General features: G+C 31.5%; 203 protein-coding genes, 1 tRNA gene and 1 pseudogene (1 of these 205 running past the window's edge). 122 read left to right on the top strand and 83 right to left on the bottom strand.

Going from position 1 to position 230,686, the window contains the following annotated elements:
* The first annotated feature begins 43 nt into the window (after positions 1-43).
* Together M3P09_RS09835 and M3P09_RS09830 are read left to right on the top strand one after the other, a co-directional pair.
* A tRNA-Arg gene (locus M3P09_RS09835) sits at positions 44-117 on the top strand.
* Between the two features lie 109 nt (positions 118-226).
* Positions 227-2,236 carry a coiled-coil domain-containing protein gene (locus M3P09_RS09830; protein WP_249973004.1) on the top strand — a complete coding sequence of 670 codons (2,010 nt, stop codon included), beginning with the start codon at positions 227-229 and terminating at the stop codon, positions 2,234-2,236.
* A 16-nt stretch (positions 2,237-2,252) separates the two neighbouring features.
* Here M3P09_RS09830 and M3P09_RS09825 read toward each other — a convergent pair whose 3' ends face one another.
* The 6 genes from M3P09_RS09825 to tsaD form a co-directional block, all read right to left on the bottom strand.
* Complete coding sequence (locus M3P09_RS09825; protein ID WP_249973003.1) at positions 2,253-3,434, bottom strand: THUMP-like domain-containing protein; 1,182 nt, start codon at positions 3,432-3,434, stop codon at positions 2,253-2,255.
* Positions 3,435-3,440: 6 nt separating this feature from the next.
* Positions 3,441-4,529 (bottom strand): AI-2E family transporter, encoded by a 1,089-nt coding sequence (locus tag M3P09_RS09820; protein WP_249973002.1) that lies wholly within the window; start codon positions 4,527-4,529, stop codon positions 3,441-3,443.
* A gap of 39 nt (positions 4,530-4,568) precedes the next feature.
* A complete protein-coding gene (locus M3P09_RS09815) occupies positions 4,569-5,069 on the bottom strand; it encodes a TrmH family RNA methyltransferase (RefSeq protein WP_249973017.1) in 501 nt (166 codons plus the stop codon).
* A 47-nt stretch (positions 5,070-5,116) separates the two neighbouring features.
* Positions 5,117-5,758, bottom strand: a complete 642-nt coding sequence (locus tag M3P09_RS09810; protein WP_249973001.1) for a DUF4159 domain-containing protein — start codon at positions 5,756-5,758, stop codon at positions 5,117-5,119.
* Between the two features lie 317 nt (positions 5,759-6,075).
* Positions 6,076-6,780, bottom strand: a complete 705-nt coding sequence (locus tag M3P09_RS09805; RefSeq protein ID WP_249973000.1) for a 16S rRNA (uracil(1498)-N(3))-methyltransferase — start codon at positions 6,778-6,780, stop codon at positions 6,076-6,078.
* 11 nt (positions 6,781-6,791) lie between these two features.
* A complete protein-coding gene (tsaD, locus tag M3P09_RS09800) occupies positions 6,792-7,814 on the bottom strand; it encodes a tRNA (adenosine(37)-N6)-threonylcarbamoyltransferase complex transferase subunit TsaD (RefSeq protein WP_249972999.1) in 1,023 nt (340 codons plus the stop codon).
* A gap of 162 nt (positions 7,815-7,976) precedes the next feature.
* Here tsaD and M3P09_RS09795 point away from each other — a divergent pair, with 162 nt between their 5' ends.
* From M3P09_RS09795 to M3P09_RS09770, 6 genes are all read left to right on the top strand, one after another.
* On the top strand, positions 7,977-12,380 hold the full coding sequence (locus M3P09_RS09795) for a translocation/assembly module TamB domain-containing protein (protein WP_249972998.1): 4,404 nt from the start codon (positions 7,977-7,979) through the stop codon (positions 12,378-12,380).
* Between the two features lie 152 nt (positions 12,381-12,532).
* Entirely contained in the window at positions 12,533-13,519 is a 987-nt protein-coding gene (pfkA, locus tag M3P09_RS09790; protein WP_099566130.1) for a 6-phosphofructokinase, read from the top strand.
* Between the two features lie 18 nt (positions 13,520-13,537).
* Entirely contained in the window at positions 13,538-14,539 is a 1,002-nt protein-coding gene (gene gap / locus M3P09_RS09785) for a type I glyceraldehyde-3-phosphate dehydrogenase (RefSeq protein WP_099566129.1), read from the top strand.
* A gap of 77 nt (positions 14,540-14,616) precedes the next feature.
* On the top strand, positions 14,617-15,477 hold the full coding sequence (locus tag M3P09_RS09780; protein ID WP_099566128.1) for an N-acetylglucosamine kinase: 861 nt from the start codon (positions 14,617-14,619) through the stop codon (positions 15,475-15,477).
* 25 nt (positions 15,478-15,502) lie between these two features.
* Positions 15,503-16,735 (top strand): ATP-binding cassette domain-containing protein, encoded by a 1,233-nt coding sequence (locus M3P09_RS09775; RefSeq protein WP_249972997.1) that lies wholly within the window; start codon positions 15,503-15,505, stop codon positions 16,733-16,735.
* A 102-nt stretch (positions 16,736-16,837) separates the two neighbouring features.
* On the top strand, positions 16,838-18,232 hold the full coding sequence (locus M3P09_RS09770; protein ID WP_249972996.1) for a response regulator: 1,395 nt from the start codon (positions 16,838-16,840) through the stop codon (positions 18,230-18,232).
* Here the strand turns inward: M3P09_RS09770 and M3P09_RS09765 are convergent, their stop codons facing one another.
* Together M3P09_RS09765 and M3P09_RS09760 are read right to left on the bottom strand one after the other, a co-directional pair.
* A complete protein-coding gene (locus tag M3P09_RS09765; RefSeq protein WP_249972995.1) occupies positions 18,233-18,613 on the bottom strand; it encodes a RidA family protein in 381 nt (126 codons plus the stop codon).
* Between the two features lie 58 nt (positions 18,614-18,671).
* Positions 18,672-21,428, bottom strand: a complete 2,757-nt coding sequence (locus M3P09_RS09760) for a putative LPS assembly protein LptD (protein ID WP_249972994.1) — start codon at positions 21,426-21,428, stop codon at positions 18,672-18,674.
* Positions 21,429-21,540: 112 nt separating this feature from the next.
* On the opposite strand from M3P09_RS09760, the gene M3P09_RS09755 reads away from it, so the two are divergent.
* The 9 genes from M3P09_RS09755 to bshA all read left to right on the top strand — a co-directional run bounded on the left by M3P09_RS09755 (position 21,541) and on the right by bshA (position 32,762).
* On the top strand, positions 21,541-22,674 hold the full coding sequence (locus M3P09_RS09755; protein ID WP_249972993.1) for an N-acetylmuramoyl-L-alanine amidase family protein: 1,134 nt from the start codon (positions 21,541-21,543) through the stop codon (positions 22,672-22,674).
* Positions 22,675-22,814: 140 nt separating this feature from the next.
* Entirely contained in the window at positions 22,815-23,756 is a 942-nt protein-coding gene (locus M3P09_RS09750) for an MlaD family protein (protein WP_249972992.1), read from the top strand.
* A gap of 6 nt (positions 23,757-23,762) precedes the next feature.
* The gene (locus M3P09_RS09745; RefSeq protein WP_249972991.1) at positions 23,763-25,070 is read left to right on the top strand and encodes a 4Fe-4S dicluster domain-containing protein; all 1,308 of its coding nucleotides are present in this window, start codon (positions 23,763-23,765) and stop codon (positions 25,068-25,070) included.
* A gap of 116 nt (positions 25,071-25,186) precedes the next feature.
* On the top strand, positions 25,187-25,978 hold the full coding sequence (locus tag M3P09_RS09740) for a (Fe-S)-binding protein (RefSeq protein WP_099566178.1): 792 nt from the start codon (positions 25,187-25,189) through the stop codon (positions 25,976-25,978).
* A 14-nt stretch (positions 25,979-25,992) separates the two neighbouring features.
* On the top strand, positions 25,993-26,622 hold the full coding sequence (locus M3P09_RS09735) for a hypothetical protein (protein ID WP_099566120.1): 630 nt from the start codon (positions 25,993-25,995) through the stop codon (positions 26,620-26,622).
* Positions 26,623-26,625: 3 nt separating this feature from the next.
* Positions 26,626-27,111: an ABC transporter ATPase gene (locus tag M3P09_RS09730; RefSeq protein ID WP_099566119.1), complete on the top strand. Its 486-nt coding sequence runs from the start codon at positions 26,626-26,628 to the stop codon at positions 27,109-27,111.
* Between the two features lie 178 nt (positions 27,112-27,289).
* Positions 27,290-28,513, top strand: a complete 1,224-nt coding sequence (serB, locus tag M3P09_RS09725) for a phosphoserine phosphatase SerB (RefSeq protein ID WP_099566118.1) — start codon at positions 27,290-27,292, stop codon at positions 28,511-28,513.
* Between the two features lie 148 nt (positions 28,514-28,661).
* Positions 28,662-31,619: a serine hydrolase domain-containing protein gene (locus tag M3P09_RS09720; protein WP_249972990.1), complete on the top strand. Its 2,958-nt coding sequence runs from the start codon at positions 28,662-28,664 to the stop codon at positions 31,617-31,619.
* Between the two features lie 6 nt (positions 31,620-31,625).
* Complete coding sequence (gene bshA, locus M3P09_RS09715) at positions 31,626-32,762, top strand: N-acetyl-alpha-D-glucosaminyl L-malate synthase BshA (RefSeq protein WP_249972989.1); 1,137 nt, start codon at positions 31,626-31,628, stop codon at positions 32,760-32,762.
* Between the two features lie 543 nt (positions 32,763-33,305).
* On the opposite strand, the gene M3P09_RS09710 is transcribed toward bshA, so the two are convergent.
* Positions 33,306-33,797: a hypothetical protein gene (locus tag M3P09_RS09710; RefSeq protein WP_099566177.1), complete on the bottom strand. Its 492-nt coding sequence runs from the start codon at positions 33,795-33,797 to the stop codon at positions 33,306-33,308.
* 147 nt (positions 33,798-33,944) lie between these two features.
* Here M3P09_RS09710 and M3P09_RS09705 point away from each other — a divergent pair, with 147 nt between their 5' ends.
* Positions 33,945-36,866: an FAD-binding and (Fe-S)-binding domain-containing protein gene (locus tag M3P09_RS09705; protein ID WP_249972988.1), complete on the top strand. Its 2,922-nt coding sequence runs from the start codon at positions 33,945-33,947 to the stop codon at positions 36,864-36,866.
* Here the strand turns inward: M3P09_RS09705 and M3P09_RS09700 are convergent.
* Complete coding sequence (locus M3P09_RS09700; protein ID WP_099566114.1) at positions 36,858-37,706, bottom strand: UDP-2,3-diacylglucosamine diphosphatase; 849 nt, start codon at positions 37,704-37,706, stop codon at positions 36,858-36,860. The genes M3P09_RS09705 and M3P09_RS09700 overlap by 9 nt on opposite strands.
* Before the next feature lie 189 nt (positions 37,707-37,895).
* Here M3P09_RS09700 and aroC point away from each other — a divergent pair, with 189 nt between their 5' ends.
* The 6 genes from aroC to M3P09_RS09670 all read left to right on the top strand — a co-directional run bounded on the left by aroC (position 37,896) and on the right by M3P09_RS09670 (position 44,464).
* On the top strand, positions 37,896-38,957 hold the full coding sequence (gene aroC, locus M3P09_RS09695; protein ID WP_249972987.1) for a chorismate synthase: 1,062 nt from the start codon (positions 37,896-37,898) through the stop codon (positions 38,955-38,957).
* Between the two features lie 238 nt (positions 38,958-39,195).
* Positions 39,196-40,521 (top strand): dicarboxylate/amino acid:cation symporter, encoded by a 1,326-nt coding sequence (locus M3P09_RS09690; RefSeq protein WP_099566112.1) that lies wholly within the window; start codon positions 39,196-39,198, stop codon positions 40,519-40,521.
* Between the two features lie 37 nt (positions 40,522-40,558).
* Positions 40,559-41,596 carry a glutathione synthase gene (gene gshB / locus M3P09_RS09685; RefSeq protein WP_099566111.1) on the top strand — a complete coding sequence of 346 codons (1,038 nt, stop codon included), beginning with the start codon at positions 40,559-40,561 and terminating at the stop codon, positions 41,594-41,596.
* A 46-nt stretch (positions 41,597-41,642) separates the two neighbouring features.
* Positions 41,643-42,467: a sulfurtransferase gene (locus tag M3P09_RS09680; protein WP_249972986.1), complete on the top strand. Its 825-nt coding sequence runs from the start codon at positions 41,643-41,645 to the stop codon at positions 42,465-42,467.
* Positions 42,468-42,469: 2 nt separating this feature from the next.
* Positions 42,470-43,300 carry an N-formylglutamate amidohydrolase gene (locus tag M3P09_RS09675; protein ID WP_249972985.1) on the top strand — a complete coding sequence of 277 codons (831 nt, stop codon included), beginning with the start codon at positions 42,470-42,472 and terminating at the stop codon, positions 43,298-43,300.
* Positions 43,301-43,303: 3 nt separating this feature from the next.
* Positions 43,304-44,464 carry a peptidase MATCAP family protein gene (locus M3P09_RS09670; protein ID WP_249972984.1) on the top strand — a complete coding sequence of 387 codons (1,161 nt, stop codon included), beginning with the start codon at positions 43,304-43,306 and terminating at the stop codon, positions 44,462-44,464.
* Positions 44,465-44,468: 4 nt separating this feature from the next.
* Here the strand turns inward: M3P09_RS09670 and M3P09_RS09665 are convergent, their stop codons facing one another.
* The gene (locus tag M3P09_RS09665; RefSeq protein WP_249972983.1) at positions 44,469-45,668 is read right to left on the bottom strand and encodes a hypothetical protein; all 1,200 of its coding nucleotides are present in this window, start codon (positions 45,666-45,668) and stop codon (positions 44,469-44,471) included.
* A 34-nt stretch (positions 45,669-45,702) separates the two neighbouring features.
* The gene (locus M3P09_RS09660; RefSeq protein ID WP_249972982.1) at positions 45,703-46,581 is read right to left on the bottom strand and encodes a DUF5694 domain-containing protein; all 879 of its coding nucleotides are present in this window, start codon (positions 46,579-46,581) and stop codon (positions 45,703-45,705) included.
* Between the two features lie 208 nt (positions 46,582-46,789).
* Between M3P09_RS09660 and M3P09_RS09655 the strand changes: the two genes are divergently transcribed.
* Both M3P09_RS09655 and M3P09_RS09650 read left to right on the top strand, forming a co-directional pair.
* The gene (locus M3P09_RS09655) at positions 46,790-47,836 is read left to right on the top strand and encodes a sensor histidine kinase (RefSeq protein ID WP_249972981.1); all 1,047 of its coding nucleotides are present in this window, start codon (positions 46,790-46,792) and stop codon (positions 47,834-47,836) included.
* Positions 47,837-47,838: 2 nt separating this feature from the next.
* Positions 47,839-48,546, top strand: a complete 708-nt coding sequence (locus M3P09_RS09650) for a LytR/AlgR family response regulator transcription factor (protein WP_249972980.1) — start codon at positions 47,839-47,841, stop codon at positions 48,544-48,546.
* A gap of 6 nt (positions 48,547-48,552) precedes the next feature.
* Here M3P09_RS09650 and M3P09_RS09645 read toward each other — a convergent pair whose 3' ends face one another.
* Both M3P09_RS09645 and M3P09_RS09640 read right to left on the bottom strand, forming a co-directional pair.
* Positions 48,553-48,972 carry a thiol-disulfide oxidoreductase DCC family protein gene (locus tag M3P09_RS09645; protein WP_249972979.1) on the bottom strand — a complete coding sequence of 140 codons (420 nt, stop codon included), beginning with the start codon at positions 48,970-48,972 and terminating at the stop codon, positions 48,553-48,555.
* A gap of 20 nt (positions 48,973-48,992) precedes the next feature.
* A complete protein-coding gene (locus M3P09_RS09640; protein WP_249972978.1) occupies positions 48,993-50,873 on the bottom strand; it encodes a tetratricopeptide repeat protein in 1,881 nt (626 codons plus the stop codon).
* A 306-nt stretch (positions 50,874-51,179) separates the two neighbouring features.
* Here M3P09_RS09640 and M3P09_RS09635 point away from each other — a divergent pair, with 306 nt between their 5' ends.
* Entirely contained in the window at positions 51,180-52,805 is a 1,626-nt protein-coding gene (locus tag M3P09_RS09635; protein WP_249972977.1) for a thiol-activated cytolysin family protein, read from the top strand.
* Between the two features lie 87 nt (positions 52,806-52,892).
* Positions 52,893-54,020 carry a leucine-rich repeat domain-containing protein gene (locus M3P09_RS09630; RefSeq protein ID WP_249972976.1) on the top strand — a complete coding sequence of 376 codons (1,128 nt, stop codon included), beginning with the start codon at positions 52,893-52,895 and terminating at the stop codon, positions 54,018-54,020.
* Here the strand turns inward: M3P09_RS09630 and M3P09_RS09625 are convergent, their stop codons facing one another.
* Positions 54,021-56,189 carry an endonuclease MutS2 gene (locus tag M3P09_RS09625; protein WP_249972975.1) on the bottom strand — a complete coding sequence of 723 codons (2,169 nt, stop codon included), beginning with the start codon at positions 56,187-56,189 and terminating at the stop codon, positions 54,021-54,023.
* A gap of 173 nt (positions 56,190-56,362) precedes the next feature.
* Between M3P09_RS09625 and M3P09_RS09620 the strand changes: the two genes are divergently transcribed.
* A complete protein-coding gene (locus tag M3P09_RS09620; protein ID WP_249972974.1) occupies positions 56,363-57,454 on the top strand; it encodes a DUF2911 domain-containing protein in 1,092 nt (363 codons plus the stop codon).
* Between the two features lie 58 nt (positions 57,455-57,512).
* On the opposite strand, the gene M3P09_RS09615 is transcribed toward M3P09_RS09620, so the two are convergent.
* Both M3P09_RS09615 and recG read right to left on the bottom strand, forming a co-directional pair.
* The gene (locus tag M3P09_RS09615) at positions 57,513-58,739 is read right to left on the bottom strand and encodes an alpha/beta hydrolase family protein (protein WP_249972973.1); all 1,227 of its coding nucleotides are present in this window, start codon (positions 58,737-58,739) and stop codon (positions 57,513-57,515) included.
* A 126-nt stretch (positions 58,740-58,865) separates the two neighbouring features.
* The gene (gene recG, locus M3P09_RS09610) at positions 58,866-60,968 is read right to left on the bottom strand and encodes an ATP-dependent DNA helicase RecG (RefSeq protein ID WP_249972972.1); all 2,103 of its coding nucleotides are present in this window, start codon (positions 60,966-60,968) and stop codon (positions 58,866-58,868) included.
* Positions 60,969-61,040: 72 nt separating this feature from the next.
* Between recG and M3P09_RS09605 the strand changes: the two genes are divergently transcribed.
* Together M3P09_RS09605 and M3P09_RS09600 are read left to right on the top strand one after the other, a co-directional pair.
* Entirely contained in the window at positions 61,041-63,032 is a 1,992-nt protein-coding gene (locus tag M3P09_RS09605) for a M1 family metallopeptidase (RefSeq protein ID WP_249972971.1), read from the top strand.
* Positions 63,029-63,940, top strand: a complete 912-nt coding sequence (locus tag M3P09_RS09600) for a patatin-like phospholipase family protein (protein WP_249972970.1) — start codon at positions 63,029-63,031, stop codon at positions 63,938-63,940. The genes M3P09_RS09605 and M3P09_RS09600 overlap by 4 nt, the downstream gene beginning before the upstream one ends.
* Before the next feature lie 2 nt (positions 63,941-63,942).
* Here M3P09_RS09600 and M3P09_RS09595 read toward each other — a convergent pair whose 3' ends face one another.
* Genes M3P09_RS09595 through M3P09_RS09585 form a run of 3 tightly spaced genes read right to left on the bottom strand, consistent with a single transcriptional unit; the run spans position 63,943 to position 67,321 of the window.
* Positions 63,943-64,464 carry a DUF7935 family protein gene (locus M3P09_RS09595; protein WP_099566093.1) on the bottom strand — a complete coding sequence of 174 codons (522 nt, stop codon included), beginning with the start codon at positions 64,462-64,464 and terminating at the stop codon, positions 63,943-63,945.
* Positions 64,465-64,470: 6 nt separating this feature from the next.
* Positions 64,471-66,048, bottom strand: a complete 1,578-nt coding sequence (locus M3P09_RS09590) for an FMN-binding glutamate synthase family protein (RefSeq protein WP_099566092.1) — start codon at positions 66,046-66,048, stop codon at positions 64,471-64,473.
* A gap of 1 nt (position 66,049) precedes the next feature.
* Entirely contained in the window at positions 66,050-67,321 is a 1,272-nt protein-coding gene (locus M3P09_RS09585; protein WP_249972969.1) for an amidohydrolase, read from the bottom strand.
* Positions 67,322-67,473: 152 nt separating this feature from the next.
* Between M3P09_RS09585 and M3P09_RS09580 the strand changes: the two genes are divergently transcribed.
* Positions 67,474-69,804 carry an ATP-dependent helicase gene (locus M3P09_RS09580; protein WP_249972968.1) on the top strand — a complete coding sequence of 777 codons (2,331 nt, stop codon included), beginning with the start codon at positions 67,474-67,476 and terminating at the stop codon, positions 69,802-69,804.
* A 6-nt stretch (positions 69,805-69,810) separates the two neighbouring features.
* Here the strand turns inward: M3P09_RS09580 and M3P09_RS17445 are convergent, their stop codons facing one another.
* The 3 genes from M3P09_RS17445 to M3P09_RS09565 are packed head-to-tail and all read right to left on the bottom strand — an operon-like array spanning position 69,811 to position 72,648.
* Positions 69,811-70,779 (bottom strand): early set domain-containing protein, encoded by a 969-nt coding sequence (locus M3P09_RS17445; protein WP_249972967.1) that lies wholly within the window; start codon positions 70,777-70,779, stop codon positions 69,811-69,813.
* A complete protein-coding gene (locus tag M3P09_RS09570; protein WP_249972966.1) occupies positions 70,776-71,741 on the bottom strand; it encodes a hypothetical protein in 966 nt (321 codons plus the stop codon). Before M3P09_RS09570 ends, M3P09_RS17445 begins: the two co-directional genes overlap by 4 nt.
* A 43-nt stretch (positions 71,742-71,784) precedes the next feature.
* A complete protein-coding gene (locus M3P09_RS09565; protein ID WP_249972965.1) occupies positions 71,785-72,648 on the bottom strand; it encodes an alpha/beta hydrolase in 864 nt (287 codons plus the stop codon).
* A 47-nt stretch (positions 72,649-72,695) separates the two neighbouring features.
* Between M3P09_RS09565 and M3P09_RS09560 the strand changes: the two genes are divergently transcribed.
* The 3 genes from M3P09_RS09560 (at position 72,696) to M3P09_RS09550 (ending at position 75,470) form a co-directional block, all read left to right on the top strand.
* Complete coding sequence (locus M3P09_RS09560) at positions 72,696-73,316, top strand: L-threonylcarbamoyladenylate synthase (RefSeq protein ID WP_249972964.1); 621 nt, start codon at positions 72,696-72,698, stop codon at positions 73,314-73,316.
* A gap of 61 nt (positions 73,317-73,377) precedes the next feature.
* Positions 73,378-74,772: a DUF819 family protein gene (locus M3P09_RS09555; protein WP_249972963.1), complete on the top strand. Its 1,395-nt coding sequence runs from the start codon at positions 73,378-73,380 to the stop codon at positions 74,770-74,772.
* 437 nt (positions 74,773-75,209) lie between these two features.
* Positions 75,210-75,470 carry a hypothetical protein gene (locus M3P09_RS09550; protein WP_249972962.1) on the top strand — a complete coding sequence of 87 codons (261 nt, stop codon included), beginning with the start codon at positions 75,210-75,212 and terminating at the stop codon, positions 75,468-75,470.
* A gap of 314 nt (positions 75,471-75,784) precedes the next feature.
* Here M3P09_RS09550 and M3P09_RS09545 read toward each other — a convergent pair whose 3' ends face one another.
* The 3 genes from M3P09_RS09545 to M3P09_RS09535 form a co-directional block, all read right to left on the bottom strand.
* Positions 75,785-76,624, bottom strand: a complete 840-nt coding sequence (locus M3P09_RS09545; RefSeq protein WP_099566082.1) for an OmpA/MotB family protein — start codon at positions 76,622-76,624, stop codon at positions 75,785-75,787.
* A gap of 100 nt (positions 76,625-76,724) precedes the next feature.
* Positions 76,725-77,717, bottom strand: a complete 993-nt coding sequence (locus tag M3P09_RS09540; protein ID WP_099566081.1) for a glycosyltransferase family 2 protein — start codon at positions 77,715-77,717, stop codon at positions 76,725-76,727.
* Positions 77,714-78,160: a type I restriction enzyme HsdR N-terminal domain-containing protein gene (locus tag M3P09_RS09535; RefSeq protein WP_249972961.1), complete on the bottom strand. Its 447-nt coding sequence runs from the start codon at positions 78,158-78,160 to the stop codon at positions 77,714-77,716. Before M3P09_RS09535 ends, M3P09_RS09540 begins: the two co-directional genes overlap by 4 nt.
* A gap of 26 nt (positions 78,161-78,186) precedes the next feature.
* Between M3P09_RS09535 and holA the strand changes: the two genes are divergently transcribed.
* From holA to M3P09_RS09520, 3 genes are read left to right on the top strand one after another with little or no spacing between them, the layout of a single operon-like run.
* Positions 78,187-79,191 carry a DNA polymerase III subunit delta gene (gene holA / locus M3P09_RS09530; protein ID WP_099566080.1) on the top strand — a complete coding sequence of 335 codons (1,005 nt, stop codon included), beginning with the start codon at positions 78,187-78,189 and terminating at the stop codon, positions 79,189-79,191.
* A gap of 11 nt (positions 79,192-79,202) precedes the next feature.
* Positions 79,203-80,096: an SMP-30/gluconolactonase/LRE family protein gene (locus M3P09_RS09525; RefSeq protein ID WP_249972960.1), complete on the top strand. Its 894-nt coding sequence runs from the start codon at positions 79,203-79,205 to the stop codon at positions 80,094-80,096.
* Between the two features lie 44 nt (positions 80,097-80,140).
* Positions 80,141-80,806: a uracil-DNA glycosylase gene (locus M3P09_RS09520; protein ID WP_249972959.1), complete on the top strand. Its 666-nt coding sequence runs from the start codon at positions 80,141-80,143 to the stop codon at positions 80,804-80,806.
* Between the two features lie 188 nt (positions 80,807-80,994).
* On the opposite strand, the gene M3P09_RS09515 is transcribed toward M3P09_RS09520, so the two are convergent.
* Positions 80,995-81,171: a hypothetical protein gene (locus M3P09_RS09515; protein ID WP_249972958.1), complete on the bottom strand. Its 177-nt coding sequence runs from the start codon at positions 81,169-81,171 to the stop codon at positions 80,995-80,997.
* 147 nt (positions 81,172-81,318) lie between these two features.
* On the bottom strand, positions 81,319-82,425 hold the full coding sequence (locus M3P09_RS09510) for a C1 family peptidase (RefSeq protein WP_249972957.1): 1,107 nt from the start codon (positions 82,423-82,425) through the stop codon (positions 81,319-81,321).
* Positions 82,426-82,479: 54 nt separating this feature from the next.
* Here M3P09_RS09510 and M3P09_RS09505 point away from each other — a divergent pair, with 54 nt between their 5' ends.
* From M3P09_RS09505 to M3P09_RS09485, 5 genes are read left to right on the top strand one after another with little or no spacing between them, the layout of a single operon-like run.
* The gene (locus M3P09_RS09505) at positions 82,480-83,319 is read left to right on the top strand and encodes a 1,4-dihydroxy-2-naphthoyl-CoA synthase (protein ID WP_249972956.1); all 840 of its coding nucleotides are present in this window, start codon (positions 82,480-82,482) and stop codon (positions 83,317-83,319) included.
* A gap of 1 nt (position 83,320) precedes the next feature.
* Positions 83,321-84,229 carry a 1,4-dihydroxy-2-naphthoate octaprenyltransferase gene (gene menA, locus M3P09_RS09500; RefSeq protein ID WP_249972955.1) on the top strand — a complete coding sequence of 303 codons (909 nt, stop codon included), beginning with the start codon at positions 83,321-83,323 and terminating at the stop codon, positions 84,227-84,229.
* Between the two features lie 4 nt (positions 84,230-84,233).
* On the top strand, positions 84,234-84,467 hold the full coding sequence (locus M3P09_RS09495) for a hypothetical protein (protein WP_249972954.1): 234 nt from the start codon (positions 84,234-84,236) through the stop codon (positions 84,465-84,467).
* A 53-nt stretch (positions 84,468-84,520) separates the two neighbouring features.
* A complete protein-coding gene (locus M3P09_RS09490) occupies positions 84,521-85,729 on the top strand; it encodes a hypothetical protein (protein WP_249972953.1) in 1,209 nt (402 codons plus the stop codon).
* A 33-nt stretch (positions 85,730-85,762) separates the two neighbouring features.
* Positions 85,763-86,440, top strand: a complete 678-nt coding sequence (locus M3P09_RS09485) for a metal-dependent hydrolase (protein ID WP_249972952.1) — start codon at positions 85,763-85,765, stop codon at positions 86,438-86,440.
* Between the two features lie 8 nt (positions 86,441-86,448).
* Here M3P09_RS09485 and M3P09_RS09480 read toward each other — a convergent pair whose 3' ends face one another.
* Positions 86,449-87,375 carry a sterol desaturase family protein gene (locus M3P09_RS09480; RefSeq protein ID WP_249972951.1) on the bottom strand — a complete coding sequence of 309 codons (927 nt, stop codon included), beginning with the start codon at positions 87,373-87,375 and terminating at the stop codon, positions 86,449-86,451.
* A 67-nt stretch (positions 87,376-87,442) separates the two neighbouring features.
* Here M3P09_RS09480 and M3P09_RS09475 point away from each other — a divergent pair, with 67 nt between their 5' ends.
* From M3P09_RS09475 to M3P09_RS09455, 5 genes are all read left to right on the top strand, one after another.
* The gene (locus M3P09_RS09475; protein WP_249973016.1) at positions 87,443-88,477 is read left to right on the top strand and encodes an o-succinylbenzoate synthase; all 1,035 of its coding nucleotides are present in this window, start codon (positions 87,443-87,445) and stop codon (positions 88,475-88,477) included.
* Between the two features lie 9 nt (positions 88,478-88,486).
* Positions 88,487-89,470, top strand: a complete 984-nt coding sequence (locus M3P09_RS09470; RefSeq protein ID WP_249972950.1) for a CPBP family intramembrane glutamic endopeptidase — start codon at positions 88,487-88,489, stop codon at positions 89,468-89,470.
* Positions 89,471-89,525: 55 nt separating this feature from the next.
* Positions 89,526-90,545 carry an AMP-binding protein gene (locus M3P09_RS09465; protein WP_249972949.1) on the top strand — a complete coding sequence of 340 codons (1,020 nt, stop codon included), beginning with the start codon at positions 89,526-89,528 and terminating at the stop codon, positions 90,543-90,545.
* A 54-nt stretch (positions 90,546-90,599) separates the two neighbouring features.
* Positions 90,600-92,363, top strand: coding sequence for a signal peptide peptidase SppA (gene sppA, locus M3P09_RS09460; RefSeq protein ID WP_249972948.1), 1,764 nt, complete (start codon positions 90,600-90,602; stop codon positions 92,361-92,363).
* 152 nt (positions 92,364-92,515) lie between these two features.
* A complete protein-coding gene (locus tag M3P09_RS09455; protein WP_249972947.1) occupies positions 92,516-93,997 on the top strand; it encodes a carboxypeptidase-like regulatory domain-containing protein in 1,482 nt (493 codons plus the stop codon).
* A gap of 65 nt (positions 93,998-94,062) precedes the next feature.
* Here the strand turns inward: M3P09_RS09455 and M3P09_RS09450 are convergent, their stop codons facing one another.
* Entirely contained in the window at positions 94,063-95,691 is a 1,629-nt protein-coding gene (locus M3P09_RS09450) for an acyl-CoA carboxylase subunit beta (RefSeq protein ID WP_249972946.1), read from the bottom strand.
* 167 nt (positions 95,692-95,858) lie between these two features.
* Between M3P09_RS09450 and M3P09_RS09445 the strand changes: the two genes are divergently transcribed.
* The 6 genes from M3P09_RS09445 (at position 95,859) to ettA (ending at position 100,068) form a co-directional block, all read left to right on the top strand.
* Positions 95,859-96,215, top strand: a complete 357-nt coding sequence (locus M3P09_RS09445; RefSeq protein ID WP_099566065.1) for a DoxX family protein — start codon at positions 95,859-95,861, stop codon at positions 96,213-96,215.
* Between the two features lies 1 nt (position 96,216).
* Complete coding sequence (locus M3P09_RS09440; RefSeq protein ID WP_249972945.1) at positions 96,217-96,747, top strand: NADPH-dependent FMN reductase; 531 nt, start codon at positions 96,217-96,219, stop codon at positions 96,745-96,747.
* Positions 96,747-97,184: a MarR family winged helix-turn-helix transcriptional regulator gene (locus M3P09_RS09435; protein WP_249972944.1), complete on the top strand. Its 438-nt coding sequence runs from the start codon at positions 96,747-96,749 to the stop codon at positions 97,182-97,184. The genes M3P09_RS09440 and M3P09_RS09435 overlap by 1 nt, the downstream gene beginning before the upstream one ends.
* Positions 97,185-97,233: 49 nt before the next feature.
* A complete protein-coding gene (locus tag M3P09_RS09430) occupies positions 97,234-98,106 on the top strand; it encodes a pirin family protein (RefSeq protein ID WP_249972943.1) in 873 nt (290 codons plus the stop codon).
* A gap of 88 nt (positions 98,107-98,194) precedes the next feature.
* Positions 98,195-98,377: a CAL67264 family membrane protein gene (locus M3P09_RS09425; RefSeq protein WP_099566061.1), complete on the top strand. Its 183-nt coding sequence runs from the start codon at positions 98,195-98,197 to the stop codon at positions 98,375-98,377.
* Positions 98,377-100,068: an energy-dependent translational throttle protein EttA gene (gene ettA, locus M3P09_RS09420; protein WP_249972942.1), complete on the top strand. Its 1,692-nt coding sequence runs from the start codon at positions 98,377-98,379 to the stop codon at positions 100,066-100,068. Before M3P09_RS09425 ends, ettA begins: the two co-directional genes overlap by 1 nt.
* A 225-nt stretch (positions 100,069-100,293) precedes the next feature.
* Here ettA and M3P09_RS09415 read toward each other — a convergent pair whose 3' ends face one another.
* Positions 100,294-100,530: a hypothetical protein gene (locus tag M3P09_RS09415; protein ID WP_099566059.1), complete on the bottom strand. Its 237-nt coding sequence runs from the start codon at positions 100,528-100,530 to the stop codon at positions 100,294-100,296.
* Positions 100,531-100,832: 302 nt separating this feature from the next.
* Here M3P09_RS09415 and M3P09_RS09410 point away from each other — a divergent pair, with 302 nt between their 5' ends.
* The 12 genes from M3P09_RS09410 to M3P09_RS09355 all read left to right on the top strand — a co-directional run bounded on the left by M3P09_RS09410 (position 100,833) and on the right by M3P09_RS09355 (position 116,654).
* On the top strand, positions 100,833-102,179 hold the full coding sequence (locus tag M3P09_RS09410; protein WP_249972941.1) for a coiled-coil domain-containing protein: 1,347 nt from the start codon (positions 100,833-100,835) through the stop codon (positions 102,177-102,179).
* A gap of 178 nt (positions 102,180-102,357) precedes the next feature.
* On the top strand, positions 102,358-103,422 hold the full coding sequence (locus M3P09_RS09405) for a hypothetical protein (protein WP_249972940.1): 1,065 nt from the start codon (positions 102,358-102,360) through the stop codon (positions 103,420-103,422).
* An 88-nt stretch (positions 103,423-103,510) separates the two neighbouring features.
* Positions 103,511-105,475, top strand: a complete 1,965-nt coding sequence (locus M3P09_RS09400; protein WP_249972939.1) for an AAA family ATPase — start codon at positions 103,511-103,513, stop codon at positions 105,473-105,475.
* A complete protein-coding gene (locus M3P09_RS09395; RefSeq protein ID WP_249972938.1) occupies positions 105,462-106,052 on the top strand; it encodes an NUDIX domain-containing protein in 591 nt (196 codons plus the stop codon). Before M3P09_RS09400 ends, M3P09_RS09395 begins: the two co-directional genes overlap by 14 nt.
* 41 nt (positions 106,053-106,093) lie before the next feature.
* Positions 106,094-106,540 (top strand): RDD family protein, encoded by a 447-nt coding sequence (locus tag M3P09_RS09390; RefSeq protein ID WP_249972937.1) that lies wholly within the window; start codon positions 106,094-106,096, stop codon positions 106,538-106,540.
* Positions 106,533-107,768, top strand: coding sequence for a DUF6638 family protein (locus tag M3P09_RS09385; RefSeq protein WP_099566055.1), 1,236 nt, complete (start codon positions 106,533-106,535; stop codon positions 107,766-107,768). The genes M3P09_RS09390 and M3P09_RS09385 overlap by 8 nt, the downstream gene beginning before the upstream one ends.
* Positions 107,769-107,812: 44 nt before the next feature.
* Positions 107,813-108,346, top strand: coding sequence for a hypothetical protein (locus M3P09_RS09380; RefSeq protein ID WP_249972936.1), 534 nt, complete (start codon positions 107,813-107,815; stop codon positions 108,344-108,346).
* A 211-nt stretch (positions 108,347-108,557) separates the two neighbouring features.
* Complete coding sequence (locus M3P09_RS09375; protein WP_249972935.1) at positions 108,558-110,252, top strand: hypothetical protein; 1,695 nt, start codon at positions 108,558-108,560, stop codon at positions 110,250-110,252.
* A 596-nt stretch (positions 110,253-110,848) separates the two neighbouring features.
* Entirely contained in the window at positions 110,849-113,014 is a 2,166-nt protein-coding gene (locus M3P09_RS09370) for a S9 family peptidase (protein WP_249972934.1), read from the top strand.
* A gap of 219 nt (positions 113,015-113,233) precedes the next feature.
* Positions 113,234-113,380: a hypothetical protein gene (locus M3P09_RS09365; RefSeq protein ID WP_249972933.1), complete on the top strand. Its 147-nt coding sequence runs from the start codon at positions 113,234-113,236 to the stop codon at positions 113,378-113,380.
* A gap of 39 nt (positions 113,381-113,419) precedes the next feature.
* The gene (locus M3P09_RS09360; protein WP_249972932.1) at positions 113,420-115,807 is read left to right on the top strand and encodes a TonB-dependent receptor; all 2,388 of its coding nucleotides are present in this window, start codon (positions 113,420-113,422) and stop codon (positions 115,805-115,807) included.
* 4 nt (positions 115,808-115,811) lie between these two features.
* Positions 115,812-116,654, top strand: a complete 843-nt coding sequence (locus M3P09_RS09355) for a DUF4249 domain-containing protein (protein ID WP_249972931.1) — start codon at positions 115,812-115,814, stop codon at positions 116,652-116,654.
* Between the two features lie 163 nt (positions 116,655-116,817).
* Here the strand turns inward: M3P09_RS09355 and M3P09_RS09350 are convergent, their stop codons facing one another.
* Positions 116,818-118,545 carry a tetratricopeptide repeat protein gene (locus tag M3P09_RS09350; protein WP_249972930.1) on the bottom strand — a complete coding sequence of 576 codons (1,728 nt, stop codon included), beginning with the start codon at positions 118,543-118,545 and terminating at the stop codon, positions 116,818-116,820.
* Between the two features lie 156 nt (positions 118,546-118,701).
* On the opposite strand from M3P09_RS09350, the gene M3P09_RS09345 reads away from it, so the two are divergent.
* From M3P09_RS09345 to M3P09_RS09335, 3 genes are read left to right on the top strand one after another with little or no spacing between them, the layout of a single operon-like run.
* Positions 118,702-119,277 carry an RNA polymerase sigma factor gene (locus M3P09_RS09345; protein WP_099566047.1) on the top strand — a complete coding sequence of 192 codons (576 nt, stop codon included), beginning with the start codon at positions 118,702-118,704 and terminating at the stop codon, positions 119,275-119,277.
* The gene (locus tag M3P09_RS09340) at positions 119,277-119,456 is read left to right on the top strand and encodes a hypothetical protein (protein ID WP_099566046.1); all 180 of its coding nucleotides are present in this window, start codon (positions 119,277-119,279) and stop codon (positions 119,454-119,456) included. Before M3P09_RS09345 ends, M3P09_RS09340 begins: the two co-directional genes overlap by 1 nt.
* Before the next feature lie 38 nt (positions 119,457-119,494).
* Complete coding sequence (locus M3P09_RS09335; RefSeq protein ID WP_099566045.1) at positions 119,495-120,322, top strand: mechanosensitive ion channel family protein; 828 nt, start codon at positions 119,495-119,497, stop codon at positions 120,320-120,322.
* A gap of 100 nt (positions 120,323-120,422) precedes the next feature.
* Here M3P09_RS09335 and M3P09_RS09330 read toward each other — a convergent pair whose 3' ends face one another.
* Both M3P09_RS09330 and M3P09_RS09325 read right to left on the bottom strand, forming a co-directional pair.
* Positions 120,423-121,139: a LytR/AlgR family response regulator transcription factor gene (locus M3P09_RS09330; RefSeq protein ID WP_249972929.1), complete on the bottom strand. Its 717-nt coding sequence runs from the start codon at positions 121,137-121,139 to the stop codon at positions 120,423-120,425.
* Positions 121,140-122,192 carry a sensor histidine kinase gene (locus M3P09_RS09325; protein WP_249972928.1) on the bottom strand — a complete coding sequence of 351 codons (1,053 nt, stop codon included), beginning with the start codon at positions 122,190-122,192 and terminating at the stop codon, positions 121,140-121,142.
* A gap of 191 nt (positions 122,193-122,383) precedes the next feature.
* Between M3P09_RS09325 and M3P09_RS09320 the strand changes: the two genes are divergently transcribed.
* The 3 genes from M3P09_RS09320 to M3P09_RS09310 all read left to right on the top strand — a co-directional run bounded on the left by M3P09_RS09320 (position 122,384) and on the right by M3P09_RS09310 (position 124,820).
* A complete protein-coding gene (locus M3P09_RS09320; protein WP_249972927.1) occupies positions 122,384-122,788 on the top strand; it encodes a MotA/TolQ/ExbB proton channel family protein in 405 nt (134 codons plus the stop codon).
* A 142-nt stretch (positions 122,789-122,930) separates the two neighbouring features.
* Positions 122,931-124,229: a serine hydrolase domain-containing protein gene (locus M3P09_RS09315; RefSeq protein WP_249972926.1), complete on the top strand. Its 1,299-nt coding sequence runs from the start codon at positions 122,931-122,933 to the stop codon at positions 124,227-124,229.
* Between the two features lie 36 nt (positions 124,230-124,265).
* Positions 124,266-124,820 (top strand): hypothetical protein, encoded by a 555-nt coding sequence (locus tag M3P09_RS09310; RefSeq protein ID WP_249972925.1) that lies wholly within the window; start codon positions 124,266-124,268, stop codon positions 124,818-124,820.
* 44 nt (positions 124,821-124,864) lie between these two features.
* Here the strand turns inward: M3P09_RS09310 and M3P09_RS09305 are convergent, their stop codons facing one another.
* Both M3P09_RS09305 and M3P09_RS09300 read right to left on the bottom strand, forming a co-directional pair.
* Positions 124,865-126,220: a DEAD/DEAH box helicase gene (locus M3P09_RS09305; protein ID WP_249972924.1), complete on the bottom strand. Its 1,356-nt coding sequence runs from the start codon at positions 126,218-126,220 to the stop codon at positions 124,865-124,867.
* A gap of 122 nt (positions 126,221-126,342) precedes the next feature.
* Positions 126,343-127,233, bottom strand: coding sequence for an aldose 1-epimerase family protein (locus M3P09_RS09300; RefSeq protein ID WP_249972923.1), 891 nt, complete (start codon positions 127,231-127,233; stop codon positions 126,343-126,345).
* An 82-nt stretch (positions 127,234-127,315) separates the two neighbouring features.
* Here M3P09_RS09300 and pabB point away from each other — a divergent pair, with 82 nt between their 5' ends.
* Positions 127,316-128,608, top strand: coding sequence for an aminodeoxychorismate synthase component I (gene pabB / locus M3P09_RS09295; RefSeq protein ID WP_249972922.1), 1,293 nt, complete (start codon positions 127,316-127,318; stop codon positions 128,606-128,608).
* Here the strand turns inward: pabB and M3P09_RS09290 are convergent.
* Positions 128,605-129,297 carry a sigma-70 RNA polymerase sigma factor region 4 domain-containing protein gene (locus tag M3P09_RS09290; RefSeq protein ID WP_249972921.1) on the bottom strand — a complete coding sequence of 231 codons (693 nt, stop codon included), beginning with the start codon at positions 129,295-129,297 and terminating at the stop codon, positions 128,605-128,607. The genes pabB and M3P09_RS09290 overlap by 4 nt on opposite strands.
* 124 nt (positions 129,298-129,421) lie before the next feature.
* On the opposite strand from M3P09_RS09290, the gene tilS reads away from it, so the two are divergent.
* The 4 genes from tilS to M3P09_RS09270 are packed head-to-tail and all read left to right on the top strand — an operon-like array spanning position 129,422 to position 134,083.
* Positions 129,422-130,732, top strand: a complete 1,311-nt coding sequence (gene tilS / locus M3P09_RS09285; RefSeq protein ID WP_249972920.1) for a tRNA lysidine(34) synthetase TilS — start codon at positions 129,422-129,424, stop codon at positions 130,730-130,732.
* Between the two features lie 52 nt (positions 130,733-130,784).
* Positions 130,785-132,407, top strand: coding sequence for an adenine deaminase (ade, locus tag M3P09_RS09280; RefSeq protein ID WP_249972919.1), 1,623 nt, complete (start codon positions 130,785-130,787; stop codon positions 132,405-132,407).
* 60 nt (positions 132,408-132,467) lie between these two features.
* Positions 132,468-133,085 (top strand): carboxypeptidase-like regulatory domain-containing protein, encoded by a 618-nt coding sequence (locus M3P09_RS09275; RefSeq protein WP_249972918.1) that lies wholly within the window; start codon positions 132,468-132,470, stop codon positions 133,083-133,085.
* 35 nt (positions 133,086-133,120) lie between these two features.
* On the top strand, positions 133,121-134,083 hold the full coding sequence (locus M3P09_RS09270; protein WP_249972917.1) for a YheT family hydrolase: 963 nt from the start codon (positions 133,121-133,123) through the stop codon (positions 134,081-134,083).
* On the opposite strand, the gene M3P09_RS09265 is transcribed toward M3P09_RS09270, so the two are convergent.
* Entirely contained in the window at positions 134,080-135,549 is a 1,470-nt protein-coding gene (locus M3P09_RS09265) for an SLC13 family permease (RefSeq protein WP_249972916.1), read from the bottom strand. The two genes, M3P09_RS09270 and M3P09_RS09265, sit on opposite strands and share 4 nt — an antisense overlap.
* A gap of 128 nt (positions 135,550-135,677) precedes the next feature.
* Here M3P09_RS09265 and M3P09_RS09260 point away from each other — a divergent pair, with 128 nt between their 5' ends.
* The 9 genes from M3P09_RS09260 to M3P09_RS09220 all read left to right on the top strand — a co-directional run bounded on the left by M3P09_RS09260 (position 135,678) and on the right by M3P09_RS09220 (position 147,613).
* On the top strand, positions 135,678-136,139 hold the full coding sequence (locus M3P09_RS09260) for a (2Fe-2S)-binding protein (RefSeq protein WP_099566030.1): 462 nt from the start codon (positions 135,678-135,680) through the stop codon (positions 136,137-136,139).
* Positions 136,140-136,159: 20 nt separating this feature from the next.
* Positions 136,160-138,379, top strand: a complete 2,220-nt coding sequence (locus M3P09_RS09255) for a xanthine dehydrogenase family protein molybdopterin-binding subunit (RefSeq protein WP_249972915.1) — start codon at positions 136,160-136,162, stop codon at positions 138,377-138,379.
* Positions 138,380-138,387: 8 nt separating this feature from the next.
* Entirely contained in the window at positions 138,388-139,407 is a 1,020-nt protein-coding gene (locus M3P09_RS09250) for an XdhC family protein (RefSeq protein ID WP_249972914.1), read from the top strand.
* 11 nt (positions 139,408-139,418) lie between these two features.
* Entirely contained in the window at positions 139,419-140,036 is a 618-nt protein-coding gene (locus tag M3P09_RS09245) for a nucleotidyltransferase family protein (RefSeq protein ID WP_249972913.1), read from the top strand.
* On the top strand, positions 140,033-141,700 hold the full coding sequence (locus M3P09_RS09240; RefSeq protein ID WP_249972912.1) for a formate--tetrahydrofolate ligase: 1,668 nt from the start codon (positions 140,033-140,035) through the stop codon (positions 141,698-141,700). The genes M3P09_RS09245 and M3P09_RS09240 overlap by 4 nt, the downstream gene beginning before the upstream one ends.
* Positions 141,701-141,788: 88 nt before the next feature.
* A complete protein-coding gene (gene fdhD, locus M3P09_RS09235) occupies positions 141,789-142,613 on the top strand; it encodes a formate dehydrogenase accessory sulfurtransferase FdhD (RefSeq protein ID WP_249972911.1) in 825 nt (274 codons plus the stop codon).
* A 6-nt stretch (positions 142,614-142,619) separates the two neighbouring features.
* Complete coding sequence (locus M3P09_RS09230; protein ID WP_249972910.1) at positions 142,620-144,272, top strand: NADH-ubiquinone oxidoreductase-F iron-sulfur binding region domain-containing protein; 1,653 nt, start codon at positions 142,620-142,622, stop codon at positions 144,270-144,272.
* A gap of 6 nt (positions 144,273-144,278) precedes the next feature.
* Entirely contained in the window at positions 144,279-147,008 is a 2,730-nt protein-coding gene (fdhF, locus tag M3P09_RS09225) for a formate dehydrogenase subunit alpha (protein WP_249972909.1), read from the top strand.
* Positions 147,009-147,031: 23 nt separating this feature from the next.
* Positions 147,032-147,613 carry a DUF4202 domain-containing protein gene (locus M3P09_RS09220; protein WP_249972908.1) on the top strand — a complete coding sequence of 194 codons (582 nt, stop codon included), beginning with the start codon at positions 147,032-147,034 and terminating at the stop codon, positions 147,611-147,613.
* 6 nt (positions 147,614-147,619) lie between these two features.
* Here the strand turns inward: M3P09_RS09220 and moaA are convergent, their stop codons facing one another.
* The 9 genes from moaA to M3P09_RS09175 are packed head-to-tail and all read right to left on the bottom strand — an operon-like array spanning position 147,620 to position 154,139.
* Complete coding sequence (gene moaA / locus M3P09_RS09215; RefSeq protein WP_249972907.1) at positions 147,620-148,627, bottom strand: GTP 3',8-cyclase MoaA; 1,008 nt, start codon at positions 148,625-148,627, stop codon at positions 147,620-147,622.
* A complete protein-coding gene (gene moaCB / locus M3P09_RS09210; protein WP_249972906.1) occupies positions 148,627-149,538 on the bottom strand; it encodes a bifunctional molybdenum cofactor biosynthesis protein MoaC/MoaB in 912 nt (303 codons plus the stop codon). The genes moaA and moaCB overlap by 1 nt, the downstream gene beginning before the upstream one ends.
* A 2-nt stretch (positions 149,539-149,540) precedes the next feature.
* A complete protein-coding gene (locus M3P09_RS09205; protein WP_249972905.1) occupies positions 149,541-149,984 on the bottom strand; it encodes a molybdenum cofactor biosynthesis protein MoaE in 444 nt (147 codons plus the stop codon).
* Positions 149,977-151,059: a HesA/MoeB/ThiF family protein gene (gene moeB / locus M3P09_RS09200; protein ID WP_249972904.1), complete on the bottom strand. Its 1,083-nt coding sequence runs from the start codon at positions 151,057-151,059 to the stop codon at positions 149,977-149,979. The genes M3P09_RS09205 and moeB overlap by 8 nt, the downstream gene beginning before the upstream one ends.
* 7 nt (positions 151,060-151,066) lie before the next feature.
* Positions 151,067-151,300: a MoaD/ThiS family protein gene (locus M3P09_RS09195; protein WP_249972903.1), complete on the bottom strand. Its 234-nt coding sequence runs from the start codon at positions 151,298-151,300 to the stop codon at positions 151,067-151,069.
* A complete protein-coding gene (locus M3P09_RS09190; RefSeq protein WP_249972902.1) occupies positions 151,284-151,868 on the bottom strand; it encodes a molybdenum cofactor guanylyltransferase in 585 nt (194 codons plus the stop codon). The genes M3P09_RS09195 and M3P09_RS09190 overlap by 17 nt, the downstream gene beginning before the upstream one ends.
* Positions 151,869-152,609 carry a sulfite exporter TauE/SafE family protein gene (locus M3P09_RS09185; protein WP_099566014.1) on the bottom strand — a complete coding sequence of 247 codons (741 nt, stop codon included), beginning with the start codon at positions 152,607-152,609 and terminating at the stop codon, positions 151,869-151,871.
* The gene (locus M3P09_RS09180; protein ID WP_249972901.1) at positions 152,610-152,948 is read right to left on the bottom strand and encodes a winged helix-turn-helix domain-containing protein; all 339 of its coding nucleotides are present in this window, start codon (positions 152,946-152,948) and stop codon (positions 152,610-152,612) included.
* A 12-nt stretch (positions 152,949-152,960) separates the two neighbouring features.
* Positions 152,961-154,139 (bottom strand): molybdopterin molybdotransferase MoeA, encoded by a 1,179-nt coding sequence (locus M3P09_RS09175; protein ID WP_249972900.1) that lies wholly within the window; start codon positions 154,137-154,139, stop codon positions 152,961-152,963.
* A gap of 214 nt (positions 154,140-154,353) precedes the next feature.
* Here M3P09_RS09175 and M3P09_RS09170 point away from each other — a divergent pair, with 214 nt between their 5' ends.
* The 19 genes from M3P09_RS09170 to M3P09_RS09080 all read left to right on the top strand — a co-directional run bounded on the left by M3P09_RS09170 (position 154,354) and on the right by M3P09_RS09080 (position 176,827).
* The gene (locus M3P09_RS09170) at positions 154,354-154,596 is read left to right on the top strand and encodes a hypothetical protein (protein WP_099566011.1); all 243 of its coding nucleotides are present in this window, start codon (positions 154,354-154,356) and stop codon (positions 154,594-154,596) included.
* 43 nt (positions 154,597-154,639) lie between these two features.
* The gene (locus M3P09_RS09165; protein WP_249972899.1) at positions 154,640-156,925 is read left to right on the top strand and encodes a molybdopterin-dependent oxidoreductase; all 2,286 of its coding nucleotides are present in this window, start codon (positions 154,640-154,642) and stop codon (positions 156,923-156,925) included.
* A 3-nt stretch (positions 156,926-156,928) separates the two neighbouring features.
* Entirely contained in the window at positions 156,929-157,627 is a 699-nt protein-coding gene (locus M3P09_RS09160) for a nitrate reductase cytochrome c-type subunit (protein WP_099566009.1), read from the top strand.
* The gene (locus M3P09_RS09155) at positions 157,620-158,255 is read left to right on the top strand and encodes a cytochrome c3 family protein (RefSeq protein WP_249972898.1); all 636 of its coding nucleotides are present in this window, start codon (positions 157,620-157,622) and stop codon (positions 158,253-158,255) included. Before M3P09_RS09160 ends, M3P09_RS09155 begins: the two co-directional genes overlap by 8 nt.
* Before the next feature lie 10 nt (positions 158,256-158,265).
* Positions 158,266-159,387 carry a 4Fe-4S dicluster domain-containing protein gene (locus tag M3P09_RS09150; protein WP_249972897.1) on the top strand — a complete coding sequence of 374 codons (1,122 nt, stop codon included), beginning with the start codon at positions 158,266-158,268 and terminating at the stop codon, positions 159,385-159,387.
* Between the two features lie 208 nt (positions 159,388-159,595).
* Positions 159,596-160,819 (top strand): sulfate reduction electron transfer complex DsrMKJOP subunit DsrP, encoded by a 1,224-nt coding sequence (dsrP, locus tag M3P09_RS09145; RefSeq protein ID WP_249972896.1) that lies wholly within the window; start codon positions 159,596-159,598, stop codon positions 160,817-160,819.
* A gap of 197 nt (positions 160,820-161,016) precedes the next feature.
* A complete protein-coding gene (gene nrfH, locus M3P09_RS09140) occupies positions 161,017-161,616 on the top strand; it encodes a cytochrome c nitrite reductase small subunit (protein ID WP_249972895.1) in 600 nt (199 codons plus the stop codon).
* A 113-nt stretch (positions 161,617-161,729) separates the two neighbouring features.
* Positions 161,730-163,226, top strand: a complete 1,497-nt coding sequence (nrfA, locus tag M3P09_RS09135; protein ID WP_249972894.1) for an ammonia-forming cytochrome c nitrite reductase — start codon at positions 161,730-161,732, stop codon at positions 163,224-163,226.
* Positions 163,227-163,313: 87 nt separating this feature from the next.
* Positions 163,314-166,469 carry a cytochrome c biogenesis protein gene (locus tag M3P09_RS09130; RefSeq protein WP_249972893.1) on the top strand — a complete coding sequence of 1,052 codons (3,156 nt, stop codon included), beginning with the start codon at positions 163,314-163,316 and terminating at the stop codon, positions 166,467-166,469.
* 196 nt (positions 166,470-166,665) lie between these two features.
* Positions 166,666-167,928, top strand: a complete 1,263-nt coding sequence (locus M3P09_RS09125; RefSeq protein WP_249972892.1) for an alginate export family protein — start codon at positions 166,666-166,668, stop codon at positions 167,926-167,928.
* A 147-nt stretch (positions 167,929-168,075) separates the two neighbouring features.
* The gene (locus M3P09_RS09120) at positions 168,076-169,611 is read left to right on the top strand and encodes a YifB family Mg chelatase-like AAA ATPase (RefSeq protein WP_249972891.1); all 1,536 of its coding nucleotides are present in this window, start codon (positions 168,076-168,078) and stop codon (positions 169,609-169,611) included.
* Positions 169,612-169,631: 20 nt separating this feature from the next.
* Positions 169,632-170,831: a phospholipase effector Tle1 domain-containing protein gene (locus M3P09_RS09115; RefSeq protein ID WP_249972890.1), complete on the top strand. Its 1,200-nt coding sequence runs from the start codon at positions 169,632-169,634 to the stop codon at positions 170,829-170,831.
* Between the two features lie 68 nt (positions 170,832-170,899).
* Positions 170,900-171,331: a hypothetical protein gene (locus M3P09_RS09110; protein WP_249972889.1), complete on the top strand. Its 432-nt coding sequence runs from the start codon at positions 170,900-170,902 to the stop codon at positions 171,329-171,331.
* A gap of 12 nt (positions 171,332-171,343) precedes the next feature.
* Positions 171,344-172,477 (top strand): DUF2891 domain-containing protein, encoded by a 1,134-nt coding sequence (locus M3P09_RS09105; RefSeq protein WP_249972888.1) that lies wholly within the window; start codon positions 171,344-171,346, stop codon positions 172,475-172,477.
* A complete protein-coding gene (locus tag M3P09_RS09100; RefSeq protein WP_249972887.1) occupies positions 172,474-173,706 on the top strand; it encodes an Nramp family divalent metal transporter in 1,233 nt (410 codons plus the stop codon). The genes M3P09_RS09105 and M3P09_RS09100 overlap by 4 nt, the downstream gene beginning before the upstream one ends.
* Complete coding sequence (pxpA, locus tag M3P09_RS09095) at positions 173,706-174,446, top strand: 5-oxoprolinase subunit PxpA (protein ID WP_099565997.1); 741 nt, start codon at positions 173,706-173,708, stop codon at positions 174,444-174,446. Before M3P09_RS09100 ends, pxpA begins: the two co-directional genes overlap by 1 nt.
* Positions 174,447-174,452: 6 nt before the next feature.
* Positions 174,453-175,184: a 5-oxoprolinase subunit PxpB gene (pxpB, locus tag M3P09_RS09090; protein WP_249972886.1), complete on the top strand. Its 732-nt coding sequence runs from the start codon at positions 174,453-174,455 to the stop codon at positions 175,182-175,184.
* Positions 175,177-176,025, top strand: a complete 849-nt coding sequence (locus M3P09_RS09085; RefSeq protein WP_249972885.1) for a 5-oxoprolinase subunit C family protein — start codon at positions 175,177-175,179, stop codon at positions 176,023-176,025. The genes pxpB and M3P09_RS09085 overlap by 8 nt, the downstream gene beginning before the upstream one ends.
* A gap of 64 nt (positions 176,026-176,089) precedes the next feature.
* Positions 176,090-176,827: a DUF6503 family protein gene (locus M3P09_RS09080; protein ID WP_249972884.1), complete on the top strand. Its 738-nt coding sequence runs from the start codon at positions 176,090-176,092 to the stop codon at positions 176,825-176,827.
* Here M3P09_RS09080 and M3P09_RS09075 read toward each other — a convergent pair.
* Genes M3P09_RS09075 through deoC (M3P09_RS09060) form a run of 4 tightly spaced genes read right to left on the bottom strand, consistent with a single transcriptional unit; the run spans position 176,820 to position 179,273 of the window.
* On the bottom strand, positions 176,820-177,329 hold the full coding sequence (locus M3P09_RS09075) for a SixA phosphatase family protein (protein ID WP_249972883.1): 510 nt from the start codon (positions 177,327-177,329) through the stop codon (positions 176,820-176,822). The genes M3P09_RS09080 and M3P09_RS09075 overlap by 8 nt on opposite strands.
* Before the next feature lie 7 nt (positions 177,330-177,336).
* On the bottom strand, positions 177,337-177,888 hold the full coding sequence (locus tag M3P09_RS09070; protein WP_249972882.1) for a GNAT family N-acetyltransferase: 552 nt from the start codon (positions 177,886-177,888) through the stop codon (positions 177,337-177,339).
* 5 nt (positions 177,889-177,893) lie between these two features.
* A complete protein-coding gene (deoD, locus tag M3P09_RS09065; protein WP_099565991.1) occupies positions 177,894-178,592 on the bottom strand; it encodes a purine-nucleoside phosphorylase in 699 nt (232 codons plus the stop codon).
* 12 nt (positions 178,593-178,604) lie between these two features.
* Positions 178,605-179,273 (bottom strand): deoxyribose-phosphate aldolase, encoded by a 669-nt coding sequence (deoC, locus tag M3P09_RS09060; protein WP_099565990.1) that lies wholly within the window; start codon positions 179,271-179,273, stop codon positions 178,605-178,607.
* A 164-nt stretch (positions 179,274-179,437) separates the two neighbouring features.
* On the opposite strand from deoC (M3P09_RS09060), the gene M3P09_RS09055 reads away from it, so the two are divergent.
* Positions 179,438-180,091: an OmpW/AlkL family protein gene (locus M3P09_RS09055; RefSeq protein WP_249972881.1), complete on the top strand. Its 654-nt coding sequence runs from the start codon at positions 179,438-179,440 to the stop codon at positions 180,089-180,091.
* A gap of 78 nt (positions 180,092-180,169) precedes the next feature.
* On the opposite strand, the gene deoC (M3P09_RS09050) is transcribed toward M3P09_RS09055, so the two are convergent.
* The 4 genes from deoC (M3P09_RS09050) to clpB form a co-directional block, all read right to left on the bottom strand.
* Positions 180,170-180,907, bottom strand: coding sequence for a deoxyribose-phosphate aldolase (deoC, locus tag M3P09_RS09050; protein WP_249972880.1), 738 nt, complete (start codon positions 180,905-180,907; stop codon positions 180,170-180,172).
* A 145-nt stretch (positions 180,908-181,052) separates the two neighbouring features.
* Positions 181,053-181,550, bottom strand: coding sequence for an acyl-CoA thioesterase (locus M3P09_RS09045; RefSeq protein WP_249972879.1), 498 nt, complete (start codon positions 181,548-181,550; stop codon positions 181,053-181,055).
* Between the two features lie 48 nt (positions 181,551-181,598).
* Complete coding sequence (locus M3P09_RS09040; RefSeq protein ID WP_099565987.1) at positions 181,599-182,195, bottom strand: TetR/AcrR family transcriptional regulator; 597 nt, start codon at positions 182,193-182,195, stop codon at positions 181,599-181,601.
* A gap of 174 nt (positions 182,196-182,369) precedes the next feature.
* Entirely contained in the window at positions 182,370-184,976 is a 2,607-nt protein-coding gene (clpB, locus tag M3P09_RS09035) for an ATP-dependent chaperone ClpB (RefSeq protein ID WP_249972878.1), read from the bottom strand.
* Between the two features lie 219 nt (positions 184,977-185,195).
* Between clpB and M3P09_RS09030 the strand changes: the two genes are divergently transcribed.
* From M3P09_RS09030 to M3P09_RS09015, 4 genes are all read left to right on the top strand, one after another.
* Entirely contained in the window at positions 185,196-186,815 is a 1,620-nt protein-coding gene (locus tag M3P09_RS09030) for a glycoside hydrolase family 16 protein (RefSeq protein WP_249972877.1), read from the top strand.
* A 39-nt stretch (positions 186,816-186,854) separates the two neighbouring features.
* On the top strand, positions 186,855-187,253 hold the full coding sequence (gene ytxJ / locus M3P09_RS09025) for a bacillithiol system redox-active protein YtxJ (protein ID WP_249972876.1): 399 nt from the start codon (positions 186,855-186,857) through the stop codon (positions 187,251-187,253).
* 101 nt (positions 187,254-187,354) lie between these two features.
* The gene (locus tag M3P09_RS09020; protein ID WP_249972875.1) at positions 187,355-189,109 is read left to right on the top strand and encodes an arylsulfatase; all 1,755 of its coding nucleotides are present in this window, start codon (positions 187,355-187,357) and stop codon (positions 189,107-189,109) included.
* Positions 189,110-189,158: 49 nt separating this feature from the next.
* Positions 189,159-190,940: a DUF885 domain-containing protein gene (locus M3P09_RS09015; RefSeq protein ID WP_249972874.1), complete on the top strand. Its 1,782-nt coding sequence runs from the start codon at positions 189,159-189,161 to the stop codon at positions 190,938-190,940.
* A 57-nt stretch (positions 190,941-190,997) separates the two neighbouring features.
* Here the strand turns inward: M3P09_RS09015 and M3P09_RS09010 are convergent, their stop codons facing one another.
* Together M3P09_RS09010 and fahA are read right to left on the bottom strand one after the other, a co-directional pair.
* Positions 190,998-192,179, bottom strand: coding sequence for a hypothetical protein (locus M3P09_RS09010; RefSeq protein WP_249972873.1), 1,182 nt, complete (start codon positions 192,177-192,179; stop codon positions 190,998-191,000).
* Between the two features lie 97 nt (positions 192,180-192,276).
* Positions 192,277-193,560: a fumarylacetoacetase gene (fahA, locus tag M3P09_RS09005; RefSeq protein ID WP_099565980.1), complete on the bottom strand. Its 1,284-nt coding sequence runs from the start codon at positions 193,558-193,560 to the stop codon at positions 192,277-192,279.
* Positions 193,561-193,761: 201 nt separating this feature from the next.
* Here fahA and glyA point away from each other — a divergent pair, with 201 nt between their 5' ends.
* Positions 193,762-195,033 carry a serine hydroxymethyltransferase gene (gene glyA, locus M3P09_RS09000; protein ID WP_099565979.1) on the top strand — a complete coding sequence of 424 codons (1,272 nt, stop codon included), beginning with the start codon at positions 193,762-193,764 and terminating at the stop codon, positions 195,031-195,033.
* Positions 195,034-195,113: 80 nt separating this feature from the next.
* On the opposite strand, the gene M3P09_RS08995 is transcribed toward glyA, so the two are convergent.
* The 13 genes from M3P09_RS08995 to thrA all read right to left on the bottom strand — a co-directional run bounded on the left by M3P09_RS08995 (position 195,114) and on the right by thrA (position 206,997).
* Positions 195,114-196,031, bottom strand: a complete 918-nt coding sequence (locus M3P09_RS08995) for an AraC family transcriptional regulator (RefSeq protein ID WP_249972872.1) — start codon at positions 196,029-196,031, stop codon at positions 195,114-195,116.
* Positions 196,032-196,086: 55 nt separating this feature from the next.
* Positions 196,087-196,698, bottom strand: a complete 612-nt coding sequence (locus tag M3P09_RS08990; protein ID WP_249972871.1) for an alpha-ketoglutarate-dependent dioxygenase AlkB family protein — start codon at positions 196,696-196,698, stop codon at positions 196,087-196,089.
* A 228-nt stretch (positions 196,699-196,926) separates the two neighbouring features.
* On the bottom strand, positions 196,927-197,499 hold the full coding sequence (locus M3P09_RS08985) for a cupin domain-containing protein (RefSeq protein WP_249972870.1): 573 nt from the start codon (positions 197,497-197,499) through the stop codon (positions 196,927-196,929).
* 166 nt (positions 197,500-197,665) lie between these two features.
* Positions 197,666-198,502 (bottom strand): SDR family oxidoreductase, encoded by an 837-nt coding sequence (locus M3P09_RS08980; RefSeq protein WP_249972869.1) that lies wholly within the window; start codon positions 198,500-198,502, stop codon positions 197,666-197,668.
* 11 nt (positions 198,503-198,513) lie between these two features.
* Positions 198,514-198,999: an anthrone oxygenase family protein gene (locus M3P09_RS08975; RefSeq protein ID WP_249972868.1), complete on the bottom strand. Its 486-nt coding sequence runs from the start codon at positions 198,997-198,999 to the stop codon at positions 198,514-198,516.
* On the bottom strand, positions 198,996-199,388 hold the full coding sequence (locus tag M3P09_RS08970) for a DUF5367 family protein (RefSeq protein WP_249972867.1): 393 nt from the start codon (positions 199,386-199,388) through the stop codon (positions 198,996-198,998). The genes M3P09_RS08975 and M3P09_RS08970 overlap by 4 nt, the downstream gene beginning before the upstream one ends.
* A gap of 90 nt (positions 199,389-199,478) precedes the next feature.
* Positions 199,479-200,330, bottom strand: a complete 852-nt coding sequence (locus tag M3P09_RS08965) for a helix-turn-helix domain-containing protein (RefSeq protein ID WP_249972866.1) — start codon at positions 200,328-200,330, stop codon at positions 199,479-199,481.
* 136 nt (positions 200,331-200,466) lie between these two features.
* Positions 200,467-201,021, bottom strand: coding sequence for a hypothetical protein (locus M3P09_RS08960; protein ID WP_249972865.1), 555 nt, complete (start codon positions 201,019-201,021; stop codon positions 200,467-200,469).
* A gap of 159 nt (positions 201,022-201,180) precedes the next feature.
* The gene (locus tag M3P09_RS17350; RefSeq protein WP_284041148.1) at positions 201,181-201,312 is read right to left on the bottom strand and encodes a hypothetical protein; all 132 of its coding nucleotides are present in this window, start codon (positions 201,310-201,312) and stop codon (positions 201,181-201,183) included.
* A 153-nt stretch (positions 201,313-201,465) separates the two neighbouring features.
* On the bottom strand, positions 201,466-202,152 hold the full coding sequence (locus M3P09_RS08955; protein ID WP_249972864.1) for a hypothetical protein: 687 nt from the start codon (positions 202,150-202,152) through the stop codon (positions 201,466-201,468).
* 74 nt (positions 202,153-202,226) lie between these two features.
* Positions 202,227-203,519, bottom strand: a complete 1,293-nt coding sequence (gene thrC, locus M3P09_RS08950; protein ID WP_249972863.1) for a threonine synthase — start codon at positions 203,517-203,519, stop codon at positions 202,227-202,229.
* A 43-nt stretch (positions 203,520-203,562) separates the two neighbouring features.
* Positions 203,563-204,489 carry a homoserine kinase gene (locus M3P09_RS08945; protein ID WP_249972862.1) on the bottom strand — a complete coding sequence of 309 codons (927 nt, stop codon included), beginning with the start codon at positions 204,487-204,489 and terminating at the stop codon, positions 203,563-203,565.
* Between the two features lie 60 nt (positions 204,490-204,549).
* A complete protein-coding gene (gene thrA / locus M3P09_RS08940) occupies positions 204,550-206,997 on the bottom strand; it encodes a bifunctional aspartate kinase/homoserine dehydrogenase I (protein ID WP_249972861.1) in 2,448 nt (815 codons plus the stop codon).
* Between the two features lie 340 nt (positions 206,998-207,337).
* Here thrA and M3P09_RS08935 point away from each other — a divergent pair, with 340 nt between their 5' ends.
* Complete coding sequence (locus M3P09_RS08935; protein WP_249972860.1) at positions 207,338-208,891, top strand: NAD(P)H-hydrate dehydratase; 1,554 nt, start codon at positions 207,338-207,340, stop codon at positions 208,889-208,891.
* A gap of 44 nt (positions 208,892-208,935) precedes the next feature.
* On the opposite strand, the gene M3P09_RS08930 is transcribed toward M3P09_RS08935, so the two are convergent.
* The 6 genes from M3P09_RS08930 to M3P09_RS08905 all read right to left on the bottom strand — a co-directional run bounded on the left by M3P09_RS08930 (position 208,936) and on the right by M3P09_RS08905 (position 214,033).
* On the bottom strand, positions 208,936-209,988 hold the full coding sequence (locus tag M3P09_RS08930) for a TlpA family protein disulfide reductase (RefSeq protein ID WP_249972859.1): 1,053 nt from the start codon (positions 209,986-209,988) through the stop codon (positions 208,936-208,938).
* An 82-nt stretch (positions 209,989-210,070) separates the two neighbouring features.
* On the bottom strand, positions 210,071-210,925 hold the full coding sequence (locus tag M3P09_RS08925; protein WP_249972858.1) for a substrate-binding domain-containing protein: 855 nt from the start codon (positions 210,923-210,925) through the stop codon (positions 210,071-210,073).
* A 12-nt stretch (positions 210,926-210,937) separates the two neighbouring features.
* Complete coding sequence (locus M3P09_RS08920; protein ID WP_249972857.1) at positions 210,938-211,807, bottom strand: nucleoside phosphorylase; 870 nt, start codon at positions 211,805-211,807, stop codon at positions 210,938-210,940.
* Positions 211,797-212,738, bottom strand: a complete 942-nt coding sequence (locus M3P09_RS08915; protein WP_249972856.1) for a DUF1835 domain-containing protein — start codon at positions 212,736-212,738, stop codon at positions 211,797-211,799. The genes M3P09_RS08920 and M3P09_RS08915 overlap by 11 nt, the downstream gene beginning before the upstream one ends.
* 3 nt (positions 212,739-212,741) lie before the next feature.
* Complete coding sequence (locus tag M3P09_RS08910) at positions 212,742-213,071, bottom strand: translation initiation factor (RefSeq protein WP_249972855.1); 330 nt, start codon at positions 213,069-213,071, stop codon at positions 212,742-212,744.
* An 11-nt stretch (positions 213,072-213,082) separates the two neighbouring features.
* Positions 213,083-214,033, bottom strand: coding sequence for an isopenicillin N synthase family dioxygenase (locus tag M3P09_RS08905; RefSeq protein ID WP_099565961.1), 951 nt, complete (start codon positions 214,031-214,033; stop codon positions 213,083-213,085).
* A 134-nt stretch (positions 214,034-214,167) separates the two neighbouring features.
* Here M3P09_RS08905 and M3P09_RS08900 point away from each other — a divergent pair, with 134 nt between their 5' ends.
* Complete coding sequence (locus tag M3P09_RS08900; protein ID WP_249972854.1) at positions 214,168-216,171, top strand: alpha-ketoacid dehydrogenase subunit alpha/beta; 2,004 nt, start codon at positions 214,168-214,170, stop codon at positions 216,169-216,171.
* Positions 216,172-216,179: 8 nt separating this feature from the next.
* Positions 216,180-217,052, top strand: a complete 873-nt coding sequence (locus M3P09_RS08895) for a sterol desaturase family protein (protein ID WP_249972853.1) — start codon at positions 216,180-216,182, stop codon at positions 217,050-217,052.
* On the opposite strand, the gene M3P09_RS08890 is transcribed toward M3P09_RS08895, so the two are convergent.
* The gene (locus tag M3P09_RS08890; RefSeq protein ID WP_249972852.1) at positions 217,049-218,344 is read right to left on the bottom strand and encodes a dipeptidase; all 1,296 of its coding nucleotides are present in this window, start codon (positions 218,342-218,344) and stop codon (positions 217,049-217,051) included. The two genes, M3P09_RS08895 and M3P09_RS08890, sit on opposite strands and share 4 nt — an antisense overlap.
* A gap of 137 nt (positions 218,345-218,481) precedes the next feature.
* Here M3P09_RS08890 and M3P09_RS08885 point away from each other — a divergent pair.
* Positions 218,482-218,850 (top strand): annotated as a pseudogene (locus M3P09_RS08885) (3D domain-containing protein).
* Positions 218,851-218,859: 9 nt separating this feature from the next.
* Here the strand turns inward: M3P09_RS08885 and M3P09_RS08880 are convergent.
* The gene (locus M3P09_RS08880) at positions 218,860-219,417 is read right to left on the bottom strand and encodes an ExbD/TolR family protein (protein ID WP_099565956.1); all 558 of its coding nucleotides are present in this window, start codon (positions 219,415-219,417) and stop codon (positions 218,860-218,862) included.
* Positions 219,418-219,484: 67 nt separating this feature from the next.
* Positions 219,485-219,619, bottom strand: coding sequence for a hypothetical protein (locus M3P09_RS17345; protein ID WP_255407683.1), 135 nt, complete (start codon positions 219,617-219,619; stop codon positions 219,485-219,487).
* 460 nt (positions 219,620-220,079) lie between these two features.
* Between M3P09_RS17345 and M3P09_RS08875 the strand changes: the two genes are divergently transcribed.
* Positions 220,080-220,748, top strand: coding sequence for a hypothetical protein (locus tag M3P09_RS08875; RefSeq protein ID WP_249972851.1), 669 nt, complete (start codon positions 220,080-220,082; stop codon positions 220,746-220,748).
* 80 nt (positions 220,749-220,828) lie between these two features.
* Here the strand turns inward: M3P09_RS08875 and M3P09_RS08870 are convergent, their stop codons facing one another.
* The gene (locus tag M3P09_RS08870; protein ID WP_249972850.1) at positions 220,829-223,135 is read right to left on the bottom strand and encodes a S9 family peptidase; all 2,307 of its coding nucleotides are present in this window, start codon (positions 223,133-223,135) and stop codon (positions 220,829-220,831) included.
* A gap of 232 nt (positions 223,136-223,367) precedes the next feature.
* On the opposite strand from M3P09_RS08870, the gene M3P09_RS08865 reads away from it, so the two are divergent.
* The 6 genes from M3P09_RS08865 (at position 223,368) to M3P09_RS08840 (ending at position 229,415) form a co-directional block, all read left to right on the top strand.
* Positions 223,368-224,924 carry a DEAD/DEAH box helicase gene (locus M3P09_RS08865; protein WP_099565954.1) on the top strand — a complete coding sequence of 519 codons (1,557 nt, stop codon included), beginning with the start codon at positions 223,368-223,370 and terminating at the stop codon, positions 224,922-224,924.
* Positions 224,925-225,081: 157 nt separating this feature from the next.
* On the top strand, positions 225,082-225,645 hold the full coding sequence (locus tag M3P09_RS08860; protein WP_249972849.1) for a Crp/Fnr family transcriptional regulator: 564 nt from the start codon (positions 225,082-225,084) through the stop codon (positions 225,643-225,645).
* A gap of 65 nt (positions 225,646-225,710) precedes the next feature.
* A complete protein-coding gene (locus tag M3P09_RS08855; RefSeq protein WP_249972848.1) occupies positions 225,711-227,081 on the top strand; it encodes an alpha/beta fold hydrolase in 1,371 nt (456 codons plus the stop codon).
* A gap of 56 nt (positions 227,082-227,137) precedes the next feature.
* The gene (locus tag M3P09_RS08850; RefSeq protein WP_249972847.1) at positions 227,138-227,866 is read left to right on the top strand and encodes a hypothetical protein; all 729 of its coding nucleotides are present in this window, start codon (positions 227,138-227,140) and stop codon (positions 227,864-227,866) included.
* 125 nt (positions 227,867-227,991) lie between these two features.
* Positions 227,992-228,447, top strand: coding sequence for a cold-shock protein (locus tag M3P09_RS08845; protein ID WP_099565950.1), 456 nt, complete (start codon positions 227,992-227,994; stop codon positions 228,445-228,447).
* Between the two features lie 53 nt (positions 228,448-228,500).
* Positions 228,501-229,415 carry an EamA family transporter gene (locus tag M3P09_RS08840; RefSeq protein WP_249972846.1) on the top strand — a complete coding sequence of 305 codons (915 nt, stop codon included), beginning with the start codon at positions 228,501-228,503 and terminating at the stop codon, positions 229,413-229,415.
* A gap of 17 nt (positions 229,416-229,432) precedes the next feature.
* On the opposite strand, the gene M3P09_RS08835 is transcribed toward M3P09_RS08840, so the two are convergent.
* The 3 genes in view from M3P09_RS08835 to M3P09_RS08825 are tightly spaced (at most 49 nt apart) and all read right to left on the bottom strand, a layout consistent with a single transcriptional unit that may run on beyond the window.
* Positions 229,433-230,161, bottom strand: a complete 729-nt coding sequence (locus tag M3P09_RS08835; protein ID WP_249972845.1) for a GIN domain-containing protein — start codon at positions 230,159-230,161, stop codon at positions 229,433-229,435.
* Positions 230,162-230,210: 49 nt separating this feature from the next.
* On the bottom strand, positions 230,211-230,351 hold the full coding sequence (locus tag M3P09_RS08830; protein ID WP_158231485.1) for a hypothetical protein: 141 nt from the start codon (positions 230,349-230,351) through the stop codon (positions 230,211-230,213).
* 17 nt (positions 230,352-230,368) lie between these two features.
* A protein-coding gene (locus tag M3P09_RS08825; protein ID WP_099565947.1) for a hypothetical protein crosses the window boundary here: on the bottom strand, positions 230,369-230,686 show its 3' end. The gene runs 342 nt beyond the window's last position; the window shows 318 of its 660 coding nt (coding positions 343-660); its start codon lies beyond the right edge, outside the window; it ends in the stop codon at positions 230,369-230,371.

Below are 230,686 nucleotides of genomic sequence, written 5' to 3'. Positions count from 1 at the left end.
TTTTAACCACTTCAATACTGTTAAGTAGAAACATAAAAACTACGGGCTCTTAGCTCAGCTGGATAGAGCACCTCCCTTCTAAGGAGGCGGTCGAAGGTTCGAATCCTTCAGGGCTCACAAAAAGCTTCACTTGCAAAGTGAAGCTTTTTTGTTTTTAAACTTTTTGGAATTATAAAATTCCTTAGTTAATTAATTATAATATTTATTAGCTTAGCAAATAGATTATATGAAAAAAAATCTCCTATTTATTTGCTTTGTAATATCAAATTACATTTTCTCTCAAGATGTTTCTATTTCTACAAGATTTAGTGAAGACGGTGCCTTATACGATAGTTTAACCACGTCTCCTAAGACCTTAACATTATTCAAAAAAAATGAGAAATGTATTGTAGTTGATTATGTAGGAAGAGATAATTATAAAGTACAATATAAGGAATGGGTTGGGTTTTTAAATTCTGATTTTTTATTTATTAATGAAGAGATGATGGATTTATATTATGACTTTCAAGAAAAAGAAAGGCTTAAAGTAATTGAAGAAAGAGAAAATAGAAAAAAAAGGATACAAGAGATTATTAGAAATAGTCCAGCTGAAAGAGAAAAAAGAAAGAAGGACTCCATTGTTAAGGCTAAAGAGCTAGAAAGACAACGTATAGTAGCACAAGAGTTATTACGAAAACAAGCAGAGGAGAAAGCTAAAAGACAACAAGATTCCATCGCTCAAGTTAAAGAACTAGAAAGACAACGTATAGCAGCACAAGAGTTATTACGAAAACAAGCAGAGGAGAAAGCCAGAAGACAGCGAGATTCTATAGCTCAAGTTAAAGAGTTGGAAAGACAACGTGTAGCAGCACAAGAGTTATTACGAAAACAAGCAGAGGAGAAAGCCAGAAGACAGCGAGATTCCATCGCTCAAGTTAAAGAACTAGAAAGACAACGTGTAGCAGCACAAGAGTTATTACAAAAACAAGCGGAGGAGAAAGCCAGAAGACAGCGAGATTCCATCGCTCAAGTTAAAGAGTTGGAAAGACAACGTGTAGCAGCACAAGAGTTATTACGAAAACAAGCAGAGGAGAAAGCTAGAAGACAGCGAGATTCCATCGCTCAAGTTAAAGAACTAGAAAGACAACGTATAGCAGCACAAGAGTTATTACGAAAACAAGCAGAGGAGAAAGTTAAAAGACAACGAGATTCTATAGCTCAAGTTAAAGAGCTAGAAAGACAACGTATAGCAACACAAGAGTTATTACGAAAACAAGCAGAGGAGAAAGTTAAAAGACAACGAGATTCTATAGCTCAAGTTAAAGAGCTGGAAAGGCAACGTATAGCAACGCAAGAGTTATTACGAAAACAAGCAGAGGAGAAAGCTAAAAGACAGCGAGATTCTATAGCTCAAGTTAAAGAGCTGGAAAGACAACGTATAGCAGCACAAGAGTTATTACGAAAACAAGCAGAGGAGAAAGCTAAAAGACAACGAGATTCCATCGCTCAAGTTAAAGAGCTAGAAAAACAACGTATAGCAGCACAAGAGTTATTACGAAAACAAGCAGAGGAGAAAGCTAAAAGACAACGAGATTCCATCGTTCAAGTTAAAGAACTAGAAAGACAACGTATAGTTGTGCAAGAGTTATTACGAAAACAAGCAGAGGAGAAAGCTAGAAGAGAGCAAGATTCCATCGCTCAAGCTAAAGAGCTAGAAAGGCAACGTATAGTTGTGCAAGAGTTATTACGAAAACAAGCAGAAGAGAAAGCTAAAAGACAGCAAGATTCCATCGCTAAAGCTAAAAAATTAGAGAGGCAAAATGCTAATAAAGAGAAATTTGATAACAATTGTAAATATCTAATCAATGAATATGATGAATTTTATAAAGAAAAATTAATTAGAACAGAACTTTATAAAATAAATAATAATGTTACAGCAGAATTGTATAGACAGGGAAAAACTATAAGTGTTTTTTTAACTTTATCAGAAAACTTAGGCTGTGCTAGTTATTTGCCAAGTAATAGGTCTTCAGTAAAAATCACGCTTGAAAATAACCAAACATTAGTGTTATACCATTCATGGAATATTGATTGCGATAACTTCAACTTTAAAGGCAGAATATCTAGTTCTCATATTCAAAAGCTGAAAGAATCCCCAATTAAATCTATATTATTTAAGGGTACAAAAAGGACGAAAAACATTTCAGATATAGATTATAAAAATTTTTTTATAGATAAGCTTAAATGTATAGAATAAATTGTGTTTTAATTTTCTAATCTGTTTTAATACAAATAATTACAATTTTTTGATTACTAATATTTGTAGTAAAAAATAAGTAAATATTTCCACCATCTTTAATATTGAATTTTTTTCTGATTTGCTGAACAGTATCTGGAAAATTTCGTGTTGTAATATTTGCCTTTTTAATGGCTTCTCTTTTTAATGCTTTTTTATTGAAAGGTAATATACTTTCAATTTTGAAGCACCTTCCAGGGAAATCTAAAAGCAATTTGCTAGTATACAAATGAGAATGTTGGTGAAGCTTAAAAACATTTAATTGTTTTGAAATTGAATGAAACCCTCCGCCTTTTAAAATAGCACTATTTGGCTCGTATAAATAGGTTAGTGGTTGACTGTATTTAGATGTTGAAGCTTTTTCTTTTTCTAAAGAAAATTGAAAAAAATCTTTTAATTCATTTTTAATGTTAACAGTTTCAACATTAACCTCCCCACAAAAATCTCGCTCCAAAACCCAAAGTAATTCTTTTACTTCATTATTTACAGCTACTACATAAATGGTTTTTACATGTTTTAACTCGTTAATGCCAATTGATAAATCGAGTAGAGGAGAAGTTTTAATTAAAATATTTTTTGAATGCTTAAAAAGTAAATCTGAATATTCTGGAATGTTAGGCAAACAATCATTTAAAAAAAAGACCTTGCCTTTACTATCATGTCGCCTAGAAGGGTCAATATATATCCAATCGTATGATTTTTTACTGTTTTTTAAATATTCAATACCATCGATATTATGCGTGCTTATATTTTTAATATTGAGCTGTTTGTAATTATAGCTAACAATATTTGAAAGTTTTTCATTAATTTCACAATGCTCTACAGTTTTAAAGTGTTTTGAAAAGTAGTAACAATCCACCCCGAAACCTCCGGTTAAATCTATAATAGATTCGCCATTAACCAAGCTTGATTTGTATTTTGCAGTAACTTCAGAAGATGTTTGCTCAATGTTTAATTTATTGGGATAGTATATATTTTCTGAGCTAAACCATGTTGCTAATTTTTTTTCACAACGCTTTTTGGCTTCAATTTGTTCGATAACTTCTTTGGTTCCCACACCTTGAAAATGGATACCTTTTAGTAGTAATTTTGAAATATCAACATTCAAGCTTTTGTTTATAAACTCTTGAATTTCAATATTTAAAATAGAATGATTCAACAGTGATTATAGATCTTTGGTAAGTTTTTTTACAATTTTGTTTTCGGATAAAAATTCCTTTAAAATTACTTTTATAGCAGTATAAGCAGGAACCGCAATTATTAAACCAATAACACCAAACAAAATACCAGTAATTAGAATGATTAAGAAAATCTCTAAAGGATGAGATTTTACACTTTTCGAAAAAATTATAGGCTGACTTCCAAAATTATCAACCAATTGTCCAATCATAAATACTATAAATACCCAAAAGGTTTTAGGTAAAATTACCTCACTAAAGCTTTGCCCAAGATTACTTGTCATAGTGAGTGTAAGCATTAGAAATGCTCCAACCAATGGTCCAACATAAGGGATTAGGTTAAGTAAAGCACATAAAAATGCTATAACTATAGCATTTTCTACGCCTATAATAAGTAGCCCTATTGTATAAATTATGAATAGTATAAGTATTTGAAAAATAAGACCTACAAAGTATCTTGAAAGTAAATCTTTAATTTTTGTTGAAGAATCTTTCCAGCGAGATTCTTTATTGTCTGGAATGAAAGTTAAAATGCCATTTTCAAATAATTTGCTGTCTTTTAAGAAAAAAAAGGATATAAACAATACCGAAAATAATCCAATACTAAAACTACCTAATCCGCTAACCACAGAATTTAAAAAATTTGGAATTAGTGAATAGTCTATTTTAGTGAGAAGGTTAGAATCTTTAATAGACTGTTCAATATCAATTTTATTTAAATCAAAATATGAAATTATTTCCCTGTATAAATCCTCAACATTACTTTGTAACTCATCAATATTTAATAAGGACAGATTATGTCCTTGTTCTACTACTAAAGGAATAAAGAGACTTACTAAACCTATAAAAAGACCTAAAAGAACTACCATTGTTACAATTACTGCAATAGTATTTTTAAATTTTAAACGGCGTTGCAAAAATAAAACGATGGGCCTCCCAATTAATGATATAACTGCTGCTATAGCAATGTATACTATAACCGATTGTATTTTATAAAGAAAAAATAATACTAAGGCTATACCTAGAATAATACCTAAAGCCTTTAAAATACCGTTTGATATGGTGTTGGAATTCATGTAGTAAATATAATATTATTTACCGAAGAAAGTAATAAATTATAAAAGCTGTTTGGTCATTTCGTATAAAGCTATGTTTGTAGCTTGTACTACATTCATACTACTATTTTGCCCAAACATATCTATATGAATAATGGCATCTGAAATTTTCAGAATATCTTCTGAAACTCCAAAATTCTCATCACCAATAACTAAAGCGATTGGTTTTTCTTTTGAGAAATTAAAAGAATGGATAGCTCTACTAGCATCTGTAATTTCTAATGCTATGATTTGATAGTTCTCATTTTTTAGGTTTTCTACAGTTTTTGAAGCTGATTTTACAACCTCGTAACGAACCACTTTTTCTGTAGCTCTTGAGGTTTTAGTCATTTTTCGTCCAAATGGAATATGCTCTCCACACAGTATAAGTTTTTCAATACCAAAGGCATCAGCAATTCTAAATAAACTTCCAATATTTGGAGCATTGGTAACATGGTCGCAAACCAAAGTTATTGGGAATGTTTGTTTTTTAAAGTTGGTATTGTAGTGAGTGAGTTGCAATTTAAATGTTGATTTGTTTAGTTGTTTTGCCATGAATTAGTGGCAATTTAATTTTCAAAAGCATATTTAACAATATTTGCACCCATTTTCAAAGCTTTTTCTCTAACATCTGCCGGATCGTTATGTACTTCTGCGTCTTCCCATCCATCACCTAAATCACTTTCGTAAGTAAACAATAAAACCAATCTGTCATTGTTGAAGATTCCAAATGCTTGTGGTCGTTTGCCATCATGTTCATGTATTTTTGGCAAGCCTTTTTGAAATTTATAGACGTTATTGAATATGTTATGATTTGCAGGTAACTCTATTAATTCTTGGTTTGGAAATACCTTTTTTAATTCTTTTGTAATATATGGTTGCATACCATAATTATCATCAATATGTAAAAAACCACCAGAAATTAAGTAATTACGAAGATTTTCGGCATCAGTTTCACTAAAAAATACATTGCCATGCCCCGTCATGTACAAAAACGGATATTGAAAAATATCAGTACTACCAACTTCAACTGTTTGAGGTTTAGAGTTTATTTTAGTATTTATATTGTTATTACAAAACGCAATAAGATTAGGTAAAGCAGTAGGATTGCCATACCAATCGCCGCCACCTTTATACTTTAAAATAGCTAAATCTTGACTGAAAGAGAAGAATGAAAGGAAAAAAAAGAATAAAGAAATGCTTAATTTCATAGATTGTTAACAAATATAAATGTTGAAAATTAGTTTAAATATATGATTAAAAATGATATTTTGGTTTTTATATTTGTAAAAAAGAAAACCACTTCAATACAAAAGAAGTGGTTTGTAGATAAAAGGTCTATTTGTCTCTGTTAGCTCAAATACAATATGAATCAGAGGCTTATAGATCTTTAGTGTTTTACAAAGATATGCTACGGTTTTAACAAATTTGAAGAAATCTTCTTTTGATTTTTAACCAGTCGTTAACAATTTAACTGTTAATAACTTGACTTTTTTGTTAGGAACTAGTTTATAAAATATATATTCAACTATTCATTTATAAAAGCGACTGAGTGGCATGCAACTACTGCCGCAGTTTCAGTACGTAATCTGGTTTCACCCAAAGTTACAGGAATAAAATTATTAGACAACGCCATTTCTATTTCTTTAACAGAAAAATCACCTTCAGGTCCAATTAAAATAGTAACGTTTTGATTTGGGTTTAATTCTTGTTTTAAAGATTTTCTATCGGTTTCTTCACAATGCGCAATAAATAAATCACCTATAAAATCTTGCTTTATAAAAATTTTAAAAGACATAGCTTCATTTAGTTTTGGTAAATGGCTGCTTAAAGATTGTTTCATAGCCGATTGTAAAATTTTTTCGTAACGTTCTGCTTTTATAACTTTTCGTTCGCTATGGTCACAGATAATTGGCGTGATGCTATCGATACCAATTTCGGTAGCTTTTTCTAAAAACCATTCGTAGCGATCATTCATTTTTGTTGGAGCTACAGCAAGGTGTAAATTGTAATTTCTTTTTGTTTGTTTGGCTTTAGTAACAATCGTAGCAATGCATTTATTAATATTTGGTATTGTAATTTTGGCAGTAAACAGAAAACCTTTTCCGTTTGTAATATGCAAAGTATCTCCAACATTTTTGCGTAATACTTTTACAATATGTTTACTCTCTTCTTTACTGAAAGTAAATTGCGTGGTGCTTTCTGATATGTCTGGATTGTAAAAGAGTTGCATAAATTACTTTTTTAAATCTTCAATCTAGCTGAAGCCATTACACTTTGTTCTGCAAAATTACCTTCTAAATACTTTAAATAGCCAACTATAGCAATCATAGCTGCATTATCGGTTGTGAATTCAAATTTTGGCACGTAAGTAGTCCACCCAAACTTTTGTTCACAATCTTTTAAAACCTTTCTTATTCCAGAATTTGCAGAAACACCTCCGCCAATAGCAATGTGTTTTATACCAGTTTGTTTTGTAGCTAGTTTTAATTTGTCAATCAAAATACCAATAATTGTATATTGAATTGAAGCACAAATATCATTTAAGTTTTCGACAATAAAATTAGGATTAGCTTTTACTTCACGTTGAATAAAGTATAAGATAGCCGTTTTTAAACCCGAAAAACTAAAGTTTAAACCATCAACTTTTGGTTTGGTAAATTGGTATGCTTTTGGGTTTCCTAATTGCGCACGTTTGTCAATTTCTGGTCCTGCAGGATAACCTAAACCAAGAATTTTTCCACTTTTATCAAAAGCTTCACCAACGGCATCATCAATGGTTTCACCAATAACAGTCATATTAAAATAGTTATCAACTTTGACAATTTGCGTATGTCCACCAGAAATAGTCATTGCTAAAAAAGGGAACGGTGGTTTGTCAAAGCCGTCTTCATCTATAAAATGAGCTAAAATATGCGCCTGCATATGGTTAACATCTATAAGTGGAATATTTAATCCGTATGCTAAAGATTTCGCAAACGAAGTGCCTACTAATAAAGAACCCATTAAGCCTGGGCCACGTGTAAAAGCAATGGCATTAAGTTGTTCCTTATTTATATTTGCTTTTTTTAAGGCTTGATGTACTACAGGGACTATATTTTGTTGGTGCGCCCTTGATGCTAATTCTGGTACAACACCACCAAACTCTTCGTGTATTTTTTGATTAGCAACAACATTGCTTAAAATTTTCCCGTTGTGTATTATAGAAGCGGCTGTATCATCGCATGAAGACTCAATTCCTAGTATGTAAATATTTTGTGAAGACATTAATAAAAATTAGGCACAATAATTGTTAATTTTGAAAACAGATAAACATCTGATAACTTCATTTATTCGTAAGTACAAATGTAGTTTATTCTTAATAAAATCATAACTTTAACGCATATCAAAAAAGTACTTAAAATAATATCAAAAATAGTAGGCATTTTATTGCTGCTTTTCATCATTTTGGTGTTGGTGCTTTCTATTCCCTTTGTTCAAACAAGTTTGGGTAATTATGCTACTAAAAAACTTAACAATGAGTTTGGTACTAATATAAATATTGATAAAGTTGGATTGCAGTTTAACGGAGACGTTGAACTAAAAAATATTTATATTGAAGATTACAAAAAGGATACACTTATTAATATTGCAGAACTTAATACATCAATTTTAAGCTTTAAAAATTTATATAATGGTAAATTGGTTTTTGGAGATATTGATATTATCGATTTAGTTTTCAATATAAAAACCTATAAAGATACTACCGATACGAATTTAGATATTTTTGTGGCGAAATTAGATGGCGACAACCCTGAAGTAAAAAGTGGTAATTTTTTGTTGTCTTCAAGTGATGTATCTATCTACGATGGGCATTTTAAGTTATCTGATGAAAACAGAGCGGTTTCAAAAAGACTAGATTTTGAAAATTTAAATATAAATGCAACTAATTTTTTAATAAGTGGGAGTGATGTAAGCGCTAGAATTAACACTTTAGCGTTTAAAGATAGTAGGGGCGTTGTTGTAAAAAACTTAATGACTAATTTTAGTTATACGCTAACAGATATGACTTTTGATAATTTAAATATTAAAACTCCAAATTCTGTACTAAAAGGCAATTTAAAATTTTCGTATAAGAGAGAAGACTTACAATTTTTTGAAGACAGAGTAATAGTTTCTGCAAACTTTAAGGACTCTAATGTTTTACTTAACGAATTAAACATGTTTTATGATGAATTTGGCAATAATCAATATGCCAGATTTAGTGTTGATTTATCTGGAACTTTAAACGATTTACAAACCACAAATTTAAGATTGAACACCAGCCGAAATACTAGAGTTTATGGTGATATTAAGTTTAAAAATTTATTTAGTAAAGAAGAGAATGATTTTTATATGGATGGTAAATTCAACAATTTATCATCTACATATAAAGATTTGACAGCATTGCTACCAAATGTTTTGGGGCAGGCTATTCCTTCTTCGTTTGATAGATTGGGCAAGTTTAAAATTATGGGGCAATCACAAATAACAGCTTCAACAATAAACGCAGATATTGAGATTAATACAGATTTAGGTTTTGTAGATTCTAAACTGGAAATAACAAAGATTAATGATATTGATAACTCATCTTATAAAGGCAATATAATTTTTGAAGAGTTTGATTTAGGAACTTTAATTGAAGACCCAAAAGTTGGTAACACATCACTTAATTTAAATGTAAACGGTACAGGGTTTATTGCAGAAACTATAGATACTCAGGTAGAAGGAGATGTTTTTGATATTATTTATAATGACTATAATTATAAGAAAATTAAAGTAGCAGGTAATGTTAAGAACAGAATATTTGATGGTAATTTAATTGCTAATGATAAAAATTTACAATTAAATTTTAATGGTCTTGTTGACTTTTCTGGAAGTATAAAAAAATATGATTTTGCAGCTAATGTAGATTATGCCAATTTAAAAGCACTAAACTTTATAAAGAATGATAGTATTTCAATCTTTAAAAGTAAGGTGAAAATGAATATGAATGCCAATAGCTATGATGATGCTTATGGTAGAGTGTTGTTTAGGAATACATCATACAAAAACCAAAAAGACACGTATTATTTTGATGAGTTTGCAATATCGTCAAGGTTTGATAATGATGTACGATTTATAGAAATTAACTCGCCAGATATAATACAAGGAAGCCTTGAAGGAAAGTTTGTATTTAAAGATATAAAAAAGCTTTTCGAAAATTCATTAGGGCATATTTATACCAATTATATTCCACATGAAGTAACAGCAAACCAAAGTATCGACTTCAATTTTAAAATTTATAATAAAATTGTTGAAGTCTTTTACCCAGATATTCAATTAGGTAAAAACACTTTTGTTCGTGGTAGGGTTGAGAGTGAGGAAGAAGAATTTAAGCTCACATTTAAGTCGCCCAAAATTAAATTATTAAATCATTTTGCTAATAATATAGAACTACAAGTAGATAATAATAACCCATTATTTAATACATATGTAGAGGTAGATAGTATAAATACTAAGTACTATAATGTATCTAAGTTTAACTTAATTAATGTAACAGTTAATGATACTTTGTTTATGCGTTCAGAGTTTAAAGGTGGTAAAAAGAGTAGCGATGTATTTAATTTAAGTTTTTACCATACAATTAATGAAGAAAATGAATCAGTAATTGGATTTAAAAAATCTGACGTAACGGTCAAAAACAGTAAATGGTTTATTAATGAAGATAAAGATCGATTTAATAAAATTTCGTTTGATAAGAAACTTACAACTTTTACAATTGATAAGCTTAAAGTAAATCATAATAATGAAGAAATTAAGCTTTCAGGTTTTATAAAAGATTCAACTCAAAAAGATTTAAAGTTGAATTTTAAGAATGTTGATTTAGCTAAAATAACACCAGATATAGATAGTTTATCGTTGGCAGGAAATGTTAATGGTAAGTTAGACATTTTACAACAGAATGGTAGCTATTTGCCAAATTCATCAGTTATAATAGATAACTTTAAAGTTAATAATTTCCCTTTAGGCTCATTTGATGCTACAATAGCTGGTAATGAAGATTTATCTAATTATAATGTAAATGCGGTTATTAAAAATGATTTCTCAAAGTCATTTAGTGCAATAGGAGACATAAGTGTAGTTGGTAAAAAATCGAATATTGATGTCGATTTAACCTTTAATGAATTTAATTTAAAACCATTAAATCCGCTGTTGCAAGATGTATTATCTAATATTAGAGGGTTAGTAACTGGTGAAGCTAAAGTTGTAGGCAACTTAAAGCGACCAAACATAAATGGGGAACTCGCTTTGGAAAATTCTGGGTTTGGAATACCTTATTTAAATGTAGATTATAGTTTTAACGAGATAGCTTCAGTAGAATTAGAAAATCAAAGTTTTATATTTAAGAATGTTCAGTTAACAGATACTAAGTTTAATTCTTCAGGGCGATTAAACGGAGCGTTAAGTCATGTAAACCTCTCAAAATGGGGCTTAGATTTAAATATAGATACAAATAGACTATTAGTATTGGATACTAAAGAAACCGAAGAAGCTTTGTATTATGGAACAGGCTTTATTGGAGGTAATGCTAGTATAAAAGGGCCAACAGAAGAATTAGTCATTAATGTGATTGGTGAAACCAAAAGAGGAACAGTTTTTAAAATACCGCTTAGTGATGCAGAATCTTTTGGTGATAATTCATTCATTCATTTTATTACAAAAGAAGAAAAAATAGCTAAAGAGCAAGGCGTAGACATTGCTTTTGAAGAGGTTAAAGGGTTAGAATTAAATTTTGATTTGGATATTACCGAGGATGCCGAAGTTGAAATAATTATAGATAAAAGTACAGGACATACATTAAAAGGAAGAGGAGTAGGTGGTCTTTTAGTTGAAATAAATACTAATGGAAAGTTTAATATGTGGGGAGATTTTTCAGTGTTTGAAGGTATTTATAATTTTGCTTTTGGTGGTTTAGTACAAAAACAGTTTATAGTACAACCTGGTGGTACATTAGCTTGGGAAGGAGAGCCTTTAAAAGCCAGAATTAATATGGATGCTATATATAAAACCAGTGCCAATCCATCACCTTTATTAGATAATCCTATAAATAGAAGTATTCCTGTAGAACTAAAAATAAGCTTAATAGGTGTATTGGAACAACCAGAACCACAATTCGAGTTTCAATTCCCAACTGCTAATTCATCTATAAAGTCTGAGCTTCAGTATAGATTAGATTCTGAATCTGAAAGAGAAAATCAAGCTCTTTATTTTTTAGCAAGTGGAGGTGCATTTCAAAATAGAGGATCAAGTGATTTAAATTTTTCTGGAACTATAGCAGAAAGACTTAATGGTATAGTAAATGGTATTTTTTCAAGTGAAAATGGAAAATTTGATTTTGGATTTAACTACGAGGTTGGAGAAAATCGACCAGATTATAAGACAGACGATAGAGTAAGTGCGACAATTCAAACTAAAATTAGTGATAAGGTTTTATTTAATGGAAAACTGGGAGTTCCTGTGGGTGGAGCTACCGAAACTGTTATTGCTGGTGATGTAGAAATAAATTTTTTATTAAATGAAGAAGGCACGCTAACCGCTAAGGTATTTAATAGAGAAAATAGCATTCGCAATTTTGGAGAAAAAATTGGTTATACCCAAGGCGTTGGTTTATCATACAATGTAGATTTTGATACCTTTAAAGAATTAATTCAAAACTTATTTAAAAAGAAACCAAAACAAGAGGCTGAATTATCCAATGAATCTGAAAAAGACGAAGAGGATACTTCACCAGACTTTATTACTCATAAATCATCTTCAAAAAAGAATAATTAGCAGTTTTCTCAACTTTTTGTTGCATATTTTTTTATAAAATCATTTTTTTTATTAACTAAAACGTTATAGTTTAACAACTATCGTTAAAATATGACATATGTTATAAATTTGTAATATTAGTTTACTAATTTTACTTAATAATTATAAAATTAATGCCAAATAAAATAAAAAAAATAGGTGTTTTAACATCAGGTGGAGATTCACCAGGAATGAATGCAGCCATAAGATCTGTAGTTAGAACTTGTGCATATCATGATATAGAATGTGTTGGTATTTATCGCGGTTATGAAGGTTTAATGGAAGGCGACTTTAAAGCTATGGATGCTAGAAGTGTAAAAGGCATTATTAACAAAGGAGGCACTATATTAAAATCTGCGCGTTCAAAAGAATTTAGAACTAAAGAAGGAAGACAGCAAGCTTATAATAAATTAATAGAGGCAAATGTTGGTGGTTTAGTTATTATAGGAGGAGATGGATCGTTTACAGGAGGGCTTATTTTTAACCAAGAATTTGATTTTCCAGTAATGGGAATACCAGGTACTATTGATAACGATATTTTTGGTACTTCTCATACATTAGGTTTTGATACAGCGCTAAATACAGTTGTAGATGCTATAGATAAAATACGAGATACAGCTAGCTCGCATAACAGGTTATTCTTTATAGAGGTTATGGGTAGAGATGTTGGGCATATTGCTTTGAACACTGGAATTGCTGGTGGAGCTGAAGAAATTTTAATTCCAGAAGAAGATTTAGGGTTAGACAGATTGGTAGAATCTTTAAATAAAAGTAGAAAATCTGGTAAAACATCAAGTATAGTTATTGTAGCTGAAGGAGATAAAATTGGAAAAAATATTTTCGAACTTAAAGATTATGTTGATGAAAACATGGAAGGCTATGATGTAAGAGTGTCAGTTTTAGGGCACATGCAGCGTGGTGGAGCTCCATCTTGCTTTGATCGTGTTTTAGCCAGCAGGATGGGAGTTAAAGCCGTTGAGTCTTTATTGGAAAGTAAAACTAATTATATGGTGGGATTACTAAATAATAAAATAGAGCTAACTCCTCTAGATAATGCCATTAAAGGAAAAACTAAAATAAATTTAGAATTATTGCGTGTCTCAGACATTATGAGCACTTAAACATTTATAATTAAAATTATGTCAAAATTAAAAGTAGGAATTAACGGATTTGGTAGAATAGGAAGAATAGCTTTTAGAGTAGCTGTTGCAAGACCAAATATTGAAATAGTTGGAATTAATGATTTGTTAGATGTAGAACATTTGGCATACTTATTAAAATACGATTCTGTACATGGTAAATTTGATGGAACTATTGAAACAGAAAAAGGAAAGTTAATAGTTAACGGAAATGAAATTAGAATAACTGCCGAACGTAACCCTGAAGATTTAAAGTGGGACGAAGTTGGAGCAGAAGTTGTTTTAGATTGTACAGGTATATTTACAACCTTAGAAGGAGCCCAAAAGCACATCACAGCAGGAGCTAAAAAAGTTGCTATATCTGCACCATCAGCTGATGCACCTATGTTTGTAATGGGAGTAAATCACAATAAAATTACTGCAGATGATACTATTGTGTCAAACGCATCATGTACAACTAACTGTTTAGCCCCATTAGCTAAAGTAATTAACGATAAATTCGGAATAGCAGAAGGATTAATGACAACAGTTCATGCAGCGACTGCTACACAATCTACTGTTGATGGTGTTTCAAGAAAAGATTATAGATTAGGAAGAGCTTCATTAAATAACATTGTGCCTGCTTCTACGGGAGCTGCAAAAGCAGTAGGTAAAGTAATTCCTGAATTAAATGGAAAGCTTACAGGTATGGCATTTAGAGTTCCAACTGTTGATGTTTCTGTAGTAGATTTAACTTGTCGTCTAGAAAAAAGCGCTTCTTTTGAGGAAGTTAAAGCGGCTTTAAAAGATGCATCAGAAAATGAATTAAATGGTGTTTTAGGATATACAGAAGAAGGTGTAGTATCTCAAGATTTTGTATCAGAACCAAAAACAAGTACATTTGATGCTAATGCAAGTATGGCATTAAATGATAATTTTGTTAAATTAGTATCTTGGTACGATAATGAGTTTGGCTATTCAACTAAGTTAGTTGATTTAGCACAACATATTGGTTCAATATAAATATTTAATATAATTCCACAGAATTGTCTTCCTTAATAATTGTTTGATAATTCTGTGGATTTTTTAATTTTAAACTTATGATTTTAATTGTTGATAGTGGTTCTACAAAATCAGATTGGATTGCAGTAGATAAAGACGGTAACAGATTGTTGGAAAAAATCCGTACTAAAGGTTTAAATCCTGCCATATTACCAGAAAAAAAGCTAAAAAAAATAATTAAAAAAAGTAAAGATTTAAAAGAAAACAGGAACATTGTTACTAACGTGTTTTTTTATGGCGCAGGTTGTGGTACTCCTAAAGCAAATGCACTTTTAAAAGGAGTATTACAAGATGTTTTTGTAAATGCTGCTATTGAAGTTAGTGAGGACACAATGGCTGCTGTTTTTTCTACTATAAATCATCCTAAAGAAGCTGCAGTTGTATGTATTTTAGGGACTGGGTCTAATTGTAGTTATTATGATGGAGAGAAAGTTCATCAAAAAGTAAAATCTTTAGGATACTCTATCATGGATGATGCCTCTGGAAACTATTATGGGAAACAGTTAATCAGAGATTATTATTTTAATCAGATGCCCGAAAATGTAAAAATTGCTTTTGAAACAAAGTTTAATGTTGAGGATGATTATATAAAATATAACTTATACAAACAACCTAACCCTAATGCATATTTAGCAAGCTTTGCAGAATTTATGTTTTTACATAAAGATTCAGAATACACGATTGAGCTTATAAAAAGAGGTATTCGATTGTTTACTAAAACTATGATAATGCAATATAAAGAAGAGCTTAAAACTGTTCCCGTGCACTTTGCAGGATCCATTGCATTTTTCTCTCAGAAGGAAATTAAAGAAGTTGGAGAAGAAATGGGCTTTACTGTTGGTAATTTTGAGCGAAGACCTATAGAAGGTCTAGTATCTTTTCACATAAAAAACTTATAGGTAACTTAAAAAAAACAATAGTTTTTTGCAAAAACACATTGCGCTTTATATTTCCAATAAAGATGATAAGAATCAACTTATCGAGCATATTTTATCAAAAAATTCCATAATTAATTATTCAAAATTAAAAGGTGCAATATTTTCTAAAAAAACATTGGATAAGTTTATAGATGAAGAAGTTCGTCATGGAAACTTTAATATTGTTACAAGTACAAAAAATAGCTTACTAAACTCTTCTGAAGGTGAGCGTAAAAAGGCATTACTAAAATACCTTATTTTACAAAATCCTGAATATATTTTAGTTGATAATGTTTTTGGTAATTTAGATGTTAATGCGCAAAAAAATATTGAAGAAACATTAACAAAGCTAAGCCTTAAAATACCAGTAATTCAAATTACTAATAGAAAAAAAGACGTACTTCCATTTATCGATAGGATTTATAAGTTGGAAAATAAAACCCTAGTTTTATGTAAAGAAACTGAAACTACAAAGAAAGAAGAAATAAAGCATTTCTCTCAAGATTTACCAAAACCATACAATTTAATAAAACCCCAATTTGATTTATTAGTAAAGTTTAATAATGTTACAATACGCTATGGAGACAGAACTATTGTTAAAAATATTAATTGGCAAATTAAACCAGGCGAGTTTTGGCAATTAGTAGGACCAAATGGTTCCGGTAAGAGTACCCTTTTAAGCCTTATCTCTGGTGATAACCCTAAAGCATACAATCAAGATATTACTTTATTTGGAGTTAAAAAGGGTAGTGGTGAGAGCGTTTGGGATATTAAACGGAAAATAGGTTATTTTTCTTCTGAATACTTAAGGGGGTTTGAGCGTCTACACTCTATTGAAAAAATGATTATTTCGGGTTTCTTCGATTCTATCGGACTTTATAAAATACCAAGCGAAAGACAAATTATGTTAGCGCACCAATGGCTTAAGGTTTTGGATATGTTCGATATTAAAACTAAGAGTTTTTTAAGCTTATCTGTGGGACACCAACGATTAGTTTTAATTGCTAGAGCCATGGTTAAGCATCCACCATTACTTATTTTGGACGAGCCCACAAACGGTTTAGATGATAATGATGCAGAGTTGTTTTCCAAATTGGTAAATAAAATAGCTTCAGAAAGCAATACAGCCATTCTATATGTTTCTCACAGAAAAGAAGAAAGCCTATTAAAACCTAGTTTTATTTATCAATTATTACCAGAACCTACAGGATCTATAGGTAAATCTATTAAAACTTCTTAATATTTTATAGCAATACTAGTTCGTAAGTTATACTTTTGATATTTAGTATATTTATAAATAAGTTTGTTTAAATAATTATTGATGCCTTTTTATAAAAACCCAATGAGACCAATACAAGCAAAAATTGTTTTATCAATTTTTGTGCTCATTGCTTTTGCTGTTATTTTCTTTGTTGGCTTTAATTATATTGAGTCAAGTTCAGACTTAAAGAATATAGCTTTACTGCTAGCCTTTATAATGATAATTATGGCGGTTGTGGCGTTTCATTTTTTTAAACACCAATATTCAAATGAGTTAGAAGTTGAAAACTTAAATAATCTTATAATAGATTTAAAGCAAAAATTAAATGAAGCATTTGATACAGCTGAATATAAATCTATTTATTTGGCTAATATGAGTCATGAAATAAGAACACCTTTAAATACAGTTTTAGGAATGCTAAATATGTTGAAAGAAACTAATTTAGATGCAGACCAAAAAGCACAAGTCGAAATTGCTGATTACTCTTCTGAACATTTATTGCAATTGGTAAATATGATTATTGATAATTCTAAGGCAGATGAAGGTACCATAAATTTAAATTTAGTGGCTATAAATCTAAAATCAGATTTATCTAGATTATTTAAAATATTTGAATATCAAGCTTGGGAAAAAGGCTTAGAACTAGAGTTTAAATTTTTATTTGAAGATGAAAAAAAGTTTTATGTTTTAGGAGATTCTTCAAAAATTCAACAAGTACTTATTAACTTAATTAATAATGCTATTAAGTTTACCAATAATGGAAAAATTACAATAATTGTTGATCAAACGGTTAGTATTGATGAAGACCAAATTGTTACTTTTTATATAAAAGATACAGGTATTGGTATGCGATCTTACGAAGTTAAGAGAATCCTTGAAACTTCAGAAAATGTAGGATTATCCGATTTTAAAGATTATAGAGGAGGAGGTTATGGACTTTCAATTTCGAGAGACTTAGTAAAATTAATGGGAGGCGAACTTAAAATTGAAAGTAAAGAAAATAAAGGCACTACGTTTTATTTTAGTTTACAACTTAAAAAGACTTTAAATATTGAAGCCATAAGTACAGAGATTAAACCAATACTCCTAAATAAGTTTAATGTATTAGTAGCAGAAGATAATAGGATGAACCAAAAAGTGATAAAGTTTTTGTTAGAACAACAAGGAGCCGATTGTACTTTTGCTAAGAATGGATTAGAGGCAGTTGATTTATACAAGATTTTAGATTTCGATATGGTATTTATGGATATTTATATGCCAGATTTAGATGGTTACCAAGCTACTGAGAAAATCAAAAGAACAAGGAAGTATAACAAGCATAAAACACCTATAATAGCAGTTTCTGCCAGTGCTTTTGAAGAAGATATTGAAAATGCTAAATTAGCTGGTATTGACGATTTTTTGGCTAAGCCAATTGAGGTAGAAAAATTAAAAGAATTACTTGTTAAATATGCCTCGGTTGATGAACCAGCTTAGCTATTTTATAGCTATCATGCTAATCTCAACATTTACATTTTTTGGCAACCTCGCAACTTCTACTGTTTCACGTGCAGGGGCATTAGTATCGTCAAAATAGCTTCCATAAATGACGTTAATTTCTGAAAAATTATTCATATCACTTATAAATATTGAAGACTTAATAACGTTATCAAAAGTCATGTTAGCAGCTTTTAAAACAGCTTTCATGTTTTCCATAACTTGTTTAGTTTCTGTCTTAATATCACCTAATATTAACTCACCTGTTTTTGGATTTAATGCAATTTGTCCAGATGTATAAAGGGTGTTTCCGCTTAAAACAGCTTGATTATATGGCCCAATAGGTGCTGGTGCATTTGTTGTAGTAATAATTTTTTTCATCAAATTAGTAATTTTTGTTATTCCCTCGAAGCAGGGTACCTGATTGTTTTTTTTAACCTTAAAGCCTTTGATCGGGTTGCCTACGTTTTTCGTATTTAAGATCTTTTAGGATATTAGATTTTATTCCTATGAAGAAATTCCACGAACTTCTTGCACTAAAAGGAACCCAACTAAAATTCATTCGCCAACTTAATAAATCACGTTCAAAACGCAACTGGGTATAAGTGAATCCTTTGTCTTTTAGATCGTAACCTGAAGATGCGCCTACAGACCATTTAGGCGACAATTCTATATCTCCGGAAAACATGAGTGAGTGTGAGGATATTTCACTTTGCCTTCTAGAGTTAGAATAATTAACAGCATATGCCAAGCGTAAACTCCAGGGTATTTTAAAATTATAAAACTCACTAGGCTCTTCCTCTTCTTTATCTCCCTTTTCTTCATTGAATCTAGAAAAATCTTCAGAAACCCCAAATAAGTCGTCGTCACGACCACCGCTACGTAAATTTTCCTGTATAGCAGCTCCACTTTCACTATCGTTTTTTTGATCCCCTTTACCACCAGAAAGCGAATAACTTGCTGTTAGGTTTGCACTAGTTAATCTAAAAAGACTGCCACCATTGTCAATGTTAAATTTATCAATACGATTGTTATTATTGTCTAAAGCATATGGATCTAAAGTTGCACCAAAATTTAAACTTAACTTATTTTCAAATAATTGAGTACCTCCACTTACTCTAACAGGACTCCATTGTAGCGAGTCTCCAGCAAAATTGTATGAAGTAGAAAAATTTAAGTTATTAAGTAAAATAATCTTTTTCGGTTCAGTTGCTGTACTGTCTTTATCTCTTACTTTAGCTTCAAAATTATTAGCTATAGATATGCCCATAGAGCTAGAAAAGTTTTTACTTGGAGTTCCAAAAAGGCCTTGCTCAAACCTCGTAAATTCAACATCTTCAGTAGTTAATCCGTCTGCACTAACAACTTCATATGTGTCATAATATTTGTCAAAAGCAGGGTTGATATTATAGCTTATTGATGGACGAATGACATGACGAATAGCATGAATTTTTGGATTTTCACCTTCTTTTTTAAAGTTAAACATCCCATAAATTGTTGTCCCTAAACTAGTGCTAAAATTATATGTTCTAAAAGAATCAAAGCCGTTTATTGTTTCAGTTATTACCTCATCATTCACGTTATCGTAATATCTATCTATAGTCTTAAAAGTCCATACTTCGTTTAAACTTGTAGAAGCACTCAAACTAAAATGTTTAAATACTTTAAAGTTTGTACTTAAAGGAACAGTATGTTGAAAACCAGCTTTTGCATCATCAAACATTTCCTTTTTAAAGAAAAGTGAGTCTGTAGTTTGTATTCTATTTTCTCCTCTTACACTATACTGAAGGTTTATATTTTGTATAATACCTTTTTTTGATCCAACTTTAGGTGCAAAAGGAAATATTCTACTTACGTTTCCTTGAAATGTAGGAAGCGTCATATTAATTTGTTCTGTATTTGTATTTTGAGAATGCGTAGCCGTTACACTGAAATTTACTGATGGTTCTCCTTCAAAGGTTTTAGAGTACGATACGGATGATGCTAAAGTGTTATTCAAGAAAGCACCTGAATTCACTTGATTAAGTGATGTTCTGTAATAAGTACTACTACCTAAGTTTACCGAAGCAGAGAAGCGTGAGCTTGGGTTAGCTTTACTATCTTGACTATGCGACCAACGTAAATTATATACCGTAGATTTTCCGTAATCTGGAAAACCACGCTCGCTAGTGATTAAATTTTCATATCGAAATCCAACATTTCCTCTAAACTTATAGCGTTTAGCATATGTGTTTTCTAGGCGTAATCCATAACTGCCGTTAGTATAATAATCACCTAAAACGGCTAAATCGACGTAATCACTTATGGCAAAATAATATCCTCCGTTTTGTAAAAAGTAACCACGATCGTTTTGTTCACCAAAGCTTGGGATGATAACACCGGAGGTTTGTTTCTCAGATTGCGGAAAAAAACCAAAAGGCAAGCCAATTGGTGTTGGTACATCGTAAATAAAGAGGTTTGCTAAACCAGTTACTATTTTTTTTCCAGGCACAACTTTTGCTTTTCTTAGCAAGATGTAATACTCTGGATCTTCCAAATCTTCGGCAGTGGTATATTTTCCTCTATGTATAAAATAAACTGAATCGTTTTCTTTTTTTGTTATTTGAGCAATTACAGTACCTCCAGATTGTTCTGTTTTTGAATTGTAAATAAGAGCTTTTTCTGATTTTGTATTAAAAATAATGGAATCAGGTTCTACAATATTTGCTCCTTGAGTAAAAATTGGTGCTTGAGAGTACTCCCCAATAGAATCTAGTATACCTTTAGCATAAACAGTATTGGTGCTATAATCTATAGTTATACTACCAGATTTAATATTTATGTCACCATAATCTATTTCAGCTTCATTGTATAAATATAATTTTTGCTTTTTTTGATTGAAGGACGTGTAATCAGTAGCTTTATACTTTACAATATGCTCTAATGTTTCTTTTTTAGGCTTTATGGAATCTGTTGCAGTAGTGTCTTGTGATTTTTCTGCTGGAGCTTCAGATTTTATAATATCCTTTGCATTAATAACCAGACTATCTTTAACAGTAGGTTTAATGCTATCTGTAGGTTTCTGTATATCTTGAGCGAAGCTAAACGTGTTAATAAACACTGTAAAACTTAATGCAAAAAGTATTTTAAAGTTGTTTGTATGCAACGCTTTTAAATGTATTTTTGTAAAAGTATGGCTCGGTTTTTGAATTGCCAAAATTACATATATTTTTCTGTGATAATTTATTATTCAACGGAAAAATTTTAAATTAAATATTTACTCAATTAAACTGAGTAATAAACCGAATTTTTACGCGTTAAAAACACTTATGCAAACGTCCAAATTATTAGTTTTAGTATTTTTTATAATAGTATTAACATTTATTGGTAATACTAAATTGTACAGTCAATCAGAAGATATTCCTTTTACTATCATGATTGATCCTGGTCATGGGGGTAAGGATGGAGGAACACCAGGTACAGGACGTTACAAAACCACTGAGAAAGATATAGCTTTAGATGTATCATTAGCATTGGGAAAAATGCTGGAAAGCAACTTGCCGTATGTGAATGTTGTATATACTCGAAAAAAAGATGTTTTTCCAACATTGAATGGAAGGGCTAAGGTTGCTAACAGTAAGGATGTAGATTTATTTATATCCATTCATTGTAATGCACAACCAGGAAAGAAAGGAACAGCTTATGGTTCGGAAACTTATGTTCTTGGAACAACAAAAAACAAGCAGAATCTTGAAGTTGCAAAACGAGAAAATTCAGTTATTTTCTTAGAAGATAATCATAAATCGATTTATAAAGACTTTGACCCCAATTTACCAGAATCATTAATAGGGCTGACTTTAGCTCAAGAGGATTATTTAGATCAAAGTATAAAACTTGCCAGTTACATCGAAAATGAATTTCAAGTAACTGCGAAACGAAGAAGTAGAGGTGTTAAACAAAATATATTTTATGTTTTGGCATATACTTATATGCCAAGTGTTTTAGTTGAACTTGGTTTTCTCACTCATAAAAAAGAAGAAGATTTTTTAAATTCTAAAAAAGGCAAGAGCATAATGACTAAGTCTTTATTTAATGCTACTAAGCGATATCTTGAAAGTTTAAATTTAAGCTCCAGTATTTTAGATTTAAATGGTGAATTAGAAAAAACCACTAATACTACTATTCTAAATAATGAGAATTCAATAAAATTTAAAGTTCAAATAGCTGCAAGCTCAAAATCTTTGGAGACAAAACCATACAATTTTAAAGGGTTAAATAATATTTCTAGAGTCAAAGAGAGTAACTTATACAAATATTATTACGGAGAAACTTCAAGTTATAATACCGTAAAAAAGCTAGAAGAAGAAGCTAAAACTGCTGGTTTTAAAACAGGTTATATTGTAGCTTTTAAAGCTGGTAAGAAAATAACTTTAACTGAAGCTTTAAAAACAACTGCGAATTAAATTCATTCTTTTTAAATTTATCTTAAATTTGTTTCACTAAACATATTTATTTTGAAATGAGTATGAAAAAAATTAATAGTCAATTATTAGGTTTGTACACAAACTGCATCTCACTTAAATAAAGTAAATAATATTTTTAGATGAAAATATCAAAAGAAGTAAAAACATCAATATTAGTAATAGCCGGAATTGTCCTTTTTATTTTTGGATTTAATTATTTAAAAGGTCAAAATCTACTCGATTCTTCTCGTACATTTTATGCAGTTTATGATAATGTTGAAGGTTTAACATCATCAACACCAGTTACAATTAATGGCTTAATTGTAGGTAAAGTAGTTGATATTGAGTTTAAAGATGATGCTTCAGGTAAGTTACAAGTAAAACTTTTGGTAGATAGCGATTTCCAATTTTCAAAAAACAGTAAAGCAGAACTTTACGAAACGGGCTTAATAGGAGGAAAAGCTATAGCTATTGTCCCTGCTTTTGATAATGCTGAAAATGCTATAAGTGACTCATATTTGGAAGGTTCTGTAAAAGCAGGTTTAAGTGAATTAGTAAATCAGAAATTAACACCATTACAAGAAAAAATGGAGACTATGATGGTGAGTGCTGATGAATTGCTTTCAAATTTAAATAAAGTGTTTGATGATGAAACTAAGATTAACATTAAAACAAGTATAGGTGATTTAAGAAGTATAATTAGTAATTTTAAGGAGACATCAAAGTCTATAGATGTATTAGTTGTTGGGAATAAAGAAAAGTTAAATACAACATTGACTAATGTTGAAAATATTTCTACAAATTTATCTAAAGTATCAGATTCAATTGCCGGCTCTAATATTGGGAAAACCATCAAAAGTTTAGAGTCTACCCTTAAAAATTTCGATAAAATTATAGCAAGTTTAGAAAATGGGGAGGGTACCATGGGTAAATTGCTTAAAGATGATGCTTTGTATAACAATTTAAAAGGAGCTTCAAAAGAAATGGAAGAACTTTTAGAAGATATAAAACTACATCCAAAGCGCTATTTTAGAATCCTTTCAAAAAAAGAAATCCCTTATAAAGAAGCAGAAACCAACTAAAAATAAATGGAATACTTGCCTAATATACTTTTTGCAATCATACTTATAATAGGTATTGGATATTTTGCAAAAAACGTAAAAAAATTAATTCGAAACATTAAACTTGGCCAAGATGTAGATGTTTCTGACAATAAATCGCAGCGTTGGCGAAATATGGCAATGATTGCACTTGGGCAAAGCAAAATGGTACGCCGTCCCATTGCCGGATTTTTACATGTTGTTGTTTATGTAGGTTTTATAATCATCAATATTGAAGTTTTAGAAATTATTATTGATGGTTTATTTGGGACACACAGAATTGGTTTAAAAGTATTACCAGAATCTGTTTATGGTTTTTTAATTGGGTCTTTCGAGGTACTAGCAGTTTTAGTATTTGTATCAGTTATAATATTTTGGATACGTAGAAATATTATAAAACTAGCACGTTTTTGGAAAAGTGAAATGACTAGCTGGCCAAAAAACGATGGTAATTTTATTTTGTATTTTGAAATGGTGCTAATGACGCTGTTTTTAGTTATGAATGCTACTGATGTTCATTTTCAAGCATTAAATTCAGGCAATGTAGTTAGTCAATTTATTTCACCATGGTTTTCAGAATTACAAGAAACCACATTGCATGTTATAGAAAGAGGTGCTTGGTGGCTGCATATTATTGGAATTTTCATCTTTTTAAATTACTTATACTTTTCAAAACATTTGCATATACTATTGGCGTTTCCAAACACTTATTATGGTAAATTAATGCCAAAAGGACAATTAAATAACCTTGAAGCAGTAACCAATGAAGTAAAAATGATGATGGATCCAGATGCCGATCCTTATGCAGTAACAGAAGAAGAGGGAGAAACACCGGCAAAATTTGGAGCAAGTGATGTGCAAGATTTAAGCTGGGTTCAGTTATTAAATGCCTATACATGTACAGAATGTGGAAGGTGTACAAGCGAATGTCCTGCCAATCAAACTGGTAAAAAACTGTCTCCGCGAAAAATAATGATGGATACAAGAGACCGTTTGGAAGAAGTTGGTAAAAACATTGATGCAAATAAAGGCGAATTTAAAGACGACGAAAAACAACTTTTAGACAATTACATTACACGCGAAGAGCTTTGGGCTTGTACCTCTTGTAATGCCTGTACAGAAGCTTGTCCGGTTAGTATCGATCCTTTATCTATTATTTTAGATATGCGCCGCTATTTGGTTATGGAGCAATCAGCAGCACCAGTCGAACTTAATAATATGATGACAAATATTGAAAACAATGGTGCTCCATGGCCATACAATCAAATGGATCGATTGAATTGGAAAAACGAATAATTAAATAACTCGGGCGTTACCCATAAAGGGTCGGGCTTTCCGCTATATCTTTTGCAAAAAGCAAAAGGATGCCGCTGCAATCCCTAACGCAACAAAATAACAAACAACTCAACAAAATGAGCGAATTACTTAAAGTACCAACCATGGCCGAATTTATGGCCCAAGGCAAGCAACCAGAAGTATTATTTTGGGTAGGTTGCGCAGGTAGTTTTGATGATAGAGCAAAAAAAATAACAAAGGCCTTTGTGAAACTCTTAAACAAAGCCAACGTAGAGTTTGCTGTATTAGGAACCGAAGAAAGTTGTACAGGCGACCCTGCAAAACGTGCAGGAAATGAGTTTTTATTTCAAATGCAAGCTGTAACCAATATAGAAGTACTCAATGCCTACGAAGTAAAAAAAATAGTAACAGCTTGCCCACATTGCTTTAATACTATTAAAAATGAATACCCAGAATTAGGCGGTAATTATGAAGTTATGCATCACACCCAGTTTTTAAAAACGTTATTGGAAGAAGGGCGCTTAACCATTGAAGGAGGTAAGTTTAAAGGCAAGCGTATCACATTTCACGACCCTTGTTATTTAGGTCGCGCTAATAATGTATATGAAGCTCCGCGAGAACTAATTCAAAAGTTAGAAGCAGAGTTAGTTGAAATGAAAAATTGCCGTAGAAATGGTTTGTGTTGTGGAGCAGGAGGTGCACAAATGTTTAAAGAACCAGAACAAGGCGATAAGGACGTTAATGTAGAGCGTACAGAGCAAGCCTTAGATGTTAAACCGGAAATAATTGCTGCAGGTTGCCCATTTTGTAACACCATGATGACTGATGGTGTTAAAGCTAAAGAAAAAGAAAATGATGTTGAAGTTATGGACATTGCAGAACTTATTGCTAATGCTCAAGATATATAACTAACTAAACAATTATGAATAAATCAACTACCTATTTATTAATTTTTTCATCAATATTTTGCAATTTTTTATTCGCACAAGATATAGATTCAAAAGATAAATTATTAGATTTAATTGCAATCGAAACTTGTGATTGTGTTAATAATAAAGATTTAGACTTTTCAACTATAGAATCAACTCAATTAGAATTAGAGTATGGCTTATGTGTGATGGAAAGCTATAGTAAAAATAAGGAACTGACAGATAAGTACTTGGAAGTTTCTTTTGATGATGAAAAGTCTTTAGAAAACCTTGGAGTTGAAGTTGCTTTAAAAATGATGACCCATTGTTCAGATTTTATGATGAAGTTAGCTGGAGATTATGCAGCTGATGAGCTTGAAGCAACTAAAGAAGATATTGTTATAGTAGGTAAAATTACTAACATTCAAGAGTCTCAATTTAATATTGTTGAAATAAGAGATACAGGTAATAGAGTTCAAAAATTACTTTGGTTAGAATATTTTGAAGGAGGCAATTTATTTGATGACTTAGGGAAGTTAAAAAAGAAAAAAGTTAAAGTTACGTATATTGAAAAAGAATTGTACGACCCAAAAATTGATGACTACCGTAATTTTAAAATTATAAAAAAAATAGCATTATTATAGCCTATGCTAGTAGAATTTAGCACATTACCAGAAGAATCTCGAGTTTGGATTTACCAAGCTAATCGTTCCTTTACCGAGACAGAGCTTGAAGAAATTCAATCTAAACTAAATACTTTTATTGAAAACTGGACAGCACACGGAAGCGATTTACAATCAGGTTATACCATAAAGTATAAACGTTTTATAATAATTGGTTTAAACCAAGATTTAAACAAAGCCACAGGTTGTTCTATAGACGCTTCTGTTCATTTTATTCAACAAATAGAAAAAGAGTATAATGTCGATTTAATGGACAAAATGAATGTGTCTTATAAGCAAGGAGAATATGTAGCTTATAAATCGCTTACAGATTTTAGAAAAATGGCAAAAGATAAAGCTGTTTCTAAAAACACTATTGTATTTAATAACCTAGTTAGTAACATAGCAGAGTTTAAAGAGAACTGGGAGGTTCCTGCAAGCGATAGCTGGCACAGTCGTTTTGTTAAGTAAAACATACCCAACTCTATCGTTAAACATAATATTGTTGGCATTTTCTCAATATTTATAAGGTATTAAAATAAAATCCTTAAAACTTCCTGAACGTCTTGTAATATGACCACAAAAATTTTCATATTTAAAATAGAATAATGATTTTTACAACTTTTTCAGAGTGTAAATACTTTACTTTATGTCTAAAGAGATTTTCTTATTAAATATTTCAGGACAAGATAAACCTGGACTAACTGCTGCTTTAACAGGTGTTTTAGCTCAATATGATGCTAAAGTGTTAGATATAGGCCAAGCAAATATTCATGAATCCCTATCTTTAGGTATGATGTTTGAAATTGAATCTGGAGCAGATTCTGCACCAGTACTAAAAGATTTGCTTTTTAAGTCTTACGAACTTGGTATTACAGCAAAATTTACTCCAATTTCACTTAATGAGTATGAACATTGGGTTAATCTACAAGGCAAAGACCGGTATATCGTTACTTTATTAGGAGAAAAACTAACAGCTAAGCAAATAACAGAAGTAACGAAAGTCATTTTAGAAAAGAATTTAAATATAGATTCTATAAAAAGACTTACAGGACGTTTATCGCTTATTAAACAAGAAGAATATCCAAGAGCGTCAATCCAGTTATCAATTAGAGGAAAATTAGGGAGTAAAGCCGAATTCACGAAGAGATTCATGGAAATTTCAAGAGAATTAGATGTAGATATAGCGTTTCAAGAAGATAATATTTATAGACGTAACAGACGCTTAGTGTGTTTTGATATGGATTCAACTCTAATACAAACGGAAGTTATTGATGAATTAGCAGAATTAGCTGGAGTTGGAGACGAAGTAAGAGCTATTACAGAATCGGCAATGCAAGGGGAAATAGATTTTAAAGAAAGTTTTATTAGTCGTATGAAACTCTTAAAAGGCTTAAAAGAAGAAGTTTTGAAAGATGTTGCTGTTAATTTACCTATTACTAAAGGAGCAAGAAGGTTGATAGATACTTTAAAAAGTTACGGGTTTAAAACAGCTATTTTATCTGGAGGGTTCTCATACTTTGGACATTATTTAAAGGAGGAACTAGGTATGGATTATGTATATGCAAACCATTTAGAAATTGAAAACGGAGTTTTAACTGGTGGTTACCTTGGCGACATTGTCGACGGTAATAAAAAAGCAGAGTATCTTAAAGAAATTGCTAAAAATGAAGGCATTGATATTAGTCAAACCATTGCTGTTGGTGATGGTGCTAATGATCTACCAATGTTAAATCTAGCGGGGTTAGGTATAGCTTTTCATGCTAAACCAACCGTAAAAAATAATGCACAAAGTGCTATATCTAGTATTGGATTAGATGGTGTTTTATATTTATTAGGTTATCACGACAGGCATATAGATTTGATTGAGTAGTTACCTTAGGTCAATTTAGTTAACTGTTTATAATCTTATTATAATTCTATCTTAAAGTCTTTTTATCTTCTTTTTAAAAGTATTATTTTGGCATAGTTATTTCTGGTATTAATATATTTTGCTATTAATAATTTAATTGAAAACCTTTATGCGCCACATCTTACTCTCTATATCTTTCTTTTTTTTAATCCTTTTGACTTTTGGTCAAACTACTAAAAATCCTTTATTGCATGCTGATGTTGAAGCACAACAAAAATGGGTAGACAGTGTATATAATTCGTTAACGCTTAAAGAAAAAGTTGGGCAGTTGTATATGATCATGATTTTTACAAATCAAGAAAAAAAACAGATTGATGCCAATGTAAAATTAATTCAAGATCATAAACTAGGAGGTGTTATATATTCTTTAGGAGGTCCAGTAAGGCAAGCTAGATTAAATAATGAATTGCAGGCAACTTCAAAAGTGCCGCTTTTAGTTGGTATGGATGCCGAATGGGGCTTAGGAATGCGTTTAGATTCTACGTACTCTTTTCCTTGGAACATGACACTTGGGGCTATAAAAGATAACGATCTTATAAAGCAAACAGGAAAGCATATAGGCGAGCACTGTAAGCGTTTAGGTGTTCATTTTAATTTTGCACCGGTTACAGATATAAATACCAATCCTAAAAACCCAATAATAGGAAATAGGTCATTTGGAGAAGATCGCGATAATGTTACAGCAAAATCGTTAGCGTTAATGCAAGGTATGCAAGGTGAAGGTGTTTTGGCTAATGCTAAACATTTCCCAGGGCATGGTGACACTGACCAAGATTCTCATAAAACATTACCATCAGTTAGTTTTAGTGAAAAACGAATAGATTCTATTGAGCTTTATCCTTATAAGAAATTAATTAAAGAAGGGCTTTCTAGCGTTATGGTAGCACACTTAAACATACCTAGCTTGGAATCGCGTTCAGGGTACCCGTCTTCTTTATCAAAACATATTGTTACCGATATTTTAAAAGAACGTTTAGGATTTAAAGGACTAATATTTACAGATGCTTTAAACATGAAAGGTGTTGCAGATTATGTAGAACCTACAGTAGATGGCAATGCGTCTAAAAAATTTAATACCTCTGGCGATATAGATTTGACTGCGTTTAAAGCCGGAAACGATGTTTTACTTATTTCTGAGGATGTGCCTGCTGGGATTTCAAAAATTGTAGAAGCTTATGAAAAAGGAGATATAACAGAAGAACGTTTAGCACATTCAGTAAAAAAAGTACTCCAAGCTAAGTATAAAGTGGGATTGAATAATTATAAGCCCATAGGATTATATAATTTATCTAAAGATTTAAATAGAATTGAAGACGATATTTTGTATGAAGAACTTATAGAAAATGCTATAACAATTGTAAAAAATAAAAATGATTTGTTACCGATACGTCAGTTAGAAACCAAAACTATGGCTTACGTTAAATTGGGTGATGATAGTGGTGCTACATTTTTTAATGAGCTTAAAAAATATACTAAAGTCCATGCCATTGAAGCTGATAAATTAGACGATTTAATGAATAAATTACAACCATATAATACTGTTGTAGTTGGTTTACACCGTTCTAATGCAAGTCCATGGAAACCTTATAAGTTTACCGATAAAGAATTGGTTTGGCTATATGAAATTGCTAGAACACATTCCGTTATATTAGATGTTTTTGTAAAACCCTATGCGCTTTCAGATTTAAAAACCATTGAAAACATCGAAAGTATAGTTGTGAGCTATCAAAATAGCGAAATAGCGCAACAAAAATCGGCGCAACTTATATTTGGAGCTTTTGCAGCAAAAGGGGCTTTACCAGTGTCTACAGGTGAATTTTTTAAAGAAGGAGATGGTATTTCTAATTTTTCAATAAAGCGATTAGGTTATGCTGCTCCAGAGCGTGTTGGAATGAATTCCGAGAAACTAGAGAAAATAAGTTCAATAGCTCAAATGGCTGTAGATTCTATGATGACCCCAGGGATACAACTTTTGGTAGCAAGGCGCGGTAAAGTTATTTATAATAAAAACTTTGGAAAGCACACTTATAAAGGAAAAGAAAAAGTAGCTTTTGATGATGTTTATGATGTAGCATCATTAACAAAAATATTAGCAACATTGCCATTGTTAATGGAATTAGAAGAAGAAGGTATAGTATCTTTAGATAATAAGCTTTCACAGATTTTACCAGAGTATAAAAAATCCAATAAAAAAGATATTACTATTAAAAAGATGTTGTCTCATTATGCGAGATTACGCCCATGGGAACCATTTTATTATAAAACACTCGATTCAGTTACAAAACGTCCTAGTCCAAAATATTATAGAAAAATCCGAAGCGAAAAATTCAATATTGAAGTAACAAAAAATTTGTTCTTACGCACTGATTATAAGGATTCTATTCAAGGTATTATAAAGGATTCAGAATTGTTAGACAGGTTAAGGTATCGCTATAGCGATTTTCCTTATTACATATTGAAGAAATTTATTGAAAAGCATTACGACAAAAGGTTGGACGAAATAGTACAAAACCATTTTTATCAATCTTTAGGAGCAAATTATACACTGTATAATCCATATCATAAAATTAGTAATAAAAAGATAGTTCCGACCGAGATTGATGATTATTATCGTTATCAAAAAGTACACGGATATGTACACGATATGGGGGCAGCAATGCAAGATGGAGTAGGCGGTCATGCAGGAGTTTTTAGCAACGCTAATGATGTTGCTAAAATTATGCAAATGTATTTGCAAAAGGGGTTTTATGGCGGTAAACGTTATTTAAAGCCAGAAACCATAGATAAATTTAACACCTGTTATTTTTGTGAAAGCAATAATAGAAGAGGTGTAGGTTTTGATAAGCCTCAGTTAGGAGAAGAAGGCCCAACTTGTGGTTGCATATCTATGACGAGTTTTGGACATTCTGGTTTTACAGGAACCTATGCTTGGGCAGACCCAGAAGAGGAACTTGTATATGTTTTTTTAGCTAATAGAACATATCCAAGAGCTGGTAAAAATATATTGTTAAAAAAGAATATTAGAACAGATATTCAACGCTTAATTTATGAAGCGATAGAAGAATAAAATTTTATGAAGATAGGAATAGTTTGTTATCCAACATTTGGAGGTAGTGGAGTAGTTGCTACCGAACTTGGTTTAGAGTTATCTAAGCGTGGGCATGAAATCCATTTTATAACCTATAACCAACCCGTTAGGTTGGAGTTGTTAGGTAATAATGTGCATTATCATGAAGTAAATGTCCCAGAATATCCTTTGTTTCATTACCAACCATACGAATTGGCTCTATCGAGTAAGTTGGTAGACATGGTAAAACTTCATAAAATTGAAATTTTGCATGTGCATTATGCCATTCCTCACGCTTATGCAGCATATATGGCTAAAAAAATGTTGATTGAAGAGAATATCTATGTCCCTATTGTAACTACACTTCATGGTACAGATATTACGCTTGTAGGGAGCCACCCGTTTTACAAGCCTGCTGTTACATTTAGTATTAACAAATCTGATGCTGTTACTGCAGTTTCTCAGAGTTTAAAAGAAGATACACTACGTTTATTTGATATTAAAAATGAAATTAGTGTAGTTCCTAATTTTATCGATTTAAGTAAGTATAATCACGGGTTTACAGATTGTCAGCGAGCAATGATGGCAAATGATGATGAAAAAATTATTACACATATTAGTAATTTAAGAGAGGTAAAACGTGTACAGGATGTAATTAGTGTTTTTTACAATATTCAAAAGGAAATGCCAGCAAAACTTATGTTGGTAGGAGAAGGACCAGAGCGCGAAAAACTTGAATGTCGCTGTAAAGAATTAGGTATTACAGATAAAGTGATTTTCTTTGGGAAAAGTAATGAAATAGATAAAATACTCTGTTTTAGTGATTTGTTTTTGCTTCCATCACAAACCGAAAGTTTTGGTTTGGCAGCACTTGAGGCCATGGCTTCAGGAGTGCCTGTTATTTCTAGTAATACAGGAGGCATTCCAGAAGTTAACGTGCATGGTATATCTGGTTTTTTAAGTAATGTAGGCAATGTTGAAGATATGACAAAAAATGCATTACATATTTTAAGTGATGACGACCGATTGCAAGCTTTTAAAAGCAATGCCAGAAAAGAATCTTTAAAATACGATTTGCATAATATTGTACCACAATACGAAGTGATTTACGAAGATACTTTGGCTAAGTGTTTGGTGCTTTAAAGTTTAGAATTTGCTTAACAGGAAGAATATAATGTTTTTTTATGTTTGGTAAATTGGATATGAGTTAGCCAAAACATTATTAGCTTTTTATTTGGTTATATACTGATTAAAATCACTCCAATAATTATGTTTATCACTAGAGTGGAAATCCAAAGAATGAGCTTACTTAGCCCAATATTAAAATAAAAATAATATTCATTTGGAGTTCGTATCTCATATATGAAATAATGGCATAGCATTCCTATAAAAATGTATGATAGCCCTACAGATTTAAAAGAAAAAGTACCAAATAATGCTAATCCAATTAACCCAATCAAAATTGAGATTGACAATGCAGGTGCAAATAATTTCTTGTAAAAAAACAAAATACTTCTAAATATATGCATTGTCACTTTTTTGCCTGCTATGAATGTTTTTTTGTGATTTTGTACAACTTTAAACGAATTTCGGCCTTTTTTCTTATAAACTTAAAGCAATAATAAAATAATTACCGCAAAAAAAAGCGCCCAATTGGGCGCTTTTTAAATTATATAAATTACTTTTTTAGAATTGGTAACGAATACCTAAAGCAATATCAAAATCTAAATCATTGTTATCGTATAAATCATCACCAAAACCGATTTCTGGTCTAAAATCAAGCGATAATAATAAAGGGATATCAAAATTATATTCAATACCTACATCACCAGCAGCAAAAACAAAGGTATCAGTAATGTCCCTTCCTCCAGGAACATTAACGCTAAATGATCCTAATCCGCCACCAACACCAGCATACCAATTAAAATTCCCATCTAATGGCATAACCCATTGGTATAAACCAGCAAGCTTAAAGCCGTCATAGTTTTTGCCATCACGCCATCCTAAATCTAGTTCTAAACGATTACTATCTCCTAAAGCACGTTGGTAAGATATTTCAGCTCCAAAGCCATCGCTATCACCTAAACGTAGTCCAATAGCATTTTCTGAGATCTCTTGAGCGCTTGCAGCAAATGTAAATCCTAGTACGGCAACTGATAATAAAAATAATTTCTTCATAAGTTTTAAGTTTTTGTTTAATTTTTTAGACACTATTATATAAATACGTCACTTTTTGTAATTCAGATTAGTTTTTACAAAAATAACGCCAAAATTGTATTTATATTTAACTTCTTTTTAGTTTTAAAAAAAAATATTTAATAATACATGAGCTTAATACCACATTTACAAGCTTTAAAAGAAAATTTTTCAGGTGAGCTTTTTTATGATGATTTAATAAAATCCATATATGCCACTGATGCTTCTGTTTATAGAATGTTGCCTTTGGCTGTTGCTTACCCAAAAAATAATGCAGATATAAAACAACTTATTGAGTTTGCAAAAACGCATAGCACATCTTTAATCCCTAGAACAGCAGGAACATCGCTTGCAGGGCAATGTGTAGGTAAAGGTATTGTGGTAGATGTTTCAAAGTATTTTACAAAAATTTTAAATGTTGACGAAAAAAAGCAAACAGTAACTGTGCAGCCTGGAGTTGTCAGAGATCAGTTAAACAACTATTTAAAACCTTTCGGTTTGTTTTTTGGCCCTAACACATCAACCTCAAATAGATGTATGATTGGAGGAATGGTTGGTAATAACTCTTCAGGTACAACTTCAATTCAATACGGTGTTACGCGAGATAAAGTAATAGAATTGCATACTATTTTAAGTGATGGTAGTGAGGTGATTTTTGGAGAAGTATCTTCGAATGAATTTGAAAACAAAAAGAACGAGCCTACCTTAGAAGGACATATTTATAAAACAATTTACAACGAACTAGAACCTGAGACCGTTCAAAATAATATAAAAGAAAAATTTCCTAAACCAGAAATACATCGGCGCAATACAGGTTATGCTATTGATGAGTTATTAAAATCTAATATATTTTCTGATACTCCTGATAATTTTAATATGTGCAAACTGCTTTCTGGGAGTGAAGGTACGCTGGCATTTACAACTCAAATAACCTTGAAGCTAGATAAGTTGCCTCCTCAGGAAAGCATTATGGTTGCAGCACATTTTAGTAGTATTGAAAACTGCTTAAATACTGTTGAGTTAGTAATGAAACATAATTTGTTTACTTGTGAAATGATGGATAAAACCATTTTAGATTGCACAAAACAAAACAAAACTCAAGAAATAAATAGACAATTTTTAGTAGGAGACCCTATGGCTATTTTAATGTGTGAAGTAAAGGCCAATACTCTTGAAGATGTAAAGAATAAGGCTGCTAAACTTGTTGAAGCTATTAAGGAGTCAAATTTAAGTTACGCATACCCAATGCTTATTGGTAATAATATTAATAAAGCTAATGACTTGCGTAGTGCTGGTTTGGGTTTACTAGGAAATATTATTGGAGACAAAAAAGCAGTGGCATGTATTGAAGATACTGCAGTAGTTTTGAAAGATTTAGCAAGCTATATTTCGGAATTTACTAGTTTAATGAAAAGTTATAAGCAAGATGCAGTGTATTATGCTCATGCTGGAGCTGGTGAAATTCATTTACGCCCCATTTTAGATTTAAAAAAGAAGGAAGATGTTGTTTTATTTAGAAAGATAACTACTGATGTTGCACATTTAGTAAAAAAATATCAAGGCTCTATGAGTGGCGAACATGGTGATGGTATTGTGCGAGCAGAGTTTATTCCGTTAATGATTGGTGAGGAAAATTATGAGGTTTTAAAACGTGTTAAAACAGCTTTTGATGCTGATAATATATTTAATCCAGGAAAAATAGTTGAAGCTTATGCTATGGATGAGTCGTTGCGTTATGTTTCAGATAGGTTAGAGCCACAGGTAGAAACACTCATGGATTTTTCAAAATCTCAAGGTATTCTTCGCGAAACTGAAAAGTGTAATGGTTCTGGAGATTGTAGAAAACTACCAGAATTTGGAGGGACTATGTGCCCAAGCTATAGAGCAACTAGAAACGAAAAAGATACTACACGTGCACGTGCAAATGCATTACGTGAGTTTTTAACCAATTCAAGTAAAAAAAATAAGTTCAATCATACTGAACTTAAGCAAGTCTTCGATTTGTGTTTAAGCTGTAAGGCTTGTGCAAGCGAATGCCCAAGTAGTGTAGATGTGGCAAGTTTAAAAGCAGAGTTTCAATATCAATATCAAAAGGAGAATGGTGTATCGTTACGTACTAAATTGTTTGCTTACAATAACAAATTAAATGGTATTGGAAGTAGAATTCCTAAACTAACTAATTTTGTTTTTTCCAACGGGTTTACATCTTCATTATTAAAGAAAAGCTTTGGTGTTGCTAAAGAAAGGAGTTTACCTTTAATTTCAAATAAGAGTTTAAATAATAGCATTCAAAGTATTAAAAAACAATATCTTAAAGAAAATAAAATTAAAACCGTTTATTTTTTTAACGATGAGTTTACTAACCATTTGGATACTTCTATTGGACTTGATGCAATTCAACTTTTAACGGCTTTAAATTACGAAGTCAAGTTTGTTGATAATGCTGAATCTGGTCGTTCGTTTTTATCAAAAGGATTATTAGAGCAAGCAAGAAAATTGGCAAATAAAAATGTATCTCTTTTTAAAAATAAAGTTACAAGTGACACGCCATTAATTGGAATTGAACCGTCTGCCATCTTTACTTTTAAAGACGAATATTTAAAATTAGCAGATGACAAATTTTCCGCGGAAGCGATTGCTAAGCATACCTTTTTAATTGAAGAGTTTATTCATAAAGAAATAGAATTAGGTAATATAAACCCCGAACAGTTTACTTTAGAAGAAAAAACCATAAAATTTCATGGGCATTGCCATCAAAAAGCAATAAGTAACCAATTATCTAGTTTTTCAGTTTTAAACTTGCCTAAAAACTATAAAGTAACAATTATTCCAAGTGGTTGTTGTGGTATGGCTGGAAGTTTTGGTTATGAAAAAGAACATTATGAGGTTAGTATGCAAATAGGTGAACAAACGTTATTTCCAGCCATTAGAAAAGCTTCTGAAGATGTTGTTATGTCTGCAAACGGAACAAGTTGTAGGCATCAAATTAAAGATGGCACTAACCGAGAGGCTAAGCACCCTATCACTATTTTGAAGGAAGCTTTAATTTGATTTTTTCTCATGTTGTTCAATAATAGTTAGTGCAGCAATTAGGTCTTGAGTTTCTAATTTTTCAAAATCTTCATCTGTAACAAAAGGCGCTAATTTATCTTTATTGTAATTGTAAATTTTCCAACGTTTAAATTGGTATTCTAAGGCGGTAAAGTTTTCAACCCAATCACCAGAATTCAAATACATGGTTTTCCCGTGTTTATTTTCTACATATTCCATTTTGGGTTGGTGGATATGTCCACATACCACATAATCATAACCGTTTTCAATAGCTAAATCAGAGATTACCTTTTCGTAATCGTTAATGTATTTTACTGCACCTTTAACCCCGTTTTTCACTCTTTTTGATAATGAATAGCGCTCTTTACCACGTTTTTCTAAATACCAATTTACTAACCTATTAAGAAGTGTTAATAAATCATAACCATAACCACCAAGTTTAGCAAGCCATTTGGCATTTTGTATTGAGATATCAAATACATCACCATGAAAGAACCATGCTTTTTTACCATCCAGATCTAAAACCGCTTTATTAACTATGGAAATATTCCCAATAGTAGTACCACTAAATTTTCGTAACATTTCGTCATGATTTCCAGTAATGTAAATAACTTCAACACCATCAGAAGCCATTGTCATTATCTTTTTTATAACTTTTAAATGAGGTTTAGGAAAGTAACGCTTACTAAATTGCCATATATCAATAATATCGCCATTAAGTACTAATTTTTTAGGTTCAATACTGTTTAAATACGTTACTAAGTGTTTTGCATGGCAACCAAAAGTACCTAAATGCACATCAGATATTACTGCAACTTCTATTTTTCTTTTAATTTTCAATTTGGGTAAGATTATTTCAATACAAATAACTCGATTTAGTATTACTTAATCATTACTTAATAATTAGTTAAATATCAGCATATTGTTAAGTAATCGTTATGCATAATTTGGCTATGGTTTAAAAAGCTAAACACGATTTTGTTTCCTTTTTTATAGGAATAGCTTTATTTTAGCATCAAAATTTAATTTATGGCAGGTAATTCTTTCGGAAAACTATTTAACCTTACTACTTATGGTGAATCTCACGGACCCGCATTAGGTGGTGTTATAGACGGTTGTCCGTCTGGAATAGAATTAGATTTAGAGGCTATACAAAATGAATTGAATAGACGTAAACCAGGTCAATCTGCTATTGTTACACAACGAAAAGAACCAGATACTGTTAAATTTCATTCAGGTATTTTTGAAGGAAGAACTACAGGAACTTCTATAGGTTTTGTTATAGAAAACACCAACCAAAAATCTCACGATTATACCCATATAAAAGATAGTTACAGACCAAGCCATGCCGATTATGTTTATGACCAGAAATATGGTTTTAGAGATTATCGTGGTGGCGGACGAAGTTCTGCTAGAGAAACCGCATGTCGTGTCGTTGCAGGTGCGATTGCAAAACAAATGCTAAAAAATATTGAGATTGTTGCATATGTTTCTGCTGTTGGAACGATGAAGCTTGATAAGCCTTATACCGAGTTAGATTTAACAAAAACCGAGTCTAACATTGTTCGCTGTCCAGACGAAACAATGGCTTCAAATATGGAAAACTATATTAAAGAAGTGCGTAGTAAAGGTGATACCGTTGGAGGTATTGTAAGTTGCGTTATTAAAAATGCACCTATAGGTTTAGGCGAACCCGTATTTGATAAGTTGCATGCAGAACTTGGTAAAGCTATGCTTTCTATAAATGCAGTAAAAGGTTTTGAGTATGGAAGCGGATTTCACGGAAGTACTATGTATGGAAGTGACCATAACGATGCTTTTAATAGTGACGGAACTACAAAAACCAATTTTTCAGGAGGCGTTCAAGGTGGTATAAGTAACGGTATGGACATTTATTTTAATGTGGCATTTAAACCTGTGGCTACGCTTATCCAGAAATACGAAACCATAGATAAAGATGGTAATGCAGTCGAAATGCAAGGTAAAGGGCGCCATGACCCATGTGTTGTGCCTAGAGCGGTTCCTATTGTAGAAGCCATGGCGGCATTGGTTTTAGCAGATTTTCATTTATTAAATAAGCTTTATAGTTAGAAGCTATTTTCCGCTTGGAATTTACCCGGTGCGAAGCCTATTAACCGGGGCTAAATTATCTGTAATGGTTTTTGACATACCTTTTTTTACTTCTAATATGATTAACTATCTATTGGGTACAGCATTATTTTATTTTATTCTATCTGGTTTTCAATTGGATATGCAAAAAAGTATTCTAACTTGATTGAAACTAAAAAATACTTATCTTGTTCTCCACTTAAATACAATAGCATAGCAGATGAAAAAACTAGCACTACATTGGAAGATTATTATAGGAATGGTTTTAGGAATCATTTTTGGTTTTATTATGAATACCGTTGATGGAGGAAAAGGTTTTGTAACTGATTGGATTGCACCTTTCGGAACTATATTTATTAATCTTTTAAAACTTATTGCTGTACCTTTAATTTTGGCATCTTTAATTAAAGGGATTTCAGATTTAAAAGATATTTCTAAAATAAAATCTATGGGCTTACGTACCATAGGTATTTATGTTGCAACTACTTTAGTAGCTATTGTCATTGGTTTAAGTATTGTAAATGTGGTTAAACCAGGAAATGGAATGCCACAGGAAACTATTGAAAAAATTAAATTAAAATACGAAAATGATGCAGGTGTAACCGATAAGTTAATGAAGGCTTCGGCTCAAAAAGATGCAGGTCCGTTACAAGCCTTGGTTGATATTTTTCCAAGTAATATATTTACATCTTTAGGGGAAGCAAAAATGCTTCAAATTATATTCTTTGCTCTATTTGTAGGGATTTGTTTATTGCTAATTGGAGAGAAAAAAGCAAAGCCTTTGGTTAAGTTTTTTGACTCCCTCAATGAGGTAGTTATGAAAATGGTCGATTTAATTATGTTGTTTGCTCCCTATGCAGTTTTTGCTTTACTAGCAAATGTTATTATCGCCTTTGATGATGTAGAAATTTTAATTAAACTACTGTATTATGCTTTTTGTGTTGTGGGTGGTCTCATTTTAATGATAGGATTCTATCTTATATTGGTTAGTGTATATACCAAAAAATCACCTATATGGTTTTTAAAACAGATTAGTCCAGCGCAACTATTAGCGTTTTCAACCAGTAGTAGCGCAGCTACATTGCCAGTTACTATGGAACGTGTTGAAGAACATATAGGTGTAGATAAAGAAGTGTCTGGTTTTGTATTACCAGTTGGAGCAACTGTAAATATGGATGGCACCAGTTTATATCAAGGTATTGCAGCTGTATTTATAATGCAAGTAATCTGGCCAGAAGGGTTAACTTTTACAAACCAACTAGTTATAGTTGCTACTGCATTATTGGCCTCTATCGGTAGTGCAGCAGTACCAAGTGCGGGTATGGTTATGCTGGTCATTGTATTAGAATCTATTGGATTTCCAGCAGAATTATTGCCAATAGGATTAGCTCTTATTTTTGCAGTAGATAGACCTTTGGATATGTGTAGAACTGTAGTGAATGTAACAGGAGATGCAACAGTTTCTATGATTGTAGCTAAGTCTTTAAACAAACTACATGATCCGAAACCTAAAGAATGGGATGACCATTACGACGAAGTAAAATAATTTTTTTAAATTTAAATAATCTTCAATTTATTGAATTATGAATGTTTGTTTTATTATGTATCCATGGGATGAGATAGACCCTGAAAATGATACAAGTTTAGCCTTAATAAAGGAGTGTGTTAAGAGAAAGCATGGTGTTGCTATGTGTACACCTGCTAACTTAACTATTCGTAATAGTGTAACCACTGCTAACTGTACCGTTATTGGCAGAATGGAAAAAACTCCAAGCTCACTTAAATCATTTTATAATAAAGCCGAATTAAGAGAAGAGATGTTACCACTTGCTGGGTTTGATGTGATTTTCTTTAGAGCAAATCCACCATTAGACCCTATTATGCTTAATTTTTTAGATTCTGTTAAGGACGATGTTTTTATTATGAATTCTTTGGAAGGTATGCGAGAAGCCAACAATAAACTATATACAGCAGCTTTTGGTGATGCGCATAGTAATATTATTCCAGCTACTCATGTTTCAAAAAGCAAAAACTATTTAATCAAACAAATTAAAGAGTCTGCTGCAGATAAAATGATTCTAAAACCGCTTAATGGTTTTGGAGGTTCTGGTGTTATTCTTATTGAAAAATCAGCAATGAGTAATATCAACTCATTATTAGATTTTTATATAACAAGTGGAGATGGCTCTTCAAATTATGTTATTCTTCAAGACTATATTGAAGGTGCAGATGAGGGTGATGTTAGAATTTTAATTTTAAATGGCGAACCAGTTGGAGCCATGAAACGTGTACCAGGAAAGGAAGACCATCGTTCAAATGTTTCTGCAGGGGGTAGCGTGCAAAAGCACACTTTAACTAAAACAGAAAAAGCACTATGCAAACAAATAGGACCTAAGTTAGTAAACGACGGGCTCTACTTTGTAGGTATTGATGTTATAGGAGGGAAATTAGTAGAGGTTAACGTTATGTCTCCTGGAGGAATAACATATATAAACAAAGTTTATAAGTTAAAGATTAAGGTTGAAGAAAAAGTAATTGACTTTTTAGAAATGAAAGTTTTAGACAAGCTTCAAGCTTTTGATAGACGTACAAGATTAAGAAAAACAGTGCAAGATGCTTAATTAAGGCTGTAGCATTTAGTCTAAGTAATCAATAAATTAGGTTTTAATGAATTCTGAAATACCAATTTCACAAGATGTTTTATCTGTAAAATGGCTTTATAATAATATAAATACCAAAAATCTGGTGGTTTTAGATGGAACTATAAATAAGGTTTTTGGTACGTCAATAACTCAAATCCCTGGATCTCGCTTTTTCGATATAAAAAAAAAGTTTAGCGATTTATCTAACCCATTTCCAAATGCATTTCCAACACCTAAACATTTCCAAAATGAAGCAAGAAACCTTGGAATTAATGCAAATAGCGCTATTGTAGTTTACGACGATAAGGGAATATATTCCAGTGCGCGTGTTTGGTGGTTGTTTAAAGCTTTTGGGCATAGTAATGTTGCAGTTTTAGATGGTGGATTTCCTGCATGGTTAAAAGAAGAGTACCCAATCGAATCTTTTATAAATGACGCTAATAAGGCAGGCGATTTTGTAGCTAAACTTCAACCTGAGTTTATGCAATTTTTTGATGATGTAGCTAAAGCTTCAAAACAAGGATCGCATAAAATAATTGATGCACGCTCAGCAGATCGATTTAATTGTTTAGTTGATGAGCCTAGAGCAGGGTTACGTAGTGGCACCATTCCAAACTCTAAAAACATTCCTTTTAAGAAGCTTTTAAACGATGAACATCTGTTAAAACCAAAAGAAGAATTAGATGATATTTTTTCTGAAGTTATAGATAAGAATGATGATATTATTTTTTCTTGTGGCTCTGGTATTACGGCTTGTGTTTTGGCTCTAGGAGCAAAATTATCTGGATATCAAAACATTTCTGTTTATGACGGATCATGGACAGAATGGGGCAGTTTAGTTGATGAATAGTTATGGAAAGACTTTCAATAAAAGATATAATTAGTAAGATTAGTAGAGAAGAAACTTTTGAAGCAGTATCTTCAGATTATTCATTCACCATAAAAATTGATGAGTATGTTCCGTATGCTTGTGCTGCGATACATGATGGACATCAATTTAGAAAAGAACTTTGGGAGAATTGCATTCATACAGAATACGAGCGCTGGTATGAAGAAGACCCAGAAACAAAAAATATGATTAAATCGCACTCAATAGTTCTTGCTGGTTGTGATTCGCGTTTTGAATACGATTTAAATCGAGACCCAGAAAATGCTGTTTTTGATACTGCTTGGGGAAAGCAATTATGGAGTAAACCACTTTCAGAAAAGATGAAGGATAAAAGTTTACGAAAGCATACCAATTTTTATAAAATAGTGCACACTTTAGTAAATAAATTGGAATCTAAATTTGGGTTTTGTACTATTTATGATATGCATAGTTATAACTGGAAGCGATGGGATAGGGAGGTGCCTACTTGGAATTTAGGAACAAGTAATGTTGATAATGCACGCTTTGGAGATGTTATTGATAGCTGGAGGCAAAGTCTTTCAGAAATTAAACTTCCAAATAATATAAAATCTACAGCTAAAATTAATGATACTTTTCAGGGTAACGGATATTTTTTAAAATATATTACAAATAACTTTAAGAATAGCTTAGTTTTGGCAACCGAAATAGCTAAAGTGTATTGCGATGAATATGAACAAATTGTGTACCCTGAAGTTGTTAAGGCTGTTGAAAAAGATTTGATTACCAGAATACCACAACACGCTTTAAGTGTGTATAATACCTTTAAAAGATAGAAAATGAAGATTGATATTAATGTAGGGTCTAAAGCTCTTTTAGATATTGACAAACGAATAGATAATCTAGTTAAGCAAATAGAATTGCTGAGCTATGTAAACCCTACAAATATAGAAGAAGAGAAGCAGAAATTTTACGCTTCAAAATATTTAGAGGACCCTGTTTTTAAATACCCAGAAATTAATTTTGATAAATTTAAGTTGCACAGGGAATTGTTTACAATGCCTTTGGAACTTATTGAAGATGAGGAGATAAGAGATTTTTACGAAACTATTATTTATACGTATTCTGGTTTAATACAATGTATAGAAACTATAGGGGGCGGTAAACAATTTTATTATAATAGCTTACATTGTTTTGGTACACCAACAGAGCAAGATGTTGAAAACGCTAAGTTTATACTTCATTTTGATGACGAGGATATAAATGACGATGCTTTTATACCAAAATATAGAGCTATTGAAGCCGAAGCTTTTTTTCGAACATTTTCCAAGAAATACGATTTTACATACTCTATAAAGCACTCTGATAAGCTTTCTGCTATAGCTATGGTTTTAAATAATGTAAAAACCTTGGTTTTAAACAGTAACCATACCTACTCAGATAATGAGATTGCTGTATTAACAAACCACGAAATTGGAGTGCATATGGTAACGACAATGAATGGTTTGTTGCACCCTTTAAAAATATTTTCTCATGGTTTTCCTAATAATGAAGAAACCCAAGAAGGATTGGCTGTTTTTGCTGAGTATATGAGTAATAATTTAACAGTAACGCGTTTAAAAGAATTGGCATATCGCGTTATTGCTGTTGATAGCTTAGCTAAAGGGTATTCGTTTTCAAGAACATTTAGATTACTTCATAATCAATATGATTTGGATCGAGAAGAATCATATTATATTACAGTTAGAGCGCACCGTGGTGGTGGGTTTACAAAGGATTATTTGTATTTAACTGGATTAAAAAAAGTCTACGATTATTATCATGAAGGTAAAGACTTAAGTTTATTACTTACTGGTAAAGTAACCTTAGAGTATGCCGATGCTATTCAATCACTTATTAAAAAAGGTTTCGCGGTACCTTCAAAGCATATTACTGATTCTTATGCAGAGAATAGTAATACTAATAAAACTGTAGATTTTATTCTTAAAAATTTAAAGTAAGCAATCAATCTGTTTCTAGGTCTTCTAATGCTTCACAATCTTTAATGTAAATTAATATATCATACTTTAGCACAAGGGTTTCCATTTCTTTTGATAATTTATGAGTTATCGATCTTAAAGGAACAGTGTTTATTATTAAATATTTCTCTTTTAAACCTTCAATGTTTTCAAGAACTTCTTTTGGCAAATCTTTTGTATTATCAAAAGGAACTACTGATACAGGTGCAAATGGATTTCCCATATTTTTCAAACCGTTAATCCCTGTAGCGCGGATATGTAACGATTTCTCACCATTAATAAAGGCTAATTCTGATACGGTATTTGAAATATCAAAAACATTAGTGTTATTCAGCCCTTTTTTTACATGATTAGCCCCTAACTTAAACAATACTTTTGGTGCTTTTATATTTAGAGTAGCTTCTTTATAGTAGTTTAGAAAATTATTCTTCATTAGTTTAGCCCTCTCATTATTATTTAAGTAATAATGCTTTTGGAAGTTATAAAGATAAATTTCTTTAGTAGCTTTTAAGCTCTTTAGAATATCCTTTTCTTTTTCTGAATGACATAGAGTTATTAGTTTTTGATGGAGTTTATCAGTGTATTTAAAAATGAATGGAGCCATATAGTTTTTGTCTTCAACTGCCATTTTATAATTGTTTTTGGCCTCAATCAATAATGGTTTTATAGCCTTTTTTAATTGCTTGTTTGAACTGTTATTTAAAATGTAATCAAAAACCAATCTAAACTCTACCATAAACACTTGATCAATACCCCAAATTTTTCCTTTATGATTTGATATATTTTGAAATAATTCTATATCATTTTTATTATTGTAAAAAGGAATAGCATAAGGATATTTTTGATATAATTCACTAAATGATTTTTCTGAGTTTTTGGGTTTTGAAAAAAGGGTTTCAATAGTTTTTGCAGCAATAGGATCGGTTTCTATACAAAGGGTGTTGTATCCGTATTCCACACCAATATTATATAGTTCATTAGTAATTTTTCCAACTTCTTTAATGCCGTGTTGCTCTCCTAACATTATAAATTGAGTGCCTTCAATTTTGCTTTTTAAAAATGTCTGTAATTTTTCTGATGATAATTTGTTTGCTGTGAATAAATTGTCTTTGATAATATTATTTTGAGCGACCAAATTATTTAAGGTTAGTACAAAGCAGATTATTACTATTGTTTTAGTTTTCATCTTGTTATTTTTTAAGTTTTTTATTGTATTTGTTTTATTCTCTAATTAAACTCTCAAAGCTTTTTAAATTAAAGTCTACAGATGCATTTGCCAAATAATTAAGAATTGATAAATGGCCAGCTCCAATTAAAAGAAACATTCTGTCTTTCCCTGGAGTATTTATGTTTAAAATGTTTTGAAAAATTCTTAAGTTTCTACTATACCACCATATAGAATTATCTGCACCAAAGTAATCATCTACCTCAGCATCACCCATTTTAAATTCACCCATTAAATAATGACCATGGTTGTGATTAACTACATCTGGATCGTTCATAATTTTAAAATAGTCTATAAGTGGTATTTCGGTCTTTAGTTTATCTCCTTTTTCATATAAACTATAATAAGTCTCATTAATTTGCATTTCTCTATTGACCTTTTCTTGACCAGCTTTTATGTAAAAGCTGTTTTGTTTTTCTTTGTATTCTTCTTTAGATAAGTTGTTTTTAAAACCCCTTGATGGAGCGTCTACGGCATATATTTTTTTGTGCCCAAGTATTTTAGCTAACTGAAAAGCAATTTGGTAAATTTCATTCGATTTTAATTTAAATTCTCCCTTTAGATAGGCATTATATATAGAATCAAGTTTTATTTGATTACTTGCTTTCCATTCCACTGCAATTTTTGTAGGTGCGAATTTTTTAATTACACTTAATAGTTCGTTTAATTCTTGTTGTTTTTTCTCAGAAAAGATATTTATACTATATTTTGGTTTGTAAGTATCTAATTGTGGGTTTGCAAAGTGAAAAGATCCTAATATTAGTAAATCAGATGAATTAATATTTTTAAAATGCTCTTCTATTTGTGCTTTTTGAGCAAATAGAGAAACTGCCAGTAATATAAACGTAAGCAATGATATGGTTTTAGGTTTCATAGAAAAATGTTTTTTAATTTACACTTCGAAAATACTTATACATATTCACGCTTAAATTAAAATTCCATATAAGCCTATTTTTATTGTATTAACCATGCTAAACGTTACATCATTTGTTTCGTTTTGTGTTTTAACCTGTTTGTCCTAAAAAAGCTTAGTGATAAATTAAAACGAAAATGAGATTGAGATTAATCGTTACATTTGATGTATGAGATTAAAACGTACTTTTAAATATCATTTTCTGCTTGGGGTTATTATTATAGGAATGAACCTGTTTGATAGTTATATTAGAATGGGACCTGAAAAGCTTTACGAAAGACTTTTCCCTTTAGGCATAATATATTTGTTTACATTTAATATTGCATTTTTTTGTGTGTATGCAATTAATTATAAAATAATTTGCCCTAATACATTACCTAAGAAGAATGTGTTGCTTTTTATTTTAGGACAAATTTCACTTTTTTTCATATTTGCAGGAGTTCGTTATTTTTTTGAAGAAATATTAGTGTATTCAATTGGTGGATTTCATAATTATTCAGATAGAACAAGAGTTTTTTGGTTTTATATTTTTGATAACTCTTATTATGCTTTAAAAGCTATTTTGTTTAGTACGTTTATGTATTTTCTATTTATGTATTTAAAAAGTAGTTCAACAATACACCAGTTGCAATTGGAACAACAAAAAGCGAAATTAGATGCTTTGAAAACGCAATTAGAACCCCATTTTCTATTTAACACCTTAAATGTGTTTTATTCGGAATTAGCTGATAAACAACCAGAAACAGCAAAAGGAATTCACAAATTGTCTGAACTTTTAAGATACCTTACCTATGATGCTCAAAAAGATTTTATGCCATTAAAAAAGGAGTTAAAATTTATAGAGGACTATGTTTATTTTTATAAAAAACGTTTTGAAAATAACTTATTCTTAAATTTTTCTATTAACGGAGATATTAAACAGCAAGAAATACCATCTTTAATCCTTATTCATTTTATAGAGAATATTTTTAAACACGGTATTACAAATGATTCATCTATTCCAGCAGAAATATCTATAAAAATTAATGACAATAACCTAGAATTAATGACGAAAAATAAAATTTCTAACGTAAAGAACTATAGTAGCACAGGCATAGGAAGAGAAAATTTAAATAAACGATTGCAATTATTATTTAATGATAATTATACATTTAATCACAAAGAGTCTAATAATACTTATTCTACTTATTTAAAAATTCCATTGAAAAACAATTAATTATGAAAACTTTAAATTGTTTAATTGTTGATGATGAAGCCCCTGCTGTTAGGCTATTAGAATCATATGTAAGCAAGGTTCCTTTTTTAAAATTAGTGGCCTCTACTACAAACCCTATTGAAGCTTTAAGTATTATTGAGAAAGAAAGGTTAGATATTATCTTTTTAGACATACAAATGCCAACTATTACTGGTATACAACTATCTAAAATTATAAAAGGCAAAATGCATGTTATTTTTACAACAGCATATCCGCAATTTGCATTAGAAAGCTATGAATTAAATGCCGTAGATTATTTGCTAAAGCCTTTTGAGTTTGAGCGTTTTTATAATGCTGTTTTAAAGATCAAATCTAAGGATGCTCCAACTAATCAAACAGCTTTTAACAATTTTATTTTTATAAAAACAGACGGGAAAAACAACTTTGAAAAGGTTAGTTTAAAAGATATTTTGTATATAGAAAGTTTAAAAAACTATGTCTCTATACATCTTACAGACAAACAAATCATTACTTATAGTACTTTGAAGTATTTTGAAACAGAATTACCAAAAAATAAGTTTATTAAAATTCATAAATCTTATGTTGTCTCTATTCAAAATATCATTAAAACCGATACTTTAAGTGTTTATATTTCTAATGGCAATAATTTGCCGATTGGTGATACTTACAAGAAACAATTTTTTGATGCAATTAATAAGTTAATGTTATAACTTTACTTATTCTAGAAACTTACTTTTCAATTCAGGAGTAGGAATCATACAAGCATCTCTTTTACCATACCATTTGTAACGATTTTTTGCAATATAATCGTAAACCCAATTGCGTATAAACAGAGGGATAATAAAAAATATATTCATTAAATTTTGAGGAAACCCTAGTTGTGATGCAATTTTTAATGCTGCAGTACTTTTATAATCAATACCTTTTTGTGGAGTATAAAGTAAGATAGAATCTATTTTAGAAGTATCTATATTATAATGTTTAATGATTTTATTTCCAGTTTCGCTCTGTAAAGCTGTAAACATAAAAACATTCTTTTTATCATGTCTTATTACGTATTGCACAGATGTATTGCAAAGATTACAAATACCATCGAATAGAATTAATTTTTTGCATTTTGGGAACTCAAAATTCATACTACAAAGATACAACTAATTTAAAGCGTATTCAAGTAGTTATTAAGGTCTGTATCTTTGTCTAAACCAAGTTTTTTCTTTAATCTGTACTTCGATTTTAATACACTATCTGGCAATACATTTAACATAGATGCTATCTCTTTTGTAGAAAGGTTCATTCTTAAAAAAGAAGCTAACCGTATTTCTTTTTCACTAATACTTGCATAAATGGTTTTAAGTTTATTGTCAAAATTATTATGCACTTCAGAAAAGTAGCTTTTAAATATCTCCCAATCTTTATCCTCGGCACTTTCTTTTTTTAGTAACATCACTAAACGTCTAAACTCAACTTTAAACAACTCAGGCGATTTTTTAATTTTCTCTAAGTTCTCTTTTAATTCTTGAATAAACGTATTTTTTTGAACCAAATGAAGTGTTTGTGAGGTGAGCTCTTTTTTCTTGAATGCTATTTCTTGTTTATATATTTCTTCTTGTTTTTCGCGTGCTATTTTGTTCTTTTTGATGCGTTGTTTGAAACCGAAATACAGAAGCCCAGAAAGCGCTAGGAATGACATCATTCCTCCGGCGTATAAGCTCTTTCTTAAATTGGTAATTTCTACTTCCTGGTTTAAGGTTTTTATTTCTTGTTCCTGAAGTCTAAGAGCGACTTCTTTCTTTTCTGTATCGAATTGCACGCGTTGTTCTTCAATAGTCTTTATTTTCTCTTCATTTATTATTGAATCGTTAATTTTTTTGAACGCCTTATGAAATGATAATGACAGGTTATAGTTTCCCAAATATTCATATGCGCTACTTAACTGCCTGTTTGATTCGCGTTCAATAGATATATTATTGTGAGTATTTGCATACTCCATAGCCGCACGTGCAGTTTTTATTGCTTTGTTATAATCATTGATTTGAATGTATGCCTCTGATAATTTATTTTGGGCAACAGCTATGCGTCTTTTGCCATTTATGGATTTCGAAGTCAAAATAGATTGGTTGTAGTATTTTATTGCCTGTTCAGGATTATTAAGTTGTAAGTAGGCTGAACCTAATCCTGTTAATGTGGCAGCTTCTGTAGACTTTACTTTTGCCTGTCTACTCTTAATTAAACTCCTTTCATAGTATTCAATGGCTATTTCCTCTTGATTCGATTTCATATACATGATACCAATGTCATTTAATGCAACGGCCTGATAATATATATCATTATGATCTTCATATATTTTAAGTGCCTTTTTGTTATAGGCAATGGCATTTTCGAGGTTTCCTAAGGTATGCTCTATAGTAGCTAAATGGTTATATGAATCAGCAATCCTGATTGAGTTCCCAATTGTTTCAAATAGTTTTAGTCCCTTCAAAACATTTTTTAAGGCAATCGAATAGTAACCTTTGTTTTGGTGAATAGTTCCCTTAAAATCGTAAGCAAGTGCCATTCCCATAGTATCACCATGCTGTATAGTATTTTCTAGATCTAGATTGTTGATACTATCCGCTTTGAGTAAGTGGCCTTGAGAAAATTCAATTATGGCAAGCCCCCTGTAGGCTTTCGACTTATAAACTCCATTATCAATTTTATTGGCTAGCTTCAAACTTGAATTATAATAATACCGGGCAGAATCCAACTTATCGATATTATTATATACAACACCAAGTTGATATAATGCTAAGGCCTTACCAGAATCGAAGTCAATTTCATTGGATAAATCAAGTAATTCAAAAGCATATTTTTTTGCTATACCAGAAGAGCGATACATATAATAATTAATAATCTGATTTGCCTTTTTTGCTTTAATTGTGTCCTTAGGATGATTTTTATAAACCGCCAAAAGGCTATCTATATCAGTATTGTTTTGTGAACCTGAATTTTGGATATTTAAAACGAAAAATAAAAAAAGAGGAAAGATTCTATGGTACATAATTTTAATGTTTAACTGTACTAAGATAAATATTAAATGTATTCGAATACTGGTTTAATCAATAAGTATAAAACTATTTGTCCATATAAAGTCCATGATTGATAATGGTTTTTTGATTTTTTTTATAATTTAAACTATTGCATTTCAGTTAGTTAGTATTTTTAATTTTTTTAAATGTTCTTTGCTGTCTATAGGCATTAGATAGTGTTTTTATATGTCATGTCCATACTTTGTCCATGCCAAAAATTAGTTTTCACTTGCTTTCCTATCTAGTTTTGAAGTGTTGAATCACAAAAATTAGAAATTATGAAAACACAATTATTAACAGCTAAACACATTTTTTACAGTGCATTTTTTATTATAACCTTGTTTTCTTGCAACGGATGCAGCTCTGAAAGCGTAAATGATAATAATGATACTATTTCAGAAGAAAACCAAAAAGACATCAGTGATTATTTAGCATCACTTTCAACTTTTAGTCAGCCAGCAGAGTCTGGTCAAGAATTTGTAAGTGAAGAAGATCCTGAGCGCGATACTGAAGACACCTCTTTAGAATGTGTAGTTAAACATTATAAAACTGCACCGGCTTTTAGTGAAATGATATTGCTAGACCCAACTAGTGATGTTATTTATCCAGGAGCAATGTTAAAGGGTGAATCTATACCAACAGGAGAATATATAGGTATTAATGGAGGTAGAGCTCCAATAACTTTATCAGTATCATTAGAAAATTTAAACGGTAAACCGTCTACGGTTATTGAAAATCCGAGTTTAGATACCGTTAGAGAAGGTGTAAAAGATATGTTGCAACAAGGTGTTACAGGATCTACTGCGGCAAAAATTAATTTTACAACCGAAGAGGTATATTCAGAAGAGCATTTAAGTGTTGCATTAGGGGCTAGCTATTCTAAAGGAAAAAATAGTGTGTCTGCATCTTTTGATTTTAGTAATTCTACAAAAAAATACCGCTATGTTATAAAATATTTACAAATTTATTATACTATAGATTTAACCCTACCTCCTAATGATAACCCAGGGGCTTTATTTACTTCTAAACCTAATTTAAATTCCATTAGCCCAGTAATAGTATCTTCTGTAAAATATGGAAGAATGCTGCTTTATACTGTTGAAACAGATTCTGAAATTACAGAAGCACATGCCGCATTTAGCGCTGCATTTAATGGGGGTACGGCTGGGACTAATGGAGAGTATAATGGTTTTTGGAGCAGTTCTGTAGTAAAAGCTTTGGTTATTGGAGGCTCTGGCGGAGATGCAGCAAAGGTAGTAGAGGGACCATCTGGCGCTTTTGAGTATATAACGAATGGTGGTGATTATTCGGTGGATTCTCCTGGTTTACCGCTTGGTTATACTTTAAGATATATAAAGAAAGATTTTCCTATTGCAAAGGTTGTTTTATCTAGTGAGTATGCTGTTAGAACTTGTGACTTAGCTTATCCAAAGTTTAAAGTAGAGCTTATAAAAATAAGAGTTAGAAAAACCCCTGGAGGTTTTGAGGGTAATCATTTAGAGCTTTTTGGAAATGTTAAAGGGCGTTTATATAGCGATAATGGCTATGTTCAAGAGAGTGGAGAAGATAGAGAGGTGAAATGGTCTAGGACTGAAAGTAATGATCTAAAATTAGAGGGACATCATCATATATACAGTATAAAGGAATTTGAATTGTACAGGCCTAATTATGGTGAAGATTATGTGTATTTGTCAGGTCAGTTATATGATAAAGATGCAAGCTTTAATGATAACTTAGGCTTTAGAGAATTGCAAGTGTCATTAAGTAGCATCCCATACAATCTTCCTGGAGATCCAGATAAAACATTTAGCGATGATGATAGAGAGTTTAATTACAGACTCGATTTTGATGAAAAGTCTGATCATGAAGTTAGAGCATATTTTGCTGTAACTAGAATTAAGTAAGGGACTATTAATCAAACAGTCGGCACCTAAAGTTGTCGATTCAACAACTTGGTGTCGGCTGTTATTTCACTTAAAAAAGCAATAAAAATGAAAATACAAATACATCTTTATATATTCATAGCCCTAATCAGTTTTAGTAAGGTTACGGCACAAAATTTTGAAGTTGATGGAGTAAAATATAATATTCTTAATACCACAGAAGTTGAAGTTTCTAATAAACCTGAATGTTATACTGGAGATATAGTAATTCCAGAAGCAGTTGAAAATCTGGGAGTAATATATAGCGTTACTGCCATTGGGATAAATGCATTTTATCAATGCAATGGATTAACTTCAATTAATCTGCCAGATTCAGTAACAGAAATAAAATCACAGGCCTTTTTAGAATGTACAAATTTAAGCTCAATAAACTTTACAAGTTCTATTAGCGCCATAGGTTATATGGCATTTAGAAATTGTACCAGCTTATTGTCTATAGATTTATCTGCAACAATTTTGACAGAAATTGGAGGTTATGCTTTTTTGCGATGCGAAAATACAGTTTCAATTATTTTACCTAATACTTTGGAAAGTATAGGTGATAATGTTTTTCATTATTGCGAAAGTCTAACACAAATAAATATACCAAATACAGTAAAATCAATAGGAACTAGAGCATTTGCCTATAGTGGTTTAACGTCAATAGATATTCCAAGTTCAGTAACATTAATTGATAATTATGCCTTTGAAGTTTGTAGAGATATGAAAACTGTTAATGTACCAAGTTCAGTTACTTCAATTGGAGATTATGCTTTTTATGGCAATTACACATTAGAAGCATTTAATATTGATATTCAAGTACCCTTAGCTATTACAACATCGGTATTTCAAGGGAGGAATTTATCTCTTGTAACGTTAAGCGTGCCAGTAGGTAGTGATAGTGCTTACTCAACCGCTTCTATTTGGCAGGATTTTGGAACCATAAATGGAACTTTAAGCACAAATTATTTAGAAAAAGAGTTGGTAATAAAACTATTTCCTAACCCAGCCACAACAAACATTTCTATTACAGGCTTAAGTGAGAGAAGTAGTTATAATGTTTATGATGTAGTTGGCAAACCTATTTTAAAAGGAACTTTATTGAATGGAAATTCTATTAATATAGAAAACCTCTCAAGCGGATTGTATTTCTTAAAACTAAAAAATAGAGAAGCAATAAAGTTTATAAAGCCATGATTATTTTTTAACAGCTTCAACCAATTCCAATTGTTCTAAACTTACATTAGTAGTAAATAAGCCGTAGTTAACTATGGCTTTATTTTTTTCAATCTTATCAATACTACCAATAGCACGCCCATCTTCCATTCGAACTCGATCTCCAATTTTTAATACAGGCTTTGGTTTAGGAGCTTCAACAGCTTTTTTCTTCGCTGCTTTTTTCTTTTTTCTAATAACTTCAACTTTTTTTTCTGCTTCCTGTTTTACTTGTTTTTCTTTGGCTTTTAATACTTTTTTCGCTTTCGCGGAAACTTTTTTGCGTTTAGAATTTTCTATTTGAACTAATTTAAAAAGCTCATCCATTAAAGCTCTTTTTTGTTTGTTTTCAAAATATTTCTCAGCAATATCGTTTAGCTTTTGTCCAAGATAAATAAGGCGTTGGTTATTATCATATAATTCTTGATAGCTTTCTAGTTTCTTCTGAATTTTGTTGTTAATTTCTTCGAGTTTATCGGCTTCCTCTATCTTTTTCTTTTCGTTTTGTTTTAACGATTGCCCTGTTTTTTCTAATCGAGAGCGTTCTTTTTGAAGCTTTGCTATAGTAGCATCAAACCGTACTTTGCTACGTTCTATCTTCTTTTTGGCTCGATTTATTAAACTATAAGGAATACCATTTTTCTGAGCAACCTCAAAGGTAAAACTACTTCCTGCTTGCCCAATAACCAATTTAAAAAGGGGTTCTAAAGTGCGTTCATCAAAAAGCATATTAGCATTAAGCATGTGTGGTAATTCATTTGCTAATATTTTTAAATTAGAATAGTGAGTTGTTATTATTCCAAAAGCTTCACGATGATAAAACTCTTCTAAAAAAGTTTCTGCCAAAGCACCACCAAGTTCGGGATCACTACCTGTTCCAAATTCATCAATTAAAAAGAGCGTATTCTTATTGCACTTTTTTAAAAAGTAATTCATTTGCTTTAAGCGATAGCTATAGGTGCTTAAATGGTTTTCTATTGATTGATTATCTCCAATATCACTTAAAACCCGATCAAACAAACAGGCCTTGCTACGCTCATGAACAGGGATTAGCATCCCGCTTTGTAGCATAACTTGTAATAGTCCAACTGTTTTTAATGTAATGCTTTTTCCACCTGCATTAGGACCAGAAATAACAATAATTCTGCTATCTTGTTTTAATTCGATAGTTTGAGGAAATGTCTTTTCTTTCTTCTCTAAATTATTTAAATACAGCAAAGGATGATAGGCATCACGAAGAAATATCTTTCTGTCTTCTGAAATTTCTGGAAGAATACCATTCATAGATTTTGCATATTTCGCTTTAGCGAAAATAACATCAATATCAATTAAAAATGCTTGATATTGTTCTAATAATGGTAAAAACGGTCGTATATAATTAGTAACTTCTTTTAAAATTCTAACAACTTCTTCCTGTTCTTCATACTCTAAATTATTAAGCTCTCGCGAATGTTGAAGTGTTGTTTCTGGTTCTATATAAACAATACTTCCGGTTTTGCTGCCGCCCATAATGGCGCCTTTAACTTTACGACGATACATTGCTTTTACAGCTAATACTCGTTTGTTATCTACTACAGATTCTCTAATATCATCTAAATATTCAAGATTATGATAAGTGTTTAGCGCTGATGAAAAGCTTGCATTTATTTTTCCTTTTATACGATTTATTGATTGCCTTAAATCAAAAAGAAGCGGTGATGCATTATCTTTAATATCCCCAAATCGATCTACGATAGCATCAACTTTTTCGATAATTACTTTTGTGACTTCTATATGTGAAGCATATTGGTTTAGAGCGGGGTAATATTCTTCAAACTTTTTTAAATAGTTAACAATTTCATTAGCAGTTAACGAAATTGAAACTAATTTTTTTAAACCATGTACTTCAAGGTATGTGTTTTCGATGCGTAAAAGTTTAATTTCTTTTACAATTGAATCAAAGCCATGGTTTGGAATTCGGTTATCGTTATAAAAGGATGATAAATATTCGTTGGTTAATTGCAAAGCCATACGGAGCTCTTCTTTTTTTTTGTATGGTAAAATTTTAAGAGCTCTTTCATTTCCTAACGGTGTTACACAATGCTCGCTAACATGTTGTAAAACTGTAGGAAATTCTAAATCTTGTAAAGTCTTTTCGTGAATGTGTATCATTCTTCTTTTTATAAAAGGCTCGCAAAGTTAAACATTCTCTACGAGGTTTTATGTTGTTAAATTCTTCTTAATAAATAGTTAATTAACAAATGGGTGTGCTTCTTTAACAAAACGCTAACACTTGCTATTACTATTTGTCAATACCTTGAGGTACAAACTAAACACAATCAAAAATGAAAAACAACAAACTTACTAAATTTTGTATGCTACTGGTACTTGCTTTTAGTTTCAGTGCTTATTCTCAATTAAACACACCAAGAGGTAGTCAGCAGGCTACAGTGTCACAACGCGTAGGTGTTTCAGATGTTTCAATCACTTATTCTAGACCAAGTGTAAAAGGTAGAGAGGTCTGGGGGAAGTTAGTCCCTTACGGGATGAATAATCTAGGTTTTGGTACAGCAACCGCAGCACCATGGCGCGCTGGTGCTAATGAAAATACTATCATTACATTTTCTCATGATGCCAAAGTAGAAGGCAAACCTATAAAGGCAGGAACTTACGGTTTGCATCTAGAGGTTAAAGCAGATAACACAGCTACTCTTATATTATCAAATGATGCTAATGCATGGGGTAGTTATTTTTATGATAAGAGTAAAGATGCCTTAAGAGCAGATATTAAAATCACTACTGTTCCGCACCACGAATTACTATCTTTTGAATTCAATAATGTTGATGCAGAATCAGCAACAGCTGTGCTTGCATGGGAGAAAAAAGGATTCCCTTTTAAGGTTTCTTTTGATGTTACAGAAATTGTGTTAAACGATTTTAGGGCTAAATTTAAAGGTCAAGATGGATTTCAACGCCAAAACTGGGAGCAAGCTGCCCGTTTTGCTTTAAACAATGGTGGCGATCTTAATGAGGCTTTAGGTTGGGTGGATGCAGCAATAGCTGGACAATTTTTTAGTCAGAAAACGTTTAATAATGTAGCGCTTAAAGGTCAAATATTAAACAAACTGGGGAAAACAGATGAATATGCAGCATTAATGGATGAAGCTTCAGCTATGGCAAATACCAATCAATTAAATAATTTAGGCTACCAAATGGTTGCTGCTAAAGATTTTAATCGAGCATTAAAATATTTTAAATTAAATGTAGCTAATAATCCAAACAACGCCAATGTTTATGATAGCTTAGGTGAATGCTATAAAAATATGGGAGATAAAAAGAATGCAATTAAAAACTTAAAAAAATCATTGTCACTTAATCCGCCAGCAAATGTAAAAGCAAATTCAGAAAAGCTTTTAAAGGAGTTGGGAGTAATGTAAAAATCATCAATCAAGCTACTATCAGTTTATAAAGCTCAATCTATATGATTGAGCTTTATTAATTTCTGTGTTTATTTAGAAATTCCAAAACTATATTCCAATTTTTATTCACATCAGCACCTACACGATCTTTAACCAACATAGAAGAACCGTGTGTACCGTGTTCTGCAATATAAGTTTGATGTCCATGTTCTTTGGCAATACTAAATTGCTCTACTGAGCTTTCTCGTTCCATTTCTTTCTTTGGTCTTAGCAATAAAAAAGGAAGGCCTATTTGATTTATATATTGATTTGGATGACATGTTTTAACTGCATTTCCAGTTGATGGTGAAAAAGCTAATAATGCTGAAATATCATACTCTCTTTTACTCGCTAATTGAATGGCTAAAGCTGCACCATAACTGCTTCCCCATAAAATTTTATTTCCGTTATATTTTTTGCCTATTATGTAATCTAGGGCAGCCTCTAAATCAGTATACGCATCGCAATAAGTGAAGCTATTTGTGCCTAGTTTTGAAATAGTTCTATTATAGCCACCATAATACGATGAGCCACCAACTCTTTGGTCTATAGCCATAATATTGTAACCTTCATTAAGCAATTTAGGAGCTATTGAATGATACTCGCCTTTTGCATTAGAACCTCCTTGGTGAAATAGTATAATAGTTGGGTATTCTTTTTTAATTGTATATAAATCGCCGTAAACTAATATACTGTCTTTGGTCTTCATTTCAATCTCTTCGTAGTTTATTCTGTAATATTTTCTTTGATGAGTTAATGCCCAATCTTTACCATGATTGGTTGACAAATAAGATGAAAATTCAAAAGTATTAGTATCAGTAAATGACATAATGTATTTTGACTGCAGCCTTTTAACTTCTTTGTTTCGGTACCAATAAGTGGTTAACTCATTATTTTTAATTGATCCGTTTAAAGTTGAAAACGACCCATGCTCTGAGTCTAATGCTAACATTTCTACATTAGTTGAATCTAACCCTGTAAGAAAAACTTCTCTAGCATATTTTTTATTTCTATAAACACCTTTATAAGATTCTTTAACACCACACCCTTCAATGGAGCTTGTAATTATTGAAGTACCGTAATTGTTTTCATATACATTAGGGGATGTGCGATCTTTAGTTATTACATGCCATTTGCCAATGGTTTGTTTAAGAAAACTATAAGCTTCATTTTTGCAGCTATAAGTGTTTTCTTGAGAATGAGCTATGTTGAAGAAGAAGAATATAATGAAGTTAAATTTGTATATTAATTTTATGAGCTTCATGGTATACTTATGTTAGTTAGTAATCAGATACCTTTAAAGGTATAAGGAAAGTTTAGTTTTAAAGACTGTTTTACAGAACTTTAACAAAAATGACTGTTAAAAATTGAGATGTGTTTAAAAACTAGTCTAACTAATATAGTTCCAGATATTCTTGTATTTACTTAATTGTCTATAGGTGTTTAAAATAGTATGATTCTCTTGCTTTGATAAAGCAGGGTCACTTTGAAGAATTTTTTTAGCATAAAATCTGGCGCTTTGTAAAATATCATTATCCTTAATTATATCAGCAATCTTTAAATTTAAAACACCGCTTTGTTGGGTGCCCATAATATCTCCTGGGCCTCTCAATTTCAAATCTACTTCAGCAATTTCAAAGCCATCATTGGTTTTAACCATTGTTTCTAAGCGTATTTTACTATCGTTGCTAAGTTTATGGCTAGTCATTAAAATGCAATAGCTTTGTTCTGCACCACGTCCAACACGACCACGTAATTGATGTAGTTGGGACAATCCAAAACGCTCTGCACTTTCTATTATCATAACAGAAGCATTCGGTACGTTTACACCTACCTCAATAACTGTAGTCGCTACCATAATTTGTGTTTCGCCTTTAATAAAACGTTGCATTTCGTAATCTTTGTCTGCAGGTTTCATTTTTCCGTGAACTATAGATATTTGATATTTTGGCATTGGAAAATCTCTGGAGATACTTTCGTAACCATCCATTAAATCTTTATAATCCATAGCTGAGCTTTCTTGAATTAGAGGATAAACAATATAAATTTGTCTTCCTTTATCAATTTCCTCACGAATAAATCGAAATACATTTAGTCGGTTTTTATCATATCGGTGAACTGTTTTTATAGACTTTCTTCCGGGTGGTAATTCATCAATTATTGAGATGTCTAAATCACCATAAATTGACATTGCTAATGTTCTAGGAATTGGTGTTGCAGTCATCACTAAAACGTGTGGGGGGGAGGTGTTTTTTTTCCATAATTTTGACCGTTGAGCAACTCCAAATCTATGTTGTTCATCAATAATTGCTAGCCCTAAATTTTTAAATCTCACCTTGTCTTCAAGCAAAGCATGTGTGCCAATTAGTATTTGCAATTCACCATTTTCTAAAGATTCATGAATTTTTTTTCTATCTGAAGTTTTAGTTGAACCTGTTAATAGTTTTATACTGATATTTAGACTGTTACATAGTTCTAATAATCCATTATAATGTTGGACTGACAAAATTTCAGTCGGCGCCATTAAGCAGGCTTGAAAATCGTTGTCAAGTGCTATTAACATTGACATGAGGGCTACTATGGTTTTTCCAGAACCCACATCACCTTGTAATAACCGATTCATTTGCGCGTTACTGCCTAAATCGGCACGAATTTCTTTTAAAACACGTTTTTGTGCATTGGTCAATTCGAAGGGTAAATGGTCATTAAAAAAACTGTTAAAGTAGTCTCCTACTTTTTCAAAAGGAAAGCCTTTAATTTTTGATTTATGAATTAAATTTTTTAAAATTAATTGTAATTGGATGTAAAATAATTCTTCAAATTTTAATCGATATTGAGTCTTTGAAAGTAACTTTTGATTTTTCGGAAAATGAACATTAAAGAGTGCGTCTTTTTTACTAATTAATTTTAATTCTGAAAGTAAATTTTCAGATAGGGTTTCGGTAAACTTTCCGCCAGTTTCGATAAAAAGCTGTTGCATGATTTTGCCAACTACACGATTACTAATGCCTTTATTTGATAATTTCTCGGTAGAAGGATAAATAGCTTGCATTCCAGAACGCAGATTCTTTTCATGTTCTTCCAGAAGTTCTAAATCTGGGTGCGCCATATTAAATTTGCTGCTAAACCAATTGGTTTTCCCAAAAGCTACATAGGGTTTGTTTAGTTTTAAATTTTCTCTTATCCACTTTTGTCCTCTAAACCAAACAAGTTCCATAGTACCAGTTTCGTCTTGAAAAGTTGCTACCAGTCGTTTTCCTCGTTTTTGAGCCACTTCTTTAAAGCCAGTTATTTTACCAATAACTTGTACATCGGCATTATTGCGTTGTAGTTTATTGATTTTATAATAATGCGTTCTATCTATGTATCTGTTTGGAAATAGATTGATTAAATCTTGATAAGTGTGAATACCTAGTTCCTTACGTAGTAAATCAGCACGATTAGGGCCAACGCCTTTTAAATAATCAATTGGGGTTTGAAGGTTAACACTCATAAAAGCGAATTTAGTGTATTTCAATTAAGATTAAAAGTGCTATTTTGGTCTAATACTTGTTGTGGTTTAAATATGAAAAATTTAATACTTCTTTCTTTTTTGTCTGTTTGTTCTATTGGGGTAGCTCAGCAAACTGAATATGTTGATTTTAAAACTGCTAAAGTCGATATAATTTTTAGAGATTTAGTAAAAAAAGAAATTGAAGGACTAATAACTTATGAGTTTGTAGTAATTAGAGATATTGACTCAGTGTATCTTGATGCTAAAAATATGGAATTTTCTAAAGTTGAATTGCGCGAAGTTGGAGTTCATGTTGACGTTTTGCATTATGGTATTAAATCTAAAAATAACTCAAACCAGATTATAATTTATAACGAATTCAAAAAAGGCGAAGTTTATGAATTGGTTTTGAAGTATGCTGCTAAGCCTAAAAAGGCATTGTATTTCATTGATTGGAAAAATGAAAATAGGAATAAGCAAGTTTGGACTCAAGGACAAGGTAAATACACAAGCAATTGGTTGCCAAGCATTGATGATATGAATGATAAAATTGAATTTGATTTGTCGATTACCTTTGATTCTGATTATGAAGTTGTTGCTAATGGTAAGCTGATAAATAAGCGAATCAGCAAATCAACCACAACATGGCATTACGATATGCAAAAACCCATGTCTAGCTATTTAGTTGCTTTAGTTATTGGTAAATACGATAAAAAAGTAGAATATTCTAAAAGCGGTATTCCCTTAGAAATGTATTTTTATCCTGAGGATTCATTAAACGTTGAACCAACTTATCGCTATACTAAACAAATGTTTGATTTTCTTGAGGAAGAAATTGGTATTCCGTATCCATGGCAAAATTACAAGCAAGTGCCTGTAAAAGATTTTTTATATGCGGGAATGGAAAATACTAGTATCACCATTTTTTCGGATGGATTTGTTGTTGATTCCATAGGATTTGTAGACAAAAACTATGTTAACGTAAATGCTCACGAATTAGCGCATCAATGGTTTGGAGATTTGGTTACCGAAACTTCTGGAACGCACCATTGGTTACAAGAGGGGTTTGCTACGTATTATGCATTGTTAGCTGAGCGTGATATTTTTGGAGAAGACTACTACTATTGGCGATTATATGAATACGCTCAAGAATTGTTAGATCAAGAAAGAAGAGGGGCTAGTACGTCGCTTTTAAATCCAAAATCGAGTAGTACAACGTTTTATAAAAAAGGGTGTTTGGTTTTGCATATTTTGCGTGACAAAGTTGGCGATAAAGCTTTTAGAGTGGCAGTTAAAAACTATTTAAAAAAGCATCAATTTAAAAATGTTGAAACTAATGATTTTATAGTTGAAGTTGAAAAAGCTTCCGGTAAAGATTTAAGTCAATTTGTAAAAGAATGGTTGAGTGAAGTTAGGTTTAATTATGAAAAAGTTGAAGAGATATTATATTTAAGTTCAACATTTGTAAAGCAATACATTCAAATAGATTGTGAAAACTATACATCTAAATGTAAAGACTATTTAAGCTCATGGATTTCAGACGAAGCTAAAATTAAAGTAATTGGTCAAATACCTGGTCATATTAAAAAAAAGGACTTTAAAAACAGTATTAAGGTGCGCCAAACAATTGCGAAATTATTATCAAAAATTCCTTTAGAATTAAAAGAAGATTATGAATCTCTTTTAGATGATAAATCCTATCTAACTATTGAGGCTGCTTTATTTGGATTGTGGAATAATTTTCCTGAGGACCAAAGTAAATACCTGCAAAAAACAAAAGATATTCAAGGGTTTAATGATAAAAATATTAGAATACTTTGGTTGACATTGGCGCTTATTACTGGTGATTTTGAGCCTGAAAACGAAACGCTTTATTTTAATGAGTTAGAAAGTTACACAAGTCCTAAATATGGTTTCGAAATTCGACAAAATGCATTTAGTTATCTAGCATGGATAAGTTCATGTGGTACTAGGTGTCAAGAAAATTTAGAGCAAGCAACGAAGCATCATAATTGGCGATTTAAAAAATTTGCAAAAGAGCTGAAAAAAAATATAAATAAATGAGAGCATTAGTAATTTCAGGAGGAGGTAGTAAGGGGGCATACGCAGGAGGTGTGGCGCAATACCTTATGCAAGAAGAAGGTGTGGATTATGATATGTTTTTAGGTACATCAACAGGTAGTTTGCTTGTTCCTCATTTAGCAGCCGGAAAGATTGATAAAATTCATCAGGTGTTTACTAATGTTAGTCAACATAATATTTTTAGTGTTAACCCATTTGTTTTGCGTAAAAAAGGAAATAGAGAATTTGTTTCTATTGATTTTGTAAATACACTATGGCAGTTTATTAAAATGAAGCGTACTTTTGGTGAAAGTAAAGCGCTTAGACGTCATATAAAAAAGTATTTCACTTTTGAAGAATATAATTTAATTAAAGAAACTAAAGATGATGTAGTAGTTACAGTTTCTAATCTTTCTAAAAATCGAGTAGAGTATAAGTCAATAAAAGAATTTAGTTATGATGAATTTTGTGACTGGATTTGGATTTCTTGTAATTACATTCCTTTTATGTCTTTGGTGAAAAAGAATGGTTTTGAGTATGCTGACGGAGGTTTAGGATGTGTTGTACCTATACGGGAAGCAATTTTAAGAGGAGCTACTGAGGTAGATGCTGTGATTTTGGAATCTGAAAATATGCAGTATAATAAAGTGTTAGGGAAAAATCCGTTTTCTCTTATGATTAATTTGTTTTCTCATTTATTAGATCAAGTAGAAAGAAGTGATGTTACCATTGGAAAATTAGCTGCAAAAAATAAAAATGTAAAACTTAATTTATACTATACGCCGTCAAAGCTTACAGAAAACTCATTAATTTTTAATAAAAAACTAATGACTACTTGGTGGCAACAAGGATATTATTATGCAAAACAAAAGTGTTTAGAAGCGCGCTCGAACGAGTTAAGGATAGATTGATTTTACCATAAATCTGAAATCTCCTCTTTTATAAAGGATAAGGCAGCGTCGCTAGGAGCTCTGCGTTCCATCATTTCGGTTAAAACTACTTCTCTAAGTTTATCGGCAGTATCCGTTTTTTCTAGTAAACTGGCTTTTCTTATCAATTGAATAGTGGCGCTTTTTGCGGCAGATATAATGCTCCAACATTTTTCGCTAACATATATTTGTTGCGATAAATTATGTTCCATTTCTTGTTCAATATTTTGTATAAGTAATCGTTCATAATCATCTTTATTTGAGGATATTGGAGAAACTCTAATCATTAATTTGTTTGGAGAGATTCTTTCTAAAAACAATGCAAGTCTTTCATAAGCTTGAAGACGCAATGGCATTGATGAAACTTGTAAATCCTTTTTTAATAAATAGCGTCTTCTGCCATCTTCGTTTTTTGTATGTTCTTTAAAAAAATAGTATGCAATAATTCCAACAATTAATGAGGGGATTGCGAATAAAAGTAAATCAATAATTCTTTCTGCGTCCATGGTTTTTTAATTGGTTTGAGGAGAAGGTTCTAATTGTCCGCCCAAATATAAACAATCTTTTAAAGTTTGCATGTTAGTAAATGGGACATGAGATTTCTCATACATATAAGTTCTATTCAATTCTTTGGATATGTTATGATCATCAACATTAATTTCTATATCACTCATTTTAAATTGACAAGGGTGTTCATATCCTGCAGCATGAGTAATTTCCACTAATTCTTTCCTAAACGTTTTAAAGTATTGTGCTAATCGTTCAGATTTTAAAGTAGGGTCTATACCGTTTTGTAACCATTTGCTTTGTGTTGCCACACCGCTAGGGCAGCGGTTAGTATGACATATTTGAGCTTGAATACATCCAATGCTCATCATCGCTTCTCTTGCTACATTAATACAATCTGCACCCATGGCAAATGCCATAGCTGCTTTCGCTGGAAACCCTAATTTACCACTGCCAATAAATACAATGCGTTCAGATAATCCTTTGTATTTAAATAGCTTATATAAGTCGCTAAACCCATAAACCCAAGGTAATGAAACATGGTCAGCAAAACTTGGTGGAGCTGCCCCAGTTCCGCCTTCACCACCATCCACTGTAATAAAATCAGGACCTTTACCAGTTTTTAGCATAATATCTGCGAGTTCTTCCCATTGTTCTAGTTTGCCTATGGCTGCTTTAATGCCAACAGGCAATCCGGTGGCTTCTGCAATTTTTTCTATAAAATCAACCATCTCTGGCACATTAGAAAATGCTTTGTGATTTGGTGGAGATAATACATCTTTGCCTATTTCTACACCTCTAATTTCTGCAATTTGTTTGGTTATTTTTGCTCCTGGTAAAACTCCTCCTTTTCCAGGTTTTGCCCCTTGTGATAGTTTTACTTCTATAGCACGGATAAATGGGTTGTCATCAACCATTTTTATCATTTTTTCCATAGAAAAACCACCATCTTTTGCACGCACCCCAAAATAGCCTGTTCCAAAATGAAAAACTACATCGCCGCCATTGCTGTGATAAGGCGACAATCCACCTTCTCCAGTATTATGATAAGCTCCTGCAATTTTAACACCTTTGTTCAAAGATTCTACCGCTTTTGCTGAAAGAGAGCCAAAACTCATCGCCGACACGTTTATAACTGATGCTGGACGATATGGTCGTTTCCTTTTGTTAAATTCACCCATAACTTTCGCACATGGTAAAAAGGTTTTATCTAACTTGTTAGGATGGTTTTTATCTATTTTAAACGGCATCATTGCATTATTAATAAAAATATGTTGATGCTCATAAATGTCTCTATCTGTACCAAAACCTTCGTAATTGTTCTCCTTTTTAGCTGATGCATAAATCCATCCTCTTTCTATACGGTTAAAAGGCAATTCTTCTCTGTTATTTGCAACAAAGTATTGACGCATTTCAGGGCCGATGCTTTCAAATAAATAGCGTAAATGACCAACAATCGGGTAATTGTGGCTTATGGTGTGCTTTTTTTGAAAGAATATATCGCGAATTGCTACTAAAAACAACCCAATTAAAATCCAACCCCACCAAGCTATGTTTGATAAAAAATCTAATACAGAATCCATTCTAATTATTTAAGTAGTCAAAAGTAATATTTGTTAACGTTTTTACACCTAAAAGCATGCCACTTTCATCAATTTTAAAATCAGGGGTATGATGTGGAAATGCTTCTTTATTTCCTGGGGTCATACCTCCCAAGAAGAAATAAAAGCCAGGAATGATTTCTTGAAAATACGAAAAATCTTCACCACCAGTAGTTGCTTTTCTTAAGTGTACATTATTTACTCCAGCAACTTTTTGTAGAGTAGGTAACATTTTATCAACTAAATCGGAATCGTTATAAGTTATTGCTGTGTTATTTTGAAAACTGATAGTAGCTTCACCTCCATAAGCTTTTGCTAGGGTAGTAACCATTTCTGTCATTCGCTTTTCAATATGTGCTTTCATTTTAGGGTCTAAAGTTCGTACAGTACCTATAAGTTCTGCACTTTCAGGAATAATATTAAAACGCGTACCAGCTGTAATTTTACCAACGGTAATAACAGCAGCTTCATCAACTAATTTAGATTCTCGGCTAATAATAGTTTGTAATCCGTCAATAATTTTTGCAGAAATTAGGATAGGGTCAACACCTTGCCAAGGCCTTCCTCCATGAGTTTGCTTTCCTTTTACATGAATTACAAAACGCTCAACCGATGCCATAATACCTCCTTTTTTATAGTGAATGGTACCTACCTCATAGTTTGAACGTATATGTAACCCGAAAATAGCATCCACTTTTGGGTTTTCTAAAACACCTTCTTTAATCATTAATTTTGCCCCGCCTTCTTCTCCTGGTAGAGGACCTTCTTCAGCAGGCTGAAAAATAAACTTTACAGTGCCTTTAATTTTGTCTTTATTTTTAGTTAGAATTTCTGCGACACCCATTAAAATAGCTGTGTGAGTATCGTGTCCGCAAGCATGCATCACACCTGTTTCTGTGTTTAAAAATGTCGTTTTTACTTCAGACTTAAAAGGCAAATTATTCCTTTCTGTTACAGGTAGTGCATCAATATCAGCACGTAAAGCAATCACTTTTCCTGGCGATTTCCCTCTTAAAATAGCAACAACACCTGTATGAGCGACACCTGTTTTAACTTCTAATCCTAAGTCTTTTAGATGTTTAGCAATAGTTTCTGCTGTTTTGAATTCTCTGTTTGAAAGTTCTGGGTTTTGATGAAAATGTCTACGCCATTCAATTACTTTTTCTTCTATATCTATAAATTGTTGTTCTAAATTGTCTTGCGAGTACGTATTCGATATGCCTAAACATATAAAAAAAAAGAAGAGGTATTTCATACTAAAAATTAAAAGAGTTTATTTTTATGAAGCTAAAGATATTCAAATTTTTATAAAAGATGATACAGAGATTAATTGTTTATAATTATTAATAATTCCACTTAATTAAACGCATAACATTGGTTATTTTCACAACTTAAAATGAAAATGATTTGGAGAAGTATTTAAGTCAGTTAAATGATGCACAATTAGAGCCTACAATACAAATTGATGGGCCTATGATTGTTATTGCTGGCGCAGGTTCAGGAAAAACACGTGTGCTCACATATCGTATCGCTTATATGATGAGTAAAGGAATTGATCCTTTTAATATATTATCGCTAACATTTACCAACAAAGCGGCGCGAGAAATGAAAGAGCGTATTGCAACTATTGTTGGTGCTAGTGAAGCGAAGAATTTATGGATGGGTACGTTTCACTCGGTTTTTGCTAAAATTTTACGAATTGAAGCTGATAGATTAGGTTACCCTAGTAATTTTACAATTTATGATACACAGGATTCTGATAGATTGATTGCATCTATTATTAAAGAGATGAGTCTTGATAAAGATATTTATAAATATAAGCAAGTACGTTCTAGAATTTCCTCCTACAAAAACAGCTTGATTACTGTACGTGCATATTTTCAAAACCCAGAGTTAAAAGAAGCTGATGCAATGGCACGCAGACCGCGAATGGGAGATATTTATAAAGAATATGTGGAGCGTTGTTTTAAAGCTGGCGCTATGGATTTTGATGATTTATTATTGAAAACTAATGAGTTATTAACACGTTTTCCTGAAGTTTTAGCAAAATATCAAAACCGCTTTAAATATATTTTAGTTGATGAGTATCAAGATACAAATCATTCGCAATATTTAATTGTGAGAGCCTTGTCTGATAAGTTTCAAAATATTTGCGTGGTAGGTGATGATGCGCAAAGTATTTATGCTTTCCGTGGAGCAAATATTAATAATATATTAAATTTTCAGAAAGATTACGATGATGTAAAAGTATTTCGATTAGAGCAAAATTATCGTTCTACTAAAAACATTGTAAATGCGGCAAATTCAATCATCGATAAAAACCAAACGAAACTTGATAAAATTGTTTGGACTGCAAATGATGAAGGAGATAAAATAAAAGTAAATAGGTCGTTAACTGACGGTGATGAAGGGAGATATGTAGCAAGTACTATTTGGGAAAGCAAAATGAATCACCAACTAAAGAACAGTGATTTTGCTATTTTATATAGAACCAATGCACAGTCGCGTGCTATTGAAGATGCATTAAGAAAACGCGATATTAAATATCGAATTTATGGAGGGCTTTCATTTTATCAGCGCAAAGAAATAAAAGATGTGTTGTCGTATTTACGACTCATTATAAACCCTGCTGATGAAGAAGCTTTAAAACGTGTTATTAATTTCCCACCACGAGGAATTGGGCAAACTACTGTTGATAAGTTAATTGTTTCTGCAAATGGTTATAACCGAACCATTTTTGAAGTAATGAAACATATTGATAAAACGGATGTAAAAGTTAATTCGGGCACAAAAACAAAACTTCAAAATTTTGTAACTCTTATAGAGAGTTTCCAAGTATTAAATCAAACTGCCGATGTTTTTGAATTGGCAGAACATGTTACCAGAACCAGTGGTTTAATAAGAGAGTTTAATAAAGATGGAACACCTGAAGGTGTTACCAGAATGGAAAATATCGAGGAGCTTTTAAACGGTATGAAAGATTTTGTTGAAGGACAAAAAGAAATTGCCGATACTACTGGCTCTTTAGCAGAGTTTTTAGAAGATGTAGCTTTGGCAACAGATTTGGATGCTGATAAGGGTGATGCAGATCATGTGGCGTTAATGACTATACATTTGGCAAAAGGATTGGAGTTTCCGTATGTTTTTATTGTTGGTTTAGAAGAAGATTTATTTCCAAGTGCTATGAGTATGAATACGCGTAGCGAGCTAGAGGAGGAGCGACGCTTGTTTTACGTGGCTTTGACCCGAGCTGAAAAGCAGGCTTATTTAACCTATGCATTATCGAGATACCGCTGGGGGAAATTAATTGATTCCGAGCCTAGTCGTTTTATTGAAGAAATTGATGAACAGTATTTAGATATTGTTACACCTATTGAAGAACGCCGATTTAACCCAATGCTTGATGCCGATATTTTTGGCGATGTTGAACCTAATAAAATTAGATACAAGCCTGCAAAACAACCAGTATTGAAAAAGAGTGGCACAAAGAAATCTCCAGAGAAGTTTAAAGTTACTACACCAAAAAATTTAAAACCAGTTGCTAAAACAGGTGGTAATACTAATTTATTTGACAGTAAATTGGTAGTAGGAAATATTGTAAAGCATATTAGATTTGGTACTGGAGAAGTAATGAAAATTGAAGGTGCAGGAGCAGACATTAAGGCTGAAATTAATTTTCAGCACGGTGGCGTTAAAAAGTTATTATTGCGTTTTGCTAAGTTGGAGGTTGTTGGGTAGTGTTTCTTATTTAATCATACAAACTGAATTAACATGCCCATTGTTATCATATTCTTTTACAGAGTTATGTGGGTCTAAAACCCACGTCCCATCTACTATAAACTTATAGTGGTGTTTGCCTCCAGAAAGTGGAATAACATATTTCCAGCCGTAATCCATTTTGCGCATCACATAGTCATGCTCATTCCAATTATTAAATGTGCCAGTAAGGACTACTTTTTTAGCATTAGTGTATCCTCTAAGTTTAAATGCTGTATATTCCTTAATGTCTATTAATGAATTATATTCCTTAAATTCATTCTTTACTTTATGAATATTGTTAGGGTCTTCCATCCATTTGCCATCTACAATAAAACGATATTCGTAAACTCCAGGTTTTATTTTCAATGTGAGTTCCCAACCATCGTCTATCTTCTCCATTTTAAATAGATTCTCATTCCATTTATTAAAAGAGCCAGCAACAATAACTCTTTTGGCATCAGTAAATCCTTTTAATTTAAAATGCGCATTACCCTTCTCGTTAGGGTGTGCTAAATACATTTTTAAATTATATACACCATGTAACTTTCTCCCATTTTTTTTGGCCTTTGCAATATTACCATCTTTTTTTGATGGCTCTGCCCAAAAGGAATTATTGATTACAAACTTAAATTCCCAAGAAAATTCATCGGTAAAATCATGAATGCTTTTTTTGAGTTCGTATCTGTCAACTCCAACCTTAGTCATATACCATTTGTTTTTAGACCAATTGTTAAACTCACCAGAGACAACAACATTTTCAATATCAAAATCATCAAAATCATACTTGTCCCCATCAAAATCGTGAGTAGCTTTCGTATAATCATTTTTGTCAAAAGAAAACACAATGGTATCACCTTCAATTCTATAGCCCTTAAAATCATCTTTTTGAGCATAAGAATTTAAGCTTATAAAAGCAAAAACTATAATGGTTATATGTTTTAATAAATATTTCACTGTCTTCTTAATGGGTAATCTACAAAGTACAAAGTTTCTTTTTGATAATTTATAATGGTTCTTTTTTGCGCAAAAAATTCATAACCAAAAATACCATCTAAATCGGTACCAAAAGCTTCGTTCATTTTATTTAAGTTTGTTAAAACGGTAAGCATAGGACCAAAATAAATAGTTTCATTTAATTTAACGCGATGCAATTTCCCTGCCAAAACTTCAATTTTTTTATTACTAGCACCAATTAATTTTAATCGCTTTTTTGGTATAAAATATTTTAACACCTTTTTGTTAACGTTTTTGCTTATTTGGTTAAATTCAGCAGCAGTATCAAGCCCAAATTTAAGCTTTTGATTGTTTATAGTACTATTTAAAACAATGGTGTGTTTTTTAAGTTTAAAATCTATGCTATCAACAATTTTTTCAAGATATACGTGCTTGTCTAACTTGTTTCCTAAAGCGTCTACTTTAGTTAAAGTTATCTGATTTAGATGCATATCTATAAAAATTTCATAATCTTTTAATATGTTGTAGCCTATAATACCCAGAAGCTTTATTTTTTTGCTGTTTTCAATATGAGACAAGTCTATAACGTCTGAGCTTTTGTTTTCTAATCTAAAATTTTGCAATACAAATTCCTTTACATGCTTTTCGTATGAGTAATCAATGGCCTGCAAAACTCCTGAAGTCTCTTTGTATTTAGTATTATTTGCGTACATATTTGGGAAATGCCCGCTATTTAGTATTAAAGTTTCTGATCCTGTATCAATAATAAAATTGCCTTTTTTATTTAATAATTCAGCTTCAACTACAATTAAATGATCGATTAATTTAAATGGGATTCTGCTAGTATATTCATTTATAATTTCGGCTTCAGGAAAGAGAATAGATTTTTTAATATCACTAGTTGCATAAACCAAGTGAATATTAAGAGTAAAAACTATTATATAAAAAAGAAACCTAGGCATATTACTAAGACTAAAATAAATACAAAATGTTACAAAATTTATACTATAAATGGTTATTTGTGAAAACTTTAAGTTTTTGCCACGTATCTAGCAATTCTATACCAATCCAACCGTGTCCAGCATTAGGGTAAAGTGTAAATTCATTAACAACTCCTAGGTCTTGGAGTTTGTCTCGCATATCTGTTCCTTGCGTTGTTGGAATTAATGGATCTTTCCCACCATAAAACAGAATGGTTGGAGGCGAGTTGGTTTTAGCTTGATGATAAGGGCTAACTTCTTCTAAAAAAGAAGTTGTTGCATTTTCTCCATATAAATTGAGTAAACCTTGTAACGCAGGATTTGTATTGCTTAAATATGCAGGGTCTGTAAAATTTGTTGGGCCAACAATGCTACAAACCATATTTACATTACTATTAGCGTCAAAAGCATAACTCCAAAGCAGAGATAAGTGTGCACCAGCGCTTGTACCAATAAATCCTAAGGTGTTAGAAATGGAGTATTTTACTTTATTATCATTTAAAAAATTAATAATACTTGTGATATCATCAATTTGCATAGGGTAGGGTTTGTTATTATCATCTGCTAATCTGTAGTTAATATTTACAATAGCTAAATCTGGAAAATCTTGCCGTAATAAATCTTTTATCGGGTTCATATCAGATTTGTCACCAGAGGTCCACCCGCCACCATGCACTAAAACCATTACTTTAGTGCTTGCAGTTCTATTTGCAGGTAAATACAAATCAAATTTTTGATCGTTATCTTCTCCGTACGAAATGTTTAATTCTTGGTAGTATTTTGTTGGGTCAATTCCAGAGTTGTTTTCTTCAATAGCTTTCTCGTTTGAACAATTAAAAAGTATCAAAGCAAAAGCAAAAACCAAGATTTTTCCTTTTTTAAGCTTCATTTTAAAAATAATATTTACTTTGTAAACGCATTTACAAGATAGTTATTATGGCTGAGTTTATAAGAATATATGAAGAAAACCCCAATCCTGCGGCGATTGAAAACGTGGTTGCTATTCTTAAACGTGGAGGCCTAATTATTTATCCAACAGATTCAGTTTATGGTTTGGGTTGCGATATTACTAACATAAAAGCTTTAGAGCGTATTGCAAAGATTAAGCAAGTAAAGCTAGAAAAAGCTAACTTCTCTTTTGTTTGTCATGATTTAAGTAACTTAAGTGATTATGTGAAGCAGATAGATACATCAACGTTTAAAATTTTAAAACGTGCACTTCCTGGTGCTTATACATTTATTCTCCCAGGTGCTAAAACATTACCAAACCCTTTTAAAAAGCGTAAAACAGTTGGTATTCGTGTACCAAATAATAATATAGCTTTGGATATTGTTAGGCAGTTGGGTAACCCTATAATATCAACGTCTATACATGATGAAGATGAAGTTTTAGAATACACTACTGATCCAGAATTGATTTTAGAAAAATGGGGAGATAAGGTAGACTTAGTTATTGATGGTGGTTATGGAGATAATGAGCCTTCAACAATTATAGATTTATCAGGAGACGACCCTGTAATTATTAGAGAAGGAAAAGGGAGTTTAGAGATTTTCTAATTCCATTGAGTATATAAATTGAATAGATAATTTTACAAAGACAATTAATAAATACAACTTTATGAATTTAGCCGAAATTAATAGTGACATTCCTTTATTCGCAAACGACACCATTATTTTTGGCGTTTTAAGTATAACACTTGCATTAATATTTTACACATCTAGTTTACCTCGTTTTAAAAAGTTTTATAATATAGTTCCTGCACTTTTATTATGCTATTTTATTCCTTCAGTATTAAGCTCAGTTGGCTTAATTGCTGATAAATGGATAGACGTTTCGGCTGCTATAGATCATTTAAAATCACTTTATGGTAATTTAGATGGTGTTACAAATTTAGATACTTTAAAAGATTATGTTTCAGCAAATAAGATTGATGTATCTGAATATTCAAAGTTTGTTGGAGGCAGTAAATTGTATTATGTAGCCTCAAGGTTTTTATTGCCCGCATCATTGGTTCTTTTAACCATGAGTATTGATTTAAAAGGCGTGTTTAGGCTAGGGTCTAAAGCTTTAATTATGTTTTTAACAGCCACAATAGGCGTTATGATTGGAGGGCCTTTAGCTATTGTGTTTTTTAATTATGTAGCACCAGATATATTAATTGCAGTAGAAGGAACGGAGTTATGGAAAGGTTTATCTACAGTAGCAGGAAGTTGGATTGGTGGAGGCGCTAATCAATTGGCTATGAAAGAGCAATGGGAAGTAAGTGATAGTCTTTTTAGTATCATGGCTGTAGTTGATGTTTTAGTAGCCGAAGTTTGGATGGCATTTTTACTTTTAGGAGTAGCAAAATCTGATAGATTGGACAAATATTTTAAAGCAGATAACTCTTCAATAACAGCACTTAAAAATAAGATGGAGAAGTTTAGTTTGGAAACAGCTAGAGTTCCTTCTTTTAATGATTTGATAATACTTTTGGGTATAGGTTTTGGTGTGACTTCAATAGGGCATTTGGTAGGTGATAACTTAGGTGTTTGGATAAAAGAAAATGCACCGCTTCTTGTTGATTTTGGGTTAGGAAGTTCGTTTTTCTGGTTAATTATAACGGCAACAACTATTGGTATTGTTTTATCGTTTACTAAGCTTAAAAGTTATGAAGGCGCTGGGGCTAGTAAAATAGGAACTGTTTTTATTTATATTCTTGTTGCATCTATAGGTATGAAAATGAATTTAAATGCCATTGTAGATAATATAAGTTTGTTTGCTATTGGATTTGTTTGGATGATTATTCATGTGGGCTTATTATTTATTGTGGCTAAAATTATAAAAGCCCCATATTTCTTTTTAGCAGTAGGCTCTAAAGCCAATATTGGTGGAGCAGCATCCGCGCCAGTTGTTGCCGGAGCCTTTCATCCATCGTTAGCACCTGTTGGCGTTTTATTAGCGGTTTTAGGATACGCTTTAGGAACTTATGGTGCTTTTGCTTGTGCTTTAATGATGAAGTGGGTGAGTTGATTTAATAGATAATGTACTAATTTAACTTTGCAAAAAAAAGGATAACTTCGTTTACTGTTGTTTTAGTTCGTTGAAACGGAACTTAATTTAAGAATATGAGGAAAGTAAACTACATATTGCCAATTGTAAATATGATTCTATTTATTACTTGGATATTATTTTTTTCAAAACTTAATGAAACGGAAGAATTAAAATTATGGCAAATGCTATTAATTATTCTGACTGATATACTGGTTCATCTAATAGTTTACTTTTGGATAAAAAATCAAGTGATGAATTATAAAATCATCTTTTTTAATTTTAAAAGATCTTCATATTTAACACAAACAAACATAATAGAGCTTATATTTTATGTTTCAATGATATTGTTCCTTGTTTTTGTTGTAAAAATTGAATCTTTTAATTTTAATCTATTTGCGATTTTTTGGTTGATATATATGAGATTAATCGATTTTTTGCTTTTTAATCGATCAAATAGACTATACCTAGATGTGTACGGAATAATAGAACTTAATTGGAGAAAGCCTGGAATAAAATGGGAGAAAGTAGAAAAATTTAAAATCGCAAATAATGAAATGGAGATTAGGTCTTCGAAATCTGAATTGTTATATGAAGTATCTGAAGAAGAATCTGAACAAATTATTGAATTTATAAAAAACCAAAAAATTGCAGTACCTAATAGCAATTATAATTGGTAATTAGTGCTAACTAAAGAAACACGTTAAGCGAACCTTTCAAAAACAAATCACCTTCCAGTTGAAAACATCAGTTAGCAAATGTGCGCGTTAAGGATTGCAATGGCATCCTTTTTAAAAATAAAAGAAACCAATACTTTTATAATAAATAAAATTTGGCAGATAGCCACGTCGCTAACTCCTCGCTATGACGTTTTAAAAAGATATAATGGAAAGCCTGACCCGATAGGGTAACGCCATAATACTGAAATAAATTCAGCACAAAGAAAAAGCTCAACCTTTCGATTGAGCTTTTTAATATTATAATTGAAAGCTAATTATTGACCACCAGCTTCAAGGTTTTTCATTTCTTTTTCAATCATGTCGTAAAACTGATCGATTTTTGGTAAGATAACCACACGTGTACGTCTGTTTTTTGCTCTGTTTTCAGCAGTGTCATTATCTACTAATGGTACATAAGAACTACGACCAGCTGCAATTAATTGGCTTGGGTTTACATTAAGCTCTTGTAATACTCTAATGATAGATGTAGAACGCTTTACACTTAAATCCCAGTTATCTAATAAAGGCTCTTTTCTGTATGATACATTGTCTGTATGACCTTCTACCATACACTCAAAGTCTGGCTTACTGTTTACTACTTTTGCCACCTTTGCAAGTACATCTTTTGCTTTGCTTGTTACATTATAGCTACCGCTTTTAAATAATAATTTATCGGCAATAGAAATAAATACAACACCTTTTTCTACGTTTACTTCAATATCTGGATCGTTTATACCAACTTCACGTTTTAAACTTGTTACAAGAGCCAATGTTACACTGTCTTTTTTAGTAATGGCATCTTGTAAACGTGTAATTTTAAGGTCTTTTTCTTTAATGCTTTCAAGAGTTTTTTCAACATTACTAGCTCCTTTAGCAGATAATATTTGCAAATTATCATTGCTTTTTCTTAAATCGGCTACTTGTTCTTCTAGGGCTGTTGCTCTAGCTGTTGCTGATGCTCTGTCTTCTAAACATGAGTTTAGTTTAACAGTTGCAGAGTTTAATAAATCTTGAGTTTCTTTTTGTTTTGCTTCTAAGTCTGTAAATTGTTTTTTTGAAACACATGAACTTAATAGAAAAACGGTGGATAAGCTAAGTAATAAAACTTTTTTCATAATTAAATAATGGATTAGGTTCCCTGTTTTTGTTGATATCGACAAAAGTATATAAAAAACCGTTTAATGTGACATTGTTAACAAAACTTTTGCTAACTATTTATAAACTTTTATATATTTTTTTATTATTTACGAAATAAGCAAAGACTATAGATGTTTTTTGATAATATTTTATAGATTGTTTTAGTGCTTTCCGTTGTTTTAATAAATAACCTAAATGTGAATAAAAACTAAGGTGTGCTTTAATAATAGCTATAGTGTGTTTAAATTTTAGCTGTAACAAAAATTTGATTCCAGCTATACCATCTAAAATTAAGCGAATAAGTATTAAATAAAAAATATTGCCCTTTGCGTTTTTTGTTAGTGTGAATAGGCTATTTCTAAAGTTCAAAAAAGTTTTTTTAGGATTTGTACTGCTTAAAGTGGCCCCACCAACATGATAAATAGTTGATGCTCCCACATATTTTATATTATAGCCTAAATTTTTGGCTCTCCAGCACAAATCAATCTCTTCCATATGTGCAAAAAAAGCTTCATCTAGTCCGTTTAATTTTTCAAAAACGTTACGCCTTATAAATAAGCAAGCACCAGAAGCCCAAAATATTTCAGCCGTATCATCAAACTGCCCAGAATCTTTTTCAATGGTATTAAAAATGCGTCCTCGACAGTAAGGATAACTATATTTATCAATAAACCCACCAGCAGCTCCTGCATATTCAAAGTAATCTTTCTTTTTAAAATCCAATAATTTTGGCTGAATTATTGCCGTGTTAGGTTCCTTTTGAAAAGTTCTTATAATTGGGTTAAGCCAGGTTTCTGTAACTTCAACATCACTGTTTAGCAAACAAAATACTTCAGCATCAATCTCTCTTAAGGCATCATTGTAGCCTTTTGCATAACCTCCATTAACCTTGTTTTGTATAATTTTTACTGAAGAAAATGTTTCTTTTACAAATTCAATTGAATCATCAGAAGAGGCATTATCTGCCAAATAAATATCAGCATCTTTCAACGAATGTTTAATTATTGATGGTAAGAATTGCTCCAATAATTTTTTTCCGTTCCAGTTTAATATGACGATAGCTACTTTCATTGATTATAATCTGGTATATCTTTTAAAAAATTATAACACTCATTATCAAAATCCATTTGACAATAATAATGATTTAATCCGTTTGTTACCATTAAATAGTTTGCATTAAGCACCAAATTATATTGTGCAATTTGATCAAAAGTACTTTGATTAATGGTAATTGCCGGAGATTTACACTCAACAATTAAATGAATGCTACCATCAGAATTGTAAACAACAATGTCGTATCTCTTTTTTAAAGTATTGACAACCAGTTCTTTTTCAACATTTATTAAAGATTTTGGGTATTGCTTAACATGAATTAAATATTGGATACAATGTTGACGCACCCATTCTTCGGGTTGTAAAATCACAAATTTTTTGCGAATACTATCGAAAATAGAAATTTTATTTTCGCTACTTTTGAAACGAAACGAATATGTAGGGAAATTAAGTTTTTGCACTACACAAATTTGGTGATTTTTTTTCAATGGACGAAGTCAAACAATTAGTTAACGATATAAAAAACAAAAATTTGAAACCCATTTACTTTTTAATGGGAGAAGAGTCTTATTATATTGATAAAATTTCAGATTTTATTGAAAGCAATGTGCTATTAGAAGAAGAGAAAGGTTTTAATCAAATGGTTTTGTATGGACGTGATGTATCTATTGAAGATATAGTAGGCAATGCAAAGCGATACCCTATGATGGCTGAACGACAAGTAGTTATTATAAAGGAGGCTCAAGACTTATCGCGTACTATTGAAAAGCTGGCAGATTATGTTAATAACCCTCAACCTACAACGGTTTTGGTTGTTAATTATAAATACAAAAAAATTGATAAGCGTAAAGCTTTATATAAGGCCATTAAAAAAATTGGAGTCGTTTATGAAAGTAAAAAGTTATATGAAAATCAGGTAGCAGATTGGATTCGCCGTGTGTTATCTCCTAAAAATTATACTATTTCTCCAAAAGCTGCGCAAATGCTGGTTGAATTTTTGGGAACTGACTTAAGTAAGATTAATAATGAATTGGAAAAGCTTCAAATTATTTTGCCAAAAGGAAGTCAGATAACTCCAGAGATTATTGAAGAGAATATAGGAATAAGTAAAGACTTCAACAATTTTGAGCTACGAAAAGCTATTGGAGAGCGTAATATAATTAAAGCCCATCAAATAGTTAATTATTTTGCTGATAACCCAAAGGATAATCCAATGGTTGTTACTGTAGCATTATTGTTTAATTTTTTTTCGCAATTACTTCATTTCCATGGGTTAAAAGATAAATCTCCGCGAAGTGTTGCATCAGCTTTGAAAGTGAATCCATATTTTGTTAATGAGTATATTGCTGCTGCCAGAAATTATCCTATGAGGAAAGTGAGTGCTATTGTCTCCATATTGCGAGAGTTTGATGTTAAAAGCAAAGGAGTAGGAAGCAATGCAGTTCCACAAGGGGATCTATTAAAGGAGTTGTTGGTAAAGATTTTATCTTAAATAAATAGATTATGGACAATGTGAAATATTTAATAATGTTTTGTTTTTCAATTTTGGTTTGTTGTAATCAAGCAAAAACTAAAAAGCAAAAAACAGAGAAGAGCGTTGAAATTGTATTAGAAAAACTTTGGGAAACAGATACCATACTAAAAACGTGTGAAGCAGTTAGATATAACCCTAAAAAAAACCTAATTTATGTGTCTAATATTGGAAACGTACCTCCAGATGCAAAAGATAACGATGGAAGCATTTCTATACTTGATGAAAGTGGAAAAGTTTTAAATCAAAACTGGGTAACTGGGATTAGTGCACCAAAAGGATCTGATTTCTATAAAAACACACTTTATGTCACTGATGTTAATGAAGTTGTTGAGATTGATATTGAAACTGGACATGTAAATAATAAACATGTAGTTCAAGATGCTGTTTTTTTAAATGATTTAAGTGTTGACCTTAATGGAGATATTTTTTTTACCGATTCCAGAGGAGACCGAGTTTTAAAATTGGTCAATAACAAAGTTTCTCCTTGGTTAGACTTAATTGGTATTAATCCAAATGGTATACTTGTAGAAAAGGAACGCGTTTTAGTGGTTTCATATAGCAACGGAAATCTTATAAGTATAGATAAAAAAACAAAAAAGAAAGATGTTTTAGCTACAGGAATTGTTGGTGGTGACGGAATCGTGTCTATTAAAGAAGGGTATATTGTTTCTACTTGGCAAGGCGAAATTTTCTTTGTAGATAGACATTTAAAAAATAGCAAAGCAATAAAAATATTAGATACAAAAGCAGAAAAACTTAACGCAGCTGATATTTCTATTATACCAGAAAAGAATATATTGCTAGTTCCTACATTTTTTGGAAATAGTGTAATCGCTTATAAAATTAACACAAACTATAAGTAAGTTATGGGTTAATTTGTTTTAAGTTTTATAAAAGAGTTTGATAGATGAAAGTTGATATACATGATAGTTGGAAGCCTTTTTTGCAGGAAGAGTTTGAAAAGGAATATTTTAAGAATTTGGTCTCATTTGTGAAATCTGAGTATAAAAATTTTAAATGTTTTCCTTCGGGAAATCAAATCTTCAATGCGTTTAATCATTGTCATTTTAACGATGTAAGGGTAGTAATTATTGGACAAGACCCTTACCATGGTGTTGGGCAAGCAAATGGTTTATGCTTTTCTGTTAATGATAATATTGTACACCCGCCATCATTAATTAATATTTTTAAAGAAGTAGAATCAGATTTAGGAATACCTTATCCAAAAAGCGGAAATTTATTACGTTGGGCAAATCAAGGGGTGCTTTTGCTGAATGCTACATTAACAGTTAGAGCGCATCAAGCTGGTAGTCATCAAAAAAAGGGATGGGAAATATTTACAGATGCAGTAATTAGTCTTATAAGTAAAAACAAGAAAGATGTTGTTTTTTTACTTTGGGGTGGTTTTGCAAAACAAAAAGTAAAACTAATAGACAATAAAAAGCATCATGTTTTAGAGTCAGGACACCCTTCTCCATTGAGTGCAAATAGGGGGTACTGGTTTGATAATAAGCATTTTAGTAAAACTAACTTCCTGTTGGAGCAAGTGGATTTGGGTCTAATTGAATGGTAGTTTTTTGTGCAGTAAATGATTTGTTTTCAAGTTTTTTATTACTAACAATACTTTTATTGCAACTTAAAAAGAGCAATAAAAAGTTTAAAGCAACTAGGCTTGAAACAATAATAAATATATGTAGAAGCATCGGTCAAAATTGTTTTATAAATATTTGACACGAATTAAAATATTAGTCACATTTTAAATTAACTTCCTGTAGGAGCAAGCCTTTTTGATTCTTGTTCTAAAACAATATCTGGCTTTAAAACAATAGGTTTCTTATTTACTTTAGGCTTACTGCTTATTTTATTACTACTAAACTTTAATAGTAAAAAATTTACTGCAACTAATGCGGTGATTGAAATAGTAATTGTTAATAACATAGGTATTTTGGGATTTACTTATCGACAAAATACAAAAAAAACAGTTTAAATGCTATTTTTATCGATAAAAATTCACTATGCTACAAAACTAATAAATAAAAGACTACAAACAATATGTTTTTTATCTTATTTTTTAATTATTTTATCCTAATTCAATATTTCTGTTGGAATAACATCCTTATGTACCATAATAGAAATAGTTTTTAATCTAAAATATGCTTCGCTCATATATATGTATCCGTTATTAGCAACACGATCAGAATTCTTACCCCAAGAGTTTTTTACTTTATAATAAATCGTTCCATTTTGGTCTTTTAGCATCCCAGTAATGTGCATTAAATGGTCATCTGTTGTATTATAATTCTCAAATTCTTGTTGTCTTAATTCTTGTGAGATACTCTTTTCTGGTAATACTTTTTGTAAAGCCTCCAATTTACTGTTAACATCTTTTGGAATTACTGCTAAGCCGTGTTTTGACGAAAAAGTTTTTTCACTTACATCACAATCCAATTCTATCGTATAACCTGCTTTTAAAGCTTTATTTGTAATATCTACCAAATCATCAAGCTTAATGTTTAAAAATTTACCATTAGAAAAATTGTCAGGAATATTTAATATAAAGTATGTGTTAAACGGCTTATGAGAGAACGATGTAATACTTATATAATCTTTTGGATTTATTTTTGTCATTTCTAAAAATGATTTTGGAGTATATTGAGTCCCATCATAGCTAAAATTTGACACGTTTTTACCTAAGTAAATATCTAAAACACTTTCCGTTACTTGTTTCCATTTAGGAGATAATTGTCTGCCAGGGTTATCAATATATGTATCTAATAAGCCTCTTAAAACTGCTATCATTTCAGAATGATTATGCCTTGTAGCATTGTCTTCTAAACCTGAATATATATTATTAGGAACTAATCCATATTCCGCAACACTGTTCATCACATCATGAGCTAAACCACCTTCACTAAATTGAGTTTTTCCTTGCCTCATTATATAATTCCAAGCTTTTTTGGGATAAGTATTTCGTACCGTATACATTTCAGACAAGTCTATTTTTTTTCCTGTAATACGCATTATTTCACTTTCCAAAAATGATGATGTTGAAAAACTCCAACAAGTCCCTGTGCTACCTTGACTAATAACATCGGTTGTTTCTAAATCTATAATAGTTTCAAATTCATAAGATTGGGTATAACCTATAAGTGCAACAAAAAGGAAAATAACAATTGAAATACTATTTTTCATGGCTAAGTAAGTGTTTTAATGAAATAAAATTTATTTTTGACTAAAATATAAAAAATGGATCAAGCAAAATGGGTAACCGCTAAAGAATATCAAGATATTACCTATAAAAAATATAAAGGTGTTGCAAGAATTGCATTTAACAGACCAGATGTTAGAAATGCGTTCAGGCCAAAAACCACAAGTGAGCTATACGATGCTTTTTATGATGCTAATGAAGATGTAAATATAGGTGTAGTTTTATTGTCTGCTGAGGGACCATCAACTAAAGATGGGATTTGGAGCTTTTGCTCAGGTGGCGACCAAAAAGCTAGGGGACATCAAGGTTATGTAGGAGAAGATGGTTATCATCGTTTAAACATTTTGGAAGTGCAACGACTCATTCGTTTTATGCCAAAAGCAGTTATTGCTGTGGTTCCTGGTTGGGCGGTTGGAGGTGGACATAGCTTACATGTAATTTGTGATTTAACCTTGGCAAGTAAAGAGCATGCTATTTTTAAACAAACTGATGCTGATGTAACTAGTTTTGATGGCGGCTATGGCTCTGCTTATTTAGCAAAAATGGTCGGTCAGAAAAAAGCACGAGAAATTTTCTTTTTAGGAAGAAACTATTCAGCGCAAGAAGCATATGAAATGGGAATGGTAAATGCTGTAATTCCTCATGATGAGCTTGAAGATACAGCGTATCAATGGGCTCAAGAAATATTAGCAAAATCACCAACTTCAATTAAAATGCTAAAATTTGCTATGAATTTAACAGATGATGGTATGGTAGGGCAACAAGTGTTTGCAGGAGAAGCAACACGTTTAGCTTATATGACAGACGAAGCTATTGAAGGTAGAAATGCCTTTCTTGAAAAACGTAAGCCTAACTTTGAAAAAAAATGGATTCCGTAAAATGAAAAATATCTCTCTTTGGGTTTCAACAATGCGTTTAAGAACGCTACCATTATCGATTTCGGGAATAATATTAGCATCTTGTCTAGCAGAATACAATGGTTATTTTAATTGGAAAATATTTATTCTTGCTATTTTAACCACATTAAGTTTACAAATATTGTCTAATCTAGCAAATGATTATGGCGATGGTGTTAAAGGTACAGATAATGATGATAGAATAGGTCCAGAACGCGCAATTCAAAGTGGTAAAATCTCTCCAGATGATATGTTTAATGCTATTAGAATTAATATTTTAATTTCAATAGGCTTAGCTTTTGCATTAATATTTTCAGCTTTTGGTGTGAAACACTTTTTGCTTACAATGCTTTTCTTTGCATTAGGTATTGCCTGTATAGTTGCTGCAATTCGCTATACTGTGGGTAATAATGCCTATGGCTATAAGGGGTTAGGAGATGTTTTTGTATTTGTTTTCTTTGGATTGGTAAGTGTTATTGGCTGTTATGTTTTATTTGCCAAAACTATAGATCATGTAGTTTTTTTACCTGCTTGTACTATTGGATTGTTAAGTATGGGGGTTTTAAATTTGAATAATATGCGAGATATTGTTTCAGACGAAAAATCAAATAAAATCACATTTGCAGTTAAATTAGGTCAAAACAAAGTTAAAGTATATCACACTATACTTATAGGTTTGGCTATTGCTTTATCAATGCTGTTTGGCATCTTATATTATTCATCTCCGTATAATTTAATTTTTGCTATAGCTTATATTCCCTTACTAATTCATATTAAAAAAGTAAATAGTACTACAGACCCAAAATTGTTGGATCCAGAATTAAAAAAACTAGCATTAACAACCGTATTTCTAGCTATTTTAATGGGAGTAGGGCATTTAATTCAAATCTAACCTAATGAAAAAAGTAATCTTTAGTTTTTTATTCTTGATATCGGTTTTCAGTTTTGCTCAAAGTAAATCAAATTTAAAAGCAAAAGAAAGCGCTGAATTTAAAGATAAAGTAAGATCTGGAGCAGTCCTTTCAATTCACACATCACAATCAGGATTAACAGGCATTGTTAGAAATAGCAAAAAAACTTACTGTTTGATGTTTTTAATGAGTCACTTGACAGAGTTAAAAACATTTTAATTCCTGTAGATAAGAAAGAAAATTTTTATGGCGATTTGTCTTTTGATAACACCATGAAAGTATTTACGGTTTTTTCACCCTCAAAAAAGGAGCGTATTGTTTATTGTCATGAATTTAATATTATTGATGGCTCTCATAAAAAAACCAAACTTTTTAGAATAGAATTAGAAAAAAACCGAAGTATATTTTCTGGAGAAAATAAACGTGAAACCGGCTTTGCAATGTCGCCAAATGGTAAATATTTTGTTGTTTCTACTGATAATATTAAAAAACATTCTAATTCGTATACTGTTCATGTTTACGATTCCGAAAGCTTAAATTTAATCTATAAAGTAAACTATCAAGAGAATACAGATAAATTTTATGAGGCTAATGATTTATCAATAGATGATAATGCCAATGTTTATGCTCTTGGAAAGTTATATTTAGAAGGTAGATCTCAAAAAAAAGAAGGTAAAGCCAATTATGATTTTGTTTTAAATAAAATATCTGATTCTGAAGTAATAACTCAAACAATTAATTTTAGTAAAGAAGAGCATATTAGCTCATTAATTATTTCAAATATTAAAAACCAAATACGATTACTTGGTTTTTATTCTGAAGAAAGAGCAGGTAAAATTAAAGGTGCATTAATCTTTAATGTAGATACGGCTAACATGCAAATTTCTCAAAATAAATCATTTAAACTCCCTGAAGCCGTTTACAAAGATTTATATAATGAAAACAAAGCAAAGAGAAAGAAAAACAAAGGTAAAGAGTTGTCAAGTTACTACGTAGATTATGTAATTGATGACAATAAAGGCAATACCTATTTGTTGGCTGAAGAGTTTTTTATTACTACCGTTTATGTGTCTACTGGAGCTGGAGGAGGGTATATGCAAACTGTTTATCATTACAATAATGTACTTGTTTTAAAACTTAACGCAGCAAATGAATTAGAATGGGCTAGAAGCATTTTTAAAAGAGATCAAGTGCCATCATATAATGCATTTATTAAAAATGATGAATTACATGTTATTTTAAATTCCGGAAAGAATTTAACCGAAAAGGAAGATGGTAGAGTAAAAGTTTCAAAAGGTTTATTTGAATCGTCATCGTTATATGATATTGTTTTTAGTGATAGTGGAGAAGTTTCATATAACAAAATTCAAGATAATAAAGGGAACACCTTTTATATGCCATATTTTGGAGTTTATAATGGCGAACGTTTTATTACTATTAGTAGAAGTGGTGGTAAAAAACAATTTTTAATTTTGGAGTAAAATCACTATTTTTTATAAATAAAAATAATAGGCATGAAAATTACATTTTATGGACACGCTAGTTTAGGAATTCAGATTGGAGATACTCATATTTTGGTCGATCCATTTATAACAGGAAACCCTAATGCTTCTAGTATAGACATTAATAATCTTAAAGCAGATTATATTTTAGTAACGCATGCACATCAAGATCATATCTTAGACGTTGAAACTATTGCAAAACGCACCAATGCTGTCATTATATCTAATTATGAAATTGTTACATATTTTGGAAATCTGGGTTTAGAAGGACATCCAATGAATCATGGAGGGCAATGGGATTTTGAATTTGGTACTGTAAAATATGTAAATGCCATTCACACGTCTTCATTTCCAGACGGGAGTTATGGCGGACAACCTGGTGGTTTTGTAATTGAAGGCGAACATAAAAATATTTATATAGCTGGCGATACAGCTTTAACTTTTGATATGAAATTAATTCCACTTCAAACCAAGTTAGATTTAGCTATTTTACCTATTGGCGATAATTTTACCATGGGAATTGATGATGCTATTTTAGCAAGTGATTTTGTGGAATGCGATAAAATTTTAGGTTATCATTTTGACACTTTTGGATATATAGAAATAGATCATGAAGTTGCTAAACGCAAGTTTTTTGAAAAAGATAAAGATTTAATGCTTCTTAAGATTGGGGGAAGTTTAGAGCTATAAATGTTTGATTATTTCTTGCTATATACTGAGGGTTGATTTCTGTTAACTGAATCCAACCATTCTTTTCGTAAATCATCAGAAATTTTTCCAGAACCGTCGTGTTTCCAACCTGGTGGTTTTATAAAATATAACAATCTACTGTTTATTGATTTTTTTCCAGAAAACACATCTTTAAACATGTTTATCCATTCAATAAAAGCAATTTTAATAGGATTGTAAGTGTTGATATTTTTTACCAATCCATAAATCACTTTTTCATCTTTAAGTTCTGGCTGGAATGTGCCAAAAAACTTATCCCAAATAATAAGAATACCAGCATGGTTTCTATCTAAATAAATAGGATTTTTACCATGATGTACTCTGTGGTGTGATGGGGTATTAAAAACAGCTTCAAACCATTTGGGCATTTTATCAATAGTTTCGGTATGTATCCAAAATTGATATAATAAACTAATAGACATTTGAAGCATAATCATAGCTGGATGAAACCCAATAAGAGGTAGCCATAGCCAGAAAATAAAGGTGTAAAACCCACCAGACCATGTTTGCCTTAAGGCTGTACTTAAATTGTAGTGTTGAGATGAATGATGCACTACATGCGATGCCCAAAACAAACGACATTCATGCGATATTCTATGAAACCAGTAATAAGCAATATCATCTGCAAAGAAGATAAGAATAAAACTCCACCAAGTAACAGGAATTGTAAAGAGTCTAAAGTTTTCATATATAAGTAAAAATGAAAATAATACAACAGCTTTACTGAAATACCCTAAAAACACATTGCCCAAACCCATTGTAATTGATGATATAGCATCTTTTTTTTCATAAGTATTTATGCCTTCTTTTACTGTAACATACAATTCTACTAGCATAGAAAGCACAAAAAAAGGAATAGCAAATAGGATTATGTTAGGAAACTCAGGACTATGCATTGCTTTTAAAATTTGTTCTAAATGGTTTACAAATTAAACATTTTTATTGATTATTTTTGAAAACTATATGATTGCTACTTACCATAGATATATTTTGAATTTTAAAAACCCAAGCGGGACATCCCGTGGCGTTTTAAAAACTAAAGAAACTTGGTTTATTGTATTAGAGCACGATGAAAAAAGAGGTGTTGGTGAATGTGGTTTATTTAGAGGACTATCAATTGATGATAGACCAGATTATGAAGAAAAATTGCAATGGGTTTGCAAACACATAAATCTAGGTTTAGATGTTTTGGTTAAACAACTTATTGAATTTCCTAGCATTCAGTTTGGTTTAGAAATGGCATTTAAGTCTTTGAAGAGCGAAAATGAATTCGAGTTGTTTCCGTCTGACTTCACTAAAAGCAAAGCTTCAATTCCGATAAATGGCCTTATTTGGATGGGTTCAGAAGAATTTATGAAGCAACAAATAAAAGATAAAATTTCATCTGGATTTAATTGTATTAAAATGAAAATTGGGGCAATTGATTTTCAAACAGAAATTAATCTTATAAGATCTATTAGAAAAGAGTTTTCATCAAAAGATATAGAATTGCGTGTGGATGCTAATGGTGCTTTTTCTAAAAATGAAGCTTTAGAGAAATTAAAAGTACTATCAGAATTCGATTTGCACTCTATAGAACAACCTATAAAACAAGGCCAAATTGAAGATATGGCTAAGCTGTGTGAAGTTACCCCGTTACCAATTGCTTTAGATGAAGAATTAATAGGTGTTTTTACTGTAACAAAAAAGCAGGAATTACTACAAACTATAAATCCGCAATACATTATTTTAAAACCTAGTTTAATTGGAGGATTTAAAGGAAGTGATGATTGGATTAGTATGGCTGAAAATCAAAATATTGGTTGGTGGATTACTAGTGCTTTGGAAAGTAATGTTGGACTAAATGCTATAACTCAATATACTTATAGTAAACAAAGTGATTTACCTCAAGGCTTAGGTACTGGTGCATTGTTTACTAATAATTTTGATAGCCCATTGCAAGTTAAAAATGGTACATTGCAATATAATGATAGTATTAATTGGAAATTTAACTTATAAGAAATAGGTATGTATATAGCTCAAACATTTAATGTGTTGCATGATTGGTGGAGATATTTGGTAGGTGTAGTAATTGTTTTTATTGCATGGCAATTAGTAGGTATGGTTCCTTTATTTGTTGCGATTGGAATTAAAGCCATTGGTACAGGAGAAATTCCCACTGATATACCACAAATGGTTACACTTTTGGGAAATAATTTGTTTTTGTTTTTAATGCTTTTATCCTTTGCTATTGGGTTAGTAGGGTTACTGTTTACAGCAAAGTTTCTTCATAAACAATCTATCACTCATTTAACAACCACACGAAAAAAAATAGATTGGAAGCGGTTTTGGTTTATATTCTTACTTTGGGGAATTGTATCTAGTAGTTTCGTTCTTGTAGATTATTTTTTCTTTACTCCAGAAGATTATGTTTTTAATTTTAACTTAAAGCCATTTCTAATTTTATGTGTTATTGCTATTTTACTAGTACCGCTACAAACGAGCTTTGAAGAATATTTGTTTAGAGGATATTTAATGCAAGGTATTGGGGTGATTTTTAAAAATAAATGGGCTCCTTTATTAATTACTTCTGTTGGATTTGGCTTGCTTCATATCGCAAACCCCGAAGTAGATAAATTAGGCTATGTAATTATGGTATATTACATTGGCACAGGCTTGTTTTTAGGAATCATAACACTTATGGATGAAGGCTTAGAGTTGGCTTTAGGATTTCATGCAGCAAATAATTTGTTTACAGCACTTTTAGTTACAGCTGATTGGACTGCATTTCAAACAGATTCAATATTGAAGGATATGTCTGATCCAGAAAAAATGGGTTTAGCAGAAATATTTGTTCCAGTTTTTGTAGTATTTCCAATTTTACTTTTCATCTTATCCAAAAAATATAATTGGAGTAATTGGAAGGATAAATTATTTGGAAAAGTAATTGAGCCTCCAAAAGAAAATTATAAGATTTTAGAAGAAATAGGCAGTAGTGATACCCAGTTGTAATAAAGTTCATTTAAAATTTAAACTTAATAAGATTCACTATTCTTATGATGATCTTATGGAAGTTGCTTATAGTTTTATAAAAGAGGGAATGCCTTATGAGAGAATTATTGGCGATTTCTTATTGGATTGGTTAGACGAAAAAGATTTTATATATGTAAATACTTCTGGATCTACAGGAAAACCTAAGCGTATAAAAATCAAAAAGCAAGCTATGGTTAATTCTGCTATAGCAACTGGCGATTTTTTTAATTTGAAACCAGGCGATAAAGCCTTATACTGTTTACCATCTAATTATGTGGCAGGCAAAATGATGTTAATCCGAGCTATCACCCTTGGTTTAGAATTAGATTTAACACAACCTACATCTCAGCCAATTTTTGATTATGAAGAACATTATGATTTTGCAGCTATGGTACCTATGCAATTAGAAAAAATTTATAATTATTGTGATAATATAAAAACCATAATAGTAGGGGGTGCTGCAGTTTCTAAGACTTTAAAAGAAACTATAAACAGCATAAAAACGAGTGTTTATGAAACTTATGGTATGACAGAAACTATTACACACATTGCACTAAAAAAGATAAATAATTTTGATTTTTCACAAGGAAGCGCAACGAAAGAATCTGTTGAATCTCATTTTAAAACATTACCAAATATTTCAATATCTGAGGATGAAAGAGGGTGTTTGGTAATTAAAGCTCCGAAACTTTCAAATGAAACTATTATTACAAACGATATGGTTAAGCTACATTCTGATACTGAGTTTGAATGGTTAGGACGTTATGATAATGTTATTAATTCTGGAGGTGTTAAATTATATCCAGAACAAATAGAAACTAAACTTCAAAACAAAATAAAACAACGCTTTTTTGTAGCATCAAAAAAAGAAGAGGTTTTAGGAGAACAACTTATTTTGGTTGTTGAAGGCAATACAAATAAAATTGATGACAATATATTTTCCGATTTAGAAAAATTTGAAAAACCTAAAGGCATTTACAATATTAATCAATTTATTGAAACAAATTCTGGTAAAATTCAGCGTAAAGAAACTTTAAAACAATTAAAATTTTAAAATTAATTGTAACATTGCCAACATTTACTCTACTAACAATAAAATTAAAAAAAAATGAGCTTTATAAAACGTGTATTATCAACCGTTACAGGAATTTTTGTATTTCTGTTTATTTGTTTTGCATTATTAATACTGATTGGATTATTAACAGGATCATCATCTGATGAAAAAATTATTGTTAAAGATAATTCAGTGTTAGACCTTAAATTAGATTTTCCAATAAAAGACTATGCTGGAAAAACAGTTTTTAAGCAGTATAACTTTTTAAACGAAAACAAAAAGGATGGTCTTTTTAATATCATCGATGCAATAAAATATGCAGCTACAGATGATAAAATAAAAGGTATATCAATAGATAATAATTTCATTCAAGCTGGATTTTCTCAAACTAAAGCAATTAGAGATGCTCTTTTAGAGTTTAAAAAATCTGACAAGTTTATTGTGGCTTATGCTGATGTTTATTCTCAAAAAGATTATTATTTAAGCTCGGTTGCAGATACTATTTATATGAATCCTGTTGGCATGATGGAATTTAATGGCTTGTCTACAGAACGTTTGTATTATAAAGATTTTCAAGAAAAATCGGGAATCAAAATGGAAGTTATCCGTTTAGGTAAATATAAAAGCGCAGTTGAGCCATTTTTAGAAAATGAAATGAGTGATAATAATCGCGAGCAAATCGAAGTTTATTTAAATGGTATTTGGAGCGAAGTTAAAAAAGAAATTTCGGTTAGTAGGAATGTTTCTGTAGATAGGCTAAATACTATTGCCGATAGTTTGTTGTCTAGAACAGCAAATTTAGCAAAATCATCAAAATTAATTGATAGAGTTGCATATCATGACGAGTATGAAAGTGGTTTAAGACACGCTATTAATATAGAAGCTTCAAAAGAAATTAAAACCATTTCTATAAAAGATTATGCTATTCATACAGCTAATCAAATAATGAAGAAAACAAGTAGTAATAAGGTGGCTGTTATTTATGCCGAAGGAGAAATAATTTATGGAGAAGGAGATGAAGACCGAGTAGGTCAAGGAGCTATGAACCGATCTTTAAAAAAAGCTAGAGAAGATGATAAAATCAAAGCAGTGGTTATTCGAATTAATTCTCCAGGAGGTAGCGCTTTAGCTAGTGAACTTATTTGGAGAGAAATAGAGTTAACCAAAAAAGTAAAACCTGTTATTGTATCAATGGGAGATCTTGCTGCATCTGGTGGTTACTATATTGCTTGTAATGCCGATAAAATTATAGCAGAACCAACTACTATTACAGGAAGCATAGGCGTTTTTGGAATGTTGCCAAACGTTAAAGGGCTTGCAGATAAATGGGGAATTAATGCCGAACAGGTAACAACTAATAAAAACTCAATTTCTTATAGCTTTTTTGAACCAATGAACGAAGAACAAGAAGCTTTTATTAAAGAAGGCATTAACGATATTTATGAATTGTTTACAAATAGAGTTGCAGATGGTAGAGGTATGACTCAAGATGATGTTAAAGCGATTGCGCAAGGACGTGTTTGGACAGGTGTTGATGCTTTAAGTAATGGATTGATTGATGAACTTGGAGGTTTAGAGCTAGCGTTAAAATATGCAGCTGAAGCCGCAGAAATAGAAGATTATAAAATTAAAGAATTTCCAGTTTTTGAAAAAGATTTAGATAAAGTGTTGCAAAGTTTTGGTTTAGCAAAAGCAAAAGAAGATATTTTAAAGGAAGAACTTGGAGAAGCTAATTACAAAGTGTTGAAAGAAATTAAATCAATGTCTGAACAAAAAGGTGTTCAACTATTGTTTCCTTTTAATACTGAAATTAAGTAAATAAAAATTATTAATATAAATTTGAAGGTTAAGTGAAAGCTTAACCTTTTTTATTTTATAGTTAACTCATTCAAAAGTATACTTCGCTCATTGTAGGTTTTTTAATATGTTGTTTGGTTATAGTTTTATACTAAACTTAAAAACCAACTATTATGAAAACGTTATTTAAATTTATTCTTGTATTGATGATTTCAATGCAATTGCAAGCACAAGAAAAATTAATTTCTGGAAAAGTTTCTGATGAATCAGGTATTCCATTGCTAGGTGTTACTATAGTTATTAAAGGAACATCTAAAGGAACATCAACAGATTTTGATGGATTTTATGAAATAAAGGCTAAAGAGTTTGATGTTTTAGTTTTCTCTTATCTAGGTTATGTAACGGAAGAAAGAAAAGTAAAAAAACTAAACACTATTTCTCTATCATTAGAGATACAAAAAGAAGCTTTAGATGAAGTGGTTGTGGTTGGGTATGGAATCAAAAGAGAAAGTAAAACTTTAAGTTATGCTGTTAGTACCGTAAGAGGTGTGTCAGTTTCTAAAGCATTATCTGGAAAATCTGCAGGTGTAAGCATTAGAGGTGTAGCCACGAAAAAAAAGCATGAAAAATATTCTGATCCGCAATCTGGTCAATTAACTGCTGGAGAAATTAATGATTTAGAAAAATGGAATGAATGGCTAGCAGTGTTAAAAAATAAAAAGTATAAAAAAATTCAGAATAATTGGGGGTTTTATTTAGAAAACAAGATAGAAGTTTTAATAATAGATGATAACTCTAAACCTGTTAGCAATGTAAAAGTTAGTTTATTTAATGATTTGAACGAACAAATTATGTCTGCTAGAACAGATGTCAGTGGTAAAGTTATTCTTTTTAAAGATTTAAATAAGATTTGTAAAGATGAATATTTTGTGGTCCAAGCAATTTGCAATAATAGAATATTAGGAAAGAAAATAACCAATAATCATCAAAATGTAAACTTTGTATTAGATTATGTAAATAGCTCTAATGATATTGATGTTATGTTTACTATAGACGCAACAGGTTCAATGGGTGATGAGATTAACTATTTAAAATCGGAGATAAAAAACATAATTTCAAGGTTAGACAATAAAATTGATAAAAAAAGAGTCGCTTTAACATTTTATAGAGATGAGGGAGACGAATATCTTGTAAGAGATTTTGATTTTAATGATGATATAGAAGTTGTTAAAGAAATCCTATCCAATCAATCAGCAGGAGGAGGAGGAGATTATGAAGAAGCTGTTGAGGAGGCGTTGAAAGTAGCTTTATCTAAAGAATGGAATAAAAGCGCAAAGTCTAGATTGATGTTTTTATTATTAGACGCACCACCACATTTAAATGAAGAAAATGTTTCAGTAATTAAAGAGCAAATAAAAATAGCTCAAGAAAAAGGGATAAAAATAATTCCTATAGTAGCTAGTGGTGCAGATAAAACTGTAGAATTTTTAATGAGATTTTTCAGTTTGTCTACTAATGGAACCTATGTGTTCTTAACTGATGATAGCGGTATAGGAAATCCTCATTTAAAACCAACAGCGAGTGATTATAAAATAGAAAAATTAAACGATTTGATTGTCAGATTAATTGAGAAATACTCTGGAATAGTTGGATGATGATTAAATAATAGTTGTTTTAATTTATTAAGAAAAGCGACTTATAAGTCGCTTTTCTTTAATTTTCACACCTGTAAAACACCTAAGTTAAATTGCTTTTCAATAGGGGCGTGGTTAGCTGCTTCAATACCCATACTAATCCACTTTCTTGTATCAAGAGGGTCTATGATTCCATCTGTCCAAATCCTGGAAGCAGCATAATATGGAGAGACTTGATTATCGTATCTATCTTTTATTTTATTGAAAAGTTCGGCTTCCTTTTCTGGAGTAATTTTTTCACCCTTTTTTTCGAGCGATGCTTTTTCAATTTGTAATAATACTTTAGCAGCAGAATTACCACTCATAACTGCAAGCTCTGCACTAGGCCATGCAACAATTAACCTTGGATCGTAAGCTTTTCCGCACATTGCATAATTTCCTGCACCATAAGAATTACCAATTATAATTGTGAATTTAGGTACCACTGAATTACTTACAGCATTTACCATTTTAGCACCATCTTTAATAATACCACCGTGCTCTGATTTGCTGCCTACCATAAAGCCAGTAACATCTTGTAAAAATACTAATGGTATTTTCTTTTGGTTACAATTGGCAATAAAGCGTGTAGCTTTATCAGCACTATCGTTATAAATAACACCCCCAAATTGCATTTCACCTTTTTTGGTTTTTACCAGTTTCCTTTGATTAGCAACAATACCAACTGCCCAACCGTCAATTCGGGCATAACAGGTTATGATGGTTTGTCCATAGCCAGCCTTATATTCATCAAATTCTGAATTATCAACTAATCGTTTTATAATCTCGTACATATCGTATTGATCTGCACGCGATTTAGGAATAATACCATAGATGTCCTCAGGATTTTCTTTTGGTTTTTTTATTTCACTTCTATTAAATCCTGCTTTATCATAATCGCCAATTTTGTCTATAATACTTTTTATAGTATTTAAAGCATTGGCGTCATCTTTTGCTTTATAATCAGTAACTCCAGAAATTTCACAATGTGTAGTTGCTCCACCAAGTGTTTCATTATCTATAGATTCTCCTATTGCAGCTTTAACCAAATAGCTTCCAGCAAGAAAAATACTCCCAGTTTTATCAACAATCAGTGCTTCATCACTCATAATAGGTAAATAGGCACCTCCAGCGACACAACTACCCATAACTGCTGAAATTTGAGTAATACCCATACTACTCATAATAGCATTGTTTCTAAAAATACGACCAAAATGTTCTTTATCTGGAAAAATTTCATCTTGCATAGGTAAATAGACACCAGCAGAGTCTACTAAATAAATTATAGGCAACCTGTTTTCTATCGCTATTTCTTGAGCTCTTAAATTCTTTTTTCCAGTAATAGGAAACCAAGCACCTGCTTTTACAGTGGCATCATTAGCAACAACAATGCATTGCTTGCCTTTAACATAGCCTATTTTAACCACTACACCACCAGAAGGGCAACCTCCATGCTCTATATACATATCTTCACCTGCAAAAGTGGCAATCTCAATAGATTTAGATTTTGCATCGAATAAATAATCTATACGTTCTCTTGCCGTCATTTTTCCTTTGGCATGATGCTTTTCAATTCTAGATTTTCCACCACCAAGGCTAACTTTAGCTAATCGATTATTTAATTCTGAAAGTAGAAGTTTATTATAATCTTCATTTTTATTGAAGTTAATATCCATTTATTTTTTAGTTTGATGCTAATGTACAAAAGTTGTATTTCCCTCGAAAGGGGGAATCTTTTAAATTTTATTGTTAATTATTTATTAAAATATATTACACGGAAATATATTCCTTGGAAAATAAAATTATTTATTATATATTTGTACCATAATTTAAAACTATAAAAATGAAAAGAGATAAAATTATTTATTACATCGCTACAGGACTATTAACTTTATTAATGCTATTTTCAGTAAGTATGTATTTTTTTAAGCATGATGATGTCGCTACTATGTTTACTACGTTTGGTTATCCTACATATATTATTTACCCTTATGCAGTCGCTAAACTTCTAGGGATATTTGCAATTTGGAACCCAAATTTTAAAGCAATTAAAGAATGGGCCTATGCAGGTTTCTTTTTTGCCTTTATTTTAGCATTTTTTGCACATTATATGATTGGTGACGGTGAACAAACAGGAGCATTAATAGCTTTTGTGTTATTGATTGTATCTTATATTTTTAACAAAAGAATAAATAATTAATATGAAAAATATAATTGCCTTTGCAGGAAGTAATAGTAAATATTCGATAAACAAGCAGTTAGCTGAATATGCTGCAAATTTGGTTAATGGGGTTAAAGTAACAGTTTTAGATCTCAATGATTTTGAATTACCCTTATATGGAATAGATTACGAGATTGAACACGGTATTCCAGATAATGCTAATAAATTTTTGGATAATATAAAATCATCTGATGGTATTATTTTATCTTTAGCTGAGCATAATGGAGCTTATTCAACAGTATTTAAAAATATTTTTGACTGGATGTCCAGAATTGATGGAAAACTATGGAGCGAAAAACCTATGTTGTTAATGGCTACATCTCCAGGAGCAAGAGGAGGAGCTACGGTTCTAGAAATTGCGAAAGGTCGTTTTCCTTACATGGGGGGGAATATAGTAGCATATTTTAGCTTTCCTTCGTTTAGCGCTAATTTTTCTGAAGGAAAAATTTCTAACAAAGAATTAAATAATGAACTGTTAAAGCTAGTTTCAATTTTTGAAAAGGCCATTTGATGGGTAATATTTCTAAAGATATAAATTCTAAATTTCCTAACAACAAGGTTAAGGCTTTGCTGAATATAATTTATACAGCTAATTGGATAAGTAGCAAACAGAATAGCTTTTTCAAGCCTTATGGTATTTCTCCACAACAGTTTAATATTTTAAGAATTCTTCGTGGAGCTGGAGAAGCAATTAAGGTGCAAACTATTAAAGAACGTATGTTAGAGAGAGCTCCAAATGCTACACGATTAATGGATAAATTGTGCGATAAGCAATTAATTGAGCGTTTACAATGCCCAAATGATAGGAGAGTTGTACATATAAATATAACGAAGAAAGGATTGGAATTATTAGATGAAATAAGTAAGAACATGAAGTCAGATTATATAGATAATCTGACTGAAGAAGAAGCAGGTCTTTTAAGTGATTTGCTAGATAAAATACGATAAGTATTTTTTTAACCAAATAGTTTCCGTGGAAACTAAAAAAGTAAAGATTATGAAATTAAACACAATAAAAAGAGTAGGCCGAAGTGATTTTGTAAATATGGGGCCTATAAAATTGCGGCAACCTATACCTACGCATGAAATAGAAATGATTGATCCATTTATATTATTACATCATTATGGACCGTATACTATAGATGAAATGAATAACCCTTTTGATTTAGGACCACATCCACATCGCGGATTTGAACCAATTACCTTCTTAATTCAAGGCGAACAATTACATCGAGATTCTCTTGGGCATGAAAGCATTGTTAAAGCTGGAGATGTGCAATGGACCACTGCTGGTCGTGGTATAATTCATGCTGAAGGCCCAACTAAAGACTTTGTTAAAAAAGGAGGAACCCTAGAAGGAATTCAATTATGGTTAAACTTACCTGCGGAAAAGAAGATGATTCAACCCAATTATCAACATGTTAAACATGAAGATTTTAAAGTTGTGAATTCTGATGATGGTAAAGTTGCCATTCAAGTTGTTGCTGGGGCTCTAGAGGGAAAAAATGGAAGGATTGCTACACAAACATCTGTGAATGCATACATGATAGACACAGAAGGAGATGGAGAACATTTTATTTCAATTGACAATACTCACCAGTCTGTATTGTACTTACTTAATGGAAGCGTTAGTGTTAATAACGATATAGAATTAGTTAAAGATAAAAATCAATTGATTGAATTTAATCAAGATGGAGAAGGCTTTAAATTAAAAGGAAACACTAAAAGTAAGTTACTCTTTTTATCGGGAACTCCTTTTAAGGAAAAGGTATCAAGTTGGGGGCCATACGTAATGAATACCCAAACTGAAATCATGGAAGCTTTACGCGATTACCAAATGGGTAAAATGGGATTTCTTCCTGCGAGTTAATAAAAAGCATCCTATATAGGATGCTTTTTTTATCTAAAAAAACGATATTTGCTTTAAGACTAACCACCAAAATTTAAGAATTAAGATTATGGCAATGAATAAAAACACTGTGCTAGCCTGGGCTACCACAATTATGATTATAGTAGGATTAGCATTAATAGCATTAGGAGCCTTTAGGTATGATGATGTTGCAGGCTGGGGTTTTGCAGCTGTTGGTATTGGTTTTTTTGCAAATGCATGGGTGTTTAATGCATTAAAAGGAAGAGTGTAATGAGTGATGATAAGAAGATAATTTTCTCAATGTCTGGTGTAACCAAGACATTTCAGAGTGCAAATACTCCAGTTTTAAAAAACATTTACTTGAGTTTTTTTTACGGAGCGAAAATAGGAATTTTAGGACTCAATGGTTCTGGTAAATCAACTCTTTTAAAAATTATTGCTGGAGTTGATAAAAATTACCAAGGAGATGTAGTGTTTTCGCAAGACTATTCTGTTGGTTACTTAGAACAAGAACCAAAGTTAGATGAAGAGAAAACCGTAATGGAAGTAGTTCGAGAAGGTGCTGCTGAAACTGTTGCAATTCTTGATGAGTATAATAAGATAAACGATATGTTTGGGCTAGAGGAAGTATATTCTGATCCAGATAAGATGGAAAAACTTATGAACCGTCAAGCTGAATTGCAAGATCAGATTGATGCTGCAAATGCATGGGAGCTTGATACCAAATTAGAAATTGCCATGGATGCTTTACGAACTCCTGATGGTGATAAAAAAATTGGTGTACTATCTGGCGGGGAACGTCGTCGCGTTGCTTTATGTCGCTTGTTATTGCAAGAACCAGATGTATTATTATTAGATGAGCCTACAAACCATTTAGATGCAGAATCTGTACATTGGTTAGAGCATCATTTAGCTCAGTATAAAGGAACCGTAATTGCTGTAACGCACGATAGATACTTTTTAGACAATGTTGCTGGCTGGATTTTAGAGTTGGACAGAGGAGAAGGGATACCTTGGAAAGGGAATTATTCGTCTTGGTTAGATCAAAAATCTAAACGATTAGCTCAGGAAAGTAAAACGGCATCAAAACGTCAGAAAACCTTAGAACGCGAGTTAGAATGGGTTCGACAAGGAGCTAAAGGTCGGCAAACAAAGCAAAAAGCGCGTTTAAAGAATTATGATAAGCTAATGAGTCAAGATCAAAAGCAACTTGATGAAAAGTTAGAAATCTATATTCCTAATGGACCACGACTTGGTACAAATGTTATTGAGGCTAAAGGTGTTGCAAAAGGATATGACGATAAGTTATTATATGATGATTTAAGTTTCAACCTGCCACAAGCTGGAATAGTTGGTGTAATTGGGCCTAACGGAGCTGGTAAAACAACTATTTTCAGAATGATAATGGGAGAAGAAACCCCAGATAAAGGTAAGTTTGTTGTAGGCGATACTGCTAAAATAGCATATGTAGATCAGAAGCACTCTAATATTGATTCAAATAAAACTATTTGGCAAAACTTTAGTGATGAACAAGAGTTAGTTATGATGGGAGGAAAGCAAGTGAACTCTCGTGCATATTTAAGTCGTTTTAATTTTTCTGGAAGCGAGCAAAATAAAAAAGTAAACTTACTTTCTGGAGGTGAACGTAATCGTTTACATTTAGCAATGACACTTAAAGAAGAAGGCAATGTGTTACTTTTAGATGAGCCAACTAATGATCTTGATGTCAACACATTAAGAGCACTTGAAGAAGGTCTTGAGAACTTTGCAGGTTGTGCCGTAGTGATTAGTCACGATCGTTGGTTTTTAGATCGTATTTGTACACATATTTTAGCTTTTGAAGGCGATAGTCAAGTCTATTTCTTCGAAGGTGGTTTTAGCGATTATGAAGAAAATAAAAAGAAACGTCTTGGTGGAGATTTAATACCGAAGCGAATTAAATATAAAAAGTTAATTAGATAAAAACATAAATAAATGCTCACTGAAAAGTGGGCATTTTTATTTATATAAATGATTAGAACCTAATTCATAATTATTAAGGCTTTGGTTCATAATATAATCTTTGTTTTGGTTGAACTTTTTTATTTCATTTTCCAATTGTTTATCTAATATAATTCTACGATATAACAATTCAATAAAATACGTTGCGATAAATAAAAGGACCAGAGTTTTCATATTTAAATTGTATTAATTGCCACCATACATATGGCCATCAGTAAAATCTTTATAAGGTTTTTTGTTCTCATCCTCAATAGTCGTATTCATACTATTTAAACGATCATTTTCCTTCTTAAGTTTGTATGATTTTCTAACACCGAGTATAAGTAAAAAAGAAAAAATTACAACAACAACAATTAATATTGTTACAATGTCGGTTTGGCTTATTAGAGGGATGCAACCTAAAATAAAAGTTTTTAGTAGCATTTGGTAGTATTTTATTTGGGTTAATAGCTGTTCAAATATACTGTTTTTTTACTAATTATTACATGTATAAAAGGTACATAGCTGTATTTAAGATGCTTATGTTGTAATATAAACTCAAGTAAAGCTTCTTTTCTGATTGAAAATTAATTTCAAAATCACCTCTTAGCAAGTGACAAAATATTAATGTAACATTTTATAAACTTTTTATACCAATAATTTAAGTAGTATAAATTTTAAAATTGATATTTTTTAACGAAATTGCTTGTCCGTAAAATTGTTCAACCTTAAATACAGTATATAACATGTCAGATGATTTTGATTTATTAGAAACCTCTTCAAACGAAAAAACAGAAAAAGTAGATGTTAATTGGGGAAAAGCCATTGATACTATGAAATCTAAATTGTCTCAAGAAGATGACCCTGAGGTTAGACAAAAAATATTAAACGCCACTTTAGACGATGTGGTGCATATGGCAGAAAAAGATAGAACTACGCTTTTAGACGCTATCAAAGATTTAACTGATTATCAGGATGAGGTTGGTATTATTTTTGAAAAGTTTTCATCATTAAATGCTACAGAACAAAAAGTAATTGATGATGCTCAAAAAGCTTTAGAGCGTGCCAAAATTGAATTAGAAGATGCCGAAGCAAAACCTGATACTTGGTGGAATAACCTTTGGGGGCGAAAGAGTAAAATAAAAAAAGCCCAAGATGAGTTAAAAGCTGCTGAAAAAGTACGAGCTGGTGCAGATAATAAGGCAAAAGCAATGTTTCAAGAGCGTATTGAAAGTGCAGACATACAAACACTTTTAAGTGAATTGTCTTATAAAAGTCAAGCAGCCGTTAGCCGTTTAAAAAATAGAGAAGTAGAAATAAAAGAAGTAGAAGAAAAACTAAAGGATGCCATTGTTGAAGCTTCTAAAAATCATACTAAAGCTTTAGAGAAAAAGAAAGAAGTTGAGGCAAAATTAGAAGAGCAATATGCACTTTTAAAGCAGGCTCGCCAAGAGCTTGAAGATATTGCCGATAAGCAGTCTTCAGAATACGCAGAAGCTATAGGTAAAGTAACAACCTTAGAGCAAAAGGTAGAAGAACTAGAAGGTCTTAAAAATGCATATACCACGCTTGCTGCGAGTAAGGATAGCTTTGTACACAAACATAACTTAACCATTAAAGTATTAACTTCTTTACGTAGTAATTTGCAAACACATCGTGCTAAATTAAAGAGTGATACTGAAGAACGACTTAAGTATTATGATGGTTATGTGGTAGCTTTAAAAGCAAGAACGGATCAAGAATTTGCTGCTATTTTAGAACATTTAGGTGTTAAAACGGATGAACACATTGGGGAAACTTTAGCATCTATGCATACCGCAAGTGCGAAAGCGCGTCAGGACATGATGGATAATATACCAGTACATGAAAAAGTAATGCAAGGTGTTTATAGTAGTTATGCAGAGGCTTTACAAGAAATTCGTGCAAAAGATAGCGACATCCAAAAGAATTTTGCTGAGCGTTATGGCATTGATATGAAAGAGATTTTTGAAGATTATTATAAAGCAGACGCAAACAAGCCATCTGATGGTGAGGGTGAAGGTGATAAGCCAAGTCCAAAACCTGAAGCTACCGAGGACGATTTATTAAGTTAATATTATTCCTGCGAAGGCAGGAATCTCATCAAATGAAACTATAAATTCTGTGGTATTCTCGTACTGCGTTAAGGATTGAGGCATTTGTTGGAGCTCCTTGAAAAGAGCGACTGCCGAAAGCCTGACCCCTACGGGTAACGCCCAAAAAATTGACAATTGTCAATTATTAATTAAAAACATGTCCATAAATCATATAGTTACACCATTAGATTCTGCTGTTCTAGACTCCAAAGAGCATTATGTGTTTTACCATAAAATGATGGATTTTGCTTTTAAAGAGCTTATTGTTGCTGTACAACAACAAAAAATTTGTAACGCTCAAGAAGTTCAGTTGTTTAAGCAGTATTGCGACTTATTGTTATACTCTATTGAAGCCATGCGTGTTAAATATATGTATGATGATGAGGATAATATGAAAGTAGATTTAACCTACTCTGGTTTTCCTAACTATTTAGAATTCAGGTATTTATTTAATGATTTAGAATTACGCGATGAATATTTAGGCAGATTGACTCCTATAAGTAATTTAAAGGAAGAATTTTTAGATACATTAATGCGAAAAAAAGAACCGATAAAAAAGAGTAAACTTTTTCAAGCAGCATCTATAGTCTATTATTCGTCAGTTAAAAAAGAATATATATTTAATCGTTTTGTGCAAGGCAAAATATTAAGTGCTCCAGAACATTCTGCTGGTGACTTGCTAATAAGTTGGGGTTTTTATGATGTGTCTCATAACAGGCCATTTATATGTTTTATGTATTTCAATTACGATGGCACAAAAATAAATGATTATAAAGATGAGATTTATGAGGTTTTAAAAACGGTAGCTGATAGAGACATGGCTTTGGATACTATGGCATATACTATTGATAGAAAACTACCAAAAGTATCGCCTAAACTTATAAAGCGAATTGATTTAGGACCAATACATAATGTATTTGCAAAAGACGAAAATGATATAACACATACTATTTTGGAGGCTATTGGTAAAAAAGAAATTCCGCTAGAATCTTATGCTATTTCATTGCGATTAGACGAAGTAAGTTCTGGTAGTGAATTTAAAGAAGGAAGCTTTTTTAACAAGCAAATTTTACAAAAGTGGGATGAGGTGTTTAAGCAAAAATATGTGTTTGCTCCACATAGAATTATTCAATTATTATATAACAAAACACCAGATGTAATAGACACGTTAGAAAAGGCACCTATTCAAATTTCAGAATTAAAAATAGATATTAAAAAGTAAAGTCATAAAGAAAAACAAATCGACGTGGTTACCTAAATAAGAGAAGTAGATTGCTAAATTTTATTCGTAATGACGTAAAAATAAATATATGGAACACAACTCAACATTTCCAATAAAACTTACCGAACTAGATATGCTTCGTGATGAAGCTGCATCCTATTTGAAGTCTATACAATGGGAGCAAGGAGCTCGCGCAAAAAACAAGGATAAAAACGCAAAGGATGAATCAATTTTACTGTATTTATCGCGTGCCAATAATGGAACAAATACTGCAGAAATAACTTCGGTTTCAAAAACGATTCTTGCTCTAAAAAAACGATTATTACCAGACTCTGTAGCAATCCCTATTTATTTAAACCAAACTTTATATGCTGTTCAAGAAGGAATCACTTTAGGTATTTGGATTAAAGATAGTTTTTACGATGCTTCGGGTTTATCAAGCTTAAACGAAAACAAATCAGCTTTAGATACCAACGGAAAACGTGAGTTTGAAAGTAAAATGCACACAGCAACAGCTTTTATGCTATTCTCGACAGCTTATAAAATATTACATGATTTAAAACCTCATGCCTCAGACGATTTAAGTGTGATGAAACAAAAGTTTGCAGGTATTCCAGAAGTATCACTCATGTCGCCATTAAAAGGAATTTCATGTAGTTTGTTTTATTTTGATAAATATTTAGGGCATCCAGAAATTATAAAATCAGATAAAGACGTTATTGATTTTACAGTAGTATATTTTGAAGCGTTAATTGATGAAATTCAATTACGCAAAAGTGCTTTAGAGTATACTGAAACCATTGAAGATAGAACATATAAATTAGAGAAATCTGAATTTGCAGTATCAGGTTGGAATAACGTATTTTCCGGAACAGCTAAAAGTATTGAGTTTAATAAAATTCAATTTGAACAAATTGTTGGTAATCGAGATGCCAAACATTTTGCACGTCGATTAACCGAACGTATGCTGAGTTATGATTTTGTGGCAAAGAAGAATCCTTTTCAAGAATTAGGAGGTTTTATGCCAGTGTTTATGGGCTATGGTATTCCAGGAACAGGAAAAAGTATGCTTATAGCAGCCATTGCTACGCGACTTAAAGAGCATTGTGATAATTTGGATATTCCGTTTTTGTTTCACCCTATGCCAGATACTTTAATTAGTACATTTCAAGGTGGCAGTGCTGAAAAAATGGTTGAATGGATGAAGCCTTTACAAGACCCATCAAAACTTATTTTTGCACCTATTGATGATGCCGAAAACAATTTACAAGAGCGAACAGCTCAGGGAGTTTCTGCTGGTGTCAAGGAAGTTATAGGCGTGTTTTTAAGATATACTGAAGGCGCTTATGCCGTAAACTATGGTAACAGTTCTATTGGATTGTTTACTAACCTTCCAGAAATGCTTGATAAAGCTGTGATTTCTCGTGTACAAGGGCGTTTTAAAATTGATGGAGCGAGAAGCGAGCATGACTTTTTAGATCAAGATTATATTTGGTGGAAAAAGTTTGATAAAACCATGCCAGACTTTGTAAATATGCAAAACCCACAAGGCTATAAATATTTAGAAAATCAAGGTTTAGCAAAAAACATGGGAGATATCTTAGATGCTATTGAAAAGCCTTCAGAAGAACGTGTTTTAGAAACCTTTGAAAGGGTTGATAAAATGCATGATAGTAATGAGCATATGTTTTATGCAAGTTTGTATAAAGAAATTCAAAAGATATTTCCATTTTTTTCGTCGCGTGATGTACGGAATATACAATCGGCAATATCTTTACGGTTAACTGATTTTGATTTAGAGGATGATTGGTTTGAAAATCCAGATATTTATTTCAAAAAAGATTATGAAACTAAGTTTGGAATGCTTCAAGAATTGATGAAAAGCAATATGAAGGGGTTGGATTTTTCAGAAATTAGACGTCAAGAAGTTGTGCGTTATTTAGATAATGTAGCAACTATTGCCGATACTGATTTTAAACGAAAAGTAGATGCAAGAGTAAATCAATTGAATATAGAGACTGAGGCTAAAGAGCAATTTGATGACAAAAGATAAAAGAATAAAGAACATAACATCAACTGTATTATCCAATTTTTGGGGTAAGCTAGAGCGAATAGATTTCGATTTTAAATTTAAAAGTGGAAAATGGAAACGAATAGCCCACGAAGCTTATGGTAAGAGTGATGGTGTTGCGATATTATTGTACAATGCAGAATCAAAAAAAGTTCTTTTATCAAAACAATTTAGAATACCTGTATATATTTCAGGCGTTTCTGATGGTGTTTCTATAGAAGTTTGTGGAGGAGCCATTGATGATGGTGAATCACCAGAAACTTCTGTTATTAGAGAAGTTAAAGAAGAATTGGGGTATAATGTTTCTAATTTAAAGGCTGTAAGTACTGTGTTTTTATCACCAGGAATAGTAAGAGAGCGTGTACATCTTTTTACTGGGAATTATACCGATTCTGATAGAATTGATAATGGAGGTGGTTTAGAAACCGAAAACGAAGAAATAGAAGTTTTGGAAGTCACTTTTACCAAGGCTATGGAAATGATTGATTTGGGTGAGATTATTGATGCTAGAACGATTATGTTGTTGCAACATATAAAGATTAATGAATTAATAGACTGATGATTTGTCATTCCTGCGAAAAGGAAATATATGTATAAACAATGGAAGAATTTAAAAGTGAAAATGGAGAAATAGTTGGTATTGCAAAAAAGAGAAATAGAGTTTTAGCATTTTTAATTGATTTTTTTATTTTTTGGTTGGTAGGAATGGTTATTGGAATTTTCTTTGGAACACCAGATAAAGAGGAGCTTGGATTTAATTTAAATGGATTGCCAGCTTTAGGAATGTTTTTGTTTGGCTTTTTTCTTTGGCCTATAAGCGAAGGTGTTTTTGGCAAAACTATAGGGAAAAGATTCTTAAATTTAGAAGTAGTATCAAATAATTATGAATCGATTGGAATTGGTCAAGCATTTGTTCGGTTCTTTTTAGGTTTTATAGACTATATATTCTTAATCGGACTAATTATAGCATCAACTAATAAGCAAAACAAGCGTATTGGTGATATGGTTGCAAATACAGTAGTTGTGAAAAGAAGTAAAAATGGATAAACTAAAAACAGCTAATTTATATAGAAGCGAATTAATTCCTGTAAGTGGGAAGCTTGTTGAGCGTTATAATAAATGTTTGGTAAAGCTCGGATTTACAAAAACAAAACTAAAAACGTTTTCAATAGATGGCATTGGTTGGAGCCCTGAGATTGCAGAGGAAAAAAAAGAGATTCACTATTTAAATAATGGTGATGCCAATCCGCACGGAATAATTATCTCACCATTACAAAAAGGAAAGCCTGTGTATGTTCCGTTTCATACGTTTGATAGAGATATAATGAAATTTGTTTTCAAAATACATGGAAGCAAAATAAATGATATTACACGCGATTGTGCTATTTGTTTAGATTTCGACCAAAATATTGATGCTTTTTATGAGCCTTTGGATGTTTTAAAGTACAATACAATTTCTATAAGTTTTCATTTAATAAACAATCTAGATAAAATAAAGGAACAACAATTAGAGCTAGTTGAAACTTTTAATAGAGGTAACAATTTTATTGATGAAAATTTGCATCAACAATTATTAGATTCTGCAAACACTTATGGAGACTTGCGTCACAGAGATTTAGATTTACATGCATTACAATTTACCACAGATTCCTTCTATACAAAAGCTTTTGGAGGTGTTTATGTATTGCGAGATTTTATAACACCTATAGTGGTTTTTGAAGATAAGAAATGGCATAAGGAAGCGATTAAAGATGTAAGCTACGAAGTGCTTATTTATCATATCCATCAATCTGAATTAATGGATAAACTTCGAGACCACGTTATTATCGAATACGATTTGGAGGCTGTTGTAAAAACAAAGCGATACCATCGAATTAAAAAATTTGAGATGTTTCAGCATTTAAAAAAGCCTCAACATCCTATTAAAAACATTTTAAACGATCCATTACTGTACAAAAGTTACCTTAACAAGTTAAATATTGAAGCACGAAAAAAAGTAATGAGTGTAGAACGCTATTTAGAAAAAATTGAGACTAGTAACCAATACAAAATTGCCGATATTGTTGATGTTAAACTCTTTGAGGCTTTGCATCAACCGCATTCATCTTTAGACGCTAAACATCAAGATTTAATTTGGATGTTGTTGGTAAATGTATCTCCAAAAGACGTGTTGTACCTGTATTGGTACGATAAAGAAGCATTTTATAATAGTTTTAAAACTTGGGACGATTCTTTTAAAGAGTGGACTATTGAGACTATTAGTAACAATATTTAATAATTATAGACTAATTTTATACAGCATCATTAAAACAAAAAACCATGGGACTAGAATTAGTAATTTTTATAGGAGCGATACTTTTTGGTATCTTTTTATATTGGAGAGAATCTAACGGTAATGGTTTATATCGTTTTGTAAACAAAATGGTAAACTCTAAAGCTCTTCAAATGAAACCAGAAAACCGAAAAGGGTTTGTATATAAGCAAGCTTTTTTACCACGATTGGTTTTTGTAGCAACCACTTTTTTGTTAATTGGGCTAGTATTTCAATTTTTAACACCTTTCAAAATATTTGGAAGCTATAATGGAATTTCTGCATTTTCATCAGTAGTTGTTGGGACTTTAATTGGTACTTATTTAGCAAATTTTGTTATAAAATCTACTAAAGTTATAGAAGATAAAAGCGATTCTATTGGAGATATTATGGAAGATACTATAGAGAAAGGCAAGGATTTTATAGAAGATTTAAAGTCGAAAGATGCAGATTTAACTGAAGAACCTGAAACTATAAAAGAGACACCAAAACCTGAAGAGAAGAGTGCTAGAGAACGGTTGAAAGATAAAGGATTGTTATAAATCTTTATAAAATGAGCAAAAATAAATTTCGATACGTATTCATTGTACTATTTGCTATTTTGATTGTTGTAGAGTTGTTTGTCTACGACTATAAAAGTGGTTTTCAATGGAAAAATAGTTTAAGATTATTAACACCTATTTTAATGATTATCGCTATGGTATTATCTATTAGACATACTAAAAAACATGGCGAAAATTAAAAAACCTTATTATGTTAAAGAACTACTGGAATAAAGGTAAAAAACAAAAAACAATAACTATAATAATTGCTTTAATATTATTAATCGCATTATTTGTTTTGCGCGACGATTATCAACCAGCTCTTTTGTTTGTTAGAAAATTCATCTTCATCATTCTATTAAGTGCAGTTGTTTTATTTTTTGGATTACGAAAATTTAGAAACTCTGCTAGTACAGGAAAGCGTATTGGTATTTTAGGAGTATTGGCTGTTTTTTTCGGTCTTTTATACGTTGTAGGTTGGCATTTTAAAATGTACGATTACATGAAAACATTTAATGTATTTAATAATCTTAATAAAGTTGAAATAAACGAATTACCATTAACGCAGAATGAGCGTATTCAGCCATTGCAAAATATTTTTACTATGGCAAATGAAAGTGTAGGAGAGACTAAAGATGTGTCTTTACCACATTTAGTTCGAGTTGATGATGAAAATAAATGGACGATGGCTATCCAGCCTTCTGAAAATTATACATTTCAGCAAATAAGCGATAACACAGAAGAAGTATTTGCAGTATCAAGTACAACACCATTTCCAAGGTTTTCAAACGAAAATAGAATTCCTGTAACTTTTTCAATAGGCGAATCATTAAAATTTAGTAGAAACACGTATAATGCTGTTGTGCAACGTTTCAACTTCTTTCAATTATTTATGATGGAACCTAGTGATACATTTTATATGAAAAATGATACAGGACAATGGGTGCAAGTAGTGAGCTTAATTAAATGGAAAGGGTTTTTATTCCCATATCCAACATTTGGTGGTGTTATGGTTGTAAATAATGGCGAGCACGATTTTAATGATTATATGGAGCGTATTTTAATAGGAAAGGGCACTTATATAAGTCCAGAAGAGATGAAAAATTATCCGTTTTTAATAGGTCAAAATATATTAGCCGAAAAAGTATCACAGCTACAAGCGGAATCATTAAAATTTTTAGGAGGATTTAGTGATCCATTGCCATGGAATATGCTAACTGCAGTTAAAATTCCAGAAATGCCTAAAGATCAAAATGAGCAACCTTATGTTACAGACTTTAATTTTTCTGATACTGATTCTAATGCCTATAATGGTTTATACCATTGGTTTGGATTAGAACCAGTAGGTCAGGAGCGTACTAGTTTGAGTTATAGTGTGTTTATTCCTGCAGACGGAACAGATAAAATGTATTATTACGATCATGCAGCAAAAAAACAAGGTTATGCAGGCGTATCTGCAATGCCCCAAAAAGTAAAAGAATCGAGAAAAGAATACGATTGGAATGCGAACACACCTGTAGAATTCAGACCATATATCAAAGATATTGCTGGAAGAAAGCGCATGTTCTTTTTAGGAACTGTTTCTGCTATTAGTGAAAAAGATGCGGGCCAATTTGATGGTTCTGCAACTCCAGATTTAGTGTTGATAGATAGTGAATATCGAGATGTTATTTGGATTGATGTTAAACACCCAAGCCAATGGGATAAAACGGTTTATGAGCAATTAAATGAAGCTTGGAGGTCGAGCGAAGGGATTGGTTATTATTATGCCGAAGATGCTAAAGAAATTGATATTATTGAACAAACTTCAGATTCAACTATCGTAATTCCTGTAGTTGACAAGAAAACGGAAGAAATTGAAAGACTACAACGGCAAATTGATTCTTTGAAAAATTCGGGGAATTAGATCATGAAGTTTAAGTTAGTATATATTGTTCATTTATTAATAATAATTTTATTTGTTTTTAACCTTTATCAAGGATTAGAGAGGTTTAGTGAATTTCTAAAATACAAAGAGTATACTCATTTTAATTTAGATACAATTATTAATTCAATACCAACATCACAGTATTTAAGAGCAATTATTTTAGTTAGTTTTGCGTTAGCTGGAGTTTTTTTTAAAAACAAAATTGGTTGGATATTTATCACTTATTATTTTCATTTATTAATAATTAATTCTATTATACAATATTCTGCGAGTAAAGAGAATTTAGGATTCTATATCATAGCAAACACAATAGCCTTATCATTATTAATTATTATGAATCTTAAGGAAGTAAGTTTGAAATATTACAAAATAAATAAAGAAAATTTGATTGGAATTAACTTGATTTCTTTTGTAATTGGGTTTTGTATTTCAATATTACTGTTTATTAGAAAAAATGAATATTATTTAAATTGATTTTTTAGGATAAAAATAAGACTGTTAATTTTCAATTTCTTCCAATTTTTATAAACTTATTTTCGTTCCTTTATACACTAACTAAAACAAACTATAATTCAATGAAAGCTTCAATTTACTCAATTTTTGCTATTATTTTAATGGCTTCTTCATGCCAACAAAAAGAAAACCAAAAACCATATTCTTCTATGGAAGCACCATCTGCAAAAAAAATACCCAAAGAACTAACTATTCATGATGATACTCGAATCGATAATTATTTTTGGATGCGTTTAAGCGACGAACAGAAAAATGCAGAAACGCCAGATGAGCAAACACAAGATGTATTAGACTATTTGAATGCAGAGAACGATTATTTAAGTAAAGCAATGGCTCATACTGATAGTTTGCAAGACAAATTATATAATGAAATTGTAGGGCGTATTAAAAAAGACGATCAATCTGTTCCAGTAAACGATAATGGATATTCGTATTATACACGCTTTGAAAAAGGAGGAGATTATGCTTTGTATTGTAGAAAAAAGCTGGAAAAAGGAGCTATAGAGGAAATTATGCTTAATGGCCCAGAAATGGCAAAAGGTTATTCTTATTATGGTTTTGGAGGACGTTCTGTAAGTCCAGATAATAAAATGTTGGCCTTTGGAATTGATACTATTTCTAGACGACAATACACTTTATATTTTAAAAACTTAGAAACTGGAGAGTTGCTAGCCGATAAGCTTAGTAACACTGGAGGTAGTGCTACTTGGGCAAACGATGGGAAAACTGTTTTTTACACAACAAAAGATCCACAAACCTTGCGACAAAATAAAATTGTAAAGCATATTATTGGTACTAACCAATCTGAAGATGTAGTGGTTTACGAAGAAAAAGATGATACGTTTAGATGTGGTGTTGGCAAGACAAAGTCTGACGCTTATCTAGTAATAGGTAGTTTTCAAACCTTATCAACAGAATTCAGATTTTTAGATGCAAATGCACCAAACGGAGAATGGAAAGTTATTCAACCTAGAGAGAAAAACTTAGAGTACACTATTGACCATTTTGAAGATCATTTTTATATAAGAACAAATAAAGATGCAAAAAACTTTAAACTTGTTAAAACTCCTGTAGATAAAACAGAAAAGGAGAATTGGGTTGATGTTATACCACACAGAGAAGACGTGTATTTTCAAAGTATGGATTTGTTTAAAAAATACTTAGTTACTGAAGAAAGAAAAGAAGGATTAAGAACTATAAGAGTTATAAAGTGGGATGGTAGTGACGATTATTATATTGAATTTAATGATCCAGCATATTTCACCACTACTACATCAAATTTAGATTTTAACACTGATACTTTACGTTACAGGTACAGCTCATTAACCACTCCAAATAGTACTTATGAGTATAATATGGCAGAAAAGAGGCAATTGCTTTTAAAACAAACTGAAGTAGTTGATCGCACTTTTGCAATAGAAAATTATACATCAGAGCGTTTATTTGCAATAGCCACAGATGGTACAAAAATTCCTGTGTCAATAGTTTATAAAAAAGGAGTAGAAAAAAACGGAAAAAATCCATTATTGCTTTATGCATATGGTTCTTATGGAAATAGCCAAGAACCAAGGTTTAGCTCTACACGTTTAAGCTTATTAGACAGAGGTTTTGTTTATGCCATTGCTCATATTCGTGGTGGACAAGAAATGGGAAGAGATTGGTATGAAAATGGAAAGCTGTTAAAAAAGAAAAACACATTCACAGATTTTGTTGATGTTGGTAAGTTTTTAGTTGATGAAAAATTCACAAACAACAACCATCTATATGCTTATGGAGGTTCTGCTGGTGGGTTATTAATGGGAGCTATACTAAATATGGAACCAGACATGTGGAATGGCGTTATAGCGGCTGTTCCTTTTGTTGATGTGGTTTCAACAATGTTAGATGAAACAATTCCATTAACTACTTTTGAATTTGATGAATGGGGAAATCCCAAGAATAAAGAGTACTATGATTATATGAAATCGTATTCTCCTTACGATAATGTGGAAGCCAAAGACTACCCAAATATTTTAATAACTACAGGGTATTGGGATAGTCAAGTACAATACTGGGAGCCTGCAAAATGGATTGCTAAATTACGTGAATTAAAAACCGATGACAATTTATTGGTTATGGATTGTAATATGGAAACGGGTCATGGTGGAGCATCAGGACGTTTTGAACGTTACAAAAGGTTAGCTTTAACTTACGCTTTCATGTTTGATTTAGAAGGTATTACTGAATAAAACAAGTACCGTTTTTATAACAAAAAGCCTTGAAGAAATTCAAGGCTTTTTTATTTCTATTGACAAAATATAGAAGCAGTATTGAATTAAACTCTATGAAAAAGACATTAACAGTAGTCAAATAAAAAATTAATTAAAAAAATAACATGAAATATGCAACCTATTCATCTTTGGGTTGTCTTGTAGTAAGTATTATGTTTAAAACAAAAGCAAATAGTAATGAAACATAAAAACCAAAATAGCGTTTGTCAATCCATAAACCCGTTTTTGGGTTTTAGATGGAGTACAGGGATTAAATTCAAAAAAGGAGAATTAAATAAAAAGCCTCAAGAATATATTTATAGTATTGCAGAGGCAAACAAATAAGAATCAATTTTTTAAACAATTATAAATCAAAATCAAAGAATGAACAATCAAAAAATGAAGCAATTATTATTGTTATTTATGTTATGTACGTCCATACTTTCTGCTCAAGAAAGCTTTACGATAAATGGTACTATTAAAGACGATAAAAATGGAGAAACTTTATTAGGAGCCACCGTATTTTTAAAAGGAACCACTAATGGTTCTGTTACTAATGAGTATGGTTTCTTTTCGTTAACAGCTCCAAAAGGAAATTATACCGTAATAGTATCTTATTTGGGGTATCAAGAAATTAGAAAAGATATAGTTTTAGACGTAAATCAAACATTAAATTTTGAAATCAAGGAAGTATCAACTCAACTGGATGAAGTTGTAATTACTGCTGAAGAGCCAGAAAGAGTTAGTATAAAAAAACCACAAATGAGTGTTTCAAAGTTAAACGCATCAACTATTAAGCAAATGCCAGCGGTTCTAGGAGAAATAGATGTAATTAAATCTATTCAAATGTTGCCTGGAGTTACTAATAATGGAGAAGGAACTGCTGGGTTTAATGTAAGAGGTGGCGCTGCAGACCAAAACTTAGTGTTATTAGATGAAGCTATCATTTATAACACTTCGCATTTTTTTGGTTTCTTTTCTGTTTTTAATACAGATGCTATTAAAGATATTAAACTGTATAAAGGGGATATTCCTGCTAAGTTTGGAGGAAGAGTGTCATCTGTTTTAGATGTTCGCCAAAAAGATGGAAACAGCAAAAATTTTGGACTTACAGGGGGTATAGGGCTTATTTCAAGCAGATTGGCAGTAGAAGGGCCAGTATTTAAAGATAAAGGATCTTTTTTAATTGCTGGAAGAACATCATATGCACACTTGTTTATGAAGGCTATTGAAGATGTTAAAGATGATAAAATTTCTTTTTATGACTTAAATCTTAAAACTAATTATGAAATTAATAAAAATAACCGTGTTTTTCTATCTGGATATTTTGGGCGAGATAACTTTAACTTGTCAAAAGTAATAAATAACACATATGGTAATGCAACGGGAAATTTAAGATGGAATCATATTTTTAATGATAAACTCTTTTCTAATTTATCATTAATTTATAGTAAATATGATTATCAAATTGTATTAGATTTTATTAAGCTAGATTGGATTGCAGATATTAAAAATTATAATTTGAAATATGATTTTAGATATTACGCCAATGAAAAATTAAAACTAGATTTTGGTGTTAGTGGTATTTTGTATCGTTTAAACCCAGGAGAAGTTAAACCAACAGATCCAAGCTCTTCAATAAATTACTTAAAGCTTGAGCAAAAAAGAGCTTTTGAAAGCGGGCTTTATATAAGTGCAGAACATAAACTTACTGATAAGCTAACTGCGCAATACGGTTTAAGATATAGTAGATTTTCTAGATTAGGAGGGCAAAACATAATGAATTATGTAGATAATCAACCTGTTGTTTATAATAGCGAATTAGGTATTTATGAAGAAGGTGTTGAGGCCGGAGAAACATTTTATAAAAAAGGAGAAAGCATTGAAACTTTTGATAATTTTGAGCCACGTCTTGGACTTTCATACCAATTAAATGAGTCATCGTCCGTAAAAGCTAGTTATACAAAGTCTTCTCAATATTTACACTTATTGTCAAACACCTCGGCGGTAACACCTTTAGATGTTTGGACACCTAGTGGGAAGTATATAAAGCCGCAACTATCAAATCAATATGCCTTGGGCTATTATAAAAATTTTAAAGACAATGCGTATTCTTTAGAATTAGAAACATATTATAAAACTGTAGATAATAGAATAGATTACGTTGATGGGTCTGACTTAATAGGAACCAATACCATTGAAACAGAAATATTAAATGGTGAGGCTAGAGCTTACGGATTAGAAGTATTACTACGTAAAAACAAAGGAGACTTTACTGGTTGGTTAGCATATACAGTATCAAAATCAGAGCAAAGAACTTTTGGTGGTAAAGCTGGAGGGCCAGGGATTAACAAAGGGAATTGGTATAATACACCCTATGATAGAACACACGATGTATCTCTAACTGGAATTTATAAATTGAATGATAAATGGAGTCTTAGTTCTAATTTAGTTTATCAGACAGGAAGACCAGTAACTTACCCAAATGGGCAGTATCAATATGAAGATTTATCTATAGCAAGTTATTCAGGTAGAAACGATGATCGGTTATCTGCATACCACAGAGTAGATATATCTGCGACATATAAACCCAATAGGAAACTTAATAAACGTTGGAAAGGAGAATGGGTTTTTGGAATATACAATTTGTATAATCGAAAAAATGCAGCTTCTATTTCTTTTAGACAAAATAATGATACAGGTCAAAATGAAGCAAATAGAACAGCCATTTTTGGAATGATTCCTTCTGTAACGTATAATTTTAAATTTTAAAAACATGAAATATATAAAACAAATAGCAATAATAGCATGCTTAATATTGGCCTCGTGCGAAGATGTTATTGATGTAACGGTACCGACTGCAGCACCAAGATTAGTTGTAGAAGCTTCTATAGATTGGGAAAAAGGAACAGTAGGTAACAACCAAACAATTAAACTACATACATCTACACCGTATTTTGATACAACTACAAATAATATTGTAACAGGAGCAACAGTAAAAGTAACTAATACTAATAGTGGTGCTGAATTTACATTTGCAGATCAGAATAATGGAACTTATACAACTTCAAGTTTTATTCCAGTTGTTAATGATACATATACATTAGAAATTGTTTATAACGGAGAAAATTATCAAGCAAGTGAAACTTTAAAATCGGTTTCAGATATTAATAGAATTACTCAGTCTTTAGAAGGAGGATTTGATGACGAGGTTTTAGATGTTACTATATTTTGGGATGATCCTGCTGATGAAGAAAACTATTATTTAGTTAGGGTTTTGGAAGTAGGCGACATGTTCCCGTTTTTAGAAGAAATATCGGATGAGTTTATAAACGGTAATGAAATCGATGACTTTTTTGAAAAAGATGACGATGCTGATGACCCAACGGAAGAGTTTAACCCTGGAGATACGGTAGATATCTCTTTATTTGGTATTTCTGAAAGGTACCATAACTACATGCAATTGTTAATAGAGCAATACGATAGTGGAGGAGATCCTTTCAGTTCTGTTGCAGCAGAGATAAGAGGAAACTGTATTAATACTACAACCCCAGATAACTATGCTTTTGGGTATTTTAGATTAACTCAAGTAGTAAAAGAGAGTTATACATTTCAATAGTAAATAAAGTAATTTAGTATATATGTCTAATGAGATAGAACAATAAATTACAAGTAAATTAGACCATCTCAAACACCTAAAGTTTGAGATGGTTAATAGTAGTTTTGTAGCAATTTTAATCGATGTGGAATGGAAATATCATTGTACTTAAATAATCAAAGTATCAATTAATTTCAATTTCAAAATCAGCATGTTTCCAACTCTTTGCTATTAATTCGTCAATTTTATATACGTTTTTAAGATCTCCTAAATCTGAATATGCTTGTTTTAAACCATGGTAAGCCCAACCATTTTTTGGTAAACGATCTAAATCTTCTTGATAAATTTTGATAGCTAATCTTTTTTGTCCATTTAATATTAAAACTTTTCCCAAATGATGACGAATAGAGAAAAACCAATCTGGAGGCTCGTTATAATTTAATGCGTCTTCCATAGCTACAGCTTCTTTTAAAAGAACAATACTTGCTTTATAATTTTTAACTGATTCAGATGCCAAAATTTCAGCATCTAAAACCTTTGAGGCAATAATAACTAAATCGTAAACAGAATTAATACCCCAAATGGTAACGTCTTTTAAGCTTTCGTTTTCAGTTAATATTTTAAGTGCTTCTAGCTCTGCTTTGGCTTTATTTAAATCACCTTTTCCTAAATGTGCCATACCTTCAGCATAATGCTTAATGGCTTTTGGGTAATTTAAATCGTAAGTCTCTAACTTCATATTTAAAATATCATCCCATTTTTTAAATTTAACGGCAACATAGTAAGGAATTGTGTAATAATGCTGTAAAGTTCCCCATCCTGGTTGTTTCATAATTTCTGGATGAACATGTTCTGACACTTTATTGGCGCCAATCATGGCCCAGTGACTATTACCTTCCAAAGTAGCAGTAGCTGCCATAAAATGATAGTTATGTGGGTAATAACCTAACGGATATGCACCTTGAGCATGGCATGTAGTTACATAAGTACTATCGGCTTTTACTGCAGCAATGTTAGATAAGGTACCTTTATGATATTCGCCAGTTCTTATATAGGTGTGAGATGGCATGTGTAATAAATGCCCTGAGCCAGAAACTAAACCCTCATCAAATAATTTTGCAGATGCATCAGAACGTTCAGGTGTTTTTGAGGCTTCAACAGCATGTATATAAAAGTGATGTGCCCCTGGGTGTTTTGGGTTTTGCGCTATCAATTTTTCTAAAAGCGATACAATTTCAACAGTCCAAGGTTTCTCAGTACCATCTTTTTCATTCAAATCCCATGGATGTAAATTCATTAAGGACTCTGCATACAAAGTACTTATTTCTGTATCATCTGGATATTTGTCATATAACTTTTTTAAAGCATTAGAATATTGCGTGTCTAAGTCAGTTCTATCTTCAGGAGGTTCTGAAGCATAACGTAAAGCCATTACTTTAATAAAATCTTTTTCTTTTTTTGTAGCGTTTGATGATAACTCTATAGCCTTTTGTATAGCTTGATAGGCTCTTTGATAATTATCATCTTCCATACCTGCATTATAATTAGGCCCTAGCACATATGCATAACCCCAAAATGCCATAGCGCAAGTAGGGTCTAGCTTAGTTGCATAGTAAAAAGAACGAGCCGCTTCGGCATGATTAAACCCATAAGCCAAAGTCATTCCTTGATTAAAATACCGTTGTACTAATACATTATCTGTTGTTATTGGGTAATTTATCGCATCATAACCTTCTAAAAGAGGAGCGATATTATCTTTTTTATACCATTCACTATCTGTAACTTGCGGAACACACGTATATTTAGATGATGGTGGAGATTTAGAAATTAATATGCTCTCTTCAGTGGATTTGTTGTTTTTACAAGATAAAAATAGACTTAGGGAGATAAGAATTAATATGCCTTTTTTCATTTTGTGTAAAATTTTGATTTATAGTCAATTACGGTCATACAATTTACAAAAGATTAAAGTGTTTTAATAATTTTTAAAAGAATTAAAATTATTATGTGACTTATTTAAGTTACCTGTGTCTTAAATCATAACAACTAAAATAGCGATAAGCTACATTTGAAAACCCTAGAAAATATTAATAAGTTACCTGATGAAGATTTGGTAAAAGTAATTGTTAAAACCAATAACACATTACTTTTCGAAATACTGTATGATAGGTATGCTACATTAGTGTATAATAAATGTTTTGGGTTTGCTAAAGATGCCGATGAAGCTAAAGATTTAACTCAAGATGTATTTTTAAAGCTCTTTGTTAAATTGGCTAGCTTTAAAGGGAAATCGAAGTTTTCAACTTGGTTGTATGCTTTCACTTATAATCATTGTGTAAATTATGTAACAAGAAATACGGCTAAGAAGTTTGAGAAACAGTCAGTAGATTATAAAGACATTGAAAACCTTTCATATTATGATGAAGATGATACCAGTTTTCTGGATATGAAAGTTGATAGATTAAAAGTAGCTTTAGAGCTAATTTCTCCAGAGGAGAAAATGATTCTATTACTAAAATACCAAGATTTTCTTTCTATAAGAGATATTGAAAGTGTTTTAGGAATAGGTGAAAGTGCGGTTAAAATGAGACTTAAACGCGCTAAAGACAAACTAAAGAATGTGTATACTAACAACCTTAAATAATGGAGAATCCGTTTAAGCAAATAAACCAGCCTCTCAAGGAAGTTCCGCAAGAACTCAAAGCAAAGGTTATGAGCGATATTGCTATGGCAAAACTCATTATGGAGTTAGCAGCACTATTTTCTTATAATATAGGTGATGTGATAGAAACTGTTATGAGGAGTAGAAAAGACACAAAATAAAACATTAAACAAAAATAACCCTAACAAAATTTAAGATAATGGAAAAAGCAATAGGATGGAAAGATAAGGCCTTGGAGTCTTTAACAGTCATGTGGCCAGAAATAACAAAAGTGCTTCTTAATTTAGTTGTAGCATTTATAGTATTGATTATAGGCTGGTTAATTACCAAATTGATAGTTCGTATTATTAAAAGGGCATTAAAGCTAGCAAAGGCCAATAAATTAGATGATAAGTTAAATGAAATTGAGATTGTTGAAGGCAAGAAATTAAATTTTGATACGATTAAGATTGTTTCAAATTTTGTAAAATGGGTTATGTACATTATTCTTATAATCATGGTGTCAGACATTATGAATTTAACCATGATATCTGAGCAAATTAGTAACCTATTAGGTTATTTACCACAATTATTTGCAGCTGTTGTTATATTTACCATTGGATTAGTTTTAGCTAACGTAATAAAGAAAGGATTGAAGTCCTTTTTTGAATCTATGGATTTATCTGGAGCTAAAATTATAAGTCAGATTGTATTTTTTATAATACTCATATTCACTTCTATAACTGCCTTAAATCAAGCTGGCGTTAATACTGAAATAATTACGAGTAATATTACCATGATTTTGGCAGGTTTTCTATTAGCTTTTGCTTTAGCTTTTGGTTTTGGAGCACAAAAAGTGGTAGGAGATTTATTAAAAACATTTTATGCTAGAAAAACCTATGAAATAGGTCAAAACATTGAATTCAATAATATTAAAGGCGAAGTAGAATCGTTAGACGGTATAACCGTTACTATAAAAACAGAACAAGGTAAACTTGTTGTACCAATTAAAGATATTGTAGAGAGCCAAGTTAAAATACAGGATTAATTTTAAGTTAGGGTTAAAATTTGGTTGGTTACTACCTGTATATTAAGCAACTCTCTACATATTATATCCCTTTTCATTAATTTGAAAAGGGTTTTTTTGTTTAAAAGGCATCTAATAATTGCAAAACTTTGGTTTTATAACTTCGGCTAATTGGAAACGATTTTTTTGAAATAGTTATTTGTTCGTTTGTAAACGAAGTAATTTGTTTTATTGAAATTATATAGGATCTGTGAATTCTTATAAAAGAATTTTTTGGCAGTTTGGCTTCAATAGCGCTAATAGTTTCACGAGTAACTATGGTTTTATTTGGTAAATTAATTTTAATATAATCGCTATAACTTTCAATGTATATAATATCATTAAAATTTATTTTCACCATAATTCTGTCTGATCTAACAAATATAAATTCATTAATATCTACATGTTTTTCAATTCTTTTTTGTTGATTACTGTAAACATCAAAATAGGTGTTAATGGCTTTTAATAAACGTTCAAAAGAAATGGGTTTTAGTAAATAGTCTACAGCTTGCAATTCAAAACCCTCAACAGCATAATCGCGATAGGCAGTTGTAAAAATAATTTTAATGTCTTTATTAATAGACTTTGCAAATGAAATTCCAGATATCTCTTGCATGTTTATATCTAAAAAAACTAAATCTATTTCATGTTTACTTATATATTTAAAAGCTTCCATAGCACTGCTACAGCTTGCTACAATACTAATACTGCTAATATTAGAAAGATGCATAGCAATTACTTCTCGTGCAATGAATTCATCATCAACAATTATGCAGGATATAGTCTTATTTTTTTGCAATTACTTATTATTTAAGTTAAGGCTTATTTTAAAAACACCTTCGTTATCACTAATAGTTAAGTTGTAATTATTTTTGTATACCAAATCTAATCGCTTTTTAATGTTTTCCAAACCTATGCCATTACTTGCTGTTTTAGGTTTGTTATAACTATTTTTAATTTTAAAATCAATATTTTCTTCATTACAATTTAAATCAATGTTTATATTTAAAACACCATGTTGTAAACTACCATGTTTAAAACTATTCTCAATGAATGGTAATAATAACATAGGAGCAATTTTTATGGTTTTAGAAATATTATTATGATTAAAATTGATTTTCAAAGCATTATTAAAACGCATTTTTTCTAGTTCAATATAATCTTTAATATGATTAATTTCAGTAACCAAAGGAACAAAAGGTTTGTCAACTTGATACAACAAATAATCTAATAAATTAGAAAGTTTTAGTATCATTTCTGGTGTCTCATCGGCTTTCTTTAAAGCAAAGCCATACATGGTATTTAGTGTATTAAATAAAAAATGCGGATGAATTTGCATTTTTAAATAGTTAAGCTCTTGCTCCTTTAGCTTGAGCTGAGTTTCTAGTATTTTTGTTTCTAAACTTTTTGCCTTTTCAGTGTGCTTTAAATTTAACTTTAATAGTTTAAAAGCACTTACTAAAATGACTACTAAATAAACTGCAATCGCAACAAACAATATATTTTTTGTTACAGGATTCATGGCATTATATTCAAAATGTGCAAGATATATGAAGCTAAAAAAGATAGAGACCATTATTAAATACCCAGAAATAATTAAAGTATAAAAACTATAAAGCACAAATAGGAGATAGCGTTTAGTTATTAAATACTCTGGTATTAACTTATATATAGAAACATAGGTTGTGGCAATAGTTATTGGCATTAAAAAAATAGAAAATGAAAGCGTATCACTATAGTTTTTACTTTCTGCACCAAAAAAATAAGTAAAAAAAAGCAATACTAAGCACCAAAATAAAAGGTGAAGAAAAAGGTTGCCTAATTTTTTTAAAATATATTTCTTTTCTATCATGCTTTGTAAATAGTGTTACAATAATAATCTATTTTTATAGGGAATTAATGTTTTGTAGACGAATAACAGATTTAATGAGGGTTTCTGCATTAGGTTATATCCAACTCTAATTTGGTTATTCGTCGTATTAAAACTTTTTGATAAATAATCTAAACTAAGTTTGTGTAACATTAATCAAAAAACAAACAGTTATGTGCGTATTCTTAGTATCGAAATTACTAGTAGTATCAAATCCTTTAGCAGATAGGTTTTATGAAGGGGGGCCTTTATTTATGTCATTAATTTTAATATGTTTATTGCTTTCTATTTTTCTTTTAGTTCGAGGTTTTTTAAGTTTGAAGAAAGATATTTTAAAATCTAAGAAAATGCTTAGTTTGGCTATAGACAGTAGTCTTCTAGGTTTGGTTTTAGGCTTTTTAGGCTCAATTATTGGGTTGATTACTGCTTTTGATACAGTTGAAGCTCTGGGGAATCCAGATCCTGCAATTTTTGCAGGAGGACTTAAAGTATCGCTATTGACAGCTACGTTCGGGCTTTTTTCTTTTGTTGTATCTAGAGTAGGTATTATTGTTTTAAGAGCAATGCAGAATGAATAATTTTGCTTATTTAAAAAATATGTATTAAAAACCTTTTCATTAATTTGAAAAGGTTTTTCGTTAATTACATAGCTCTTTCTGTAAATGGTTTAAAAAAAGTAACTTAGCTTTTTATGTTTAACTAAAACCATCAACTTCCATCATGAAAAAATTACTCTATCTTTTTGCTGTTTCTTTTTTCTTAGTTAGCTGTTTTAAATCAAAAAACGGAACACAATCTAATCTGTCTGTTACACTTCCTGAAGTACAAGCTAATGAGGCTGGAATGTCAGAGTTTAGGCTTAGCTATATTGATACTATGTTAAATAAAGCGGTTGAGAGCAATATTATTCCTGGTGCTGTCGCATTAGTTTCAAGGCATGGAAAAGTAGTATACCACAAATCATTTGGCATGGCTGATAATACATCTGAAAGAGATTTAAAGCAATCTGATATTTTTAGAATAGCTTCACAATCAAAAGCAATTACATCAACAGCAATTATGATGCTTTGGGAAGAAGGGAAGTTTAATTTAGACGACCCAATTTCTAAATACATTCCAGAATTTGCTAACGAACAAATTTTAGATACGTTTGATGAAAGCGACTCATCGTACACAACTAAACCCTCTGATAAACAAATAACAATTAGAAACTTATTAACCCATACGTCTGGTGTTGGTTATGGGGTGATTGATGGTGACCACAGATTTAATAAACTTTACAATAAAGCTGGAATTATAGATTTATTTACCACTAAAAATATTAGTATTGGAGACAACATAAAGAAGCTTGCTAAGCTCCCATTACACCACAATCCAGGAGAGAAATTTACTTATAGCGAAGGGCTAGACGTGTTAGGCTATTTTATTGAAATAGTATCAGGAATGTCTTTTGATGAATTTTTAAGAACAAGAATTTTTGACCCTTTAGGGATGCATGACACGCAGTTTTACCTTCCAGAAACTAAGTACAATCGTTTGGTTACGGTTCAAACTAAAGAAGAAGATAAATGGATAAAATACCCTGTAACTTTTTATGATACAGATTATCCAATTAAAGGCGCAAAACGCTTTTTTTCAGGTGGAGCAGGATTAACTAGTACTGCAAAAGATTACGCTACTTTTTTACAAATGTATTTGAATAAAGGCGAATTAAATGGTGCTAGGCTATTAAGTAGAACAACAGTTGAAACCATTTTAACTAACCAAATACCATATATATCTGAAAACATACAAGCTGTACATGGTTTAGCTTTTGGTTTAATTGATAAAAGAGAGCAAGATTTAGGAGGAGCTGGTAGCGAAGGTACATTTATATGGGGAGGGTATTTTAATACCGTATATTTTGCAGATCCAAAAGAAAATGTAATTGGTGTATTATTGAAACAAACACAACGAATTAATGGTGATGACACTTCTAATAAATTCAGAAAACTAGTTATGCAATCTATTGATGATTAGGTAAAATATTTAGTGCTATGTTATATTTATAGTGCTATGTTATATTTAATAAGTGGCGCTTCAAGGGCGGGAAAGACTATAATTGCTAAAAAAATATCTGCTCAAAAAGGCATGTCCTACTTGTCTCTTGATTGGTTAATTATGGGGTTTACAAATGGTATTCCAGAATATGGATTGCATGATATGCTATTCCCAGATGAAATAGCACAAAGATTTTGGAGTTTTTTTAAAAGTATGATAGAAAGCATGCTTTGGAGTGATGTTGATTATATTATTGAAGGTGAAGCGATGCTTCCTGAATTAATAATTGAATTAATAAAAAAACATCCAGATAAACTAAAAGTATGTTTCCTTGGTTTTGCTGATACTTCAGTTAGCAAAAAAGTTAAAGAAATAAAAGATTTTAGTAGCAAAAAAAATGATTGGTTAATTGAAAAAACAGATGAATATATAATAGATCATGTAAAAAACATGATAGTTCACAGTCAAAAAATAAAGAAATCCTGTAAGGAAAATAATTTAAAATATTTTGATGTATCTGAAAAATTCGTAAATACTATTGATGATACTATTGAATATTTTATGCTGTAAAACCACATTTTGTAGCCAGTTGTTATCAATCATTTAAAAAAAGATTACTTCCTCTTATTCCGCTTGTTATAATTTTTGTCTCCTCGGGTTTTAGGCTTTTTGTACTTTTTTGCAATCTTAAATTTATAAGAACCGCCTAAGTTTTCTTTAGAATTTTTTTCAGATTTTTCATGAAATGCAGGCCCTGGAGCATCTTCGTCTTTTCGCTTTGTAGGATTGTTACGTTCTTTTATTTGCGGTCGTTCTTCTTCAATAAGCTCAGTAGTTATTTCAACATTATCTGGAATTTTTATTAATGGAATTTCCATTTGCATTAAACCTTCTATATTTTTTATAGCTTCCAATTCCTTTTCGGTAGAAAAAACAAGTGACTCACCTTTACGTTCTGCACGACCAGTTCTTCCGATACGATGCATATAGTTTTCAGGATAATCTGGTGTATCAAAATTAATAACATGAGATACGTTATCAATATCTAACCCACGTGCCATAACATCTGTAGCTATCAAAATACGGTTTTCACCATTTCTAAATTGCTCAATGCTTCGTAGTCTATAATTTTGAGTTTTATTGGAATGAATCACACAAAGTTCTTCATGAAAAATTTCATCTAATTTTTCAAATAAACGATCTGCCATTTTTTTATAAGCTACAAAAACTAAAACTTTATTAAAAGTTTCAGTATCATGTAATAGATGAACTAGCAAATTAACTTTGGTATAAAAGTTAGGAACTTCAAATCGTGTTTGCGCAATGTTTTCTAAAGGCGTACCAGAAACAGCAATTGAAACACGTTTTGGTCCTTTAAAGAAGTCATTAATCAACTCATCTACATCTTGCGTCATAGTTGCCGAAAACATTATGTTTTGTCTACGCTCTGGAAGAATATCAAAAATATTAATCAATTGATGTCTAAACCCTAAATCTAACATCACATCTACTTCATCAATCACTAATTTCTGAATCGATTTAAGTTGTAAAACTCTGCTTAAAGCTAAATCATATAAACGACCAGGTGTAGCAACTAAAACATCTATACCTTCAGAAATAGCCTGCTTTTGTGTGTTGATATTAGTACCACCGTAAACCCCTAAAACACGATTATTAATGTACTTTGAAAGCTTTTCTATTTCATCTACTACTTGTACAACTAATTCTCGAGTTGGTACTAAAACCAAAACTCTAGGGTTTTCTTGTGTTGAGTATTTTAGATTTTTTAGTATTGGAAGCATGTAGGCAAAGGTTTTACCTGTACCAGTTTGTGCAATACCAACCATATCTTTTCCAGAAGCGATCACGTTAAACGCCTTAGTTTGAATTGGCGTTGGTGTGATAAATCCTAAATCGTTTAAAGCGTTATAGAGAGGTGTGTTTAAGTTTAAATCTTCGAAATGAGCCATAAGAATTTTAATAATACCTCAATTTGATAGAGGCGAACTACATTTGTCATTTGATAATCATATATTAATAATCAGATGAAAGTCACAATCTTGTTTTAGACTGCAAATTTACTATTAATTTGTTAGACTAAATGATTATTATGTATTTCGATAGTATAACCAGCTTCAAAAGTTTTTCCAGCGTGTAGGGACAGAATACCTTCCTTAGTTTTAAAATCTTGATTGGTGTTTTCGCTATCTGCAATTCCTAACCATGGCTCAATACAAACATAATCACCATCTGGTTTTGCCCAAATACCTAAATAAGAGAAATCGTGATAACTTACCGTAAGGATACTCCCATTTAATTTGCTTTTTAAAGTTACTTTTTTAGATTTTAAATCTTTAAAAATTAAAGCGTCTCTGTTAAATAAACCATGAGTTAATTTAATGCTATCTGAATTTTTAAGAATAGGCTCTGCTTTTGAAGAAATTAAACCATTTTTCATATTAATTAAATGAGTTTTAGCATTTTCAATGTGTTCAAACTCTAAACTATAATCGTTGTAATTTTCATTTTCAAATACAGGGCACTTAAAAGCAGGATGCCCACCAACAGAAAAATACATGGTTTTATCATCACAATTTTTAATGCTATAAAGCACTTTTAAATTATTATCATCAAGTAAATAAGTTATATAAAACTCAAACTTAAACGGGTAGCGATTAAGAGATGTTTCATTATAAAACAATACAAAAGTTAAACTGTTTTCTGTTTGTTCATGCAACTTTATATTTTTGTTATGCCTAATAAAACCATGTTTTGGCAAGCTATACTCTTTATTTTCAAAAAAGTAAGCATCGTTTTTTAAAGTTCCAATAATAGGGAATAGGTTTGGCGCATAGCTATTCCACACATTTGGGTTTGCACCCCACATAAACTGTGTGTTGTTTTTTATTGAGGAAATTTCGCAAAGTTCTGCTCCAATATTTTTTACAGCTATCTTTAGTTTGTTATTTTGTAAAGTGTGCATCAAAAATTACATTTAAAGTATTCTACAAAACTCTTAATTTTTTAAGTATTCTAAGTAACTTTACGCCATAAACTTTTTATTGTTGAGAACTACCTTTTTTCATAAAACTAAATCATCTAAAATTTTTAAAAGCCAATTATTGATTTGGGCACAACAGTTTGAAGATGTAGTTTGGTTAGATTCTAATAATTACGAGCAAAGCTATTCTAATTATGATGCGGTTTTAGCAGTTGATGCTTTTACAAGTATTCAAACTGATTTTCATGATAGTTTCGAAAAATTGAAAGAATACCAAAATCATACAAATGATTGGATTTTTGGTTATTTAACCTACGATTTAAAGAATGATGTTGAAGCTTTAAGCTCTAACAACTTTGATGGATTAGAATTTCCTGATTTATACTTTTTCCAACCTAAAAAACTTTTTTTGATAAAAGACAATCAGGTTGAAATTCAATATTTAAAAGGTGTTGAAGATGAATTGGAAGAAGATTTAAATGTAATTGAACAAATAAACGAATCAACAAAACCACAAATAAGCAATTCTATTAAAATAAAACTTCGCATTCACAAAGATGAGTATTTTGAAAAGATAAACCATATGCTAGCCCACATTCATCGCGGTGATATTTACGAAGCTAATTTTTGCCAAGAATTTTATGCAGAAAACACAGCAATTAATCCATTAGAAACTTATAATAAACTTAATACTATTTCAAACCCACCTTTTGCAACTTTTTTAAAACATCAAGACAAATACTTACTATCGGCTTCACCAGAACGTTATTTAAGAAAGACAGGTAACACTATTATTTCTCAACCTATAAAGGGAACGGCAAAACGATCGGATGATTTAGAAGAAGACCAATTATTAAAGGAAGAGTTACTTAAGGATGAAAAGGAGCGAAGCGAGAATATAATGATAGTTGATTTGGTTCGTAACGATTTGTCCAAAACGGCTATAAAAGGAAGCGTTATGGTTGAAGAGTTATGTGAAATTTATACTTTTGATCAGGTACATCAAATGATTTCAACAGTAACGTCAAAAGTTGAGGAAAATACACACCCTGTTGATATAATAAAAAGTACATTTCCTATGGGAAGTATGACGGGCGCTCCAAAAATTTCTGCCATGAAAATTATTGAAGATTTAGAAGAAACAAAACGTGGACTCTATTCTGGCACTGTTGGTTACTTTTCGCCAAATGGCGATTTCGATTTTAATGTAATTATTCGTAGTATTTTATATAACAAGACTAAGCAATATGTTTCTTACTCGGTAGGTGGTGCCATAACTGCCAAAAGTAATCCATTGAAAGAATATGAAGAATGTTTAGTGAAAGCTAAGGCAATGCGTACAGTTTTAGAACATTAGCCCAAGTGTTTTTTTAAACTTTCAATGGTTAAATTTAAAATACGTTCTACACGTTTTGCTTCTATCTTTTTAATTTCGGCAACTTCGTTGTATGAAAGTCTTCCAAAAACAAATAAATCTACAATTTCTGATACTTTTAGGGGGAGCAAAGTGTAGAATTTACCCAATACGTTTTTGTTGTGTAATACCGACATATCTTCAGCTTCAAGCATATTTTTTATTGATGTAGTATCATTATCATACAAAAAAATATGTTTTTGCTTTTGGTTTTGCTTATATGAAATATCATTAAGCTCCTCATTCATTATAAAATCAAAACCTTCATCTACAGTAAAATTTTCTTCCAATCCATCCAATTCTTCTTCTAAAATTGAGTTTGTACTTAAAGTATTTTGATGAAACGCTTCTTTTTTAAAAAGTTCATCTAAATCAGAATCTACAATTTTAAATAGCTTAATTTTTATAGCAAAAGCATCCATGTCTACATCGTAACCTTCTTCGTAAAATTTAGCAATAGCTTCGTCAATAAAGTCGTTTGAAATATACATGTTTTTAGGAATAATGCCCTTAGACTCGCATATGTATAACCGATGTTTTATGTAAGCGTGTAGATGTTGTGTTGCAGAGATTACTTTTTTATTAAAAATATTAAGAGTGGTTTTATCGTTTAATTTATCTATTGAGCACATAACTTTTATGTATTAAATTTATACTTTAAAGTTACTAAAAGCATAATTTTTAAATATGATTTTTGTCATTGTTCTCTAAGTATAAGTTGTGTATATAAATGGTCAATGTTGTATATTTGAAAACATGCTAGAGCAATTTAAAAGTCATATAAAAAATAATTTTTCGATCTTAAAAGAAAGCAAACTACTTGTTGCCATATCTGGCGGATTAGATAGCGTGGTTTTAATGCATTTATGTCACCAATTTGGTTTGAATATAGCTCTAGTACATTGTAATTTTAATTTAAGAGGTGAAGAAAGTGATAGTGATGAAAATTTCATATTGCAGTTGGCTGAAGATTTAGATTTAGAAGTTTTTATTGAAAGCTTTGATACCGAAAATTATGCTAAAAAAAACAAACTATCTATACAAATGGCAGCTCGTGAGTTGCGCTATAATTGGTTTGAAGAGTTAGCGGCACAATTGCAATTTGATTATGTTTTAACGGCACATCATGCCGATGATAATTTAGAAACATTTTTAATTAATTTATCTCGTGGTACAGGTTTAGATGGTTTATCAGGAATTCCAGTTATTAATGATAAATTAGTAAGGCCGTTATTGCTGTTTTCTAGAGAAGCAATTGAAACCTATGCAAAAGATAATAATCTAAAATGGAGAGAGGATAGCAGTAACATTTCAACCAAATATTTGAGAAACAAATTGCGACACGATGTAATTCCAATTTTAAAAGAAATTAATCCTCAATTATTACAAAATTTTAGTAAAACACAGGCTTATTTAAAAAACTCAAAACTTATTATTGAAGATCGAATTGAAGATGTTTTTACAGATATAGTTAATCAAACGGATTCGCAGTCTATATCTTTTGATGTTTCTAAGATTAAAAAACTAAGTAAACCCAAGGCTTATTTGTTTGAATTTTTAAAAGATTACAACTTTACCGAATGGGATGATGTAGAGAACCTTTTAGATGCCCAATCTGGAAAACAAGTCTTTTCAAATACTCATCGTTTATTAAAAGACAGGAGGTTTTTATTATTAACTGAAATTACTTCCGAAAGCTATAAACCGATTAAAATCTTAAATCTTGACAATAAAATTGAAACTCCTTTTGGGGCTTTAATTTTCAATAAAATTGATTTGATAGTAGAAAATTTGAGCAATACGGTTTATGTAGATAAAGATAAATTAAATTTTCCTTTAACCATTCGAAAATGGGAGGAAGGAGATGTTTTTTACCCATTAGGAATGACAGGTAAAAAGAAGCTAAGTAAATATTTTAAAGATGAAAAGATTTCACTTTTTGATAAAGAAAATGTTTGGGTACTATGTTCTGGAAAAGATATTGTTTGGGTAATTAACCGGCGCGCAGATAATAGATTTAAAGTAACAGAAGCCACTAAGCATATTCTTAAAATAGAATTAAAATAAGTTGTTATACTAGGCACAAAATAAGTGATTCACTCAAAAATTAAATAGTAATTTGAAACTACAAGGAAACATAGTTGATATACAAAATAAACGAATTTATAAAGGAGAAATCTATATTGAAAGCGGAAAAATCAAGTCTATTATAGAAAAAGATCATAACGTAAATCATTATATTCTTCCTGGCTTTGTTGATGCACATATTCATATTGAAAGCTCTATGTTGGTGCCAAGTGAATTTGCTCGCTTAGCAGTAACGCATGGTACAATAGCGACAGTTTCTGATCCGCATGAAATTGCTAATGTTTTGGGAATTGAAGGTGTTGAGTTTATGATTGAAAATGGCAAACAAACACCATTTAAATTCAATTTTGGAGCACCATCTTGTGTGCCAGCAACAGCATTTGAGTCAGCTGGAGCTGTTATAGATTCAGATGATATTAAGAAACTGCTCGAAAATCCAGACATCAAATATTTAGCAGAAATGATGAACTACCCAGGGGTTTTGTTTGGTGATGAAGAAGTCATGAAAAAGATAGCTTGGGCAAAATATTACAATAAACCTGTTGATGGACACGCTCCTGGTTTAAGAGGAAACGAAATTAGTAAATATATTAATGCTGGAATATCTACAGATCATGAGTGTTTTACATATGAAGAAGGATTAGAAAAACTTCAAAAAGGTATGAAAGTTTTAATACGTGAAGGTAGTGCTGCCAAAAATTTTGAAGCTTTAATTGATTTGCTTCCAGAGCATTTTGAAAACATGATGTTTTGTAGTGACGATAAACATCCAGACGATTTAATAATTAGCCATATTAATAAGCTTTGTGCTAGAGCTGTTACAAAAGGTATTGATGTGTTTAAAGTTTTACAAGTAGCTTGTGTAAACCCAGTAAAGCATTATAATTTAGATGTAGGTTTGTTACAAGAAGGCGATTTTGCTGATTGTATTATAGTTGAAGATATGTATGACTTCAAAACGCTTCAAACTTATGTAAATGGTGAATTGGTTTATGATAATGGAGAATCTTTGATAAAACCAGTTCCTTTCGAAATATTAAATAATTTCAATTGTGATAAAAAGAAAATTTCAGATTTTAGATTTGAATCTTCAGCAAAACAAATAAGAGTTATTGAAGCTTTAGAAGGGCAATTAGTTACAAATGAATTACGAGAAGATGCTTTAATTGAAAATAAAAATATAATTTCGAATATTGAAAAGGATATTTTAAAAATGTCAGTTGTAAATCGTTATGAAAATCAACAACCAGCGATTGCATTCATCAAAAATTTTGGATTACATGAAGGAGCTATTGCATCGTCTGTTGGTCACGATTCTCATAATATAATTGCTGTTGGAGCCTCAGATGAAGCAATTTGTAGAGCAGTTAATTTGATTATAGAAAATGAGGGAGGCATTTGCGCCGTTTCAAACTATAAAGAAGAAGTAGTGCCATTACCTGTAGCTGGTATAATGAGTGATAAAGATGGCGATACTATTGGAAAACACTATGCAAAGTTAGATAATTTAGCAAAAGAGTTGGGCTCAAAATTGAACGCACCTTATATGACGTTATCGTTTATGGCATTATTGGTAATTCCGTCTTTAAAACTTAGTGACAAAGGGTTATTTAATGGTACAAACTTTAAGTTCACATCTTTAGAGTATAATTAAATTATTTGTATCTTTAAAAGATTAAAAAAATTATGCGATATGAAATTTAAATGTACTATAATGTTATTTGTACTAAGCTTTTTTATGCTAAATATAAATGCTCAAAAAAATAATAAAAAAACGATTATCTATGGGTTTGTTAAAGACTCATTAAATAAGCCTGTTGCTAATGTTTCAATTTTTATCAATGGAGTAATAACCAATAAAAAAACAAATTCTAAAGGTTATTATAAAATTAGATTAAAAAAGGCACCTAATAAAGTATCAGTTTTGTCATCTACTTATGGAGTTGAAGAGGTATTATATGAGAATGAGAATAAAATTAATTTTGTTTTTGACAAGAGTAGTTTGACAAAAGATAAATTCAATTACACAATTTATAAAAAAAAGCCAAAAAGAGTTATTGCTGCCAACAGAGTATATAATACTATATATGATTATTTTAGAGATCGCGTAAGTGGTGTTAGGGTTAGTGGAAATAATGAAATTCTTGTTAGAGGTATAACAAGCTTACGAAGTAATACTGCTCCTCTTTTTGTAGTAAATAAATCTCCAATTAGAAACATTGATACTATAAATCCTAATGAAATAAAATCAGTATCCGTTTTAAAAGGACCAGAATGTGCTGCATACGGTTCAAGAGGTGCAAATGGTGTAATTCTAATTAATACATATTAACCTTATCATAAAAAACTTTTTAGAGTATTTCTATAATGCCCATTAAAGAGTCTACCTACAAGCCATCATTTTACTTTAAAAAGGGATTTGTTTCTACTGTTTTTTCCGGTTTAATAAGACGTGTAAAAGAGTTAAATCAGGAGCGAGAACGCATCATTTTAAACGACGACGATTTTATAGACTTAGATTGGAGTTTTTCAAAAGAAAAAAGCAATAAACTTATTGTTTTATTACATGGGCTAGAAGGAAATGGACAACGGCCTTATATGACAGGTACTGCAAAATTGTTTAATGAAAATTCTGTAGATGCCGTTTGTGTAAATTTCAGAAGTTGTAGTGGAGAAGATAATCTAAGATATAGAAGTTATCATTCTGGTGCTACTGATGATTTAGTTGAAATTATTCAATATATAACTTCAACTAAACAATATTCAGAAATATATTTAAAAGGATTCAGCCTTGGTGGTAATGTTATTTTAAAATATCTAGGGGAAGGTAATGATATTCCAAAACAGATTAAAGCAGCTATAGCAATTTCCGTACCTTGTTATTTAAAAGGTTCTTCAAATGAATTACATACATTTAAAAATATATTATACCACGACAGATTTAAAAAACATCTAATTTCTAAGTTGAAAATTAAGCAATTGCAATTTCCTGATATACTGAATGTTAGAATAGTTAAGTCTATTAATACTTTACTAGATTTTGATAATGTTTATACCTCTAAAGCACATGGCTTTAAGGATGCATTTGATTATTACGAAAAGTGCAGTAGTCTACAATTTCTTAAAAATATAAAAACACCAACTTTAATTATAAATGCCCTTAACGATTCGTTTTTATCACCAGAATGCTATCCTGTAAAAGAAGCTAAAGAAAACCCAAATCTTTATTTAGAAATGCCAAACCATGGTGGACATGTTGGATTTGTTGATAAAAAGAATATCTATTATAACGAAAGGCGAGCTTTGGAGTTTGTTAGCTTATTGGGTTAATTTCTAAGTTGTTCAGGAAAACCTTCAATTACAATGCTCCATAATTCTGGGAGTAAAAAGTATACAAAAAGAGTTAAGATTATAATTGAAATTATATTCATAAAGAAGCCTTTATTTACCATATCTGGAATTTTCAAGTAACCAGACCCAAAAACTACTGCATTTGGTGGCGTTGCAACAGGCAACATATAAGCACACGATGCAGCAACTGTTGCGCTAACCATTAGTATAAATGGGTGTATGTCTATGCTTAAAGCCATTGGGGCTAATACGGGCAGAAGCATTGCAGTTGTGGCAAGGTTTGACGTAATTTCGGTTAAAAAATTTACAGCAGTAATAATAAGTAAAACTAAAAAGAAAGTATTTAAACCAGCAAATGATGTCATTTGATTACCAATCCACAAAGCTAATCCCGTGGTTTCAAAACCCTTAGCTAGTGCCATGCCTCCGCCAAATAATAGAATGATACCCCAAGGTAAATTTTGCGTGTCCTTCCAAGAAATTAATTTTTTATGTTTTGATTTAGACGGAATTAAAAAAAGTATTAAAGCAAATAATATGGCAATGATAGTATCGTCTATTTGAGGAAATATTTTTTGTAGTAAAAAAGATCGTGTAATCCAACAAAAAGCTGTTAATGCAAAAATAATAGATACTAATTTTTCTTCGTAGGACATGTTTCCAAGTGAAGCTAGTAAGCGCTTAATTTCCTGTTTCCCTCCAGGGAACTCTTGTTGTTTAAATGAAAACGCGAATGAAGTCAAATATTTCCAACATATTATTAGCAAAATAATTGAAATTGGAAACCCAAATATAAACCATTGCAAAAAAGTTATTTCATAACTATAAATTTCAGAAACAACACCAGCTAAAACTAAGTTTGGTGGTGTGCCAATAATGGTTGCTAAACCACCAATTGATGCACTATATGCAATAGCAAGCATTAAAGCCTTTCCAAAAATTAAGTTTTCATCTTCAGCAGTTTCAGGATTATCTTTTAATTGTTTAATAATAGCAATTCCAATGGGTAACATCATAACTGAAGTGGCAGTATTGGATATCCACATTGACAAAAATGCAGTAGCTATCATAAAACCAAGGATAATTTTTTTAATGTTTGAACCAATAAGATTAATGATGTTTAAAGCAATTCTTTTATGCAAATTCCATTTTTCAATAGCAATAGCAATAATAAACCCACCAAGATATAGAAACACATATTTATGTCCGAATGAGGTCGTAGTTGATGTAATATCTAAACTTCCAGAAAGTGGAAATAATACAATAGGTAGTAAAGCAGTTGCTGCAATTGGAATTGCTTCAGTAATCCACCAAATAGCGATCCAAGCAGTAGAAGCTAAAACACCATTGGCTTCATCTGATAATCCATCTGGAGCAAAAAAGAGTCGAATTAATATATAAAAAATAGGACCCAGAAACAGTCCTATGCGTTTTGTATTTATCATCTTTTAATTTTAAAATACATTTAACTTTATTAAAACCATGTTAAAAAAATAACTATCCGTAAAAATAGCTTTTATTTTTTTGTACTTTTTAAGAGAATTCTAAAATTCTTTTACTTAAATAAATAATTATGCCAACATTCAATTTAAAAATTAATAACGAAACCCATGCTGTTGAGGCAGATATGGATACGCCTTTACTTTGGGTGTTAAGAGACCAGATAAATTTAGTGGGCACAAAGTACGGCTGTGGTATTGGTCAATGTGGCGCTTGTACAGTGCATGTAGATGGTGTAGCTACCCGAAGTTGTTTACTTCAAATATCGCAAGCCGAAGGTCTGAATATTACGACTATTGAAGGGCTTTCTGAAAATGGTAATCATCCAGTTCAAGAAGCTTGGAAAGATATTGATGTTCCGCAATGTGGTTATTGCCAATCAGGGCAAATAATGACAGCTTCAGCATTTTTAAAAAGAAACCCTAGCCCTAGCAGCTCTGAAATACGAAATGCTATGCATGGTAATATTTGCAGATGTGCTTCGTACAATAGCATTGAAAAAGCTGTTAAGGTTGCATCAGAGAAACTAAGTTAAACCTAAATATCAATCATAAAATGAAAACTTCAAAACAAATTACATTTAGCAGAAGATCTTTCTTAAAAACATCTACACTTGCAAGTGGTGGGATGTTAATAGGGTTTAACTTATTTAACGCTTGTAAGCAAGATGTAGTACCACCAATGGACATTAGTAAACTAAATTTTAACGATTTTAACGCATTTATAAAAATATCAGACGAAGGTAAAGTCACTATATTTTCACCAAACCCAGAAATTGGACAAGGCGTAAAAACTTCAATGCCTATGATTATTGCCGAAGAGTTGGATGTACCATGGGACGATGTATATGTTCAACAAGGAGTTTTAGACACTAAAAATTATCAGCGTCAAGTTGCTGGAGGAAGTCAATCTATTAGATTTGGATGGGAGCCATTAAGGCAAACAGGAGCAACAGCAAAGCAAATGTTAATAAATGCTGCGGCGGCTAAATGGGGTGTTGATGCTTCAGAATGTACAGCTAAATTGGGTAATATTACAAATGCTAAAGGTGAAATGTTAAGTTATGGGGACGTGGTTAAAGAAGCCGCAGTATTAGAAGTTCCAGAAGATGTTAAGTTAAAAGATCCAAAGAATTTTACAATAATAGGGAAAAGTATTAGTAATGTTGATATTGATAAAATTACAACAGGTAAACCTCTTTTTGGTTTAGATTATAAAGAAGAAGGTATGGTATATGCCTCAGTTTTAAGAGCTCCCGCTTTCGGTCTGAAGCTAGAATCTTTCGATGCAACCGCTACTAAAGCTATGCCTGGTGTAATAGATGTTATTACAATTGGAGATAAAGTAAGGAAATACTTTGAAGATGGAAAAAATAATTGGTCAGTAAGACTAAACAGTAATGATAAGGTAGTTGTAATAGCAAATTCTACTTGGTCTGCCATAAAAGGAAAAAAAGCAATTAAAGCGGTATGGAATACAGAGTCTAATTTGGAAAGTACTGAGTTTCATGATAAATCATTAATTGAGTTGTTAGAAGGGAAAACCTTTAATACAATGCGATCTGATGGAAATGTTAAAAAAGCATTTGCTGAAGCTGATAAAGTTTTGGAGCGTACTTATGAATCTCCGTTTTTGCCACATAATTGTATGGAACCTATGAATTTTTTCGCAAATGTCACTGATGAAAAAGTGCATTTGGTAGGGCCAGTTCAAACTCCAGCAGCAGCGGCAACTGTTGTGTCAGATTTATTGGGTAGAAATATAGATGATGTTCACGTAGAAATGACAAGAATGGGTGGCGGTTTTGGACGACGACTTTACGGCGATTTTGCTTATGAAGCAGCCGAAATTTCTAATGCCATTCGTAAACCAGTAAAAATGATTTCTACTCGTGAGGATGATATGGGTACTGGGGTTTATCGTCCAGCCATTAAATATAAAATTGCTGCATCAATAAAAGATGGAAAGTTAACAGGCTATCATTTAAAAGAAGCAGCAATTAATAGTAATATGTATGGTCTAATTCCTAATTTTTTTCCAGCAGGAGCAGTTGAAAACTATCAAGTAGATGTAGTTAACTATAAAAGTAATATTACTACTGGAGCATGGAGAGCACCATATACTAATTTTTTGGCTAGTGCTGAACAAAGCTTTTTTGATGAATTAGCAGGAGTTATGGGGGTAGATCGTATTCAATTACATCTTGATTTATTACAGAAAGTAAAAGGAACCAGTGATGAACGCATTCAATATAATCCAGAACGATTAGAAGGTGTAATTAAATTGGTGGTAGATAAATCTAATTGGGGTAATACAAAAGAAGGGGTTTATCAAGGCTTTTCTGTGTATTATTGTCATAATACACATGTAGCCGAGGTTGCTGATATTATTATGGACAAAGGAGTGCCAATTGTAAAAAAAGTAACCTGTGCAGTAGACTGCGGAATTGTTGTAAACCCTTTAGGAGCGTTAAATCAAATAAAAGGAGGTGTTATTGACGGAATTGGACATGCTATGTATAGTGAACTAACATTTAATAAAGGGGTTCCTCAATCTGATAATTTTGATAGTTATCAATTGATTCGTATGGGACAAACTCCAGAAGTCGATGTGCACTTTGTCGAAAGCAATGAAAGCCCTACTGGTCTTGGAGAACCTACATTACCTCCAGTTGGAGCAGCAGTAGCTAACGCCATTTATGCCGCTACAGGTAAAAGACTCACTAAGCAGCCATATATGAATAATATCAATGTTGAAGAAAAGATTATTGGCTAGAAACTTTCATGACACACGAATTTAAAAATATAGTAGAAGAAGCTTTAATAGCAAAATCACAAGGAATAAAATCTGTTTTAGCATCTGTTGTTGCTCTAGATGGTTCTTCCTATAGAAGACCTGGAGTAAGAATGCTTATTCTTGAAAATGGGAAGATGATTGGTGCGGTGAGCGGTGGTTGTGTAGAAAAAGAAATTTTGCTACAATCTGAGACAGTTTTTAAAACAGATGAGGCAAAAATAATGACTTACGATGGTAGATATCGTTTAGGCTGCGAAGGTGTTTTGTATATTTTAATTGAACCCTTTCGCCCTAATGAATCTTTTACAAATGCTTTTAATAAATGTTTAGAAAATAGAAATAATTTCGTGATTCAATCTTATTTTGAAAAAAAAGAAGGAGTCATTTTTGGAATAGGGACTCAAGTAAAAATCAATAATAACTTATTTTCAATTTCAAAAAATATTGTAAAAACCAAAGAACACACACTTTCCGTTTTTAAACAAAATATGCCTCCATGTTTTAAATTAATAATAATAGGTGCAGAGCATGATGCTGTCCAGTTATGCAAATATGGAGCTTTAACTGGTTGGGAGATTACAGTTATTTCTGGAGTATCAGAAGCTAAATCAATTTCAGATTTTGTTGGAGCCAAAAACTTCTATGCTATTTCTCCAGAACAAATTGATGCTAAACTAATAGATAACCAAACAGCTATTGTTTTAATGACACATAATTTTGCTAACGATTTGCGATATTTGGTAGCATTAAAAAATACTGATCCAAATTATATTGGAGTATTAGGACCTGTAAAAAGGAGAGAAGATTTGCTGTCACAATTTATTGAATATTGTCCAAACGTAGAGGATGATTTTTTAGATATAATTCATGGTCCGGCAGGCCTTAATATTGGATCTGAAACACCACAAGAAATTGCTATTTCAATCCTATCAGAAATATTGGCTTTTACAAAAAAAAGGAATCCAAAATCACTTAGTAAAATAAACGGAAAAATTCATATTGATTAAATGAGTTTCATTTGAAAAATGAAGCATCAAATATAACCGTAGTAATTTTAGCAGCAGGAGCATCAAATAGAATGGATGAACCTAAACAGTTGCTAAAATGGGGTAATTCCACTTTATTAGGAAGCATTATTGAAAAAGCCAAAATGCTCAACGTTAAGGATGTTATTGTGGTTTTAGGTGCAAATTATCTACTCATAAGTAAAATCATTAAGCAATCAAAAATCACCATTTTAAATAATGTAAATTGGAAAAATGGATTGGGAAGTTCCATAGCTTTTGCTGTGAAACATATTATGAATGATACTATTAGAACAGACGCTACACTTTTTATGCTTGCTGACCAGCCCTTTATAGAAGTTGATTTTTTAAATACTATGATTAATCAATTTCAAGAAGGAAAACAATCAATTCTTGCTACTTCATATGATGAAAACAAATATGGTGTTCCAGTTATTTTTAGTAAAAGTTATTTTAAAGAACTTATACAGCTCAATGATGATAAAGGAGCAAAATATCTTCTAAAGAAATATAAATGTCATGTCAAAGTTTTAATACCTCCTGCAAAAAATGTAGATTTAGACTTTAAGAAAGACTATTTAAAACTTTATAAAACATATTTTAAAAAATGACCGATTTAGATATAGCCAAAAAGATTGAATTAAAGCACATAAGTAGCATCGCAGAAAAATTAGGATTACAGGCTGATGATATTGAAATGTACGGAAAGTACAAAGCAAAATTACCACATGGTCTTATGGATAAAGATAAGGTTGATAGATGTAATCTTATTCTAGTTTCTGCGGTATCTCCTACACCAGCCGGAGAAGGAAAAACTACGATGTCTATAGGTTTATCTGAGGGGCTAAATCAATTAGGAAAACAAACAACAGTGGTACTTAGAGAACCATCACTTGGTCCAGTTTTTGGAATAAAAGGAGGAGCAACTGGTGGAGGGCATTCTCAGGTGCTTCCAATGGAAGACATCAATTTACATTTTACTGGAGATTTTTCAGCGATAGAAAAAGCACACAATTTATTATCTGCTATAATCGATAATAATATCCAGAGTAAAACAAATTCAGTAGGTTTAGATCCAAGAACCGTGACATGGAAGCGTGTTATGGATATGAATGATAGATCGTTAAGGAATATAGTTATTGGCCTTGGAGGTACAACTTCTGGAGTGCCAAGACAAACAGGTTTCGATATTACAGCAGCATCAGAGATTATGGCTATATTATGTCTTTCAGACGATTTAGAAGACTTAAAAAAGCGCCTTGGAAATATATTTATTGGTTACACATTAAAACGAGAACCTATTTATGCTAAAGATTTAAAAGTTGAAGGCGCTATGGCAGCTTTATTAAAAGATGCTGTTAAACCTAATTTAGTTCAAACTATAGAAGGGAACCCTGCAATTATACATGGAGGACCATTTGCTAATATTGCTCAAGGTACAAACTCGGTTATTGCTACTCGTATGGGCATGTCTTTATCAGATTATGTGGTAACAGAAGCTGGTTTTGGAGCCGATTTAGGGGCTGAAAAATTCTTAGATATTAAATGTCAAAGTGCTGGTTTATCGCCTAAAGCCGTTGTATTAACTACTACGATTAGAGCACTTAAGTATCATGGAGGGGCAGATTTAAAAAATTTAACAGAAGAAAATGTTGAAGCCTTAACAAAAGGGTTGCCAAATCTTGAAAAGCATCTAGAAAACGTAAAACAATTCGGAATTACACCAGTTATATCAATAAATAGGTTTTTAACCGATAGTGATGAAGAAATTGAAACTATTAAGGATTTTGCAAAAAATAATAATGTAAGAGTGGCACTTGCTGAAGTTTGGGCTAAAGGAGGTAAAGGCGCCTTAGAATTAGCACAACATGTTATTGATATAGTTGAAGAAGGCTCATCTAACTTCAAGCCTTTGTACGATTGGGAATCTGATGTGAAAACAAAAATAGAAACTATTGCTACAAAAATATACGGAGCAGATGGTGTTGAGTATTCTGCTTTAGCAAAAAAAAATTTAAGAACCATTGCTAATTTAGGATTAGAAAAATTACCAGTATGTGTGGCTAAAACACAAAAATCGTTATCAGATAATCCTAAATTATTAGGACAACCTAAAGGTTTTTCAATAACAGTAAGAGAAATTGAAATAGCAGCCGGAGCTGGGTTTTTAGTTCCAATAACTGGAGATATGATGCGTATGCCTGGGCTACCAGCACATCCAGCTTCAGAAAATATCAATATTGATAACAATGGAAATATTTCTGGTTTGTTTTAATAACTATCACTTTAACAGATACTTACAATAATTTCGATTAAATTTGTGTAATAACTAATAATTACCATAAGATTAAAGAATAATAATTATGGCAATCCGAAACTATGAAGGCAAAAAATTTGATGTAGATGCTGTGAACAAAACTTTTGATTCACTCACTATAGAAGAGGCTTTGCAAATAAATATTAACGACAAACCCTTTACGGTTTCAATGCGAACACCTGGTGAAGATATGAGTTTGGTTAGGGGGGTGTTGCATTCTGAAGATATTATTAGCGATCCAAATTTTCATCCTGATATTATTTTAAAAAAGGAAAACGATGATGGTATAGTTACTATTGTTAATGTTATTATTCCTGAAGATAAACTAGGAAATGGTTACACTAATAGCCGTAGTTTACTATCGGTATCTTCATGTGGTATTTGTGGTAAAACTGAATTAGGAGACTTAACGTTTATTGGAAAAACAATTGATGATGCAAATAAAATAGATATCTCATTAATTCATCAATTATTTGAAAAAATGAATGTGTTACAGCACGATTTTAAACAATCGGGTGGCACACATGCTGCTGCAGTTTTTTCTTTAGAAGGAGAGTTATTATGCAGTATGGAGGATATTGGAAGGCACAATGCTGTCGATAAAATTATTGGTAAGTTAATAACAACTAATAAACTTAAAGAAGCAAAAATTATAACTGTTAGCGGGCGCATTTCTTATGAAATTGTTATAAAGTGTTTTAAAGCTAAAGTACCTTTTTTGGCTGCAGTATCAGCGCCATCATCACTAGCTGTCGATTATGCGAAAGAATTAGGAATTACATTATTTGCATTTTGCAGAGATAAAAGAGCAACTTGTTATTCAAATCCGCAACGAACCAAAATTACCAAAACTAATACTAAAGCGAGTTAAAAATATATGTCAGATAATTTAAGTGAATTATTAGGAAGAAAAGGAGTTAAAGAAAATCTCTTTGACAAGCTAGGTAATGTGGCAAAACAAGATGGTACACCAACTGAGGATGAATTAGCTAAACTTGCTGATGAGTTTTTAATAGGTAAGGCCAATACATTTGGTACCGCAAGTTTTTATGATTTTTTAAAACCTGAAAATAAAGGAAAAAAAGCATATGTGTGCAACGGGACAGCATGTGTTTGTGCAGGTACTCAAGAAGCTGTAATAGACTTACTTAAAAATCATTTTGTTTTAGATGAGATTGGGCATATGACTTGCTTAGGGCGTTGTCATGAAAACTCGGCTTTTCATTATGGTGGAAATAATTATTCAGGAACTGCTGTAAATAATTTGAATAGAATTATCGATTCTGATAACAATCTAAATCAAGATATATATAATGTAAAAGACAATGGGGCTAAAATTTTAACTCAAGATTTTACAAACATTTCTGAATATTATCAACCTTTTAAAGATGCTCTTAAAAAAGAATCTTCAGATGTTTTAGAAGAAATAAAAACGTCTAATGTTCGTGGGCGTGGCGGTGCTGGTTTTCCGATGGGATTAAAATTAGAATTTTGTCGAAATGTAAAAAACGATACAAAATTTATTATCTGTAATGCTGATGAAGGTGATCCTGGAGCCTATTCTGATCGTTATTTATTAGAACATCAACCGCATGCAGTCTTGTTTGGAATGCTAATTTCTGGGTATGTTACTCATGCAAATTATGGTATTCTCTACATTAGAGCTGAATACCCTGAAGCTGTAAAAATTGTTCAAAATGCTATTGATGCTTTAGAAACACAAGGATTAATAGGTGAAAGTATTGATGATAGTGGATTCGATTTTCAATTTAAAATAATACAAGCACAAGGCTCTTATATATGTGGAGAAGAAACGGCATTGATAAATTCAATTGAAGGGCAACGCCCAGAGGTACGTGTACGTCCTCCATTTCCAGCTCAAAAAGGATTGTTTAATAAGCCAACCACGGTTAATAATGTGGAAACCTTAGCAGCATTACATTATATAATTTCTAACGGAGGACAAGCCTGGAAAAGCATTGGAACAGAACGATCTTCTGGTACTAAATTAGTATCGTTAGATAGTTTTTTTAATAATCCTGGAATGTATGAGGTTGAGATGGGAACACCTCTTTCTGTTGTTGTAAATGAACTAGGTGGCGGTTTTAAGCAAGATGTAAAAGCATTGCAAATAGGAGGCCCACTCGGAGGCTTAGTACCTGTTTCAAAAATAAACGATTTAACAATAGATTTTGAATCGTTTTCTAAAGAAGGGTTTTTATTAGGTCATGCTTCCGTAGTTTGTGTCCCTTCAGATTTTCCAATCATGAAATTTATTGAACACTTATTTGACTTTGCTTCATATGAAAGTTGTGGTAAATGTTTCCCTTGCAGATTAGGAACAAAACGGGGGCAAGAATTATCAGAAAAAGCATTAACTTCAGATTATAAAATAGACAGAGCCTTATTTGCTGATTTATTAACAACTTTAGAACAAGGCTCATTATGTGCTCATGGTGGAGGAATTCCACTTCCTGTTCGTAATGCGATGCAGTATTTTGATGATGAATTAAAACAATACTTCAATTAGATTATTATGAGTAAAACAGCATATATAGATAATCAGGAATTTGAAATAGTTGAAGGAGAGACTATGTTATCTTTCATTAGGCGCTATAAAGAACAAGGACTTGTACCAACATTATGTGATGCACCAAACTTAGATCCTTTTGGATCGTGTAGAGTATGTAGTGTAGAAGTTGCTTTAAACGAAAATGGTACCGTAAAAACGATGGCATCTTGCCATACACCAGTAGCAGCTGGTCAATATATTTATACGAGTACAGAATCTGTGAAGGCGCTGCGTAAGAATATTTTAGAGCTAGTTCTAACCGATCATCCTTTAGATTGTCTAACCTGTGAAGTTAATGGCAATTGTGAGTTACAAACCGTAGCAGCCCAAGTGGGTATTCGCGAAGTGCGTTACCCTGAAGGTGATAATCATTTATATAGAATGAAAGATTTGAGCCATCCGTATATGACTTCAGATTTATCAAAATGCATCAACTGTTACCGTTGTGTACGTGCTTGCGATGAAGTACAAGGTGAATTTGTACTAAGTATGTCTGGACGTGGTTTTGACTCTAAAATTATAAAAGGATTAGATGATTCGTTTATGGATTCAGATTGTGTAAGCTGTGGCGCTTGCTCTCAGGCATGCCCAACATCTGCAATCTCAGACGTATTTCAATCTAAAGCTATTAAGCCAACTGAAACAACACGTACAATTTGTACCTATTGTGGGGTAGGTTGTAATCTTGATGTGGCAACTAGTAATGGAGAAATACTCAGTATTCAAGCACCTTATGATGCAGAAGTGAATCAAGGTCATACTTGTTTAAAAGGACGTTATGCTTTTAAGTTTTATGATCATCCTGAGCGTTTAAATGCACCAATGATTAAACGTAATGGAGCATTTGAAAAAGTGACTTGGGATGAAGTTTACGATTATATTGCAAATAAATTAACAGGATTTAAAGAAGAGTTTGGTCCAGATTCCATGGCTGGAATTTCTTCATCACGTTGTACAAACGAAGAGAATTATTTAATGCAAAAATTCTTTAGAGCTGTATTGAGTACAAATAATATAGATGGTTGTGCACGTGTGTGTCACTCTCCAACAGCATTAGGGATGCAACGAACTTATGGTACTGGAGCTGCAACAAATTCGATAGATGATTTAAAAGACACCAACTGTATTATGGTTATTGGAGCTAACCCAACTGATGCGCACCCAGTTACAGGAGCAAAACTAAAACAGTTTGTTATGAAATCTGATAACGTATCTATTGTTATCGACCCAAGACGTACAGAATTAGCAAAATATGCAACACATCATTTAGCTTTAAGACCTGGAACTAATGTGGCAGTACTTAATATGATGATGTATTATATTGTTACAGAAAACTTAGTCGATACATCGTTTATAGAAAATAGAACAGAAGGGTTTGAAGATTTTAAAAAAGAGTTATTAACTATTGATTTAGATAAAATTGAAGCTGTTTCTGGTGTTGCAAGAGGCGATGTCCGAGCTGCCGCAATCGCTTATGCATCTGCACCAAATGCTATGTCTTTTCATGGTTTAGGAGTTACAGAACATTTTCAAGGTACCTTTACAGTAATGCAGATTGCAGATTTAGCATTACTTACAGGAAACATTGGGAGGCGAGGTGTTGGTGTGAACCCATTGCGTGGACAAAACAATGTGCAAGGGTCTGCAGACATGGGTGTACAGCCACATCAAGGAGCTGGTTATTTGGACGTTACAAAAGATGATGTCAATAAAAAGTATAATGAATTTTATGGAGTTGATGTTCCAAAGCATATTGGATATAAAATTCCAGAAATGTTTGATGCAGCTCTAAAAGGAAATTTAAAAGCGATTTGGATTATTGGTGAAGATGTAGTACAAACCGATCCGAATACTCAAAAAGTTATAAAAGCACTTAAAGCAACCGATTTAGTTATTGTTCAGGAATTATTTATGACTGAAACTGCTAAATATGCCGATGTTATTTTGCCAGGAGCATCCTTCTTAGAAAAAAGCGGAACTTTTACCAATGGCGAGCGTCGCGTCCAAGCAGTAAATCAAGTGGTAGAACCTGTGGTTGGTTCTAAACCTGACGGGCAAATTATTGTGGATATAATGAATAGAATGGGTTATGAGCAACCAGATTATACCCCAGATGGTATGCTTGAGGAAATCTCACAAATTGTACCGTTTTTTGCAGGTATTAAATGGGATAGATTAGGTGAAAATGGATTGCAATGGCCAGTTGCACCTGATGGAACTGATACTCAAATTTTACATAAAACCGAATTTAAACGCGGTAAAGGAAAATTTGAATTTAACCCTTGGGAAGAAACTGTAGAATTAAAAGAACATGCAAAAGAATACCCTTATATTTTAACAACTAACAGAGAACTAGAACACTATAACTGTGGAGCGATGACACGTCGAACTGCTAACGAATTGATTCTTAAAGATGATTACTTAATGATAAATCCTGAAGATGCTAAAACTAATCTTATTAACGATGGTGATTATGTGTGCTTAGAATCTCCAAGAGGAAAAGTAGATGTTAAAGCTAGAATTACTGATGAAGTAAAACAAGGTATTTTAAGTACAACCTTCCATTTTCCTGACATTATGATAAATAATATTACAGGAGATGTCCATGATAGCGAAGCCATGTGCCCAGAATATAAAGTAGTTGCTGTACGTATCAGAAAAAGTAAAGGAAAGTTTAAAAAACAATTAGTTTAAGAGTATATAAATTAAAAGCCTCAATGTCAACAAAATTTGAAAAAGCGATACAGCTCATTGATAATGAAAACTCAAAAGATGTTAGAAAGGAATCTTTTGATAATAAAGAATACCCAAAAGAGTTACTGTATTCGCTTAGAATGACAAGTAAGCTTTTAGAGTATCTGCCTAGTGCATCTGACGAATTAAAAATTGCAGCTAGGGCTCAGCATATTAATCGTTGGATAATAGCAAGAAACACTTATTCTATGGATCGAGTAGGGTATTTGAAATGGAGAGAAGCACTTAAGAAAATGCATGCTGATATAACTTCTAGTCTTTTAGCAAAAGTTGGATACGACTCAGATTTTATTAATAGAGTTGTTTTTTTGATTAATAAAAAACTGATAAAAAAAGATGCGGATTCGCAGGTATTAGAAGATGTTGTTTGCTTAGTGTTTTTAGAATATTATTTTGAAGCCTTTTCGAGAAAACATGATGATACTAAGCTTATAGATATTGTAAGAAAGACGTGGAATAAAATGTCTAAAAAAGGACAAGAGTCTGCTTTAAAACTGCATTTTTCAGATAAAAGCTTGATGTTAATAAAGCAAGCTATTTCTTAAAAATTATTAGCCTCCAATTGTAATCATACTTCTGTTTTTGGTGTGTAATTGGGGTTTTTCTAGCTTTTCTAGCGTATCCATACCTCCTCTTACTTTAAATTTGGCTTGTATAGCTTTTTGAATAATAGGCTTAATGTCTTTTCCTTCTCTGAGAGTCGTTAACAAATCGGATTCGCTATTAGAAAACAAGCAATTTTTAAGCTGCCCATTCGCTGTTAATCGGATACGATTACAAGAATCGCAAAAGGGGTTGGTTACTGAGCTTATAATTGCAAAAGAACCTTTATAGCCTTTAATTTTATAATTTTTTGAGGTATCGTTTGGCGCATCTTGAATTCGAAGGACTTCATCTTTAGTAAAAGCATTATTTACATATTCCATTACTTCAGCATAAGACACCATTTTTTCTTTATTCCATTTGTTTCCATCAAAAGGCATAAATTCAATAAAGCGCACAGAGATTGGAAGTGTTTTGGTAAGGTTTATAAAATCAACAATTTCATTATCATTAAATCCTTTAATTAAAACAGCATTTAGCTTGACATTGAATCCTTCTTTTACTAAAAGTAAAATATTATTATAAACCACTTCAAAATTATTTCTACGTGTAATTTTATTGAATTTTTCAGCAATTAAAGAATCTAAACTCACATTAATATTACGGATGCTACAAGCTTTAAGTGTATCAATAAAACGGTGGACTATTACTGCATTTGTAGTAATTGAAAGCTCTACAGGTAGTGTTGCTAATTTTTCTAAAACAATATTTACATCTTTCCTGACCAAAGGTTCTCCACCAGTAAGTCTAATTTTAGTTACGCCATTATCGACAAAGGTTTTGGCAATGGTGTATACTTCATCAAAAGACATAATATGTGACTTTGGAGATAGAGGAATTCCTTCTTCGGGCATGCAATAGGTACAACGTAAATTGCATAATTCGGTTAAAGAAATACGCAAATAGCTGTGTTTTCTACCAAAAGTATCAGTCAATATGTTTTTTCTATTTTCCATTAGTCGTGTCTTGCACCTTTAAAAATCCTAAAAATATGAAGTAAAGAAGGGAATATTGCATCCATAGATTCTTTTGCTCCGTTAGTAGACCCCGGTAATGCTAAAACCAAACTATCTTTATAAGTACCGGCCACACTTCTTGACAGCATAGAATAGGGAGTCCTTTCTTGTCCATAGCTGCGAATAGCCTCTTCAATCCCTGGAATATTCCTGTCTAAAAGTGTTGCTAAAGCTTCTGGAGTTACATCACGTTTTGATAACCCTGTGCCTCCCGTAAAAATAATTAAATCGATACCTTGAGATTGATAGGTTTTTACTTTTGATTGAATTACATCGGCTTCATCAGGAATAACTTTGTATTCTGAAATAGTAACATCACTTTTTTCAAGCTTTTTAATAATTGCTTTTCCTGCTTTATCTTCTTTTTGTCCTGCAGAAATAGTATCAGAACAAACTACAACAGCTGCGGTTATATCTTTTCTAAATTTATCTTTAAAATCGGATTTTCCGCCCTTTTTATTCAATAATTTTATGCTGTGTATTTCAACACCTTTATCAATTGGTTTAAGCATGTCGTACATGTTTAATGCTACTACACTGGCACCATGCATCGCTTCAACTTCAACACCAGTTTTATAAATGGTTTTTATAGTACATAAAACGATAATTTCTAACCCGCTAACTTTGTATTCTATTCCTGTAAATTCAATGGGTAGAGGATGACAGTCTGGTAATAAATCTGGAGTTTTTTTAACACCTAATAAACCTGCTGCTTTACTCATAGCAAAAACATCTCCTTTAGGAACCGTTTTATTTTTAATCGCTTCAATAGTTTCAGGCTTACTTACTTTTACGATGGCTTGAGCAGTAGCTATCCTTAAGGTGTTTATTTTGTGTGTGATGTCTACCATAATCAATTATTAACTTTCCATTGATGTGTTTCGTCTTCAAAAATCTCTTTTCCAAATACAGGAACGTCTGCTTTTATTGCTTCAACAATATATTCCAAAGCTTCAAAAACGATTTTGCGCCTTGGTGATGAAACAAATACAAATAAGCATATTTCTCCAGCGTTAACTTTTCCTAAACTATGATAAATGTGCATGCATGTGAGGTCGAATTTTTTAAAAGCGGACTCTCTAATCTCATTAAATTTATTGTTTGACATATCTTCATAAGCCGTGTATTCAATTGCTGATACTGTTTTTCCATCAACTACATCAGCTCTCACTTGGCCAAGAAAAATGTTATGCGCACCAATACTTGTTTTCGTTTGATGTTTATATATTGAGTTGCCTATAAATTCTGAGGTTATGGCACCTTCTTTAAATACGTTTTTAGGTTTTTTGTTATTCATTTGATGATACTTTTGTATAATTATTTAATACTGTAGCTCCTTCTTTTAAGCTGAAACAGTTTGTAATGTTCAGCTCATTTAACATTTGAGTAGCTCGTTTACTTCTAACTCCAGATTGACAAAAAAGTACTTTCTTTTTATCTGAAGTAATTTTGCTTAAACTTTGTTCTAGTTGACTAAAAGGGATATGTGAAACTTTTATACTTTCAATTTTTGGTTGCTCATGTGGTTCTCTAATATCTATAAATTGAATATTTTCTTCAGAAATTATATCGTCTATTGAAACTTCTAGCACTTCCATTTCACAATTTTCACTGATTTGTTTTTTGTGAAAATTGTTCTTTTCTTCTAAAATAGATTGAATAATGGCTTCATTTCTATTTACTTTCAAAGTTGAAACCTTTGAGGTTAGAGCATTATAAAGCAAAAGTTGTCCAGAAAGCACATCTCCAATGCCTAAAATAATTTTCAAAACTTCATTAGCCTGCATACTACCAATAATTCCAGGGAGTATTCCCAATACACCAATTTCTGAGCAATTTGGTATTGTACCTTCTTGTGGCGGATTTGGAAATAAACATCTGTAACTTGGCCCTTTTTTATAATTAAAAACAGAAACCTGTCCTTCAAACTTATAAATAGCCCCAAAAACCAAAGGCTTATTTGTAATAAGACAAGTATCGTTTACGAGATAACGCGTTTCAAAGTTATCAGACCCATCAACAATAATGTCGTACTGATTAAATAAATCGATAGCATTTTGATAATTGAGTTGAAAAGGGTATGCGGCTATAGAAATTGTATCATTTAAATCCTCTAATCTTTCTTTAGCAGCAATGGCTTTGTTTTTTCCTAAACATGATGAGCCAAATAAAATTTGACGTTGCAAATTAGAAAGTTCAACAACATCAAAGTCTATAATGCCAATAGTACCAACCCCAGCGCCAGTTAAATATTGTAAAACTGGGCATCCCAAACCCCCAGCTCCAATAACTAAAACTTTTGCTTTGGAGATTTTGTCCTGTCCAACTTGTCCGATTTCGGATAAAATGATATGTCTATTATATCTACTCATAATTTAATCAACCTCCAGAAAAAGGGGGTAATAAAGCTATTTCGCTTCCTGTTATTTCTTTATCGCCTAAAACCAATTTTTGATTTTGTGCGACTTGAAAATCTTTATTTTTTAAGTCGCTATATTTCGAATAAAGGACATCTAATAGTTCTGAAACTATTAGACCTGAAAACTCGATTGACTCTTCATTTTTGTTAGTAATTTCAGCTATTTGCCCAAAATATTTAATATTCAAATTCATTTCTTAAAGTAATAAGTTGTTCAAAAGTGTTGATGTTTTCAACTTGTTTATCCATTGTAGGATCTATTTCAATAGTTTTTACATGAAGTTGATTTACTGCATATATCAACCTTTTTTCTCCTTTATTCAATAAATCTTCGAAAATAGATGCGCATTTTTTTTTGTATAGGGCTACTAATGGCATCGTTTTTCCTTGACTAACAATTTGTACGACATCAGAATACTCATCGGTGTTTATAATTAGCTTTTCTAAAACTTCAGTGGTGATAAGAGGAATATCACAGCTTAAAACTAGGTTATAATCGGTTTTTGAGTGTTTCAACCCAGTATAAACTCCTGCTACTGGCCCTGAATTTTTGATTAAATCTTCGACCCTTTTATATCCAAATTCATCATAATGAGAGCTATTACTAACTATTATTATACTCTTTACCAAAGGAGAAGCTGCATTAATTATATTTTCAATGAATAATGATTCTCCAAGTGCTAAAAGTCCCTTGTCAGATTTCATTCTAGAACTTTTACCTCCCGCCAAAATAATTCCTGTTATGTCTTTTTTATTAATCATTTAAGTGAAAAATAATTTTGCACTAGCAATCATTAACACGAATGCTAGCATGTATTGCAAGTTTTTGTTATTTATCTTTTTGCTTCCGTAGTAACCTCCTAAAACCCCTCCGATAAGGGCAATGACTACCAAAACAAAAGAGGCCTTTTCTATAACAACACCACTACTTATTTGACCAATAAGACCTGATGCTGAATTAACCCATATAAAAAGTGCAGAAACAGCCGCCGCTTCTTTCATTTTTCCCCAATGTAACAAGAGAATAATAGGGGTTAGTATAATGCCTCCACCAATACCAATTAATCCAGAGAAAAAACCAATAACGCCTCCAACAATTAGCCCTTGCCAAATATTCACAGATTTAATAGATTGTCGTTCCTTACCAAAAACATTAAGCATCTTTAGTACCGCAAAAATTAATAGTATAGCTAATATTTTTTTATATAGGGTAGCATCAACTTCAATTCTACCTCCTAAAAAGGCTAGTGGTATGGACGAAATTGCAAATGCCATGAATAATTTTTTATTAAAATGCCCTTCTTTATAGTAATAGTAAAACGAGATTCCTGCAACAAAAAGATTTAGAAGTAGAGCAGTGGGTTTCATACTTTCTGGTGCAAATGAAAATAGAGCCATAAGTGCTAAATAACCACTGGCACCACCATGCCCTACACTTGAGTATAGGAATGATACTATAGGCAGAATTAGTAAAAAAAGGTATATGTTTTCGTTTTCAAGCATTTATAAGGCTTTAATTTTTTCAAGCTGTTTGTCTAAAAATGCCCAGCATTCTTTATTAATTTCATCAAAAGCTTTAACCAAGGATTTACCGTATTCAGTTAATTCGGCACCACCACCACCTTTTCCGCCAATACTATTTATAGTTACGGGTTGCTTTGCCGATTTATTTACAGAGTCAATAAGATTCCAAGCTTTTTTATAGGAAATATTTATAGATTTTGCAGCTTTTGATAAAGAACCAGTTTCATCAATTGCTTTTAGTAATTGTACACGACCTTCTCCTAAAAGTACTTTGCTTTTTGATTCAATCCAGATTCGGCTTTTTATTTTATAACTCATAATTGCGTTTTTTTAAATGGGTAAGAGAACAGTGTTTACTAAATCATTGGCTTTTATGGAGCTAATATTTTCGGGCACAAAAACTAAAGCATTAGATATAGCAAAAGTTTGTAACATCGATGAGTTTTGACCCTCTAAAATCTCAACTTCACCCTCATTATGAATAGCTTTTAAAAACTGTGGTCTGTCACCTCTCTTTTCAAAATTTGATATAGACTTTGCATTTACTCGAGGTAATTCCATAATCTTTCTATTCATTATGTTTTGTAATGCTATATATACATAAACATAAAAGCAAGATAATGCAGCTGCTGGGTTACCAGGAAGAGCAAATACAAGTGTTCTTTCTTTTTTCCCAAAAAATAGCGGCTTTCCTGGTTTTTGCTTTACTTTATAAAAAAGCTCTTCTACCTTAAGTTCATTTAAAGCTTTTCCAACAAAATCATAATCACCAACAGAAATTCCACCTGTAATTATAACTAAATCATTATCATTGATTACAGAATTGAGTTTCTCAACGGTTTTAAAATAATTATCTTCTACTTTATGAATTGTCACATCATAAAATTTTAAACTGTAGAGAGCACTTAATAGCATTTTAGAATTGCTTTCATAAATTTTGCCATATGTCAATGTTTCACCTGCATCAATCAATTCATTTCCAGTTGTAACGATAGCTATATTTGGTTTTTTGTAAACAGAAACTTGAGTAATTCCCAAAGAAATTAAGTAGCCTATGGCTGCTGGTGTTAGCTTAGTGCCCTTCTTTAAAGCTATGTCTCCTTGTTTTACTTGTTCCCCCGAAGGGCGAATGTTAAGGCCTAAAGAGATTTGATGCTCAATGGTAATTGACATCCCATTTGATTGTACTTTTTCCTGCATCATAATGGCATTAGCAGAATCTGGAACTGGAGCACCTGTAAATATTCTAACAGCTTCTCCATGCTTTAAAATAGGTTGATTAGAATCACCGGCTTTTACCTCTCCAATAAGCTTATATTTTAAACTTTCATGTAAACATAAAGCATACCCATCCATAGCAGATTGCCTAAATGGGGGCATATTTATAGGAGAATAAACATCTTTAAATAAAACATATCCATTTGCCCTTTCAGTTGGTTTTATAGTCTCTTTTATTAGAGGTTTACTATTATTTTTAACAAGTTGTATGGCTTCTTCTATGGAAATCATTCTTTTTTTTCGTTATGTCTATACAAATATAACGTATTCATTTTTTAGTATAGTATGATATTTATCAGTTTTTTGATTATATTTATATGAGCCTTACTGTTCTTATTTAGATTAAGTTTAAATTACTTCTCGACACTTTTTCTATGATATTTATCAGTTTTTACCTTTAACATTTAAGATATTTTTATCCTGTTTAAAATCAAAACTGATTTTTATGCCTATAAAAAGCTATTTGGCGCACCCGCACGATAATAAAAAAGTAGAACTTTTAACTGCATTATCTGCACTTGAAGAATGTGAGGTTATGCCTGCCACAAATGAAGATGTTTTAGTATTAGTAACAGATACTTTAGATGATGCTTCTGAAGAACTCCTTAAAGCAAAAATTGAAAAAATAAAAAGCCTAAAACTGTTAGCAATGGTTTCTGGTTTTAACAGTCCACAAAATCAGCAATAACATGTACAACTCATTAACAAACAGAAGAAGTTTTATAAAAAAAATGGCGAGATTATCTGCAATGGCAGCAGCTGCATCTATGTTTCCTGGAATATTGTTTGCCAGTGAGCAAGAAGATGGCATTCCCAAAGGAGCTAATCTAGATTGGAAAAAAGGACCTTGTAGGTTTTGTGGAGTTGGTTGTGGTATTTTGGTAGGTACTGAAAAAGGAAAAGCTGTAGCTGTAAAGGGAGATCCTAATTCTTCTGTTAACAAGGGATTACTTTGTGTTAAAGGTTATCATCAAACTATGTGTATCCAATCTAAAGATAGGTTAACACATGCTTTAGTTAAGAAAAATGGTACCTATGTAAAAACACCAATTAGTGAAGCTTTAGATATTGTTGCCAATAAAATGAAAGATACCATTGCTACACACGGAAAAGATTCGGTTGCGATGTACACTTCTGGACAATCAACTATTCCAGAAGGTTATGTAGCTTCAAAGTTTATGAAAGGTGCTATAGGTACTAACAATCTCGATTGCAATGCACGATTATGTATGGCTAGTGCTGTAGCTGGATTTTTAACTTCTTTTGGAGCAGATGAACCTATGGGGTGTTATGAAGATATAGATCATGCTGATTATTTTATTACGTGGGGAAATAATATGGCAGAAATGCATCCCGTATTATTTTCTAGAATATTAGAGCAAAAATCTAGGCGTGGATCAAAAGTTATTGATTTTGCTACACGAACAACGCGATCAAGTACAGCTTCGGATAGGTCAATTTTATTTGAACCTCAAACCGATTTAGCTCTTGGAAATGCTATTTGCTATGAAATAGTTAATAATGGCTGGGTTAATAAATCATTTATAGAAAAACACTGTAACTTTAGTAAAGGGCTTACCAAAATGGGTTATGGTATGGAGGATAAATATAAATTTAAAGACAAGCCTGAAAAAATAGATTTTGATCAGTACAAAGCCTTTTTAGAAGATTATACTCCTGAAAAAGTTGCTAAATATTCTAAGGTTTCAGTAAAAGATATAAAGTATTTAGCATCAATCTATGGAGATCCTAATAAGAAAGTGATGTCGCTTTGGTGTATGGGTGTAAATCAGCATACAAGAGGAACATGGATGAATAATATTATTTATAATATTCACCTGTTAACAGGTAAGATTTCTGAACCTGGAAATAGTCCATTTTCATTAACAGGACAACCTTCTGCTTGTGGTACTGCTCGTGAAGTAGGAACCTTTACGCACAAATTACCAAAAGGAGTAGTAACAAACCCGAAACACAGAGAATTAGCCGCTAAAATTTGGAAAGTTCCAGTTGAAAAAATTCCATCTAAACCAACTTACCATACTACAGAAATGTTTAGAGCTGTGGATAGAGGTGATATTAAGTTTATTTGGACACAGGCAGTAAACCCATTAGTGTCTTTACCAAAAACCAGTCGCTATCGTCCAGCAATGAAAAAAGAGTCTTGTTTCGTTGTGGTTTCTGATGTATTTCCAACACCAACATCTGATGTTGCAGATGTAATTTTACCAGCATCATGGCATATTGAAAAATCTGGATTGTATGGAAATTCAGAACGAAGAACTCAACATTGGGATAAAATGGTAGAAGGACCAGGTGATACCACACCGGATGCATGGATGTTTATTGAGGTAGCAAAGCGCATGGGTTATGGCGATTTGTTTCCATATAGTAAAGAAAATCACGTTGAAGAAATATACAATGAGTACCGTCAATTTCATGAAGGTAAAAAACACGGAATGGCGCCGCTTGAAGTATTGAAAAAAGAATCGGGAGCTATATGGCCTTATGTAGACGGTAAATCAACGCAATGGCGTTTTAATGCGAAATATGATCCTGCTTGTTCTAACGGGAAAGATTTTCATTTTTATGGAAAACCAGACGGTAAGGCTGTAATTTGGCAACGTCCTTACGAACCAGCTGCAGAGTCTCCAGATAGCGAATATCCTTTTTGGTTGAATACGGGACGTGTAATTGAACATTGGCATACAGGTTCTATGACACGTAGAATACCTGTGCTTCATAAAGCAATGCCGCATGCGTATGTAGAATTTCACCCAGAAGATGCTAAAGCATTAAGTATTAGAAATGGAGAAAAAATAAAGGTAACATCAAGAAGAGGCTCTTGTATATTACCAGCTTCTATAAATGAAAGAGGATTACCAACTAAAGGGCAAGTTTTTGTGCCTTTCTTTGATGAGAATATGATGATTAATGATACGACTCTTGATGCTTTTTGCCCAATTTCTAAAGAGCCCGATTTTAAAAAATGTGCTGTTAAAGTTGAAAAAGCTTAAGACATGAAAAAGAGACTCGGAATCATATCACTTTTTGTATTACTTTTCATAACCTTTATTACCATTTGGAATTTTAGTTATCAGGTTGGCTTAGAAGAAGGTTATATTCCTATTGAAAATGTAGAGTCTCACACAAATATTCCATCGGAAAGTGGTGTTTTTGAGCGCGCAGAATTTGCTTTAGAATATGCAAATATGCCAATTGATGAGAATCACCAACGTACTTTAAGTGCATATTATAATAACAGAGCCTATTATGGTGCCCCACCTAGTATACCGCACCCTATTAAAGATGAAAAAAGTTTGGGTGGTAATACCTGTTTGCAATGTCATCAAAATGGAGGTTTTGTAAAACAGTTTGATGCCTATGCACCTGTTACTCCACATCCTGAAATGATTAATTGTAGGCAGTGCCATGTCGCTCAAAATAGTAATACACTTTTTAAGCCTACAAACTTAGCAAAAGTACATGCGCCTAAAGTTGGTATTAATAATGCGCTGATAGGAACACCACCAATGATTCCACACCAAATACAAATGCGAGAGAATTGCTTGTCATGTCATGCTGGACCAGCTGCGCCTAAAGAAATTAGGGTTACACATCCAGAGCGAATTAATTGTCGTCAATGTCATGTGCCAACAGATCGGGTAGTTTCAGAAATAACTCCTTTTACAAGAACTAATAGTAATGATAATGAATAGAAAAAAAGACATATATATATTGGCTTGTTTGTTTACTGTTACATTCTTTTCTTGCAAACACGGAGAAGGAGAATATCACAGTCTTTATGATAAAATTGAAGCAGAAAGTAAAGTTTATCATGACACAACAATGACTTCGGAAGCTTTTTTAAATGATATTAAAACCATCAAGATTACTGAAGGTGAACATACTTTTTTAATACCTGAACGTAAAGGACAAATTAAATCTTATGCTTGTATTGAATGTCATACAGAGCCTCTTGATAAATTAAAAAGTAAGGATATTAAAAAAGCGCATTGGGATATTAATATCGCACATGCTGATAAAAGCACTATGAATTGCGCTACTTGTCATAATGGTAATGATATGAATAACCTTAATACACTAACTGGTATTAAAGTAGATTTTAACTCGAGTTATAAATTGTGTGCACAGTGCCATTCTTCGCAGTTTGAGGACTGGAAAGGTGGTGCTCATGGAAAACGTATTGGAGGTTGGGTTGCACCAAGAGCTTCATTTACATGTGTTAATTGTCATAACCCACATAGTCCGAGTTTTGAGACTAGATGGCCATCACGATTTAATACAGAGCAGATAGAAGAATCACATGAAGGGTTAGCCCATTAAAAATTAAGGTATGAGCGATAATAAAAAATGGTATTCATTAAATTTAGGTTTTAACGGAAATAAAGAGCCAAAAAAATCATGCGGATGTGGAAAGACTTCTGGAGGCTGTGGTAACCATAATAATGATATGAGAGAAGATGCTTTTTTTGAAGCAGTAGTCGATGCTTCTATTGGTGATGAAGTGAGAAAAGATGGTTTTGAACAAGTTTTTGATGTTAAAATGGATAGACGTAGCGCTTTTAAAAAGTTAACGGCTAGCTTACTTATTGGTGCAGGAGCAGTAAGTACATCTTGCAGTGTTGTGGCTGGTGATGATAGTAAAGAAAAAGCACAAATAGATTGGGAAGAGCAATTTAAGGGTAACTATAAATTGATGACCGATAAAGAAAAAAAAGGGACTGTTGAGCGATTGATGAGATCTTACGAATTACGAACTGGAAAAAACATTAGTATGACCTCTGAAAATGCTAAGGAGGATGTTCTTTTTGGTTATGCTTTTAATATTTCTAAATGTCAAGGATATATGGATTGTGTTAATGCGTGTATTGAAGAGAATAATCAAGATAGAAATTCTCAAATGCAGTACATACGTATTCATGAAATGAAAGATGGAAATGGTTTTAAGTTTGATGAAGCTGATGATAATTACTATCATGAAGTGCCGGCAGAGGGTCATTTTTATATGGGAACGCAATGTTTTCATTGTGATAACCCACCTTGTGTAGAAGTTTGTCCTGTGCAAGCCACATGGAGAGAAGATGATGGTCTTGTAGTTATAGATTATGATTGGTGTGTAGGTTGCCGTTATTGTATGGCTGCTTGTCCATATGATGGTAGGCGATTTAACTGGAGTAAACCTGAAGTGCCAGAAGCTGAAATAAATAAAAATCAGCATTATTTAGGAAATAGAATGCGCAAAAAGGGTGTGATGGAAAAATGTACGTTTTGTGTACAGCGTTCTAGAAAAGGACAAAACCCTGCATGTGTTGAAGCCTGCCCAACTGGTGCCAGAATATTTGGGAATCTTTTAGATCCTAATAGTACCATTCGCTGGGTATTGGAAAATAAAAAAGTTTTTAGGCTTAAGGAAGATTTAGGAACAGAGCCTAAGTTCTGGTATTTTATGGATTAGATACATTTTGATTTGTTGAGTTGGTTAATTGCATTAACAAATAAACGATTAATCAAGAAAGAAAAAGCAATAGGCTGATTTACTCGCGTTAGGGATTGCAGAGGAAAGCCCACAGCGAGGCACGAGTGAGGACTTGTAACGAAAAGCCCGACCACTTGTGGTAACGCCAAGAAAAACATATAAAACCAAGAGTTATAATAAAAGGTATATGCGACGATTAAAAGTTTTTAGAAGTTTAGTTATAGATAGCATAGATGCTACTACGCGAGGATCTCGTAAATATAATATTTGGATGGGATTCTTAACGTTTATTATGCTTATTGGGATGTATTGTTATTCTATACAGTTAGAGCACGGTTTAAGTGTAACTGGAATGACAGATAGGGTAAGTTGGGGCTTGTATATTTCTAATTTTACATTTTTGGTAGGTGTTGCAGCTGCTGCTGTAATGCTGGTTATGCCAACGTATGTGCTTAAAGATATTGATTTTAAACAAGCCGTGCTTATTGGAGAAGGGTTAGCTGTGGCTGCACTTATTATGTGCTTAGCTTTTGTGGTTGCAGATATGGGTGGACCATCGGTACTTTGGCATATGATACCAGGTATTGGCGTATTTAATTTTCCAAACTCAATGCTAACTTGGGATGTTATTGTTTTAAATGGTTACTTGTTTTTAAATATAAGCATTCCTTTTTATATTTTGTTTAGACGTTACCAAGGCAAAGTGCCAAACCCTAAAGTTTATATACCAGGAGCAATTTTATCGGTGCTATGGGCAGTGGCAATTCATTTAGTTACCGCATTTTTATATCAAGGTTTACAAGCTCGTCCATTTTGGAATAACGCATTACTGGGACCTCGCTTTTTAGCATCTGCTTTTGCAGCTGGTCCTGCATTAATTATTTTAGTTTTAGCAATTATTCGATCATTTACTGATTTTAAAATTAAAGATAAAACCATTAATAAAATTGCATTAATAGTTACTGTTGCAGCTCAAATAAACATCATTATGCTTGTATCTGAGTTGTTTAAGGAGTTTTATGCACCAACGCATCATAGTGAAAGCGCTTATTATTTATTCTTTGGGCTTGATGGTAAAACGGCGCTTTTACCTTGGATATGGACAGCTATTTCTATGAATGTTGTTGCTACTGTAATTTTAACTTTTAAGAAATTAAGAGAAAACCTTAACATTTTATATTTCTGTTGCTTTTTACTTTTTGTGGCGATTTGGATTGAAAAAGGCTTCGGACTTATAGTTCCGGGATTTATACCTGGACCATATGGTAAAATAGTTGAGTATTTGCCAACTAAAATAGAAGTTGGTGTTACCATTGGAATATGGGCAATGGGAGCTTTTATATTTACAATATTAGCAAAAACAGCCATTGGTATTGAATTAGGAAAAATTCGATATAAAAAAGTGACTTAATTTGTACATTTATACAGTTGAATAAAAAACTTGAGGTTTCTTATACACTGATAAATTATAGTTTTAAATATTTTTTATTGTATGATAAAAATCATATTTTAAGCAATGTAATTGACTGAGTTTTGTATTGAATATTAAGAAATATAATACACAATTTTACAAAAATGATTTACTCTTAACTTGTAATAATAACTTTAGTGAATCTTAAAAAAAACATATTACCAGACAAAAAATCGAAATGGAGAACTACTGCGGTTTTTTTAATTGCAGTAATTACTGGATTAGGTTTTTTTATGGCTAAGGAAGCTGAGTTAGTTTCGTATATGTCTGATAATCCTCAAGCCTGTGTTAACTGCCATGTTATGACTCCTGTGTATAATAGTTGGATGCACAGTTCTCATAGAGAGTGGGCTAATTGTAACGATTGTCATGTACCACACAACAATATATTTAATAAATACTATTTTAAAGCAAAGGACGGTTTATTTCATGCTTCTGTGTTTACTTTAAGAGCTGAACCTGAAGTTATGTTTATGCGAGAGGAATCTCAAGAAGTAGTACAAAATAATTGTATCCGTTGTCATGTACAGCAAGTTACTCAAACCAAGTATGATGGTTGGATAGAAAACCATGCAAATAATAGAACAGAAAGACAGTGTTGGAGTTGCCATCAAGAAGTACCGCATGGAACGGTTCATGGTATTTCTACAATAAGAAATAATATTGCACCATTACCAACTGATACAGAAAAAATTGTAATTCCAGAATGGTTGCAAAAACAAATAGAGGCGGAGTAAAATATTGATTTATGAAATACTAAAATTATTTTACTAACATCAAAAATGATTAAAAGGTGTTAACCTGCATCATAGCAGTTGAGGTAAGATCATAAAAAAGTAAAGTTAAGCATATGAAAAACAAAGTATTATTTATCGTAACAGCTATAGTTGTATTTCTACTAGGCTTGCTGGCATCAAGTATTCTTAACAGAAAAAATGAAGCCAAATACAAATATGTACCTCAGGTAAATATTAGTGAAAATGAACCAAGGAATGCTGAGTGGGGAAAAAACTTTCCTGCAGAGTATCAATCATTTTTACAAACTTCAGAATCCGATTTTGCATCGTTTCAAGGAGGTTCTGCAATGCGAGATGTTTTGCATGAAGACTCACGCTTAGTAGTGCTTTGGGCTGGTTATGGATTTTCTAAAGATTATAATCAAGGTAGAGGGCATCAATATGCTATTGAAGATTTACAAAACTCACTACGAACCGGAGCTCCTAAAGGAAAAGGTGATGGCCCAATGCCTGCAACATGCTGGACTTGTAAAAGTCCTGATGTACCGCGTTTAATGAACGAAAAGGGTATTGCAGAATTTTATTCAGGAAAATGGGCTGATAAAGGGTCAGAAGTAGTTAACCCTATAGGTTGTGCAGATTGCCATGATTCCAAAACGATGAAGTTAACCATTACGCGTCCTGCATTAGTAGAAGCTTTTCAAGAAATGGGAAAAGACATCAATCTAGCTACGCATCAAGAAATGCGATCTTTAGTTTGTGCACAGTGTCATGTTGAGTACTATTTTGATAAGAAAGTACCAGGTAATGAAGGAATACCTTATTTAAAGCTTCCATGGAAAAATGGAATGTCTGTAGAAGCTATGGAAAAATATTATGATGATATCAATTTTAAAGACTGGACTCATAAATTAAGTCGTGCACCTATGCTAAAAGCACAACACCCTGGTTACGAAACATACTTAACAGGAGTTCATGCTGATAGAGGCGTATCTTGTGCAGATTGCCATATGCCTTATAAAAGCGAAGGAGGACAAAAGTTTACCGATCACCATATACAATCTCCTTTAAATAATGTTGCAAATGCATGTCAAGTTTGTCATAGAGAAGATGCTGATAAACTAAAAAATAATGTTTATGAACGCCAGCAAAAAGCTGCTGAGAATAGATTAAAATTAGAAGATTTTTTAGTTAAGGCTCATGTCGAAGCAAAGAAAGCTTGGGATTTAGGAGCTACAGAAGAACAAATGCAAGATATTTTAATGGATATTCGTCATGCACAATGGCGTTGGGATTATGCAGCAGCAGCCCATGGAGCTTCATTCCATTCGCCTGTAGAAACTGGAAGAGTACTTGGTAGTGGATTTACAATTATTCAAGAGGGCCGTATAAAATTAGCACGTTTGCTAGCCGATTTAGGATATAATAAACCAGTAGAGATGCCAGATATTTCAACAAAAGAGAAAGCACAGGCTTATATAGGTTTAGATGTTGAAAAAATGAAAAAAGATAAGGAAGAGTTTAAAAAAACTCTTGTACCACAATGGTTAGAAGCTGCTAAAAAAAGAGAAGCGGGTTACAATACAAAAAAAGTATCAATGAATAATTAAGGTTTTATAATCTTTACTTTAAGAACTATAAAAGATAACTTTTGAAGACAAAAATCACAGGAGTTATCTTTTTTTTTAAATCGTTTTATGCAAAAATTATATAAATTCTTTTCCTCATCAAGTTTAGCTTTACTATTACTTTTAATTTTTGCGATAGCAATGGCTGTAGCAACATTTATAGAAAACGACTTTGGTACAGCTACTGCTTGGGTCGCTATATATGATTCTTGGTGGTTTGAACTTATTTTACTAGGCTTAGCCTTCGCATTTATTGCTAATATATTTAAGTATAAATTATTGCGTAAAGAAAAATGGGCAACTCTATTGTTTCATGTAGCATTTATCGTTATCATTTTGGGAGCAGCTGTAACACGATATACATCTTATGGCGGGATAATGCGCATTAGGGAAGGGGCTTCATCTAACATCATCATTTCTAATACTAATTTTTTATCGGCAACAATTACTGATGGTGTAACAACAAAATCTATAAAAAAGAAACTGTCATTTTCTCCTATTCAAGATAATGACTTTATCTTGGAAACAACATTTAAAGGGGAACCAATTGTTATTTCATATAATAATTTTATCCCAGATGCTTTAGCTGAGGTAGTAGAAGATGAGAATGAAGGCGAACCTTTGCTTGAGTTAGTAGTTACAGTTGGTAAGGGTAGAAATACTATATACCTTAAAAGAGGAGAAATAGAGAAAATTGGAGAGCATCAACACGAAATTGGTTTCAATTCTGATAAGGAAGGCATTATCAATATCATAGAGAGAGAAGGCGCATTTAGTATTAGCGCCCCTCATGATTTAGATTTCTTTATAATGTCTACTAAACAAGCTGGTAAAATAGTTAAAGATAGCTTGCAAGATATTACGTTACGAACATTGTACAGGGCTGGAGATATTTCTTTTGTGCCTTTAAGATATTATGAATTTGGTAAGTTTCAAATAAAAAGTGAATCAGACAAACTAAAAGATAATGATAAAACAAAAGATGATGCTTTAATAGTTAATGTGTCTGTAAATGCTAAAGAAAAACCTATAAACCTTTTGTATAGAGAGGGTTTTAGACCTACACATCACAACGTAGAGATAGGAGATACTAAAGTAATTTTATCTTATGGAGCTGGAGCCATTCAAACTCCGTTCTCAATTCAACTAAATGATTTTCAGCTAGAACGTTATCCTGGATCATCAAGTCCTTCCGCTTACGCTAGTGAAGTCACTATTTTGGATGATGGTAGAGAAACACCGTTTAGAATTTTTATGAACAATGTGTTGGATTATAGAGGTTATCGTTTTTTTCAAGCTAGTTATGATACCGATGAAAAAGGAACCGTATTATCCGTTAACCATGATAGTTTGGGCACAATTATAACCTACTTAGGTTATTTATTAATGACGTTAGGAATGTTTTTTACCTTATTTGGTAAAACATCTCGTTTTAAGCTAATAAATAAAAAGCTAAGGCAAATAAAGCATAAAAGCGTTATGATTTTAGTGTTTTTGTTTTTTAGTTTGCCCAATGTTTTTGCTCAAAATTCAGCAGATTCGTTGTTAACTTCGATTGAAAAAGTTATAGAAAATCAGCAAATTGATAAAACCCATGCCGAATTTTTTGGAAGGCTATTAGTGCAGGACTTAGACGGGCGTATTAAGCCAATAAATACACTAGCATCAGAGTTTCTTAGAAAAATATCTAGAAAAACTAAATTTGTTTACCCTTTAAATAACAAGGATATTATTTTTGATGCAAACCAAACTTTTTTGTCAATGCATATGCTGCCTCAAGTTTGGCAACGAGTACCCATTATAAAGGTTGATTTTAAAAAAACAAGGAAGTTATTTGATACTATTACTATTGGAAAAAACAAGTTAGTACCTTTTACTAGTTTATTAGATAAAAAGGGTTCGTATATATTAACCAATCAAGTAGAGGAAGCAAATAAGAAAAAGCCATCAGAACGTAATGAGTTTGATAAAGAGGTGTTAAAAATTGATGAACGTTTTAATATTTTATACAATGTTTTTATTGGGAATTATCTAAAAATCTTCCCTAATAAAAATGATACAAATAATACTTGGTTTAGTTATAATCATCACTTTGAAGATTTTCCGGAAGAAGATGCTCAATTTGCAAAGTATATTATACCCTCTTATTTTAAAGATATAGGAGTCAATAATTATCAAGATGCCCACGAAAAATTGATGTATATTAAAAAATATCAAGAAGTTTTAGGAGTCGATGTCATACCTACTTCTAGGCGAGTAGAAGCTGAACTTTGGTATAATAATGCTAACGTTAATTTCTGGTTGTTTCAAGCATTTTTTACGCTTGGTTTTGTACTATTGGTTTTAGCTATAGTTAAGATGTTTTTCTACAAAAAGTGGGTAGACTTTATAAACAACCTTTTTATCATATTTACATTAATTTTCTTCTTATGTTTTACAGCAAATATTATTTTGCGTTGGTACGTAGCTCAACACGCTCCGTGGAGCAATGGTTATGAAATGCTTGTATTTGTAGCATGGGTTCTGGTGCTATGTGGTTTAATTATATTTAGGAAATCAGACTTTTCTTTGCCATTAGCTACCTTGTTTTCTGGCGCATTATTATTTGTAAGCTATTTAGATTGGTTAAATCCAGAAATAACAAACTTAATGCCTGTGTTAAAATCGTATTGGCTAAAAATACATGTAGCTACCATTGTTAGTAGTTATGCTCCATTAGCATTATCTTCAGTTTTAGGACTCATGGCTTTAATCCTATTGATTATAAAAACACCAAAAACAAGGGCTGTTATTGAAGTTAAAATAAAAGAGCTTACATATATAAATGAAATAGCCATGACTATTGGTTTGTTTGTTTTGGCTGTTGGTACTTTTTTAGGAGGTATTTGGGCAAACGAATCTTGGGGACGTTATTGGGCTTGGGATCCGAAAGAAACTTGGGCATTAATCAGTATAATTGTATACGCAATAGTACTTCATTTACGTTTTATTCCTAAGCTAAATAATAGCTATGTGTTAAACGTAGCTAGCATGTTCGCATTTTGGAGTATTATAATGACTTCATTTGGAGTAAACTATTATCTTTCAGGGTTACATAGCTATGCAGCAGGAGACCCATTACCTATTCCAAGTTTTGTGTATGTACTTGCTTTGTTAATGACTGTAGTTGCCATCATAGCTTATTTTAAAGCAACTAAAACGAGAAAGAATATAAGTAATATATAATTTTTGTTTTAGATACTGAAAACACCATTTTTATTTAATAAACCCCAAAACATTTTTTATAGTAATTACATGAGATTTATCATAAAGTAAGTTTTTTAATGGTTTTATCTTTGGTAAGTATTAAAAGAATGGAAGTCTTTTATGAAATTATTCAGATGCATAACAAGATTTAAAAACTAATAAAAACTTTAAAAAGATGAAAAAGTACTATTTACTTATTGTTATATTTATTGTAGCGTCACAATTTGCTCAAGCACAATTTACTTTAGATGGAGAGTTTAGACCACGAACAGAATACAGACATGGGTTTGGGAGCATTATTCCAGATGCCGCAGATGCTGGTTTTGGTATATCTACTAGAATTCGATTGAATGCAGGCTATCAAGTAGATGCTTACAAATTTTATGTAAGTTTTCAAGATGTGATGGTTTGGGGAGAAAACAGGCAAATTTTACCTAACGATCAAAACAACTCGTTTGCTGTATTTCAAGCATGGGCAGAAATTAATTTAGGAGAAGGGTTTTCAACAAAACTAGGGCGCCAAGTTATTTCTTATGATGACCAAAGAATTATGGGTGGATTAGATTGGGCACAACAAGGGCGTAATCATGATGCTGCTTTAATTAAATATAAAAATGGAAAGTTTATAGCTGATTTTGGATTAGCTTTTAATCAAGATTATTCGCATCCTACAGGTTTTATTTCTACAGGAACAGGATATAACACTACAGGTTTCTTTTCATATAAAACCATGCAGTATTTATATTTAAAGCAGGCTTGGAATAACTTTGCAGGAAGCTTACTATTACTAAATAATGGATTTCAGAAATTCGATACTAATGATAACCCAGATGGAGTAAATAGTATTCAAACTCTAGGAACACATTTAAACTATAAAAAGAATAAATTTGGAATAGCAGCTAATGCCTTTTTGCAGTTAGGTGATAATATAGATGGAGCTTATCTTTTAGGTTTAGATCTAACTTATAAAGCTTCTGATAAAATAATTCTAGGCGCTGGTTTAGAAATTATTAGTGGCAATGATTCAGCGACACCAGATACAGAAGCATTTTTTCCATTGTATGGTACAAATCATAAATTCAACGGTTTTATGGATTACTTCTACGTAGGAAATCATGCAAATTCTATTGGGTTGTTTGATATACATGCAAGTGCAAACTTCAAGCTGAATAGCTCTTCTAGTTTATTGGTTAGAGTTTTAAACTTTAGTGGTGAGCAAGATTTACCGAGCGGTGAAAAATCTTTAGGCACAGAGTTAGATTTAGTGTTTTCTAAAGCTTTTAAAAACTATGCTTTAAAGCTAGGGTACTCACATATGTTTGCTAGCAATGGTATGTACGAATTAAAAGGTGTTACAGAAACTGCAGCATCTGATATGCAAAACTGGGGTTGGGCGATGTTAGTTATTAAGCCTAAGTTTATAAACGGTACTAATTAAATTATTACATATTCAATATTTTTAAAACCCTCATTTATGAGGGTTTTTTATTTATGTCACTATGGTTAAGCTCGCATTTGCCCGTTTATTACATCGCCTAATAAAACTAGAGGTTCTTTTTTTACATTTAAGTATTAAACTAATTATATGCTTAAAAAAATTTTTGGAAGTGCCGTTTTTGGTGTTGAAGCTACTACAATTACGGTTGAAGTTAATGTTGATTCTGGTATAGGATACCATTTGGTAGGATTACCAGATAATGCAATTAAAGAAAGTAATTACAGAATTGCTGCTGCATTACAAAATAATGGGTATAAAATCCCTGGAAAAAAGATTACTATTAATATGGCCCCTGCCGACTTGAGAAAGGAGGGGAGCGCATACGATTTAACCTTAGCCATAGGTGTTCTCGCAGCGTCAAAGCAGATAGAATCTGAAGATTTAGAAAGCTATTTAATAATGGGAGAGCTTTCTCTTGACGGGAGTTTACAACCCATTAAAGGCGCTTTGCCTATAGCGGTAAAAGCTAGAGAAGAAGGTTTTAAAGGATTTATTCTGCCAAAGCAAAATGCTAAAGAAGCTGCTATTGTTGATAATCTAAAAGTTTACGGAATAGATAATATAAAAGAAGTTATCAATTACTTTGATAAAGGAGAAACCTTAGAGCAAACCATAATAGATACACGAAAAGAGTTTGAAAGAAGCTTAGATTTTCCAGAATTTGATTTTTCCGATGTAAAAGGGCAAGAAAGTATAAAACGATGTATGGAAATTGCGGCTGCTGGCGGACACAACATTATTTTAATTGGTCCACCTGGGGCAGGAAAAACCATGTTAGCAAAACGTCTACCAAGTATTTTGCCTCCTATGACACTTTATGAAGCCCTAGAAACCACCAAAATACATTCTGTAGTTGGTCGTGTAAAAGATACAGGATTGATGGCTCAACGTCCGTTTAGGAACCCGCATCATACCATTTCAAACGTTGCATTAGTTGGAGGTGGTAGTTTTCCACAACCTGGTGAGATTTCTTTATCGCATAATGGCGTTTTGTTTTTAGATGAATTACCAGAATTTAAACGTGATGTTTTAGAAGTTCTCCGTCAACCATTAGAAGATAGAGAGGTTACTATTTCTAGAGCAAAATTTACTGTTACTTATCCATCGTCGTTTATGTTGGTAGCGAGTATGAATCCAAGTCCAGGCGGGTATTTCAACGATCCTGATGCTCCAGTAACTTCAAGTCCAGCAGAAATGCAACGCTATTTAAGTAAAATTTCTGGCCCGTTGTTAGATCGAATCGATATTCATATTGAAGTAACGCCAGTACCTTTTGATAAGCTGTCTGATGACAGAAAAGGTGAAACCTCTGTTGATATAAGAAAACGTGTAACTAAAGCTAGAGTATTGCAAACTGTTCGTTTCAATGACTCAGATACAGTCCATTATAATGCGCAAATGAATACCAAACAAATACGGAAATATTGTATTTTAGACGACGCTTCGAAAACACTTTTAAAAACCGCTATGGAGCGATTAAATTTATCTGCTCGTGCTTATGATAGAATTTTAAAGGTTTCGAGAACTATAGCTGATTTAGAAGGTGTTGAGTGTGTTAATGGATCGCATATTAGTGAAGCTATTCAGTATCGAAGTTTGGATAGAGAAGGTTGGCTGGGTTAAGTATTATTATATCATTATATATGAGAGCATTTTTTTTACTACTTTTTACTTGTTTATTTTTTAGCTGCGGCAAGGCAGTATACCATTTACCATTAAAAGCTAATAGCAAACCTAAAAAGCTTTTAGTGTTTATTGATGGTACTGGAAATAGTGAATCTAGTAACACAAATATTGCTAAGTTGTATAATTTGGTTACACTTCAAGAAAATAAAAATATTCAAGCAGTATATATAGAAGGAGTAGGAACTAAGGGTAAGGTTATTGGTTTGGCGACAGGCTGGGGGATTGGCGAAGATGTTCGTATTGCGTATCAATTTTTGGTAGATAATTATAAAAAAGAAAATAAAGACGAAATTTATATTTTTGGTTTTAGTAGAGGTGCTTATGCAGCAAGAATATTAGCAGGATTTGTAGATGTTGCAGGAGTTTTTGATTTATCGAAACTAGACAAAAAGAAAAAAAAGGAAACAATAAAAAAATTATACAGAACCTATAAAGAGAAAAATGCAAGCGCAGATGAAAGAAGGGAAGAGATTGTGAAAAAATTTAAAAATTTTAAATCTCAAACTGATGTGAATATTGAGTTTATGGGCTTATGGGATACAGTTGAAGCTTTAGGTTTACCAAATTCTAAAGAAGATTACAAACGCCCAAATACGCGCTACAACGATCAATTATGTAATGTAAAAAAAGCAGCTCATGCTTTATCATTAAACGATCAGCGAGCCTATTTGTTTACACCTATTTTATTAACCGAAAAACATTTATTCGAGAAATGTAAAAAACCAATAGATATTGATAAAAAGGTAGAAGAAGTCTGGTTTTTTGGAGCTCATTCAGATGTTGGTGGTGGATATAAAAATACTTTTATACCAAACTATTCTTTAAATTGGATGATTAAAAAAATCGATAGGTTTTGCATTCTTAAAAAAGAAACTAAAACGTATTCAGATTACGAATCAGAATCTCATAATGGTAGGTATTCTATTATGAAAGTAATAAGTCGTAACAGAAGTAGAAATTTAAAAAAATATTCTGATAGTAGTACTTATAACAATGGAAAGCTGAAAATTCATACTTCAGTACTTGAAAAGTTGAAAAATGGTAACTTAAAGGATTATGAAAAGAATTTATATAACAATTTTTCTGACTGTTTTGATGGAAATGATTTGAACGGTTATTACAAAATAAGCGATGATTGTTTTGATACAGTTAATTAAAGTTTATGACTATAGTTAGCATGTATAGATAAAGTAGATTAGTTGGGTAATTGATTATGTTTTAGTAAATGAGAATAGTTTCTAATAATGAAATTTGGAAAGGTTTTTTTTCTTATGAAGACGAATATTCTTCATTAGCAAGTTTTAGAGAAGTTGAATTCGAGATTAATATCTTTGTTAATAATCATTCTTTTGAAGGGACTGCTCATGACGAAGAGTCTAAGAAGTATTTTGACGAACCTGTTAAGGTTAAAGGGTTTTTTGAAAATAATTTTATAAGCTTCGTAATGAAATATCCTTACACATATTTTCTTAATGAAAATGATGAAATAGTTGTAGACAAACAGGTTTCGCATCCTGATGTAAATTATTATGGAGAATTTGATATACATTCAAAAGCATACAAAGGGAAATGGGAAATTACATATATTGTTGAACAATTTATTGATGGAGATGTGGAAGAAATATATTCTGGTAATTGGGAACTTAAAAAACATTAACTTATTATAATAATGAAAAGAAACTTTACGATATTACTGGCAGTTTTAATCCTAAGCTGTAATAATTCAAAAGAAAGTAAACAAGAAATTGAATCTGTTATAACATCAGCTTCGCCATCAAATCAAAAACCTATTGTTGGTATTCCAAAACTCAATTTAAAAGGTGCAAATACCTTAGCGCAATTGCCTTTGCATTGTATTAATACAGAATATCCAAACAAGTTATCACAAACTTTAGGTGGTGATGAAGATTTAAAATCTCCTAGTGCATTGCATCCAGCGTTTTATGGATGTTTCGATTGGCATTCATCGGTTCATGGGCATTGGAGCTTGGTAAGTTTGCTAAAGCAATTCCCTAATGTTGATAATTCAGAAGATATTAAACAACGCTTGTTAAAAAACATATCAAAAGAAAACATAGAGGCCGAAGTGCAGTATTTTTATGGCAAACACAACAAATCGTACGAACGAACTTATGGCTGGGCATGGTTGCTTAAACTTGCCGAAGAATTATATACATGGGACGATGCAACCGCACGAACTTTAGAAACCAATTTGCAACCTCTAACCGATTTAATTGTTGGGAAATACATAGAGTTTCTACCAAAACTAAATTATCCAATTCGAGTTGGCGAGCACCCAAACACTGCTTTCGGGCTATCCTTTGCATGGGATTATGCTAATACAGTAAATAATGTAGTTTTAAAAAGCATGATAGAACAACGCGCCAAAGATTTTTATATGAAAGATAGTGGTTGTCCAATAACATGGGAACCTGGTGGGTTCGATTTTTTATCACCTTGCTTAGAAGAAGCTGCTTTAATGAAGCGTGTTTTGCCAATAGAAGAATTTAAAATTTGGTTGAACGTTTTTCTACCGCAATTAAAAGATGAAAATTTTAAGTTGGAAACAGGAGTAGTATCCGATAGGTCTGATGGGAAGTTGGTGCATTTAGATGGTGTTAATTTTTCACGAGCGTGGAGTTTAAATAAAATTGCTGAAGATTTACCTGAATATAAGCATCTTAAAAATATTGCGAATCATCACATAAACTATTCGTTACCAAGTATTGTAGGCGATAGTTATGAGGGTGGACACTGGTTAGGTAGTTTTGCTATTTATGCGCTTAATTCAACTTCGGAATGATTAAAAACTGGTTCAAAAACATTGGTCCAGGTCCATTAGTAGCAGCGGCTTTTATTGGCCCTGGTACAGTAACCGTTTGCACGTTAGCTGGTGTAGGTTTTGGTTATGCATTGCTTTGGGCTATGTTACTCTCTATTATTGCCACTGTTGTTTTACAAGAAATGGCAGCTAGACTAGGGATTATTTCTCAAAAAGGATTATCAGAAGTTATAAGAAGCGAAATTAAAAACCCAGTTTTTAAAACCTTGGCTATTATATTAATACTTTCGGCTATTGTTATTGGCAATACAGCTTACGAAGCAGGAAATATTAGTGGCGGGGTTTTAGGTTTAGAAACTATTGTAGGCAAACCAAGTATTTCTGTTGCTGGTCTGTCTATTAATTTGCTAAGTATTGTTATAGGTTTTGTCGCTTTTGTTTTGTTATATATTGGCAATTATAAACTATTAGAAAAAGTGTTAGTATCCCTAGTAATATTAATGAGTATAGCTTTTTTGATTACTGCTATTATTACTAAACCAAATATTTCAGAAATTTTAAAAGGTGCTTTTATCCCTAAATTCCCAAAAGATAGTATTTTAACCATTATTGCATTAATAGGCACAACAGTTGTACCCTATAACCTGTTTTTGCATGCATCCTTAGTAAAAGAGAAGTGGCATCATAAAGCGGATTTAAAATTTGCTAGAAAAGACACTATAATAGCAGTTGTTTTAGGAGGGTTAGTATCTATGTGTATAATTATTTCAGCGGCTTCTATTCAAACTCAAGATATAAGTAATGCGGCAGATTTAGCCAAAGGGTTAGAGCCTTTGTTTGGTAGCTTTGCAAAATACTTCTTAGCAATTGGGTTGTTTGCAGCTGGTATTACAAGTGCTATAACTGCACCTTTGGCAGCGGCTTTTGTAGCAAGTGGATGTTTAGGTTGGTCAACCAACATGAAAGCAAAAAAATTTAGAGCAGTTTGGATGTTTATTTTGTTAGTAGGAGTTATATCTTCTTCTATAGGAATAAAATCCATAGAGATTATAAAATTTGCTCAGGTGGCTAACGGTATCTTGCTGCCTGTTATTGCTGGGTTTTTAATTTGGATTATGAATAAACAATCGGTTTTAGGAATTCATAAAAACAATGTAAAGCAAAACCTTTTTGGATTTATTATCTTAGGAATTAGTATCTTACTATCGCTAGCTACGCTTAATAAAGTATTTCATTTAAACCTTTTTTAGTGCAAAATTTTAAGATTGATATCAATGTAGATTTAGGTGAAGGTGTTGGTAACGAATCTCAATTGATGCCTTATATCTCTAGCTGTAATATAGCTTGTGGAGGTCATGCAGGTGATGCAGAAACCATGAGGAAAGCTGTAAGATTAGCTAAAGAACATGGCGTAAAGATAGGTGCACATCCGTCGTTTCCTGATAAAGAAAACTTTGGTAGATTGCCAATGGAAATACCTTCTGTAGTTTTATACAAATCGATAAAAAAACAAATAAGAGACTTGCTATGTGTTTTAAAGGAAGAGCACGCAAGACTCTATCATATCAAACCCCATGGTGCGCTTTATAATTTGGCAGCTGTAGACGAAAAGGTTGCTAAAACTATTATTGAAGCTATAAAAAGCATAGCATTGCCAATAAAATTGTATGTGCCGTATAAGTCGGTAATTGCTGATATTGCAATTAAAAACGATGTATCAATAATTTACGAAGCTTTTGCTGATAGAAATTATAATGCAGATTTAACCTTAGTGCCAAGAAACAAAGCATATGCTTTAATTGATGATAGTGAAACTTTGTTTGACCATGTTTATAGAATGATTACAACTCAAAAAGTAAAGGTAATTAATGGTGCAGAAATAGCAATTAAAGCAGATACATTTTGTATCCATGGAGATCATCTTGGAGCAGTAAATTTAGTAAAAACCCTAAACGCTAATCTAAAAACAAAAGGGATAGATATTGCTTAACTTTATATGGCTTTTGACCTTATATATAAACCTTATGGAGAACGTTCAATTTTAATTGAATGGCCATCACTAATTGATGAAGAAATACTGTTTAATGTATTGTCTTTTAAAGACAAAATATTAAAAAATGATATTAAACTAATTGTTAATATAAGTCACACATATAATTCATTGTTAATTATTTACAATTATTTTTCAATTGATTTTAATAACCAAATATCTCTACTGAAAAGAATTTATAAGCAAAAGGAAAAGCTTACAAAATCTATTTTTAAACAGTGGAAAATTCCTGTATGTTATGATGCCAATTTGGGTATTGATTTGGAATCAATTTCGCAAACTAAAAACATTTCAAAAGAAGATATTATAAAGCGCCATTCGCAAGCAGTCTATACGGTTTACTTCATAGGGTTTTTGCCAGGGTTTTTGTATTTAGGTGGCTTAGACGAAGCTCTAAATTTTCCACGAAAAGAATCTCCTAGATTAAAAATAGAAAAGGGGTCAGTAGCGATTGGAGGAAATCAAACTGGTATTTATCCTAACGAGAGTCCAGGTGGTTGGAATATTATTGGAAACACTCCAATATCTTTTTTTGATGCAACAACTAAGCCTCCTTGTTTTGCTAAATCTGGAGATCGTATAAAGTTTTGCCCAATTTCATTAAAAAAATATCATGATATAAAAACTCTGGTCAATGCTGGTGTTTACCAAATAGAAAGTGAGGTTTTGTATGATTAAAGTTATTAAATCTGGGTTTTTCTCAACCATTCAAGATTTAGGCAGAATAGGGTATCAACATTATGGTGTACCGAATTCTGGAGTTATGGATTCATATTCAGCATCAATTGCTAATGCTATTTTGGGAAACAATGAAAATGATGCAGTTATAGAGATGACTATGACTGGAGCAACTCTATACTTTGGTAGTGATACTAATATTTGTATTTCTGGGGCAGATATGTCACCACAACTCAACTCAATTGAAATAAAACTTTATAAAAGTATTTCTGTAAGAGCTGGAGATACTTTGTCTTTTGGAAAGCTTAATTCTGGGTTTAGAAGTTATTTAGCTGTTTATGGTGGGTTTAACACTGAAACTATTATGAATAGCCGAAGTATGTATAAAGGGGTTACAGGTCAGTTTGTACTTAGTAAAAATGATGAGTTATCAATATCTGATTCTGTTATAAACAGTATAAAGCATGCTAGTATTAAAGTAAATATGAGTTATTTTGATTCAAAATATATTAAGGTTTTTAAAGGGCCCGAATTTGATTTACTTTCGGTTGAACAACAGGAAAAACTGCTTTCAACTACATTTACTATTTCAAAAGAAAACAATAGAATGGCTTATCAATTAAATGAAACTCTAGATAATGACTTATCACCTATAATCACATCTTCTGTGCTTCCAGGCACAATACAACTAACACCATCTGGAACACTTATTGCTTTAATGAGAGATTGCCAAACTACGGGTGGCTATCCTAGAGTATTACAGCTTAAGGAAACTTCAATAAATGTTTTGGCACAAAAGTTTACAGGTCAAAACATTGCATTTGAATTAGTTAAATATTAAGAAAATTTTATACTACTTTAGGGTAAGTATTGCATAGTTTTACGACACATATTAAAAAAGTATAATGCGTAAATTTTTATTAGTTGTAATAATAACGGTCCTTTTTGTTGGCTGTAAAAAGGAAGACTCTATTAATGCTCAAAGTATTATTGATAAATCTATTGAGATTTCTGGAGGTAAAAAAACAAATAATTCTACCATCAATTTTAATTTTAGAAAGAGACATTATAAAGCTATACGCAGTAAAGGAACGTATCAATTAGAAAGAGAGCTTAAAGACTCTCTTAATGTTATAAAAGATATATTGTCTAACGAAGGGTTTGAACGCTACATTAATAGCGAATTAGTAAAAGTGGCAGATAGTATGATTCCAAGATATTCTGCTTCTGTAAATTCTGTCCACTATTTTTCGGTATTGCCATATGGTTTGAATGACGCTGCCGTTAACAAACAGTATTTGGACAAAGTTAAGTTAAAAGGAAAGTATTATTATAAAATCAAAGTTACCTTTAATCAAGAGGGTGGTGGAGAAGATTTTGATGATGTATTTATTTATTGGGTTGATGCGGAATCATTTAAAACAGCTTATATTGCCTATTCATATGCAGAGCCTGATGGCTTAGGTTTTCGCTTTAGAGAAGCTTATAATGAGCGTTATGTTAATGGCATTAGGTTTGTAGATTATAATAACTATAAACCAAAAGAGGCTTCAGCAACTTTAGAAAAACTAGACGAACTTTTTGAAAATGATAAACTGCAATTACTTTCTAAAATTGAACTCGAAAATATATCGGTTAATTAATTTCTAATACTTGATCAATAATTTTTTCATCAATTATGGTAACAATGTATAAGTTACCATTGTTGTTATCATCAATATGTTCATATTTTTTATATCCTAAAATAGAATTTACAAACGTAGGAGTACTATTGCTATGACCAACTACAAGAACAGTTTTGTTTTTAGTGTCACTTAAAAATGCTTCTTTATCAAGTTTATGAGGGTGGTAAAGTATTAATTCTAACTCATTTTTTGTAGCTGTAGGTTTTGCTGTTTCTCTTGTTCTGTTATAATCGGTTGAATATACAGCGTCAAATTTTACATGCTTTAGGATATTATTCCACCGTTCAGCACGTTTTTTACCAGCTTCAGTTAAATGAGGGTTTTTATTTGTTTTATCACTTCTATCCTTTTCTGCATGACGAATAAAGTAATATGTAGTAGTTTTAGTAGATTCTTCAGTTTGACTAAAGCTAGGAAATGTAAATATTAATAAGAAGCCTATAATGAATAACTGTTTCATAATGTTTTTAAATTTTGTTATTAAGTGCTTTAGTCATAACAACCATACCTCTTAAATGTTGATGGATTAAGTTAAAATCTAAGCTAATTTTGTCAATAGTTTTAAATCCTTGTTTTTCGTAAAATTTAAGTGCTTGTAGCTGTGTATCCATAGCTTTCAACCATAAAAATTTATCCTGTTTTTGAATGGCTTGTTTTTCTATCCAACTAAAAAGTTGTTTAGCAATACCTTTACCTTGTACTTCATTGCTAAGGTAAATTCTGTGTATAAAAGTAGCATTTTTTTTGACTACTTCGTTCGTGCTAGTATTATATAAATAGCGCACAATGCCAACTCTTTTTAAATTATGAATTACAAAGCAGTAAATAGCGTTTGCTTCACTTAATTCATTCTTTAAATTTTCTTCTGAAAAACAATGGTTCAAATACCAGTTACAATCCTCATTCACCCATAAGTGTTTATAAGCAGGTGGATAAATTTTTCGCATTAAATCCATCAAGCTATTCTGATTATTTATGGTAATATTTTCTAGATGTAAGTTAGCTGAAATTGAAATCATAGGAATTAAGCTAATTCTAAAGCAACTTCTATCATTTCTTTAAAAGTTGTTTCTCTTTCTTTACTTGTGGTGCGTTCTCCAGTGACTAAAGAGTCGGATATTGTTAAAATAGACAGCGCGTTTACATTATGTTTTGCTGCTACAGTATATAAACCAGCAGTTTCCATTTCTACACAGAGCACACCAAATTTTGACCACTTTTTATACGATTCAAAGTCGTCCGCATAAAATTCATCCGAAGTAAAAACATTACCCGCTTTTAAAGGAATATTTTTTTCTTTGGCTATGTCTACAGCTTTTTGAAATAATTCAAAGTTAGCTGTAGGAGCATAGTCTGCGCCTCCAAACCGCAATTCGTTAACACCAGAGTTTGAAGACGCCGCCATAGCCAAAACTATATCTCTTATTTTTATATGCTTTTGATATGAGCCAGCACTACCAACTCTAATTAAGTTTTTAACATCATACTCAGTAATGAGTTCATGAGCATAAATAGATATTGAAGGAACGCCCATACCTGTACCCATAACCGAAATACGATTTCCGTTATACGTTCCAGTATAGCCATACATACCTCTTATTTTATTAAAACAGGTAGGGTTTTCAAAAAAAGTTTCGGCAATCCATTTTGCGCGTAATGGGTCACCAGGGAGTAAAATAGTTTCAGCAATGTCTCCTTTTTTTGCTTCAATATGTACACTCATTTCTTTTTTGTTTTAATAATTTGAATTTGATGCATTTCCAGTCACTATTGCAATACCAGAAGATGTTCCTAAACGATTTACTCCTAGGGATATATACTCTAATGCTGTTTTGGTGTCTTTGATACCCCCCGAGGCTTTAATTTTGATGCATTTATCCTTAGCAACACTTTTCATTAGCTTTATATCATTAATGGTAGCTCCCTCAGTTCCAAATCCAGTAGATGTTTTTATAAAATCAGCACCACTTTGTATTGCAAGTTCACTAGCTTTTATAATTTCTAATTCTTCTAGATAGCAAGTTTCTAAAATAACCTTTAATACTTTGTTTGGCATCACCTTTTTAACAGCTTCAATATCTTTCCAAACAGCATCAAAATTTTTGCTTTTTAGATGCCCTAAATTAATAACCATATCAATTTCGTCTGCACCATTGTTTAAAGCAGATTCGGCTTCTGCAACTTTAGCTTTGGTGGACATAGCTCCTAAAGGAAAACCAATAACACTGCAAACCTTTACTTTACTATCTTTTAAATACTCATTAGCTAAAGGAACATAACAACTGTTTACGCATACTGAGAAAAATTGATGTTCTATCGCTTCTTCGCAAAGCTTTATAATATCACTTTTAGTAGCCGTAGGTTTTAAAAGTGTATGATCTATATATGTGTTTAAAAATTTCATAGTAATGTTAAAATTAAGTTTATTTTTCGAATAAAAAGGGATTAATAACAAACAATTTATAAAACACCAATATGCTTATAAAAATTATTTTCAAACTATGATTTAAGTCAGTTTTTAGTTATTTGTTTGATGCTAATTTTGCTGTAAATAATAACTCAAATACCATGAAGAAAACAATTTTTACAGCTTTAATTGCATGTTTTATGTTTAATGCGATTAATGCACAAGAAAACGAAACCAATTCAACTACAAACTTTAGCAAATGGCAAGTTAGATTACGTGCTATTGCTGTAGTTCCTAACGAATCTGCAACCATACAAACTATTGGTGGTGATGTACAAATATCTAATACTTATGTTCCTGAATTAGATTTTACTTATTTTTTCACTAAAAACATCGCAGCTGAATTAATTTTGGCCACTACAAAGCACGATGTTAAGGCTATATCAACAGCTGTAGGAGATATTCCCTTAGGTGATGTTTGGTTATTACCGCCAACACTTACCTTACAATACCATTTTGATGGAGATGTTGTGCACCCATATTTTGGAGCAGGTATAAATTACACTTTGTTTTATAATGAAAGTGCAGGCCCCGTAGCAAATAATGTTAGCTATGATAGTACTTTAGGGTTCGCTTTTCAAGCTGGTTTTGATATAGATATAAATGATACTTGGTTTATTAATCTAGATGTAAAATACTTATTGCTAAATACAGATGTTGCTGTTAATGCAACAACGGCTTTAGGGGCTACTGTTGGTGCAGATGTTGATATAAATCCATTTATAGCTGGTATCGGTTTTGGAATGCGCTTTTAATTGAAAATTTGATATATAAAAAAAAGCTAAACAATCACTTTTTAAGTTTTGTTTAGCTTTTTAAAATTTGAGTTAGTCTTAATTTTTTTCGTAAACACTATCTTCTTTTATAGCATCTTCTTCTTTGAAAGTTTTAATGTATTGTTTAAATATCTTAGAATTCCTTTTAGGTCGTGATTTATTTACAAGTTCTATACCATAAGAAATTCCAACTCTATCAGCACCTGACTCAATGTACTTTATAGCTGTATCATAATCTTCAATGCCATCAAAAACAGCTATTTTAACGTGCTCTCTTACAGTTTTTTTAATAATCTTTACAGTTGTTAAAGTTGATCCACCTTTAGAAAAACCACTAGATGTTTTTATATAATCTACTTTTGCATCTAAGCAAATTTCACATATTCTTATAATCTCATTTTTGTTTAATTCAGAAATTTCTATGATTACTTTTAATGGAGTTTCGCCAATAGCTAATTTTACATCAGTAATATCTTTTAGTACTGAAACATAATTTTTGCTTTTAAGCAAGCCTTGATTAATTACCATTTCAATCTCATCAGCACCATCACTTAATGCTTGTTTTGCCTCATATACTTTTGATGCAGTAGCCATTGCACCCATTGGAAATCCAATAGGGGCACATACTTTAATGTTTGTACTACTTAGTAACTGCTTAGCTAAAGAAACATAATAGCTATTAACATTAACAACATAATAATTGTTTTTTTGCGCAGTTAGGCATAATTCAATAATATCTCTTTCTGTAGCAGAAGGATGTAATAAGGTGTATTCTATATAATTAACAATATGCATTTAAAAAGTAGGTTTTTGTTTTAAAGTATGTTTTTTAATATATGTAATATAAAATTTGGGGTTTATATTGATGTAAAAGTAGGAAATTAAAACGATTTTTTTTGAATTTTAACAATGATTTAATTAACAATAATTTGTTAGTAAGTTAAACGGGTGTTTCGGTTTTATATTTTCTCAGTTGTCCAATTCGTGTTTCGAATGCATTTGCATCAACTGGATTAATTACCTTTTCAAATAACTGCATCAAATCTTCAGTATGCGTCTCCCTTTTTTGCTGTAATAGGTTAAAATGTACAAAACCACACCAAATAATAGCCTTTAAATGGCTTTTGTTTTCATTATACATACGCATTTCTACGTATAATTCGCTATCTGTAAATTTAATTAATTGTGATTCGATAGCTACTGTTTCCATTAAAAAGGCAGGCTTTAAATAAGCTATTTGATTACTGCTAGACACCCAACTTTTGCCTAAAGTTTTAGCCATTTTATAGATATCGACATTATAATGTTCTATTAAAGCATCTTCACGATGATTCATAAAATAATCTATATAGCTACCATTGTTTAAATGATTAAATGGGTCGCAATCTTGAAATCTAATTTTAGTTTTACTTTCTAATACGTTTAATAAATTATCCATTTTTGATTGTTTTGTTTATACCAATTGGTATATTATTGATTAAAAAAATTACAATTTTAGTTCGTTATGAATCATTTGGTCAATTTGATTCATGGTATCTTTTATATACAACTCATCATCCATAGTATAAGTCATAAATATGGAACCTTGAATCATAGTATCTAACCTTTTTGCATATTGCATTGCATTTATGTTAGTAGATATTTCTCCTGCTTCAATCCCATTTTCTATAATAGTAGCTACCTGATCTTGAATTTTTTCGATGACTTGCTTTACATTTTTTAGTAATAAGGTATTTTGATTATTGGCATCTACACCAATGTTTAAAACTGGACATCCACCCAATTGTTTGCTATAGTTATAATAGTTTCTATAGAAATCTGTTATTAAAAATAGTTTTTGAATGGGTGACTCGCTTAAAGCCAAATGCTCTGCTATGCGTTTCATCATATTCTTCACAGTATATTTAAAGGCTGCAATAGCTAATTCTTCTTTATTTTTAAAGTTTCCATATATAGCTCCTTTAGTTAGCGATGTTGCTTCGGTAATATCTCGCATGCTCGTAGCAGCGTAACCATTTTTGTTAAATATTGGCGCAGCGATTTCAAGTATGTATTCCGATGTGAGTTCTGCTTTTGTTTTCATTATTTGTCAAATATAAATAAAAATACCATTCGGTATATTTATTTTGTGTTTTAATTTATATAAAAAGGAAAAGCAACAATCATCTCGTTAAAGATTCATGTTGCTTTTCAACTAACCAACCAACTAATAGACTGCTAGAAAGCGATTATGTTACAAATAATTTTCATTTTTTATCTAAAATTCTTCAGAAACTAAGTTATTTTGATTTCTAAACACCAATTCATCATCAAAGGCATCTAATAAAATAATACTGTCTGTAGTTACTTTTCCTGCTAATATTTCTTTGCTTAATGCATTTAAAACTTCTTTCTGAATAACACGCTTTACTGGTCTTGCACCATATTCAGGATTATAACCTTTGTTTGCTAGATATGCTATTGCTTCTGGTGTTGCATCAAAAGTAATACCTTGTTGAGCAATCATTTTAGTAACACTTTTTAATTGTAACCCAACTATATCAACAATATTATTTTTACTTAAAGGGGTAAACATAATAGTATCATCTATTCTATTAAGAAACTCTGGGCGTACACTTTGTTTTAATAACCCTAAAACATCAATTTTTGCAGCCTCAACTGCAGAATTTAAATCTTTTGTTGCTTCAAAGCGCTCTTGGATTAAGTGGCTTCCAATATTAGAGGTCATTATAATTATGGTATTTTTAAAATCTGCCACACGACCTTTATTATCTGTTAAATGCCCTTCATCCAGCACTTGTAATAGAATATTAAATGTATCTGGATGTGCTTTTTCAATTTCATCTAATAATACTACTGAATATGGTTTACGTCTTACGGCTTCTGTTAATTGACCTCCTTCATCATAGCCTACATACCCTGGAGGAGCTCCAACTAATCTACTTACAGCATGTCGTTCTTGATATTCACTCATATCAATTCTGGTCATCGCATTTTCGTCATCAAATAAATACTCAGCCAAAGCTTTAGCAAGCTCAGTTTTACCAACACCTGTTGTCCCTAAAAATAAAAACGTTCCGATAGGTTTTTGTGGGTTTTGCAAACCAGCTCGACTGCGTCTTACAGCATCACTTACAGCAACTATAGCTTCCTCTTGTCCAACAACGCGTTTGTGTAATTCGCTTTCAAGTTTTAATAGCTTTTCACGATCACTTTGAAGCATTTTAGTTACGGGAATACCAGTCCATTTTGCTACCACTTCTGCAATATCATCATATGTTACTTCTTCTTTAATTAATGAATTTTCTGATTGCGCTTGTAGTTGCTTTTGAAACTCTTCAAGCTGTTCTTGAGTTTCTTTGATTTTTCCATAGCGTAACTCAGCTACTTTGCCATAATCACCTTCTCTTTCGGCTTTTTCAGCTTCTAACTTGAAATTTTCAATATTCTGTTTTGAATTTTGAATGTTATCGACAACTTCTTTTTCGCTTTTCCACTTGGCATTTATCTCATTGCGTTGTTCTTTTAAGTTTGCTAAGTCAGACCGAAGTGATTTTAGTTTTGTTTCATCTTTTTCACGCTTAATAGCCTCAATTTCAATTTCAAGTTGCATGATTTTTCTATCTAACACATCTAATTCTTCTGGTTTAGAGTTGATTTCCATACGTAATTTAGATGCAGCTTCATCCATTAAATCAATAGCTTTATCTGGTAAAAACCGATTAGTTATATAGCGTTGCGATAATTCTACAGCGCCAATAATAGCCTCATCTTTAATGCGAACTTTGTGATGAGTTTCATATTTCTCTTTAATCCCTCTTAAAATGGAAATGGCACTTTCAGTATCAGGTTCATCAACCATAACTTTTTGAAAACGACGCTCTAAAGCTTTATCTTTTTCAAAGTATTTTTGGTATTCATCTAAGGTAGTTGCTCCAATAGCACGCAATTCGCCTCTAGCCAAAGCTGGTTTTAAAATATTAGCTGCATCCATTGCCCCTTGGCCGCCACCGGCACCAACTAAGGTATGTATTTCATCAATAAATAGCACAATATCTCCATCACTAGAAGTAACTTCTTTTATAACGGCTTTTAAACGTTCTTCAAACTCACCTTTAAATTTTGCACCAGCAATTAATGCTCCCATATCTAGAGCAAAAATTTGTTTGTCTTTTAAGTTTTCAGGAATATCGCCATCAATAATTCTATGAGCTAAACCTTCTGCGATAGCTGTTTTTCCAGTTCCTGGCTCACCAACTAAAATAGGATTGTTTTTTGTACGTCGAGAGAGTATTTGAAGAATTCTTCGTATTTCTTCATCCCGCCCTATAACAGGGTCTAGCTTGCCATCATTTGCTAATTGATTTAAGTTTTTTGCATATTTATTAAGTGAGTTATAAGTGTCCTCTTGACTTTGTGAGGTTACATTTTCACCTTTTCTAAGTTCATCAATAGCAGCTTTTAAGTCTTTTTCTGTTACGCCTTGATCTTTTAGCATTTGTGCTATTTTACTATTTGATTTAAAAACAGCTAGAATGAGATGCTCAATAGATACAAAATCATCCTTCATTTTTTTTGCTATAATTGAAGCTTCGTTAAGACTTTTTCCAGCTTCGCGAGATAGCATTAATTCGCTACCTGTAACTTTGGGGAAGCTTTCTAATTGCTTATCTAAAGCTTGTTGAAGTATGCTAATGTTTGCATTCAGCTTTTTCAAAATGAATGGTAAAACGTTTTCATCAACTTCAAAAATACCTTTAAAAATATGTTCGTTTTCTATTTGCTGATGACCAAAACTTTGAGCAATTTGTTGAGCTCGTTGTATGGCCTCTTGAGATTTTATAGTATAATTATTTAAATTCATAACTGTATTATTATTTTCTTTTCAAGATGTAAGTCAATAATCCTACCATTACAATTTAAAAGACAAAATGTCTTGTTAGGCCTCTATTTGTATGTCTTTTTGTCTGTTTTAACTGTTTTTTACCTAATTGCCTTTTGATGTATGGTTTATGTATTGGTTAAATTTTAGCTATTTAAAAAACCAACATTTAGATTTGGCTTCTATCTTAAAATATTTGTTATGCGTTATACTTTTACATTAGTATTGTGTTATGCTTTTTTTGTTTCTAGCTTAAACTTAGCAGCTCAAGTTATATCGGACGATTTTGAAGGCAGTGGTACCATTACTTCTTGGTTTGGAGATGATTGTGGGTTAAATATAGGGTTTAATAACCCTTTCAAAATTGGAATCAATGTTTCTGATACGGTTTTAAAATATGAAGATACTGGAGGGCAATATGCAAATGTTAGGTTTGATGTTAGCCCAAATTTTGGTTTATCTGTAAATCATTCATTTAAATTAAAAATATATGTTCCTTCAAATGGAATTACAGGAAGTCAATCTAATCAAGTTTCTTTAAAACTTCAAGATGGCACATTAGGAGCTCCTTGGTCTACACAAAGTGAAATTATTAAACCAATAGTTTTAGATGAGTGGCAAGAAGTAATATTCGATTTTGAAAATGACGCCTATATAAACTTAGATGGAAATTCACCTCCACCAAATACAAGAACAGATTTTAATAGAGTGGTTATCCAGATAAATGGAGAAAATAACAATAATCAGGTTATTGCATATATAGATGATGTTATTAATGATGATTCTACGGTATCAGGTTCAGTTTTTAATAATCTAGTTTGGTCTGATGAATTTAATGATGTGGGCTCTGTAGATGGTAATAAATGGTTTCATCAAACTCAATTAATTGCTGGAGATAGTTGGGCAAATGGAGAAGTTCAACACTACACTAATCGTGATGATAACTCATTTGTATCAAGCGGAACTTTAAAAATTAAGGCCATTAAAGAAACTTATATCGATCAAGGTCATCAAAAGCAATATACTTCTGCTAGGTTAAATTCAAAATTTGCTTTTAAATACGGTAGAGTAGAAGTGCGCGCTAAGCTACCATCAGTAGCGGGTACATGGCCAGCTATATGGTTGCTGGGAAAAAATATTAATGAAGATGGGGGGTATTGGGACAACCAAGGCTTTGGAACTGCTAATTGGCCTTGGTGTGGAGAAATTGATATTATGGAACCAAATGTTGCTAAAACAGAAATTTTAGGCACTTGGCATTGGAATAATGGAGGAGGCTATCAATTAAACTCTAGCAGTGTTCCTATAACTAATACTAATACTTCTCAAAACTTTCATGATTATGTTTTAGAATGGGATTCAGATTCCATGCGGGTTTATTTAGATGGTGCTTTAGTAAATCAAATGGCTACAGTTAACCCTTTTAATCAAGAGTTTTATATATTATTGAATGTTGCAATGGGTGGTAATTTAGGAGGTACAATTGATTCTGGATTCACTGATGATGCTATGGAAATAGATTATATTAGAGTCTATCAAAAAAGCAGTCTTTCTGCAAATAAGGTGCTTTATGATAATAAGATAAGTTTCTATCCTAACCCAGTAAAAAATGAATTAAACATTAAGTTTTCAGGTGGTATAAATCAAACCGTTTTGGTTCAAGTTTATGATGTTAGCGGACGTTTAATTTACAAGAAAACACACCAAGTTTCTAACAATAAAGTTACTTATATTGCAGATTCATTAAAATCTGGATTATATTTTGTAAGATTGACCACTAACAATACTAAAATTAATTCTTTTAAATTTTTGAAAAAATAATATTTGTAAGTTTTTATTTTAAGCACGACTGTTACACATATGGGATTACTAAATAAATTATTTGGAGCTTCAACTGGCTCAACCACTAATAAAGAAGAAAAGGTGTTGCCTTGGATTCCTCTTAACGATTTACAGCAACTCTACCATATAGAGAAAAAATCTTCTATAAAAACCCAAATTATTTTTAAGCATTCTACACGCTGTGGAATTAGCAGAATGGTGATGAACCAATTTGTTGATGCATATGCATTTACTGAAAAGGATGTGGATTTATATTACCTAGATATTTTAAACAACAGAGATGTATCTAACGAAGTTGGATATAAGTTTCAGGTAATACACGAATCCCCTCAGTTATTAGTTATCAAAAATGGAGTAGTAGTTACCCATAATTCTCACGGAGCCATAAATGATATTGATTTGGCACGATTTATATAAACGTTAAGTTTTATTAATGCCTTTTTGAATTTCGAATTTTTAAGTTATAACTTAGCTTCATGTTGATATAAACAACTTAGCTAATTTAGAATATTTATTTTATGACTTTTAAATCGAACAGAATTCTAATTGTTATTTTACTTTTTTTAGCAACTACAATAAGCTTTTCGCAAGAAAGCAACCTACCAAATGTAATCTTAATTATAACAGATGACCAAGGTTATGGCGATTTTGGTTTTACTGGAAATGATCAGATTAAAACACCTGTGCTTGATGCATTATCAAAAAGAAGCATTAGATTCAATAATTTTTATGTTTCACCAGTATGTGCGCCAACACGATCTAGTTTAATGACTGGGCGCTATTCTTTGCGAACTGGAGTAAGAGATACTTATAACGGAGGGGCAATAATGGCATCAAATGAAGTTACCATTGCTGAAATGCTAAAGCAAGCTAATTATAAAACAGGGATGTATGGTAAATGGCATTTAGGCGATAACTACCCTAGTAGACCAATTGATCAAGGTTTTGACGAGTCTCTAATTCATCTTTCTGGGGGTATGGGACAAGTTGGAGATTTTACAACATATTTTCAGGGTGATAGAAGTTATTTTGACCCAGTGCTTTGGTATAATGGGCAACCAAGAATGTATGATGGATATTGTTCAGATATTTTTACAGATAATGCTATAAATTTCATTGAAAAAAATCATAAAGCTCCATTTTTCTGTTACCTTTCGTTCAATGCTCCGCATACACCATTGCAAGTTCCAGATGAGTATTATCAAATGTATGCAGACATTGATCCATCAATAACTTTTGAAAAAAATAAGTCTTCAAAAGTAAAAATGAATGAGAAAGATAAAGAAGATGCGCGCAAAGTATATGCAATGGTTTCTAATATAGATGATAATATTGGTAAAGTTATTTCAAAAGTGAAAAGTTTAGGGATTGAAGATAATACTATAATTATTTTTATGACAGATAATGGCCCACAACAATTACGCTATGTTGGAGGCATGCGTGGGTTGAAAGGAAGTGTTTATAGAGGAGGTATTAGAGTACCACTTCTATTTAGTTATCCAAATCAATTTAAGGGAAACAAAGATATTGAAACTACCACAGCTCATATTGATATCCTTCCTACAATAGCTAAATTATGTAGAGTCGAAGCTCCAAAAAACAAAAAGATAGACGGAAACAGTTTGCTACCGCTAATTAAAAATGAAAAAGTTGATTGGGCAGAAAGATCACTGTTTTTTTATTGGACGCGACGTTACCCAGAGTTATATAATAATATTGCCATCCAAAAAGGAGATTATAAGTTAGTGGGTAAAACCAATTATAATGCACCTATTGAAGATTTTCAAATGTTCGATATTAAAAATGACCCAAATGAACAAAACAATATAGTTTTAAAAAATAAAAACTTTGCAAAAGGACTTAAACAAAACCTTAATCAAATTTATAAAGAATTGATTAGCTCTAATAACCTTATAAACCAACCCAGTATTTCAGTTGGTTCAGAATTTGAAAACCCAATAATTTTAAATAGAAATGATGCTGGAGGAGAACGGGGTATTTGGAATCAAGAAGAAATATTTGGAAAATGGTATGTTGATGTTGCTGAAGGGCATTATAATATTAAATTCAAATTTATAAAACCTGTGGAGCCTAAGGGGCGAATGATTTTAGAAACAGATGCTATTGTTAATCAATTAAAAATTGATATGGAAACTGATTTTATTGAAATGAAAAATATTTATCTACCAAAAATGACAGGCAATCTTATTCCTTTTTATATGAAAAATAATAAACGCATTTTGCCTTTTTTGGTTGAGATAGAGAAAATATAACATTGTAAACCTTAACACCTAAATTTGTTGAAAATTAAATAAAAAGAATATGAAGAAAATAATATTTGTCTTTTCAATTTTATTAATCATTGTTTCATGTAAAAAAGAAAATGAAGCTAAAGATTTAACAGAAAAAGCTAGCGAAGCTTTCGCTAACCTTTTAGAACAGTATAATGAAGAAGGTTTTGAGTTAAACCCTGTAAATGCTACTAATGCAGGAGATTATCGCTTTAATGATAAGTTTCCAAATTTTTTATCTGATCGGTACAAAACTAAAAAGAAAGATTACTATAATAAATTTAAACAAGCCTTACATGAAATTGATGATTCCAAATTATCTGAAACAGAAAAAATGAGTAAATCTGTTTTAGAATGGGATTGCAATATTAACCTAGAGGCTATGAGTTTTAAGAAGGATTTAATGCCAATTGATCAAATGTGGTCTAAAAATTTAGATTTTAATCAACTCGCTGGTGGCACAAATGCGCAGCCATTTAAAACGGTTCAAGATTATAAAGATTGGTTAATTCGAGTAGATGCTTATCTGATATGGCTAAATTCGGCTATAGATCAAATGAAAAAGGGAATGGAAAGCGATTACGTTTTACCTGCTTCTTTAATTGTTAAAGTAATACCACAATTTGAAGTTTTAGCGGATAGTAATGTCGAAAACCACTTATATTTTTCTCCAGCTAAAAGTTTTCCAGAAAGTTTTACAGATGAAGAACGGAAAGAGTTGACCGAAGCCTATACAAATATGGTGGCTAATAAAGTAGTGCCTGCACACAAGAAAATAACAGAATTTTTGAGAGATGAATACTTAGCATTAGGAAGAACAAGTAGTGGTATAAATGCTACACCACTTGGTGATGATTATTATGCACATCAGATAAAAAAGTATACTACTACTAATATGACTGCAGATGAAATTCATGAATTGGGTTTAAGTGAAGTTGCACGAATCAGGTCTGAAATGGAAAAAATAAAAAAGGAGATTGGTTTTGAAGGGGATTTAAATGCTTTTTTTAGCCATGTTAGAACTAATAAGAGATTAATGCCATTTACTGAACGGTCTCAGGTTATTGCGTTTTATGATAGTATCCATGAGGTTATGAAACCTCAAATAAATAAACTATTTAAAAAGCTGCCTAAAACACCATTTGAAGTACGTAGAACAGAACCTTTTAGAGAAAAATCGGCTGCAGCAAATTACAATGCAGGATCGTTAGACGGTACAAGACCTGGTATTTTTTATACACCAATTCCATATGTAGAAAAGTATAATATTTTCGATAAGGAAGATTTGTTTTTGCATGAAGCCATTCCTGGTCATCATTTTCAGATTTCTTTAGCACAAGAGAGTAAAGAATTACCAGATTTTAGAAAAACGCTATGGTATAGTGCTTATGGAGAAGGGTGGGCTTTGTATACAGAGTCAATGGGTAAGGAACTAGGGTTGTATAAAGACCCATACCAATATTTTGGTATGTTAAGTAACGAAATCCATAGAGCTATTAGATTGGTTGTAGATACAGGATTACACGCAAAAGGTTGGACTAGAGAACAGGCGATAGAATATTCGTTGAATAATGAAGCTGAATCTGAGTCTGCAATTACAAGTGAGATAGAACGCTATATGGCCAACCCAGGTCAGGCTTTATCTTATAAGATTGGTCAATTAAAAATAAGAGAACTGCGTTCAAGAGCACAAGAAAAACTAGGGGAGAAGTTTGATATTAGAGAGTTTCATAATCAAGTATTAGAAACTGGCTGCATCCCACTGCAATTACTAGAAAGTAAAATAGACTCTTGGGTTGAAGCGAGTAAATAGATATAAAATACTTTGTTAAATAAAAAACCTCCTAAATTAATTTAGGAGGTTTTTTATTTAATGTCCAATATTATAAGAGTTAATAATATCTTTTAGCTGGAATTTTAAATCTTCACCAGTATCATAAACCATTTGCTCATTACTAGGAAAAGGAACACGTCTGTTATCTAATAAGATTCTATCGTCTTTAGTTAATGCTCGTTTATCTCCTCTAGATCGTGCAAAAATATTTTCAAAAATATATTCACTATCAATAGGAAATGAATCTAATGGTTGATTTGATGCTAAATCTAAGTAAACTACATCTGCAATAACCTGCGATGATTTGATTTGAGCTATTTCTAACAATCGACATTTTACTCTAATTATTTTATCAACTTTTATATCGTTACCCAAGGAGTCTTTTACAACATTTCCGGCACTATCTAGTTCATATTCCCAACCATCTTTAACGTCTCTTTCTCTAAAAAGTTCTCGCTCTTTAATTCGTTCAGGTGAAATATTGATACGTTTTAAATTAAGATGCATCGCATAATCGTACTTAACATCGTTGTTTTTGTTAGCGTGGTAAACACTCCAAAACTTATTCAATCCGTAAGTGTCAAAGTTTAACAAATCATCTTCTAAACGAGTTGGAATTATTTGCTCAGTTTCGTTATTAATAGAAACCAAAATATAATTCGTTCCTCTTTGATGAGCTTCTTCTAATAACTCACGAGTTTCTTCATAATTAGGGTTTATACGGTCTAAATAATTAAGCGTATTGTAAGCTTCTCTTATTGTAAGCTTGTTGTCAGATTCCAGTAACTCAATTCCTTTTTCATATAAATAGTCCGAAAGATTTTCGCGAGATTCTATAATAGTATTACTATAGTCATTAAACTTAAATGGAATATCTTTTCCGTTTACACGCAAAGGTAAAATAGGTTTAATGGCTTCTTGACGAGCATTCAAATCTAAATAACGTTCGTATATCTCACGGTATAATTCTGGATTGCTATCTTTTTTTAGGTGATTGATAGTATTTAAATCTCTATCTTCAGCTTTATAATAGGCATCCTGTAGCATTAAAACCACTTCGCGCTTTCGCTTTGAGTCTTTATTCGTTCTAAGTTTTTTAAGAGCTGTATTTATGGCTTGATCATAATTGCCAGAATTTACAGCTTTCTCAACTTCTTTTCTTCCACTACATGCTATACATAATGAAAGTAAAACTGTTAGGAGTAGTAATCTTTTCATAGGTTAAAATTTTAGGTTATTGGGTTACTATTTCAATAGTAATGCCAAAAATACTAAAAACTATCAACTTAATGGTAACTAGCTGAAATACAGAATCTTATTTTTTGCTATAAACAGGAAGTAATTTGGTAGAAACTTCTCCAAAACCAATTCTGGTGCCATCTTTTTCGCAATGTCCACGCATAATAACAGTATCATTATCATTAATGAATTTGCGCTCAGTACCATCATTCATTTTAATGGGTTTTTCTCCACGCCACGTTAACTCTAGCATAGAACCATACGAGTCTGGAGTTGGTCCAGAAATAGTACCGCTTCCCATCATATCGCCAGAATTCACAGGACACCCGTTTACTGTATGATGTGCCAATTGCTGAGCCATATTCCAATACATATATTTAAAATTTGATTTACTAATAACTGTTTCTTTAGCACCATTTGGCTGAATTGAAACTTCTAGGTTAATATCGTAACTCTTTTTTCCTTCGTATTGTAAATAATCTAATTGTGGCTTTAAAGGTTTTGGACCATCAACTCTAAAAGGCTCTAAAGCGTCTAAGGTAACTATCCAAGATGAAATTGATGAGGCAAAATTCTTGGCTAAGAATGGACCTAAAGGAACATATTCCCATTTTTGAATGTCGCGAGCACTCCAATCATTAAATAACACTAATCCAAAGATATACTCTTCAGCCTCATTGATAGGAATCGGTTCTCCTAAGTCGTTTGCATCAGTTGTAATAAAAGCCATTTCAAGCTCAAAATCTACCAATCTACTTGGTCCGAAAACTGGTTGAGTTTCTCCATTAGGAAGTGTTTGCCCTTGTGGTCTATGCACAGGAATCCCAGAAGGAATAATAGAAGAGCTTCTGCCGTGATAACCAACAGGTATATGCAACCAATTTGGTAATAGTGCATTATCTGGATCTCTAAACATCGTACCAACATTGGTGGCATGTTCAATACTTGAATAGAAATCGGTATAATCACCAATTTGAACTGGTAATTGCATTTCAATTTCATCTAATCGAAATAATACAATTTCTTTATGTTTTACATTATCCTTTAATGATGAATTTTCTGCATCAAAAATTTCAGCAATTCTATTTCTAACAGCGCGCCATGTTTTTCTCCCATCTGCAATAAAGTCGTTTAAAGTATCTTGAAGAAAAATATCATCTGTTAAAGGAATCCCTTCAAAATATCCTAATTGGTGTAAAGCACCAAGATCAATGGCTGTATCTCCAATGCGTGTACCAATGGTTATAATATCATCACGAGTTAGAAATACACCGAATGGAATATTTTGGATTGGAAAATCTGAATTTTTATCGACGTGTAACCACGACTTTCTATCTGGATTGTTAGCTGATAATGGCATAACTATATTTTTTATTTGTTTATTAAATTCTTATCAAACGTACACATTTTTTTTATTTAATTTGAAATAAATGATTAAAAAATGGGTATAATTTAATCGTTAATAAAACGGTTTAAAACTTAAGAGTAAATATATGTTTTTTGGTGTATTTAAATAATCTATTTGTTATTTTTGCTCAACTTTTAACTACAATTTATATTTATGCAACGCGACGAACAAATTTTTGAACTTATTCAAGCCGAAAAAGAACGCCAATTACACGGAATTGAACTTATTGCATCAGAGAATTTTGTAAGCGACCAAGTTATGGAAGCTGCGGGCTCTGTTTTAACCAATAAATATGCTGAAGGATATCCAGGAAAACGTTATTACGGTGGTTGTGAAGTAGTTGATGAAGTTGAGCAAATTGCTATTGATAGAGCCAAAGCGTTATTTGGAGCTGTTTATGTAAATGTACAACCGCACTCTGGAAGTCAGGCAAATACAGCGGTTTTTGCAGCTTGTTTAAAACCAGGGGATAAAATTTTAGGATTCGATTTGTCTCATGGTGGGCATTTAACTCACGGGTCGCCAGTAAATTTTTCGGGTAAGTTATACAATCCTACATTTTACGGAGTAGATCAGGAGACAGGGGTATTAAATTATGATAAAATTCAAGAAGTTGCGACTAAAGAGCAACCAAAATTAATTATAGCTGGAGCCTCGGCGTATTCTCGCGACATTGATTTTAAAAGATTTAGAGTTATTGCTGATAGCGTTGGTGCAATTTTAATGGCAGATATTTCGCATCCAGCGGGATTAATTGCTAAAGGTATTTTAAATGACCCGATTCCACATTGCCATATCGTAACAACTACAACACATAAAACATTACGCGGACCAAGAGGAGGTTTAATTATGATGGGAGAAGATTTTGATAACCCATTTGGTATCACATTAAAAAACGGAAATTTGCGTAAAATGTCTTCATTGTTGGATTCTGCTGTGTTTCCAGGAAATCAAGGAGGACCATTAGAGCATATTATTGCTGCAAAAGCTATTGCTTTTGGTGAAGCATTAACAGATGATTTTTTACATTATCAGTTACAAGTAAAAGAAAACGCTAATGCTATGGCTAAGGCTCTAGTGTCAAAAGGGTACAATATTATTTCAAAAGGAACAGATAATCATTGTATGCTTATCGATTTGCGTAATAAGAATATTTCAGGAAAAGAAGCAGAACAAGCATTAGTAAAGGCTGATATAACTGTAAATAAGAATATGGTACCTTTTGATGATAAATCACCATTCGTTACATCGGGGATTAGAATTGGTACAGCAGCAATTACTACTCGTGGATTAAAAGAAGATGAGATGGTAAACATTGTTGACTTAATTGATGAAGTGATTACTAATTATGAAAACGAAACTATGCTTGAGGGCGTTAAGAATAAGGTAAATACTATGATGAAAGGGAAACCTTTGTTTGTATAGTATACTGTTATTTAGAGTTTCGTAAATATGAAAATATAAAATCCTGCTAATAAGCAGGATTTTTTGTATTAAACGGTTTTTTATTCAATAGGGATGTGAAAGTCAACAATAGCTTTCCTTTCAGGATGTTCATTAAAATTGTTATGATAAATTTCAAAAGGATTTCTGTTAGCTTTTTTATATCCGTTTTCGTTCATCCATACAAATAGGCCAGTCCAAGATTTTTCAAATTCGTCAAGTCTAATTTCAAAACTACCAACAATAAATTTTCCTTCTTCAATTGTGGCAAACCCAATTTCTCCTTCTATTTCGTTTGGTTTACTTAGAAGGATACAAGCACTAATTCTAACTTTATTGGCTTCTGTTATTTTAAAACTATCGTGATAAATAGTAATCATTTTAGTTTGCTCATTAATCAAACCTTGAGGCGTACCCCATTTTATCAATTTTTGATAAGCATCAGCAACGTTTTGAGGCCCAATACTTGATACATAAGCCAAATCCATTTTAGGCATCTTCTTAATTTCAATTTTCGCATTCATCTTTATCCACTTTTTTAGATTGTTAATGACGCAAATGTAATTGTCATAGTCAGGATATTCTTGACCATTCTTGCTTTCTAATTGACGAATCTTGCTAAACTTGTTAGGGTTTTGCTTTTTAAATTCTGTTGGACTTACTCCATAATATTTTTTAAAAGTTCTAGTGAATGAAGAGTTATCTTTAAAACCATACTTAGCAGATATTTCTGAAATCGTAAAATTCTTATGAATTAAGCTAGAAGCCGATTTTTCAACTCTTTTCCTTGTAACAAAGGCATTCAAGGGCTCCGTTGTTATGAATTTGAATATTCTATGAAAATGAAATGGAGAGAAAAAAGCTATTTTAGAAACAGTGTCTAATGATAAATCTGAATCTAGGTTTTCATCAATGTATTTAAAAACCCTATTTATTCTAGCTTGGTAATCTGTTAGTTTTTCTTTTTCTGAGATTTTCATATGAAGTTAAATACTGTGTGAAATGTAGTTTTTATGTAGACTGTTAACACTACATTTATTTATTTACTATTGTTCTAAAGGTTAAGTTTACTCTTGGCTCTGTTATTTTTGTCGTTGGGGGAAGTCTATGTAACCAATGGCTTTGTGTTTTGCCCTTCATTATTAGTAAGCTTCCGTGTTCTAGAATGTATTCTACCTTTTCTTTTGTTTCTTTATGCTTAAATGAAAATTTTCTTTCAGCCCCAAAACTTAAAGATGCAATCGCCCCGTTCTTTTTTAAATCTTTTTCACCGTCGCTATGCCAAGCCATTCCTTCGCTGCCGTTGTGATAAAGGTTGAGTAAACAAGAATTAAATGTATCTCCTGTTCTTTTTTCTACTTTTGCTTTCAATTCCAATAATTCTGCAGTCCAAGGCAATGCTAATTTAGTGGTTTTTGAATACGTGTATTCAAATGGTTTTTCTCCATACCAAGCCACTTTCCTTTTGGTAATAATTTTTTTTCCAAAGATAATAGCTTCATCATTCCGCCATTCAATTTGAGTTAATAAGGTTTTAAAATAATAATCTGCTTTAGCTTTATTTAAAAGTTTCGCATAATAGTTAACTATTCCGTCTTTTGGAAGTAGATTTTTTGTACTATTAATTTCAATTTCAAACAGTTTCATTTTTTCTTACTCTTCTTACTCTTCTTACTCTTCTTACTCTTCTTACTCATTATATACTTCGTTCCAAAACTTATTAGTCAAGTCGAAATTAGTTTTCAATTCGTTTTGGTTGTTATTCTCGCTTAATTCCATTTTTTTTAAATCAAGTTCCCGAAAAAAACAGACATATTGTTGCTTCATCGCTTAAATCGCAGTTATTTATCGCCATTTTTGACAACAACATTTTACTTAAACGAATTTCAAATTATATTTACCACAAATTTTAGTAACCTTTTCCATATCTGGTGGTCCAGCTGGGAATTTCGCTAATTCCTTAAACATCCCCTCTAAGCCAGAAGGAAAAATGCTTAGCATGGCTCGGGCTTTTTCTTCTCCGACAATTTTCCATGAATGAGGAACCCCTTTTGGGCAAAATATAATGTCACCTGCATTAAGTGTAGTCATTTTATCTCCAATACTCATTTCAACTTGTCCTTCTAAAACTTGAAACACCTCGTCTTCATTTTCATGCACGTGCGGTGGAATTCTGGTTCCTGGTTCATTGTTTTGTTCAATTAACGTATACTGTCCATTTGTGTCCTCTCCTGTCAGCTTGATGTTTTGATTATCTCCCAATACATTCAATTTATTTCCTTCGCTATCTTTAACAATTTTAGGTTTTTGTAAATCTTTAACTTCTGATTTTGTAGACTCATTAACACTCTCTTTCTTTGATTCGGTTTTACAAGCATTAATCATGGGAATAATAGATAATGCTCCAATTCCTATTGCTGTTGATTTTAAGAAATATTTACGTTCCATAATATTGAGTTTTGACTGGTTAGTTTATATTGTTTCCAACGTGTTCGTGTATGATTAGTAGCGAATTTATATGCGTTACTTTTCGGAAAGTAAATTACAAAATAAAAAGAATAGCGACTAGAGTAAAACTCAAATCGCTATTAATTATGCATATTGCTGGCAATAGTTATGTAACGCTTACTTGACTCCAAATCCCAGTTTTAGCAGTTTCTTGGGCATATTCTAAGAATGTTTTTGCTTTTCTTCCTAAAACGCGTTCAATATCATTAACTACCAATTGATTTTTTGGATTGGTCAATACATGACTAAATAAATACTCAATTAACCAAACGACATCGTTAGGTATTTGCATTTGTTTCATGCCATCAACATACTGCTCTAATGTGATGTCGTAAAAGTTTAAACTTCTGTTACTAGTCTTTGAAATGATGTCAACAATATCCTTAAAAGTAATTAATTCTGGACCTGTTACCTCAATGATTTCACCATTATAAGTGTCATCCAATAAAACATTGGCAGCAACTTCGGCAATATCATTGGCATCTACAAAAGGAATTAAAACATCAGACATGGGTAATGTCACTTCTCCCGATAGAATAGGCTCTAAAAAGAAACTTTCGCTCCAATTTTGGTTAAACCAAGAAGCTCTAACTATGGTATAATCCATGCCAGAATCCATCACAATTTTTTCACAAGCTTCTGCTTCGGTTTCACCTTTACCAGAAAGCAAAACCATTTTTTTAACTCCTAGTTCTTTAGCTAAATATGTTAAACTCTGTATGGCTTCTTTGGCTCCAGGAACAGCCAAGTCCGGATAATAGGTAACGTACATTCTTTCAATACCGTCAAGGGCTTCTACCCAGGTGTCTTTGTTGTCCCAATCAAAACTTGGTGTAGCACTTCTCGAACCAACTCTTGGTTCAATACCTTTTTTTTGTAATTGTTCTACTACGCGGCGACCAGTTTTTCCGGTTCCTCCGATAACTAAAATGTTTGTTTTCATAATGAATTGTTTTAAAATGTTTTTTGAATAAATATTGATATAAGTAATAGGGTAAATGAAATCATACCAGAAATAGTTCTAATGTTATGGTACTGATTCCAAGTACTTTCATAATAGGTTCTAAAACTCTTTAGCTCTAATAAGCTAAGTTTAGTAATGTTTAATAGATCTAGCTCATTGTTTAAAGGAACATTGCCAAAGGCTGTAATACCAAAAGTGCCAATTAGATAAATGATTGTAGATGCCAAGACCAACCAAAACACAGGTTTATTGTTAAACTGTAGATAAGTAGTGATTAGCAATGTTGTCAGGCTTCCGAAGAATATTATAAAGAAGACAGGGTTTAAGATTTCTCTATTGATGTTTTGCATGGTTTCCAAGTAAGTGAAATCACTTACTTTTTTAGTTCCCAATATGACAGAAACGGACCATGCGAAGAAAAAACCTGTAGAAAGCGCATTCAATAATACCGTTATAAAAAAGATCACGTTTTTCATGCTTCTAGTTTTTTTGTTAAATGATTTCCGTAATACAATACAATGAAGTAAAACTCAACCACAATAGTGTAAAACATAGGGTCTCTGAAAAATTCTGAATAGCTACCACCATTTGGAATTACAAATACAGGAACTGTTATCAATACATCCAATACAGTAGCTACAATTATAAATGTAAGTGCCAATGTAGATGGTTTCATGTAGCTATTTTTATAGAACAGGTATGCCCCTAAACAAGCGCTAGGAATAATTGCCAATGCCAGTACAATATTAGATTGTAGTTCTTGATTTTCTAAAAAGGGAACATAAAACGATAAGAGGTAAAATGAAACGCATAAAATCCAAACTAAAATGGCACATACAATGCTAAATAATGTCTTGCTAATCATAATTTTTGATTTTTAATTATGACGCAAATCTATAGCAGCTGTTAACCAGCGACTTATTCAAAAAGGATTATGATTTATTCGAAAAGAATTTTATGCTTGACTGGGTCTGAAGCCAAACTTTTTTTCAAAGGCATTTGAGAAGGATCCTAAACTATCATAACCCACGGCCCAAGCGGCTTCTTGAATAGTTTTTTGATCGTTTTTAATTAAGTTGTAAGCTTTTTTTAAACGTTCGTTATGTAAGTATTTAAAAACTGGAACACCAAATTGTGCTTTAAATCCTTTTTTTAGTTTGTTGGTGTTAGTACCTATTTTGTAAGCCAGTTCGGTGAGCGAAGGAGGGTTTTCCATATCTGACAATAAAATTTCTTGAGCTAAGTTGATTTTCTCAAGTTGTGAAGTGTCAATTTTGCTTGATTCCTCGGATGCTAATTGTCCAAAATAATGAGAAAGTAAAGCAGCCATGTGGCTTTTGTAGAACATCATTTTAATTTCTCCTTTGTAAGCATTGTTAAAGAATTGTTCTACTAATAGAAACATTTCTGGGCTCATATTAAATACGGGGCCTTCAACATAATGGTCTTTTGGATGTACTAATTGATGTAAAAACTTTTCTAAAAACTGACCTTCACCATTGGGTAGCTTGTCTAAGTTTCTAATCGTTGTTGCTATTACTAAACATTCTAGTGGTTTTTGTGCAGAAACATGATGTTCAAACTCTACTTTACTATCGGCATAAAAGGATAATACCATGCCTTTGGTATGATGGAATTCTTTGGTTTTTCCTTCAAATTTAACTTTTAGGCCAACATCTCCTGCACCGTAAAAAGCAATAGCAATAACGGGTTCGTCAAAAAAACACGAATCGATTAAATTGTTATCGGTAGATGCTTCTTCCAATAAAATGGTACAATCGTTTATGTCTATGATTTCACGGTTCATTATTTTGCTAGTGTAGATTAGTTATGTGGTTATGCACCTAATTTAATAAAAGAAAACTGATCAGAGAGAAATCTGCTAGGATTTTCTTAAGTAGGCGAGGACTAGCAATGAAAATTATAGGTGTTGTTGTAAGCAGTTATTTTATCAGACGAAAAGATTGCATAAACTTATCTGTATTTTTGTCATTTTTTCCAATATAAGTAACCGTATAAACTCGGTTTCCTTGTCTAAATAATTTACCTTGAATATGACCTTTAATTCCTTTGTCAATTGCATTCTGATTAAGATTTAGCACAAAATAATGCCCTTTCAATCCATGTTGTTCAATTGGTTCTTGAAATTCCAATTTAAAAGCTTCAGCCATTTTATTCGAGAAATTAGTAACTCCTTGTGAATAAAGTTGCTCGTTAGTTATAGATAATTTAATCATATGTTCAGGATAGTCGTTGTATTCTACCGAAAATGTTTTATTTGGTCCTAAAGTCGAACGAAATAAATGGATTTGAAATTTATCAAGTCCGATTTGATTGTCAATAGCTGAATAATTCGGTTTGGTTGGGAAACCTGCGATAAAATTTCCAGCTTGAGAAGCAAATTCTCCACCTTTGGTTTTATAAATCATTTTATCAGATTCATTTCCACACGATAGAAAAGTCAGAATTGTTAAAATAAGAAGTAGTTTTTTTGTCATTTTTAAGGTTTGTTTTAATAGCACATAACGTTTTGTATATGATTAGTTGTGTGTTTCAGCAACTAATTTAGCAAATACATACCGCATAGAAAAACCTCACAGATTTTCAAAAACATGTAAGAACAAGCAATTACTTATAGACATTGTTGACTAAAGTTATTATTCATGATTTGGAGCTAAGTTTATTGTTGTTTTTTCTTCTTCCTCTTCTATAATCTCATTAATTGGATCATCTTTCGAACAACTTATTGCTAAAAGTAGGGCTATTGATGCAAAATAAAATCTTTTCATTTTTTTGTTCAATTGGATTAATTCCATTGTGAAAGTTTGGAAAACATATGTTGCTTAGTTAAACGCATATCAATTCAAAAACATCTAAAAACCTATGTTGCAAATAGAACTAGAGTTATATGTTGAGTAGTTTTTTTAGAAGAAAAAAGAGCCTTATTCGTCCACAAGTTTTATTACTACAACACCATTTCCGCTACCTGCTCCATATCTTGAAGCTTCTAGACTATTAAGTATTTTTATATCTTTCACGTTGGTCACAATCATACTTTTAACCGAACTCCATCTGTATTCTGTACCGTTAATAATAATTAAAGCCCCGTTTCTAGGTTTAGAATTGTTTGAATTTGAAAAGGTGTTTTTCCCACGAATTATCAATTCATCATTAATAATGTTAACCCTCGGAAATTTACCTTTAATCAAATCTGTCATATTTGTAAACCCAAGACTATACAATTGACCAGATTTAAAGTGTTTATTTACTAAATTTCGCTCCTCCTCATTAATATGGCCATTATTCATAGCCAAATTTATATCTTCTTCGCTACCAGATATTATCAAAGATACATTCAAAGAGTCTTTTATGTTTTTAACTTTAATCTGTTTTGATTTAAATCCAGCAGCTGTTATAGAAATTTTATCCTTAAGATCACATGTAATTGAAAAAAAACCAAGGGAGTCTGAAAAAACGGAGTGCTTAGTTTTTTTTACAGTAATTTTTGCATTTTCTACTGTAATGTTTTTAAAGGTAATTATTTGCCCATTAACAACTTTTTTCTGGGCATGTAGCGAAAGTGTTATAAAGAAAAGAAAAGTTAGAGCTTGCAGTTTGTTTGTTTTCATCTTTCACTTTTTTAATAAGCTTCAATAAAGGATGAAACGAAAATAACGAAATTTTCTGACAAATTCTATGATTCTTAATTAAGAAGATAGTTTTTTAGATCTATATAACTTGAAATTTCGATAGACGCTTTTTCTTTATCCATTACAGCTTCAATTTGCACAGGTAACGGTTGTTCTTTTTTAATAACCTCTTCTACAACATCTAAAAACTTAGTAGGATGTGCAGTTTCTAAAAACACACAATGGGCATTAGGATGTTCTTTTAAATAAGCTTTACAACCTAAATACCCCACCGCACCATGGGGATCTGCTACGTAATTATAATTGCTATATATTTCTAGCATGGCCTCTCTGGTTTTGTTATCAGAAAAACTATAAGACGATAGATTATCGTTTAATGATTCAAAACTGTTTTTATAGATTTCTTGAATACGAATAAAATTGCTTGGTGCACCAACATCCATAGCATTACTAATGGTTTGTATTGAAGGTTTTGGTTCGTAAATTTTAGATTGCAAATAACGAGTAACTACATTATTCTCATTGTTTGAAGCGATAAAATGTTTTACAGGCAACCCTAATTGTTGCGCCATCATACCTGCACATACATTACCAAAATTTCCACTAGGTACAGAGAATACAATATCACCATATGATTTATGTAATTGTTTATAGGCAAACATAAAGTAAAATAGTTGTGGCAACCAGCGTGCTACATTTATAGAGTTTGCTGATGTTAGTTGCATCTGATTAGTTAGAGTCTCGTCTAAAAAGGCTTTTTTTACCATGGCTTGACAATCATCAAAAGTGCCGTTAACTTCTAGTGCTGTGATGTTTTCTCCTAATGTTGTTAGTTGTTTTTCTTGAATATCGCTTACTTTTCCGCTAGGGTAGAGTATAACCACATTTACACCTTTTACACCTAAAAAGCCATTTGCTACTGCACCTCCCGTATCTCCTGATGTTGCTACCAAAACAGTAACTTCTTTATCATTATTCTTATTAAAATAACCTAAACAACGAGCCATAAAGCGAGCACCAACATCTTTAAATGCCATGGTTGGTCCATGAAACAATTCTAAGGTAGAGATATTTTCATTTAATTGAATTATAGGGAAGTCAAAAGACAGAGTCTCTTCAACAATAGTCTTTAAAACATCCTCAGGGATCTCCGGAGATATAAATTGCTTAATAGCTCGGAATGCTATTTCAGAATAAGATAAATCATCAATATTCTCAAAGAATTCTTTTGGTAAAGGTGTAATGCTTTCCGGAAAGTATAAACCTTTATCTGGAGCTAAGCCTTTTATTACGGCATCTTTAAATGATGTTTTTGGTGCTTTTTTATTTAGACTATAATAATTCATTTTTAATTGTAATTTCAGTTTTGCAATGGCAATCTGCAAAAAATTAATTTATTATTTTGATGCCTTCTGTGTTAATTCTTGATCTATAAGTATCAAATTTTATATCAGCTTTTGAATAAACATTTTTAATTGCATCTTCTACATTTTTAGCGTTTTCTAAACCTTTTGATAAAGAAAAAATTGAAGGCCCAGAACCCGAAATACCACAACCTAAAGCACCTGTTTTTAATGCCTCCATTTTTACTTCGTTATAATATGGAATAAGTTTGCTTCGGTGTGGTTCAATAATAACATCATGAAGGGATTTACTAATTAACTCGTAATTGCTAGTGTGTAGCCCATGAATTAAACTACCAAAATTTGCCCATTGTGTTATGGCACTTTGTAGTGAAACTTCTTTTGGAAGTATAGCTCTAGCTTCTGATGTTTTTATTTCAATTTGCGGATGAATAATAGTAACGTACAAATCATCTGGTGACGGAATTTCTAGAATTTCTAATGGCGACACACTTTTAACCAATGTAAACCCTCCAAAAATAGCTGGAGCTAAATTATCAGCATGCTCACATTTACTAGCTAAAGCTTCGCCTTTAATAGCAAACTCCGTAAGTTGTGTTTTGCTAAAAGGTTTCCCTAAAAGTTCATTCATACCAAAAACACTACCTACGGCACTCGCAGCACTACTACCAATACCACTTCCTGGTTTTATGTTTTTGCAAATTTCAATTTCAAAACCATAATCAACATTTAAAGCCTCGTACATAGCTAATGCTGAAACTCCAGCAACATTTAACTCAGCATCCATAGGTAAATCAAAGCCTTCAATTTTAGTTATAAAAATGCCTTTTTTATTCGTTTTCCTAATTAGCATTTCATCACCAATATTGTCTAAGCAAAAACCTAAAACATCAAAGCCACAAGCTACATTTGCTACAGTTGCAGGTGAAAATATTTTTATTTCGTTTTTCATTGTATATTTCTTTGTCATTGCGAATCATTTATTCCTGATTGCTATAAATGACATACTTATTTAATCATTTCCTATTCTAATTATATCAGCAAACAAGCCAGAAGCTGTAACTTCTGCACCTGCACCCGCACCTTTAATAATCATAGGTTGTTTAGGATATCTCTCTGTATAAAACATAACAATATTGTCGCTACCTTCTAAATTATAAAACGGGTGACCTTCTGGAATCTCCTTTAGCCCTACATTTGCTTTTCCTTCATTAAATTGTGCAACATATTTTAATTGGCAGTTCTTCGCTTTCGCGGAAGCATATAATTTTTGATAATGCGATTCGTCATTAATTAATGTTTGATAAAAATCATCAACAGTATCGCTTTTTAATCCAGATTCAGATAAGAAAGGCACGTTCAAAATATCTTCTAAATTTATTTCAACACCACTTTCGCGAGCTAGAATTAAAATTTTCCTTGCAACATCTACACCGCTTAAATCTATTCTTGGGTCTGGTTCTGTATAACCTTCTGCATCAGCTTGTTTTACTACATCATAAAATGTATTGGAATCGTTATAATTGTTGAATACAAAATTTAAACTACCAGATAAAACGGCCTGAATAGATATTATTTTATCGCCCGATACTATTAGATTGTTTAGCGTATCTATAATAGGTAAACCTGCGCCTACATTTGTTTCGAATAGGTAAGGGGCATTGTATTTAAGTGACAAACGTTTTAACAATTTATAGTTTTTATAATCACTAGAACAAGCAATTTTATTGCATGCTACTACGCCAATACTTTCTCGCAAATACTTTGCGTATAAATTAGCGACGTCTTTATTAGCTGTTACATCAACAAAAATACTATTGCGTAAATTCAATGATTTGGTTTTTTCAAAAAAGCCATCTAAAGTTGCTTTTTCACCTGTTGCTAATTGCTCTTTCCATGTTTTTAAATTGATACCATCTTCATCAAAAATCATAGTTCTTGAATTTGACAATCCTATAACTCGTAAGTTAATCTTTAAATTTTCCTTTAGGTATTTTTTTTGTTGTTGTATTTGTTCAACTAAACGCTCTCCAACATTGCCAACACCGGTAATAAATATGTTGAGCTGTTTGGTCTGAATTTCAAAAAACTGTTCGTGTAAGGTGTTTAATGCTTTTTTTACATCTTTTTCTGCAATTACAGCAGATATGTTTTTTTCTGAAGCTCCTTGTGCTATGGCACGAATATTAATGTTGTTTTTACCTAAACTGCTAAACATTTTACCGCTAATACCTTGATGGTTTTTCATGTTATCACCAACAAGAGCGATAATGGATAGGTTTGTTTCTACAATAATTGGGTCAATTTTATGAAGAGCTATTTCATTTTCAAAAGCTGAATCGATAGCTGTTTTTGCAGATTCAGCATCTTTTTCATCAATGCCTAAGCATATAGAATGCTCAGATGAAGCCTGTGTAATTAAAATAATATTTATTTTTTCTTGAGATAGCGTTTCAAATAATCGTTTAGAAAACCCAGGAATACCAACCATTCCATTACCTTGGAGTGTTAATAAGGCAATGTTCCCAATATTGCTAATACCTTTTACTGGAGATGTTGTGTTCAATTCACCATCAGAAATAATAGTACCAGCAGCATCTGGCTCTAATGTGTTTTTAATATGAATAGGTATGTTTAAATCTAGAACTGGTTGAACAGTTGGTGGATATAATACTTTCGCACCAAAATGAGATAATTCCATAGCCTCTTGATACGAAATTTTTTCAATAGGGTAGGCTTGTTTAACCAATTTTGGGTTCGTAGTATACATACCGCTAACATCAGTCCAAATTTCTAACTGTTTTACGTTTAAAGCAGCAGCAACGATAGCAGCAGTAAAATCTGAGCCGCCACGCCCAAGTGTAGTTTGTTCTCCCAATGTAGAATTGGCTACAAACCCAGGAAGTATAGTAATTTGTTGATTTAATGATTTGAAATAATTCTTAATATTTGCATTTGTTAAACCGAAATTCACTTCTGCTTTTGAAAAATTAGAATTGGTAATTATCAATTCCTGAGAGTTTTTACGATAAGCTGATAGCTCTCTATTTTTCATAGTCTCAGCAATGATGTATGAAGATAAAGATTCTCCAAAACTTACTAGTTTATCAGATGTTTTAGGAGATAGTTCGTTGATTAAGTATATACCATCCAATAAACTGTTTAGCTCACTTAATTTGTTTTCAACATAAGTAGAAATAGGTTTTTCACCATCATTAGGAATAAGCTCATTTATAATTTCAAAATGAATATCCTTAATAAGATTAAACGTATTTAAAAAGTTTTTGTCCTTGTTTTGTGCTTGTTTTCCAGCAAGTAGTAACTTATCGGTAATACCTCCAATAGCAGAAACAACGCATATTACTGCATCTTCTTTTGAATGATTATCTAAAATATGTATTACTTTATTTATATTTTTTGCAGAACCTACAGATGTTCCGCCAAATTTTAAAACCTTCATTTTTAATGAATTAGTGTTTTTTAATAAAATGTTTAAGAAAGTGTAATGTAAAAATTACAAAGATAGCCTGATGAGAATATAATTATTAACCCCAAAGGGTAATAGTAATTGTAGTAGTACCAAAAATAGCAGTATTTCTTCTTAAAGAAAAAGAAAGCATATCGATAATATTTTGGTTTAAAAGAATCATTATATTCATAAATAATACAAGTCAAAAGTATTACTTTTAACCTAATAAAAAAACAAATTATTTTTTTTTGCAGAATTCTTACGTAGAATATCTTTTTATGAAAGAATTCTGCAAAAAAATATTTAGAATTGAAAAAACGATAATTATCAAATGAAAATATTTTCTAAAGAACAAATTTATGAAGGTGATAAGTTAACTGCAGAGCGTCAAAATATTACATCAACAGATTTGATGGAACGCGCTGGAACACAAATTTTTAATTGGATGCATATGCGTATGCAAGGTGCTCAAGTACCCATACACGTTTTTTGTGGTATTGGCAATAACGGAGGAGATGGTTTAGTTATAGCAAGGCATTTAATAACGCATGGATATAATGTAAAAACATATGTAGTTAATTGTAGCGATAAGCGATCGAAAGATTTTTTAATCAATTATGATCGAATAAAAAATGTTACTAAAAACTGGCCTACATTATTAAGTTGTACTGAAGATTTTCCGGAGATGCATCATGATGATATTATTGTTGATGCTGTTTTCGGGATTGGTCTAAATAGACCGATAGACGATTGGGTTAAAGCTTTGTTTATGCACTTTAGGGCTACCAAAGCATTTACTTTAGCTATTGACATACCATCTGGATTAAGTACAGATAAAGTTCCTGAAAGTGAAGATGCTGTAGTTTGGGCTGGTTATACATTAAGTTTTGCATCTGCTAAATTAGTGTTTTTCTTACCAGAAACTGCTAAGTATACTGTGCAATGGGAAGTGTTGGATATTGGATTAGATCAAGAGTTTCTATATACCACAACAACTAAAGTAGATTTAATTGGAAAGCATGAGGTATTGCCAATGTACATTCCTAGAGAAAAATTCTCACACAAAGGTCATTTTGGACATGCTTTAATAATAGGGGGAAGTTATGGAAAAATAGGGGCAGTAACTTTAGCTAGCAGAGCAGTATTATCAGCAGGGGCTGGATTAATAAGTGTTTTTATTCCTAAATGTGGTTATAATGTAATACAAACTTCTTTTCCTGAAGCTATGGTAATTACTGATACGGATAATGAAAATATAACTAAAATAGCTTTTGATATTGAACCAACAGTTATTGGTTTTGGAGTTGGAATAGGTACAAGCCCAAAAACCATAAGTGCGTTTGAAGCTTTTTTGAAACAAAACAAAGCACCATTGGTTATTGATGCTGATGGCATAAATATTCTAGCTAAAAAGAAGACGTTGTTGAAATTATTGCCAGATCAGACCATTTTAACACCACATCCAAAAGAGTTAGAGCGTTTAATTGGAAAATGGAAAGACGATTTTGATAAGCTTAAAAAAGTCAAATCTTTTTCAAAAAAATATAAACTAATAGTTGTAGCAAAAGGGGCAAATACGATAACTGTTTTACAGGATAAATTATATGTAAATACAACTGGAAACCCTGGATTAGCAACCGCTGGTAGTGGTGATGTTTTAACTGGAATTATAACTGGCTTAATTTCTCAGGGATACGCTCCATTAACTGCTGCTATATTTGGAGTATACTTACATGGAAAATCAGCAGATATTGCTATTGAAGATTTTGGATATCAAAGTTTAATAGCTAGCCACGTTATAGATTATTTAGGTGAAGCCTATATAGATTTATTTAAACAGCCAGAGCAGCCTGCTCAAAAAGAAGAAGAAGCTCCAAATGAATAAAAATAAAAAAGCCGCGAATTGCGGCTTTTTTTATTTAGAACTAATTATATATTATTCTCATTTAATAGTTTAATGAGTTTTGGACTCGATGGCCTTGGAGCATCTGCATTTACTACATTGCCAGCTGGGTCAATTAAAATAAAGCGTGGTATGCCTTGAACTTTGTAGCCTTGAACAAAGTCAGATTTCCATGCATTATCAGAAAATAACTGAACACCTCCCATTTCTTTTTCTGCTATCATCTTTTTCCAACCTTCTTTTGAAGCTTCAACAGATTTGTTTTTATAGCCTCTACCATTATCAACAGATATACTTACAAACTCAATATTTTTATCATGATACTTTTCTTCCATTTCTTTTAAAAACGGAATTTCTGCTTTACATGGTCCACACCAAGTAGCCCATATATCTACATAAACAAACTTTCCTTTTAAATCTGATAAAGATGTGGTACCTCCTTTATAGTTTTCATAATTATCAAATGTAGGGGATGGTTTTCCTATAAAATGTGCAAATTGTGCTGCTCTTTCTTGCTCACGTTTTTTATTACTTTTATAAACATTTAAAATACCTTCCTTAAAACCATCTATTTCCTTTTTTTGACTTGAATATAAAGTTGAATCTATATTTTTATGTTCGTCTAAAAAAGCATTTAGTTTATTGTGAATTTTTGTGGTTTCAGATTCAAATTTTTCTTCTTCGAAATCAAGAAGGCTAGGAGGATAAAGTGTTTCTTCCAATAAAGCTTTTTTAGCTAAATAATTACTAGATTCAGCTCCATTACCTGTATATGTTACAGATTCATCAAATTCTTTGGTATCTAATGTAACGTTTAAATCATATCCGTTTTTTAAGAATACGTTTGTTGCTTCATTACCGTCATAAAGAAAGTATTCTCCAGTTTCAACTTTTAAAGTGTCTTTGAAAGTGCCATCTTTATTTACTTTAATGGTTTTAGAGTATTCACGAGTTCTTACCATTAAAGAATCACTGTTTTTGTTGGTGATTTTTCCAGATAAGGTAACATAATTTTTAGGTTCTTCTTTACAAGCAAAAGCTATGGCAAATACACAGCTTAAAATAAATAGTTTTTTCATTTTTATATTTTTATTATGACAAAAATAGCTATAAGTATAGCTTTAGTGGTAGTATTAACATTTGTTTAAGAAATTGAAGAGCCTATAATTTATGTACAAGCTTTTCGTAATTAACAACTTTTGGGATTATGTTTAAAGCAAATAATTCTTTTTGTACGTTATTAAGTGTTTTTTTGTCGATAAGTTTTTGAGACCATTCAGTTAGACTTAGCCACTCTTGTACATCATCTAATTGTTGTTCATAACGATTTGCAATTGTTTTATCTATGCTAGGAATATTTTTAAACTCAGTAGTGGTATTGTTAATTATATCTAAGATGTATTGTAAATCTTCTTTATTTGATTCGATAAAATCTTCGCGTACAGCAATAACAAAACAAGGCCAAGGAGATGGACAGTTGCCAATGCGTCTAAAAGTACCATTATCAACCAAAGGCTTGGTTGTGAATTTTTCCCAAAGAAAATAATCTGCTGTTCCGTTTGTTAAACCTTCAACCGCACCATCTAAGTTTTTAATTATTTCGAAATCAAGGTCTTTTTTTAAATCCCATGTATTGTTTTCGGCATTTATATAGGCCATTAAGTGAGAACCTGAACCATATCTGCTAATAGCTGCTTTTTTTCCTTTTATATCCTCTATGGTTTTATAAGGAGAATCATTAGCGACATGAATACCCCAAATTAAAGGAGTTTGTACAAATGTTTGCACAATTTTACTTGGGTTGCCATCAATAATATCTTTTACGATACCTTCAGTAAGAATAACAGCTATGTCAATCTTTTTTTCTCTTAAAGCCTTACACATAACACCAGTTCCGCCATAGTAATCGTGCCATCGCAAATTGATCCCCTTATCTTTGTATTCTCCGTTTTTCAATGTTAAATACCACGCCAAATTAAAATGTTCTGGCACACCACCAATGTTAACTTTCTTCATTAAATCAATTCGTTATTTTACTATTTTGTTTAAAGTATATATAATTAAGTCTTCAATTACTTTCGAAGCATTTTTACTAAAAGTGCCATTGGCTCTATTGGCAATTATGGCATTTAATGATACGGCATGATGCCCTAAAAGTTTTGATAACCCATAAATGGCAGAGGTTTCCATTTCAAGATTTGTAATACAAACACCATTAAAATTAAAAGCGTCCATTTTGCTGTTTAAAGCATTGTCTTCTAAAGGCAAGCGTAGTATGCGCCCTTGTGGGCCATAAAACCCACCAGCTGTTGCTGTTAATCCAGAATAGGTACTTTTACTTTTAAGTTTTTTTTCTAAAACCTCACTATTTTTAATTGCAATTGGTCTTGCTTTTAAAGGAGACCAGTTAGTTTGTTGTATAAAAGCATCTTCAATCTCAGGTTCTGAAATAGATTTTATTTGATAGGAGTGAAGCATACCATTTAAATCTAATCCATACGAACTTAGTAGAAACGAATCAACAGGAATGTTATTTTGTAGAGAGCCAGAGGTACCAATTCTAATAATATTAAGACTTGTAAAAGACTCTTTTGGCATTTTTGTTTTCAAATCAATATTAACAAGTGCATCCAATTCATTTAAAACAATATCTATGTTATCTGGACCAATACCTGTAGAAATTACAGAAATCCGTTTGTTTTTATAATACCCAGTATGCGTTTTAAACTCACGTTTTTGAGTTTTAAATTCTATACTATCAAAATGCTTAGAAACTTTCTCAACACGATATTGATCGCCTACAAAAATGATGGTATTAGCAATGTTTTCAGGTTTTAAATTTAAATGATAAATACTACCATCTGCATTTAAAATTAATTCAGAATCTTTAATAGGCATCTATTACAGTTTTTACAAGCTTATTTTGTAGTTTATTGAATTGGAAATCGAATTTATTCACACCACCAAAAATTATTTTATTATTGATTTTAGCAGAAAAATTGTGTTGACCAATTAAGGCTTCATGTCCTTTTCTGTTTAGTTTTAAGTAACCGTTTTCTTCTGAAAAGAATAGAGATAGTTTGTCTATAATTCTTTTTAATTGAATATCTCCAAATCCGTAATACCCTTGATAATTTAGAGCATAACCTAACAGGTGGTGTTCAGATTTTATTTCATATTTATTGAGAAGTTCCAGAATATTATACTCTAAAGCATTTAAACCATTTCTAGAATCTGGAAAACGCTTTAGGTGGGCTTTTAAACAACATCCTAAATATTCAAAAGACGATTTTTTAGTAATATATGGCTTTAACAAATTGTGATCTTTACCACAGTAAATTTGCCAAACACTGACTGCAATATCTATATCTTGATCAGATAATTTAATTCTGTTTTTATAGTGTTTGTCTATTTGTTCTGGACTTAATTCACTAAGCCCTCTTAGGTTTTTATCACCTTCAATTCTACCACTGCAAACAAGGTAAATAGGAAGGTTTATTTTTTGCTGTTGAATAAGATTAATAACTGCAATCATATTTATATGACAGAATAAGTCATATTCAAACCATAATACTATTTTTGAATACTTATCTTTCTTGTCAAGCTTTTGCAATTCGTTTTTATATTCATACTCATCAATTTCAACATCATAGAAATGATTTAAAAATGATTTTCTAGCATTTAAAAATAACTCAGAATTTATGAGTTTGCTTGTGGGGCCTTCACATAGCATTTCATGCCAAGTCAAAAAATCTCCTTTAAAGTTTAGCTCATTTAAATAATTAGTTAAATTGCTTCCATTTGTAATATGTAATGATTGCTTTGCCATATACTAACCTCCAACTCGCTTCACATTAAAACCTTTGTCTTTAAGTATGTTCATAATCTTATCACGGTAATCTCCTTGAATAATTATCTTATCATCTTTAAAACTACCTCCCACACTTAGCTTTGTTTTAATTTCTTTTGCCAAGGCTTTAAAATCTTCTGTCGCTCCAGTGTATCCTTCTAAAATAGTTATAGGCTTACCTTTTCGTTTTTCATATTTGCAAATAATGGGTTCATCTTGCATCCATAAAGAATCACCTTTTTGATTGTCTTCAGTTGGGTTTTCAGAAATATGCTCAGGAAATAAATTTTTTAATTGGTCTTGTAAATCCATAAAAAAGTGTACTATTTTTTAATAAGACCTAATTCAATTAAGCGTTCATTTAAGAACTGACCAGCTGTAATATCATCAAACTTTTTTGGGTTTTTTTCATCAATACACCCCTCTAAAACGTCCAACTTCATTTCACTTATTGGATGCATAAAAAATGGAATAGAATATCTAGAAGTACCCCAAAGCTCTTTTGGAGGATTAATTACGCGATGTATAGTAGATTTTAATTTGTTGTTTGTATGTCTTGACAGCATATCACCAACGTTAATCATAAGTTCATCAGATTCTGCAATTGCATCAATCCATTCTCCATTATGATTTTGTACTTGTAATCCACGACCTTGAGCCCCCATTAAAAGGGTTATTAAGTTAATGTCTCCGTGTGCTGCTGCACGAACAGCTTCTTTTGGTTCTTCTGTAATTGGGGGGTAATGAATAGGTCTTAAAATTGAGTTTCCATTATGAATGTAGTTGTCAAAATACATTTCTTCTAAACCTAAATGTAGTGCTAATGCGCGCAATACATATTTAGCGGTTTTTTCAAGCATTTTATATGCTTCTTTTCCAACTTCATTAAAATTTGGTAATTCTTTTACATTTACGTTTTCTGGATATTCTGCTTTTAGGTCAGTGTTGTCCTCAACATATTGACCAAAATGCCAAAACTCTTTTAAATCACCTTCTTTTTTTCCTTTAGCACTTTCTTTTCCAAAAGATACATAACCACGTTGACCTCCTATCCCTGGGATTTCATATTTTTGCTTTGTTTCTGTTGGTAAACTAAAAAAGTTCTTTACTTCACCATATAAATCGTCAACTAACTTATCATCTAAAAAATGACCTTTAAGCGCTACAAAGCCTATTTCTTCATATGCTTTTCCAATAGCATCTACGAAGTTTTGTTTTTTAACAGGATCGTTAGAAATAAAGTCATTTAAATTAACACTAGGTATAATATTCATAAGAATAATTTTAATTTGTAAGTCTTACAAATGTACAAAAACATTGTAAATTTTTAAGTTTACAAATTCATATTACTTTCTTATAGTTATATCCATTTTATATTATATTTGATGAAATTTGAAACATCAGTTTTATGAGCAAAACAATGTCTTTATTTAACATTGATTACAACATTAAAGGTCTAGACGAGAGTAGATTAATTGAGCTTTACAAAAACATGCTTAAACCAAGAATGATTGAAGAGAAAATGCTTATTCTTCTGCGTCAAGGGAAAATAAGCAAATGGTTTTCTGGTATTGGTCAAGAAGCAATTTCTGTTGGAGTTACAATGGCGATGGATAAAAATGAGTATATGTTGCCTATGCACAGAAACTTGGGAGTTTTTACTACTAGAGAAATCCCCTTGCATAGGTTATTTGCACAATGGCAGGGAAAAGCATCGGGTTTTACAAAAGGGCGAGATAGATCGTTTCACTTTGGCACTCAAGAGTACAAAATTGTTGGTATGATATCTCATCTTGGGCCACAATTGGGCGTTGCTGATGGCATAGCTTTAGCAAGTAAATTAAAAAGTAAAAACGAAGTTACTGCAGTTTTTACAGGCGAAGGAGGTACTAGCGAGGGTGATTTTCATGAAGCTTTAAATGTTGCTTCAGTGTGGGGATTACCAGTTATGTTTTGTGTTGAGAATAATGGTTACGGACTATCTACACCAACAAATGAACAATATAATTGCAAAGATATTGCTGATAGAGCTATAGGATACGGAATGGAGTCTCATATTATAGATGGGAATAATATTATTGAAGTATATACTAGAGTTAACGAAATAGCTGAAAGTATTCGTGAAACGCCAAGACCCGTTTTATTAGAGTTTAAAACGTTTAGAATGCGCGGTCATGAAGAGGCTAGTGGGACAAAATATGTGCCTCAAGATCTTATGGATTCTTGGGCAAAGAAAGACCCTGTTGTTAATTTTCAATCCTTTTTAAAAGAAAAAGGATTATTAACAGATACAGAAGAAGTTTCTATAAAAGAAAATATTTTAAAAGAAATTAATGATAATTTAGATATTGCTTATAATGAAGAAGCAATTATTCCTAATAAAACTAATGAGTTAAATGATGTATATCAATCATTTGTATATGAGGAGTTTAACTTTAATTATGAAGCAAAAGAAATTCGTTTGATAGATGCCATTTCTGATGGGCTAAAGCAAAGCATGCAGCAGCATAATGATTTGGTAATTATGGGGCAAGATATTGCAGAATATGGAGGTGTTTTTAAAATTACTGATGGCTTTGTCGAAGCTTTTGGAAAAGATAGAGTGCGAAACACGCCTATTTGTGAATCGGCAATTGTAGAGACCGCAATGGGGCTTTCAATTGCTGGGGTTAAAAGCGTTGTAGAAATGCAATTTGCAGATTTTGTCACTTCTGGCTTTAATCCCGTAGTTAATTATTTAGCAAAATCGCATTATAGATGGAACCAGAATGCCGATGTTGTTTTAAGAATGCCTTGTGGTGGAGGTGTAGCTGCTGGCCCTTTTCACTCGCAAACGAATGAAGCTTGGTTTACTAAAACACCAGGTTTAAAAGTAGTTTATCCAGCATTTCCTTTTGATGCTAAAGGGTTGTTAGCGACAGCTATTAACGACCCTAATCCTGTTTTGTTTTTTGAGCACAAAGGTTTATATAGAAGTATTCGTCAAGAAGTTCCTGCTGATTACTATACACTTCCTTTTGGAAAAGCTTCTATTCTAAAAGAAGGAGAAGATGTAACTATAATTGCATATGGAGCTGCGGTACATTGGGCGTTAGAAACTTTAGAACAAAATCCAACAATAAATGCTGATGTTTTAGATTTAAGAACATTACAACCTTTAGATACCGATGCTATTTATGCTTCGGTAAAGAAGACTGGTAGAGCAATTATTTTACATGAAGACTCTTTGTTTGGAGGAATTGCTAGCGATATTTCTGCTCTTATAATGGAGCAGTGTTTTGAGTATTTAGATGCACCAGTAAAGCGAGTTGCAAGTATGGAAACACCTATACCTTTTATTAATCAGTTAGAGGAACAATACCTTGCAAAAGGTAGGTTTGAAACTGATTTAAAAGACCTTTTAGCATATTAACTTTAGTAATGAAATATTTTGAACATTTTTTTGGTGCTGTAAAGGGAACATTAAACTGGACATGGGATTCTATTATTTTTAATGTGCCTTGGTATTCAAACTATTTTTGGGGATTAATAATCATTTCGCTTATCGTTTGGGTATTAGAAATTACTTTTCCTTGGCGAAAAAATCAATCTATTTTCAGAAAAGACTTTTGGCTTGATGGGTTTTATATGTTTTTTAATTTCTTTGTTTTTACTATTGTTATTAGTGGTATTTATAAATGTTTGGAGGTATTACTTTTAGATTTAGGAATAACCACTCAATCTCTAGCAGTAATTAACATTGCTACTTTTCCAATGTGGATCCAACTACTTGTTTTTTTCTTAATTCAAGATTTTGTGCAATGGTTTACTCACGTTTTATTGCATCGATATAATATTTTATGGAAGTTTCATAAAGTGCACCATTCTGTAAAAGAAATGGGGTTTGCAGCACATTTGCGTTACCACTGGATGGAAAACATTTTTTATAAACCGCTAAAGGTTTTAGTAGTTATGCTTTTGGGCGGATTTGAACCGGAACAAGCATTTATTGTTCATTTTATAGCTATAACCATTGGTCACCTAAATCATGCCAATGTAAAACTGACTTACGGATATTTAAAGTATATTTTTAATAACCCAGTTATGCATCTGTATCATCATGCTTTTACGCTACCAAATGTTCGTAAAAACGGTGTAAACTTTGGAATCAGTTTAAGTATCTGGGATTATCTTTTTAAAACAAATTACATTCCAGAAAAAAGTGGAACTATTAAATTAGGTTATGAAGATGATAAAAACATGCCTAAAAACTTTTTTAAGCAATTACTTTATGGCTTTAAAAAGAATGATTAATTAAGTGTTTTTGAAACCGCTTCAACTTCATCTAAAACACGCAATAAATTACCACTCCAAAGCATTTCGATTTCCTCTTCAGTATAACCACGTTTTACTAATTCTAAGGTAACATTAAAGGTTTCTGAGGCATCACTCCAACCTTTAATACCACCGCCTCCATCAAAATCACTGCTTATACCAACATGTCTTAAGCCTATTTTTTTTACTAAATAATCAATATGATTTACAAAATCTACTACATCCACCTCTTTAGGAAAATCTTGTGTTTTTGATATTTTTTTACTTACAATTTTTGGAATTGAATTCCAACGATCATTGACTTTTAGCGAATCTTGTATTTGTTTGTCTAGACTTCTAAACTCCCATTTACCATACCATTTAAGGCCTAAAGAATCTGCTACTTGATTTCTTAACTTGTTTAATGTCGCTTCTCTCGCTTCACTTTTCTCTTTATTAAGATAGCTTTTGAATGCAACAGTTTGTACAACACCTCCATTCTCTTTCATCCACTCTAACTGTTCGTCATCTAAATTTCTACTATGGTCGCACAAAGCTCTAGCTGACGAATGTGATGCAATTATAGGTGCTTTACTTAATTCAATCATTTGTCTCATGGCTTCTTTTGATGGGTGAGAAACATCTATCATCATGCCTAAACGGTTCATTTCTTTAATGACTTCTTTTCCCAAATCACTTAAGCCGTTGTGCAGCCAAACATCATCTGCTTCACCAGTATTACTGTCTGATAATTGACTATGTCCGTTATGTGCAAGCGACATATACCGCCCGCCAAGATTATAGAATTTTTCAATATTTTTAATGTCTAAGCCAACAGGGTATCCGTTTTCAATACCAATCATAGCTACTTTTTTGCCAGATTTTGAAATTCTTCTTACCTCATTTGAGGTTGTAGCTAGTTCAATATCATTAGGAGCAATATCATTTACCAACTTATGGATAGCATTAAATTTGGACATGGCATTTTCATACGCTTTTTTATAACCTTCTTCTGTTAAAGTATCTTGCCCTGTATAAACTATAAACCAAGCAACATCTAAACCGCCAACTTTCATTTTTGGCAGGTTGACTTGAGATTCTAGGTTTTGAGTATAGTTAATTGAATCTGTAAAATTATTCACGTCAATATCGCAATGCGTATCTAATGTAATAACGCGTTCATGAATTAATTTTGCACGTTCTTCTATCGAAAGAGTATTCTCAGTTTTAGAGTCGTTTTTACAAGCAGAAAGTATAAATAGTAAACAGAATAATAAATTTGAGAATTTCATTTTTAAGATGTTAGTTTTCAAAAGTGAAAATACAAAAAACTATAATGGTTTTTTAAATGCCTTATAATCAGTATATTTAATAAAACATTTAAGCTATGCTGTATAGAATTTCAAGTATTATTGTACTTTTTTTCCTTATGCTTAATTGTAAAAAAGAGGCAGAAGAGGTAAAACAATTTTATGATTGGAAAACCATACAAGTTACAGCAACTGCATATAACTCGTTGGCATATCAAACAAATTCTAATCCACATATAACAGCGTTTGGTGATAGCTTAAAACCAGGCTTGAAATATATTGCCGTATCTAGAGATCTCTTAAAAAAGGGGCTGAAGCATAATACACCAGTTAAAATTGAAGGATTTTAAGGTTTGTATTTAATAAAAGACAAAATGAACAAACGCTGGAAAAACCGTATAGATATTTATATGGGCATTGATGTTAAGGCCGCAAAAAAATGGGGCAAAAAAAAGATTTTAATTAGCTATGGGATTCCAAAAGAATAACATTAAAACTTATTTTGTTATTGCTTCTGATAAAATAAAAGGGTAGGCTTCTTTTACCTTTTTTAAATCAGATTTTGATAAATCATCTGTAGTTTTTTTAAGAATATTTAAGCTATATGCTTCTCTTAATTCGTAATAAGCTTTAGTTAGTTCATCTTGCACTTCAATATACTGCTTGTAGCTTGTTTGCTTACCTGTTTGTAATGATACAACGGCTTCTTTAGGATTGTCAGATGAGCTGTCAGAATTTAATCCATTGCAATAATTACAACTTTTATCTCCATTATTGTCAAGAAACCTTTTTGTAATTTCTTTTAAATCGCTTACAGCAACTAATTCGTCATCAACCATAATTTCATCATTGTTGTTAACCAAAATGCGTAAAATATTGCGGTCATTTATTGGAGTATCACAAATTTCTCCTGGAGGGCATTCCTTGGATAACATTCTTTTAAGACCTTTATCTTTAGGAATTGTAGCAGTAACTAAAAAAAAAATAAGTAATAAAAATGCAATGTCTGCCATAGAACCTGCATTTACTTCTGGGATTAATTTTGAATGTCTCATGTTTGTGGATTATATGTTAATGCAAACTAAAGTTCACAAAAACAATACCACAGTTCAGAAGTTGTTTTTAATGTGCGTAGCGCTTGGTGCCTTTCCATATAACCGTATCTGAATTATTGAAATTTATGATACGTTTATTGGTAATTAAATTTTCTTGAGTGATTGAATTTAAATGTTTAGATATTTTAATAAGTGTTCTCATGATTTTTTGATTGATGATGTTTGGGTTTAAAAAATAATTTCACATACCATTTAAAATGGTATGTGAAGTAGTTACCTGTACCGTCTTTTAGTATTCCATTGATTACTTTTTGTACTGTTCAAAGTTCCGCTTAATTGATTGTTGTTTAATGTTCTCATGATTTTTGTTTTTTAATTGATTTATACTAAGTAGACGACAGAAAATTAAAATTGTTACAGTACTATGCATAACAAAGTAATAAATTAACATTTTTTAACTAAAAATAGAGGAGAGGTAAGGTTTTTATAGATTATTTGACTTAAAATATTAACTTTAGGAATGGTTTTTGCCTAAATAAATGCTAAATAACATTTGTAATGTGATGAATTACAGATAAAAATAATAGTTTTGGTAACTCTTTGGAATTTATTAACCATCATAATTTATGAATTCTAACTAAAAAAAGATTGAATATAGACAGATGAAATACTATTTTTCTTTTTTCATATTATGTTTTTTTGTTTTTCCTGCAAACTCTCAAATAGATAGTAAAAACAAATCTACATCTATTCCTGCAGTAGAAAGTAAAAAGGATTCTGCTACTACCAATTTATTATTACCATCAAAACCTCTAAATAATAATACAGTTAACGGCATGTCTGTACCTAAAGCAAATACTGCTTTAAACTTCCCTAAAAAAGAGTTTTCTATGTTTGGAGAGAAATTTGGCAATCCTGGAGAGTTATATGTAGATAGATTGGATAAGAAATCTAAAGACCTAAAGACAGAAATGGGTTTGGGAGCAAAAGGAAGCACAACTGACCAGTATTTTGGAGATTTTAAAACAAAATCCAAATTTGTTAGAGTAGTCTATAGAGATTTTGGTTTACAGGATGGCGACTATATCCGAGTATTGATAAATGACGAAATCTATGAGTTTCGTGTTTTATTGACAAACAGTACAAAAGGTTTTAGGTTAGATTTAAAAGAAGGTTTTAATAAAATAGACTTTCTTGCTTTAAACGAAGGTTATTCAATGCCTAATACAGCCGAATTTCATGTTATAGATGATACTGGTAATGTTATTGCAGGAAATAAATGGAATCTATCTACAGGTGTAAAAGCTACTATTATAGTTGTTAAAGAATAATTTTATTTTTTAAAATACTTATATATTATAATAAAAAAAAGCCTCTTAAAATTTAAGAGGCTTTTTTTTAAATTTAATTATTAATCTTTCAAAGGCTGTTTAATATCCTTTTTTAAGTGTTTTGCATAAAACCCCATCATTGCTTTATAAAGTGCAATAGAATTTTCTTCTTTACCAAATCCATGACCTTCATCATATTTTACCATGTATGGTACATCAACACCTTTGGCGCGTAAAGCACTTACTATTTGATCAGATTCATCAATATTAACTCTAGGGTCGTTAGCTCCTTGAACTACAAATAGAGGCTTCTTAATTTTATCTGTATGGAATACTGGCGATACCTCAGTCATTATAGCTTTTTCCTCTGGAATGTCAGAGTCATACCAAATTTCTTTAACTATCTTTTTATAAGGCTTCCAATATTCAGGGAAAGATTCGAAAAAGGTAAAAATGTTTGAAACCCCAACATAGTCAACTCCACATGCATATAGGTCTGGTGTTTTTGTTAAACCTCTTAAAACTGCATAACCTCCATGGCTACCACCATAAATTGCAGCATTGTCTTTATCTACCCATCCTTGATCTACAACATACTGTAACCCATCTTCTACATCATCCATAGCTTTTCTTCCAATTTGTTTAAAACCAGATTCTAAAAACTTTTTACCATAGCCACCAGATATTCTAAAATTCACTTGTAAAGTAGCATAGCCACGACTCGCAAAAAGTTGTGCTTCAGGGTTAAAACCCCAAGAATCTCTAATGCCTTGTGGGCCACCATGCGGATTAACAATCACAGGTACTTTGTCTCCGTTTAAGGCTTCTTTTGGTAATGTAATATAGCCATGTAATGTAATACCATCTCTACTTTTAAAAGTAATAGGGCGCATTTCTGCCATATCATTTTCAATAAGATTTGGCATTAAATTGTAAAGTAATTTAAACTCATCCTTTTTAGCGTCGTAAGCGTAGTAGGTACCATATAGTTTATCACTTTGAAGAAAGATTAGGTATTTACTTTCATCATCAGTTTTATCTGCAATCGAATAGCTGTAATCAGGAAATTTGCTCGTTATTTTTTTATGTAACTTTTTATAATAATTGCTTACAGGGATAATATTTCTTTTTTCACCTTCATAAGAAAAATAGTCTAGCTCGTAACCTCTGTTTCTTGATAAAGACAATCCAGAAACATCATAGTTTTCATTAGAAAATAGTTTTTTAATAACCTTATCTTCTTTTAAATCATATAAATAAATTTGAGTTTTATCACTATCTAAATTTGAAGTAACATAAGCGTCATGCGGATAATCTGTTGCATAATTGAAAGAAGAAATACTAAAGCTATCTTTCCAATTTAATTGTTTATTAACTTCAAAGTTTTCTCCATCTGTTGTATAGTAAAAATCAATATTTACACCTTCACGTAATTTAGCAAACCCACGTAAGTTACCATCTTTATCAAACTCGTAACTATTAATTGGATTGGCAGCATCATCATTTTTGTATAATTGCTTAAGCTCTCCAGTAACAATATTTATTTTATATGGTTCGAATATTTGTGGATTGTTTTGATTCATAGAAATAATCATATGATCTTTATCCTCTTTTAAACCATTCAAAATGTTCACTTTTACACCATCGAAAGGCGTTAATTCTTTTTGATTTGAACCATCTACATCTACAGCAAATAAGTGGTAATCTTCATTTCCACCTTTATCCATAACATATACTAACCTATTATCGTTTGCCCAACCAAAGCCCCTAATAAGCTCTTCCTTTTCTTCAATAACCCTTTTTACATCATCTGTTTCAAGGTTTTTTACATATACATGGTTCTTTTTGTTTTCATCTTTTTCTCGGTATGATAAATAAGTTCCGTTAGGAGAAAAATTAAACGATCTTGCTTTTGGTCTAGCAAAATAATCCTCAACCGAATATTTGTAGTTAGTAGGATTCCAATTAGCAAGCTTTTCTAAATCTTCGTCAGATGTTGGTAATGCAGTATTACCTGGAAGTGTTTTAACTGTTTTTGTCAGATTTAAAGGTAACTCCATAGCACCTTGATAAAAAGTTCCTGTAAGGCTATTTTCCTTAAGTGTTCCAATGTATTTTATACCAGCTTGACTAAACTTAATAGTAAGCGTATTATCAACAAATGTTGTTACATCCATAGGTATGCCCGTTGCCCCTTGTGAAGGGCTATCCATAGTTGATGAATAGGTGTCACCTTCCATTTTTACGTCAAATACCAATGGTACTTCTGTGCCTTGTACGTCTATTTTTCCTTTCCAAGATCCAGTAATATCTTGAGCGTTTACTTGCATAGTCATGCACAAAAATAGCATAACTACTCCGCTTAGTCTAAAAATTGTAGTTTTCATTTTTAATAAAATAAGATTAAAGTTAATTGTATTGTAATGTCTTGTTAGAAGCAAAAAAAACAACATTGTTACATTTCGATCAATAAAAATTGAAGATAATATTTAATTGTCTTATTTTTAGAGCTTTATAATTTGATTTATCTAAACTACAATTTCATTTTAAATTTTACACCTAAACATTCGTTAAAAACCCTTTAAAGGTGTTATTTTTGCACGTCTGAAAACCAAATGTATGTCTAAAATATCTACTGTAGAATTAGAAGAAAGAAAAGCTGGAAAAGATCTTTATAGCTATCAAAAAGGGGCCATTAATAAGATTTTTACAGCCTTTGAAGAATCTCCAGATGACTATCATTTATTATATCAACTTCCTACTGGTGGCGGAAAAACAGTTATTTTTTCTGAAATAGTAAGACAATACCTAAAGCATCATAAAAAAAAGGTGCTGGTTATGACACATCGTATAGAATTATGTAAGCAAACTTCAAATGTGCTTACAGAATTTAACGTAGTTAATAAAGTAGTAGACAGCAAAGCAGATTTAAGTGACCAAGCAGAATACAGCTGTTTTGTTGCTATGGTTGAAACTTTGAATAATAGACTAAATGATGACAAACTAGATATATCTGACATTGGTTTGGTTATTATTGATGAGGCCCATTATAATTCATTTACAAAACTATTCAAGTTTTTTAGTCAGTCATTTATTTTAGGTGTAACAGCTACGCCTTTAAGTTCGAGTATAGATTTACCAATGACTGATAATTATGATGAATTAATTGTAGGCGAGAGTATAGAATCCTTAATTGAAAACGGCTTTTTATCTCGTGCCAATATGTATTCGTACAATGTAGGATTAACATCTTTGGTTGTTGGTGCCAATGGTGATTATACAGTGAAATCTTCAGAAGACTTATATACTGATAATGATATGCTTTCTAAGTTAATACAAGCATATGAAGAACGATCAAAGGGCAAGAAAACGTTAATATTTAATAACGGAATTAACACTTCGTTACATGTATATGATACCTTTAGAAGAGCTGGTTACCCTATTGCTCATTTAGATAATACCAATACTAAAAAAGAACGCGCATTAATTTTAAAATGGTTTAAAAACACTCCAGATGCTATTTTAACATCTGTAAGTATTTTAACTACAGGTTTTGATGAACCAACAGTTGAAAGTATTATTTTAAACAGAGCTACTAAATCGCTAACATTATACTACCAAATGATTGGTCGTGGTTCGCGTGTATTGAAAAATAAAAAGACTTTTGATGTTATAGATTTAGGAAATAACTTCCATCGATTTGGTGCTTGGGGTGACGATTTAGATTGGCAAAAAATATTTAGATCTCCTTATTACTATTTAGATGCTTTACTAAGTGATGAAGAACTAGAAAGCAATTTTAGATATGAAATGCCAGATGAGCTGCGTGCAGAATTCTCAAAATCTAAAGATGTGTATTTTGATATTCAAAAAACTTATGTAGAGTCTATTAGAGCTGGAGAATCATCTAAAGTAGTTTTAGAGCGTTCCATAGAGCAGCACGCTAAAATATGCATTGAAAACAGCGAAGATGTTTATGATGCTTTGGGTTTAGCAAAAATGCTTGGAGACGATATTGATTTTAGAATTGGTAGATATACTAAATGTATTAGCAAGAGTACTTTTAATTTTGTAGAGTGGCTTAAAGGGGAGTACAGAAAAAAACTAAATTCCTATCTGCGTTCAAATTTTGATGATGTTTTTGAGCAAATTCATGGTTATCCGCCAGAAGATTAGTTTTTGTTATACGATTATACACATATAGAGATTTGATTATAAATTCATTAGCTTGACTTTTATAAAAAAGCAATTTCCTTCAGTTTGTTTAATATATACTATTAAATTATTTATATATTTTAAAGCTTTGTATCTTTATTCTTAAATGCAATTTAAAATGAGATCTTTCCTTTCAGCATACATTGATTTTTCAGATCATGAATATGAGCTACTCATTTCTAAAGCTAAATTAATTGAAGTTAATAAAAACGAACAATTGCTTTTTGCCAATAAAGCGGCAGAAAAGATATTTTTTATTAAAAGTGGAATTCTTCGTAGTTATAGAATAATAGAAGGAGTAGATATTACACATCATTTTTTTTTGGAAAATGGATTTGCAACAGATTACGAAAGTTTCTTAACAAGGAAGCATGGAGATGTATATTTAGAAACGATAACAGATGCTGTATTATATGAATTTAATAGAAGTACTCTCTTTTCATTTTTCGAAGATTTTTCGAAGTTTGAAAAAATCAGGACTGTTATAGCTGAGAATGCATATTTAAAGATGGTAGAGAGGCTTAAAGATTTTCAAACTAAAGATTTAAAAGAGCGATACCTTAATCTTATAGATAAAAACTCAAAATTATTCAATCTAGTTTCTCAAAAGCATATTGCTTCTTATCTTGGAGTTGCTCCACAAAGTCTAAGCAGAATAAAAGAGAGTGTTAAGCAAATTTAATTTCTTAACAAATGTGAATGCAACTTAACATATCAATTACTATTCTTACTAATTAAAAAATAGTAATGCAAAAGTATTTTGTTTCGTTTATAATTTTAACTATTCTATTTGGTTGCAAAAATACTGTACCCAATATAATAGGTAAACCAGTACCAATAAAAAATAAAACAGAGAGAATTTGGAAGCAAGGCTGGATTTCTGTTGAAGAAAATAGAATAAAGGACTCGTCAAATTTAATTGAACTTCCATTTATATTATCGAAGATTCCAGAAATTAAAAAAGATAGTGGTATTCCAATTTTAATTATGTCTGGAGGCCCTGGAAATTCTTCTTTAAGTATGGCCAATGGTATTGTTAGGACCAAATGGGGCAAAAAAAAGGATATTATTGTTTTAGAGCAACGAGGCACAATCCATTCCAAACCATCTCTGATATGTCAGGAAATTGATTCTTTACGTATTTATGGGCTAAAGAAAGGGCTTTACGGTAAGTCATTAGATAGTTTAAAAACCATTGGAATTAGAATGTGTTATGAGCGACTAACAGCTCAAAGTATTGACCTAAATGGCTATAACACTTTGGAAAGCATAGAAGATATTGAAGAACTCCGTAAAGCATTGAAACTTGATAGAATGATTCTTTATGGTATCTCTTACAGTTGTAATTTAATGACGGCTTACGCTCAAACATATCCAAAAAATGTAGAAGCTTTGATTTTAGATTCTCCATTGCCTCATATAGTAAATTATGATGAGGAAGCATTTCGAAATATAGACAGCACTTTAATGAAAATATTAAAGAAATATTCAGGAGATAATAAACTTTACAAAGCATGGACAAATTATATTTCATCTGTAAAGGATTCTGTTTTCAAAGTGACCTATGAATCTAAAGTATATAATTATACTAAAAGTGAACTTATAGATGTAGTGCTTCTCAAAATGAGCTCGCATGAAAGCCTTTCTGAAACAACAACGACAATTAAAAATATTATTAACGGAAAGCACATAGGTATAAAAGATATTATAAGTTATCATTTAGAACCATCAAATCAAGCATTAGGCATGAGGTATTCTTTATGGATTGGAGAAGAGTTATCAGAAGAAACAGAAGAAATTATTTTTAAACAAGAAAAAGAGATTCCTTGGTTACATGGCTACTCAGTGAATGATGTCTCTTTTAAAACTGCTAAAGTATGGAAAGTAAATTCTATTTATAAAAATAGAAAATGGCCTGAGACATATTATAAAGGACCAGTTTTGATACTGTCTGGTCAATTCGACCCATGGACGCCTGAATGGTATGGAAACAAAATGTTTCAATATTTACCAAAAGCTAAGCAAGTAATTTATCCTGAAAAAACACATTTACCAGGTTTTACAAAAACTGGAATTGATGATATCAATAAGTTTATTAATGATATTAAAAAAAACTAAATTATTCGTTTTTATAATATCTATTCAGATTCAAAAAATATAAAAACTTAAAATCAATGAATAAATTTCTATTATTAATATGTATATCACTACTAATAAGTTGTCAAACAAAAAAAGAGCAAAATTCAAGTTCTACTGAAAATAAATCTAATGCGAAGCCTGAGACACGTTGGGTAAAAGACAATGTTATAACTTCAAATGATTTACCAAAAATTGAAATTAAAGTAGATAAAGAATTTGATTTTGTGGATAAATTTGATTTTGAAATAATAGCAAATTCTAATGAATATCCACCAGAAATGCAAGGTAAAGCAATTGCATCGGGCGAAAGATATGTGTTTATTTCTACAGATAAAAAACACCATGTAAACAAACTTTTCATTGTTCAGTTTGAAGGTTTTTTTCCAGATAATGATTTAATTTATAATTACAATTTTGACAACGTGGGCTTTATAGGAGATAATAAATACCGCCATAATACTTGGTACTATGACACAAACGAATTGGTAAAAGAAAACCCAAGTGGGGAATGGGCAAAAACCATATCATTTTTGAACGCTAGAGGTTTTCATTTAGAAGATTACGTTATGATGTCAAGATATGTTGGGTTGGCTAGTGATGATAGAAAAAATGAAATTATTATTTTTTATCATGAAATGCTTGAAAAAACAACTGGATATTCATTGGATGAATGGCAGAGTCATCAAGACTCTCAAAAAAAAACATTAATGGATAGCTTATTTACAGAACGCTCACGGAATTGTTTTGATATTATCAAAGGATAAACCAGTATTTCAATAGCTTTTGGAGCAGAAACACTATTAATACTATGATTATTATAGCATCATAAAAATATGATGTACCTTTACAACATTATTAATAATACAAAATCTGCAGGATAATTTAAACTATGGCAAAATCGCAAGTAACATTTAACAAAATTGAAAAAGAAAAAAAACGCTTAAAGAAAAGAGAAGAAAAGCAAAAAAAGAAAGAAGCTCGAAAAGCAGAAAAAGAAGCTAGTGGAACTTCAGGAATTCAATTTGCTTATGTTGATTTTAATGGAAATTTAACTGATACACCACCAGATCCTGCTATGCGCGAAAAGGTAGAGGCTGAAAGCATTGAATTAGGGATTCCTAAAAAAGAAGATAGAGAAGAGGAAGAGCCTACAGCTAAAGAAGGTAAGGTTTCATTTTTCGATCACTCTAAAGGATTTGGTTTTATTATAGATAGTATAAACCAAGAAAAATATTTTGTTCATGTTAGTGGTTTAATAGATGAAATTACCGAAAATGACAAAGTCACATACGAGTTAGAACGTGGTCAAAAAGGAATGAACGCAGTTAAAGTAAAGAAAATTTAGTGTCTTAAAATCTTCTATATAGTTTTTTAGCACATTATATAGTTTCACATTTTATGAGTTTACCCCGTAAAACCATATTTATTATATTGGCATTTTTTGCAATATATGTTATTTGGGGTTCTACTTATTTACTAAACAAGATAGCAGTATCTCAACTACCTCCATTTTTTCTTGCATCTATAAGGTTTTTGATTGCTAGTATTATAATCTTTTTAATAGCAAAGTCATTAAAGGTTAGCCTTTTAATATCTAAAAGACAACTAATTAATACAACTATTGCGGGGTTTTTATTTTTAACTTTAGGTAATGGGCTTGCTGTTTTAGCTTTAAAATATATTGATAGTGGTTTTGCTGCCCTAGAGATTTCTGCGCAGCCGTTAGTTGTACTTATTATGATGCGTATACTTCATGGTAAACGTATAGCTCTTATGTCTTTTATTGGTGTAGTTTTAGGTTTTATTGGCATTTTTCTTTTGGTAAGCCAGAAAGAAATTATTACTAAAGAGGGGCAAATATTAGGGATGGTTTTAATTTTTGCTTGTATGCTAAGTTGGGCTTATGCAAGTATATTTGTTGGTAAAGCTAATTTGCCATCAAATCATTTTGTAAATACTGGTTACCAAATGCTAACAGGCAGTTTAATGCTAGGTATTACAAGTTTATGTTTAGGAGAAACTTGGTCTTTGCCAAATACATGGCATAGCGATGTGCAATGGTCTATGCTTGGGCTTATTGTTTTTGGAAGCATTATTGCTTTTACGGCTTTTAATTATCTTTTAAAAGAAGTCTCTCCAGAAAAAGTAGCTACATCTACTTATGTTAACCCAATTATTGCATTATTATTGGGCTGGTGGGTTTTAAACGAACAAATTACAACTCAGTCTATAGTAGCAGCAGTAATTTTGTTAACGGGTGTTTATTTTATAAATACTAAACGCACTTTTAAACCAAGAAGTGTCGGGCGTTAAAAATGCGTTTAATTTTATTAGTCTACTTTTATAATTTTAGAATCTGCTTTTAAATTTTTATATACAATTGCTGCATCACCTTTATAACGCAGTGTGCAATCAGCAATTGCATTTATATCGATGGTATTCGTAACAGTTAATCTAGCATTGCAATCTGCAGACATTCTTATTTTTAAATCTTGTACTTCTAATTCATAATCAGAAAGTTTAGCATCTGCAGAAAGATCCGCATACAAATAATTTGCATGCCCGTATAAATCTGCTCTAGCATCTGCAGCAGCAGTTAGTTCTAAGTCACTTACTTCAACTTTACCAGAAAAGTAACTATCTGCAGCTATTCTTATTTTTGCAGTTTCTGTAACTAAAGTATTTTGCAAGTATATATTTGAATCTGCTGCGATACTAAAATTACTGATTGACTTAGTTTTGATGTAAACATTTAGGGTTTCTTGCCCTCTAATATTTATGTTGTTTTTAACTTTAACAATTAGTTTATTACCCTTTTTTGTAGCAATTATATATTTGTGCAAATTAGCATTGGCTTCAACCTCTATAGATTCTTCAGTATCAGAAAATGTTACGTAGGCATTAAAACCGTTTGCTATTTCTATAGCATCATATTCTTTTATATTAACTTTTTTATAGGTTATAGCATCATCCGCATTTACCCTAATGGTATCTATACTACAAGAATTTAGGGTAAACCCCAAAGCTAGTAATAGAACACATAACTTGGTCGATTTCATTTTGATTGATTTTATAAATTATTATTATACTGTTTTGATTAAGAACAGTTTATTGATTCATACTTTCATTTAATTTTTGAATAGGAATCCATTGAAAATTTATTGGATACCATTCGTTATCGTTTTTATTTATTTTAATTGAAACTTGATTTTTTTCCGAAAAAACATATCGTGTCTTTATAGTTTTCATACGTTTAAAAATTTATGTTAGTTTTTTTTATATCGGTTTCTCCCCATATTAAATACTCCTACTTTTATACCTATACCAGCAGAAAACCCGTCGATTCTTGATAAGGAATAGTCTGGCTGAAAATCAACTTTACTAGAAAAACGATATTTAATACCAGCTTCTAGCTGTAAATACCTCGAAATGTTATATAATGCATTTATGCCTGGCTCTACTACAAAAATGGCCTTCCACCTTTCATCATCTAAGTGATCAAAATCGTCGTTATTAATCAGGTTTTCTTCTAGTAAATCAATTCCACCACCACCAATTAGTAAAGGAAATGACAGATTTACTTT

The sequence above is a fragment of the Jejuia spongiicola genome, from assembly GCF_023502325.1.
GTDB lineage: Bacteria > Bacteroidota > Bacteroidia > Flavobacteriales > Flavobacteriaceae > Wocania_A > Wocania_A spongiicola.
The sequence above is the reverse complement of the archived record's forward strand: the minus strand, read 5'-3'. Positions and strand labels throughout refer to the sequence as shown.

Excerpts from the sequence above, each read along its gene's own strand:
- M3P09_RS09830 (WP_249973004.1), top strand. The coding sequence starts at position 227 with ATGAAAAAAAATCTCCTATTTATTTGCTTTGTAATATCAAATTACATT.
- M3P09_RS09820 (WP_249973002.1), bottom strand. The coding sequence starts at position 4,529 with ATGAATTCCAACACCATATCAAACGGTATTTTAAAGGCTTTAGGTATT.
- M3P09_RS09810 (WP_249973001.1), bottom strand. The coding sequence starts at position 5,758 with ATGAAATTAAGCATTTCTTTATTCTTTTTTTTCCTTTCATTCTTCTCT.
- M3P09_RS09805 (WP_249973000.1), bottom strand. The coding sequence starts at position 6,780 with ATGCAACTCTTTTACAATCCAGACATATCAGAAAGCACCACGCAATTT.
- tsaD (WP_249972999.1), bottom strand. The coding sequence starts at position 7,814 with ATGTCTTCACAAAATATTTACATACTAGGAATTGAGTCTTCATGCGAT.
- pfkA (WP_099566130.1), top strand. The coding sequence starts at position 12,533 with ATGCCAAATAAAATAAAAAAAATAGGTGTTTTAACATCAGGTGGAGAT.
- gap (WP_099566129.1), top strand. The coding sequence starts at position 13,538 with ATGTCAAAATTAAAAGTAGGAATTAACGGATTTGGTAGAATAGGAAGA.
- M3P09_RS09780 (WP_099566128.1), top strand. The coding sequence starts at position 14,617 with ATGATTTTAATTGTTGATAGTGGTTCTACAAAATCAGATTGGATTGCA.
- M3P09_RS09770 (WP_249972996.1), top strand. The coding sequence starts at position 16,838 with ATGAGACCAATACAAGCAAAAATTGTTTTATCAATTTTTGTGCTCATT.
- M3P09_RS09765 (WP_249972995.1), bottom strand. The coding sequence starts at position 18,613 with ATGAAAAAAATTATTACTACAACAAATGCACCAGCACCTATTGGGCCA.
- M3P09_RS09755 (WP_249972993.1), top strand. The coding sequence starts at position 21,541 with ATGCAAACGTCCAAATTATTAGTTTTAGTATTTTTTATAATAGTATTA.
- M3P09_RS09750 (WP_249972992.1), top strand. The coding sequence starts at position 22,815 with ATGAAAATATCAAAAGAAGTAAAAACATCAATATTAGTAATAGCCGGA.
- M3P09_RS09745 (WP_249972991.1), top strand. The coding sequence starts at position 23,763 with ATGGAATACTTGCCTAATATACTTTTTGCAATCATACTTATAATAGGT.
- M3P09_RS09740 (WP_099566178.1), top strand. The coding sequence starts at position 25,187 with ATGAGCGAATTACTTAAAGTACCAACCATGGCCGAATTTATGGCCCAA.
- M3P09_RS09735 (WP_099566120.1), top strand. The coding sequence starts at position 25,993 with ATGAATAAATCAACTACCTATTTATTAATTTTTTCATCAATATTTTGC.
- M3P09_RS09730 (WP_099566119.1), top strand. The coding sequence starts at position 26,626 with ATGCTAGTAGAATTTAGCACATTACCAGAAGAATCTCGAGTTTGGATT.
- serB (WP_099566118.1), top strand. The coding sequence starts at position 27,290 with ATGTCTAAAGAGATTTTCTTATTAAATATTTCAGGACAAGATAAACCT.
- M3P09_RS09720 (WP_249972990.1), top strand. The coding sequence starts at position 28,662 with ATGCGCCACATCTTACTCTCTATATCTTTCTTTTTTTTAATCCTTTTG.
- bshA (WP_249972989.1), top strand. The coding sequence starts at position 31,626 with ATGAAGATAGGAATAGTTTGTTATCCAACATTTGGAGGTAGTGGAGTA.
- M3P09_RS09710 (WP_099566177.1), bottom strand. The coding sequence starts at position 33,797 with ATGAAGAAATTATTTTTATTATCAGTTGCCGTACTAGGATTTACATTT.
- M3P09_RS09705 (WP_249972988.1), top strand. The coding sequence starts at position 33,945 with ATGAGCTTAATACCACATTTACAAGCTTTAAAAGAAAATTTTTCAGGT.
- aroC (WP_249972987.1), top strand. The coding sequence starts at position 37,896 with ATGGCAGGTAATTCTTTCGGAAAACTATTTAACCTTACTACTTATGGT.
- M3P09_RS09690 (WP_099566112.1), top strand. The coding sequence starts at position 39,196 with ATGAAAAAACTAGCACTACATTGGAAGATTATTATAGGAATGGTTTTA.
- gshB (WP_099566111.1), top strand. The coding sequence starts at position 40,559 with ATGAATGTTTGTTTTATTATGTATCCATGGGATGAGATAGACCCTGAA.
- M3P09_RS09680 (WP_249972986.1), top strand. The coding sequence starts at position 41,643 with ATGAATTCTGAAATACCAATTTCACAAGATGTTTTATCTGTAAAATGG.
- M3P09_RS09675 (WP_249972985.1), top strand. The coding sequence starts at position 42,470 with ATGGAAAGACTTTCAATAAAAGATATAATTAGTAAGATTAGTAGAGAA.
- M3P09_RS09670 (WP_249972984.1), top strand. The coding sequence starts at position 43,304 with ATGAAGATTGATATTAATGTAGGGTCTAAAGCTCTTTTAGATATTGAC.
- M3P09_RS09665 (WP_249972983.1), bottom strand. The coding sequence starts at position 45,668 with ATGAAAACTAAAACAATAGTAATAATCTGCTTTGTACTAACCTTAAAT.
- M3P09_RS09660 (WP_249972982.1), bottom strand. The coding sequence starts at position 46,581 with ATGAAACCTAAAACCATATCATTGCTTACGTTTATATTACTGGCAGTT.
- M3P09_RS09655 (WP_249972981.1), top strand. The coding sequence starts at position 46,790 with ATGAGATTAAAACGTACTTTTAAATATCATTTTCTGCTTGGGGTTATT.
- M3P09_RS09650 (WP_249972980.1), top strand. The coding sequence starts at position 47,839 with ATGAAAACTTTAAATTGTTTAATTGTTGATGATGAAGCCCCTGCTGTT.
- M3P09_RS09645 (WP_249972979.1), bottom strand. The coding sequence starts at position 48,972 with ATGAATTTTGAGTTCCCAAAATGCAAAAAATTAATTCTATTCGATGGT.
- M3P09_RS09640 (WP_249972978.1), bottom strand. The coding sequence starts at position 50,873 with ATGTACCATAGAATCTTTCCTCTTTTTTTATTTTTCGTTTTAAATATC.
- M3P09_RS09635 (WP_249972977.1), top strand. The coding sequence starts at position 51,180 with ATGAAAACACAATTATTAACAGCTAAACACATTTTTTACAGTGCATTT.
- M3P09_RS09630 (WP_249972976.1), top strand. The coding sequence starts at position 52,893 with ATGAAAATACAAATACATCTTTATATATTCATAGCCCTAATCAGTTTT.
- M3P09_RS09625 (WP_249972975.1), bottom strand. The coding sequence starts at position 56,189 with ATGATACACATTCACGAAAAGACTTTACAAGATTTAGAATTTCCTACA.
- M3P09_RS09620 (WP_249972974.1), top strand. The coding sequence starts at position 56,363 with ATGAAAAACAACAAACTTACTAAATTTTGTATGCTACTGGTACTTGCT.
- M3P09_RS09615 (WP_249972973.1), bottom strand. The coding sequence starts at position 58,739 with ATGAAGCTCATAAAATTAATATACAAATTTAACTTCATTATATTCTTC.
- recG (WP_249972972.1), bottom strand. The coding sequence starts at position 60,968 with ATGAGTGTTAACCTTCAAACCCCAATTGATTATTTAAAAGGCGTTGGC.
- M3P09_RS09605 (WP_249972971.1), top strand. The coding sequence starts at position 61,041 with ATGAAAAATTTAATACTTCTTTCTTTTTTGTCTGTTTGTTCTATTGGG.
- M3P09_RS09600 (WP_249972970.1), top strand. The coding sequence starts at position 63,029 with ATGAGAGCATTAGTAATTTCAGGAGGAGGTAGTAAGGGGGCATACGCA.
- M3P09_RS09595 (WP_099566093.1), bottom strand. The coding sequence starts at position 64,464 with ATGGACGCAGAAAGAATTATTGATTTACTTTTATTCGCAATCCCCTCA.
- M3P09_RS09590 (WP_099566092.1), bottom strand. The coding sequence starts at position 66,048 with ATGGATTCTGTATTAGATTTTTTATCAAACATAGCTTGGTGGGGTTGG.
- M3P09_RS09585 (WP_249972969.1), bottom strand. The coding sequence starts at position 67,321 with ATGAAATACCTCTTCTTTTTTTTTATATGTTTAGGCATATCGAATACG.
- M3P09_RS09570 (WP_249972966.1), bottom strand. The coding sequence starts at position 71,741 with ATGCCTAGGTTTCTTTTTTATATAATAGTTTTTACTCTTAATATTCAC.
- M3P09_RS09565 (WP_249972965.1), bottom strand. The coding sequence starts at position 72,648 with ATGAAGCTTAAAAAAGGAAAAATCTTGGTTTTTGCTTTTGCTTTGATA.
- M3P09_RS09560 (WP_249972964.1), top strand. The coding sequence starts at position 72,696 with ATGGCTGAGTTTATAAGAATATATGAAGAAAACCCCAATCCTGCGGCG.
- M3P09_RS09555 (WP_249972963.1), top strand. The coding sequence starts at position 73,378 with ATGAATTTAGCCGAAATTAATAGTGACATTCCTTTATTCGCAAACGAC.
- M3P09_RS09550 (WP_249972962.1), top strand. The coding sequence starts at position 75,210 with ATGAGATTAATCGATTTTTTGCTTTTTAATCGATCAAATAGACTATAC.
- M3P09_RS09545 (WP_099566082.1), bottom strand. The coding sequence starts at position 76,624 with ATGAAAAAAGTTTTATTACTTAGCTTATCCACCGTTTTTCTATTAAGT.
- M3P09_RS09540 (WP_099566081.1), bottom strand. The coding sequence starts at position 77,717 with ATGAAAGTAGCTATCGTCATATTAAACTGGAACGGAAAAAAATTATTG.
- holA (WP_099566080.1), top strand. The coding sequence starts at position 78,187 with ATGGACGAAGTCAAACAATTAGTTAACGATATAAAAAACAAAAATTTG.
- M3P09_RS09525 (WP_249972960.1), top strand. The coding sequence starts at position 79,203 with ATGGACAATGTGAAATATTTAATAATGTTTTGTTTTTCAATTTTGGTT.
- M3P09_RS09520 (WP_249972959.1), top strand. The coding sequence starts at position 80,141 with ATGAAAGTTGATATACATGATAGTTGGAAGCCTTTTTTGCAGGAAGAG.
- M3P09_RS09515 (WP_249972958.1), bottom strand. The coding sequence starts at position 81,171 with ATGTTATTAACAATTACTATTTCAATCACCGCATTAGTTGCAGTAAAT.
- M3P09_RS09510 (WP_249972957.1), bottom strand. The coding sequence starts at position 82,425 with ATGAAAAATAGTATTTCAATTGTTATTTTCCTTTTTGTTGCACTTATA.
- M3P09_RS09505 (WP_249972956.1), top strand. The coding sequence starts at position 82,480 with ATGGATCAAGCAAAATGGGTAACCGCTAAAGAATATCAAGATATTACC.
- menA (WP_249972955.1), top strand. The coding sequence starts at position 83,321 with ATGAAAAATATCTCTCTTTGGGTTTCAACAATGCGTTTAAGAACGCTA.
- M3P09_RS09495 (WP_249972954.1), top strand. The coding sequence starts at position 84,234 with ATGAAAAAAGTAATCTTTAGTTTTTTATTCTTGATATCGGTTTTCAGT.
- M3P09_RS09490 (WP_249972953.1), top strand. The coding sequence starts at position 84,521 with ATGAAAGTATTTACGGTTTTTTCACCCTCAAAAAAGGAGCGTATTGTT.
- M3P09_RS09485 (WP_249972952.1), top strand. The coding sequence starts at position 85,763 with ATGAAAATTACATTTTATGGACACGCTAGTTTAGGAATTCAGATTGGA.
- M3P09_RS09480 (WP_249972951.1), bottom strand. The coding sequence starts at position 87,375 with ATGCATAGTCCTGAGTTTCCTAACATAATCCTATTTGCTATTCCTTTT.
- M3P09_RS09475 (WP_249973016.1), top strand. The coding sequence starts at position 87,443 with ATGATTGCTACTTACCATAGATATATTTTGAATTTTAAAAACCCAAGC.
- M3P09_RS09470 (WP_249972950.1), top strand. The coding sequence starts at position 88,487 with ATGTATATAGCTCAAACATTTAATGTGTTGCATGATTGGTGGAGATAT.
- M3P09_RS09465 (WP_249972949.1), top strand. The coding sequence starts at position 89,526 with ATGGAAGTTGCTTATAGTTTTATAAAAGAGGGAATGCCTTATGAGAGA.
- sppA (WP_249972948.1), top strand. The coding sequence starts at position 90,600 with ATGAGCTTTATAAAACGTGTATTATCAACCGTTACAGGAATTTTTGTA.
- M3P09_RS09455 (WP_249972947.1), top strand. The coding sequence starts at position 92,516 with ATGAAAACGTTATTTAAATTTATTCTTGTATTGATGATTTCAATGCAA.
- M3P09_RS09450 (WP_249972946.1), bottom strand. The coding sequence starts at position 95,691 with ATGGATATTAACTTCAATAAAAATGAAGATTATAATAAACTTCTACTT.
- M3P09_RS09445 (WP_099566065.1), top strand. The coding sequence starts at position 95,859 with ATGAAAAGAGATAAAATTATTTATTACATCGCTACAGGACTATTAACT.
- M3P09_RS09440 (WP_249972945.1), top strand. The coding sequence starts at position 96,217 with ATGAAAAATATAATTGCCTTTGCAGGAAGTAATAGTAAATATTCGATA.
- M3P09_RS09435 (WP_249972944.1), top strand. The coding sequence starts at position 96,747 with ATGGGTAATATTTCTAAAGATATAAATTCTAAATTTCCTAACAACAAG.
- M3P09_RS09430 (WP_249972943.1), top strand. The coding sequence starts at position 97,234 with ATGAAATTAAACACAATAAAAAGAGTAGGCCGAAGTGATTTTGTAAAT.
- M3P09_RS09425 (WP_099566061.1), top strand. The coding sequence starts at position 98,195 with ATGGCAATGAATAAAAACACTGTGCTAGCCTGGGCTACCACAATTATG.
- ettA (WP_249972942.1), top strand. The coding sequence starts at position 98,377 with ATGAGTGATGATAAGAAGATAATTTTCTCAATGTCTGGTGTAACCAAG.
- M3P09_RS09415 (WP_099566059.1), bottom strand. The coding sequence starts at position 100,530 with ATGCTACTAAAAACTTTTATTTTAGGTTGCATCCCTCTAATAAGCCAA.
- M3P09_RS09410 (WP_249972941.1), top strand. The coding sequence starts at position 100,833 with ATGTCAGATGATTTTGATTTATTAGAAACCTCTTCAAACGAAAAAACA.
- M3P09_RS09405 (WP_249972940.1), top strand. The coding sequence starts at position 102,358 with ATGTCCATAAATCATATAGTTACACCATTAGATTCTGCTGTTCTAGAC.
- M3P09_RS09400 (WP_249972939.1), top strand. The coding sequence starts at position 103,511 with ATGGAACACAACTCAACATTTCCAATAAAACTTACCGAACTAGATATG.
- M3P09_RS09395 (WP_249972938.1), top strand. The coding sequence starts at position 105,462 with ATGACAAAAGATAAAAGAATAAAGAACATAACATCAACTGTATTATCC.
- M3P09_RS09390 (WP_249972937.1), top strand. The coding sequence starts at position 106,094 with ATGGAAGAATTTAAAAGTGAAAATGGAGAAATAGTTGGTATTGCAAAA.
- M3P09_RS09385 (WP_099566055.1), top strand. The coding sequence starts at position 106,533 with ATGGATAAACTAAAAACAGCTAATTTATATAGAAGCGAATTAATTCCT.
- M3P09_RS09380 (WP_249972936.1), top strand. The coding sequence starts at position 107,813 with ATGGGACTAGAATTAGTAATTTTTATAGGAGCGATACTTTTTGGTATC.
- M3P09_RS09375 (WP_249972935.1), top strand. The coding sequence starts at position 108,558 with ATGTTAAAGAACTACTGGAATAAAGGTAAAAAACAAAAAACAATAACT.
- M3P09_RS09370 (WP_249972934.1), top strand. The coding sequence starts at position 110,849 with ATGAAAGCTTCAATTTACTCAATTTTTGCTATTATTTTAATGGCTTCT.
- M3P09_RS09365 (WP_249972933.1), top strand. The coding sequence starts at position 113,234 with ATGAAACATAAAAACCAAAATAGCGTTTGTCAATCCATAAACCCGTTT.
- M3P09_RS09360 (WP_249972932.1), top strand. The coding sequence starts at position 113,420 with ATGAACAATCAAAAAATGAAGCAATTATTATTGTTATTTATGTTATGT.
- M3P09_RS09355 (WP_249972931.1), top strand. The coding sequence starts at position 115,812 with ATGAAATATATAAAACAAATAGCAATAATAGCATGCTTAATATTGGCC.
- M3P09_RS09350 (WP_249972930.1), bottom strand. The coding sequence starts at position 118,545 with ATGAAAAAAGGCATATTAATTCTTATCTCCCTAAGTCTATTTTTATCT.
- M3P09_RS09340 (WP_099566046.1), top strand. The coding sequence starts at position 119,277 with ATGGAGAATCCGTTTAAGCAAATAAACCAGCCTCTCAAGGAAGTTCCG.
- M3P09_RS09335 (WP_099566045.1), top strand. The coding sequence starts at position 119,495 with ATGGAAAAAGCAATAGGATGGAAAGATAAGGCCTTGGAGTCTTTAACA.
- M3P09_RS09325 (WP_249972928.1), bottom strand. The coding sequence starts at position 122,192 with ATGATAGAAAAGAAATATATTTTAAAAAAATTAGGCAACCTTTTTCTT.
- M3P09_RS09320 (WP_249972927.1), top strand. The coding sequence starts at position 122,384 with ATGTGCGTATTCTTAGTATCGAAATTACTAGTAGTATCAAATCCTTTA.
- M3P09_RS09315 (WP_249972926.1), top strand. The coding sequence starts at position 122,931 with ATGAAAAAATTACTCTATCTTTTTGCTGTTTCTTTTTTCTTAGTTAGC.
- M3P09_RS09310 (WP_249972925.1), top strand. The coding sequence starts at position 124,266 with ATGTTATATTTAATAAGTGGCGCTTCAAGGGCGGGAAAGACTATAATT.
- M3P09_RS09305 (WP_249972924.1), bottom strand. The coding sequence starts at position 126,220 with ATGGCTCATTTCGAAGATTTAAACTTAAACACACCTCTCTATAACGCT.
- M3P09_RS09300 (WP_249972923.1), bottom strand. The coding sequence starts at position 127,233 with ATGCACACTTTACAAAATAACAAACTAAAGATAGCTGTAAAAAATATT.
- M3P09_RS09290 (WP_249972921.1), bottom strand. The coding sequence starts at position 129,297 with ATGTGCTCAATAGATAAATTAAACGATAAAACCACTCTTAATATTTTT.
- tilS (WP_249972920.1), top strand. The coding sequence starts at position 129,422 with ATGCTAGAGCAATTTAAAAGTCATATAAAAAATAATTTTTCGATCTTA.
- M3P09_RS09275 (WP_249972918.1), top strand. The coding sequence starts at position 132,468 with ATGTTATTTGTACTAAGCTTTTTTATGCTAAATATAAATGCTCAAAAA.
- M3P09_RS09270 (WP_249972917.1), top strand. The coding sequence starts at position 133,121 with ATGCCCATTAAAGAGTCTACCTACAAGCCATCATTTTACTTTAAAAAG.
- M3P09_RS09265 (WP_249972916.1), bottom strand. The coding sequence starts at position 135,549 with ATGATAAATACAAAACGCATAGGACTGTTTCTGGGTCCTATTTTTTAT.
- M3P09_RS09260 (WP_099566030.1), top strand. The coding sequence starts at position 135,678 with ATGCCAACATTCAATTTAAAAATTAATAACGAAACCCATGCTGTTGAG.
- M3P09_RS09255 (WP_249972915.1), top strand. The coding sequence starts at position 136,160 with ATGAAAACTTCAAAACAAATTACATTTAGCAGAAGATCTTTCTTAAAA.
- M3P09_RS09250 (WP_249972914.1), top strand. The coding sequence starts at position 138,388 with ATGACACACGAATTTAAAAATATAGTAGAAGAAGCTTTAATAGCAAAA.
- M3P09_RS09240 (WP_249972912.1), top strand. The coding sequence starts at position 140,033 with ATGACCGATTTAGATATAGCCAAAAAGATTGAATTAAAGCACATAAGT.
- fdhD (WP_249972911.1), top strand. The coding sequence starts at position 141,789 with ATGGCAATCCGAAACTATGAAGGCAAAAAATTTGATGTAGATGCTGTG.
- M3P09_RS09230 (WP_249972910.1), top strand. The coding sequence starts at position 142,620 with ATGTCAGATAATTTAAGTGAATTATTAGGAAGAAAAGGAGTTAAAGAA.
- fdhF (WP_249972909.1), top strand. The coding sequence starts at position 144,279 with ATGAGTAAAACAGCATATATAGATAATCAGGAATTTGAAATAGTTGAA.
- M3P09_RS09220 (WP_249972908.1), top strand. The coding sequence starts at position 147,032 with ATGTCAACAAAATTTGAAAAAGCGATACAGCTCATTGATAATGAAAAC.
- moaA (WP_249972907.1), bottom strand. The coding sequence starts at position 148,627 with ATGGAAAATAGAAAAAACATATTGACTGATACTTTTGGTAGAAAACAC.
- moaCB (WP_249972906.1), bottom strand. The coding sequence starts at position 149,538 with ATGGTAGACATCACACACAAAATAAACACCTTAAGGATAGCTACTGCT.
- M3P09_RS09205 (WP_249972905.1), bottom strand. The coding sequence starts at position 149,984 with ATGAATAACAAAAAACCTAAAAACGTATTTAAAGAAGGTGCCATAACC.
- moeB (WP_249972904.1), bottom strand. The coding sequence starts at position 151,059 with ATGAGTAGATATAATAGACATATCATTTTATCCGAAATCGGACAAGTT.
- M3P09_RS09195 (WP_249972903.1), bottom strand. The coding sequence starts at position 151,300 with ATGAATTTGAATATTAAATATTTTGGGCAAATAGCTGAAATTACTAAC.
- M3P09_RS09190 (WP_249972902.1), bottom strand. The coding sequence starts at position 151,868 with ATGATTAATAAAAAAGACATAACAGGAATTATTTTGGCGGGAGGTAAA.
- M3P09_RS09185 (WP_099566014.1), bottom strand. The coding sequence starts at position 152,609 with ATGCTTGAAAACGAAAACATATACCTTTTTTTACTAATTCTGCCTATA.
- M3P09_RS09180 (WP_249972901.1), bottom strand. The coding sequence starts at position 152,948 with ATGAGTTATAAAATAAAAAGCCGAATCTGGATTGAATCAAAAAGCAAA.
- M3P09_RS09175 (WP_249972900.1), bottom strand. The coding sequence starts at position 154,139 with ATGATTTCCATAGAAGAAGCCATACAACTTGTTAAAAATAATAGTAAA.
- M3P09_RS09170 (WP_099566011.1), top strand. The coding sequence starts at position 154,354 with ATGCCTATAAAAAGCTATTTGGCGCACCCGCACGATAATAAAAAAGTA.
- M3P09_RS09165 (WP_249972899.1), top strand. The coding sequence starts at position 154,640 with ATGGCGAGATTATCTGCAATGGCAGCAGCTGCATCTATGTTTCCTGGA.
- M3P09_RS09160 (WP_099566009.1), top strand. The coding sequence starts at position 156,929 with ATGAAAAAGAGACTCGGAATCATATCACTTTTTGTATTACTTTTCATA.
- M3P09_RS09155 (WP_249972898.1), top strand. The coding sequence starts at position 157,620 with ATGAATAGAAAAAAAGACATATATATATTGGCTTGTTTGTTTACTGTT.
- M3P09_RS09150 (WP_249972897.1), top strand. The coding sequence starts at position 158,266 with ATGAGCGATAATAAAAAATGGTATTCATTAAATTTAGGTTTTAACGGA.
- dsrP (WP_249972896.1), top strand. The coding sequence starts at position 159,596 with ATGCGACGATTAAAAGTTTTTAGAAGTTTAGTTATAGATAGCATAGAT.
- nrfA (WP_249972894.1), top strand. The coding sequence starts at position 161,730 with ATGAAAAACAAAGTATTATTTATCGTAACAGCTATAGTTGTATTTCTA.
- M3P09_RS09130 (WP_249972893.1), top strand. The coding sequence starts at position 163,314 with ATGCAAAAATTATATAAATTCTTTTCCTCATCAAGTTTAGCTTTACTA.
- M3P09_RS09125 (WP_249972892.1), top strand. The coding sequence starts at position 166,666 with ATGAAAAAGTACTATTTACTTATTGTTATATTTATTGTAGCGTCACAA.
- M3P09_RS09120 (WP_249972891.1), top strand. The coding sequence starts at position 168,076 with ATGCTTAAAAAAATTTTTGGAAGTGCCGTTTTTGGTGTTGAAGCTACT.
- M3P09_RS09115 (WP_249972890.1), top strand. The coding sequence starts at position 169,632 with ATGAGAGCATTTTTTTTACTACTTTTTACTTGTTTATTTTTTAGCTGC.
- M3P09_RS09110 (WP_249972889.1), top strand. The coding sequence starts at position 170,900 with ATGAGAATAGTTTCTAATAATGAAATTTGGAAAGGTTTTTTTTCTTAT.
- M3P09_RS09105 (WP_249972888.1), top strand. The coding sequence starts at position 171,344 with ATGAAAAGAAACTTTACGATATTACTGGCAGTTTTAATCCTAAGCTGT.
- M3P09_RS09100 (WP_249972887.1), top strand. The coding sequence starts at position 172,474 with ATGATTAAAAACTGGTTCAAAAACATTGGTCCAGGTCCATTAGTAGCA.
- pxpB (WP_249972886.1), top strand. The coding sequence starts at position 174,453 with ATGGCTTTTGACCTTATATATAAACCTTATGGAGAACGTTCAATTTTA.
- M3P09_RS09085 (WP_249972885.1), top strand. The coding sequence starts at position 175,177 with ATGATTAAAGTTATTAAATCTGGGTTTTTCTCAACCATTCAAGATTTA.
- M3P09_RS09080 (WP_249972884.1), top strand. The coding sequence starts at position 176,090 with ATGCGTAAATTTTTATTAGTTGTAATAATAACGGTCCTTTTTGTTGGC.
- M3P09_RS09075 (WP_249972883.1), bottom strand. The coding sequence starts at position 177,329 with ATGAAACAGTTATTCATTATAGGCTTCTTATTAATATTTACATTTCCT.
- M3P09_RS09070 (WP_249972882.1), bottom strand. The coding sequence starts at position 177,888 with ATGATTTCAATTTCAGCTAACTTACATCTAGAAAATATTACCATAAAT.
- deoD (WP_099565991.1), bottom strand. The coding sequence starts at position 178,592 with ATGAGTGTACATATTGAAGCAAAAAAAGGAGACATTGCTGAAACTATT.
- deoC (WP_099565990.1), bottom strand. The coding sequence starts at position 179,273 with ATGAAATTTTTAAACACATATATAGATCATACACTTTTAAAACCTACG.
- M3P09_RS09055 (WP_249972881.1), top strand. The coding sequence starts at position 179,438 with ATGAAGAAAACAATTTTTACAGCTTTAATTGCATGTTTTATGTTTAAT.
- deoC (WP_249972880.1), bottom strand. The coding sequence starts at position 180,907 with ATGCATATTGTTAATTATATAGAATACACCTTATTACATCCTTCTGCT.
- M3P09_RS09045 (WP_249972879.1), bottom strand. The coding sequence starts at position 181,550 with ATGGATAATTTATTAAACGTATTAGAAAGTAAAACTAAAATTAGATTT.
- M3P09_RS09040 (WP_099565987.1), bottom strand. The coding sequence starts at position 182,195 with ATGAAAACAAAAGCAGAACTCACATCGGAATACATACTTGAAATCGCT.
- clpB (WP_249972878.1), bottom strand. The coding sequence starts at position 184,976 with ATGAATTTAAATAATTATACTATAAAATCTCAAGAGGCCATACAACGA.
- M3P09_RS09030 (WP_249972877.1), top strand. The coding sequence starts at position 185,196 with ATGCGTTATACTTTTACATTAGTATTGTGTTATGCTTTTTTTGTTTCT.
- ytxJ (WP_249972876.1), top strand. The coding sequence starts at position 186,855 with ATGGGATTACTAAATAAATTATTTGGAGCTTCAACTGGCTCAACCACT.
- M3P09_RS09020 (WP_249972875.1), top strand. The coding sequence starts at position 187,355 with ATGACTTTTAAATCGAACAGAATTCTAATTGTTATTTTACTTTTTTTA.
- M3P09_RS09015 (WP_249972874.1), top strand. The coding sequence starts at position 189,159 with ATGAAGAAAATAATATTTGTCTTTTCAATTTTATTAATCATTGTTTCA.
- M3P09_RS09010 (WP_249972873.1), bottom strand. The coding sequence starts at position 192,179 with ATGAAAAGATTACTACTCCTAACAGTTTTACTTTCATTATGTATAGCA.
- fahA (WP_099565980.1), bottom strand. The coding sequence starts at position 193,560 with ATGCCATTATCAGCTAACAATCCAGATAGAAAGTCGTGGTTACACGTC.
- glyA (WP_099565979.1), top strand. The coding sequence starts at position 193,762 with ATGCAACGCGACGAACAAATTTTTGAACTTATTCAAGCCGAAAAAGAA.
- M3P09_RS08995 (WP_249972872.1), bottom strand. The coding sequence starts at position 196,031 with ATGAAAATCTCAGAAAAAGAAAAACTAACAGATTACCAAGCTAGAATA.
- M3P09_RS08990 (WP_249972871.1), bottom strand. The coding sequence starts at position 196,698 with ATGAAACTGTTTGAAATTGAAATTAATAGTACAAAAAATCTACTTCCA.
- M3P09_RS08985 (WP_249972870.1), bottom strand. The coding sequence starts at position 197,499 with ATGGAACGTAAATATTTCTTAAAATCAACAGCAATAGGAATTGGAGCA.
- M3P09_RS08980 (WP_249972869.1), bottom strand. The coding sequence starts at position 198,502 with ATGAAAACAAACATTTTAGTTATCGGAGGAACCGGAAAAACTGGTCGC.
- M3P09_RS08975 (WP_249972868.1), bottom strand. The coding sequence starts at position 198,999 with ATGAAAAACGTGATCTTTTTTATAACGGTATTATTGAATGCGCTTTCT.
- M3P09_RS08970 (WP_249972867.1), bottom strand. The coding sequence starts at position 199,388 with ATGATTAGCAAGACATTATTTAGCATTGTATGTGCCATTTTAGTTTGG.
- M3P09_RS08965 (WP_249972866.1), bottom strand. The coding sequence starts at position 200,330 with ATGAACCGTGAAATCATAGACATAAACGATTGTACCATTTTATTGGAA.
- M3P09_RS08960 (WP_249972865.1), bottom strand. The coding sequence starts at position 201,021 with ATGACAAAAAAACTACTTCTTATTTTAACAATTCTGACTTTTCTATCG.
- M3P09_RS17350 (WP_284041148.1), bottom strand. The coding sequence starts at position 201,312 with ATGAAAAGATTTTATTTTGCATCAATAGCCCTACTTTTAGCAATAAGT.
- M3P09_RS08955 (WP_249972864.1), bottom strand. The coding sequence starts at position 202,152 with ATGAAAACAAACAAACTGCAAGCTCTAACTTTTCTTTTCTTTATAACA.
- thrC (WP_249972863.1), bottom strand. The coding sequence starts at position 203,519 with ATGAATTATTATAGTCTAAATAAAAAAGCACCAAAAACATCATTTAAA.
- M3P09_RS08945 (WP_249972862.1), bottom strand. The coding sequence starts at position 204,489 with ATGAAAAACGAAATAAAAATATTTTCACCTGCAACTGTAGCAAATGTA.
- thrA (WP_249972861.1), bottom strand. The coding sequence starts at position 206,997 with ATGAAGGTTTTAAAATTTGGCGGAACATCTGTAGGTTCTGCAAAAAAT.
- M3P09_RS08935 (WP_249972860.1), top strand. The coding sequence starts at position 207,338 with ATGAAAATATTTTCTAAAGAACAAATTTATGAAGGTGATAAGTTAACT.
- M3P09_RS08930 (WP_249972859.1), bottom strand. The coding sequence starts at position 209,988 with ATGAAAAAACTATTTATTTTAAGCTGTGTATTTGCCATAGCTTTTGCT.
- M3P09_RS08925 (WP_249972858.1), bottom strand. The coding sequence starts at position 210,925 with ATGAAGAAAGTTAACATTGGTGGTGTGCCAGAACATTTTAATTTGGCG.
- M3P09_RS08920 (WP_249972857.1), bottom strand. The coding sequence starts at position 211,807 with ATGCCTATTAAAGATTCTGAATTAATTTTAAATGCAGATGGTAGTATT.
- M3P09_RS08915 (WP_249972856.1), bottom strand. The coding sequence starts at position 212,738 with ATGGCAAAGCAATCATTACATATTACAAATGGAAGCAATTTAACTAAT.
- M3P09_RS08910 (WP_249972855.1), bottom strand. The coding sequence starts at position 213,071 with ATGGATTTACAAGACCAATTAAAAAATTTATTTCCTGAGCATATTTCT.
- M3P09_RS08905 (WP_099565961.1), bottom strand. The coding sequence starts at position 214,033 with ATGAATATTATACCTAGTGTTAATTTAAATGACTTTATTTCTAACGAT.
- M3P09_RS08900 (WP_249972854.1), top strand. The coding sequence starts at position 214,168 with ATGAGCAAAACAATGTCTTTATTTAACATTGATTACAACATTAAAGGT.
- M3P09_RS08895 (WP_249972853.1), top strand. The coding sequence starts at position 216,180 with ATGAAATATTTTGAACATTTTTTTGGTGCTGTAAAGGGAACATTAAAC.
- M3P09_RS08890 (WP_249972852.1), bottom strand. The coding sequence starts at position 218,344 with ATGAAATTCTCAAATTTATTATTCTGTTTACTATTTATACTTTCTGCT.
- M3P09_RS08880 (WP_099565956.1), bottom strand. The coding sequence starts at position 219,417 with ATGAGACATTCAAAATTAATCCCAGAAGTAAATGCAGGTTCTATGGCA.
- M3P09_RS17345 (WP_255407683.1), bottom strand. The coding sequence starts at position 219,619 with ATGAGAACACTTATTAAAATATCTAAACATTTAAATTCAATCACTCAA.
- M3P09_RS08875 (WP_249972851.1), top strand. The coding sequence starts at position 220,080 with ATGAAATACTATTTTTCTTTTTTCATATTATGTTTTTTTGTTTTTCCT.
- M3P09_RS08870 (WP_249972850.1), bottom strand. The coding sequence starts at position 223,135 with ATGAAAACTACAATTTTTAGACTAAGCGGAGTAGTTATGCTATTTTTG.
- M3P09_RS08865 (WP_099565954.1), top strand. The coding sequence starts at position 223,368 with ATGTCTAAAATATCTACTGTAGAATTAGAAGAAAGAAAAGCTGGAAAA.
- M3P09_RS08860 (WP_249972849.1), top strand. The coding sequence starts at position 225,082 with ATGAGATCTTTCCTTTCAGCATACATTGATTTTTCAGATCATGAATAT.
- M3P09_RS08855 (WP_249972848.1), top strand. The coding sequence starts at position 225,711 with ATGCAAAAGTATTTTGTTTCGTTTATAATTTTAACTATTCTATTTGGT.
- M3P09_RS08850 (WP_249972847.1), top strand. The coding sequence starts at position 227,138 with ATGAATAAATTTCTATTATTAATATGTATATCACTACTAATAAGTTGT.
- M3P09_RS08845 (WP_099565950.1), top strand. The coding sequence starts at position 227,992 with ATGGCAAAATCGCAAGTAACATTTAACAAAATTGAAAAAGAAAAAAAA.
- M3P09_RS08840 (WP_249972846.1), top strand. The coding sequence starts at position 228,501 with ATGAGTTTACCCCGTAAAACCATATTTATTATATTGGCATTTTTTGCA.
- M3P09_RS08835 (WP_249972845.1), bottom strand. The coding sequence starts at position 230,161 with ATGAAATCGACCAAGTTATGTGTTCTATTACTAGCTTTGGGGTTTACC.
- M3P09_RS08830 (WP_158231485.1), bottom strand. The coding sequence starts at position 230,351 with ATGAAAACTATAAAGACACGATATGTTTTTTCGGAAAAAAATCAAGTT.